The organism is Helicobacter pylori (assembly GCF_030323545.1).
Lineage (GTDB): Bacteria > Campylobacterota > Campylobacteria > Campylobacterales > Helicobacteraceae > Helicobacter > Helicobacter pylori_CO.
In genome coordinates, this window is the sequence record NZ_CP122954.1 from 284,974 (window position 1) to 515,659 (window position 230,686).

Below are 230,686 nucleotides of genomic sequence, written 5' to 3' on the forward strand. Positions count from 1 at the left end.
GGGGCTTTTTGGCGGGATTGCGTTAGCGGGCACTTCATGGCTTAATTCTGAATATGTGAATTTAGCCACCGTGAATAATGTCTATAACGCTAAAATGAATGTGGCGAATTTCCAATTCTTATTCAACATGGGAGTGAGAATGAATCTAGCCAGACCTAAGAAAAAAGACAGCGATCATGTGGCTCAGCATGGGATTGAGCTAGGCGTGAAAATCCCCACCATCAACACCAATTATTATTCCTTTATGGGGGCTGAACTCAAATACAGAAGGCTTTATAGCGTGTATTTGAATTATGTGTTCGCTTACTAAAAGCTTAAAACCCTTTGTGAAACTCCCTTTTTAAGGGGTTTCTTTTGAAGGGATTTCTTTTTTTTTGGGGGTTTCTTTTTTGAACTTTTTTTTGAACCCTCTTTTTTTTAAACTCTCTTTTTTTTGAACCCTCTCTTTTTTTCTTTTAAACTCTCTTGCTTTTTAACTTTCTTTTTTTTAAAATTTTTTTTCTTTGAACTTTCTTTTTTGAACTTTCTTGTTTGAATTATCTTTTTTTTGCTGATCCCCACTGCTTTCGCTTTTTAATCTTTGAGTTTTATTTTTGGGGGGGTTTGATGTAAAATCCTTTTTAGCGTTTTTGACGATTTGGTTAGTGGAAAACTTGACGCTAATTTAAGCGATAGTTTTTAAAAAAGTGCTTCTTTAGGTGGGGTTAGTGGGGCTAAAAGGGGGAGAATGGTTTCAAATACTTCCTATCTTTTTAAGAAAATAAAATAAAACTTTAATAAAATAAGTTTTACAATAAAATGAGAGCTAAAACGATAAAACAAAGTTTCAAAACCCCATTTTTAAAAATGTAAAGAACATTAAAATTAATAAAGCTTATGGTGGAAATAAAGTTGAAAACAACCTAACGCTTTAATTCAAATCAAAGCGTTAAATCCAACCAAGCGGTAAAACTAAAACACCCTTTTAAAAGCGTTTTAGCGTGTTTTGACAAAAATGACTAAACCTTAAGCGTGCTCAGATTTTTGCTTTTCTCTATACTCTATGATCATGCTGTGGATTTCATCTTTTAATTTTAATTTTTGTTTTTTCATGTGGCTGACTTCAGCGTCGCTAGCGTTTTGTTGCTCAGCGGTTTTGATGTCGTCATCAAGCTGGTTGTGTTTCTCAAAAATCTTATCAAAATGCGGGTTATTCGCTTTTAACACGCTGATTTCGTCTCTAAATTCATGGAACATGGTTTTCTCCTTTAAGTTTGGATGTTTAAAGTATAATAAACTATCTTTTTAAAAAAACAACTTAAAAGAGCTATAAAATAGCCTTAAAATGCACGATAAAACAACAAAAAGGAATACCCATGGACATTCGCAACGAATTTTTACAATTTTTTCAAAATAAAGGGCATGCCGTTTATCCCAGCATGCCTTTAGTGCCTAATGACGCTACCTTGCTTTTTACCAATGCCGGCATGGTGCAATTTAAAGATATTTTTACCGGGATGGTGCCGCGCCCTAGCATTCCTAGAGCGGCAAGTTCGCAATTGTGCATGCGAGCGGGTGGCAAGCATAACGATTTAGAAAATGTCGGTTACACCGCAAGGCACCACACGCTTTTTGAAATGCTAGGGAATTTCTCTTTTGGGGATTATTTCAAAGAAGAAGCGATCTTGTTTGCGTGGGAATTTGTAACCAAAAATTTAGGGTTTAAGCCTAAAGATTTATACATCAGCGTGCATGAAAAAGACGATGAAGCCGTTAAGCTGTGGGAAAAGTTTGTGCCTTTTGACAGGATTAAAAAAATGGGCGATAAAGATAATTTCTGGCAAATGGGCGATAGCGGGCCTTGCGGGCCTTGCAGTGAAATCTATATTGATCAAGGCGAAAAACACTTTAAGGGGAGCGAGGATTATTTTGGGGGCGAGGGCGATAGGTTTTTAGAAATTTGGAATCTGGTGTTCATGCAATACGAACGCTCTAATGATGGCGTTTTATCCCCCTTGCCAAAGCCTAGCATTGATACAGGCATGGGATTAGAAAGGGTGCAAGCACTATTAGAGCATAAGCTCAATAATTTTGATTCTTCATTATTTGCACCCTTAATGGCAGAAATCAGCGAGCTTACAAGCCTAGATTATGCGAGCGAGTTCCAACCAAGCTTTAGGGTAGTGGCCGATCACGCAAGGGCGGTGGCGTTCTTGCTCGCTCAAGTGGTGCATTTCAATAAAGAAGGCCGTGGCTATGTTTTAAGGCGCATTTTAAGGCGGGCCTTAAGGCATGGGTATTTAATGGGCTTAAAAGAAGCATTTTTATACAAAGTCGTGGGCGTGGTGTGCGAGCAATTTTCTAGCACGCATGCGTATTTGAAAGAGTCTAAAGAAATGGTGATGAAAGAATGCTTTGAAGAAGAAGAGCGCTTTTTAGAGACTTTGGAATCTGGCATGGAATTGTTTAACTTGTCTTTAAAGCATTTGAATAAAAATAAAATCTTTGATGGCAAGATCGCTTTCAAGCTTTATGACACTTTTGGTTTTCCTTTGGATTTAACAAACGACATGCTAAGAAGTCATGGGGCGTGCGTGGATATGCAAGGCTTTGAATTGTGCATGCAAGAGCAAGTGAAACGCTCTAAAGCTTCATGGAAAGGCAAGCAAAATAATGCTGATTTTAGCGCTATTTTAAACGCTTATGCGCCTAATGAATTTGTGGGGTATGAAACGACAGAATGTCCTGCTAAAGCCTTAGGGTTTTTTGATAGCGATTTTAAAGAAATAACCGATGCAAAGCCTAGCCAAGAAGTCTGGGTGTTGTTAGAAAAAACCCCTTTTTATGCAGAAGGTGGGGGGGCTATAGGCGATAGGGGCGCGCTTTTTAAAAACAATGAAGAAGCGGCTATAGTGTCAGACACAAAAAACTTTTTTGGGCTTAATTTTTCGCTTCTTGAAATCAAAAAAGCGCTAAAAAAAGGCGATCAAGTGATCGCGCAAGTGAGCGATGAGCGCTTAGAAATCGCCAAACACCATAGCGCGACGCATTTATTGCAAAGCGCTTTAAGAGAAGTTTTAGGCTCGCATGTGAGTCAAGCGGGGAGTTTAGTGGAATCCAAACGATTGCGCTTTGATTTCTCGCACCCTAAAGCGCTCAATGATGAAGAGTTAGAAAAAGTAGAAGATTTGGTTAATGCTCAAATTTTCAAGCACCTAAATAGCCAGGTGGAGCATATGCCCTTAAATCAAGCCAAAGATAAGGGAGCGTTAGCGTTATTCAGTGAAAAATACGCTGAAAATGTGCGCGTGGTGAGTTTTAAAGAAGCGTCCATTGAATTGTGTGGGGGCATTCATGTGGAAAATACCGGGCTTATTGGGGGGTTTAGGATTCTTAAAGAAAGCGGGGTGAGTAGTGGGGTCAGACGCATTGAAGCGGTGTGCGGGAAGGCCTTTTACCAACTGGCTAAAGAAGAAAGTAAAGAGCTTAAAAACGCTAAGATCGCATTAAAAAATAACGATGTGATAGCCGGCATCAACAAGCTTAAAGAGAGCGTGAAAAACAGCCAAAAAGCCCCCGTTTCTATGGATTTGCCGATTGAAAAAATCCATGGCGTGAGTTTGGTGGTGGGCGTAGTGGAACAAGGCGACATTAAAGAAATGATTGACCGATTGAAAGGTAAGCATGAAAGATTGCTCGCTATGGTGTTTAAAAAAGAAAATGAGCGCATAACTCTCGCATGCGGGGTGAAAAACGCCCCCATAAAAGCGAACGCATGGGCTAATGAAGTGGCACAAATTTTAGGGGGCAAAGGGGGCGGGAGAGATGATTTTGCGAGCGCTGGAGGCAAGGATACAGAAAAATTGCAAGCCGCGCTCAATTTAGCGAAAAATACCGCTCTTAAAGCTTTAGAGGGATAGCATGGAGTTGGTTTTAGGCTCTCAATCCAGCGCTAGGGCGAATCTTTTAAAAGAGCATGGGATTAAGTTTGAACAAAAAGCGCTAGATTTTGATGAAGAAAGCCTAAAAACCACAGACCCTAGGGAGTTTGTCTATTTGGCGTGCAAGGGGAAATTAGAAAAAGCTAAAGAATTACTTGCAAACAATTGCGTTATCGTGGTTGCTGATAGCGTGGTGAGCGTAAATTGTCAAATGCAACGAAAAGCTCAAAACAAGCGAGAAGCCCTTGAATTTTTAAAACTCCAAAATGGCAATGAAATAGAGGTTTTAACCTGCTCGGCATTGATTTCTCCTAAATTAGAATGGCTGGATCTATCGGTTTTTAGAGCGCGTTTAAAAGCGTTTGATCCTAACGAAATAGAAAAATATTTAGAGAGCGGTTTGTGGCAAGAAAGCGCGGGCTGTGTGCGGTTAGAAGACTTTCATAGGCCCTATATTAAAAGCTCAAGCGAGAATTTGAGTGTGGGTTTGGGGCTGAATGTGGAAGGCTTGTTAGGGGCGCTAAAATTAGGGGCTAAACTTTCATCATTATAAACGCTATTGTTTTATAAACATTAAAACACTATCCACTGACTGATAAACCCCTTGACAAACAAAAAAACGATATACTCTAGCATTTGATGTTTAAGGAGTTGTCATGGGGTCTTGGTCTCGTATTCTTGTATCAATCTTGGTGGTGGTTTTGGGATTAGCGCTTACTGCCATGCTAATAAATTGGCATGTTTAGCGGGAATGATCGTGGCTATGGCATTATTACAGATTTTAGCGCTCTATCATCTACAATGTGGTGGTGGTCTTTATCAAAAATAACATGGTTTTGTGTGGGCTATATCGCTTTATGGGGGCTTATGCTTTTTATGGGTCGTCTTACATGCTCTACAATAGAAGACTATTCGTAAAAATTGATTGGAAAAATTAAAATAGGGGGGGGGACGCTAGAACCTTTAAAAACAGGTTCTAGCAAAAATACAAGGTTAGGGATTATTTCCCAAAACGCCCACCGGTGGTAGGGTAGCCATAAACAGAGCCGTCTTTGATTTTCATGTGATCTTCCCAAGGTAATTTGTATTTACCAGCGGCTAAGTCTTTGATGTAGGTTAAGCCTGCGTCATGTTCTCCGCCCGGTTTAGCCACATACCCTCTATGGCCTAGGTTGTAAATGTTGTTTTCTAAGCCCCAGCTCAAGCGAGCGTTGTCTGCCATTTTAGGATAGATTTCCCCGGTTACAATCTCCCAAGGGTTGCGGTGCCCTTGAACAAGAGTCGTGCCATCAAAGTTACAGATTTGCCCCTCACCAAAGTAGTAAAAGACATTATCATAGCCGGCTAAATTCACGCTCACGGTATACATCAAATTGTGCCACGCGTTGGAGCGGTTAGTCAAAATCCATTGATCATTGACTTGAGTGCTATAGCCTGAAATACGGATATACACATTGCACCCTTTATAGGCTGCTTCTCTAGCGAGCTCTGGAATCATGCCGTCATGGCAAATGCACACGGCTAATTTTGATCCGCCCGGACCCTCGCACACAGGCATTCCTAAATCCCCAGGATACCATGGTTCAATGGGATTCCATGGGAATAGCTTGCGGTATTTTAAAATGATTTCACCTTGCGGATCAATGATGATGGCGGTGTTGTAGGGGTTTTTGTTAGAATCAGGATTGCGTTCCATGATTGAAAAAACGCCATAAACTTTCGCTTCTTTACACGCTTTAGCGTAAGCTTCTGTCTCTTTACCTGGGACATCTAATAAAAACTCTTCGCTAAGCCACTTAGCGGTATTCAAACCTTGCGTGCTATACTCAGGGAAAATGATAAGTTCCACTCCCGGATACCCCGCTTTAGTCGCATGCAAGGTTCTAATAATGCTTTCAATATTGTGATCAATATCCTTACGGCTATTGACAATTGGCACAGGAAACTGAATGGCTGCCACTAAGAACCCTTCAATAGGTTTGCCCATACTACCGATACTTCCCATAATAACTCCTTCTAAAAGTTTTGTCGCAATAACAATAACAATTATTGCGAGAGAATACTATTACAAGAGAACTAATTTAGAGTAAATGCGAGATTTTTTGATAAAAAGATTTAAATCTATTTTTAAAGCGCTTTTTCAACCTCTATAGGCAACGTTTTAAAAACCCCTAAAAACCCTTTAACAATTCCACAAATTCCTTAAAAATATAGTGGCTCTCTTTGGGGCCGGGGCTGCTTTCTGGGTGGTGCTGGACAGAGATAATGGGAGCGTTTTTATAACGCACGCCCTCAATGGTGTTGTCAAAAAGATTGCGGTGCGTGATAGTAGCGATTTCTTCAATTGCTTCAGGGACGCAATAGTTGTGGTTTTGCGCGGTGATTTCAACGGCGTTTGTTTTCAGGTTTTTAACGGGGTGGTTGCTCCCATGATGGCCAAATTTGAGCTTGTAAGTGGGGTAGCCTTGCGCGATAGAGAGCAATTGATGCCCTAAGCAAATGCCAAACATGGGGATTTTAGCGTTAATGAGTTGCTTGATTTCTTCAATTTCTTGCTGCAAGCTTAAAGGATCGCCTGGTCCGTTAGAGAGAAAAATCCCGCTAATTTCTTTTTTTTCATAGGCCTTAATCAGCTCGTTAGCTTTAGTGTGGTGCGGGTAAATAAGGGCTTTTAACCCCACATTTTGAAGTTCGTTTAAAATATTGCCCTTAGCCCCAAAGTCCAGCACCGCAATAATTTTATGAGAGGTTTTTTCATCAAAAGGCTTGTAATCTAGGGTTTTGAAATCAAAAGTCGTGCGTTGGTGCGTGATGATTTTTGGCGTAGAAACGCTAGACACTAGGGGGGAGTGAGAAATTCTAGGGGCGTTTTTTAAAATTTTTTCAAGCTTGTTTTTGTCATGCTCTATCGTGGAAGCGACCATCATCAAGCACCCATGATGGCGTAAGGTTTTGATCAAACTCCTGGTATCAACGCCACAAATCCCTAAAACGCCACGCTCTTTCAAATAAGCGCTCAGGCTAAAATCCGCCCTTGAATTAGAAAAAAATTCGTTGTAATGGCGCGCTAAAACCCCTGCACATGAAAAAAAGGATTCATCATCTTTAGAATTAGCGCCCACAACCCCAATTTCAGGCATGCTAAAAACCACAAATTGCCCCTTATAGCTAGGGTCGCTAATGACTTCTTGATAGCCGCTCATAGAAGTGTTAAAAACAAGCTCGCCCGCTTGCGTGCCGCTAGCCCCAAAACTTTGAGCTTGCAAAAAAAGCCCGTTTTCTAAATAGAGAGAGACCATTATAAAAAGCCCTTACGCCTTAATTCTTCTTCATAGAGCCTTTCAAACACCAACTCGTATTCATCGCTCCCTACGGGCAGTTTGCGTTTGTAATGCTTGATTTTTTCATGCACTTCATTTTCAATGCTTTCATACGCTTTAGAATAGGTGTCAATGGATTTGTAAATCAAGTTTCTTATCAAATTCTCCGACACGCTAAACATGATCAAATCTTCATCTAAGATTTTATTCAAAATCTGGTGCGACAAATCGTTACACCTTTCTTCCCAAAACAAATGGAAGCCCTCTTTTTGAGCGATCTGTCTTTTAATCATCCAAAAAAGCTGCCTTTCATCCATCCGCATGAATTCTATCTCATCGGTGTTTTCTTCTAAAAGCTCTCTGGCTTGCTCATCTATGGCGTTTTCTTTTTTAACGCTTTTTTCCAAAATCCCTTCTATCAATTCACACAATAATTCTCTAGGGGCTTTTAATTCTAATAGTTTTGAATGGATAAAGTCGTTGGCAATCTTATGGCTTATGTGGTTTATATGGGTTAGTTTGAGTCTCATGATTTTTCTCGCATATTTTATTTATTTTTAGAGTGTATTTTATCATTCTTTAGATAAAACGCTTTTTAAAGAATGGGTTTAATGGCGCACCAAACTATAGGATTGTAGAATTTTATCAGCGTAGATGATTGTAATATCAGGGCGTTTTTTAGAAATTTTAGTGTTGATCAGTCTTAACCTCCCCCCCTCTCTAATACCATAGAATTGAAGCCTTAAAGCGAGTTGTTTATCGTTAGTGCGGATTTGATGAATGCCCCTTAATTGCAAGGCTATAGCGACTTCTTTGGCTAAGAAATGCCGGTTTAATAATTTTTCATTAGCGCCAGAAATTTTACTCCCCCATAAAAAAAGCGTTTCAGTGAGCATTAAAAGATACAAACTGAAAACGCGCAAATAATACTGCTCCCTAAATTCTTTTAAACGCACCCTAAGGCTATTTAAAACGCTTTTAACAAACAAAGGCAAACCGATTAACGCTAAGGGGGCGAAAGTTTTTAAATCTATCTCTTGGCGCATGCTCAAAAGCAAAGGGAAAAGCCAACCGCTCGCGCTCATAAAGGCTAGTAGTGATGGCTTTTTATCAAAAAGGGCTTTATAGAGTGTATAAGGGTAGTAGAGGAAGAATAAGGGCGAATATAAAAGCATGAGTTCTAAGCATGTGTCTATAAAATACCCGCTAGGCAAACCCTTATTGAAACTCCCGCTAAAAAGAGCGGTATTCACGCTTAAACCCACCAAAATAAAGATCGCGCTCTTAAAATAGCGTTTTCTTAAAGCGTAGGTAAAAACCCCTAGTAAAAGCGGGATAAACGCGCCGTCTAAAAATGCGCAAGCGCTAAGGGTTAAATAAGGGATTTTTTGGGTTTTGACATACAAATAGCTAACCAAAAGCCCAAGGCTTAACACCAGCACGCTTTTAGCCAATAAAATCGCAAAGAGATTCACCCCAGGCAATAAAGCGTAAGTCAATACCACATAAAGGGCGTCTTTAGGCTTTTTTAAAATCTTTCGCCCTATCAAATAAAATAAAAACATGTTAATGACATGAGCGATCAAGAAAGGCAATCTTAAAGCCAAATCGTTTTGGCCTAAAATTTCAGTGCTTTTTTGAGCGATTTGAACAAACCATGCGCTGCTATAAAAAAAATCCTTCGCTTCATTGTAGCTGATAGAAATTTCTCCACTCATCAACAGCCCCAAAGCCAGGACTAAAAAAACCATGATGATAAAGACTAAATCGCTTAAATCAAAGCTTCTTGTTTTTTTCTCTGGATAAATAAAGTAGCTAAAGTATAACAGAGCGCTTTGTAAGGGGCTTAGTTGCATGGCTTAAATTTTTTTTAATTCTTTTAAAAGAGCGGGCAAGGCAATGAGTAAGCCTGAACATAAAATCAAAGCCACCCCCAAAGAGCTTTTAAGATCCAAAAATTTATCGCCTAAATACAGCCCAAACAACAGCCCCCAAACAATGCGGGTGTATTCAATGGGGGCAATGATCCCAGCGGGTGCGTTCATGTAAGCATAAGTTAAGAAATACTGCCCTAAAGTCCCGCTAATCCCTATTAAAGAAATCCACAAAATGTCTTCTTTTCTAGGGATATGAATGCCTGTGGATAAAAAAGGAATATCAATAAACATGCCCGCTAATCCAAGAAGGCTCATGCCAAAGGCGAACGCTAAAATCACGGCTTGCTTGTCGTAATATTCCCTCAAATCCCTTAAAGTGATATACGCTAAAGACACAAAGATCCCGCTCAATAAGCCCATAATAATTTCAACCGGCCCCACATTTTCCACGCTAGGATCTGAAATCAACACCACCCCCACTAGCCCGATGCATGCGGAAATTAACGCGCTTCTTTTGAGCTTTTCTTCCAAAAGAAAGGGGGAAAGAAGCACCGTATAAATAGGCGCGCATTGCGAGAAAGCCGTCGCTGTAGCGAGTGAAATTTTTTCAATATTATAAAAAAACGCTAACATGGCCAAGCCCCCCACAACGACCCTAAAAGCGAGCTTTTTAAAACCGCCTTGTTTGTAGCTTTTTAAGCGGTAGGGTTTGAAAGGATAAATAAGCAAGAGCAAAAGCGTCATGGTAATGGAGCGGTAAAACACGTTTTCCATAGGGGAAAAATAATCCGCTGTGATTTTAACAAACGCGCTCATGACGCCAAAGCAAAAATTGGCCAAGAGTATCATTGAAACGCCAAATAAAATGGTATTACGCATGCCTTTTACTCATAGATTAAAGATTTTTAGGGTAGTTTAACCTAAAATCTCTAATTAAGACTTAAAGTTTTTAAGCCCTAAAAGCATAAAAGTTGCATTGATTGGTAAAATCATGCTATAACAATGTTCTAGGAGTTTTACCTTTTGTTTTGTCTAGAATCATTCTAGAAGCTTCAGCATTTCAAACTCCTTATAGAAATATGAAAACATAAAAACACGAATCCTTTTTGAAAATAAACTCCTAGACCCTTTTTAAAGGGTTTGAACGCCATCATTAGGAAACTCTTTTTAAGCTTTTTAAGTCTCTTGTTTTGTTAAAAACCCATGCCATAAGATCTCATCTCATTAGGGAATGGATTTTGCTTAATATCAGCGTAAAATTCAATTTTAGGAAATTCGCATGGCTGTTTCTTCTATCAATCAGTTTGATTCTAACCTCTATGGGCTTTTAAACGCTAAAAGCGCTCCTAAAGAAGACCTAGCTCCTATTGAAAGCGCAGAAAAAGTAGAACGAGAAAAAAAGGACGCTCCAACAGAAAACCTCCCCTTTAACCCTGACAAGCGAGAGACTTACGGCTTTTTGGTTTTAGAATTGATGAGCGATAGAGAATATGAGGCTTTTTTAAGGGCTACGGCCGGAATGGATGAGAGCCAAAAACGCCTTGCCGCTCAGTCGCTCTATAGTTTGACGGATTTTTATAATGGGAAATTCTCTAAAGAAGTGGAAAACGCCCCCAAGCAACCGGTGAATGGCTTGCACAAAAAAGCCCTACAAACCTTTAACGCCACCAACCACAACGATTTTTTGCAACGCTATCAAAACGCTTACAACAACCCTTCAACCATGGATGTGATCCTTTAAAGATTAGGGTTAATCAAGGATTGATCATCAAAAACGCTTTTTAGCGTTTTGATGATAACCAACGCCCAATGGGATCAAAGCTAAAAATTTCGGTTTAATCCGTTTCTTCCAAACTCTTAAACACCTTGATGAGATCGATATGCTCATCAACATCATGCACTCTTAAAATACTCGCTCCATTTTGCAACGCCATTAAATGCAAGCTTAAAGTGCCGGCGAGCCGGTTTTGAACTTCACGCCCGGTGATAAGCCCGATCGTGTTTTTACGACTCGCTCCCACCAATAAGGGTTTTTTGAATTTGAGGAAGTGGCTTAAATGCTTGATTAAGGCTAAATTATGCTCTTTTAATTTAGCGAATCCAAACCCAATATCTAAAATAATATCTTGAAGCGCGTATTTTTCTAAAACCTCTAATTTTTCCTTAAAGAAGCGATCCATTTCATCAAACAGATTGTGGTAAAAAACATTTTCTTGCATGTCTTTGGGGGTTTTTTGAGCGTGCATTAAAATGCAAGTGGGCTTGTAATCTTTTGCGACTTCTAGCATTTTAATACTACTAAAACCGCTCACATCATTAAGGATGGAAAAATAATGCTCCAAAGCCATTTGGGCGGTTGTGGCATGGTAGGTGTCTATGCTGAATTTAGCGTATTGGTAGAGTTTTTGGGATTTGATCTCTAATAAAATTTCTTTTAAGCGATCTTGCTCTATTTTTGGATCAATGATTTCACTCTGTGGCCTTGAACTCGCCGCGCCTATATCAATGAGCGTGATACCCTTTTCTAATAATTGATAGATTTCTTCAAGCGCTTTTTTGCTATCAAACCGGCTTTTTTCATAAAAACTATCCGGCGTGAGATTCAAAATTGCCATGATCTGCGGGGCGTTAGGCTTTTGGGATTTAAGGTGGCTTTTTAATTCTTGCGCTAAATTTTTAAGCCCAAAGGGTTGGGAATGGCACTTAACAATAAGGCGTTCTAACTGGCTAGCGCTCACAATCAACACCCCATCATAAAAAGGCTCTTTAGCTAAAATACAATCTCTTGGCGTGGCGAAATCGCCCCCAACACTGATGGCCTCTTGTTTTAAAATCAGCGTTGCGCTTAAAGGCAGATGTTGGATTTCAAAAACAAAGCTAACGCCTTTTTTATGCATATGGGTTTGAGCGGATTTTTCTGATCCGGTTTTTAAAAGGGCGTTTTTGAGTGCATCAGGGTTAAGGCGTTTTAAAATCATGGTGTTTTCTTTTTAGATAAAAGGCTTAAAAGTAAGGGTAAAAGATTATAACTGAGCTTATAATAAGAGCTATTAGCCTTGATCGCTAAATCAAAGGCTTGCAATTCTTGCTCGTTTAAGGGGATCTTATGCCTGTTAACGCTCTCTAACAGGCTTTCAATTTTTTCCCTCTGATTTTCTCTAGAATCAAAATTTTCTTTGTCTAAATTTTTTAAAAACGCATAAATGTCTTTCAAATCCAGCTTTGATAAATCCAAATCTAAAGGTTTTAGGGGGATTTTTTGGCGTTTGTCTTCTTTGATTAAGCGGGATTTAATGGTGGCTAACACATGGTTTGGGCTTTTAGCAAACATGATAAAACAAACATTATTCGGGGGTTCTTCTAAGATTTTTAAAAGCGCGTTTTGGGCTTCTACGCCATAACTGGGCGCAGCGATTAAAAAGGCGTTTAATTCGCTGTGTTTGAGGTTGGCTTTGGATAGGACTTCTTTGGCATGCTCTATTTTAAAATCCTTGTTGAAAGTTTTGAACACCTTTTTGTCTTTTTCAATAATCTCGGTGTAGAATTTAATGTGGTGTTCAAAAAGGCTTGCAGCCTCTTCTAAGCTTTCTTCAAGATTGTCCGTATAAATAAGGCGGTTGAGGTTTTTCACAGAGTAACCTTATTGTATAGCACGCTAAAAAGCGCGTTTTCAAAGAGTTTGAAGAGCTGCAATAGTTTATAATCCAGCAAGCTATCATGCTCTTTTAAAAGCAAGCAATCTTCTTTAAGCTCTTCAAAAAGCCATAAAAAACTAGGGATTTTACTCAGTAGTATCGTTTTCAAGCCTTCATTTTCAACCCTCCCAACATGCCAAAACATGGGGTTTTGATAAGTCAGCTCTATGGTGGCTAGAGAGAGATTCGCATCGTTTTTCGGGTAGAAAGAAGAAGCGTTAAAATCAATGACGGACAATAAGGGGCGCTCTTTTAAATCTTTAGGGTTGAGGTTAGAAAGAATGTAGTTTAAAAACCAACGCCTAGAAGAATCAGCGCTCACTAACAGCGATCCGCCATTAAGCACATGCGAGATGGTTTGCGCGATGAGTTTGGCATAGCTTGATCGTTCTAATTCCAGCCACCCGCTTTGTTGGGCGATAAACTCCCCCTGATCGCGCACAAATTCCTTGATCCAGTCGTAGAAATTTTTCATTGATCTAATTGATACACCGCATGCAAAGTTCTGACGGCCAATTCAGCGTATTTAATGTCAATCAAAACCGAAATTTTAATCTCGCTTGTAGAAATCATCATGATGTTGATATTGTCTTTAGCTAGGGCTTTAAAAGCGATGCTCGCTACCCCAGAATGCGACTTCATGCCCACGCCCACTATGGAAACTTTAGCGATATTTTCATCATAATCAATGGAATCCATTTGCGCTAAAAAAGGCTTTAAGGCTTGTTTGGTTTCTTCTATTTGGGTTTTAACGATCGTAAAATCTAAATCGGTTTTGCCGTCTCTGCCGATCGTTTGGACGATCATATCCACATTAATGCGATACTCCGCTAAAGCGCCAAAGATTTCAGCGGCAATGCCAGGCCGATCTTCCACGCCCTCCATGCTCACACGAGCCTGATTTTTATCCAATGCGATCCCACTCACTATAGGGGTTTCCATGCGTTCTCCTTTAAAGTCTTTTTCAGCCACAATGAGCGTGCCTTCGCTATGGTTAAACGAATTGCGAGTCACTAATTTCACGCTGAGTTTTTTGGCTAATTCTACTGATCGGTTTAACAACACTTTAGCCCCCATAGAAGCTAATTCAAGCATTTCATCATAGCTGATTTGCGCGATTTTTTGAGCCTTTTCTTCAATGCGCGGATCGGTGGTATAAACGCCATCCACATCCGTATAGATTTCGCACAGATCCGCTTTTAAAGCCCCGGCCAAAGCGACCGCGCTCAAATCGCTCCCCCCACGCCCTAAAGTCGTTGTTTCGCCTTGAATGTCAGCGCCTTGAAACCCAGCGATCACCACAATGTAGTTTTTTTCTAAAAGCTCTGTGATGCGTTGGGTGTCAATGGATTGGATCACAGCGTTTTGAAAATGCGAACTGGTTAAAATGCCCGCTTCTTTCCCGCTCAAGGAAATGGCTCTATGCCCATACCTTTCTAACGCCATGCTCAAAGCCGCGCTTGAAATCCATTCCCCAGCACTCACAATCCTGTCCATTTCTCGCTTGTTAGGGTTATGGCTAAAATTCTTGCCAAATTCTAAAAGCCTGTCGGTTTCGCCGCTCATCGCAGAAACCACCACCACGACTTGATGCCCTAATTTAACGCTTTCTAAAACCCTTTGAGCGACATTGTGGATCCTTTCTATGCTGCCCATGCTCGTGCCGCCGTATTTTTGAACGATTAACACCCTATAAATACCCCTCTCTTTTGAAATAAGCAATGACTTGGCGGTACACTTGACGCTTAAAGGGAACGATTTTTTTAAGCAAATCCTTAAGATGGATGAATTGATAAGCTCTAAATTCTGGCGTGTGTTTGTTCAAATCAATGTTGTTAGCATGCTTTAGGCGCACTAAAAAATAGCGTTGCTTTTGCCCGTCAAACGAATAGAATTTATGCTCTATATTGCTTGGGAAATCATAGGCGATCCATCTGGGGTATTGCGCTAAAATCTCTATTTCATTCGTGCCAATTTCTTCTAATAATTCTCTATGGAGCGCTTCTAAAGGGGTTTCGCCCTCATCAATGCCCCCTTGGGGGAACTGCCACGCCCCTTCAATATCTATGCGCTCGGCGATAAAAATTTCGCATGTATTAGGGTAGTCTGGCGACACAATGATAGCCGCAACGTTAGGACGATATTTTTTATGTAGCATAGGTCTTTATTTTAGCTCTTTCTTGTTTGATTAAGATGGTATTATAGTGCATGCTGGCTTTAAGTAGGGTTAAGAATGCCATTAAAATCAAAAATTAAGAAAAAAGGGTTTGAAACTCATTTTAATAGCGTCCAAATAACGCTATTAAAACTGAGAGGGTTTATTTGAGAGTGGGGATGTATTTGGCTAAAGCTTTGATGTCTTCATCGCTTAATTTTTTAGCTTGCGCGGTCATGACAGGATTCTTGTTGGCACCGCTTTTAAAATCCATAAGATCTTTTTCAATTTCTGCTTCACTCATCATATTAACGATTTTGCTTTTGCCTAAAGCTTTCTTTTCAAACTTAACCCCATGGCAAGCGGCACAACTTTTTGCAAGAGCCTTAACATCTGTTGCCATTAAAACATTTGCGAACGCTAAAACGCCTAAAGCCATAATAACCTTTTTCATCGTTTGTCTCCTCATGCTTATCAAAATGATCTTAAAATGATACAATTACAAGTTTAAGTTTTGCTTAAAATAAAGTGAAAATGAGAGAAATAAATATGATTTTATACATTCATATCCCCTTTTGTGAAAATAAATGCGGTTATTGCGCTTTCAATTCCTATGAAAATAAGCATGGGCTAAAAGAAGAATACACTCAAGCGTTATGCCTGGATTTAAAGCATGCCTTAAGTCAAACTGATGAACCAATTGAAAGTATTTTTATTGGTGGCGGCACGCCTAACACTTTAAGCGTGGAGTCTTTTGAAAGGATTTTTGAAAGCATTTACCACAATGCGCGCTTGAGCTCAGATTGTGAGATCACCACTGAAGCTAACCCCGAATTGATTTCTAAAGCTTGGTGTCAAGGTTTAAAAGATTTAGGGATCAACCGCTTGAGTTTAGGGGTGCAAAGTTTTAGGGAGGATAAATTATTGTTTTTAGAGCGCCAACATTCCAAAAATACCGCTCCTGTGATAGAAACTATTTTAAAAAGCGGGATTGAAAATGTCAGCATTGATTTGATTTATAACACCCCATTAGATAATGAAAACTCTTTAAAAGAAGAACTAAAGCTCGCTAAAGAACTCCCTATCAACCACTTGAGCGCTTACGCTTTGAGCGTTGAAAAAAACACGAATTTAGAAAAAAACGCCAAAAAACCCTCATGCGCTAATTTTGACAATGTAATCAAAGAGGCTTTAGAGGGCTTTTCTTTCAAGCAATACGAAGTGTCTAATTACGCTAGAAATTATCAAGTCAAACATAATTTGGCTTACTGGGGGGCTAAAGATTACTTAGGGTGCGGGGCTGGGGCTGTAGGCTGCGTGGCGAATGAGCGTTTTTTTGCGAAAAAACTCATAGAAAACTACATCAAAGACCCCCTAAAACGCCAAGTTGAGACGCTCAGCGAACAAGACAAGCGCTTAGAAAAATTGTTCTTAGGCTTAAGGTGTGAATTGGGGGTTGAACTTAGTTTGTTAGATAAAAATAAAGTAAAGTTTTTGATTGAAGAGAACAAGGCTTTCATTAAAAATAACCGATTGATAGCGAGCGATTTTTTCATGGCCGATGAAATGGCTTTGTGGCTGTTATGATTGTAGGCTCTGCTTTAATCAAGCGCCAATAAAACGCCAAAAAGCGTTTTTTAATTAACGCCTATAAAATTTTTAGCCAAAAACCAACCAATGGCTACCCCAATAAGCCCTAAAATGTTAGTGCCTAAGACATAAGAAATGGCTTCAATGTATTGGGATTTTTGCAAGAGTTTTAAAGTGTCTAACCCGTAAGAAGAAAAGGTTGTAAAACCCCCTAAAACCCCAGTTATAAAGAAAATCCCAAAATCATCGCCAAAAACTTTTTTAACAGCCAAATGCCCCATAAAGCCGATGACAAAGCACCCTATGATATTCACGCTAAAAGTCCCTAAAGGGAAACTTTCAAACATTAAAAATTTACTGGGCATCATTTTGCCCACAAAATACCTTAACGAACTCCCTATAGCCCCCCCTAAAGCGGCCCATAAAAAGACAAAATTCATGCATCATCCTTTAAAAAATAACTGAGAGCATTATAATGAGATGTTTTTAACATTCCTTAACCCTCAAACTCAAAGCCAGTTCTAAACACGCTTCTAAGGAGGGCTTTTTAGCGCTATAGCTTTGAATGCCTTTCTCTTGTAGGTAAGAAGCGGTCGTGTTGCCAATGCTTATAGCGGTGTAATTTTCTAAAAATTCAAAATAGTGCAAGAAGGCTTTTGCATGGCTTATAGCGGTAAAAATCAGAACGCTCTTTTCTTTGGGTTTTAGGGCGTTTCGCTCGCTTAAGGTTAAATGTTTGAGCTTGTTTTCATAAACAACGGCTTGCTTGAAATCAATGCCATGCTCTAAAAGAATGGCGTCTAAAGAAGAGGCAATCTCTTTTGCCCTGAGATACAAAACGCTTTTTTTTTCCAATAAAGGAATGATTTCTTGAACGAACTCTTTGCCATGGGCTTTTTTTCCTATAAAGGCGACTTTAAAATGGTGATCTTGTAAGGTTTTTGCGGTGGGTTCGCTCAAAGCGTAAGCAGGAATGTTTTGTAGAATTTGGAGTTTGGGGCTGTTTTTTAGAGTTTCTAGCAAGGAAAACACCGCATTTTTAGAAGTGAAAATAAGAGCGTTAAAAGGGGTTGGATCTAATTTTAAGGGATAATAGCAAAATTCATTTAAAATGAGAGTCTTATAAGGGGCGATTCTTTGAGAATGCACCCATACAATCTCCCTCATGCCTAGTCTTTTTTACCGCAAGTGTCATCATAGACCATTCTAAAGCCGTATTTTTCAAAATCATAGACATTGCCCTCTAAATAATAAGGCGTATAGCCTAATTCATGCATGCTTTTAGCCGCATCTAAAGCCCTGCGACCAGCCCTACAATGGAGCAACACTTTTTTATCTTGGTGCTTAGATAAAAAATCAGCAAGCTTTTCTTGGTCATTGACGCTAATGAGCGTAGCGTTAGGCAAATGCAATTCTTCATATTCGTCCAATTCGCGCACATCTACGACGATAAAATCATTGAAATTGACTTCTTCTAAACTGATTGCATAATCTTCGAGCATGTTTATCCTTAATTTTTAAAGTTAGGTTATGTTACAATGATTTGATAAATAGGAATGTTTAAGGAGCGTGTGTGGAAGAAAATTATCATGCTTTTTTTACCGAAGCGAGCGGGTTTTTAAACGAGCGGATCTTTAAGGATTATTTACGCCGTTTGGCTTATGGCATTGATGCGTCATGTTATCGTTATATCCCTAAAATAGTCGTTTGGGTGAAGGATGAAGAAGAAGTTCAAAAGCTTTGTGTTTTAGCGCAAAAACACAGCGTAACTCTGACTTTTAGAGCGGCTGGGAGTTCCTTATCAGGGCAAGCGGTCTGTGATGGGGTGTTGGTTATGGCTACGCATTTTTTCAAAGACGCTAAAATTTTAAATAACGCTACAAGCATTCAGCTCTCATGCGGAGTCATAGGAAGCAACGCGAACGCTTTATTGAAACCTTATCATAAAAAAATAGGCCCAGATCCCTCTACGATAAACACCGCTATGATAGGGGGGATTGTCGCTAATAATGCTAGCGGGATGTGTTGCGGGGTGGAGCAAAACAGCTACAAAACCCTAAAATCCTTAAGAGTGATTTTAGCTGATGGCACTCTTTTAGACACGGCCAATCAAGAGAGCGTTGAGAGTTTCAAAAGCGCACGCAAAGATTTGATTGAAGGGGTTTTGAATTTAAGAAAAGAGATTTTAGAAGATAAAGAATTGCACGCTCTAATTAAGAAAAAATACGAGATCAAAAACACCACTGGCTACAGCTTGAACGCTCTTGTTGATTTTGAAGACCCTATTGAAATCATCAGTCATTTATTCATAGGCTCTGAGGGGACTTTAGGCTTTATTTCAAGCGTGGGATTAGAATGCGTGAAAGACTACGCTTATAAAACTTGCGCGTTATTGTTTTATGAAAATTTGGAGCGATGCGCCAAAGCCGCTCAAATTTTAGCCGCCTTAAAAGCCAAACAACCCGAAATGATTTCTTCAGCAGAGCTTATGGATTATGCGTGCTTAAAAAGCGTGAAAAATTTAGAGGGCATGCCTAGAGTGATTTTAGAAGTCAAAGAGCCTAACGCATGCTTACTCATTCAAAGCGAAAGCGATGATCCTTTGATTTTAGAAAACAACATGCAAGCGATTTTAAACGCTTTGAGCGCGATACCGGTCGTTTTAGATTCTCAAATCAGCAGTGATCCTAACATTTATCAATCGTGGTGGAAGATCAGAAAAGGCATTTTCCCTATCGCAGCGTCAAAAAGAAAAAGCCAAAGCTCTGTGATCATTGAGGACGTGTGTTTCAGTCAAGAGGATTTTGTAGAGGGGGCAAAAGCGATTGAAGGGCTTTTAAAAAAACATGACTTTAAGGATAACAGCATTATTTTTGGGCATGCCTTAAGCGGGAATTTGCACTTTGTCGTTACGCCGATTTTAGAAAATGAAGCTGAAAGAAAAGCGTTTGAAGATTTAGTTTCTGACATGTTTTTAATGGTGAGCGAAAGCTCTGGCTCTATTAAAGCCGAGCATGGCACAGGCAGGATGGTAGCCCCCTTTGTGGAAATGGAGTGGGGAGAAAAAGCCTATAAAATCCACAAGCAAATCAAAGAATTGTTTGATCCTAACGGCCTTTTAAACCCTGATGTGATCATCACAAACGATAAAGAAATCCACACTAAAAATTTAAAGAGCATTTACCCTATTGAAGAGCATTTGGACATGTGCATGGAATGCGGGTTTTGTGAAAGGATTTGCCCTAGCAAAGATTTATCTTTAACGCCACGACAACGAATCGTTATCCACAGAGAGGTAGAATACTTAAAAGAAAGGGTAAGTCATGGTCATAATGAAGATCAAGTTTTATTAGATGAGCTTTTAAAAGAGTCTGAATATTTAGCACACGCCACTTGCGCGGTGTGCCATATGTGCTCTATGCTATGCCCTTTAGAAATTGATACCGGAAAGATCGCTTTAAATTATTATCAAAAAAACCCTAAAGGCGAAAAGATCGCTTCAAAGATCCTTAATAACATGCAAACAACCACAAGCATGGCTCGTTTTTCTTTAAAAAGCGCTCGCTTAGTTCAAAATCTCATAGGCTCTCACAACTTAGTGAGCTTAACCAAAGGGATTAAAAAGTTCATCAAGCCCTTCCCTAAAGCCTTTCATTACATGCCCAAAAACAACGCCTATCCTTTAGAAAATAAAACGCTTAAGAGCGAAGAAAAAGTCATTTATTTCAGCACCTGCATCAACCGCTCGTTCGCTCCATCAAACAAAATGGCGGATCAAAGGAGTATCCAAGAAGTGTTTGAATCCTTATGCCAAAAAGCCAAAGTTTCTGTGATGTATCCTAATGGATTGGATGCGCTTTGTTGCGGGAAAGCCTTCATCAATTACACCGACTTAACCAAACAAAACAATGAAAAAAACCATGCGATCTTTTTACAATTAAGCGATGAGGGAAAAATCCCCATTGTTTTAGACCATAGCGCATGTTCGACGCATTTTTTTAAGCAAATGAAAGCTTACAAGGATTTGAAAGTCTATGATTTGAGCGTCTATATTGAAGAAGTTCTAAGCCCAAAATTAAAATTCAACCCCATTAACGAAGACATAGGGTTATACACGATGTGCGCTTTAAAGTTAGAAAATAAAGAAGAGTTGTTATTCAATTTGGCTAAAAAATGCACTTTGGGCGAGATTGTTATCCATAAAGAGACGGGTTGTTGCGGTTTTGCGGGGAATAAGGGCTTTTTCACCCCTGAACTAAACGAGAGCGCTTTAAACGGCTTTCAAGTGTTTTACCAATCCTATGATCTTAAAAGGGGCTTTTCCACTTCTAGCACTTGCGAGATCGGTTTGAGTGAAAAAACCCGATTTTCTTGGCAGCATATCGCTTATTTAGTGGATGCTTGCACGCTTTAAATGGTGTATAATTAAAGACTTTCTTTAAAGGGTAAAGGCATTGGATAACACTCTCAAACATCTTGCCATTATTATGGATGGTAATGGTAGGTGGGCTAAATTAAAGAATAAAGCTAGGGCTTATGGGCATAAAAAGGGCGTAAAAACCCTTAAAGACATCACGATCTGGTGCGCTAACCATAAGCTAGAATGCTTGACTTTATACGCTTTTTCTACAGAAAATTGGAAACGCCCTAAAAGTGAAGTGGATTTTTTAATGAAGATGCTTAAAAAATACCTTAAAGATGAGCGATCCACTTATTTGGATAATAACATACGCTTCAGGGCGATAGGGGATTTAGAGGGCTTTTCTAAAGAATTGAGAGACACGATCTTGCAGCTTGAAAACGATACCAGGCATTTTAAGGATTTTACGCAAGTTTTAGCCCTTAATTACGGATCTAAAAACGAGCTTTCAAGGGCCTTTAAAAGCTTGCTAGAAAGCCCGCCTAGCCATATAAACCCTTTAGAAAGCTTAGAAGATGAAATTTCTAATCGTTTGGACACGTGCGATTTGCCGGAAGTGGATTTATTGTTGCGAACAGGGGGGGAAATGCGCTTGTCTAATTTTTTATTGTGGCAGTCCAGCTATGCAGAATTGTTTTTCACGCCGATTTTATGGCCTGATTTCACCTCTAAAGATTTAGAAAATATCATTAGCGATTTTTACAAAAGAGTGCGCAAATTCGGGGAATTAAAATGCTAGTAGAAATAGAGAATTTGACTAAAACCTATGGGAGTTTAAAGGCGTTAGACAATATCAGTTTGAAACTACCCAAACAGCAATTTATAGGGCTTTTAGGCCCTAATGGAGCGGGTAAAACCACTCTGTTAAAGATTTTAGCCGGATTGAATTTGAACTATCAAGGGGAAGTGAAAATTTTAAATCAAAAGATCGGCATAGAGACTAAAAAAAGCGTGGCGTTTTTAAGCGATGGCGATTTTTTAGATCCTAAATTAACGCCTTTAAAAGCGATCGCTTTTTACGAGGATTTTTTCAGCGATTTTGATTCATCAAAAGCCCTAGATTTGCTCAAACGCTTCAGCGTGCCTTTAAAAAGAGAGTTTAAAGCCCTTTCAAAAGGCATGAGGGAAAAATTACAGCTGATTTTAACCCTATCACGAAACGCTTCTTTGTATCTTTTTGATGAGCCGGTGGCTGGGATTGACCCTATTGCAAGAGAAGAGATTTTTGAGTTAATCGCTAAGGAGTTTAGCCAAAACGCAAGCTTATTAGTCTCTACGCATTTGGTGGTGGATGTGGAAAAGTATTTAGACAGCGCGATTTTTTTAAAAGAAGCCAAAGTAGTGGCTTTTGGGGGTGTGGGAGAATTGAAAAAAGGGTATAGCAGTTTGGAAGCAGCGTATAAAGAAAGGCTGAAATAAATCAGTCAGTTTCTCTTAAAACGCCTAAACGCCAATTAAAACTATCACAGATTGCTGGAATATTTTTGCATGGAATTTCTTTAAAATTTAAGTATAATTGTAAGCATCGCCTAGATGATTCGTGTTTCTTATTGATGGCAAGTTCGTTGAAAAAATAAGTTAGGCTAAGGTAGTGGTTTTTGTGTGATGGCATTTTTTAAATCTGCCCCTAAGAAAATCCTCCTAGCCTTATTAGTGTAGGTTTGTTGAACTTATGCACATGTAAAAGTAGCGGTCATCTGGGTTTAAAAACAACCACATTGCAGGAAAGACATGAAAGATAACAATAACTATAATGTTTTAATTGTGGGGAATAAGGGGCGAGAGTATGCTTTGGCTCAAAGGCTTCAGCAAGATGAGCGAGTGAATGCTTTGTATTTTTGTTTGGGTAATGGTGGCACTCAAGATTTAGGCGAAAATCTGGAATGCGAACATTACGAGCATATCGTGGAATTAGCCCTGAAAAAACAGATCCATTTAGCCATCATTTCAGAAGAAGAGCTTTTGATTTTAGGGCTTACAGAAATGCTAGAAAAAGCGGGGATTTTAGTGTTTGGGGCTTCTAAAGAAGCGGCTAAGTTAGAGGCTTCTAAAAGCTATATGAAAGCTTTTGTTAAAGAGTGCGGTATCAAAAGCGCGTCTTACTTTGAAACAAACGATTTAAAAGAAGCTCTCAATCACATTCAAAACGCTTCCTTCCCCTTAGTGATTAAAGCGTTGAATAAAAACACAAGCATTGTCCATCAAGAAGAAGAAGCGATAAAAATCCTTGAAGACGCTTTCAAACAAAGCAATGAGTCTGTGATCATAGAGCCTTTTTTAGAGGGATTTGAGCTTTCAGTTACAGCGCTCATAGCCAATGATGATTTTATCTTGTTGCCCTTTTGCCAAAACTACAAACGCTTATTAGAGGGGGATAATGGGGTCAATACAGGAGGTATGGGGGCCATCGCTCCTGCAAACTTTTTCTCTAATGAATTAGAAGAGAAAATAAAAAATCATATCTTTAAACCCACTTTAGAGAAACTTCAGGCTAATAACACGCCTTTTAAAGGGGTTTTACTCGCTGAAATTGTGCTCATAGAAGAAAAGGGCGTTTTAGAGCCGTATTTATTGGATTTTAGCGTGCGTTTTAAAGATATTGAATGCCAGACGATTTTACCCCTTTTAGAAAGCTCGCTTTTAGATTTGTGTTTGGCTACAGCCAAAGGGGAATTACATTCTCTTGAGTTGGTGTTTTCTAAAGAATTTGTGATGAGTGTGGCACTTGTTTCTAGGAATTACCCCACTAGCTCTTCGCCCAAGCAAACCCTTTATATTGATCCGGTTGATGAAAAAAAGGGTCATTTGATTTTAGGGGAGGTGGAGCAGGATAATGGCGTGTTTGAAAGCAGTGGGGGGAGGGTGATCTTTGCCATTGGCAGAGGAAAATCTTTATTAGAAGCCAGAAACCATGCTTATGAAATCGCTCAAAAGGTGCATTTTGAAGGCATGTTTTATCGCAAGGATATTGGTTTTAAGGTGTTGGATTTGAAAGAATATTCTTAAAGGTTAAAGTTTAAGACAAACTAAAGAGTTTGTCTTGTTTGTTTTGAATGCGCTCTCCAAATTTAGAAAAAGAAGAAACTGAAATCATAGAAACACTCCTTATGCGTGAAAAAATGCGTTTATGCCCCTTGTATTGGCGCATCTTAGCGTTTTTAACCGATGGTTTGTTAGTGGCGTTTTTATTGAGCGATCTTTTAGGGGCGTGCGATTTTTTGCATTCTTTATATTGGCTGACTAACCCCATTTATCACAGCGTGTTTGTGGCGTTTAGTTTTATCATCTTGTATGGCGCTTATGAAATCTTTTTTGTGTGTTTGTGCAAGATGAGTTTGGCTAAACTGGTTTTTAGGATTAAAATCATTGATATTTATTTAGCAGATTGCCCCAGTAGGGCTATTTTATTGAAGCGTTTAGGGTTAAAGATCGTGGTTTTTCTATGCCCCTTTTTATGGTTTGTAGTATTTAAAAACCCCTATCATAGGGCGTGGCATGAAGAAAAAAGCAAAAGTCTTTTGGTGTTGTTTTAATCATGATTTATTGGTTGTATTTGGCGGTCTTTTTTTTGTTGAGCGCATTAGAGGCTAAAGAAATCGCTATGCAACGATTTGACAAACAAAACCATAAGATTTTTGAAATCCTTGCGGATAAAGTGAGCGCTAAAGACAATGTGATAACCGCATCAGGGAATGCGATCTTATTGAATTATGATGTGTATATTTTAGCGGACAAGGTGCGTTATGATACCAAGACTAAAGAAGCGTTATTAGAGGGGAATATCAAGGTTTATAGGAGCGAGGGTTTGCTCGTTAAAACCGATTACGTGAAATTGAGTTTGAATGAAAAATATGAAATCATTTTCCCCTTTTATGTCCAAGACAGCGTGAGCGGAATTTGGGTGAGCGCGGATATTGCCAGCGGGAAGGATCAAAAATATAAGGTGAAAAACATGAGCGCTTCAGGGTGCAGCATTGATAACCCCATTTGGCATGTCAATGCGACTTCAGGCTCATTCAACATGCAAAAATCGCATTTATCTATGTGGAATCCTAAGATCTATGTCGGTGATATTCCTGTATTGTATTTGCCCTACATTTTCATGTCCACTAGCAATAAAAGAACTACCGGGTTTTTATATCCTGAGTTTGGCACTTCCAACTTAGACGGCTTTATTTATTTGCAACCCTTTTATTTAGCCCCCAAAAACTCATGGGATATGACCTTTACCCCACAAATCCGCTATAAAAGGGGTTTTGGCTTGAATTTTGAAGCGCGCTACATCAACTCTAAAGACGACAGGTTTTTATTCAACGCGCGCTATTTTAGGAATTACACTCAATACGTCAAACGCTATGATTTGAGGAATCAAAATATCTACGGGTTTGAATTTTTAAGCTCTAGTAGGGACACTTTACAAAAATACTTTCATCTTAAGTCTAATATTGACAACGGGCATTACATTGACTTTTTATACATGAACGATTTGGACTATGTGCGTTTTGAAAAGGTTAATAAGCGTATCACAGACGCCACGCACATGTCTAGGGCGAATTACTATTTGCAAACAGAAAATCATTATTACGGCTTGAATATCAAGTATTTTTTAAACCTGAATAAAATCAACAATAACCGCACTTTCCAATCTGTCCCTAATTTGCAATACCATAAATATTTAAATTCTTTGTATTTTAGAAATTTGTTGTATTCGGTGGATTATCAGTTTAGAAACACCGCAAGAGAGATTGGTTATGGCTATGTGCAAAACGCTTTGAACGTGCCGGTGGGCTTGCAATTTTCTTTGTTTAAAAAGTATTTGTCTATAGGGCTTTGGAACGATCTCCAACTATCTAATGTGGCTTTAATGCAATCTAAAAATTCCTTCGTGCCTACAATCCCTAATGAATCAAGGGAATTTGGGAACTTTGTGTCTTCAAATTTTTCCATGTATGTCAATACGGATTTAGCCAGAGAATACAACAAGCTTTTCCACACGATCCAACTGGAAGCGATTTTCAACATCCCTTATTACACCTTTAAAAACGGCTTATTTTCTCAAAACATGTATGCTTTAAGTGCGCAAGCCTTAAACAGCTACACTTCGCCTTTATTGATGGATTATGATTATCAAGGGCGTTTGTATGATTCTGTGTGGAATCCTAACAGCATTTTACCTAGCAATGCGAGCAACAAGACTGTGGATTTAACCCTAACGCAATACCTCTATGGCTTAGGGGGGCAAGAGTTATTGTATTTTAAAATATCGCAACTCATCAATCTTGACGATAAAGTTTCGCCCTTTAGAATGCCCCTAGAAAGCAAGATCGGGTTTTCGCCCTTAACAGGATTGAATATCTTTGGGAATGTCTTTTATTCGTTTTATCAAAACCGCTTAGAAGAAATCTCCGTGAACGCCAATTACCAACGCAAGTTTTTAAGCTTTAATCTCTCTTATTTTTTAAAAAACAATTTCAACAGTGGGATTAATAGCATTATAGAAAATCCTGCGGATTATTTAAAGGCGGGTTTTAGCAACGACTTTGGCTATTTTTCCATGAGCGCGGATGTGGGTTATGACATTAGAAACAATGTGGTTCTAAATTGGAATGTGGGGATTTATAAAAAAATCCGTTGTTTTGGGATTGGCTTTCAATTCGTCAACCAAAGACGCCCTATCCTCACCGGCGATCCCAACCAACCTATAAGAGTGTTTGAAAATAACTATGTTAAGCTAGAATTAGACTTTTCACCGATCACTAAAACCAATGTAACTTACCGCTCTTTACAGCGTAAGTAAAAAAGGAATAGATTTGAATACGGACTTTAGCCATATCACCGATATAGAGGGCATGCGTTTTATCAATGAAGAAGACGCTTTAAACAAATTGATTAATGAAATCCACACGCGCCACATTGATTTAAAAGATTCCATCATGCTCGCTTTGAGTTTTAACGCCTTGTATTTAGCTAACGCCTTAGCGCAAAAATTTGGAGCGACTTATGATATACTTTTTTTAGAACCTATCCTAGCCCCTTTAAACTCAAAATGCGAGATCGCTTTAGTGAGTGAAAGCATGGATATTGTGATGAATGAAAGCTTGATCAATTCCTTTGACATCACTTTAGACTATGTTTATGGGGAAGCCAAGCGAGCTTATGAAGAAGACATTTTGTCTCACATCTATCAGTATCGCAAAGGCAACGCGATCAAAAGCTTGAAAGATAAAAATATTTTTATCGTAGATAGGGGGATTGAAACCGGGTTTAGAGCAGGGTTAGGCGTGCAAACTTGCTTGAAAAAAGAATGCCAAGACATTTATATTTTAACCCCCATTCTCGCGCAAAATGTCGCTCAAGGCTTAGAAAGTTTGTGCGATGGGGTGATTAGCGTGTACCGCCCTGAATGCTTTGTCTCTGTGGAGCATCATTATAAAGAACTCAAGCGATTAAGCAATGAAGAAATTGAAAAATACTTGGGCGCTAACAACGTGCCTAATTTAAAAAAGGAACATTAAATATGGATTTTATCACCATCAATTCTGGTAACAAAACTGAAGAGTTTGCTCTCAAACAAGTGGCCAAACAAGCCACCAGCTCTCTAATGTATCGCTTAGGAAAAACCATCATTTTGGCGAGCGTGTGTATAGAAAGAGAGCCTGTGAGTGAAGATTTTCTGCCTTTAGTGGTGCAGTTTTTAGAAAAATCTTATGCAGCCGGAAAGATCCCGGGCGGTTTTGTCAAAAGAGAAGGCAGAGCGCAAGATTTTGAAATCTTAACCTCTAGGCTCATAGATAGGACTTTACGCCCTTTATTCCCTAAAGATTACCGCTACCCTACACAGATCACTTTAATGGTTTTAAGCCATGATATTGAAAATGATTTGCAAGTTTCTGCTTTAAACGCTGCTTCAGCCGCTCTCTTTTTGGCCCATATCGCTCCCATTAAAAGCGTGAGCGCTTGCAGGATCGCTAGGATTGATAACGAATTTATCATTAACCCTAATACAAGCCTTTTGAATCAATCCAGTTTGGATTTGTTCGTGTCCGGCACAAAAGAGAGTTTGAACATGATAGAAATGCGCTCTTTGGGGCAAAAATTAAACGCTTTAGAAGAGCCTTTAATGCTAAAAGCTTTAGAAGTGGCTCAAAAAAGTTTGAAAGAAACTTGCACGCTTTATGAAGAGGTTTTCACGCCCCACCAAAACGAGCTGCTTTTCAAAGAGAGCCAAGGAATAATTTTTAATGAGAGGCTGTTAGATTTATTAAAAAATCAGTATTTTGATGAAATCATCAAAGGCATTGAAAGTTCTGCTTTGAGCGAGCGGGAAAATGTTTTCAATGAAATTGCCAGAAAAATCAGTGAAGCCCACTCAGAATTCAGTTTAGAAGAAATTGAATTGTCTTTAGAAAAAGTGAAAAAAACTGAGATAAGACGCATGATTATTAAGGATAAAATCCGCCCGGATAAGCGCGCGTTAGAAGAAGTGCGGCCCATTGTGATAGAGAGCGATTTGCTCCCTATGGCGCATAGCTCCATTTTATTCACTAGGGGGCAAACTCAAAGCTTAGTGGTAGGGGTTTTAGGCACGGATAATGACGCTCAAACCCATGAGAGTTTGGAGTATAAAGCCCCTATCAAAGAGAAGTTCATGTTTCATTATAATTTCCCTCCTTTTTGCGTGGGCGAAGCGAGTTCTATTGGCGCGACTTCAAGGCGCGAATTAGGGCATGGGAATTTGGCTAAAAGAGCCTTAGAAACGAGCATTAAAAATAAAGAGCAGGTGATACGATTGGTTTCTGAGATTTTAGAAAGCAATGGTTCAAGCTCAATGGCGAGCGTGTGCGCAGGCTCTTTAGCCCTTTATGCAAGCGGTGTGGGAATTTATGATCTAGTCGCTGGGGTGGCTATGGGCATGGTGAGCGAAGGGCAAGATCACGCCATTTTAAGCGATATTAGCGGATTAGAAGACGCAGAAGGCGATATGGATTTTAAGATCGCCGGGAATTTTGAAGGCATTACGGCTATGCAAATGGATACCAAAATGAGCGGTATCCAATTAGAGGTTTTATACCAAGCCTTACTCCAAGCTAAAGAAGCGCGAGAACACATTTTAAAAATCATGCATGAAGCGAAAGAAAAGATCGTGATCAATTTTTCCCATTTGCCTGCAACGGAGATTTTTCATGTCGCGCCCGATAAAATTGTAGAAATTATCGGTCAAGGGGGGCGTGTGATTAAAGAGATAGTAGAAAAGTTTGAGGTTAAAATTGATTTGAATAAACCGAGCGGTGAAGTGAAAATCATGGGGAATAAAGAACGGGTTTTAAAAACTAAGGAATTTATTTTAAACTATTTGCATTCTTTGGATCAAGAATTGGAGCAATACGCTATTGATGAGGTGTTGGAAGCTCAAGTGAAACGGATCGTGGATTTTGGGGCGTTTTTAAGCTTGCCTAAGGGGGGCGAAGGCTTGTTAAGAAAACAAAACATGGACAGGTGTCAAGTGGTTTTAAAAGAAGGCGATAGCATCAGGTGTAGGGTGATTAGTTTCAATAAGGGTAAAATCGCTTTGGATTTGGCTTAATCCATCTCTTAAATTATCCATAGTCCTATGTAAAACCAATCTAATACATAGGACTTGGCTAAAATATATACACTCTTTTTTATTCCTCTTCGTGGGTGATAACAATATTTTGAAGGTATTGTTTAGGGGCTTCAATTAAATTAAAGAGGGCGTCGCTATCCCTTTTTATATCAAAATAACTTAAAATATTACTTTTGATATATTCTATATCTGCATTTTCGTTGTTTAACCTATTGATTTCATTTAGTTGATTAGGATGGTATCGTGCCGACCCATAATACCACCCATAAAATGGTATAATGCTTTGTTGAGATTGGCAATTATCGTCTTGGATAGAATTTAATTTTCTTCCCAAATTCTTTGTTGTTTGATTGAAGCTATCAAAAGCTTCTTCAACTTTAGCTTTTAAAAATTTCATGCTCTCATTATCAATGAGTCCTGCAACAACATATTCTAAAACCAACGCAAAACCATAATGAGAAAGAGCGTATCTCGCACAAATGTAGTTACCACTTACATCATTAAAGTTCTTTAATATTAGCCCTTGATTTATTTGGGATATAAAATTATAAAAAATTTCATCTAACTCAATGCGTATTCTTTGTAGACTGGTGCATGTTGATTGTCTAAAAACATCACTTTTAGAAGTTTGAGAAATATCCTTATAAACTTCTTGGAGAAATTTGGTTTTAGCTTTTAAAGCATTAATTTGTTGGGTAACAAAGATGTTTTGTTGTGTGAGTAAGCTTTGATTTTCATTAAAAAGACGATTAATTTCGGCATATGCTTCATAATAGATTTCCGCTAGTTTATAGTTAAGAATAGGGGCAATATGGTTCATAGTTTCTATAGCAATATTATTCGCTATCTCAAAGCCTATATGACTCCCAAACCCTTTTTCTCCTTTTAGCATAGACGAATACTGTCCGTTACTAGTATACCGCATTAATTTGTCTGGAGAAACACTTGTTTTGTAGTAGACACGCCCATCTTGATTCATAGCGTTACCTATTGCATAGTATAACTCATTTGATTTAATTAAAATCATGCGTTGATAATTGCTATCAAGTGTTTGTTTTCTTGGTAAAGTCGGCAGAATTTTTATTTCACTGCCCCAAACCCTTTCAAATAGTGTAAGTTCTTTATTGTTATCTTTTGGCATTGTGATCCTTTATTGTATCTAATTTATTGACCATGCCATTATACTACTAATGGATTGTTTTAAGTTTTTAAGGATAATTTATTGCTTAAATTAAATTTGTTTTTAAAAACTTCCTTATTTCTAATAATTTAATAAAAACTTATCATTTTAAAAGCGTTTTTAAGCTAATTTATATTAAAATAAGCCCTTGCTTGTATTTTTGAAAGTAGAGGAACGATTCGAAATGAAAATCAAGCCCAATTTTTGAAACGGAGTGCGAAAATGAAATTTTTAGCGTTATTTTTTCTGGCTTTAGCGGGCGTTGCTTTCGCTCATGATGGTGGAATGGGTGGGATGGATATGATTAAATCTTATTCTATCTTAGGGGCGATGATCGGTTTAGGGATTGCCGCTTTTGGTGGGGCGATCGGTATGGGGAATGCGGCCGCAGCGACCATTACAGGCACAGCGAGAAACCCAGGAGTGGGCGGTAAATTGCTCACAACCATGTTTGTAGCCATGGCGATGATTGAAGCGCAAGTGATTTATACTCTAGTGTTTGCTATTATCGCTATTTATAGTAACCCATTCTTAAGTTAAGGGTTTTGATGGGCTAAATTATTGCTTAAAAAGCGTAATTTAGCTATAATATCCGTTTATTTTAAATTTTTAGCACTGGTGGTGGAATTGGTAGACACGCCATCTTGAGGGGGTGGTGGGAGCAATCTCGTGCGAGTTCGAGTCTCGCCCAGTGCACCATTAAGTTTTTTTAAGGAATAAGTGGGTATAATCTCACTCTTTGCTCTATACACGCCGAAGTGGTGGAATTGGTAGACACGCTAGACTCAAAATCTGGTGGGAGCAATCCCGTGTCGGTTCGAGTCCGACTTTCGGCACCATTACCGATAATCTTTTTCAATCTGCTTTTTATTTTTTTCATTTAAAATAGTTTTATTCCAAATAAATGCCGAATAAGTGCCGAATAAATAATGGATTAGTGGGTTTTTAAGCCTTTTTTAAAGGGTTGTTTGATCCATTCTAAAAGGAGGGTGAGTTTAGGTATAATGACAAGAAAAATTTGCATCAAGTTTTATTGGAATGGATGAGAAAAAATCTGCTTAAGTCATGTTGATCCAAATATATTTTAACCGGAGACTCTGTCATGCTAGATCTGTCTTATAGCCTGGAGCGTGTCTTGCAAGAAGACCCGGCAGCTAGGAATAAGTGGGAGGTGCTCTTGCTTTATCCGGGCATTCATGCGCTGCTTTGTTACCGCCTAGCGCATGCGTTGCACAAGAAAGGGTTTTATTTTATTGCACGCGTGCTTTCTCAGTTAGCGCGTTTTATCACTGGGATAGAAATCCATCCGGGCGCTAAGATTGGGAGAGGGCTTTTTATCGATCATGGCATGGGTGTGGTGATTGGCGAGACTACAGAGATTGGAGATGATGTTACCATTTATCATGGCGTAACTCTAGGGGGTACGGGCAAGTTCAAGGGCAAGCGCCACCCTACTTTAGGCAACCGAGTGGTAGTGGGGGCAGGGGCTAAGGTCTTGGGCGCGATTTTCGTGGGCGATGATGTGAAGATTGGGGCTAATGCGGTGGTGCTTTCAGATTTACCCACGGGTTCTACGGCTGTAGGCGCTAAAGCTAAAACCATCACAAAGGATCGTTGATTTTAGATAAGCGGTTGGAGTTTGCGCCATGCGGGTCATTTTGAGGTAAATTGATTAGAATTTATGAAATGTTATAGAGAGGGTTTTAAAATGAGTAAAAGTAAAAAAGAGTTATTTTTGGAGCTTGCACAACCTGATAAAAACGGGGTGAGTCGTTGGGTAAGCACTATAGAATTTATAGAAAAATATCAAGGATTACAGCTAGGTAATGGGGGGAGTTGGTGTAGGAATAACTCATCTTTGGCTAAAGAGTTTGAATTAGAATTTGATAAAGGGCAAACTCCAGGAAATTCTATTGATAGAATACGCTTGGATGGCTATAATACTAGATGTGTTTTTAACCAAAGTATCCGTCAAGACATTAAAAATTAGCCAACGATGTTGTGCAATGTGCGGTGCACGCGGCAACTCTGAAAACACTCAAATAGAAGTGGATCATAAAGACGGCCACAAGGATAATCCAAGAGTTTCTGATTCAAGCACACAGACTCTTGATGATTTTCAGGCTTTATGCAAAGCTTGTAATGACAAGAAACGCCAGATTTGTAAAAAATGCAAAGAAAGTGGCTATAGATTTGATGCAACAAAAATTCTTGGCAATCATTATCCTTTCTATGAGGGGGTGGCTGAATATGATGGTTGTGTGGGTTGTTATCAATATGACCCCATACAATACAGGAAAACTTGTAATGATAGGATATACAATGAAGGGTATCAAATTGGATACCATCAAAAGACTACTTTATAGCGGTTGCAATGAACTACATCGGTTCTAAATACAAGCTCATTCCCTTTATTAAAGAAAATATCCATGCGGTTGTAGGCCATGATCTCTCTGGTGCGATTTTTTGCGATCTGTTCGCTGGGACGGGCATTGTGGGGCGCGCGTTTAAAAAAGCCGTTAATAAGGTTATTTCTAATGATTTGGAATATTATAGCTTTGTTTTGAATCAAAATTATATCGGCAACATTCAAGAAATCCCTAATCAAGAAGAGCTTATTAATGGGCTTAATAGCGTTGCTTTAAAAAAGGGTTTTATCCATTCGCATTATTCTTTGGGGGGGAGTTCAAGGCAGTATTTTAGCGAAACAAACGCTCAAAAAATTGATGCGGTGCGTTTAAAAATTGAAGAGCTTAAACTTTCTCAAAACATTGATAATTGCGCGTATTATTTTTTGCTCGCATCGCTATTAGAGAGCGCGGACAAGGTGGCTAACACCGCTTCAGTTTATGGGGCTTTTTTAAAACGCCTTAAAAAAAGCGCTCAAAAAGAACTCATCTTAAAAGGCGCTCATTTTGATTTGAGTTCAAACGCTAACGAAGTGTATCAGCAAGACGCTAGCGAACTGATTGGAAAGATTTCAGGGGATATTTTGTATTTAGACCCTCCTTATAATGCGAGGCAATACGGGGCGAATTACCACTTATTAAACACGATTGCTTCTTATGCACCCTTTGCTCCAAAAGGTAAAACCGGCTTGCCCGGTTATCAGAAATCATCGTTTTGCTCTCGCGCTAAAATCTTAAACGCTTTTGAAAATTTAATCAAAACAGCGCGATTCAAATACATCTTTTTAAGCTATAACAATGAAGGGCTTATGAGTGAAACAGAGATTGGAAATATTTTAAAAAAATACGGCGCTTACTCCTTAATGACCAAAACCTACATGCGTTTTAAAGCGGATAACAAACGTGCCCACAAAGCCGCACACACCAAAGAGTGTTTGCATATTCTTATCAAATAAGAGTCAAAATAGTCCAACCTTTAAAGGGCAAAAATAATCGCTTAAATACCGCTTGAATAAGGTAAAATGAAACCAAATAAGCCTATAAAAAAGGGGAAATCATGGCACTTGAAGTGGTTCTATGGGATTTTGATGGCGTGATTTTTGACAGCATGTATTTAAAAAATGAAGGGTTTAAGGCGTTGTTTCAAAAGCATGGCAACAAGAATCAAGAGGATTTGAAACAATTTGAAGTTTATCATTATCAAAGTGGGGGGGTTTCAAGGAATGAAAAAATCCAATATTTTTATAATGAGATTTTAAAAACCCCTATCGCTCAAGAAGAAGTGGATGCGTTAGCCCTAGAGTTTGGCGCTATTATAGAACAAAAGCTTTTTGATAGGGGGCATTTGAATAGCGAAGTGATGGCGTTTATTGATAAGCATTATAAAAATCATGTTTTCCATATCGCTTCAGCGGTCTTGCATAGCGAATTGCAAGTGTTGTGCGAGTTTTTAGGGATCATTAAGTATTTTAAGAGCGTTGAAGGGAGTCCGCCTAATAAACCTAAAATCATCGCTAATATCATTCAAAAATACGCCTATAACCCAAGCCGCATGCTAATGATAGGCGATAGCGTCAATGACTATGAAAGCGCTAAGGCTAATGAAGTGGCGTTTTTGGGTTACAACAGCAAGGTTTTGAAAAATTTAGTGGGTCAAAACGGCTATCAAGGGAAGTATTTAGAGAGCTTTAAAGGGTTTGATTTGCAAAACTTTATAAAAGAGTAAAGCCAACTTTAGCCAAGATTGTCTTTGTGTTGGCTCATATCAATGATGACTTCACAGCGTTCAATCGTGCTTAAGCGGTGGGCGATAACGATTAGGGTTTTATTTTTAGCGACTTGATAGATTTCATCCATGATTTTACTCTCGGTTTCATTGTCTAGGGCTGAAGTGGCTTCATCTAAAACCAAAATTTCAGGGTTATCGTATAAGGCTCTTGCAATGCCTATGCGCTGTTTTTGACCGCCGCTAAGCTTAGCACCCCCTTCGCCCACTTGGGTTTTAAGGCCCTCATGCTCGCATAAAAAATCATAAATATGAGCCATTTTGCACACCTTAATCAAGCGTTTTTCATCTATAGCGCTCCCAAAAGCGATATTATCCCCCACAGTGCCATCAAAAAGGTAAATATTTTGGGGGATATAGCCTATTTTTTTACGCCATGAGCGCCTGTTTTCGTTGGTTAAAAGGGTGTTATCAATAAAAATTTCCCCACTTTTAGGGTAGGTAAGCCCCATAATAATATCCGCCAGCGTGGATTTCCCGCACCCGCTATGGCCTATGAGAGCGACTTTTTGACCTTTTTGAATGGTGAGGTTGAAATTTTTTAAAACCGGGTGTTTTGACTTATAAGCGAATGAGATGTTTTGGAGAGTGATTTTTTTATTAAAGTCTAAAGGGACTAAATCCTCTTCAACGATGGTTTTAGAAAGGCTTTTAAAAACAATGTTAGTCGCAAGCTGGTTGTAAGCGATTTCATTGTAATAGTTGATCACTCCAGTCACAGAAGGGAGCGTGCGATAAAGTGCTAGAGCATACATAGAAATGGTAGGGAGCACCATTTTAGCTTCGCCGTATTTGAATAAAATGTAAGCGACTGCTAAAATCAACAAGCTAAAGCCCACCGTTTCTATTGAATACCTGGGAACCACTTGCAAAGTGGTGTAAATAATCTCGGTGTCATGGGCTTTACGGCTATTTTCTCCAAAAAGCTTGTGGGCTTCTTCGTGGTTGTCTTTGAGTTTAGTGATTTTGAAATTGCTGAAAAATTTTGAAAAAACCTTAAGCGTTTGCGCTTTGGATTTGGCAGCCATCTCGCCCTTTTTTTTGATAAGAGCGGTGACTTTTTTAACAATAAGAAAAATTTGTAAGGCGAGAATCATCGTAAAAACGAGCGTTATTTTCCAATTAGTTAATATGAGCGTGGAATAGAAAAAAACGATCACGGTTAATTCAGTGAGTAGATTCAAAAAAGCGTTAAAGCTCATAAACATGCCATCCGCTTTATTATTGATAATGTCTCTTAAAGAATCTAAGTTGTGGTTAAGGTGGGAGAGGTAGTTGCTTTTAATGTGCTGTAAAAAAAGTTGTTGCTTGATTTGATAAGCTTTCTTATTGGAAAAACGCCCTTTCAAATAAGTGAAAGACACCCCATAAAACATCCTGAACAAATAAATCCCCACCAAGCAAAAACTAAAGAAATACATAAGGCGAACGGGAGATGAAAAATGGAAAAAATCATAAACCATTTTCCAGTCTTTATCGTCTAAAGCCCTGCTAGGATCGGAAGCGAGAGTGATAAAAGGCATCAGGAGGGTTAGAGACATCACTTCCACAAAAGAAGAAAAAACCGCCATCAGCACAAGCAGGAAAAAAACCATTTTTTCCTTGAAAGTGATGAGCATGTAGATTTGCTTTAAAGAGCGCAAAAAGTATTTTAAAGTAGAAATTTTATGTTTTTTTTCGCCATAATTTAAGTGTCCATAAATTCTTTTATATGTAATGAGCTTTGATTTGTGTTAAGCCAAATTGAGCTAGATTATAGCTAAATTTTAACCATGCTCTGTGCCATACGAATAATTTAGCTTTCTGTCATCATTTCTTGACAAGTCAAGTATAAAACTGCTATAATCCCAATTCTTTAATTTGTTTAATTTGTTGCTGGCTTAGCTCAGTTGGTAGAGCAGCTGCCTTGTAAGCAGCAGGTCGGGGGTTCAAGTCCCTTAGCCAGCTCCAGTTAAAATGTTATTTTGTAAAGTTTTTGGTGAGATACTCAAGTGGCCAACGAGGGCAGACTGTAAATCTGCTGACTATGTCTTCCGTGGTTCGAATCCACGTCTCACCACCATTTTGTTTTTTTAGATGCGGGAATAGCTCAGTTGGCTAGAGCATCAGCCTTCCAAGCTGAGGGTCGCGGGTTCGAGTCCCGTTTCCCGCTCCATTTTTAGGATAACATTTTAGTTTTTGAGACGCCTATATAGCTCAGAGGCAGAGCACTTCCTTGGTAAGGAAGAGGTCGGCGGTTCAATTCCGCTTATAGGCTCCAGTTTATAATCTCTTGAATGGCGATAAGACAAAAATGTCTTAAATTTTGTGGTAGCATTTAGGAATACTTAGGATTTTGTTTAGTATAATTCTAAAATCCATTTCAAAAAATTAAGGAGAAATACAAATGGCAAAAGAAAAGTTTAATAGAACTAAGCCGCATGTTAATATTGGAACCATTGGGCATGTAGACCATGGTAAAACGACTTTGAGTGCAGCGATTTCAGCGGTGCTTTCTTTGAAAGGTCTTGCAGAAATGAAAGACTATGATAATATTGATAACGCCCCTGAAGAAAAAGAAAGAGGGATCACTATCGCTACTTCTCACATTGAATATGAGACTGAAAACAGACACTATGCGCATGTGGATTGCCCAGGACACGCTGACTATGTAAAAAACATGATCACTGGTGCGGCGCAAATGGACGGAGCGATTTTGGTTGTTTCTGCAGCTGATGGTCCTATGCCTCAAACCAGGGAGCATATCTTATTGTCTCGTCAAGTAGGCGTGCCTCACATCGTTGTTTTCTTAAACAAACAAGACATGGTAGATGACCAAGAATTGTTAGAGCTGGTAGAAATGGAAGTGCGCGAATTGTTGAGTGCGTATGAATTTCCTGGCGATGACACTCCTATTATAGCAGGTTCGGCTTTAAGAGCTTTAGAAGAAGCAAAGGCTGGCAATGTGGGTGAATGGGGTGAAAAAGTGCTTAAGCTCATGGCTGAAGTGGATGCCTATATCCCTACTCCAGAAAGAGACACTGAAAAAACTTTCTTGATGCCGGTTGAAGATGTGTTCTCTATTGCGGGTAGAGGGACTGTGGTTACAGGCAGGATTGAAAGAGGTGTGGTGAAAGTAGGCGATGAAGTGGAAATCGTTGGTATCAGAGCTACACAAAAAACGACTGTAACTGGTGTAGAAATGTTTAGAAAAGAGTTAGAAAAAGGTGAAGCCGGCGATAATGTGGGCGTGCTTTTGAGAGGAACTAAAAAAGAAGAAGTAGAGCGTGGTATGGTTCTATGCAAACCAGGTTCTATCACTCCGCACAAGAAATTTGAGGGAGAAATTTATGTCCTTTCTAAAGAAGAAGGCGGGAGACACACTCCATTCTTCACCAACTACCGCCCGCAATTCTATGTGCGCACGACTGATGTGACTGGATCTATCACCCTTCCTGAAGGCGTAGAAATGGTTATGCCTGGCGATAATGTTAAAATCACTGTAGAGTTGATTAGCCCTGTTGCGTTAGAGTTGGGAACTAAATTTGCGATTCGTGAAGGCGGTAGGACCGTTGGTGCTGGTGTTGTGAGCAATATTATTGAATAGTATTAGCAAAAAGAGTTACCATAAAGGGTTATTATGAAAGTTAAAATAGGGTTGAAGTGTTCTGATTGTGAAGACATCAATTACAGCACAACCAAGAACGCTAAAACTAACACTGAAAAACTGGAGCTTAAGAAGTTCTGCCCAAGGGAAAATAAGCACACTCTTCATAAAGAAATCAAATTGAAGAGCTAGCTCTTTCTTTGGTGTTGTGATTGAAAAGGAGGGGAGGTTAGGTCAGTAGCTCCAATGGTAGAGCGTCGGTCTCCAAAACCGGTTGTTGGGGGTTCGAGTCCCTCCTGACCTGCCATCTACTAATTTATCTATCAAATTTGTGTTTCAATTGGATCGTTTTTAAATTTTTTAATTTTAGTTTAAGCTATTTTGGATAAAATTGAAGATTATTTTAATGTATAAATGTATTAAGTTTAAGTGAGGGCGAAAAGAAACTATGGATAAATGGCTCATGCAATATAAATTAGCTAGAGAAGAGCTTTCTAAAGTGATATTTCCTATTAAAGAGCAGATACGCAACGCGCTTGTTTCTGTTTTGGTGGTGGTGAGTGCTATCACGCTATTTTTAGCTTTGTTGGATTTTTCTCTGGGGGCTTTTGTCTCTAGTGTTCTATAGGTTGGTGGCTTTAAATAAGGAGAATAATGATGGATTGGTATGCCATACAAACTTATTCAGGGAGCGAGCAGTCCGTTAAGAAAGCGATTGAGAATCTGGCGAACGATCATAATATAAGAGATAGGATACAAGAGATCATTGTGCCTACTGAAGATATTATAGAGGTTTCTAAAAAAAGCAAGACGAAAGTAACGGAACGAAGCCTTTATCCTGGGTATGTTTTTATTAAGGTGGATTTAGACACGGTTTTGTGGCACAAGATACAATCTTTGCCAAGAGTGAGTCGTTTTATTGGAGAAAACAAAAAGCCAACCCCATTGAGTGAAGCGGATATTGGGCATATTTTAGAAAAAATGAATAACCGAGCAGCCCCCAAGCCAAAAATCTTTTTTGAGCAAGGCGAAGTGGTGCGTGTGGTGGAAGGCCCTTTTGCAAACTTTACCGCTACGGTGGAAGAGTATGATGTGGAACACCGCAAGCTCAAGCTCAATGTTTCTATTTTTGGCAGGAACACTCCAATAGAGATTTTGCATTCGCAAGTGGAAAAAATTATATAACTTTTTAAGGAGAAAACATGGCTAAAAAAGTAGTCGGAGAAATCAAACTTCAAATCCCTGCCGGTAAGGCAAACCCTTCACCTCCCGTAGGGCCAGCCTTGGGTCAAAGAGGGGTTAATATCATGGAATTTTGCAAGGCTTTTAACGAGAGAACTAAAGACATGGGGAGTTTTAATATCCCAGTCATTATCACGGTTTATCAAGATAAGAGTTTCACCTTTATCACTAAAAAGCCTCCGGTAACCGATTTGATCAAAAAAGCTTCTGGGGTTGAAAAAGGTTCTGACAACCCGCTTAAGAATAAGATTGCAAAGCTCACCCACAAGCAAGTGGAAGAGATCGTGCAATTGAAAATGGAAGATTTAAACACAAGCACCATGGAAGCGGCCAAAAAAATCGTTATGGGCAGCGCTAGGAGCATGGGCGTAGAAGTTGTGGATTGATTGGGTTTTGTTGGAATTGAAAGAAATTTTTAAGGATTAGAATCGTGGCAAAAAAAGTATTTAAAAGATTGGAAAAACTTTTTTCTAAAATTCAAAATGATAAAGCGTATGGCGTAGAGCAAGGCGTAGAGGTGGTTAAATCCCTCGCTTCAGCCAAATTTGATGAAACCGTGGAAGTAGCGTTAAGACTGGGGGTTGATCCAAGGCATGCGGACCAAATGGTGCGCGGTGCGGTGGTGCTTCCTCATGGAACAGGGAAAAAAGTAAGAGTGGCCGTTTTTGCAAAAGACATTAAGCAAGATGAAGCCAAAAACGCTGGGGCTGATGTCGTTGGCGGAGACGATTTGGCTGAAGAAATCAAAAATGGTCGTATTGATTTTGACATGGTGATCGCAACGCCTGATATGATGGCGGTTGTCGGTAAAGTGGGTAGGATTTTAGGCCCTAAGGGTTTGATGCCAAACCCCAAAACCGGAACCGTTACGATGGATATTGCTAAAGCGGTCAGTAACGCTAAAAGCGGTCAAGTGAATTTCAGGGTGGATAAAAAGGGCAATGTTCATGCCCCTATTGGCAAAGCGAGTTTTCCTGAAGAAAAAATCAAAGAAAACATGCTTGAGTTGGTTAAAACGATCAACCGCCTAAAACCCAGTAGCGCGAAAGGCAAATATATTAGAAACGCCGCTCTTTCGCTCACCATGTCCCCTTCAGTGAGTTTGGACGCACAAGAATTGATGGATATTAAATAGCGTTAGGAGTTTTTAATCTTAGGCTGAAGATCGTAAGAGCTAAAAAGCTTAAAATTTCTTTTTTAAAAAGATAATCTTGCAGAGGTCTAGTCTAGAAAGGAGGAAAAGATGCAAAAACAACATCAAAGGCAGCATAAAGTAGAGCTAGTCGCTAACTTAAAGTCGCAATTTGTAGATGCCAAAGCCCTTTTAATTTGCGATTATAAGGGTCTTAGCGTGAAAAAGTTGGAAGCTTTAAGGAATAAGGCTCGCAATCAAGGCATTAAAGTGCAAGTGATTAAGAACACTCTCGCTCATATTGCCATGAAAGAGGCCGGCTATTCTGATTTGGATTTGAAAGAAACCAATGTGTTTTTGTGGGGCGGTGATCAAATCGCTCTCTCTAAACTCGTGTTTGATTTCCAAAAAGAGCATAAAGATCATTTTGTGTTGAAAGCGGGCTTGTTTGATAAAGAAAGCGTTAGCGTAGCTCATGTGGAAGCGGTTTCAAAACTCCCAAGCAAAGAAGAGCTTATGGGAATGTTGCTTTCTGTTTGGACGGCTCCGGTGCGTTATTTTGTTACGGGTTTAGACAATTTGCGTAAAGCGAAAGAAGAAAACTAAGAGCCTATGATGGCTTAATTTAAAAAAATTTGAAGGATTGGATTATGGCAATTTCAAAAGAAGAAGTGTTAGAGTATATTGGTTCATTGAGCGTTTTAGAGCTTTCTGAATTGGTTAAAATGTTTGAGGAAAAATTTGGCGTGAGTGCGACTCCAACGGTCGTAGCGGGTGCGGCTGTAGCTGGCGGTGCGGCGGCTGAGAGCGAAGAAAAAACCGAATTTAATGTGATTTTGGCTGATAGCGGTGCTGAAAAAATCAAGGTGATTAAAGTGGTTCGTGAAATTACCGGACTTGGCCTGAAAGAAGCTAAAGACGCTACCGAAAAAACCCCTCATGTGCTTAAAGAGGGCGTGAATAAAGAAGAAGCTGAAACCATCAAGAAGAAACTTGAAGAAGTGGGTGCTAAGGTTGAAGTCAAGTAAGACTTAAAAACAGAAAGGTCTTTGCGCCTTTCTCTGATCTAGTGCGGCAGATGATTTTGCTCCATGATTTTGTTTGTGAGCGTGTGGTCTAAAGTGGTTAGTATTGCAGGTGGGTTTTTGGTGTTTTTATCATGGATGGTTCTAAAGTTTAAAGATCCTTTTGCAATGCTTACTTGAATTAATGCATTAAATAACTCAAAATTTTTGATCAAAGGCTTGAAATATGTCAAAAAAAATTCCCCTAAAAAACCGCTTGAGAGCTGATTTTACAAAAACCCCAACAGATTTAGAAGTCCCTAATTTATTATTATTACAACGAGATAGCTATGATTCTTTCTTGTATTCCAAAGATGGCAAAGAGAGCGGGATTGAAAAGGTTTTTAAATCCATTTTCCCTATCCAAGATGAGCATAACCGCATCACTTTAGAATACGCGGGTTGCGAATTTGGCAAGTCTAAATACACCGTTAGAGAAGCGATGGAGAGGGGCATTACCTACTCTATCCCGCTTAAAATTAAAGTGCGCTTGATCTTGTGGGAAAAAGATACCAAAAGCGGCGAAAAGAACGGCATTAAGGATATTAAAGAACAAAGCATTTTCATTCGTGAGATCCCTTTGATGACAGAACGCACTTCATTCATTATCAATGGGGTGGAGCGCGTGGTGGTCAATCAACTCCACAGAAGCCCCGGTGTGATTTTCAAAGAAGAAGAGTCCAGCACTTCTTTAAACAAGCTCATTTACACAGGGCAAATCATCCCTGATAGGGGTTCGTGGCTGTATTTTGAATACGATTCTAAAGATGTTTTATACGCTCGTATCAATAAACGCCGTAAAGTGCCTGTTACTATTTTATTCAGGGCGATGGATTATCAAAAACAAGACATCATCAAGATGTTCTACCCGCTTGTTAAAGTGCGTTATGAAAACGATAAATATTTGATCCCGTTTGCTTCATTAGACGCCAATCAAAGAATGGAATTTGACTTGAAAGATCCTCAAGGCAAGATCATTCTTTTAGCGGGTAAAAAGCTCACTTCAAGAAAGATTAAAGAGCTTAAAGAAAACCATTTAGAATGGGTGGAATACCCTATGGATATTTTACTCAATCGCCATTTAGCTGAGCCTGTTATGGTAGGGAAAGAAGTCTTATTGGACATGCTCACTCAGCTAGATAAAAACAAATTGGAAAAAATCCACGATTTAGGCGTGCAAGAATTTGTGATCATCAACGATCTAGCTTTAGGGCATGACGCTTCCATTATCCATTCTTTTTCAGCCGATTCTGAGTCTTTGAAATTGCTCAAGCAAACGGAAAAAATTGATGATGAAAACGCTCTGGCGGCGATTCGTATCCATAAGGTTATGAAACCAGGCGATCCTGTTACGACTGAAGTGGCTAAGCAGTTTGTCAAAAAACTTTTCTTTGATCCAGAACGCTATGATTTGACCATGGTGGGCCGCATGAAAATGAATCACAAGTTAGGTTTGCATGTGCCTGATTACATTACGACTTTAACGCATGAAGATATTATCACCACCGTTAAATACCTCATGAAGATTAAAAACAATCAGGGCAAGATTGATGACAGAGATCACTTGGGCAATCGTAGGATCAGGGCGGTAGGGGAATTACTGGCCAATGAATTGCATTCAGGCTTAGTGAAAATGCAAAAGACCATTAAAGACAAGCTCACTACCATGAGTGGGGCTTTTGATTCGCTCATGCCCCATGACTTGGTCAATTCTAAGATGATCACAAGCACCATCATGGAATTTTTCATGGGCGGTCAGCTCTCGCAATTTATGGATCAAACGAACCCCTTGAGTGAGGTTACACACAAGCGTCGCCTTTCAGCGCTCGGTGAAGGGGGGTTGGTGAAAGACAGGGTAGGGTTTGAAGCCAGAGATGTGCACCCCACGCATTATGGCCGAATTTGTCCCATTGAGACCCCAGAAGGTCAAAACATCGGCCTGATCAACACCCTTTCCACTTTCACAAGAGTGAATGATTTAGGCTTTATTGAAGCCCCTTATAAAAAGGTTGTGGATGGCAAGGTCGTGGGTGAGACGATTTATTTGACCGCTATTCAAGAAGACAGCCACATCATCGCTCCCGCAAGCACCCCCATTGATGAAGAGGGTAATATTTTAGGCGATTTGATTGAAACGCGCGTGGAAGGCGAGATCGTTTTAAACGAAAAAAGCAAAGTAACCTTAATGGATTTAAACTCTAGCATGCTAGTAGGGGTAGCCGCATCGCTCATTCCTTTCTTAGAGCATGATGACGCCAACCGCGCCTTAATGGGGACTAACATGCAGCGCCAAGCGGTGCCCTTATTAAGAAGCGACGCTCCCATTGTAGGCACAGGGATTGAAAAAATTATCGCTAGGGATTCTTGGGGAGCGATCAAAGCCAATCGCGCAGGCGTTGTAGAAAAAATTGATTCTAAAAATATTTACATTTTAGGCGAAGGCAAAGAAGAAGCCTATATTGATGCGTATTCTTTGCAAAAAAACTTACGCACCAACCAAAACACCAGCTTCAATCAAGTCCCTATCGTTAAAGTGGGCGATAAAGTGGAAGCTGGGCAAATCATCGCTGATGGCCCTAGCATGGACAGAGGCGAGTTAGCGTTAGGGAAAAACGTGCGCGTGGCGTTCATGCCTTGGAATGGCTATAACTTTGAAGACGCGATCGTGGTGAGCGAGCGCATCACTAAAGATGATATTTTCACTTCCACCCACATTTATGAAAAAGAAGTGGATGCTAGGGAGCTTAAGCATGGCGTGGAAGAATTTACCACTGATATTCCTGATGTGAAAGAAGAAGCGCTCGCTCATCTTGATGAAAGCGGGATCGTTAAAGTCGGCACTTATGTGAGCGCTGGCATGATTTTAGTGGGCAAGACTTCTCCTAAAGGCGAGATTAAAAGCACGCCTGAAGAACGGCTCTTAAGGGCTATTTTTGGGGATAAAGCTGGGCATGTGGTCAATAAGAGTTTGTATTGCCCTCCCAGTTTGGAAGGCACGGTGATTGATGTGAAAGTCTTCACTAAAAAAGGCTATGAGAAGGATGCGCGGGTTTTGAGCGCGTATGAAGAAGAAAAAGCCAAGCTTGATATGGAGCATTTTGACCGCTTGACCATGCTCAATAGAGAAGAATTGTTGCGCGTTAGTTCGCTCCTTTCTCAAGCGATTTTAGAAGAGCCTTTTAGCCATAATGGTAAGGATTATAAAGAAGGCGATCAAATCCCTAAAGAAGAAATCGCTTCAATCAACCGCTTCACTTTGGCTAGTTTAGTCAAAAAGTATTCTAAAGAAGTGCAAAACCACTATGAAATCACTAAAAATAATTTCTTAGAGCAAAAGAAAGTTTTGGGTGAAGAGCATGAAGAAAAGCTCTCTATTTTAGAAAAAGATGATATTTTGCCTAATGGCGTGATCAAAAAAGTCAAGCTCTATATCGCTACAAAACGGAAGCTTAAAGTGGGCGATAAAATGGCAGGAAGGCATGGGAATAAAGGGATTGTGTCTAATATCGTGCCGGTTGCAGATATGCCTTATACCGCTGATGGCGAGCCTGTGGATATTGTCTTAAACCCTTTAGGCGTGCCAAGCCGCATGAACATCGGGCAGATTTTAGAAATGCATTTAGGCTTAGTGGGGAAAGAATTTGGGAAACAAATCGCTAGCATGCTAGAGGATAAAACCAGAGATTTTGCCAAAGAATTGCGCGCTAAAATGCTAGAAATCGCTAACGCTATTAATGAAAAAGACCCTTTGACAATCCATGCACTTGAGAATTGTTCTGATGAAGAACTTTTGGAATACGCTAAAGATTGGAGCAAGGGCGTTAAGATGGCTATCCCTGTGTTTGAAGGCATCTCGCAAGAAAAATTTTACAAGCTGTTTGAATTAGCCAGGATCGCTATGGATGGCAAAATGGATCTGTATGACGGGCGCACAGGCGAAAAAATGAGGGAGCGCGTGAATGTGGGCTATATGTATATGATCAAACTCCACCATTTAGTGGATGAAAAAGTCCATGCCAGAAGCACAGGCCCTTATAGTTTAGTAACGCACCAGCCTGTTGGGGGTAAAGCACTCTTTGGGGGTCAAAGGTTTGGGGAAATGGAAGTGTGGGCCTTGGAAGCTTATGGCGCAGCGCACACTCTAAAAGAAATGCTCACCATTAAATCCGATGATATTAGAGGCAGAGAGAACGCTTATAGGGCTATCGCTAAAGGTGAGCAAGTGGGCGAGAGTGAAATCCCTGAGACTTTCTATGTCTTGACTAAAGAATTGCAATCGCTCGCTTTGGATATTAATATTTTTGGGGATGATGTGGATGAGGATGGGGTGCCTAAACCCATTGTCATTAAAGAAGATGACAGGCCTAAAGACTTTAGCTCTTTCCAGCTCACTCTAGCCAGCCCTGAAAAAATCCATTCTTGGAGTTATGGGGAAGTTAAAAAGCCAGAAACGATCAATTACCGCACCTTAAAACCTGAACGGGACGGCTTGTTTTGCATGAAAATCTTTGGCCCTACTAAAGATTATGAATGCTTGTGCGGTAAATACAAAAAGCCTCGCTTCAAAGACATTGGCACATGCGAAAAATGCGGCGTGGCGATCACGCACTCCAAAGTCAGGCGTTTTAGAATGGGGCATATTGAATTAGCCACTCCTGTAGCGCATATCTGGTATGTCAATTCCTTGCCTAGCCGTATCGGCACGCTTTTAGGCGTTAAGATGAAAGACTTAGAGCGCGTGTTGTATTATGAAGCTTATATCGTTAAAGAGCCAGGCGAAGCCGCTTATGACAATGAAGGCGCTAAGCTTGTGATGAAATACGATATTTTGAATGAAGAGCAGTATCAAAATATCTCACGAAGATACGAAGACAGGGGCTTTGTAGCGCAAATGGGCGGCGAAGCGATCAAGGATTTGCTAGAAGAAATTGATTTGATCACCTTATTGCAGAGTTTGAAAGAAGAAGTGAAAGACACCAATTCCGATGCGAAAAAGAAAAAACTCATTAAGCGTTTGAAAGTGGTAGAAAGCTTTTTAAATTCTGGTAACAGGCCTGAGTGGATGATGCTCACGGTTTTACCGGTATTGCCACCGGATTTAAGGCCTTTAATCGCGCTAGATGGCGGGAAGTTTGCGGTCAGTGATGTGAATGAATTGTATCGTCGTGTTATTAATCGTAACCAACGCTTGAAACGCTTAATGGAGCTTGGGGCGCCAGAAATCATTGTGCGCAATGAAAAAAGGATGTTGCAAGAAGCCGTGGATGTGCTTTTTGATAACGGCCGCAGCACCAATGCGGTTAAAGGGGCTAACAAACGCCCTTTAAAATCGCTCAGCGAAATCATTAAGGGCAAGCAAGGGCGTTTCAGGCAAAACCTTTTAGGTAAGCGCGTGGATTTTTCAGGCAGAAGCGTGATTGTGGTTGGGCCTAATCTTAAAATGGATGAATGCGGATTGCCTAAAAACATGGCGTTGGAACTCTTCAAACCGCATTTGTTATCCAAGCTTGAAGAGAGAGGCTATGCCACCACGCTCAAACAAGCTAAACGCATGATTGAGCAAAAAAGCAATGAAGTGTGGGAGTGCTTGCAAGAAATCACAGAGGGGTATCCGGTGCTACTCAACCGCGCTCCTACCTTGCACAAGCAATCCATTCAAGCGTTCCATCCAAAGCTGATTGATGGCAAAGCGATCCAATTGCACCCGTTAGTGTGTTCAGCGTTCAACGCCGATTTTGACGGGGACCAAATGGCGGTGCATGTGCCTTTAAGCCAAGAAGCGATCGCTGAATGCAAGGTGCTGATGTTAAGTTCTATGAATATCCTTTTGCCCGCTAGCGGTAAAGCCGTAGCCATTCCTAGCCAGGATATGGTTTTAGGGCTTTATTATCTTTCTTTAGAAAAGAGCGGGGTCAAGGGCGAGCATAAACTTTTTTCTAGCGTGAATGAAATCATCACCGCTATTGACACGAAAGAATTAGACATCCACGCAAAGATTAGGGTTTTAGATCAAGGGAATATTATCGCTACGAGCGCGGGGTGCATGATCATTAAATCCATTTTGCCTGATTTTATCCCTACGGATTTGTGGAACAGACCCATGAAGAAAAAAGATATTGGCGTGCTTGTGGATTATGTGCATAAAGTCGGTGGTATCGGCATTACCGCAACCTTTTTGGATAATTTAAAAACGCTTGGTTTTAGGTATGCGACTAAGGCTGGTATTTCTATCTCTATGGAGGATATTATCACGCCAAAAGACAAGCAAAAAATGGTGGAAAAAGCCAAAGTAGAGATTAAAAAAATCCAGCAACAATACGATCAAGGGCTGCTCACTGATCAAGAGCGTTACAATAAGATCATTGACACTTGGACTGAAGTCAATGACAAAATGAGTAAAGAAATGATGACCGCTATCGCAAAAGATAAAGAGGGCTTTAACTCTATTTATATGATGGCTGATAGCGGTGCAAGGGGTAGCGCGGCGCAAATCCGTCAGCTTTCAGCGATGAGGGGTCTTATGACAAAGCCGGACGGCAGTATCATTGAAACGCCTATTATTTCTAACTTTAAAGAGGGGTTGAATGTCTTAGAATACTTTAACTCCACGCATGGCGCTAGAAAGGGCTTAGCGGATACAGCACTAAAAACCGCCAATGCGGGGTATTTGACAAGAAAGCTCATTGACGTTTCGCAAAATGTCAAGGTGGTGTCTGATGATTGCGGCACGCATGAAGGGATTGAAATCACGGATATTGCGGTGGGGAGTGAATTGATTGAACCTTTAGAAGAGCGTATTTTTGGGCGCGTTTTATTAGAAGATGTGATCGATCCTATTACGAATGAAATCTTGCTTTATGCGGATACTTTGATTGATGAAGAGGGTGCTAAAAAGGTGGTTGAAGCCGGGATTAAATCCATTACGATCCGCACCCCAGTAACTTGTAAAGCGCCAAAGGGCGTGTGCGCGAAATGCTATGGCTTGAATTTAGGCGAAGGCAAGATGAGTTATCCAGGTGAAGCGGTGGGCGTGGTAGCCGCGCAATCTATCGGGGAGCCTGGAACGCAGCTCACTTTAAGGACTTTCCATGTGGGCGGGACAGCGAGCAGGAGTCAGGATGAGCGCGAAATCGTGGCGAGCAAAGAAGGTTTTGTGCGTTTTTACAATCTTAGGACTTACACGAACAAAGAGGGTAAAAACATTATCGCTAACCGCCGTAACGCTTCTATTTTAGTGGTAGAGCCTAAGATTAAAGCGCCTTTTGATGGGGAATTACGTATTGAAACGGTCTATGAAGAAGTCGTTGTGAGCGTGAAAAATGGCGAGCAAGAAGCTAAATTTGTTTTAAGAAGAAGCGATATTGTCAAGCCGAGCGAATTAGCCGGCGTTGGCGGTAAGATTGAGGGGAAAGTGTATTTGCCTTATGCTAGCGGGCATAAGGTGCATAAGGGGGGAAGTATCGCTGATATTATTCAAGAGGGATGGAATGTGCCCAATCGCATCCCTTATGCGAGCGAATTGCTAGTCAAGGATAATGACCCTATTGCGCAAGATGTGTATGCCAAAGAAAAAGGCACAATCAAATACTATGTTTTAGAGGCTAATCATTTAGAGCGCACCCATGGGATCAAAAGGGGCGATATTGTGAGCGAAAAAGGCTTGTTTGCGGTGATAGCTGATGATAATGGTAGGGAAGCCGCCCGCCATTATATCGCTAGGGGTTCTGAGATCTTGATTGATGATAATAGTGAAGTGAGCGCTAATAGCGTGATTTCTAAACCCACGACTAACACTTTCAAAACGATTGCCACATGGGATCCTTACAACACCCCTATCATTGCGGACTTTAAAGGTAAGGTGGGTTTTGTGGATATTATCGCAGGGGTTACGGTCGCTGAAAAAGAAGACGAAAATACCGGTATTACAAGCTTAGTGGTGAATGATTACATCCCAAGCGGATACAAACCAAGCTTGTTTTTAGAGGGGGCTAATGGCGAAGAGGTGCGTTATTTCCTAGAGCCAAAAACTTCTATCGCTATTATTGATGGCTCTAGCGTGGAACAGGCCGAAGTGCTAGCGAAAATCCCTAAAGCGACCGTTAAATCCAGGGATATTACTGGGGGTCTTCCAAGGGTTTCGGAATTGTTTGAAGCGAGAAAACCCAAGCCTAAAGATGTGGCGATCCTTTCTGAAGTTGATGGGATTGTGAGTTTTGGCAAACCCATTCGCAATAAAGAACACATCATCGTAACTTCTAAAGATGGCCGTTCTATGGATTATTTTGTGGATAAAGGCAAGCAGATTTTAGTGCATGCCGATGAATTTGTGCATGCGGGAGAAGCGATGACGGATGGGGTGGTTTCAAGCCATGATATTTTAAGGATCAGCGGCGAAAAAGAGCTTTATAAATACATTGTGAGCGAAGTCCAGCAAGTGTATCGCAGGCAGGGGGTAAGCATTGCGGACAAGCACATTGAAATCATTGTTTCTCAAATGCTAAGGCAAGTGCGTATTTTAGACAGCGGGGATAGCAAGTTTATTGAAGGGGATTTAGTCAGTAAAAAACTCTTCAAAGAAGAAAACGCTCGTGTGATCGCTTTAAAAGGCGAGCCAGCGATTGCTGAACCGGTGCTTTTAGGGATTACTAGAGCGGCTATTGGGAGCGATAGCATCATCTCAGCGGCCTCTTTCCAAGAAACGACTAAAGTTTTAACAGAAGCTAGTATCGCTATGAAAAAAGACTTTTTAGAGGATTTGAAAGAGAATGTGGTGTTGGGGAGGATGATCCCTGTGGGAACGGGCATGTATAAAAATAAAAAAATCGTGCTGAGAACGCTTGAGGATAACTCTAAATTTTGATATAAAAAATCGGTTAAGATTTTTAAAAGAAAAATTAGGGTAAAATGGGGGAACTTTTAGTTTTAAATTTTTAGAATAAGGAAAAATAGTGCCTACTATCAATCAGTTGATTAGAAAAGAAAGGAAAAAGGTGGTTAAAAAAACGAAATCACCTGCATTAGTGGAATGCCCTCAAAGAAGAGGGGTTTGTACTAGGGTTTATACGACTACCCCTAAAAAGCCTAACTCGGCTTTGAGAAAGGTCGCTAAGGTCCGTTTGACCAGTAAATTTGAAGTGATCAGTTATATCCCTGGTGAAGGGCATAACTTGCAAGAACACTCCATTGTGTTAGTGCGTGGGGGTAGGGTTAAGGATTTACCCGGTGTGAAATACCACATCGTTCGTGGCGCTTTAGACACTGCAGGGGTCAATAAAAGAACGGTTTCACGCTCTAAATATGGGACTAAAAAAGCTAAAGCAACCGACAAGAAAGCAACAGACAACAAGAAAAAATAAGAGGAAAACAAAAACATGAGAAGAAGAAAAGCACCCGTTAGGGAGGTTTTGGGCGATCCTGTTTATGGGAACAAAGTGGTTACCAAGTTTATCAACAAGATGATGTTCGATGGCAAGAAAAGCGTGGCGGAAAAAATCATCTACAAAGCTTTTAATAAGATTGAAGAAAAAAGTGGTGAAAAAGGGATTGAAGTGTTTGAAAAAGCCCTAGAAAGAGTGCGTCCTTTAGTGGAAGTGCGCAGCAGAAGAGTGGGTGGGGCTACCTATCAAGTGCCGGTAGAAGTGAGAGCGAGCCGCCAACAGTCGCTATCTATCCGTTGGATTTTAGAAGCGACCAGAAAACGCAATGAAAGAATGATGGTGGATAGATTGGCTAACGAACTTATGGATGCGGCTAGCGATAAGGGTGCGGCTTTTAAGAAAAAAGAAGATGTGCATAAAATGGCAGAAGCGAATAAAGCGTTCGCGCACTACCGCTGGTAATTGGAGTTAGAATGGCTAGAAGAACCCCATTAAATAGGATCAGGAATATCGGTATCGCCGCTCACATTGATGCCGGGAAAACCACCACTTCTGAAAGGATTTTATTCTATACAGGCGTGAGCCATAAGATTGGCGAAGTGCATGACGGCGCGGCGACAATGGATTGGATGGAGCAAGAAAAAGAAAGAGGGATCACTATCACTTCTGCAGCAACGACTTGCTTTTGGAAGGATCACCAAATCAATTTGATTGACACTCCAGGGCATGTGGATTTCACTATTGAAGTGGAGCGATCCATGCGCGTGCTAGATGGCGCGGTTTCGGTGTTTTGCTCGGTGGGGGGTGTGCAGCCTCAAAGCGAGACCGTGTGGCGTCAAGCGAATAAATACGGTGTGCCTAGGATTGTTTTTGTCAATAAAATGGATAGGATTGGGGCGAATTTCTATAATGTGGAAAACCAGATTAAGCAACGCTTGAAAGCCAATCCTGTGCCTATTAATATCCCTATTGGGGCTGAAGACACTTTCATTGGCGTGATTGATTTGGTCCAAATGAAAGCGATTGTTTGGAACAATGAAACCATGGGGGCCAAATACGATGTGGAAGAAATCCCTAGCGATTTGTTAGAAAAGGCTAAACAATACCGAGAAAAGCTTGTAGAAGCTGTAGCTGAGCAAGATGAAGCGTTGATGGAAAAGTATTTAGGCGGTGAAGAATTGAGTGTTGAAGAAATCAAAAAAGGCATTAAAGCGGGTTGTTTGAACATGAGTCTTGTCCCCATGCTTTGTGGTTCTTCTTTTAAAAATAAAGGCGTGCAGACTTTATTAGACGCGGTCATTGATTACCTGCCAGCACCTACGGAGGTTGTGGATATTAAGGGGATTGATCCAAAAACTGAAGAAGAAGTTTTTGTGAAATCCAGCGATGATGGCGAGTTTGCCGGTTTGGCGTTTAAAATCATGACGGATCCTTTTGTGGGTCAACTCACTTTTGTGCGCGTGTATCGCGGCAAGCTAGAGTCCGGTAGCTATGTGTATAACTCCACCAAAGACAAAAAAGAGCGCGTGGGAAGACTCCTTAAAATGCATTCTAATAAGAGAGAAGACATTAAAGAAGTTTATGCGGGTGAGATTTGCGCGTTTGTGGGCTTAAAGGACACGCTAACTGGGGACACGCTTTGCGATGAAAAGAACGCCGTTGTTTTAGAAAGGATGGAATTTCCTGAGCCAGTCATTCACATCGCTGTAGAGCCTAAAACGAAAGCAGACCAAGAAAAAATGGGCGTGGCGTTAGGCAAGCTTGCTGAAGAAGATCCAAGCTTTAGGGTGATGACTCAAGAAGAAACCGGGCAAACCCTTATTGGTGGCATGGGTGAATTGCACCTAGAAATCATCGTGGACAGATTGAAGAGAGAATTTAAGGTGGAAGCTGAAATCGGTCAGCCACAAGTCGCCTTTAGAGAGACTATCCGCTCAAGCGTGAATAAAGAGCATAAATACGCTAAGCAAAGCGGTGGTCGTGGGCAATACGGGCATGTGTTTATCAAGCTTGAGCCTAAAGAGCCTGGCAGTGGGTATGAATTTGTGAATGAAATTTCTGGGGGCGTGATCCCTAAAGAATATATCCCTGCGGTGGATAAGGGTATCCAAGAAGCGATGCAAAATGGCGTTTTGGCGGGCTATCCGGTGGTGGATTTTAAAGTTACCCTTTATGATGGGAGCTACCATGATGTGGATTCTTCAGAAATGGCGTTTAAAATTGCTGGATCTATGGCGTTTAAAGAAGCGAGTCGCGCGGCTAACCCGGTTTTACTAGAGCCTATGATGAAAGTGGAAGTGGAAGTCCCTGAAGAATACATGGGCGATGTGATTGGCGATTTGAACAGAAGAAGAGGGCAAATCAATTCTATGGACGACCGATTAGGCTTGAAAATCGTGAACGCTTTTGTGCCGTTGGTGGAAATGTTTGGTTATTCTACGGATTTACGATCAGCCACTCAAGGGCGTGGGACTTACTCTATGGAGTTTGATCATTATGGCGAAGTGCCTAGCAATATCGCTAAGGAAATTGTAGAAAAGCGTAAAGGCTGATTTTATCGTAACGCTCTCTTGTGAGAGGGTGTTATAGGTGCTATTTAAACTTTTTTCTTTTGGATTTAAAAAGACTCTTTGAGTGTTTTTATCCCTTTTTTAATCTCTTTTAATTACTTTTTGCTATAAAATTATTTTGTTAGCTCTATTCTTGTCAAACAGGAGTAACTAATATTTTTTAATTTTTTAAAAAATGGGGTTTTGGTTGCTTCGTTTAATCGTTTTAGATTTTATTTCATGGTGGAATTCGTTTTCTTAAGTGGTTAGGGGGTGTTTTGTAGCAATGCTCTTTAAAAATCCCCTAATTCATAGACCGCCTTACAAGAAATCCCGCTTGACTAATGCTCTTTTGTATTCAAATCTTAAAAAACGCTTTTGAGCGTTTTTATTTTTTAAGAAAAATGGCTGATTGCTATCAAGCGTTTTTTTATAACAAAACGCAATTTGCAAATTTCTTTAGTGAAAATTCTATTGGTTTCTATTCGTTTACTTTTGAGAAATATAATTCTCTCGCTTTTAAGATCATCATAAAGGAGTTTTCGTATGAAAAAGCAAATCTTGACAGGTGTTTTGTTATCAGTTTTGGCAGTGAGTTCTGCATACGCTCACAAAGATAAAAAAGACGCTAAAAAACCTGAGTTAAGCTCTCAATTAGTGGCTCACAAAGATAAAAAAGACGCTAAAAAACCTAAAAACTCAGTGGCCTAATGGCTTTGACTCCAAAAAGCGTTTTAAAAACGCTTTTTTGGATGCTATTCTATAATTTTTCTTACCATTTTTTTAAAACCCTTGATAGGATTTATGGCTATTCTCACGCTTTCAAAAGTAAAAATCTTTTATATACTAGAATTTCATCAATACGGCTGTGTTTTTTAAAAAGCGCATAAAGGGCGTTAAGGTTTTTCTAAAAGAGTGTGGGCGGCTTCTAGGACTTCAAGGGGCGTGATGGATTTCATGCACAGATGGTTTTTTTCATTCTTTAAAGGGCAAACTCGTTTCTTGCAAGGCGAACAGCTTAAATGGTGGTTTAATACGATCGTTTTTTGAGCTTTATAGGGGCGAGTTTCTTTTTCATCAGTGGGGCCAAAAAGAGCGATTAAGGGGGTTTGTGCGCTAGCAGCCACATGCATAGGACCGCTATCGTTAGTGATGAATAAATCTAAAATAGCGATGCACTCTATCAATTCTTCAATGCTTGTTTTCCCGCACAGATTGTAAGCGTTATTGAATAATAAAGGGTTTTTTAATAAGCCTTTGATGAGTTTTAAAATTTCTTCAGAAACGATAGCGTCTTCTTTAGCCCCAAAAAAATAAATTTCATGCCCTTCTTCTAACAAAGCAGCAGAAACTTCAGCGTAATAAGAAGCTGGCCATCTTTTAGCACTCCCATAGCTTGCGCTAGGGTTAAAGCCGATTTTTTTAGGGGTGTTTGGGGTGTGAGTGGGGAGGTTAAAGGCCAGTTTTAAGGGTAAAACGCTTTTTTTATCCAATTCTTTTTTCAAAAATTGCGAAAATAAAAAGCAATACTTTTCCACTTGATGATACTCTTTGGGGGCAGAAATTATCGCATGGCTGAGAAACAAAGAACGAAAAAATTGAGCAAAACCGATGCGAATAGGCGTTTTTGTCGCATAGAGCAAAAAAGCGGAATAAAAATGGTTGTTTAAAGTGATCGCTATATCGCAACGCCCTATTTTTTGAGCGAGTTTGTGAGTGGCTAGCAGCCTGAAAAAGGATTTTTTGGTGTCATCTATAAAAACGGCTTCTATTTTTTCATCTTTTTTGAAAAGTTCGCAAGTCATTTGTGGGCCCACTAAGATAAAATGCGCGTTAGGGTAGTGGTGTTTAAGGGTGTAAAAAAGCGAGCTTGCCATCACCCCATCGCCTAACCAATTAGGCAAACGCAATAAAATACGCATGCGTTTGGGCGCATTTACGCTCATCAATAGCCCTTTTTTAAAGATTTTAAGATAAAATTTTAGCATACAAATACAAGGAAATGGAATGATTACCCCTAAAGTGTTGAGCGGGTTTAAAGACCGCTTGCCTAAAGATGCGATACAAAAAGCCCAGTTGCTTTCTAAAGTTTCAGTCGTGTTTCAAAGTTTTGGTTTTGTGCCGATTGAAACCCCTCATTTGGAATACGCTCAAACATTATTGCCTGATGCGAGCAGTGATATTCAAAAAGAAATTTATCGTTTTAAAGACCATGGGGATAGGGATGTGGCTTTAAGGTTTGATTTGACCGTGCCATTAGCCCGCTTTGTTTCTTTGCACCACCAAACGCTAGGCATGCCCTTTAAACGCTACGCTATAGGCAATGTCTTTAGAGGCGAAAGGGCGCAAAAAGGGCGTTACAGGGAATTTACGCAATGCGATTTTGATTTTATAGGGAGCGAAAGCTTGGTGTGCGATGCTGAAATCGTTCAAGTGATTATCGCTTCTTTAAAAGCTTTGGATTTAGAAGATTTTTGCATCTCTATCAATCATAGAAAAATTTTGAACGGGATATGCGAATATTTTGGCGTTTCTCAAGTGAATGAAGCGTTGCGCATTGTGGATAAATTGGAAAAAATTGGCCTGAATGGGGTTGAAGAAGAATTAAAAAAAGAGTGTGATTTGGATTTAAACACCATTAAAGAGCTTTTAGAAATGGTTCAAATCAAACAAAATGATTTAAGCCATGCGGAATTTTTTGAAAAAATTGCTTATTTGAAAGACTATAATGAAAATCTAAAAAAGGGCATACAAGATTTAGAAAGGCTATACCAGTTGCTAGGGGATTTGCAAATTTCTCAAAACCTGTATAAAATTGATTTTTCTATCGCTAGGGGATTAGGGTATTACACAGGGATTGTGTATGAAACCACGCTTAATGATATGAAGTCTTTAGGGAGCGTGTGTTCAGGGGGCCGTTACGATCATTTGACTAAAAATTTTTCTAAAGAAAATTTACAAGGAGTGGGGGCTTCTATTGGGATTGATAGATTGATTGTAGCTTTGAGTGAAATGCAATTATTAGACGAGCGTTCCACCCAAGCTAAAGTCTTAATCGCTTGCATGCATGAAGAGTATTTTTCTTATGCAAACCGCTTAGCGGAGTCTTTAAGGCAAAGCGGGATTTTTAGCGAAGTCTATCCAGAAGCTCAAAAAATCAAAAAACCCTTTTCTTATGCTAACCATAAGGGGCATGAGTTTGTGGTTATTATTGGCGAAGAAGAATTTAAAAGCGAAACCTTAAGCTTGAAAAACATGCATTCAGGCATGCAGTTGAATTGCTTGAGTTTTTTAAAAGCCCTTGAAATCATTGGAGAAAACGATGAAGACTTATAATGTCGCTATTGTCGGGGCTAGTGGGGCGGTAGGCCAAGAGCTGATTAAGGGTTTAGAAAATTCTTTTTTCCCGATTAAAAAATTTGTCCCGCTCGCTAGCGTTAGGAGTGCCGGTAAAAAGATCAAAGTTTTCAATAAAGACTATGAGATCTTAGAAACCACGCATGAAGTTTTTGAAAAAGAAAAAATAGACATCGCCTTTTTTAGCGCTGGGGGGAGCGTGAGCGAAGAATTTGCCACAAGCGCTGCAAAAACGGCCTTAGTGGTTGATAACACGAGCTTTTTTAGATTGGATAAAAAAGTGCCTTTAGTCGTGCCTGAAATCAACGCTAAAGAAATTTTTAACGCTCCTTTAAATATCATCGCTAACCCTAATTGCTCTACCATTCAAATGACGCAAATCTTAAACCCCTTACACCTTCATTTTAAGATAAAAAGCGTTATTGTTAGCACCTATCAAGCTGTGAGTGGGGCAGGGAATAAGGGCATAGAGAGTTTAAAAAATGAGCTAAAAATCGCATTAGAACATTTGGAAAAAGACCCCACTATTGATTTAAACCAAGTTTTGCAAGCTGGGGCTTTCGCTTATCCGATCGCTTTCAATGCGATCGCTCATATTGATACTTTTAAGGAGAATGGCTACACGAAAGAAGAGCTGAAAATGGTGCATGAAACCCATAAAATCATGGGCGTGGATTTCCCTATCAGCGCAACTTGCGTGCGCGTGCCGGTATTGAGGAGCCATAGCGAGAGTTTGAGTATCGCTTTTGAAAAAGAATTCGATCTCAAAGAAATCTATGAAGTCTTAAAAAACGCCCCTAGCGTGGTTGTTTGCGATAATCCTAGCCGCAATCTCTACCCCACGCCCTTAAAAGCGAGCCACACGGATACCACCTTTATAGGGCGCTTGAGGAAGGATTTGTTTGATAAGAAAACTTTGCATGGCTTTTGCGTGGCGGATCAATTAAGAGTGGGGGCAGCCACTAACGCGCTCAAAATCGCCATGTATTACATTAAGAACGCTTGAGTTTATTCAAAGATAACAAAGATGAATGCGCATGCACTTGAATTAAGGATAAGGATCAATCTAACCCAATCTCTAAAAAAGAGCTTTAAGTTACTAGGCTTGCGATGTTAAACAAGGGTGTAATTGAATTTCTCAAGGCTTGATTGAGAGAAATGCTAATATTTGGTAGGTCAAAAGGAATGAAAGGCTTACACTCAAGCAGAGAGCGAATGTTTAGCTAGCGAGTTATTGCCTATTATTCCCTTTAAAAGGGTGTGAATTTGGGTATCAAGGAAAACTTGTATCAAGTTTTATTGAAATGGATTAGAAAAATCTGATTGGATTGACCCTTACAATTTTTTAAACCCATTGTTTAATAACGATTGGATATGACTATATACACTACAATAATAAGATTTTGATGAGTGGGATTGTTTTTTAAAAAAAAGGTTGGTAATGGAATCAGTAAAAATAGGAAAAACAAATAAAGTTAGCAAGAACACAGAGATGGCTAACACAAAGACAAGTAAAGAGACTCATTTTAAACAAGTGAGCACCATTACAAATACACTCCGATCAATTGGTGGGATTTTTACAAAAATTGTAAAGAAAGTCAGAGAGCTTTTCAAAAAACACCCCAAGAAAAGCAATGTGGCGTTAGTAGTATTAACCCATGTTGCATGCAAGAGAGCAAAAGAATTAGACGATAAAGTCCAAGATAAATCCAAACAAACTGAAAAAGAAAATCAAATCAATTGGTGGAAATATTCAGGATTAACCATAGCGACAAGTTTATTGTTAGCCGCTTGTAATGCTGGTGATATTGATAAACAAATAGAACTAGAACAAGAAAGACAGAAAACAAACAAGAGTGGGATAGAGTTAGAACAAGAAAGGCAAAAGACAAATAAGAGTGAGATAGAGTTAGAACAAGAAAGACAGAAAACAAACAAGAGTGGGATAGAACTCGCTAATAGTCAAATAAAAGCAGAACAAGAAAGACAGAAAACAGAACAAGAAAAACAAAAAGCAAATAAGAGTGAGATAGAGTTAGAACAGCAAAAACAAAAGACCATTAATACACAAAGAGATTTAATTAAAGAACAGAAAGATTTCATTAAAGAAACAGAACAAAATTGCCAAGAAAAACATGGTCAATTATTTATTAAAAGAGCAAGAATTAAGACCGGTATTACTACCGGTATTGCTATAGAAATAGAAGCTGAATGCAAAACCCCTAAACCTGCAAAAACCAATCAAACCCCTATTCAGCCAAAACACCTTCCAAACTCTAAACAACCCCACTCTCAAAGAGGATCAAAAACGCAAGAGCTTGTAGCTTATTTGCAAAAAGAATTAGAATCTCTGCCCTATTCGCAAAAAGCTATCGCTAAACAAGTGGATTTTTACAGACCAAGTTCTATCGCTTATTTAGAACTAGACCCTAGAGATTTTAAGGTTACAGAAGAATGGCAAAACGAAAACCTGAAAATACGCTCTAAAGCTCAAGCTAAAATGCTTGAAATGAGGAATGTAAAACCAGACCCACAAGCCCACCTTTCAACCTCTCAAAACCTTTTGTTCGTTCAAAAAATATTTGCTGATATTAATAAAGAAATAGAAGCAGTGGCTAATACTGAAAAGAAAGCAGAAAAAGCGGGTTATGGTTATAGTAAAAGGATGTAGGCATAAGAAAATAAGAACACTATAAAATCGTTTTAGCTTATTTATAGTATTTTAAAAACTCTATGTTACCCAATTAGAACAGAGCCTTTTTTAAACTCCTTAGTAGGAATTCCAATCGTCTTTAGCGTTTGAGCGTTTCACAAAATACAAGCGGTTGCAATTTTTAGGGGTGTTTTATAAAGAATGGTTTTTATCTCCCTCTTTTAAAAGAGAGAGTTTTAATTTTAGCGGATCTTTAGCGGGTCTCAGCTGAGCTTTTAATAATCACGGTGTTGTAGTCAGGCTGGACGGGGCGTTGGTTGGGCGAATTTTTCATGCGTTTTTTGATTTCAGCCAATTGCTTGGCAGAGACTTCCAAAGGCTCTTCTATGACAAACCATGCCACCCCTTCTGTGCAAGGAGGAGCGGTGAGAGAGCCGTTAAAATGGTAGTAATTGATGCTTTTAGGCAAGAAAGCGTCTAAAGCCACTTCTTTAAAATTTTGTTTCTTTTGAATGCCTTCTAAAATAGGATCAAGATTGGGGTTTTCTTTCCCTTCTTCAAAACCAATCGCTAAAACTAGCAAACGCCCTTTAGCGTCTTTATGCACGAAATGCGCGCTCAAAGGTCTGGTTTTATTATTGATTAAAAACTCCATAGGGGCGTGGAAATGCACATTATCCAACACATAGTCATGCCCTCTATAATTGATGTGGTTAGTCGGCTCAAACGAAGCCTTTAAAGTGTGGTGGGTGAAAAAGACCGCTTTAGGTTTAGAAGCGGCGTATTTGAATTGCAAATCGGCTTTATCTTGCGTGTGGTAATAATGCTTAATGTTGATGGGCGATTGGCTTTTACCGCTTTTGCACACTTCAAAATCTTTGTGCAATTTGTCCCAGTGGTGCGGGCCATTTTCTTTATTTTTATAATCCCATTTGGTATTTTCAGCGCCTATAAGGGAAGTTGCTAACGCTAAAGCGATCAAAAAAGTTTTTTTCATTTTAATTATCCTTTATTCTAAAATTCTAAAATATTAAAAAGTAATGGGTTAATTCTAGCGCTTAATCAATAATGACCGCAGTTACAAAAAATAGATTGGTTAAAAGTTGGAAATGATTTTAAATTCTGTTTTATGTAGTAACAACTCCCTTAAATTAATGCGCCTATGGAGCGGAAATATTTGTTTTAACCAAAACAAACCTACAATGGGCGTTCTATATCATCAGAGCTTAAAGGGGTGTTGGCTTTTAAGAATTTTGATGCCTTTTGGCCTAAAATTTCTTTATAAAATTTAGGGTGTAAGCCAAGGTTGGGGCGTAAGGCTTTGATATTATCGCTAGTCAATGCTTCGCCTTTTTGAATGTCCTTAATGACAAATAAAGAGCGCATAAAGAATCTCCGCTCCTCTAAAGTCTTTGGATTGGTTTTAGGCTCTTCTTCGCCCAAGGCTAAAACGCTTTGTTGGATCGCTTCAACCATGCTTTTAAATCCGTTAAAATCCATGCTAAAAGCGCTGTCTGGGGTTTGTAAGGATTTGTTTAAAATGAAATGCTTTTCTATCATGCTCGCTCCTAAAGTGGTGGCTAGAATGGGGCAAAGAGAGCCAATCGTGTGATCGCTCAAGCCAAATTTAACGCCAAACGTTTCGCCTAATTTAACCATGCTCAATAAGTTAGCGTCTTCTATTTTACTGGGATAAGCGCTCACGCATTTTAAAAGGGTGATGTCAAAATTATCCACTCCTTTGCACAACGAGATAGCCTCTTGCAATTCAACGCTTGTAGCGATACCGCTAGAAAGGATAATGGGCTTTTGTGTGCGAGCGGCCTTTTCAATCAAATCTAAATCAACGATTTCAAAACTAGCGATTTTATACATGGGGCAATCTAAGCTCTCTAAAAGCTCTAAAGCTTTTGAGCTAAAAGGCGAACTAAAAATGCCTAAATCAAGCTTTTTAGCCAACTCAAACAATTCCGCATGCCATTCTAGTGGGGTAGAAGCCTTTTGATACAATTCATACAAATTTTCTTTATCCCATAAAGTGCCTTGAATGATGAAGGGATCTTCTTTAGAGTTTAAAGTCATGCAGCTTGGCGTGTAGGTTTGGAGTTTGACAAAATCCGCGCCGCTTTCCTTAATGGCATGAAGGCTTTCTTTAGCGAGGTTTAAATCCTGGTTATGGTTAGCGCTCAATTCAGCGACAATTTTAGGGCGTTGTAACATTTTATTTTTCCTTAATCAAAACTTCTTTTTCTAAGCGATAGACTTGAGAGCAAGTGAAAGCCAAATGCTCATCATGCGTGGCTAAAACTAACGCTCCTTCTTTTTCTGTAATGTAATTTTGCAGCATGCTGATGACTTGATTAGCGCTAGTGGTGTCTAAATTCCCGGTGGGTTCATCAGCGATAATGATTTTAGGTTTTTTAGAAAGCACTCTGGCGATGCTTAAGCGTTGTTGCTGGCCGCCGCTCAATTCACCCACGCCTTGTTTTAGGGTGTGGGCTATGCCTAATTGTTCTAAAAGGGAATGATTTATTTCTTGCTTGGCTAGGATTGAAGCGACTTGCAAGTTTTCTAAAGCGCTAAAACCCTTAAAAAGGTAATGCGATTGGAAGATTATGCCCACTTTTAAGCGCCGTAATTCCAAAAGCTTTTTGGAATTTAAGGCATAAATATCTTGGTGTTCTAACAAACTGATCGTCCCACTATTGGGTTTTAGCATGGTGGCTAAATGGCTTAAAAGCGTGCTTTTACCGCTCCCGCTCACGCCTAAAATCGCCAGGCTTTCTTTGGGCTTGATGTGCAAATTCACGCCCTTATAAAGGGGCTTTTCAAAAGCATGAGAAATATTAATCGCTTTAATCATTATCGTTTCCTAAAAAGAATATCGCCTAATAAACTAGGGCTTAGAATGTAAGAAGTTGAAAAATTCGCGCTGTGCAAGATGATTTTATCATAACGCCTTGCGTAGTATTTTAAAAGCGTTCTTTGTAAGGTGGGTTCAATGCTTGGGCTAAACCATGCGTTATTGCTCATCACGATAAAAATTTTTGAAGGGCTGTTTGAATAAGCGGTTTTGGAAGTGCCTTCATAACAAATCAGGGGGCGAAAAGTAAAATCGTCTAATGTGAAATCGCTGAAATTGGAAGCGTTGCGGTATAAATAAGCGCTCTCGCCAAAAAAGAGTTTTTCAAGGGGTTTTTGAAGGAACTTGGGTAAAGGCATGGTCTCGCCAAAGGGGGCTAAGATCACTTTATCAGCGATCTGAACGCTTTCTTTAGAAAATAAAAACGAGCTGTTATAAAGGCTATAGCCTTGAGTGCGCAATGTCCCTATTAAAATAGCAATATTATCGCTTAAATCTTCTAGCTTAGCTTTAAAGGGGGAGTTTTCTAAAAGGATGGGGTAGGCGGTCTCTGGAAAAACAATCAAGGTTTTTTGCTTGCTTTGAGCGAGCTTGATTTCTTTAAGAATGTTGTTTTCAATATTATTAAGGTAATTTGAATCAAATTTCACATCTTGGGGCGTTTTTGTAGAGACTAATTCAATATTTCCAACCTTTTTTAAATCGCTTGTTTTAAAACCATTAAAATCCAATGCGCCAAGCAGCAATAAAACCGCTATGATCCTGTATTTTTTAAATGGTTTAGTGCTCAAAAAAATGCAAGCCAAAAAAACAAGCCCTAGCGATAATTTATCCACCCTAAACACGCTATAAGAAAAAAAGCTATCCGGGACTAACCAATCAAATCCAAAAGGGTGGATAAAACCAGAGCCTAAAAAACTCAAAAGCCTAAAATAGGGGTTTTCAAAATAGAGCAACAAATAAAATAAAACCCCATAAACTAACGCTATTAAGATAATGATTAAGGGTAATAAATAAGTGAAATCCGAGTAGCGAAAGCTTAAAGCGCACCAATAAAACAATAACGCCCCCACAAAAAACCCCAAAGCAAAAGTGCTGTTTCTAGGGGTTTTTAAAAACGCTAGCATGCTTAAAGGGGCTAATAGGCTTGTGAGTATGACAGGAATATAGGGGTTTTCAATTGCATAAGCGTCTAAAACAGCGTTCACATACACGCTTGAAACAAACATGCACGCTAATAAAAAAGCGTTTTGATTGAATAAAATAAGACGCATGGCTAAAATTTTGAAACCTTGAGATTGTTTTAGTGTATTATAGCTATATTTTAATTTAAGAATTTTAGATTGATTTTTTTAAGGGTAGTTTTTTTTAAGTTGTGTTATTATTTTCAAATTTCAAGTGAGCGTGGATTGATAGCGTTAAAAAATCATGAGCGTTTTTTGGGGCGTTTTTGAGCGCTCACTATCTTTATGCGAGATATATGAGAGAAAGGTTTGGGTTTAGGGTTTGAACTATATTGATTTGGCGTTACTTGTGGTGGTGGTAGCCTTTGGGATTAGAGGATTTTATCATGGCTTCGTGAGTGAAGTGGCGGGGATTTTAGGGATTGTGCTTGGCGTTTATTTGGCGTCTCGCTATTCTGTGGCTGTTGGGCATTTATTTTCACAACATTTGTATGATCTAAAGAATGAGACCATGATGAATCTTGTTGGTTTCTTGCTAGTGTTAGCGTCTATTTGGGTGTTTTTTTTAGCTTTTGGAGTGTTGATAGGCAAGGTGTTAGTCTTTAGCGGGTTAGGCATTATAGACAAAGCGTTAGGGTTTATTTTTTCATGCTTGAAGACTTTTTTAGTGCTTTCTTTCATCCTTTATGCGCTCTCTAAAATGGAAGTGATGAAAGACGCTAACGCCTATTTGCAAGAAAAAAGCGCTTTTTTTTCCACCATGAAAAGCGTTGCCAGTAAGATCATGCGCCTTGATGGCGTCAAACATGTGGAGCGAAACTTTAAAGACAACCTTGAAGAAATGAGCGATGAAGTCAAAAATAAAGAATCTTTCAATAAAAATAAACAATCTTTTGATAAAGCGATGGATAAGGGCGTGGAAACTTTAAAAGAAAAGGCTAAAGATTTGCCTAAAAACATGCTAGAGCCAAAACACAATAAATCCAACCAAACCCCACCAAACTCCATACCATCTAATAAAGAACCCCTATAAAGGCATCACATGTTTTCTAACCAATACATCCAACAACGCATCCATAAAGCCAATAGCTTGAGAGAAGAAGGGAAAAACCCTTATAAAAATGGCTTGAAACGAAGCCTCACCAACGCCGCTTTTTTAGAAAAATACGCTTATGTTAAGGATTTAGAAGAGCCTAAAGACAAAGAAAAATGCGAGAGTATTGTAGGGAGGGTCAAGCTTTTGCGCTTAATGGGTAAGGCATGTTTTATTAAAGTTGAAGATGAAAGCGCGATTTTGCAAGCTTATGTTTCGCAAAATGAATTGAATGATGAATTTAAAAGCTTGAAAAAGCATTTAGAAGTGGGCGATATTGTGTTGGTGAAAGGCTTCCCTTTTGCTACCAAAACCGGTGAATTAAGCGTTCATGCATTAGAATTTCATATTTTAAGCAAAACCATTGTGCCTTTACCTGAAAAATTCCATGGACTGAGCGATATAGAATTGCGTTACCGCCAGCGCTATTTGGATTTGATAGTCAATCCTAGCGTTAAAGATGTGTTTAAAAAACGCAGTTTGATTGTTTCTAGCGTGCGGAAATTCTTTGAAACGGAAGGGTTTTTAGAAGTGGAAACCCCCATGATGCACCCCATTCCTGGCGGGGCGAACGCAAGGCCTTTTATCACTTACCATAACGCTTTAGAAATTGAAAGGTATTTAAGAATCGCTCCAGAATTATACCTCAAACGCTTGATTGTGGGGGGTTTTGAAGCGGTGTTTGAAATCAATCGTAATTTCAGGAATGAGGGCATGGATCACAGCCATAACCCCGAATTTACGATGATTGAGTTTTATTGGGCGTATCACACTTATGAAGATTTGATCGAACTCAGTAAGAGGCTATTTGACTACTTGCTAAAGACTTTGAACTTACCTTCAAAAATCATTTATAACGATATGGAAGTGGATTTTAACCAAACGAGCGTGATTTCTTATTTGGACGCTTTAGAAACAATAGGGGGCATTAGTAAGGATATTTTAGAAAAAGAAGACAGGCTTTTGGCTTATTTGTTAGAGCAAGGCGTCAAAGTAGAGCCAAATCTCACTTATGGTAAACTGCTCGCTGAAGCGTTTGATCATTTTGTAGAGCACCAACTCATTAACCCCACTTTTGTAACCCAATACCCCATTGAGATTAGCCCCTTAGCCAGACGCAACGATAGTAACCCTAATATTGCTGACAGGTTTGAATTGTTTATCGCAGGAAAAGAAATCGCTAACGGCTTTAGCGAGTTGAACGATCCCTTAGATCAATTAGAACGCTTTAAAAATCAAGTGGCTGAAAAAGAAAAAGGCGATGAAGAAGCCCAATACATGGATGAAGATTACGTGTGGGCTCTAGCCCATGGAATGCCCCCCACTGCAGGGCAAGGCATAGGCATTGACCGATTAGTGATGCTACTCACTGGAGCTAAAAGCATTAAAGATGTGATTTTATTCCCAGCGATGCGTCCTGTTAAAAACGATTTTAATATTGAGAGTGGAGAATAATGGCGTATTTTTTAGAACAAACGGATAGTGAAATTTTTGAATTAATCTTTGAAGAATATAAGCGGCAAAATGAGCATTTAGAAATGATAGCGAGCGAGAATTACACTTTTCCTAGTGTTATGGAAGCTATGGGAAGCATTTTAACGAATAAATACGCTGAGGGCTATCCTAACAAGCGCTATTATGGAGGCTGTGAAGTGGTGGATAAAATAGAAAGCCTAGCCATAGAAAGGGCTAAAAAGCTTTTTAATTGCCAGTTCGCTAATGTGCAAGCGCATTCAGGCTCACAAGCCAATAACGCTGTCTATCACGCTCTTTTAAAGCCTTATGACAAGATTTTAGGCATGGATTTAAGCTGTGGAGGGCATTTAACGCATGGTGCTAAAGTGAGTTTAACCGGCAAGCATTATCAGAGCTTTTCTTATGGCGTGAATTTGGATGGCTATATTGATTATGAAGAGGCGCTAAAAATCGCTCAAAGCGTTAAGCCAGAAATCATTGTGTGCGGGTTTTCAGCCTATCCAAGGGAAATTGATTTTAAGAAATTTAGAGAAATCGCTGATGAAGTGGGGGCGTTATTATTAGGCGATATAGCCCATGTGGCAGGGCTTGTGGTCGCTAATGAGCATGCCCATCCTTTCCCGTATTGCCATGTGGTTTCAAGCACCACTCATAAGACCTTAAGAGGGCCTAGAGGGGGGCTTATTTTAACTAATGACGAAGAGATAGCGGCTAAGATTGATAAAGCGGTTTTTCCAGGAACTCAAGGCGGGCCTTTGATGCATGCGATTGCTGCTAAAGCGGTGGGGTTTAAAGAGAATCTAAAACCAGAATTTAAAGCTTACGCAAAATTAGTGAAATCTAACATGCAAGTTCTCGCTAAAGCGTTACAAGAAAAAAACCATAAGTTAGTGAGTGGTGGCACTTCTAACCATTTGCTTTTGATGGATTTCTTAGATAAGCCTTATAGTGGGAAAGACGCTGATATTGCATTAGGGAATGCCGGAATCACCGTGAATAAAAACACCATTCCTGGTGAAACGCGCAGCCCTTTTGTAACGAGCGGGATAAGGATTGGCTCAGCGGCATTGAGCGCAAGGGGTATGGGAGCTAAGGAATTTGAAATCATAGGGAATAAAATATCAGATATTTTGAATGATATTAATAATGTTAGTTTGCAATTGCATGTGAAAGAAGAATTGAAAGCCATGGCTAGTCAATTCCCTGTGTACCACCAACCTATTTTTTAAGGGAGTCAAGATGACAGAAATGGAATTAAAGCTCATTAAGATAGACACAAGCCATTATTTTGAAAAAAAACCAGGCTTGGGGGAGAGGGTGGATTATGCGGGGCGTTGCTACTATAATAAATTCCAAAGAGTGAATGCCATGCTCACAAGCTCGCTCATTCAAAAGCATTTGAAAAAAGAAATAGAAATCGCACACAACCTCATCTTGCGTAACGATAAGGTGGAAAACATTGTGTTTGATTATAACGGGAGGAACCCGGAGCGTTTTTACCATAAGGCGCAGTTATTGCTTCGTGAGGAAGGTTTTATGAATTTTACCGCTTATAACACCAAAACGCCAGGACATTTGCATTTGTATGTGCATAAGGGGCATACGGAATTAGGCGAGGGTGAAAGGCTGGTTAAGACTTTGTCCATGAAATTAGCGCAAGGGTTGCCGAAAGAATGGAAGGTCTTCCCTAGCAATGAATGGCCTAAGGAATTTAATATTTTAGCCTTACCTTATGAGGTGTTTGCAAAAGAGCGAGGGAGCTCTTGGGCGAAGCATTTATAACCATTTTTGAAAGGATTTTTGATGTCAGAAAAAGAAAGACTGAATGAAGTGATCTTAGAAGAAGAAAATAATGGGGGCGGCACTAAAAAGGTGTTTTTGATCGTGGCTATAGCCATTATCATTTTAGCGGTGCTTTTAATGGTGTTTTGGAAAAGCACGAGAGTCGCTCCTAAAGAGACTTTTTTACAAACCGATAGTGGCATGCAAAAAATAGGCAACACTAAAGATGAGAAAAAAGACGATGAGTTTGAAAGCTTGAATTTAGATCCTTCCAAGCAAGAAGACAAGCTAGACAAAGTGGCGGATAATGTTAAAAAACAAGAAAATGATGCGTTTAACATGCCCACTCAAACCGATCAAACTCAAACGGAGATGAAAACAGCAGAAGAAACGCAAGAAGCTAAAAAAGAATTAAAAGCTGTTGAGCACACTAGCACTCAAAAAGAATCTCAAGCTGCGACTAAAAAAGAAACCCCTCATAAAAAGCCTAAAGCAACGCCTAAAGATAAGGAAGCTCATAAAGATAAGCATGCGGTTAAAGAGCTAAAAGTCAAAAAAGAAGCTCATAAAGAAGTTCCTAAAAAAGCCAATTCTAAAACCACTCTTACCAAAGGGCATTATTTGCAAGTGGGGGTTTTTGCGCACATGCCCAATAAAGCCTTTTTGCAAGCGTTTAACCAATTCCCCCATAAGATTGAAGACAGGGGAGCAACGAAGCGCTATCTCATAGGCCCTTATAAGAGCAAACAAGAAGCCTTAATGCATGCAGAGGAAGTCAGCAAAAAGATGACTAAACCGGTTGTCATAGAAGTGCGGTAGGGGTTTTGAGCTAAAAATTCTCATTTTTTTCTTGGGCGTTTTTAGTGGATCGCCCAAGCTCTAAAACGATGGGGTAGCTTACTCCATCGGCTCGGATAATTTTAACAGAGAATGAAGATAATCAGATTTTTTTGATCAATATACCTATTTGGTCTTTGAGAAATTCAGATAATTCTTGCGTTTGAATTCAGCCTTAAAGAGCATTCATTTGTTAAAAGTATTTGTTTGTTGTTTGAAAACTACGGTGCATTTAAATTTTATGAAGTTATTGCTTGCTGTTTGATAACCCCTAACCTTCCAAAGAAGAGAGCGTTTTGGAACTAGCTTTATGGGTGTGGTTGTGGGGCTAGAAGCAAGAGAGTAGGTACGCTCACGCTCTTTTAAGCTTCACTCTCTTTAGTGGGTGGCGAAATCCTTAAAAAAGGTGTCGATCAGCCATTCTCGCATTTCATCATTCCTTTCTATCAAAACCTCTTTGTTGAAATCTTTTACATTAAAGTGCCTGTTGAAAGGAATCTCACTACTTTTGTAGATTTCATCTTTTTCATACAGATCCTTATCGCTTGCCTTAGACTTGAGCGAACTTTCTAAGGAGATGAGGTTGCCGTATGTGTCAATGTAGTTTTCAAGATCTTTCTTGTCTTCAAAACCAAGTTTTTGGATCTCAATTTCATTATCTAATTTTAATAAATTGATGGGGATGATGTGTTCTATGTCTTGGGAGAATCGCTTCCCAGGGATCAATTTTTTGAGATCGGCAAGACTCATCTCCTGGCAGTTCTTTTCAAAGAAGACATAGTGGAAGCATGATGGGTTGGACGCGTTCTTTACAAGCTTCAAAGAAGCCAGCTCTATATCATTTCTGCATTGAGCAATCATCTCGCTCTTCAATCTCTCTTTGCCCTTTTCAAGATACGCATTAATCAGGTTGTAGACCGCTGATTTCCTATCTCTAGTAGCTTTGAAAAACACAATATCGGTTTTGGCAAAGAGTTTCAGCGTTTCAGCGTCTAGTTCGTTGTTGATTTTCAGGCGGATGAGCGAATTGAAAAAAAGCGGGTTGATTCTGTTGATGAGCATGACCTTAAGGGTGGTTGGGTTGGTGTCAATCTCGATCAATAGATCAAGGAAAGCCTAATAGAAATTTTTCAAATCGCTGACATAGGATCGGATGAAACTTTCCAATGTGCTTTTTTTGATTTCTTTTAGTTCATCTTTGAGTTTCTCGTAGGTTTTGTCCGTGCTTGCTTTGTATTGCCCTAAAAACTCGATTCCATCAAATCTTTGGCTCCCTTGCGTGGTAGCGGAAGATATCGCCTTCATCAAACTTTGTGGCTACAACGCTAGAGATATGGTCGCTCTTTTTGATCTTTGCAAAGATCTTAAAGATCTCCCCAAAATGATCGTTGATAAATTGGTCTAGCCCCCCTTTCCCATCGCAAAAAGTGTTGGAGTAATAAATTAAAAGGGATTTTAATTTGTCTAGTAAAAGAAGAGGCACGCCTCTGTCATTCACGCTTTGAAAGGTTCTGATGGTGTTTCCAGGATTAGGCTCTTCAAACCGCATCAAAACCATTTTCAACAGTGCCTCCAAACGCTCATTCACTTCTTCTTCACTCAATTTGCTGACATTATCCAAGATGGCCTTCAAAACCTCAAAAAGATTTTGCTTGCCCTCGGTGTCTGCATCTTTTTCGCAATGGCTAATACTCCCTTTTTCTGCTGCTTCCAAGAGCGTTTTGAAGAAGCTTTGGTTTTGAGAGGCAACTTCTAATTTTAATTTCCCCTTTTGGTATAGATATCTTTTTGTCTCTCGCTTGTCTTCCTCGTTTTGTTTGCTCGCCAAGACATGCAAGAGCATGAAGATGGTAGTCGTTCGCTGCTGGCCGTCAATGATGTCATACAAGTTTTTATGATCCTCATTCTTAGAGACAACCATGGTGCCTATAAAATGCCCCTGACCCTTTTTGTTGTATTCTATCGCTTCTTCTAGATCTTCCCACAGATCCCTAAAGTTTTTGTCCTTCCAAGCGTAATCCCTCTGATAGTTGGGGATGCTGTATCCTTCCTCTTGAAAGATCTCTTTTATAGTGGTTTTCATTCACTTCTCCTTTGTTGCATGCAGTAGTCAAATTTATACCATAAATATCATAAGAATGATCTGAGGTTTCACTCCATCAAGGCGTTCTGTTAGCCGCTCGGGGCGTTTTATTAGCTATAATCAAGGCTTCAAAAAGCCATAATTAAAAGAGTTTGAACATGCTAGAAAAGTTGATTGAAAGAGTGTTGTTTGCCACTCGTTGGTTGCTAGCCCCCTTATGCATTGCCATGTCGTTAGTGTTGGTGGTTTTAGGCTATGTGTTCATGAAAGAATTGTGGCACATGCTCAGCCATTTAGACACCATTAGTGAAACGGATTTGGTTTTATCAGCCTTAGGTTTAGTGGATTTGTTGTTTATGGCCGGACTTGTTTTAATGGTGTTGCTCGCCAGTTATGAAAGCTTTGTTTCTAAATTAGACAAGGTGGATGCCAGCGAAATCACTTGGCTAAAACACACGGATTTTAACGCTTTAAAATTAAAGGTTTCGCTCTCCATTGTAGCCATTTCGGCGATTTTTTTGCTCAAACGCTACATGAGTTTAGAAGACGTTCTATCCAGCATTCCTAAGGATGCACCCCTATCGCATAACCCCATTTTTTGGCAAGTGGTGATCCATTTGGTGTTTGTGTGTTCAGCGCTTTTAGCCGCCGTTACCAATAACATCGCTTTTTCGCAAAATAAAGGGCATTAAAAATTTTAAAGCTCTCTTTCAGGGAGGACTTTAGACCATTCTTTAATCAAGCGCAAAAAGAAGGAAGTGTCAGGCGAAGTTTTTTCATGGATTAAAATCCCTTCTTCCACCGCTTCCCAAATCACTCTATGCCGATACACCACCAAATGCCATGCTTGTTGGGCGTGATCTTTAAGCGACAAACGCACTCTTTTAGCAAAAGACGGGTTGTCAAACAAAACCGCGCTCTCAGTGTTGATGTATGCAGAGCGCGGATCAATATTAAAACTCCCTAGAAGCGTTAAATTGTCATCAAAAACAATCGTCTTGCCGTGTAAGGAATGTTTGGTGCTAAAGCGCCCTTTAATCTGGCGGTTGAAAAAATCGTTTCGTATTTCATAGACATTCGCGCCCATTCGCACTAATTGGTTGCGATACCTTTCCCATGCCCCATAGACCACTATCGCATCAGTAGATGAAAGGGAATTGGTAAGAATATTCAATTCAATCCCCTTAGAAATTTGATTTTTAAAGATTTTCATCATCTTTTTGCCTGGAATAAAATACGATGAAGCGATAAAAACGGAGTCCTTAGCGTTTCTAAGGGCTTTCTCAAAAGCGATTTTGATAGGCGAATACAAGGGCGTGTCAATTTTTTCGGGCAAGTCGGCTAAAAAAATGGCGTTCCCGTAATAAATGGGGTATTGGTATTTTTGGAAGCGTTCTATAAAATCATTGATTTTTTTTTCAAACTGGTTTTTGTCTTCAGCGCTGATAGGGATTTTTTCATGGAGTTTAGCGATTTCTTTAGTGTTGTTTTTGAGTCTTTTATGGGTTCTCAATAATGAAACAGGGATAGAGCGGTGGAACCTCCAATAGCGTTCAAAGCTTTCTTTGGCTTTTGAAGCAACCCCCCCAAAAAACAAAGCGTCTAAATCTAAAAAATTCGTGTCTAAATCGTTATCAAAATAATTATCCCCAATATTGCGCCCCCCTATAATGACAGCGAAATTATCCACGATGAAAAGTTTGTTGTGCATGCGTTTTTTAATGCGCTCATAATCCGCAAGCATTTCAAAATAACGCAAGCCTTTATTGCGGATATAGTAGGGGTTAAAAATTTTCACTTCAATATTTTTATGGAAATTTAAAAGCATAATATCTGAAAAATCCGAATCCAATCCGTTATCGTCTAAAAGAATGCGCACTTTTACCCCACGATTGGCCGCATTTAAAAGTTCTTTAGCGATCACTTGAGAGGAAAGATCGTTCTTATAGATATAAGTTTGCATGTCAATGCTTTTTTGGCTCATTCTGATAAGACCCACTCTATGCAATAAGGCATCAAAGCCGTCTTCTAAAAGAATGGCCGTGCTACGGTTAGGGTTTTCTTTTAAATTTTTAGCGTATAAGCTCCCAATGGTGGTAGTGTAGGGATCATAAGAAATAGGGGGGCTTGAAATGGGAGTCTTATAAACTAACCCAAAGCACCCATTAAAAAAAAAGACGCTTAAAAGGATTAAAAAGATTTTCAAAAACGACCCACTAAAAAGAAATTAGCGGCTTTTACCCACTTTCAACATCCTATTACGCAAAGTAGCGATACTGCTTTGCAAGGGTAATTCTTTAGGGCAAGTGTCATGGCAAGCAATCAAGCTCATGCACCCAAAAACACCATCATCATCGCCAACTAATTCATAAAAATCATCATCGCTTCTTTCATCGTGGCTGTCAATCATAAAACGCATGGCTCTGTTCATGCCAGCAGCTCCAATGAAATTAGGGCGCATGAGTTTAGTCCCACAAGAAGCGATACAGCACCCGCATTCAATACACCTGTCTAGTTCAAAGACTTCTTGAGCTTCATCAGGATCAACCCTTTTTTCCGGCTTAGTAATATCCACTTCTTCTTTAGAATGCGCCCAACTCTCCACCCTTTTAGTCATGTCAAAAAACCAATCGCCCGTATTCACGCTCAAATCTTTAATGAGCGTAAAACTGGGCATGGGCATAAGCGTGATCACCCCGCTTTCAAAGCTAGAAGTTAGGGTTTTACAAGCTAGTCTTGGTCTCCCATTAACCATCATCGCGCAAGAGCCGCAAATCCCAGCACGGCACACAAAATCAAAGCTCAAATCCGGATCTTGATGCTCTCTAATGAGGTTTAAAGCGATAAAGAGCGTCATGGATGGCGTTTCTTTCAATTGATACTCTTTAAAATGCGGCTTACTCACCGCGCTTTGAGGGTCAAATTTTAGCACTCTAACTACAATCGTTCGTTCATTATCACTCATGGTGTTCTCCTTTTAAATTAGCGTTGTGTTGGTCTAATAACTCATGGACATTGAAAGAATACAAATGTTCCCCCCTAGCCCTGACTTCCTCATCTTCTAAACGCATATTCCTAGCCTTGTATTTTTCTTGCAATTCAAAAGGCATGAGCGCGTGTTGGACTTCTACCCTGTCTTTCCCAAGCTTTTCTAATTCTAAAATCGTTTTCAAAATCTCAGCGTCGCGCTCTTCTTTTTTGGGGTGGGGAATGAAATTGCCCTTTTTGCCATAGCCCCTAAAATCAGGGCTGATTTCCATTTTCATCACATCTAATTCTTCGTATTCAATCGTGGGCATGTCTTGCTCAGCACTAGGCCAGCTCGCTAAAGTCCGATTAAGCCATTTTTCATCGTCTCTTTTAGGGTAATCAATCCTTGTGTGAGCCCCTCTGCTTTCAGTGCGCAGTAACGCTCCTTGGGTGATGCAAAGCGCGAGTTTGAGCATTTTTTTGGTGCGGTAAGCGTCTTCTAATTCAGGGTTATTGTGCAAAACCTTGTTTTTCACGCAAATGTTTTTGGAGCGTGCATAAAGTTCTTGCAATTCTTCAAGGGCTTCTTCTAATTTTTTGCCTTCCCTAAAAACGCCCACTTTTTCATCCATGACTTCTTTCATGCGCTCTCTAATTTCATACACGTCTTCCTTGCCTTCATTATGCAATAAAAAGTGCATGTAATCCTGGCTTTCTTTAATGAAAGCTTCAACCTTTTGCGTGTTGATTTCAATTTGCGCTTCCAAACAATGCGACGCGAAATAATCCCCTATGATCATGCCAGCGACCACCGCTTCACTCACAGAATTTCCCCCCAAGCGGTTAAACCCATGCAAATCCCAACATGCCGCTTCACCTGCGCAAAACAAGCCTTTTAAATGGGTTTCGCCTTTAGGGTTTGTCCTAACCCCCCCCATAGAATAGTGTTGCATGGGCTTTATGGGGATCCAGCCTTTTTGCTTAGCCATCGCTTGCCCGTATTCAGGCTCATTTGCGGGCATTCCTTGCATGTTGTCTTTGGTTTGCTCTTCGCTATCAGCCGGATCAATGCCCGCAAAAGTCATGGCAATATCGCGCACATCTCTTAAGTTTTTTTCCACATGGTTACGCCCTAAAATAGCAATATCCAACCACACATGATCCCCATAAGGCGATTTGGCTCCATAGCCTTTTTGGATATGCTCTAAAATCCGCCTTGAGACCACATCCCTACTCGCAAGCTCTTTTTTCTCCGGCTCATAAGCGGGCATGAATCGTCTGCCAAACTTGTCTCTTAAAACGCCGCCATCGCCCCTACAACCTTCAGTCATTAAAATCCCGCTTGGCACTAAAGCGGTAGGGTGGAATTGCACCGCTTCCATGTTGCCTAATTTAGCCACGCCGGTTTCTAAGGCGCTTGCAGCCCCGGCTCCATCGCAAATCACAGCGTTAGTGGTGTGTTTATACACGCGCCCATAACCTCCGGTAGCTAAAAGCGTGCCTTTAGAAACATACGCTGAAATTTCGCCTGTGATCAAATCCCTTACCACCGCTCCGTAGCATTTATTGTCATGATGAATGAAAGCGAGCATGTCCTTTCTGTCTTGAATATCCACTTTGTGGTGTAAGGCTTCATTAGCGACCGCATAAAGCATGGTATGCCCTGTAGCATCAGCCGTAAAACATGTGCGCCATTTTTTAGTGCCGCCAAAATCACGGCTTAAGATATAACCATGCCTGTCGTCTCTTTCGGTAATCGTAACATGCTCACCATTGACGACCGCAGGCCTATCGCCCTTTTTAATCCTAGTCCAAGGCACCCCCCAACTGGCCAATTCCCTAATGGCTTTAGGAGCAGTGGTTACAAACATTCTAGCCACTTGCTGATCGCACCCCCAATCGCTCCCCTTAACCGTGTCTAAAAAGTGCAAATCTTCATTATCGCCTTCGCTTTTTTTAGCGTTCGCAAGGCTCGCTTGCATGCCCCCTTGAGCGGCTGCAGAGTGCGAACGCCTGACAGGCACTAGGCTTAAAACGATGGTGTTTAAACCCTTTTGTTTGCATGCGATACTAGCCCTTAACCCGGCCAGTCCGCCTCCAATAATTAGCGCATCACAATATGTTATTTTCATTTTCTACCTTTATTCTTTGTGGAATTTCCCATCAGCTTCTATGGCTTCTTGCATGGTTTTAATGCCATTGTCCTTATTTTCTAAACCTTTTTTAATGTAAGCCCCATAGGTGCAAAGCCCTAAAACAATAAAAAACACGCTCATCACCCATTTGACTTTTCTCAAGCCTTGAATGCTCACATTCTTAAACCACCCCCATTTAATCGCTAAGCGATACAACCCAATAGAGCCATGCAATTCTACGGCAAACAATAAGAAAATATACAAAAGCCAAAAGTTTTGCGTTACAAAACGATAGCTTGAACCATGAGGCCCGATACTTTCAGGCTCTGTGAGCATGACAAACAAGTGGATACTCGCTAAGAAAAACATTGCAAACCCGGTTAAGGCTTGAATAAACCACAAGCTTGTATCGCCATGCTTCATCAAATGCTTGTGGGTTTTAAAAACTTTGTATTGCCTGTAATTGATAGGGAATTTCCTTAACGCCAAAAAAGCATGCACGACTAAAATAAGAATAATCCCTGCTGCAACCACGCTCACAATAGCCGGCTCGCCTGCTTTTAAAAACAAGCTCCCTTCAAAAAATTTCGCCACTTTATACATGGCTTCATCGCTAATCAAGATACTTGAGACCAAAAACATGTGTGCTATCATAAAGAGCGCTAAAATCAAGCCCGTAGCACTCTGTAAAAAATCTAGCTTAGCATAAATACCGCTCTTTTTAAGCCCTTTGCTAGCGCCATAATAACCCTCTATAATCTCTTCTTGTTGCATAAAACTGCTCCTAAAAACTCTAAAATTAACCTGAATCGCTTGACGCAAAAACACTGCCTTAATTTTACTACATTTGAAATAATTTTTCTTATAAACAAAACCTAAATTGAGAAAAAATGCAATTCAAGGGGGCTATTGTTTAAAATTTACATTTTTTAACGCTATTAGATATAATAAGGGATAGTTACCACCTATAAAATAAGGATCATTCAATGACAAAAATTGCTATGGCTAATTTTAAATCCGCTATGCCTATTTATAAAAGCCATGCGTATTTAGAAGAATTAGAAAAGACTTTAAAACCGCAGCATTTTGATAGGGTGTTTGTATTCCCTGATTTTTTGGGGTTATTGCCTAATTCGTTTTTGCATTTCACTTTAGGAGTGCAGAACGCTTACCCTAGAGATTGTGGGGCTTTTACCGGTGAAATCACTTCACAGCATTTAGAGGAACTGAAAATCAACACGCTTTTAATAGGGCATAGCGAGAGGCGAGCGCTTTTAAAGGAAAGCCCTAGCTTTTTGAAAGAAAAGTTTGATTTTTTTAAAAGTAAAAATTTTAAAATTGTTTATTGTATTGGCGAAGCATTAACGACCAGAGAAAAGGGTTTAGTGGCTGTAAAGGAATTTTTAAATGAGCAATTGGAAAATATTGATCTTAATTATCCTAATTTAGTGGTGGCGTATGAGCCTATTTGGGCGATTGGCACAAAAAAGAGCGCTTCTTTAGAAGATATTTATCTCACGCATGGTTTTTTAAAGCAAATTTTAAATCAAAAAACGCCCTTGTTGTATGGGGGGAGCGTGAACACACAAAACGCTAAAGAAATTTTAGGGATTGATAGCGTGGATGGCTTGTTGATCGGGAGCGCGTCTTGGGAATTAGAAAATTTTAAAACAATCATTTCATTTTTATAAAGGAAAATCATGGGATTTTTAAAAGGTAAAAAAGGGCTTATTGTGGGGGTGGCAAACAATAAATCCATCGCTTATGGGATCGCTCAATCTTGCTTCAATCAAGGGGCTACTTTGGCTTTCACTTATTTGAATGAGAGCTTAGAAAAGCGCGTGAGGCCTATCGCGCAGGAATTGAATAGTCCCTATGTGTATGAATTAGATGTGGGCAAAGAAGAGCATTTCAAGTCGCTATACAATAGCGTTAAACAGGATTTAGGCTCACTGGATTTTATCGTTCATAGCGTGGCCTTTGCCCCTAAAGAGGCTTTAGAGGGGAGCTTGTTAGAAACTTCTAAAAGCGCGTTTAACACCGCTATGGAAATTTCTGTTTATTCTTTAATAGAGCTGACAAACACCCTAAAACCTTTATTGAATAACGGAGCGTCTGTTTTGACTTTAAGCTATTTGGGCAGCACCAAATACATGGCGCATTACAATGTGATGGGGTTGGCTAAAGCGGCCCTAGAGAGTGCGGTGCGTTATTTAGCGGTGGATTTAGGCAAGCATCATATAAGGGTGAATGCCTTATCGGCCGGGCCTATCAGGACGCTCGCTTCTAGCGGGATCGCTGATTTTAGGATGATTTTAAAATGGAATGAAATCAACGCCCCTTTAAGAAAAAATGTGAGTTTAGAAGAAGTGGGCAATGCCGGAATGTATTTGCTCTCTAGCTTGTCTAGCGGGGTGAGTGGGGAAGTGCATTTTGTGGATGCTGGCTATCATGTTATGGGCATGGGGGCTGTGGAAGAAAAAGACAATAAAGCTATGCTATCGTGGGATTTGCATAAAGAACAATAAGGGGTATTGATGAAATTAAGCGAATTGTTGAGCGCCTATTCTATTGAAACGGAATTTTCAAACGATTTTGAAGTGCATGCCTTAGCGGAATTGGATAAGGCTACGCCTAATGATATTAGCTATGTTGATCAAGCGCGTTACCTTAAACTTTTAAAAGATTCTAAAGCCGGGGCGGTGTTTATCCGTAAAAAAGAATCTTCTAAAGTGCCAAAACGCATGCAAGCTTTAATCGTGGATAACCCGCATTTAGCCTTTGCCAAAGCTTCGCATGCCTTTAAAATCCCTTTTTTTAAAAACCCAGAAAGCGTTATTGAGCCTAAACATTTTGAAAAAGTAACGATCATGCCTAATGTTATGATTGGAGAGGGCGTAGAAATTGGCGAAAATTCTTTGATTTATCCGGGCGTGGTGATCGCTGATGGGGTCAAAATCGGTAAAAATTGTATTTTGTATCCTCGTGTGGTTTTGTATCAAAACACGATTTTAGAAGACAATGTTACTATCCATGCAGGCAGTGTGATCGGAGGCGATGGCTTTGGTTATGCGCACACCGCTTTAGGAGAGCATGTCAAAATTGAGCATGTGGGGATTGTTAGGATTCAAAAAAATGTAGAAATTGGAGCTAACACAGCGATTGATAGGGCGGTGTTTGGCGAGACTTTGATTAAAGAGGGCGTTAAGATTGATAACCTGGTTCAAATCGGGCATAATTGCGTTTTAGGCGAACACAGTATCGTTGTTTCTCAAGTGGGCTTGAGCGGCTCTACAACCACTGGCCGTAATGTGGTTTTTGGCGGGCAAGTGGGCATTGGGGGGCATTTGCATGTGGGCGAATTCACTCAAATTGGGGGTAAAAGTGCGGTGGGTAAAGACTTGCCCCCTAACACTAATTTTGCCGGAGCGATCCCTGCTATGGAAATCCATGAATGGCACCATTTCCTGGCTCATTTACGAACGAATTTCAGGAAACAGCAAAAAACGAGTTTGTTGCAAAAAGCTAAAGGGTTTTTCAAGTCTTAAAGAATGAAATAAGCTATAATAAGCCCATTTTGAATACGAATGATTATTTTAATAAGGACAATCAATGAAAGATAGTTTTCTTTTCACTTCTGAATCAGTAACCGAGGGGCATCCTGATAAAATGGCTGATCAAATCAGCGATGCGGTTTTAGATTACATTATTGAGCGGGATCAAAAAGCCAAAGTCGCATGCGAGACTTTAGTTTCTAACGGGTTTTGCATGATCACTGGCGAATTAAAAACTTCTGTTTATGCCCCTATGCAAGAGATTGCAAGAGAAGTGGTTAAAAAGATTGGCTATACAGACGCTCTTTATGGCTTTGATTACAGGAGCGCGGCGGTTTTGAATGGCGTTGGCGAGCAAAGCCCCGATATTAATCAAGGCGTGGATAGAGAAGATGGCGAGATTGGGGCAGGGGATCAAGGGCTTATGTTTGGTTATGCGTGCAAGGAGACTGAAACGCTCATGCCCTTACCCATTCATTTAGCGCACCAGCTCACTTTCGCTCTGGCTCAAAAAAGAAAAGACAACACTCTGCCTTTTTTAAGGCCTGATGGCAAGTCTCAAGTGAGCGTGCGTTATGAAAACAACAAGCCTATAAGCATTGATACGATCGTTATTTCCACCCAACATTCCCCAGAAGTTTCGCAAAAGCATTTAAAAGAAGCCGTGATTGAAGAGATCGTGTATAAGGTTTTACCCAAAGAATATTTGCATGACAATATCAAGTTTTTTGTCAATCCTACGGGAAAATTCGTTATCGGTGGGCCGCAAGGCGATGCGGGCTTAACGGGCAGGAAAATCATCGTGGACACTTATGGGGGGAGTTGCCCGCATGGCGGGGGAGCGTTTAGCGGGAAAGACCCCAGTAAAGTGGATAGGAGCGCGGCTTATGCGGCCCGCTATGTGGCTAAAAATTTGGTAGCGAGTGGGGTTTGCGATAAAGCGACCGTGCAGCTTGCTTATGCGATTGGGGTGATAGAGCCAGTGTCTATCTATGTGAACACGCATAACACGAGCAAGTATTCAAGTGCGGAGTTGGAAAAATGCGTGAAAGCGGTTTTCAAACTCACGCCAAAAGGCATTATTGAAAGCTTGGATTTGTTAAGACCCATTTATTCGCTCACTTCAGCTTATGGGCATTTTGGGCGCGAATTAGAGGAATTCACTTGGGAAAAAACCAACAAAGCTGAGGAGATTAAAGCGTTCTTTAAGCGTTAAAAAATATTTTAAGGGTAATATTTTAAAAAATTTTTGTATAATCAACAATTCACAAGGAGTTTAAATTGAAACAAAGAACGCTGTCTATTATTAAACCGGATGCACTTAAGAAAAAAGTGGTAGGCAAAATCATTGATCGCTTTGAGAGTAACGGCTTGGAAGTGATTGCTATGAAACGCTTGCATTTGAGCGTTAAAGACGCTGAAAACTTTTATGCGATCCACAGAGAGAGACCCTTTTTTAAAGATTTGATAGAATTTATGGTCAGTGGTCCGGTGGTGGTTATGGTTTTAGAGGGCAAAGATGCGGTGGCTAAAAACAGAGATCTTATGGGAGCGACTGATCCCAAACTCGCTCAAAAAGGCACTATCAGAGCGGATTTTGCTGAAAGCATTGACGCTAATGCGGTGCATGGGAGCGATAGCTTAGAAAACGCGCACAATGAAATCGCTTTCTTTTTTGCCGCTAGAGATCTTTAAGGTTTAAGGGCGTTTTAAGTAAGCATGCAATTTGAAATGCGTAAAATCGCTTTTAATGCACCTAAAGCGTTTTCTTTAGAGCATGAGGGAGTGGTTTTAGAGGGCGAAGTTATACGAGTGGGGGCGAAATTGTTTCGTTTGGAAGCGCACCTTAAGGGTGAATTGATGCTTATTTGCGATACAAGCGGTAAGGAGTTTAAAAAAAGCCTTGATGAGTCGTTGGTTTTGCATATTTCAGACGGGTTGTGGGATACGCAAAGCCAAAGTTTGGATTTTGATAATTTAGATGTTATTGAATCTTTCAATGGTTTTATTGATTTGAGCGAAATTTTACGCTCTGAAGTGGAGTCTATTAGATTAGACTACCATTATGCAGATTGAAATGAAGGAGAATTTATGGCAGTACCTGATAGAAGAGTGAGTAAGACAAGAGCGGCAAAAAGGCGCACGCATTATAGCGTTAAGTTGGCTAAACCTGTGAAAGCCAAAGATGGCACTTGGAAGCTTCCCCACCATATTAACAAATTTACTAAAGAATACTAGTATAAAAGCTATCTTTAGTGATAGAAAGTATTTAAAGGATTGCAACAAGCCTTTTAAGGACGCATGATGAAAATTGTAATAGACTTAATGGGGGCTGACCATGGGGTTTTACCCATTATTGAGGGAGTCTCAAGGGCTTTAGAGAATAAGAGTTTTAGTGCGGTTTTAGTGGGGGATAAAGACAAAGCGACCCCTTTTATTTCTAAAGAGTTAGCCAGCAAAGTGGAAATGATCCACACGCAAGATTATATTAAAATGGAAGAAGCCGCCACCGAGGCGATTAAGCGTAAGGAATCTTCCATTTACTTGGGCATGGATATTCTAAAAAATGGGGCTGACGCTTTGATTTCAGCGGGGCATAGTGGGGCGACTATGGGTTTAGCGACCTTGCGTTTAGGGCGTATCAAGGGGGTTGAAAGGCCTGCTATTTGCACTTTAATGCCTAGCGTTGGCAAACGCCCTAGCGTGCTGTTAGACGCGGGAGCGAACACGGATTGCAAGCCTGAGTATTTGATTGATTTTGCTCTTATGGGGTATGAATACGCTAAAAGCGTGCTGCATTATGATAGCCCTAAGGTGGGTCTTTTGAGTAATGGCGAAGAAGATATTAAAGGGAACATGCTCGTTAAAGAAACGCATAAAATGCTGAAAGCTTATGACTTCTTTTATGGCAATGTGGAGGGGAGCGATATTTTCAAAGGGGTTGTGGATGTGGTGGTTTGCGATGGCTTTATGGGGAATGTGGTCTTAAAGACAACAGAAGGGGTCGCTAGCGCAATAGGCTCTATTTTTAAAGATGAAATTAAAAGCTCTTTTAAATCTAAAATGGGGGCTTTGATGCTTAAGAATGCGTTTGGTATTTTAAAACAAAAAACCGATTACGCTGAATATGGGGGGGCACCGCTTTTAGGCGTGAATAAAAGCGTGATCATTAGCCATGGCAAGAGCAACGCTAGAGCGATTGAATGCGCGATTTATCAGGCTATTAGCGCTGTTGAAAGTCAGGTTTGTTTGAGAATCACTCAAGCGTTTGAGAGCTTGAAGCCTAGCGTTTCTGCACATCAAAGCGATCAGCAAGACGCTTAAAGATGACTATTTTAAGGGGATTGAATGGAATTTTACGCCTCTCTTAAATCCATTGCGATGCATGTTCCAAACGAGTGTGTGAAAAATGCAGAGTTCCAGCAATTTTTGGATACCAGCGATGAATGGATAGAAAAAAGGACCGGTATCAAAGAACGCCGTTTCGCTAGTAATGAAGAAAAAAGCAGCGATTTAGGGGTAATAGCGGCTAAACAGGCCATAGAGAGAGCGCATTTAACCCCACAAGACATTGATTTGGTGGTTGTAGCGACCTTAAGCCCTGATTTTTTGGCCATGCCTTCAACCGCTTGCGTGTTGAGCGCGAAATTAGGCATTGAAAACAAACCGGCGTTTGATATTTCAGCCGCTTGCACGGGTTTTATTTATTTATTATCGGTGGCTAAGGCTTATGTTGAGAGCGGGATGTGCGAAAATGTGCTGATTGTGGGGGCAGAAAAAACGAGCAGCGTGTTAGATTTTAAAGATAGGGGGACTTGTATTTTATTTGGCGATGGGGCTGGGGCGTGCGTGATAGGCAGAACCAAGCATTTAAAAGAAAGCATTTTAGATGTGCAGATTTCAGCGAATGGGAATTTTTCTAATTATCTTTATACGCCAAGGACTCTAAAACCCACGCCCTTTAACGCTAAAGAAGAAGCTTTAGAGCCTTTTTTGTGCATGAAAGGCAATGAAGTGTTTAAACTAGCGGTAAAAACGCTTTTAAAAGATGTGGAAATGATCTTAGAAAAAAACGCTCTCAAACCTGAAGATGTGCGTTTGTTTATCCCGCATCAAGCTAATTTTAGGATTATTCAAGCGGTGCGGGAGCATTTGGATTTTAAAGATGAGCAAGTGGTTTTAACCGTCCATAAATACGGCAACACTTCAGCAGCCAGTATCCCTATGGCCATGTGTGAAGCTTATGAAGAGGGTCGTTTGAAAAAGGGCGATTTAATGCTTTTAGACGCTTTTGGTGGGGGATTGACTTGGGGTTCAGCGTTGGTGTATTTTGGAGGGTAAAAAGGATTGAAGGAGTATTGATGAAAAAGATGATTTTTTTATTTTTAGTGGTGTTGGGGGGTTTAGAAGCGCAAAGCGATTATTGTAGCGATCATTGCGAAGGCACTCCAGATAGCCGTATCCCTCCTATGGGGTTTCATTTTAGTTTTGTGCATTCAGTGAAATATTACTTGCAAGATCCGCAACAGCGTGATCACAAGCTTAAAAAATGCCATGAGGCCTTTGATTCGACTCTTAAGGTTAATTTTATTACGAAGTCTTTTAAAAAGGATTGCAAGCATGCGCAAATGGCTTTAGAGCAGTCCCAACAAAAGACTCCATGAGAGGTTTTGGTCGCTTTGTGGCAAAATTCTTTTTTAAATTTTATCCCACTAGTGCAAAAAACTCTGCCCTTTAGGTCGCAAGATGCAAACACATAGCCGTTAGGCTAAAATAGGTTAAAATACCACTAGTCTTTTATAGGGTAGGAAATGTCCATGCAGACTTTAAAAAACAAAGCCTTTCGTGTTAGCATTCAATGGAATGCTTTAGTTAGGAAGCTCCTTCCTTTAGAAAGGGGCACTCTCACGGAGTGATCTAGCTAGAAAGCCCCTTGTTTGAGGAAGGGGCGGTTTCACTGAGAAAACTTGTGGTAATACTCGCCCTTGTCCGTGATGATTTTAACTTCTAACAATTGGTTGGGCTTGCAATCTAGGCGGTAAAATATCTGTTGTGAATACTTTAATTCATGATCAAAGAGTTTTTCTTTTTTAAACTTATCGCCCAATTTGGGTTCCACTTTTTTAGTCGCTTCGCATGAATTTCCCCTATTAACAATAAGATTTTTAATCACCACTGGTTCATTGTTCATAGAAGTGATGCTTAAAAGACTGGAATTCGTCATTTTCCCCATGAGTTTCCCCCCGGTCGCGCGATAATCCAATTTGAAATCCAAATCCTTTGCCCCCACACAAACACCGCTTATCATTAGCAAACTCAAACACATTTTTTTAAACATCAAAATCCTTTCACTTATAATATTTGTGGGGTATTATAATCAAATTTGATATACCCTTTTCTAATCGTTGGGTTGTTTTACTCTTTCTTTTATCCACTCAAACAATTTTAGAAAATTCTTTTTTGTTTCTTCACTCACCACATCATCTTTCTCGCTATATAAGAGCCTTGTTTTGAACGCCATGACCAATTCCATGCGTTTGTTTTTGGCGTATTTTTCTTTATCGTTTGCGCTGAAACAATCTTCAATTTGTTTGAAATTTTCATCGCAACTTGAGAGCTGTAAGATTGTGATAGGATCAGGCATTTCTTCATTAGCTCTTTTGAATTGCTCGCTTTTTGCTTTTTGTGGGTCAGAGCCATCTTTTCTATCATCATCTATCAAAACAATAGGGTTGTTGTCCAATTTGCGGAGTTTTTGAATGGTTTTTTGCATGTTTGTTTGATTGTCTTTAAGCCCTGAAATGGGTAAGAAAGTGAAAGAAATGGGGTCGTTTTTGAATCCTCGCTCATTGAAATACAATTTGAAAGCACTCAAATAGCAATAATCGGTGATGCCTTCTACAAAAATGATTCGGTGTTTTTTTTGGGTTGTGAAAAACATGCTGGCCCACCCCTAAAGAGCGTTTGATTTGATACAAGGCATCGGAGTCTTTGCTCGCATTATTTAGGGGATAGTTAAAGTTATTTTTAATCGCAGAGCCTTCTGCTTCTTTTTCTACAATCCTTATTTCATCTAAGTGATCCGTATCCACTAAAAAGGGGTCATGGGTGGCTAAAACAAAAGTAACATGATTTTTATGAGCGTATTCTTTTAAAAATTTCCTAAACTCTTTCCTGGCTGGCACGCTCAAGTGGGTGGCTGGCTCGTCCATGATATAGATAATATTCTTGTTGAAACTAAAATTTGATCCTACATTATAGAGAAAGCCAAACATGAAATTAAACGCCCATTGAAAACCGCTACTTTGCTCACTTAAAATGATTGGTTTTTGATTGTCGGATTTTCTGCAATCATGAATTTCAAGTTTTATTTCATATGGTGCATATTTCTCTCCAAAAAACTTATTGTTGTGCCGAACACGAATTTTTAATTGGTAATTATCTTGAGGACTATCTTGAGCGATCGCTAAAAGCTTGTTAAATTCTTTTGCGATTAAAGAATCTATTCTTGATTGCATGTTGTATTCCATGATTTCTATAAGACTTACTTCAACCATCAAGGGAGATGCATCATCTTTAGAAAATGTGAGTTGCACCATATTATTATCGCTATGATACTCACACTTTGAAAAAGGATAATCTGATCGCTTGATCTCTTTTAATAACTCTTGGTTGATTTCTTGTAAGTATTTTTCAGGGATAACAAACGATTTGTTAAGACTAAAATAAATTTCTAGATCATTATTTTTATCAAATTTTATTTGTAATGTTCGCTTAGTTTCTAAACTATGCCAAATTATATCAGGATTAAAATCTATTTTATTAAATAATGGCTGAAAGAACAAATGTGCAAAAAATTGAGAATAAACATCCTCAAATAACTTGATCTTAAGATCATTATCTGTGATTTTTAGGTCTTTGTATTCTCTCATGGTTGGCACGAATTTATTAAATTCATGAGATGAGCCCTTGTTTAGGTGAAAGCCAAACGCTGTATAAGGGTTACACTCTCGGCTATATTCTGCGAACTCAGAATAATTTTTACTTTGTTTGAATTTTCCCTTGTTGTCCTCAAATTTTTCTTTGATTTCTTTAAGATTTTTGGGGAACAAACGAGCGCCACTCTCATTGTCTAAAATTTTTATACTCTCCCACAGAGATATTTTTGCTGATTTCAAAAGATCATCGTATTGGTATCGCCTAATTTTTGAATTTGATAACAATTCCATTTTTTCCAAATAAAACTGGCACATCATGTATTTCATATCTTTAGACTCATCATTAACAACATGGCTTGCTACATACTCTTTGCATGTTTGTTGGATATTATCCAGCAAAACATCATCATTAAACTCTAGCGTTTTTTGATTTTCGCAGTAACCTTCAATTTTTTGGATCAGTAACTCTTTTTTTCGCTCAAAATCCTTTCTTGCTTCATCATATTTCTTAACATTTGATTCAAACTCCTCAAATTGTTTTTTAAAATTTTCATTGATAGGGTATTTTTCGTCTATCTCTTTAATAATATCCTTAATCAACTCTGATGGTCTTTCTTGAGATTGTTTATTTTGTAAAACTTCAATTTTTGGTGTGAATTTTGTATTAGAGTCTTTAAAAATTTCATATAAAGCTTCTATCCTTTTTGAGATATATTCCACATCTTTCGGTTTGATTTCATTTTTACTAAGTTTTTCAAAATGAGAATAAATTTTTGCTAACTGATTTTGTCTGTTTTTCCCCATTATAAAAAATTGATTGGGTTTGTATTCTTTGTTAGGAGCGTTATGCTCTATAATTTCTCTCATGCACTGACAAAAAACTTTAATCAATTGATTGTTAGCGCTCAAATGTTTAATTAATTCTTTGAAAAGCAGATTGCGGTTTTGTTTAGTTGAAAATGCACTCAATTTCAATTTTTCTTTGTAGGATTTTAAAAACGAATCTAATGCGCCATAAGACATGATGAGGTTTATAAAACTCCCCACAAAAACACAAAAAGGATAGCTGATTAGTATTTTTGATAATTCTTTTAATCCTTCGCTATTTTCTTTAGTTTGGATCTTCAAATCCACGCAAGAAAAACCTGTGATTTTATGATCAAGGATTGTTTCTTCTTCTAGGCTCAAAATGGCGCCTTCAGACTCATGGGCTTTGAAATAATCTTCCTCACTACAAAGTTTGACATCCGCATCATTAAAGATTTTCAAAGCTTCTAAAACATTGCTTTTACCGACATTGTTTTCTCCCACCAAGATCACCAACCCCCCATGTTTTTCAAAACTTGAATTTAAAAGCAACTCTGCAGGCAAGTTTTTACCCAAATTCCTAAATCGGTGCAATTTCAAAACACGCTTATAAAATTTCATGCCCTATCCTTTTTTGAAAACGCAAATTTAATTTATAATGTAAAATTAAACAAAACATGCTATAAAGAAAATCCAAATACTATCATTTTAAGGATTAAAATGCTCACCCAAGAAGATGTCTTAAACGCGTTAAAAACGATTATTTACCCTAATTTTGAAAAGGATATTGTCAGCTTTGGTTTTGTCAAAAATATCGCTTTGCATGACAAGCAATTAGGGCTTTTAATAGAAATCCCCTCAAGCTCTGAAGAAACGAGCGCGATTTTAAGGGAAAATATCTCCAAAGCGATGCAAGAAATAGGTGTGAAGGCTTTGAATTTGGATATTAAAACCCCACCTAAACCGCAAGCCCCAAAGCCCACCGCTAAAAATCTGGCTAAAAACATTAAACATGTAGTTATGATAAGCTCTGGGAAAGGCGGTGTGGGTAAAAGCACCACCAGCGTGAATTTAAGCATCGCTTTAGCGAATTTGAACCAAAAAGTGGGGTTACTAGACGCTGATGTGTATGGCCCTAATATCCCCAGAATGATGGGCTTACAAAACGCTGATGTGATCATGGATCCTAGCGGTAAAAAACTCATTCCTTTAAAAGCTTTTGGCGTTTCTGTGATGAGCATGGGGCTTTTGTATGATGAAGGGCAGAGTCTCATTTGGAGAGGACCCATGCTTATGCGAGCGATTGAGCAGATGCTAAGCGATATTATTTGGGGGGATTTAGATGTGCTAGTGGTGGATATGCCCCCAGGAACAGGCGATGCGCAACTCACGCTAGCCCAAGCTGTGCCATTGAGCGCAGGAATTACTGTTACTACGCCTCAAATAGTGAGTTTAGATGACGCTAAACGGAGTTTGGACATGTTTAAGAAACTACACATTCCTATTGCAGGCATTGTAGAAAATATGGGGAGTTTTGTGTGTGAGCATTGCAAGAAAGAGAGTGAGATTTTTGGCTCAAATTCCATGAATGAATTGTTAGAAGCTTACCACACGCGGATTTTAGCCAAGCTCCCTTTAGAGCCTAAAGTGCGTTTAGGTGGGGATAGGGGCGAACCGATTGTGATCTCTCACCCTAACAGCGTGAGCGCTAAGATTTTTGAAAAAATGGCGCAAGATTTAAGCGCTTTTTTAGACAAAGTAGAAAAAGAAAAACTAGCCGATAACAAGGACATCCAGCCCACACAAACGCATGCTTGCTCGCATTAGTTTTAAAAAGGGTTTTAAAAAACCCTTTTAATGAATCGCTTCGCTTTTTGTTTGGCTTTAAAAAGCAAAAATTCTATAAGGAGTTTAGAAGAAAGCCTGGGCAGAAGAAATTCAAAAGAATGCCGCTTGTCTGAAAAAGACAGGATTTGATGAAGAGCGTGGATTTCTTTATCCTTGTTTTGAAGGGATTCAAAGAGGTGATCTAAAAAAGAAGCGTTAAAATAGGCGTCTTTAAAAGGCGTTTGAACTAGCGTTTCATGCCATTTTTTCGCGCCAATGACGCTGAAGAGTTTCCAGGGTTTATCGCCCCAAAAATGCAGCATGCACGCTTCTTTAATGCTAGGGAATGATGGCGTATCAAGGAAACTAGGGTGGGCATTGTAGGAATAAGGCAATTCTAAAATCCTCCCACGGCACACAAAACACAAAGCATCTTGATCGTTAAATAAAAGTTTTTCATTTTTCAAAAGGAAAAATCCAATCAATTGGTTTTCAAGATTTTCTTTACGCCATGATTTTAAATTTAAGGCTAAAAACCCGGCGTTAAAGTAGTTGTCAAAAAGGATTTGAGCTTCTTTTAAATCAGGGAAAGCGTCAGCGACACCGATAGATTTTGCGCGCATTTGGCGTAATTCGTATAAATCTTTAGCCGAATTTCTGTTCATAGCGATCAAATCTTTTTCTCTCACAGCCCCAAAATAATGATTATCAAGGGGGACAAAAAAGCTTTCGCTAATATCGCCCACAAACAAAGTGTCCACATCAAACATGATCATCTTATCGTATTTCGGGAAAAGGGAGGCAAAAAAGAAACGGCACATGATCATTTTAGAAAAGCGTTTTTGCGAAAAAGCATTGAGTTTTAAATACAATTTTTTAATTTCACTCGCTATTAAAGGATCAAGTTTGCGGTAATTATGGCGTGGTTCTAGTTCTTCATTAGAAATATCCAAAAACTCTATACTGGAAAAAGCGCTAAAAGGAGCGATCGTTTCTTCTAATTTGGTTATATTTTCTAGGCTTAAATCCTCCACCAAACAATGGATTTTATAAAAGAGTTTTACTCTCTCTCTCTCTCTCGTTTGGCGTGCGCTAGCATGGAATACAAACTCACGCCAGCAGGGATACAATAATTATTATCAAAAGCCACGACAATAGGGATAATCTCTTGCATGCGTAATCCTTAAATCTTTAAATTGAACCCGCTTTTTGTAAAAAAAGGGGGGAGATCTGTAATTTTATCGTTTTTTTTTTTTCAAAACGATAATGAGCGTATCAAAGCTTGTGGAGCGATGAAGCAAGAAAAAGCCCAATCGCTTTAGCGGTTGGGTAATCCATTCAGCTCCAATTTACAAGCGATTAAAATTTTTGTCCTATACTCCAAGCTTTCAAATTGAATAAAATTTAACCCTTTAAGATTTAAATGATGATAACCAAACAATCGTATCAAAAGTTCGCCTTAATGCGGGTTTTTGTGTTTTCGCTTTCGGCGTTTATTTTTAACACCACGGAGTTTGTCCCTGTCGCACTTCTGTCAGACATTGCGAAAAGCTTTGAAATGGAGAGTGCAACAGTGGGGCTTATGATCACTCTTTATGCGTGGGTGGTGTCTCTTGGCTCATTGCCTTTGATGCTATTTAGCGCTAAAATTGAAAGGAAACGCTTATTGCTTTTTCTTTTTGCTCTTTTTATTCTCAGCCATATCCTTTCAGCGTTAGCGTGGGATTTTTGGGTGCTACTCCTTTCTCGTATGGGCATCGCTTTTGCCCATTCTATTTTTTGGTCCATCACGGCTTCTTTAGTCATTCGTGTCGCGCCAAGAAATAAAAAACAACAGGCTTTAGGGCTGTTAGCGTTAGGGAGTTCGTTAGCGATGATTTTAGGGTTGCCGCTTGGGAGGATCATTGGGCAAATTCTAGATTGGCGCTCTACTTTTGGCGTGATCGGGGGCGTTGCGACTCTTATAATGCTACTTATGTGGAAATTGCTCCCGCATTTACCGAGTAGAAACGCAGGCACGCTCGCAAGTGTCCCTATATTAATGAAACGGCCGCTTTTAATGGGGATTTATTTGCTTGTGATCATGGTTATTTCTGGACATTTCACCACTTATAGCTATATTGAGCCTTTTATCATTCAAATCAGCCAATTTTCTCCTGACATTACAACGCTAATGTTGTTTGTGTTTGGGTTAGCAGGCGTGGCAGGGAGTTTTTTGTTCGGCCGTTTGTATGCGAAAAATTCAAGAAAATTTATCGCTTTTGCGATGGTTTTAGTCATTTGCCCGCAACTCTTGCTTTTTGTGTTTAAAAATTCAGAGTGGGTGGTTTTCTTGCAAATTTTCTTATGGGGGATTGGGATCACTTCGCTTGGGATTTCCTTGCAAATGAGGGTGTTACAGCTCGCACCAGATGCCACGGATGTTGCGAGCGCGATTTATTCGGGGAGCTATAATGTGGGGATTGGAGCAGGAGCATTGTTTGGCAGTATTGTGATCCACCAATTAGGGCTAGGGTATATTGGCTTTGTGGGTGGGGCTTTGGGGTTGTTGGCGCTATTTTGGCTTAGATTCATTACGATAAAGTTTAAAAAAACATAAAGAGCGTTAAAAGGATTAGCCCAATAAAGGAAATCCCTTTTTTGCTAAAAACCATTTTTTAAAATTTAATGATACGGCTTGAATCCAACCGCGCTAACGGACAGATTGTCTCTCTTTTTATGTTAAAATAGAAAAATTTGTCATAAATTTTAATGTGTGGTTTTTAAATGCTAAAAAAAAAGATTGATTTGCATAAAGATTCTATAAGAAAGCTCTTTTTTTATTATTTTATCCCTTTAGCTTTTTCTATGATTTCACTTTCCACTTACTCTATGATAGATGGCATGTTTGTGGGCAAGAAACTGGGTAAAGAAGCTATCGCTGCAGTCAATATCGCATGGCCTATTTTTCCAGGGCTTATTGCGTATGAATTGCTTTTTGGTTTTGGGGCAGCGAGTATTGTGGGGTATTTTTTGGGTCAAAATAAAACCCATAGGGCTAGGCTTGTGTTTAGCAGCGTGTTTTATTTTGTCGCTATAAGCGCCTTTATTTTGAGCATGGCGTTATTGCCGTTTAGTGAAACTATCGCGCGTTTTTTTGGGAGCAATGACGCTTTATTGGGCATGTCCAAACGCTACATTGAAATCATTTTAATGGGCGCGGTTTTTATGGTTTTGCACCCTTTGGCGGATGTTTTTGTGGTGAATGACAAACGCCCCATTTTAGCGATGGTAGCGATGTTAGTTGGCTCGTTAGCGAATATCTTTTTCAACTACTTGTTTATTTTTGTGTTGGAAGTGGGGGTTCAAGGCAGCGCGATAGCCACCGTGATAGGGCATGCGATAGGGGTTTTAGTCTTAATGCAGCATTTTTGGCGCAAAAAAGGGCAATTGTATTTCATCAAGCGTTTTTCTTTGTCTTCAGTCATTTCTTCAGCCAAAAGCGGCGTGCCTCAAAGCACGGCAGAATTTAGCGCTTCTATTATGATTTTATTGTTTAATACCGCTATCATGCACACTGCAGGGGAAAGGTTTGTGAGCATGTATGGGATCGTTATGTATAATGCGATTGTCTTTTTTACGACTTTGTTTGCGATTTCTCAAGGCATCCAACCGATCGCGAGCTTTAGCTATGGGGCTAGAAATTTAGAATGCGTGAAAGAGGTGTTTGCCTTTGGTTTGAAAGCGGCGTTTTGTATAGGGATTGTTTTCTATGGCGCTTATTATTTCTTAGATGAATTTTTAATCAAGCTTTATTTGCAGCCAAGCGAACAAGACCCCCTTTTTATGCAAGAGACTAAAAGAGCGATGAATATTTATTATGTGGGCTATGTTTTTTTAGGCATGACTTTGTTGTGCGCGGTGTTTTTCCAATCCATCCAACGCGCTAAAAGTTCGTTTATTATCACCCTTTCGCACACGCTAGGGTTTATTATTGTCCTATTGCCGATTTTAAGCCATTTCTATGGGATTGATGGGGTTTGGGTAACTTACCCTATCGCGCAATTTTTAGCGTTTTTAGTAGCGTTAGGGGTAACTTATTACGAAATCAAAAAAGGGGTTTTTACCACTTATAAAGAGAAAAACCCTATCGCTTTGAAAACTTAACCAATAAATAAGGTAAAATTAAGACATGCATGCAGAATTTTTCACTTTCGCGCTCATCATGCTTTTAATTGTGATGGCCCCTTATATGTCTAGAATCTCTCGTTTGCCTATCACGGTTGTGGAGATTTTATTTGGATCGGTTGGGGCGTATGCGGGTTTTATTGAGCCTACTAAGGGCTTTGAAATCATGTCCGAAATTGGCTTTTTGTTTTTAATGTTTTTGTGCGGTTTGGAAGTGGAAATTTATTTGTTTAAAAAATTAGGGGTTTCTCTTTTAAAACGCATTTTTGCTTATCTGTTGATTTTATACACGCTTTCATTCATTCTTACTTTTAGCCTTAATTTAGAGCCTATTTTTATGGTGATTTTCCCCATTATTAGTTTGGGCATGATCATGACTTTAGTCAAAGATTATCGTAAAGAGATTTTGTGGCTTGATTTGGTTTTAAAAGTGGGCGTTATTGGGGAATTGTTAAGCATTTTTGGTTTGGTGGTCGTGGATGGGGTGTATTCGCATGGTTTGGGCATGGATTTGATTAAAGATTTAGGCATTCTTATTGTTTTTTTAATCTTAATTATCGTGGCGTTTCAAATCTTTAAGACTTTGTTTTGGTGGTTCCCGCATTTAAAGCTTTTTGTGATGCCTAAAAGCAGTCAGTTTAACCAAGATGTGCGTTTTTCGCTCATGCTCTTTTTTTCCTTGGTTGCGATCGTGGTGTGGCTCAAAATAGAAATGGTTTTAGGGGCGTTTCTAGCAGGGTTAGTCGTTTCTACTTTTTTCCCTCACAAATCAGAGCTAATCCACAAGCTCAATGATGTGGGTTTTGGGTTTTTTGTGCCTTTGTTTTTCATCCATGTAGGCTCTACTTTAGACTTAAAATTAGTGTTTTTAAACCCGCATTTGATCCTCCAAGGGGTATTGATTGTCATAGCGATGTTGAGTTTGCACTTGATCACTTCAACCTTATTGTGGCGCAAATACTTTAAAGAAGCCAAGCATTTATTTTCATTCGCCTTAGGGGCTTCTATGCCTTTAACTTTTTTAGTAACCACTGCAGCAGTTGGTTTAAAAGCGCAAGCGATCTCGCAAAACACCTACTACGCGTTGCTCATGGCGGCTATCTTTGAAGGGGTATTATTCACGATTGCGATCAAAATACTCAACAAAAAAGCTTAAATGAAAGCTTAAGCGTCTAAATATCTAGCGTCGCTAAAGCTGCTCGCTTGGACATTATTGAACGCATTCTCTAAGCTATCAAAGAAACGAGGGTGCAAGTTTTGCATTTCTTTTAAGAAATTTTTGGTGGCTAATCGCGCGATAGGGGGCTTATCAGAGGTGGGCTGTTTGGCCGGGCAATTGCAATCAGGGGCGACGGGGATATTTTGAGAAGTGACAAAATGAATGCTGCTGGCTTCTCGAACCTTAATCAAAGGGCGGATCACCAATAAGCCGTTTTCAGCCCTATAAATGGGGGGCATGCTCCTTAAACTCCCATTATAAGTGAAATTCATAAAAAAGCTCTCCACCGCATCATCTAAATGGTGCGCGATAGCGACTTTATTATAGCCTTCTTCTAAAGCTTTAGAATACAAAGTCCCTCTCCTCAAACGAGAGCAAAACGAACAAAATGAGCTTTTTTCACGGCGTTTTTCGTTGATCGTGGCAGCGATTTGGGTGTAAATGATCTCATGCTCAATGCCTTGCTCTTGGCACAAATCGCTCAACCATTTCAAATCTTCACCCAAACCATAATGCACGGTAACCGCTTTAAAATCAAATTTGAAAGGGGCATGTTTTTGCATCCTAGCTAAGATGCAAGCGAGCATGATAGAATCCTTGCCCCCACTCAATCCTAATAAGACTTTATCGCCTTCTTCTATGAGTTTGTAAGTGGCGTTGGTCTTGCCCACAATGTGTAAGACTTTTTTAGAAATTTCATAGGCCATTTTTGATCCTTGATTGTTTTATTTTCTAAAGTTTTGCGCTAAGCGAATGATTTCTTCTTCGCTAATGTGATCGGAATTATATTTCACAATAATGATTTCTTCGCTAATATTAACATACCATTCAATGATTTTGTCCTCTAAAGTTTCAAATTTTTCCTCATTATAAGCGTCTAAGGGGAAATAGACGTTTTTTTGCTTGGAAGGGTTGTTGAGTAAAAAGAGCGATAGTCCCCAAATAAGCCCTAAAGCTACAATAATTAAGCTTGTGTTAGAAACGCCTAAATGATGATAACTCAACCCCCCGCTCACGCCCCCAACAAAGCTCCCTAAATAGCCAAAAGTAGTGAATTGCCCTAAAACCTTGCCTTTTTCATGCGCTCTGGCGAATTTAGACGCTAAAGATTGCATGATAGGCTCTAAGGTGGCAAAGCCAATAAAGAAAAACGCCACCCCAACAATAAAGAGCCATAAATATTTCCCTAAAAAGCTAGAGTCGGCTAAAAACAAGCACAAATAACTCATAATAAACAATAATACGCCAGAAAGCATCACCCCTTTAGGCTTATTGTATTTTTCAGCCATAACGCTCGCTATTCCCATGCTTAAAACCCCTAATAAGGCTCCAGGCACATACACTAAGATCAAAAAGCTTTCATCTTTATGGAATTCATTCACTAAGGCTAAAGGGATCAGCACAAAAATAAGCGTCATGAACGCTTTTTCAAAAAAAGAGCTTAGATATAAAAGATACAAGGCTTTAGAGTTGGGTTGGTAAGCTTTTATGTTTTTGATTTGGTAAGAAATTTTAGGGGCGTCTTTGACTTTTAAAAGCATTAACAAACTCAATAAAGTTAAGATCGCCGTGAGCAAGAAGAGCCATTTTGCCCCCCCAAAAAACGCCACAACCCCAGGGCCAATCGCCATGCTTATAGTGAAGCTAATGAAAATAAACGCCCCCATGATCGCCATGGCTTTGGTGCGCTCTTCTTCTTTCACTTCATCCGCCACCATCGCGCTAACAACCCCCCCTAAAGCCCCCATGCCTTGAATGAAACGCCCTATAACGAGCCAAACAATATCGTTCGCCATAAAGCACACTAACGATCCAGCTAAAAACAACAACAAGCACACCATAACCACCACTTTACGGCCGATTTTATCGCTAAGAATGCCCATGGGGGTTTGAAAAATAATTTGCGTGAGATACGCTCCGCCCACAGCCAACCCCACGAGTAAGGGGCTGCTTGAATGGAAACTATCCGCATACAAACTAATGACCGGCAAAACAATAAAAAGCCCTAAAAACCGCAACGACGACACTAACGCTAATGGAAAAATTTTCTTAAACATGCATAGTATTTTACAAGAAAATCTCTAATTTCTATCATTAATTTAGGAAAGTAGGATTGATAATAAAAGTTTAATTTTAATGGATTTTTAAGAAAATTTTTTGTATAATCTCATTCTTTATTTTTATAAAATTGCTTGTGTCAAGGTAGCTCAGCTGGTTTAGAGCGCTGGTCTCATAAGCCGGAGGTCGGGGGTTCAAGTCCCCCTCTTGACACCATGATTTGATTTAAACTTCATTTAATATTCATTTAATCTTTTTTTTAGCAAACCTAAACTACAATAGCCTTGCATCTTTTAATTTCTTAAATTAGGGATTTGACGATGATTTTTAGCTCTCTTTTTAGTGTTGTAGGGATGGCGGTGCTTTTTCTTATTGCTTGGGTGTTTTCTAGCAATAAAAGGGCTATAAATTATCGCACGATTGTCAGCGCCTTTGTGATCCAAGTGGCTTTAGGGGCGTTGGCTTTATATGTGCCTTTGGGTAGGGAAATGTTGCAAGGCTTAGCTAGCGGCATACAAAGCGTGATTTCTTACGGCTATGAGGGGGTGCGTTTCTTGTTTGGCAATCTCGCTCCAAACGCTAAGGGCGATCAAGGGATAGGAGGCTTTATCTTTGCGATCAATGTTTTAGCGATCATTATCTTTTTTGCTAGCTTGATTTCACTTCTATATCATTTAAAAATCATGCCTTTATTTATCAATCTCATCGGTGGGGCGTTGCAAAAATGCTTAGGCACTTCTAAAGCAGAAAGCATGAGCGCAGCGGCTAATATTTTTGTGGCGCACACAGAAGCGCCCTTAGTCATTAAACCTTATTTGAAAAGCATGAGCGATTCAGAGATTTTTGCGGTCATGTGCGTGGGCATGGCTAGCGTTGCGGGGCCTGTGTTAGCCGGGTATGCGAGCATGGGCATTCCTTTGCCTTATTTAATCGCCGCATCGTTTATGTCCGCTCCTGGGGGGTTGTTGTTCGCTAAAATCATTTACCCGCAAAACGAAACCATTTCTAGCCATGCAGATGTTTCTGCAGAAAAGCATGTCAATGCCATAGAAGCTATCGCTAATGGGGCAAGCACAGGGCTAAATTTAGCCTTGCATGTGGGAGCGATGCTTTTAGCCTTTGTGGGGATGCTCGCGCTCATTAACGGGCTTTTAGGGGTTGTAGGGGGGTTTTTAGGCATGGAGCGTTTGTCTTTAGGGTTGATTTTAGGCACGCTCTTAAAACCCTTAGCCTTTATGCTAGGCATTCCTTGGAGCCAGGCCGGGATTGCCGGAGAAATCATAGGCATTAAAATCGCGCTCAATGAATTTGTGGGCTATATGCAATTTTTACCTTATTTGGGCGATAACCCTCCTTTAATCTTGAGCGAGAAAACTAAAGCGATCATCACTTTTGCGTTGTGCGGGTTTGCTAACTTAAGTTCAGTCGCCATGCTGATTGGGGGGCTTGGCAGTTTAGTGCCTAAAAAGAAGGAACTCATTATAAGGTTTGCTTTAAAAGCGGTGCTTGTAGGCACGCTTTCTAATTTCATGAGCGCGACTATCGCCGGGTTATTCATAGGACTAAACGCTCATTAAAAGGACAAAACATGCAAAAAAGAGTAATAATCTTATTATTAGATTCTTTTGGTATAGGGGCTAGCGAAGACGCTAAAGATTTTGGCGATTTGGGGGCGAACACTTTAGGCAATATCGCTAAGGCTTGTTTTAACAACTTGGCTGATTCTAACGATCGCAATGGGGCTTTGAAACTGCCTTATTTAGAGAGTTTGGGTTTAGGGTTGAGCGCTCTAAAAGCCGCAAATGAATTGCCCTTAGGCTTTCAATCCCAACCTAATTTAATAGGGGCTTACGCTTACGCCAAAGAACTTTCTAACGCTAAGGATACGATTTCTGGACATTGGGAGATGATGGGTGCGCCCGTTCTTTTTGAATGGGGGTATTTTAAAGACAAAAATGATTCGTTTCCTAAAGAAATTTTAGATGAAATCATGCACAAAACTAAGATTAAGGGCTATTTAGGGAATTGCCACGCATCAGGGACAGAAATCATTAAAGATTTAGGCGAAAAGCATTTAGAAACTTTATACCCCATTTTTTACACTTCAGCGGATTCGGTGTTTCAAATCGCTGCACATGAAGAAAAATTTGGGCTGGATAACTTATACGCCCTTTGTGAAGAAGCGTTTCAAATTCTAGAGCCGTTAAAGATTGCCAGAGTGATCGCACGCCCCTTTATTGGCGCAAACAGAGGGGATTTCAAACGCACCGCTAAGCGCAAAGACTATGCGATAAAGCCCCATAAAAAATTGCTTTTTGAAACATTCATTGAAGAAAAGCAAGGCGAAGTCATCAGCATTGGAAAAATCGCTGATATTTACGCTCATGTGGGGATCACTCAAAAGTTCAAAGCCGGTAGTTTGATGGAGCTATGCGATGTTACTTTAGAGCGAGTCAAAAACGCCCCAAATAACAGCTTGATTTTTACAAATTTTGTGCATTTTGATAGCGATTATGGGCATCGGCGCGATGTTAGCGGGTATGCTAACACTTTAGAGTATTTTGATGTGCGTTTAAAAGAGGTTTTAGACAATTTAAGGGAAAACGATTTGCTCATTCTTTGCGCCGATCATGGGTGTGATCCTAGCTTTAAAGGTACCGATCACACACGAGAATATATTCCTGTTTTGTTCTATCACAAGGATTTACAACCAGCCTTTTTAGGTAAGAGCGAGTCGTTTGCGGATATTGGGCAAAGTATCGCTTATTTTTTGGGATTAAGCCCCTTAGATTATGGCAAAAACTTATTAAACTTTAAAGGACAACCATGACCCCTCACATCAACGCCAAAATCGGCGATTTTTATCCTCAATGCCTTTTATGCGGCGATCCCTTAAGGGTGAGCTACATTGCGAAAAAATTTTTACAAGACGCCAAAGAGATCACGAATGTGCGTAACATGCTAGGCTTTAGCGGGAAATATAAGGGTAAGGGGATTTCTTTAATGGGGCATGGCATGGGTATTGCGTCATGCACGATTTATGTAACGGAGCTCATTAAAACCTATCAGGTTAAAGAACTTTTAAGGATTGGCACTTGCGGGGCGATTAGCCCAAAAGTTGGCCTGAAAGACATTATCATGGCGACTGGGGCTTCAACGGATTCTAAAACCAATCGGGTGCGTTTTTTAAACCACGATTTGAGCGCGACGCCTGATTTTGAATTGAGTTTGAGAGCGTATCAAACAGCAAAGCGTTTGGGCATTGATTTGAAAGTGGGCAATGTCTTTTCAAGCGATTTTTTCTATTCTTTTGAAACGCATGCCTTTGATTTGATGGCCCAATACAACCACTTGGCTATTGAAATGGAAGCGGCAGGGTTATACGCCACGGCGATGGAATTGAGTGCTAAGGCTTTATGCTTATGCTCAGTCTCAGATCACTTGATCACTAAAGAAGCCTTAAACCCTAAAGAAAGGGTAGAAAGCTTTGATAACATGATAATTCTGGCTTTAGAGATGATGGGTTAACGATCTTTTTAAACTTTATTTTTTGCCCCCATAAGTTAAGGATAAAATTTAAAGGAAAACCCTTAAAGCTAAAAGCCTTAAGGGAACTTTGGAAAAACTAAAGCTATCGTTTTACAGAAACTTCGTTTTACAAAACTACCGCTTCAATAAAACAACAACTTTACACCCCAAAAACGAAATTTCAAGGTATAAGGTATAATGTTTTCCAAGAGTTTTTACCATTTTCTGTTTTCATGGCAAACTCCCATTAAAAATTATCCCCATAATTGCACTTATGGGGGCGTTTATTTTACAACAATCTTTCTAAAACCAAATCCCAATTAAATAAAAACACTCTTAAAAGCTTGATTGAACATGTCAAAACACCCTAAAACTTTTTTTGAAATTCAATAAATTTATGCTATAATTAAACGCATTGTAAATAAATTCTCATTTTGATACATTTTTACAATAAAACATTACTTTAAGGAACATTTTATGAAAAAAACAAAAAAAACGATTCTGCTTTCTCTAACTCTTGCGTCATCATTGCTCCATGCTGAAGACAATGGCGTTTTTTTAAGCGTGGGCTATCAAATCGGTGAAGCGGTTCAAAAAGTGAAAAACGCCGACAAGGTGCAAAAACTTTCAGACGCTTATGAAAAATTAAGCAGGCTTTTAACCAACGATAATGGCTCAGGCTCAAAGACAAGTGCGCAAGCGATCAACCAAGCGGTTAATAATTTGAACGAACGCGCAAAAACTTTAGCCGGTGGGACAACCAATTCCCCTGCCTATCAAGCCACGCTTTTAGCGTTGAGATCGGTGTTAGGGCTATGGAATAGCATGGGTTATGCAGTCATATGCGGAGGCTATACCAAAAGTCCAGGCGAAAACAATCAAAAAAATTTCCACTACACCGATGAGAATGGCAACGGCACTACAATCAATTGCGGTGGGAGCACAAATAGTAATGGCACTCATAGTTCTAGTGGCACAAATACATTAAAAGCAGACAAAAATGTTTCTCTATCTATTGAGCAATATGAAAAAATCCATGAAGCTTATCAGATTCTTTCAAAAGCTTTAAAACAAGCCGGGCTTGCTCCTTTAAATAGCAAAGGGGAAAAGTTAGAAGCGCATGTAACCACATCAAAGTATCAACAAGATAATCAAACTAAAACGACAACTTCTGTTATTGATACGACTAATGATGCGCAAAATCTTTTGACTCAAGCGCAAACGATTGTCAATACCCTTAAAGATTATTGCCCCATGTTGATAGCGAAATCTAGTAGCAATGGTGGAACTAATGGCACAAACACCCCTTCATGGCAAACAGCCGGTGGTGGCAAAAATTCATGCGCGACTTTTGGCACGGAGTTTAGTGCCGCTTCAGACATGATTAATAATGCGCAAAAAATCGTTCAAGAAACCCAACAACTCAGCGCCAACCAACCAAAAAATATCACACAGCCCCAAAATCTCAACCTTAACACCCCTAGCAGTCTTACGGCTTTAGCTCAAAAAATGCTCAAAAACGCGCAATCTCAAGCAGAAATTTTAAAACTAGCCAATCAAGTGGAGAGCGATTTTAACAAACTTTCTTCAGGCCATCTTAAAGACTACATAGGGAAATGCGATGCGAGCGCTATAAGCAGTGCGAATATGACAATGCACAATCAAAAGAACAATTGGGGGAACGGGTGTGCTGGCGTGGAAGAAACTCTGTCTTCATTAAAAACAAGCGCCGCCGATTTTAACAACCAAACGCCACAAATCAATCAAGCGCAAAACCTAGCCAACACCCTTATTCAAGAACTTGGCAACAACCCTTTTAGGAATATGGGCATGATCGCTTCTTCAACCACGAATAACGGCGCCTTGAATGGCCTTGGGGTGCAAGTGGGTTATAAGCAATTTTTTGGAGAAAAGAAAAGATGGGGGTTAAGGTATTATGGTTTCTTTGATTACAACCACGCCTACATCAAATCCAATTTCTTTAACTCGGCTTCTGATGTTTGGACTTATGGGGTGGGTAGCGATTTATTGTTTAATTTCATCAACGATAAAAACACCAACTTTTTAGGTAAAAACAACAAGATTTCTTTTGGGCTTTTTGGAGGCATTGCCTTAGCAGGGACTTCATGGCTTAATTCTCAATTTGTGAATTTAAAAACCATCAGCAATGTCTATAGCGCTAAAGTGAATACGGCTAATTTCCAATTTTTATTCAATTTAGGCTTGAGAACCAATCTCGCTAGACCTAAGAAAAAAGATAGCCATCATGCGGCTCAACATGGCATGGAATTGGGCGTGAAAATCCCTACCATTAACACGAATTACTATTCTTTTCTAGACACCAAACTAGAATACCGAAGGCTTTATAGCGTGTATCTCAATTACGTGTTTGCTTATTAAAAGCTCTCTTTTTAAAAAAGGGGGGTTAAACTTCTAAAAAACCTCTAAAGCTAAAAATTTTCAAAAAACAATGATTAAACTCTAAAAAAGAAATTTCAAGGTATAATGCTTGTGCCACTTTTAATTTTCCATGGCAAACTCCTTTTTAGAATTTATCCCCATAACCGCTCTTATGGGGGCGTTTGTTTTACAACAATCTTTTCAAATTTAAAAAAACGCTCTCTCAAAAACCACTAAAGAGTAAAATTACCTTACAAGATGAGCTTTTTTGCGATTTTCGTTAAAACGATTATTTTTTAGCGGAGTTTTTAAAAAAAAGGGTTTTTTACTCACTTCTTTTGATTGAAACAACACAATCAAGCGTCTTAAGGCAATTTAAAATAAAATAGTGTTAGCATGATCTCAAAGCCCCTTATTAAATTAATCTATACCAAATAGTAAGGAGTTATCTAACATGGGGTTTTTCAAGCTTAAAGAACACAACACTAACATTGCCACCGAGTTTAGAGCGGGTTTAACGACCTTTATCACCATGATTTACATCGTGCCTTTAAACGCTCTTATCCTTTCTCAAGCCAACATGCCTTATGAAGCCCTTTTGAGCGCAACGGCCATTATCACTATCTTATCGAGCGTGTTTAACGGATTGTGGGCAAACACCCCCATCGCTATGAGCGTGGGCTTAGGGCTGTCAGCTTATTTTAGCTTCGGGCTAGTTCAAGGGCTAAAACTCCCTTGGCAGAGTGCTTTAGGCGTCGTAGCGCTCTCGGGAGCGATTTTTGTGATCCTGTCTTTCACCAAATTTAGAAGTTGGGTCATGCGAAGCATTCCTAGCGATTTAAGGCGTGCGGTGAGCGCGGGGATAGGGGCTTTTATCGCATTTATTGGCCTTAAAGAAATGCATATTGTCGTTACCCATAAGGCTACGCTTGTAACCTTAGGCGATTTTGGCGATCCGCATGTGTTATTGGGGGTTGTGGGGATCATTCTAACTTTCGCGCTCTACACGCTCAAAATCAGGGGTTCTTTCATTATAGCAGTCTTAATCACTTCCATTCTCGCATGGGTTTTAAAGCTGGCTCCTTACCCTAGTGAGTTTTTTTCCATGCCCGCTAGCATTGGCCCTATCGCCTTTCAATTAGACTTTAAGGGCATTTTTTTTGATGCGAGTGGGGCTTTCACTTTAGCGTTAGTGCCAGTTATTATCACTTTTTTTGTAACCGATTTGTTTGATTCTTTAGGCACGCTTGCAGGGATTGGCCACAAGACTGATTTTTTCAATGATGAAGAAAAAAACAAGGAATTGGAAAAGACTTTGGAAGCAGATGCGGTGGCTTCTTTAGGGAGTGCGGTAGTGGGCGTTTCTACCACGACGGCTTTTATAGAGAGCGCGAGTGGGGTTGAAGAGGGGGGCCGCACAGGGCTTACAGCGGTTTTTACCGGATTATTTTTTGTTTTAACGCTCTTTTGCTTGCCTCTTTTAAAAGCTATTCCTAGCAATGCGATTTATCCGGTGCTAGTGGTAGTAGGGGTTTTGATGTTTAGCGTGTTAGAGGGGGTGAATTTTAAAGACATGGCCATTAGCGTTTCCACTTTTTTAACCGTGGTGATGATGCCCTTAACCTTCTCCATTGCCGATGGCTTAGCCTTTGGCTTTTTGTCTTATAGTATCATCAAATTGGTTCAAAAAGACTTCAAAGCACTCAATTCAGGCATCATCATTCTCTGCATCATTTCTGTTTCTGTATTTATCTTTCGTTAAGCTCTTTTTAAGGGGCTTTGCATTTTTTACTCATTTCATGCCTCTTTTTCTTTATTTAGACAGATTATTATCTTAAAATAATTGTAATATCATTATTATTATTGTATCAGTTCAATAAAAGGAAATGGTATGCAAAAAACTTCTAACACCTTGGCGCTGGGGAGTTTGACAGCGCTATTCTTTCTAATGGGTTTCATCACGGTTTTAAACGATATTTTAATCCCGCATTTAAAACCCATTTTTGACTTGACCTATTTTGAAGCTTCACTCATTCAATTTTGCTTTTTTGGGGCGTATTTCATCATGGGAGGAGTTTTTGGGAATGTGATCAGTAAAATCGGCTACCCTTTTGGCGTAGTGCTTGGTTTTGTGATCACAGCGAGCGGGTGCGCGTTGTTTTATCCGGCGGCGCATTTTGGCTCTTATGGGTTTTTCTTGGGGGCGTTGTTTATTTTAGCGAGCGGGATTGTATGCTTACAAACCGCCGGTAATCCCTTTGTAACCCTGCTTTCTAAAGGTAAAGAAGCCAGAAACCTGGTTTTAGTCCAGGCGTTCAATTCGCTTGGCACGACTTTAGGGCCTATTTTTGGGAGCTTGTTGATTTTTAGCACGACTAAAATGGGCGATAATGCAAGTTTGATAGATAAATTAGCGGACGCTAAAAGCGTTCAAATGCCTTATTTGGGCTTGGCGGTGTTTTCGCTTCTTTTAGCGCTCATCATGTATCTTTTGAAATTGCCTGATGTGGAAAAAGAAATGCCCAAAGAGACGACGCAAAAAAGCCTGTTTTCGCACAAACACTTTGTTTTTGGGGCTTTAGGGATCTTTTTCTATGTGGGGGGAGAAGTTGCGATTGGATCGTTCTTGGTGCTAAGCTTTGAAAAGCTTTTGAATTTAGACCCTCAATCAAGCGCGCATTACTTGGTGTATTATTGGGGAGGCGCGATGGTGGGCCGTTTCTTGGGCAGTGTGTTGATGAATAAAATTGCGCCTAATAAATACTTGGCTTTCAACGCTTTAAGTTCTATTGTTCTCATTGCTTTAGCCATTGTTATTGGAGGCAAGATCGCTTTATTCGCTCTGACTTTTGTGGGCTTTTTCAACTCTATCATGTTCCCCACAATCTTTTCTTTGGCTACGCTCAATTTAGGGCATCTCACTTCTAAGGCTTCTGGGGTGATTAGCATGGCGATTGTGGGAGGGGCGTTAATCCCCCCCATTCAAGGCGCGGTTACAGACATGCTAACAGCAACCGAGTCAAATCTGCTCTACGCTTATGGTGTGCCGTTGTTATGCTATTTTTATATCCTCTTCTTTGCGCTTAAAGGGTATAAGCAAGAAGAAAACTCCTAAAAAAGGGGGGGGTTTCTCTTTTATTTTCTTTCTTTTAGCTTGTTTTAAAAAAATTTAAAAATACTAAATCAAATAAGGTTTTATAGCGCGTTTGAAATCAAAAGGCATGCAAATGAGAAAAACCTCCTAACCACAAAAGATTAAGAGATTTTAAGAATGAAGCAAAAAATAAAGACTAGTAAATGGGTTTAGCGCCTTTGAATTTATATTCCGTAAGAAACCCGGTGCCATCAAAATTACCCACCAAAGAGATCTTTGCAATATCGCCCACTTGGCAATCGGTTTCTAAGATAAGATAAGGCACTTCATCTTTACCGATTAAGGTGATCACTCGGCCCTTTTTTTCACGACTTTGCTTGGGAAATTCTTTAGAATCAAGGCCTGTGGTATTATCGCCGGTTTGGAGCATTCTAAAAGCATAGCACATGCCATCATTGATTTGAGCGCTATAAATCTTGCCTTTTTTAACTTCTTTTTTAACCCCCGGTTTAAGCGCGATGCGTATTTCTGAGTGGATTTCAGCTTCTTGCATTTTGCCTTTATAATCCCGCACCTGCACCTTATGCACGCCATTAGGGTCTCCCTTTTTAAGCAGAGAATCTTCATAGCTGAATTTTTGAATGTCTAAATCCCCATCAACAAAACTCCTAGCATCAAGCTGAACGCTCAAAAGCCCTAGCAACCCAATTAATGAAAATTTCAAACAACGCTTATAAAAATGATTCATCAACAAATCCTTTCAATGTAAAATCAAACAAATATACCTCAAAATTAAAAACAAAAAGATCACAAAACCGCTCATTTAGCAATCAAAACACGCTCTGTCAAGAAATCAAAGCCTAAAGAAATCATTCAAAAATAATTTCTTCCGGTTTGATTTCATCGCCATAAACAGGCTCTAAAGTTTCCTTGTAAGCTTCTTTTAAGAAGTCGCTAGAAATGAGGGAATCCATTTCGTTATCCAACCATTCTAAAAGCTTAGGGTTACCTTTTTTAATCGCTGGAGCGATCACATCCTTATCGCCAAGGCTTGTAATGCCTAATTTAAACTCAGGGTGTTGTTTCGCCCAAGCGAGCAATAAAGTGTTATCATGGGCTAGAGCGGTAGCCTTATTATTTAAAAGGGCTAAAAAAGTCTCTGTGTTTTGTTCAAATTTCAAAAGTTTGATATTGGGGTAATTTTTAGTGAAATAAAAATCCGCTATCGTGCCTTTATTCACAATCAACTCTTTATCCTTCAACTCTTCTATATTTTTAATGACCCCATCTTTAGAAATCACCCCCAAAGCGACTTTCATATACGGCTTAGCGAAATCCACGACTTTTTCTCTTTCTTTAGTGCGCGTGAAATTAGCCATGATAATATCCACTTTATTGGCTTTTAAAAATTCCACCCTAGCTGAAGCTTCTACAGGAATGAACTCAATCTTATTTTCATCGCCCAATAAATCAAGGGCCATGCGTTTAGCAATGACGACATCATAGCCTTGATATTGTCCCTTAGAATCCACAGATCCAAAAGGAGGCTTATCGCTAAAAACCCCCACTTTTAAAACCCCTCTTTGCTTAATGACTTCTAAAGCGTCCTTTTTTTCTTTATGGCTATCAGAACATGCGTTAAAGACTAAAGCGATTAAAACTAAAAACAGCCCCCATACCTTAAAAAGCCCGTTCGTTTTCATAAAAACACCTTTTTTTGAAATTAAAATCATCTTTTTAGCAAACTTTATTTAACAGCTCCCTAAAAAATGGAAAGTTTCTAAAAATTTTTGTGCTCTTTGAGATTTAGGGTGGTTAAAAAATTCTTTAGCGCTGTTTTCTTCAGCGATCTTACCGCTATCAAAAAACACGATTTTATGAGCGATTTTTTGCGCGAATTTCATTTCATGCGTTACAATCACCATGCTCATGCCCGTTGTGGCCAATTCTAAAATCACTTCTAAAACTTCTTTAACCATTTCAGGGTCTAAAGAGGCGGTTACTTCATCAAAGAGCATGATTTTTGGCCGCATGCACAAAGAACGCACGATCGCTACTCGCTGCTTTTGCCCGCCGCTCAATTCTTTAGGATAAGCTTGTTGTTTATGCTCCAAACCCACTCGCTTTAAAAGCTCTACGGCTTGAGAAATAACCTCATCTTTGGATCGTTTTTGCACTTTTAAGGGGGCGAGTAAGATATTATCTAACACATTTAAATGCGGGAACAATTCATAATTTTGAAACACCATGCCTATTTTTTGGCGCATTTGATTCCAGTTAGTGGCTGGTGTATTAAGGTTAGTGTTTTCAAAAAGGATTTCACCTCCATCAATCTTTTCAAGCCCGTTCAAACATTTTAAAAAAGTGCTTTTCCCGCACCCGCTAGGCCCTAAAATCACTGCCACTTCACCCTTGTTTAAAGTGAAATTGATGCCGTCTAAAACCAAATGGTTTTGATAGGTTTTTTTTAACCCTTTGGTTTCTAAAATCACGCTCATTTTACCCTCTAATGTATTGGAATTTTTTTTCTAAATAGGAACTATACAGGCTCAAACTATAGCATAAACTAAAATAAAACATTAAGATAACGCCATAAACCACAAAGCTCGCATTGGGCATGCGTAAGAGGTTAAGCTCTATGATTTGTTGGCCCACTTTTAACAAATCAATCGCTCCAATGAGAGAGACTAAGGCTGTGGTTTTAATCATGCGCGTGAATAAATTAAGGCTTGAGGGCAATAAAGACAAAAAGCTTTGAGGGAAAATAACGTTAAAAACCACCCTTTTTGAATCCATGCCTAAAGCCAGAGCGCTTTCTACTTGGTGTTTGCTCACGGAAGTTAAAACCCCTCTGGTTAAATCCATCATTTCAGCACCACCCCACAAGCTAAAAACAATAACGCTCGCTAAAACGGCGCTAATATGCAAATCAAACCAGCTCGCTAACCCAAAATACACAATAAAAAGCCATGCTAAAAGCGGGATGATGCGAATGCTTTCTAAATACACACGACACGCCAAAACCATTATTTTAGAGCCAAACGCCATCAAGCTCCCCAAAAGCATTCCAACAATGATTGAAATAACCGCAGAGCTAAGAGCGATCAAAAGAGTGGTTTCAAACCCTTCTAACAAACGCTTAAGGTTGTCTAACTCTAACAAAACTCCCATTTTAAGCCACTTTCTTTTTAAAAAAACGCTCTAAAATCACAAACAAAACGCTTAAAGGGAGTAAAGCGATCAAATAAGTGAGGCTTAACATCAAAAGGCTTTCAGTCGTTTTATAATAAATGCCAATAAAATCTTTCGCCACAAACATAATATCGGTTAGGGCTATCGCGCCCACCACAGAAGTTTCTTTGAGTAAAAAGATCACATTCGCCCCTATAGAAGGCATAGAAACGCTTAAACTTTGAGGCAAAATGATGTAATACATCATTTTCAAAGGGCTAAACCCTAAACTCAAAGCGCTTTCTTTTTGAATGGAAGCTAAGCTTTTAAACCCAAGCAAAAAACTCTGACTCATATACCCCCCACCCAAAAACCCTAACGCTAAAATCGCACACTCTAAAGCGCTCAAACCGATTTCATTCAACCCGTAATACAAAAAGAAAAGCTGGATGAGCAGGGGCGTGTTCCTAGCGATTTCGCCATAGATATAGACAATAGGGGAGATAAAGCGCGTTTTAAAATACAAAATGATCGCGCACAAAAACCCCACCAAAAGAGAGAGCAAAATCCCAAAAAAAGAAATATAAAGCGTGAGTTCTAACCCCTTAAGAAACATAGGGATGGAGTGAAACATAAAATCCCAATCTAATGCCATAACGCTATACCTTAAAATTAATGACGCTTTAAAGCATCATGTTTAAAAACGGCTCTTATTTATCCTAATTGTTAGAAGTTTGGAAAAACCAAGCCTTTATTATGGAAAGTTTATGAGCCATTCAGTCCTTATTCAAAGAAAATTTGAATTATAATAAAAAAACTGGCTGAAATTAACAATAATGGTTAAACAACCATTAAATGGAGAGAACATGCAAAAAAGTTTAGTTTCTTTGGCTTGGGTTTTTGCCGCTATTTTAGGGGCGATCTGTTTAGGGGTGTTAGCCTTACACAAGGGCGAGAGCGTTAACACGCTATGGCTTGTAGTAGCGAGCGCTTGCATTTATAGCATAGGCTATCGTTTTTATAGCCATTTTATCGCTTATAGGGTGTTAAAGCTAGATGACAACAGAGCCACGCCCGCATGCGTAAGGAATGATGGCAGGGATTTTGTGCCAACCGATAAAGCGATCACTTTTGGGCATCATTTCGCCGCTATTGCTGGGGCTGGCCCTTTAGTAGGCCCGATACTAGCCGCTCAAATGGGTTACTTGCCCTCTATCTTATGGATTTTGATAGGCTCGGTTTTAGGGGGTTGCGTGCATGATTTTGTGGTGCTTTTTGCTTCCATTAGGCGCGATGGCAAGTCTTTAGGCGAAATGATCAAGCTTGAAATGGGTCAATTTGTAGGCATGATCGCAAGTCTTGGTATTTTAGGGATCATGCTCATTATCATTGCGATTTTAGCGATGGTGGTGGTGAAGGCTTTAGCGCATTCGCCTTGGGGCTTTTTTACGATTGCAATGACTATTCCCATTGCGATTCTTATGGGGCTTTACATGCGGTTTTTCAGGCCTCATAAGATTTTAGAAGTTTCTGTTATTGGCTTTATCTTATTGATTATAGCGATTTATGCGGGTAAATATGTTTCTTTAGATCCTAAATTAGCGTCAATATTCACCTTTGATGCCAGTTCTTTAGCGTGGATGATCATGGGCTATGGTTTTGTGGCTTCTATCTTACCGGTATGGTTTTTACTCGCTCCACGAGATTATTTAAGCACTTTTTTAAAAATTGGCGTTATAGGGGTGTTGGTTGTGGCTATTATTTTTGTCGCTCCGCCTTTACAAATCCCTAAAATCACGCCCTTTGTAGATGGCAGTGGGCCTGTGTTTGCAGGAAGCGTGTTCCCTTTCTTGTTTATCACGGTGGCTTGCGGGACGATTAGCGGTTTTCATGCTTTAATTTCTTCAGGCACGACCCCTAAAATGCTCGCTAAAGAAAGCGACGCAAGGCTAGTGGGTTATGGTTCTATGGTGATGGAGAGCGTTGTGGCTCTTATGGCGTTGGTGTGTGCAGGGATTTTACACCCAGGGCTTTATTTCGCTATCAATTCTCCAGAAGTGAGCATCGGTAAAGATATAGCTGATGCGGCTTCAGTGATTAGCTCATGGGGGTTTAGCATCAGCGCTGAAGAAATCCGTGAGATGACCAAAAACATCGGCGAAAGCTCCATTTTGAGCCGCACCGGTGGGGCGCCCACTTTTGCGATCGGTTTAGCGATGATTGTGTATCACATTTTAGGGGATCCAAGCGTGATGGCGTTTTGGTACCATTTTGCGATTTTGTTTGAAGCTTTGTTCATTTTAACCGCTGTGGATGCTGGCACACGAACCGCTCGTTTTATGATCCAGGATTTGCTCGGTAATGTTTATAAACCTTTGGGTAATCTTAGCTCTTATAAGGCTGGGATTTTTGCCACTCTTTTGTGTGTGGCAGGGTGGGGGTATTTCTTGTATCAAGGCACGATCGATCCTAAAGGGGGGATTTATACGCTATGGCCTTTATTTGGCGTGAGCAATCAGATGTTAGCGGGTATGGCGTTGTTGTTGGTTACGGTGGTGTTGTTTAAAATGGGGCGTTTTAAGGGGGCGATGGTAAGTGCCTTGCCGGCAGTTTTGATTTTATTTATCACTTTTTATAGCGGTATTTTAAAAGTAATGCCAAAGAGTGATGATAGCGTGCTTAATAACGTTTCGCATGTGGCGCAAATGCAAATCATCAAAGAAAAAATGGCTACCACTACCGATGAAAAAGCGCTAAAAACGCTCCAAAAATCCTTTTTTAACCACGCTATTGATGCGATTTTGTGCGTATTTTTCATGCTTGTAGCGCTATTGGTTTTAATAGTGAGCGTTAGGATTTGCTCAAACGCTTATTTTAAAAATCAAATTTACCCGCCACTGGCTGAAACGCCCTATATCAAAGCCGCTTGAATAAAAAAGGGGTTTTAACCCCCCTTTAAATCCATAAAAAAAGTTTGACCTTGTTTGTGAAGCGTGCAAACACTAAAGACGTTTGGGATTTCTGCTTGGGTTTTTAAAAAGCTATCGCTTGCTTTTTAACAAACTCTTTATTATTTTCTAAAAAATGCTAAAAGCTCAATTTTAAAGATGGTTTAAAGATGATGGGTATTTTACTTAACGGGTATGATTTAAAAAGGGCTACAAACAGCAACTAAAATACTATAATAATCCATAAAACACTATAATTTTTGTATAGGTTATTAAGTTTTGTGTTATACTGCTCGCATGAATAAAAGAATGCTATCCATCGGTCAAGCGAGTAAGCTTTTAGTGTAACTATCCAAACCTTACGCAATTGGGATAAAAAAGATTTGTTAAAACCTGATGAACTCACTAAAGGCGGTGAAAGGCGTTATAAGTTAGAAAGTTTAAGGCGTATCAATAGAAGCGTAGTCTTTAATCAAGATGAATTAAAAACAATAGCTTATGCTAGAGTAAGCTCGCATGACCAACAAGATGATTTAATCAGACAAGTTCAAGTCTTAGAGCTTTATTGCGCTAAATGCGGCTTTAACTATGAAGTGATACAAGATTTAGGGAGTGGCATGAACTACTATAAAAAAGGCTTAACCAAGCTTTTAAATTTAATCTTAGACAATCAAGTCAAACGCCTTGTATTAACGCATAAAGACAGATTATTACGCTTTGGAGCCGAATTGGTATTCAGTATTTGTGAAGCTAAAGAAGTAGAAGTGATTATCATCAATAAGGGCGATGAGAATGTGAGGTTTGAAGAAGAATTAGCCAAAGATGTTTTAGAAATTATAACCGTCTTTAGCGCTAGATTGTATGGCTCTAGGTCTAAAAAAAAACAAGAAGCTCTTAAATGAAATGCAAGAAGTAATCACTAACAATGTCAGCTATCTCAATCACGCATAAAATAGCTTTAAAGCCTAACAACAAGCATATTACTTATTTTAAAAAAGCTTTTGGGTGCGCTAGGTTAGCTTATAATTGGGGATTAGCTAAGTGGAAAGAAAACTATCAACTAGGCATTAAAACTAACCATCTACAGCTTAAAAAAGAATTTAACGCTCTTAAAAAATCGCAATTTAATTTCGTTTATGAAGTAACTAAATACGCCACCCAACAGCCTTTTATCCACTTAAATCTAGCCTTTAATAAGTTTTTTAAGGATTTAAAAAAAGGTTTAGTGAGTTACCCTAAATTTAAAAAGAAAAGAGAGTTTCAAGGTTCTTTTTATATAGGGGGCGACCAAATTAAAATCATTCAAACAGCTAATACTGATTATTTAAAAATACCTAACTTACCCCCAATCAAACTCACTGAAAAACTAAGATTTCAAGGCAAAATCAATAACGCTACCATCACTCAAAAGGGCGATCATTTCTATGTTTCAATCTCTTGTGATATTGATGAGAGTGAATACAAGCGAACCCATAAACTCCAAGAAAGTCATAATGAGCTAGGGATTGATATAGGGATTAAATCCTTTGTGAGTTTGTCTAATGGCTTAAATATCTATGCCCTAAGCCCTTAGATAAGCTTACTAGAAAGCTTGTAAGAATTAGCAGACAACTGAGTAAAAAAATCCACCCAAAAACCAAAGGGGATAAAACCAAGAAATCTAATAATTACTTAAAGCATTCTAAAAAGCTTACCCACTTGCATGAAAAAATAGCTAACATCAGACTTGATTTTTTACACAAGCTCACAAGCTCTCTTATAAGACACTCAAAGTCGTTTTGTTTAGAGAGTTTGAAAGTCAAAAACATGTTTAAAAATCACAGGTTAGCTAAATCTTTAAGCGATGTTTCTATGTCCATGTTTAACACGCTATTAAAATATAAAGCTAAATACTCTAATAAAGAAATTTTAATAGCTGACACTTACTATCCAAGCTCTAAGACTTGTTCTAATTGTCAAAAAGTTAAACAAGATTTAAAGCTTAACGATAGGATTTATCAATGCCTAGAGTGTGGCTTTGAATTAGATAGAGATATAAACGCTGCTATCAATCTTTTAAAGCATTTAGTAGGTAGAGTTACTGCCGAATTTACGCCTATGGACTTGACGGCTCTGTTGAATGATTTGTCCAATAATCGTTTAGCAACTAGCAAGGTTGAACTAGGAATACAACAAAAATCCCAAATTGAGAGAATTTTATAGCTCTTTATAGGATTTTATAGGTTTGTAGTAACGGCTTTTGCTTGAAAAGAAATTTTATATAATAGAGATTAGAGAAACAGCGTTAAAAGACGCTTATCCTATCATGGGAGATAGCATCAAAATGATGCCTACCATATTATAGGAGACAGCATCAAAAAGATGCTACTAGAGCCGTGTATAACGCGCTCCTGTCAGAATAAAGGGCGGGGAAGTTTTTAGGCACAGGCCCGTTTTCACCCGGTTTAAAGCCTTTGTTAGTATGCACGCCATAATACGCAAGATCCACGCTACCGCTCAAGTATTCAGTGAATTTATAACCTAAAGAGATCATCGCTCTCGCTTCCCAAGAGACTACTGAATTGGAATATTGTGTGGCGAATTTCCATGTGAATTTTTTGGCAAAATGAGTGCCGCCACAAGAAAGGAGAATGGTAGCGGCGTCTCTTTTAAGGGCTGTGCCTGTAAAACCCGCATAGACGCTGTTACTCCCCATTATCACACCGCTTGGATTCCCCATATTGCCTATCCAACCATTAGCGTTTTGAAAGACTTTATAAAAAGCGATGGAAACATTGTAATTGTTTATATCAAAGCGTTGGCGGATAATGAGATTTTGCCCGTTTTGAGTGGCAGGCGTGTCGTATCTATAGACCGGACTCCCGTTGGATTTAACGATCATCCAAGGGTAGTAAATGGGAAAAAACCCTATGACAGCTGTATCAGAGCGAAAGCCTGTGCCGCTAAAATTGGGGTTAGAGTCCCAACCAATCTTAACGCCCGGAGCGTTAAAGATTTGAGGCGAAAGGTAATAAAAGCCTTCTATGAGGAAACGATGAGGTTTATAGGTGAGTTGCACCGCATGCGTGCCATAAAGCACCTTTCGCCCATGGCTATCATAACCTCCCTTATCGTTTTTAGTGAAGCCTCCGCTATAAGTGGTCCTAGCGGCAAACCAATCCATTAAAAACGAGCCGTAAGCGAACGCCCTCCCAAAAGAGCTAAACCAAGTCAAGCGCGCATGCTTGTATTGCCCAGAAACTTGAAAGCCTTGCGTTTGACCGCTTTTATAAGGCATGGTGGAGAGATAGCGTCCGGCTTTTATTTCAAAATAATTCTTATAAGCGTATTCTAAATACGCATCGCTAAAGACATAATTGCGGACATTTTTGTTGTATTTCATGTTCTGTGTCCCTAAATCATCGCTTTGTAAGATGTTTGTATAACCCCCCATGAACCCATCGTAATAACCAAAGAGATTGTAAGCCACAGAGCCGTCTTCAAACTTCTTCGTGCCGTCATAGAAAATAGATCCCACCATGCCCCCTATTTTGCCTTTTAGAACATGGTCTGAAACCTTTTTGGGTAACAGGCTAAAACCAAGCCCTAAATAGCCCGCAATCGTTGCGAATTGCTGCATAGGGTAGATGCCTCTTTCTTTATTGATTTTATGCTGGTTAAAACCGATCGTGCTGGATTGATCCACAAAGCCATTAAGCTTAGCTTCAAAACCTTGTAAAGAAGAGCTTAAAAATGCCCCAAAGAATAAAACCTGACTTGCCTTTTTCATGCATGCCTCCTAAAATGAGATTGATAAATGCAAATACTTTTAAAGATAAATCTATTCTTTGATTTTTATTATTCTTAGCTTTGAAATAATTATAATATGTAAAATAATGCATATGATGAGAAAGTCAAGCTTTTAAAAGCTAAAAACGATTAATTTGTGGAAAATTTACTCTCTTTAAATTCAAATGGCTAATATATGGTGCTAAAATCCGTTACGAGTAACGGATTATTTTGAATGGATCGCTTGAGAATGGGGTTAAGCTTTGTTTTATCGTTTTTTAGGTTTTATCTGGTTATAAAACAAAGTCTATTGGTTGTAATTCTTATACAATTCTATTAAGCGCTTAGTGGAGCTGTCAAAATAAGCGTTGCTTTTATGCCCTTCTAATTCTTGTAAAATCGGCACGGCTAATTCTTTCCCAAGCTCCACGCCCCATTGATCAAAGCTGTTAATATCCCAAATAACCCCTTGCACAAAGACTTTATGCTCATAAAGAGCCACTAATGCCCCAATATTGCTTGGTGAAATCTTTTCTAATAAAAGGATATTAGAAGGGCGGTTGCCAAAAAATACCCTGTGGTGGGCTAAATCTTTGGCTTCATCTTTGTCTAAGCCTTTAAAGAGCAATTCCCCAAGCGCTTCTTCATAACTCTTGCCTTTCATGAAAGCTTGCGCTTGCGCTAAAACATTGCTGAATAGAATCTCATGGTGGCCTTTAGCGTTAGGCTTTTTGTCTAAAGAAGCGATAAAATCAATGGGTATTAAATGCGTGCCTTGATGCAAGAGCTGGAAAAAGGCGTGCTGAGCGTTAATGCCCATATCGCCCCAAACAACAGGACAGGTGTCATAGGGGATGATTTCGCCTTTTTTGCTGATGCGTTTGCCATTACTTTCCATATCTAATTGCTGAATGAATTTAGGGAAATGCCTTAAATACTGATCGTAAGGAGCGATTAAATGGCTTTTGGATTTAAAAAAATTGATATACCACACGCCAATTAGCCCCATTAAAACGGGTAAATTGCTTTCAAAAGGGGCGTTTCTAAAATGCTCATCCATCAAATACGCTCCTTTCAAAAGAGCGTTGAAATTTTTCTTCCCTAAATAGATCATAATGGATAAGCCAATAGCCGACCACAAACTATAGCGCCCCCCTACAAAATCCCAAAATTCAAACATGTTATGCTCGTCAATGCCAAATTGTTGCACGGCTTCTTTATTAGTGGATACCGCTACAAAGTGCTTAGCGATATGCTTTTCATCGCCGCTTCTTTCTACAAACCATTTTCTAGCGGTTAGGGCGTTGGTTAAGGTTTCTTGAGTGGAAAAAGTCTTAGAAGCCACGATAAAAAGCGTGCTGGCTGGATTGAGTTTTTCTAAAACATCTAAAATCTGTGTGCCATCCACATTAGACACAAAATGCATTTTTAATCTCGGGTGGCCGTAGCGTTTTAGAGCGGTGCAAACCATTAAAGCGCCTAAATCTGACCCTCCAATACCGATATTGACAATATCAGTGATCACTTGATTGGTATAGCCCAATCTTTTACCGCTTCTCACACTATCGCTAAAGGCTCGCATGCGTTTTAAAACATTTCTCACGCTTTTTAACACTTCCATGTTGTCTAGTAAAATTTCAGTGTCATTCAAGCTTCTTAAAGCGGTGTGTAAAACGGCCCTTTTTTCGGTGGTGTTGATTTTTTCGCCCTTAAACATCGCCTCAATCTTTTCTTTTAAAGAGCAGTCATCCGCTAATTCAAAAAGAAGCTTTAAAGTGGTATCGTTCAAGCGGTTTTTGGAATAGTCCAAACTCAAGCTTTCCAATTGCACGAAATAACGGCTCGCTCGCTCTTTGTCTTTGGAAAACCAATCGCGCATATGCGCTTCTTTGATTTCTTCATAATGTTTGAGTAATTTTGGATAAGTTTTTAATTGGGTTAGCATCAATACCCCTTAAATAAAAAATATAACGCTCTATTATAAGCTAGTTTTAATTACAATTTTCAAATGTTAAGAAAAAACATTTTAGCTTACTATGGGGCGAATTTTCTCTTAATCATCGCTCAAAGCTTGCCCCATGCGATTTTAACCCCATTGTTGCTTTCTAAAGGGCTTAGTTTGAGTGAAATCTTGCTCGTGCAAACCTTTTTTAGCTTTTGCGTGCTGGTGGCTGAATACCCAAGCGGCGTTTTAGCGGATTTGATGAGCCGAAAAAATTTATTCCTGGTTTCTAACGCCTTTTTAATCGCTAGTTTTTCGTTTGTGCTGTTTTTTGATAGTTTTATTCTCATGCTTTTAGCGTGGGGGCTGTATGGTTTGTATAGCGCATGCTCTAGCGGCACGATTGAAGCTTCACTCATCACAGACATTAAAGAAAATAAAAAGGATTTGTCTAAATTTTTAGCCAAAAACAATCAAATCGCTTATTTGGGCATGATTATAGGGAGTTCTTTGGGATCGTTTTTGTATCTCAAAGTCCATGCGATGCTGTATATCGTGGGGATTTTTTTAATCATGCTCTGTGCACTAACGATCATCATTTATTTTAAAGAAAAAGAAGAAGATTTTAAAAGCCAAAAAAGTTTGAAACTCCTTAAAGAGCAAGTCAAAGGCAGTCTTAAAGAGCTTAAAGATAACCCCAAGCTTAAAATTTTGTTAGTGGGGCATTTGATTACGCCCGTCTTTTTTATGAGCCATTTTCAAATGTGGCAAGCGTATTTTTTAAAACAAGGCGTTAAAGAGCAATACCTTTTTATATTTTATATCGCTTTTCAAGTGATTTCCATCCTCATTCATTTTTTAAAAGCCAAAAATTACAGCCAAAAAATCGCCCTAAGTTCGCTTTTGGTGTTGCTGGGCGTTAGCCCCTTGTTGCTTAGCAATATCCCTTATTGTTTCATAGGGGTGTATGCGCTCATGGTGGCGTTTTTTGCTTACATGAGTTATTGCTTGGGGTATCAATTCTCCAAATTCGTTTCTAAAAACAACATTTCATCGCTCTCATCGCTTTTATCAAGCTGTGTGCGCGTGGTTTCTGTGTTAGTTTTATCGCTCAGTAGTTTGGAACTGCGTTACTTCTCGCCCCTAACTATCATCACCATGCATTTTGCCCTAACGCTTATCATGCTCTTTTTCTTTTTGTATAAGGCTAAGCCGTTTGATGAGTGATGAATATTGAACATAAAATGTAAAAAATGCCAAAAAGTATTTTTTTAAATAAAAATATAAAAGAGCTTGACGCTAGTCAAGTGATAACTTATTAAAAAAGCGGTCTTGGGGGTTAGGGGGTTTATTAAGGGGGTTAAGGGGGTATTATCGCAAAATACCCCCTATCCCCTTAAGGAAATGAGTTTTGCTAAATAAAATATAAGACTACAACCTTTTAGCGATTTCTACAGCAACATCATAGCCATGGTTTAAAGCGGTAGCGATACTCGCCCCTGATTTGAATAAAATATCGCCCACGATGAATAAATTAGGGATATTGTTGCTCTCTAAATTTTCTTTCACTACAGGGATATTGGTGCTAGGATCCAACTCTAAAGAACAGCGTTTAAAAAATTCTAAAGGGGTAGAGCCACCGATCGCATACAGCAAGCGATCAAAACTCTCGCTCGTGTTATCGGTGAAATTAACCTTAATTTGAGTGCCATCTTCTTCTAGGCTTTCAATATCCACTTCAAGCTTGCTTTTAAGCGTGTTATTGTTTAGGACTTCTTGCAAGTTTTTAGCGTTGTCTTCATTGATGCGACTGAATTCTTTTTTGCGGTAATTGAGGGTGGTAGGGGTGGTTTTGCACAAAGCAATGGCGTATTCCACCGCTGAGTTGCCTCCGCCAATCACAAGGGTTTTTTCATTTTCCTTACAATCATTGATGCTAAAAACCACTTGTTTAGAGAGCGCAACAGGGATTTTGTAAGTAGTAGGGCGGTTTGGCTGGCCCATTTTCCCGATCGCAACCACCACAAATTTAGCATGATAGGTTGCATTAGAAGTGGTGGTGATTTTAAAGTATTCGCCTTCTTTTTTCACGCTCTCAATATCGGTTTTATAGCTTGGCGTGATGCGATGCTCTTTTAAAAGGTTAGTGAAATTCTCTAAAGTTTCTTCTTTAAAGCTGTCTTTAAAAGGGATATGCCCTTTAAGCTCTACGACTTGCTTTTTATAATCTTTATCAATCCTTTTACCGGCTTTATAAAACTTCTCTATCATGCCTGAATGGCTTTCGGTTTTTTCGCATAAAAGCACTTTTTTAACGCCGGCTATTTCGCATTCTACGGCCGTGGCAATGCCCCCAGGCCCTGCACCCACTATCAACACATCTAAAATTTCTTGGTTCATTTCTATCCTTATTATTTTCTTTTTAGTTCTCTTGGCGTTTTTCTTGTAAAATTGCTTCGTTCAAATCGCTTGTGCTGTCATACAACACGCTTTCAAGCATGCGTTTTTCATCGTCAAACTGACCGCTTTTAACCCCCCATAAAAACGCTATTAAGCCTATTAATCCCATAAGCACTGAGACAACTAACATGATGGTTAAAATTTCTGTATTCATCTCTATATCTTTTAGGTTATTAGGATAACGCTGTCATTATACTAAAAGATAGCGTTCAAATCACCAATAGGTTGAATAAGTTTGGATAACATGAAAATAAAAACGAATCAAAAGAGGGTTTTTATGCAAGAAGCGTTGTTGCGTTTTCAAGAGGGTTTTAAGGAGTGGGGTTATCTTATTTTATTTGTGTATTCTTTGGGGGGTGGGTATGTGGGGATTGTCATCGCTTCTATTTTGAGCGCGACCACGCACGCTTTGGATATAAAAATAACCATTCTTGTCGCTTTTTTAGGGAATATGGTAGGGAGTGGGGCTCTTGTAGTCTTTGCCCGCTATCAAAAAAGAGAATTTTTGCAATATTTCCAAAAGCACAGAAGAAAGCTTGCTTTAGCGAGTTTGTGGGTGAAACGCTACGCCTTGCTCATGATTTTTGTTAATAAATATTTGTATGGGATTAAAAGCGTTGTGCCTTTGGCGGTTGGTTTTAGCAAATACCCTTTAAAAAGATTTTTATGGCTTAATGTTTTATCCAGTTTTTTGTGGGCGCTGATCGTGGGGAGCGTTTCTTTTAAAGCGAGCGATTGGGTGAAAACGCTGTATGAAAGGCTTTCTCATTACACTTCGTTTTTTCTTATTGGTTTGGGTCTTGTGTTGCTTTTAATATGGTTTTTATTGAAACGATATTCGCGCAAAATGGGTTTTTAAGCAAGATTTTTAATTAAATGCGCTAAACTACGCCCACAAGCATTCGCAAAAAGTGGGTGCGTTAGTATCTTTAAACACAAGGATTGGAATATGGGAAAAATTGGTATCTTTTTTGGGACAGACAGCGGGAACGCTGAAGCTATCGCTGAAAAAATCAGCAAGGCTATTGGTAATGCCGAAGTGATTGATGTGGCTAAGGCTTCTAAAGAGCAATTTAATAGCTTTACAAAGGTTATTTTAGTCGCTCCAACAGCCGGTGCGGGCGATTTGCAAACAGATTGGGAAGACTTTTTAGGCACACTGGAATCGAGCGATTTTGCGAATAAAACCATTGGACTTGTAGGCTTGGGCGATCAAGACACTTACAGCGAAACTTTTGCAGAAGGCATTTTCCACATTTATGAAAAAGCTAAAGCCGGTAAAGTGGTAGGGCAAACTCCCACTGATGGTTATCATTTTGAAGCTTCTAAAGCGGTAGAAGGCGGTAAATTCGTGGGTCTTGTGATTGATGAAGACAATCAAGACGATCTCACTGATGAGAGGATTTCAAAATGGGTAGAACAAATTAAAGGTTCTTTCGCTTAATCTTTATAAGCCCTAAATTTAGGGCTTTTTTAAACTCCTTTTTATGTCTTTAATGCTAGAAATAGACAACCAAACCCCACTAGAGTCAGACTTTTTATTATTAGAAAAAATCGCAAATATTTTAGCCCCCACTCAAATTATTGAGCTTGTTTTAGTGAGCGATGAAACCATGCGAGAAATCAACAGGGATTTTAGAGGTTGCGATTACGCTACCGATGTTTTGAGCTTCCCTTTAGAAGCGATTCCTCACACCCCTTTAGGGAGCGTGGTGATTAACATGCCATTAGCTCAAGAAAACGCCCTGAAATTAGGGCATAGATTAGAAGAGGAGATCGCTCTTTTATTCATTCATGGGGTGTTGCACTTGTTAGGCTATGACCATGAAAAAGATAAGGGAGAACAACGCCAAAAAGAGAGCGAACTCATTAAAGCGTTTGACTTGCCTTTGAGTTTGATTGAACGGGCACAGGATTAGTTTTAGGTGGCTCTAACGCTGACAAATAAAGCTTTTAATTTCTTTTAAAATGGGGCTTTAATTATTTTGTCTTATATTTTAAATTTTATTTTATAGTAAAGGGGGGATGGGAGGTAAACATTTCCTCCTGCAACCCCCCAACTAAATCCCACTAATCCCCTAAGATCGCATTATAAAAAACTATCTCTTGACTAGCGTCAAACTCTTTCGTATTGGATTATAAAAAATGATTTTAGTATTTTTTCAAAGCCCTTCATAATAATACGACTGCGTGATGCCTTTAATGAAAGTTAAGGGATCGTTAATATTAGAACTCAAATGCTTTTTTAAAAGCGTTTTGATTTCCAAATCATTCACAGGACTCCTTTCTGTTGCGCTCAAATAAGCGGCTTTATCAATCCTATCCCAAAGCGCAATTTTTTTTAATTCCTTTTTAAGCAATAAATCAAGCCATATCCTAGTCGCTCTGCCATTACCCTCCAAAAAAGGGTGAGCGGTATTCATTTCCACATATTTTTCTATGATTTGATTGAAATGGCTTTGTGGCATGCTCTCAATTCTGGGTAAAATCAAATCCAAATACAAGCAGTTAGCGAATCTGAAATTTCCTTTAGCAATGTTTTTATCCCTGATTTTCCCAGCAAATTCATACAACCCTTCAAACAAAAACCGATGGATTTCTTGCAGGTCCTTGATTGTGCCTACTTCTATGGTGTCAATCAGACCGCTTTGGATCAAATGCTTGGCTTTTTCTAAACTCTGTCTGTCTAAATGCATTGCACTTATTTTTTAAGAGTGTAATTTTTAGGGTGCATTTTTTTCACGCTCTTTTGGCATGCTTTGATAAACGCTCCCCTAACCCCCTTTTTTTCTAAAACGCTCAAGCCTTCAATCGTTGCACCTTTAGGGGTGCAAATTTGCTCTATAATCATCTCGGGGCGTTCTTTTTCTAAAAGCCTGGCAAAGCCTTTAAAACTCATTTTCACCAATTCTAAAGAATCTCTAGCGTTCAAGCCCTCTCTAATACCCGCATCTTTCAAACTGCTCGCTACCAAGCTTAAAAACGCAAGCGCGCTCCCGTTTGTCGCCACGCTGGCATCCACCAACTCTTCATGACCCACTCGCACGCAATTCCCAAAACTCTCAATAACACTCAAAGCCTTTTGGCTTATTAAGGGCATGGGTGATTTTTCACACACCGCCGTAGAAGAAAGGGCGAATTTGCTTGCAATATTGGGCATGCATTTGAGGTAATGTAAAGAATTTATCGCATCGCTTAAAGCTTTAAAACCCACGCCAGCTAGTGCGCTCAAAACGCTTTTGGCTTGCCCTTGATAATTAAAATCCTTAAGGTTATAAGGCTTAAAAAGTAAAAACACGAATTTTTGGTGTATATCAATAGCATCTTTGTAAGGCACGATTTGAGCTTGAATGTTTTTTTCTTGTAAAAAGGGGGCGATTTTTTCAGGGTTTCGCCCGGTAATTTCTAAAATAAAACGCTTGGATAAAATTTCATGAGAGCCTTCTAAAATCGCTTGAGCCATATTCCCATAGCCGATGAATTGTAAGATTTCCATGACGCACCCTTTTTTAAAACCCCATGATGTAATTGATATAGAAAGTATAAAGCCTCCTGTAGCTCACATCAGCCCCGGCGCTACTCAAATACGCTTGATTGATGAGAGGCACTTTGATCCCAAATTCCACGCTCTTTTGGCTTATAGCCCCTTGATTGTGGAATTTCTTGGCAAAACGCTTAAACTCCGCAAAGTTGGTGCGCACCCCAAAATTCAGCGCCACTTGAAAATTCGTTGAATGAATGTCATTAGCGTTTCCCCAATTGTCAATGATTTGTTGCCTTAAGGAGCTAAGCCAAGTCGCACCGCCCAGTTGGACCCCAGCAAATAGCCCAAAATTCAACGCTTTAGTGTTGTAAGTCCTCCTAAACAAGTTCCATAAAAAATCCGTGCCTACCCCATAAGCAAAGATATTCGCTTTCACGCTTTGATTGGCTAAGCCTATTTCACTAAAGCCGTAATCAAAGAAAAAATAATGCCTAAGGCCTAATTTTCTCGCTTTACCAAAGAAGTATTTATAGCCCAAACCAACCCCTAAGCCGTTGCTCATGCCGTGTTGGGTGCTTTTAGCGGCCGCATACTGGCTTAAAACGGGTTGAGAGCCGTAGTTATTGGCTTGATTTTGCGCGTTTTGAACCTGATTTCTGGCGTTAATCATCGCATCAATGAGTTTTTGTTGCACCATAAAGAATGTTTTATCCCCTAAAAGCTGCCGTAAGGTTTGCGAGAATGACTGAATGGTGGTGGTGTTAGAAGTGATTTCTTGGAGCAAGGTTAAAATCGCATTAGGGCTAATATCGTTTTGCAAGGCTTGAAACCCTTGAGAAATAGCGCTTGTAATGGCTTGAAAAGCGCTTGTAAGACTAGTAGATACACTATTATCATTATTTTGGATAAACCCGGCGGTTTTAATGAATTCAGTGAGCAAATTAATTAAATTATTCGTATCGCTCACCCCATTTGTGGGGATTGCCCCTAAAAGGTTGATAAGCCCACCGGTGCAATTAGTGCCACTACTATCGCTACTGCACAAATTATTAAGACTGCTACTATTATTTTTTAGCGCTTCAAAGAATTGTTTTAAGCCGCTTTCAACACCTTTATTATTCCCAGAGCTGGCGATAATGTTGGCTATTTTTTGAGCGTCATTATAGACTTTTTGCAAGCTATTGTTTTCGTTAGTGGTGGCGGTGGTGGTGCTTTGTGTTTTGCTAGGGGTGTAGCAATTGCTCCCACTCGTTCCATTGCTCCCGCTATTGCATGTTTGATAGCCGTTATTACTGCCACTATTGCTACTACTATAAGTCCCCAACTTCCCATCGCTGGCGTCTGTGAGCATTTGGTAGGCTGTAGTGATTTGACTAGTTCCATTTCCACTGCTTCCCCCATTACTGCCTCCATTAACGCTCTTAAGATTTGTGATAATTTGATTGAGTAAACCACCGCTAGTGAGCGTGATTTGTTGGACATTGTAGGTGATGCTGCTCCCACCACTGCTCCCGCTTTGAGTTGTCGCTTGTGTTTGATACCCTAAAGCGCTTTGCAACCCGCTGTAATAAGCCTTAGAATCGGACCACTGCTGATAGCACCAATTTGTTGTGTTATTACCGCATGCGTTGTTGTTGGTTGTGTTTTGCTGTTGGCTTTGATTAATTAAAGCGCTCATGTCTGTAGGCACTTGCTGGTTAATCGTATTGATGAGTTGGTAAAAATTCGCCCTCAATTGGATGCGTAAATTTTGGTTATTGTTAGGTGTCATCTCTTGCGATTGATTCCCATTGGTGTTATAAATCGCATTCGCCCAAGCTTGGATATTACTTTCTTGGTTTTGAAAAGCGTTTTGAATGCTTTGTTGGAAATTGCTGACATTTTGCAACACGGTGTTTAAAGCTCCCATCACCGTGCTGTTAGGGGATTGGGTGGTTGCCCCACTATTTTGAGCTAAATTGGTCGTTTTAGCTTCTTCTTCATTATTCACCACCACCATTGCTTTTAGTTTGGGAGCGTTGCTTTTAGCTTGAGCGTTAGCGGTAGTCCCATTAGTAGAACTTAAAATATTTTGCAATTGGGCGTTCCCGCTGATACTCAAACCCCCTGAAGAGCTGGTATTGCATGAGCTTGTCCCAGATTGCGTCCCATTAGCGCATAAGATATTGGCGTTTTTTTGCAAATTGGCTTCTGAAGTTTTTAAAGAGTTATAAACGCTCCACACTTGAGAAACAAGGTTAAAAGAGTTCACGCCGATCTGCTCTTTGCCCCCTATGGTTTGGATTTTAGAGGTAGCGACTAAAGAATTGTCAAAACTATTTGTGTTATTCGTGGAGTTTGTGGAGCTTGTGGCTGAGCATGAAATCCCATTAGAAGTATCGCCAGAAAGACTCCCGGTAGTGCTTGCGCAATCATAGGCGCTGATATTTTGCCCTTGAGCGTTGGTAACCGTGCCGATTTGGTAATTGTTAGAAGTGTTTTTGAGTAAGTTTTTAGGCTCAGTAAAACTGATCCAAGAAATTTGTTTTAAAGCGTTATTGTATTGTTCTATCGTGCTTTCATAGGCTTGGAAATTCAAAGCGTTGTGCAAGTTGTTTAAATTATAGGTGGTGTTGTTGATTGCATTGTTGTCTAAAGTGTTGATAGCAACGCTTTGAAGCTTTTGAGCGATGGCTTGGACTTGCTGGTTGGCTTGGTTATTTGAAGTGGGGGTTGCGGCTAAAGGGGCTAAATTTTGGATGAATTGCTCTAAGCATTGGACTTGATTGGCGCAACCATTGGGGTTATTTTGAGTATTAGCGCTCAATTCCCCTTGTAAAGTGTTCATTAAAAGGGTGTTGTTGTATTGTTGTTGGTTATTGCTGTTTGAAGAAGTAGAGCCTAAAATGGAATTAGTGGGATAAAATACGATTTGTCCCGGTGGGTTTAACACCACATGCGTTGTGGTTGTCGTAGGGAAATACCCCACCCCAAGAGTGGTTAAAGCATTCTTTAAGGCGCTCACATAAGCGGTATTATTGCTAGAGGCATTCACCGCATCGGTTAGATTGGAGAGTAAGGATTGCGCGTAAGTGGTGCTAGTGGTTTTAGTGATGCTGTGTTCAATTTGTTGCAATAATTCTGCCATGGATTGCGCGGTGTTTTGGAGCTGGGCTTTGACTTCTTTGGCGTTGTTGCTGGGATTAAGGCTGTTGGTAGAGCTAATAATGTTAGAGCTTAGCGCGATGCCTTCATCAAACACACTCTGGGTGTTAGAGAGGAGTTTAGCTGTGATCTGTGAAGAATGGGCTTTTAAGGGATCAGAGCTTCCTTTAAGCCCTATGATTTGCTGGGAAATGCTAGAGATTTGACGGCTAGAATAAAAGTCTTTTCTTTTGCCAATTTGATTTAGGATATTAGAAATGCCCTCTAATTGGTTGCCCACGGTGTTACTCACGCCATAGCCTAAAGCGTCAATGACGCTTTGAGAGCTTAAAGTGATAAGACCGGTAGTAGGCCCTGCAATATTGATCGCGCTTTGGGTTACGCTGTTGATGATATTTTGATTTTCTAAAAGTTGTTTGTTATTGATAAATTGTTGCGTGCCACCGATTTGATAGCCTACAGACATATACCAGCCATTGTCTTCCGCTAAGAGGGAGCCAATTAAAAAGAGTGGTATAAATTTTTTAGCTTTTTTTATCATATTTTTCCCTTATTTTGTTTAATCAAAAGCCTATGTTGTAGCCCACATAAAAACTAAAGGCTCTTCTATACTTCGCCGTAACGCCTTCTGATTGGTAATAGGTGTGATAAAGCACCGGTATTTTAAGGCCAAATTCTATCCCTTGAGAAAAACGAGATCTTTTTTGATGAGCGATTTTGGAAAAATTAGTCCTTATGCCTAAATCAAAAAGGAATTGGAAAGAAGTGTCCTTAGGCTTAAGATGGTTGCCATCCACTTGATCTAAAAAATTCGTTTTCCAAGTTTGCCCTGCAAGTTGGATACCGGCAAAAAAACCTATATCTATCGCTTCAGTCCCCCTTTTTCGGGTAAAAACATTATAAAGAAAATCTGTGCCTGCACCATAGCTAGAGAGCGTGGCTTTCACTAAAGAAGGGTTTGAGCCAAATTGAGCGTAACCAAAATCATAAAAACCATAATACCTAAGCCCAAACATGCGCTTTTTACCGAAAAATTGCTTATAGCCCATTTTCACGCCAAAGCCGTTCATGTTATTAGAATTAGAGTTATGCTCCAAAAAATTCCTAGCAAAGCCCATTTGATAGAGTTGATTCACTTTAGTTTGCATCTCATTAATCACCCCGCCAATCACTGCTTTAGAGCGATAAAGCCCATAAGCCATTAAAGTTTTTGCTGTGGGGGAATAGGGGCTAGATAAGATCTTGTCTATTTGCGCGGTGGTGGGGGCGTTTGTGGCCTGCTCTAGTTGGTTTATGATGACTTTTTGCTCTTGTTGGGCTTGTTGTGGGGTTAAATGATTTTGTGGGGTTTGATTATTAGCGCCATTCAATTGCCCCCCATAGCTAGGCAAGAAATTCAAACCTTTGTTATTTAAATCCAAATAGGGAGCGACCCAATTGGTGATGAAATCCCCATACGCTACGGTGTTATTAAGCAAGCTTTCCCCATAGTTGATCGCATCTTGTATCTGGCTATAGCTTGAAGTGCCTGTCAGTTTAGCGGCTTTATTGGCGAAATTTTGCATGCCTGAAAAAATCATAGAAGCGGTGATGCCATTAGCGATGATGCTATCGGCTAAATAATAGACTGCCGAGCTAGGGTGGTAGGTGTATTGGCCATTGCCTGATCCAACCGTCGCTCCAGCGGGTAATGCTTTTAAGGGCGCTTGTGTGGTGTTGTCGTTTTTGGTGTAATAACCCGGGCCGCTAAAGCTTTGGTAGCCTTGTTGGGAATTGCTGCCATTAGGGGCTTTATTGTAAGTGAAGCCAAATTGCTTTTCATTGGCTAAGCCCCCTAAAATCCCTGCTTGCATTAAAGCCTGGAAGATGTTTTGGGCGTTTTGGGCTATGGATTTAGCTTCGTTAGTGGCGGTGCATTGGTTTTGAGTGCTGCAAATGGTTTGATTACTGCTTGTTGTGGCTAAGCCGTCTTGTAAAAGGTGTTGCAAGACTTCAGGGCTAAAATTCACGGAATTACCGCTATTAAAAGATTTATTCGTTAAGGTTTGGTTATACCAGAGCGTGGTTAAAGCGTTGGTAATATCATCGTTTAAAGCGTTCATGGCATTGGCTAGACCACTAGGTAAGGCAATAACAGTGCTTTGATTGCCAAATTTGACTTCAAAAAGTTTAGCGTTAGAAAGATTTTCAGGGTTACGGATTAAAGTCTCGCCGATGAGTTGGGTGAGCTTGTCTAAATTACTGACTAGAGATTGCATATCAAAGGTGGCATTGACATTGCCTCTTGGGGGGTTGTTGCCTGTATCGCCATTTTGGGCGTTTTGTTGATAACCCCCCGCATAGAGCAAACATCTTTTAGAAGGATCAGGGCAGAGCATTTGCATTAAAACTCTAGTTTGTTGGCCCATCGCTTCTAAATAATAGGCTAAAGGCACCGCCGCAGATTCTAGAGCGATAGCGTTTTGGCGGATGTAGGTGGATGCGTCTTGACTGGCGTTAAGCCCTGAGTTATCCACCCTTTGAATGGCCAAAGAAGTTTGATAACTCACCCCCATAAAAAACCCATCATCTTCTGCCGCTAAGGGATTGAGAAAAAATAAGGGGAGTAGGCTAGAATAGACAAGCCATTTTTTATTAAAAACAAAGTTTTGCAAGGGGTTATCCTTTTCTTTTTACAAGATTTGAGCTATCCTAAATTTTATCTTATTTACCGCTTAAGTTTAATGGTTAGTCGCTTAATTGTTGATTAAAATGGGCTATTTTAGGTGCTCAAAATCGTTTCAATAATGGTTTTTGCGCCGTCTTTAGCGATTTTTTGCTGCAATTGGTTGCTGATAGTGGTGAGGTTTTTATTGCCTTGGTCGTCTTTTTGGTTGAGCTTTCTAATGACTTCAAAGAGTTTTTTAGGCAATAATTCATTTTGAGGCACGACATAGCATAAGTTTTCTTTTTCAAATTCTAAGACATTGTAATACTGGTGGTTATTGCTCGCAAAAGGGTAGGGGATAAAAATCGTGGGTAAGCCATTAGCACACAATTCCCACACGCTGCTCGCTCCAGCTCTACTCACACACAAATCCGCCTTGCGCATGACTTCTATGATGTTATTGTGGAAAGCGAACAAATCTATCTTATCCAACAGCCCTAATTCCTGGTAAAAAAAGCGTATTCTTTCATGAGCGTCCGAGCCGCAAATATGCGTGATTTTAATCCCTTGTTTGGTGAGTTTAGGAGCGTTTAATAAGGCAAATTCATTGATCGCTTTTGCCCCTTGCGAACCGCCTAAAAATAAAATATGCTTGATTTCAGTGCGAGTCCTAGCAAAATCAAAAAAAGCGTTTTGCACGGGATAGGAGGTTAAAACATGATTTCCCTTATCCTTAAAGGCGTAGCTTGAAAACACCGCTTTAGCTTTAGGGGAAAGGTAGCGGTTAAGAGAGCCTTTGATCGCATTTTGCTCATGGATATAAAGGGGTATTTTATTGAGTAAGCTTGCAAAACTCGCCGGCCCTGCGCTAAACCCTCCCACGCTAATGGTGTGCGTGATCTGGTGTTTTTTTAAGATTTCTTTGGCCTTAAAAGCGGCTTTAGCTTGCAAGAATAAAGAGCCTATTTTTTTAAAAAAGCTTTTATTGACCACGCCTTGCGTGTTGAAAAAATAGCGTTCGCTAAACAGGGGGCTGTTTTCAAACCATTCCTTATCCTGCCCATAAGTTGAGCCTAAATAAATAGCCTCTATGCCTTGCTTTTCTAATTCTATGGCTAAGGCTTTAGCGATAGAGAGATGCCCCCCTGTGCCTCCCCCTGTAAGAGCGAATTTCATGATTAAAAACCTTTAAGCTCGTTCTTTTTCTTGAATCACAAAGCTTTTTAAAGGATCTCTAAAGCCAAAATCCGGATAATCCATCATAGAAAGCGCCACTTGAGCGCCAAAGCCATTTTTGGAATTAAACACTAAAGGGGCTAAGAAATTAACCATAGAATCTTCTAAATTTTTTTGTAACACGACCACGCAATACACCTCAACTTTGGAATGAGAATCCAATTCTAGCAGTAATTCTATGTATTTGGGTATCACAAAGCTGTATTCCCTCAAACAATAAGGATTCACTAAAACCATATCCAACGCCATGGGCGAGTTCGTTTGACTAACCAATCGGCTGAATAAGGAATCAATTTTTTCCAAACGCACTTCATTGATATGCTCAAATCCTAAAATAGGGGCTTTTAAAAAGTAATTCACTGGACTATCCTTTTTAATTTAAATGCTTTGTTGTATAATTTTAAAAAAATACGCAACAATTAAAAGCGTAAAAGCAAAAGGCGTTCCAAATCCAACCATTTTTGAAAGAACGCTCTATTTTAGGATAATAATAACAATGAAACAAGAACCCACTACCTACCAGCCAAAAGAAATAGAAAAAAAGATTTATGAAATTTGCTCTCATAGGGGGTATTTTGAAATTGATGGCAATGAAAAAATCCAAGAAAAAGGCAAACGATTTTGTTTGATGATGCCCCCTCCTAATGTGACTGGCATTTTACACATAGGGCATGCCCTAACTTTAAGCTTGCAAGATATTTTAGCGCGCTACAAACGCATGGATGGGTATAAGACTTTGTATCAGCCAGGGTTGGATCACGCCGGCATTGCAACACAAAATGTCGTAGAAAAGCAGCTTTTAAGTCAAGGGATTAAAAAAGAAGATTTAGGGCGTGAAGAGTTCGTTCAAAAAGTGTGGGAATGGAAAGAAAAGAGCGGGGGAGCGATTTTAGAGCAAATGAAGCGTTTAGGCGTGAGCGCGGCCTTTTCTAGGACTCGTTTCACGATGGATAAGGGTTTGCAAAGAGCGGTTAAATTGGCGTTTTTGAAATGGTATGAACAAGGTCTCATCGTTCAAGATAACTACATGGTGAATTGGTGCACTAAAGATGGGGCATTGAGCGATATTGAAGTGGAGTATGAAGAGCGTAAGGGGGCGTTGTATTATATTAGATATTATTTAGAAAATCAAAAAGATTATTTAGTGGTGGCTACCACACGCCCTGAAACTTTGTTTGGCGATAGCGCGCTCATGGTCAATCCTAACGATGAGAGATACAAGCATTTAGTGGGGCAAAAAGTGATCTTGCCTTTAATCAATCGCACAATCCCTATTATCGCTGATACGCATGTGGAAATGGAGTTTGGCACAGGGTGTGTGAAGGTTACCCCTAGGCATGATTTTAACGATTATGAAGTGGGCAAACGCCACCATTTGGAGGCGGTTAAAATCTTTGATGAAAAAGGGATTTTAAATGCGTATTGCGGGGAATTTGAGAACCTGGAGCGATTAGAAGCCAGAGATAAGGTCGTAGAAAAATTAAAAGAAAACGCCTTATTGGAAAAGATAGAAGAGCATGCGCATCAAGTGGGGCATTGCTATCGTTGTCATAATGTGGTAGAGCCTTATGTGTCTAAGCAATGGTTTGTCAAGCCTGAAATCGCTCAAAGTTCTATTGAAAAAATCCAACAAGGTTTGGCGCGATTTTACCCCTCTAATTGGATCAATAATTATAACGCTTGGATGAGGGAATTACGCCCTTGGTGTATCAGCAGGCAATTGTTTTGGGGGCATCAAATACCGGTGTTTACTTGCGAGAATAACCACCAGTTCGTAAGCCTTGATACCCCTTTAAACTGCCCTACTTGCAAGAGTGAAACATTAGAGCAAGATAAAGATGTGCTAGACACATGGTTTAGTTCAGGGTTATGGGCGTTTTCCACTCTAGGGTGGGGGCAAGAAAAAAGCGGTTTGTTTAACGAAAACGATTTGAAAGATTTCTACCCTAACACAACGCTCATTACCGGGTTTGACATCCTCTTTTTTTGGGTGGCCAGAATGCTTTTTTGCAGCGAATCGCTTTTAGGCGAATTGCCCTTTAAAGATATTTACTTGCACGCCCTAGTCAGGGATGAAAAAGGTGAAAAAATGAGCAAATCTAAGGGTAATGTAATCGATCCTTTAGAGATGATAGAAAAATACGGCACGGATAGCTTGCGTTTCACTTTGGCCAATTTGTGCGCTACGGGCAGGGACATTAAGCTTTCTACTGCGCATTTAGAAAATAACAAGAATTTTGCCAACAAGATTTTTAATGCGGTGAGTTATTTGAAACTCAAACAAGAAGCTTTCAAAGACAGGGAGCATTTGAGTGAATACCAAACGCCTTTAGGGCGTTATGCCAAATCGCGCTTAAATCTTGTGACTAAAGAGGTGCGTAACGCTTTGGATAACTACCGCTTTAATGATGCGACGACTTTGTTATACCGCTTTTTGTGGGGGGAATTTTGCGATTGGTTCATTGAATTTTCTAAAGTGGAAAATGAAGCGATAGACGAATTAGGGAGCGTGTTAAAAGAGGCTTTAAAACTCTTGCACCCTTTCATGCCCTTTATCAGCGAGTCTTTATACCACAAGCTCAGTAACACGGAACTAGAAAACGCTCATTCTATCATGATCATGCCTTACCCTAAAGATTTAGCGCAAGATGAACCATTAGAGCATGAATTTGAAGTGATCAAAGATTGCATCGTGTCTTTAAGGCGTTTAAAAATCATGCTAGAAACCCCACCGATTGTTTTAAAAGAAGCGAGCGTGGGATTAAGGGAAACTATAGAAAACACAGAGCGTTTGCAAACTTACGCCCAAAAATTAGCGAAATTAGAAAAAGTCAGCGTGATAACTTATAAGCCTTTAAAAAGCGTGAGCGATGTGGGGGAATTTTGCCAAACTTATGCAAATTTAGAAAATCTTGATTTAAGCCCGCTCATTGCTCGTTTAAAAAAGCAGTTAGAAAAATTGGAAAAAGAAAAACTAAAACTCAATTTGCACAATGAAAATTTTGTCAAAAACGCACCCAAAAGCGTGCTAGAAAAAGCCAAAGAGAGTTTAAAAACGCTTTTAGAAAAAGAAAGTAAAATTAAGCAAGAATTGGATTTGTTAGAACAACCATAATAAAAGGATAGAAAATGTTTCAAGCATTAAGCGATGGGTTTAAAAACGCGCTCAATAAAATCCGCTTTCAAGATGATGAAAAGGCGCTAGACAGAGCGTTAGATGAATTGAAAAAAACGCTTTTGAAAAATGATGTGCATCATAAAGTCGCTAGAGAATTGCTTAAAAAAGTGGAAAGTCAAACGAAACTTAATGGCATTGGTAAGCAGCAATTTTTAGACGCTTTAGAAAAGAGTTTGTTAGAAATCTTAAGCGCTAAAGGGAGCAGTGGTTTTACTTTCGCTCAAACGCCCCCCACCGTGGTTTTAATGGCAGGTTTGCAAGGAAGCGGTAAGACAACCACGACCGCTAAACTCGCTCATTATTTAAAAACCAAAAATAAAAAAGTGCTTTTATGCGCATGCGATTTGCAACGCCTAGCGGCAGTGGAGCAATTAAAGGTTTTGGGCGAACAGGTGGGCGTGGAAGTTTTTTATGAAGAAAATAAAAGCGTGAAAGAAATCGCTAGCAACGCTTTAAAAAGGGCTAAAGAAGCGCAATTTGATGTTTTGCTCGTGGATAGCGCAGGGCGTTTAGCCATTGATAAAGAGCTTATGCAAGAATTAAAGGAAGTTAAAGAAGTCTTAAACCCCCATGAAGTGCTGTATGTCGCAGACGCCTTGAGCGGGCAAGATGGGGTCAAAAGCGCGAACACATTCAATGAAGAAATAGGCGTGAGTGGGGTGGTGTTAAGCAAATTTGACAGCGATTCTAAAGGGGGTATCGCCTTAGGCATCACTTACCAATTAGGCTTACCCTTGCGTTTTATTGGGAGCGGGGAAAAAATCCCTGATTTAGATGTGTTTGTGCCTGAAAGGATTGTGGGGCGTTTGATGGGGGCTGGAGATATTGTCTCGCTCGCTGAAAAAACCGCTAGCGTTTTAAACCCTAATGAGGCCAAAGATTTGAGCAAAAAACTCAAAAAAGGGCAATTCACTTTCAACGATTTTTTAAACCAGATTGAAAAGGTGAAAAAATTAGGCTCTATGAGTTCTCTAATCTCTATGATTCCAGGTTTAGGGAATATGGCAAACGCGCTAAAAGACACGGATTTAGAAAGCTCTTTAGAAGTGAAAAAAATCAAGGCTATGGTCAATTCCATGACCAAAAAAGAGCAAGAAAACCCCGAGATTTTAAACGGCAGCCGAAGAAAAAGGATCGCTTTAGGGAGCGGCTTAGAAGTGTCTGAAATCAACCGCATCATCAAACGCTTTGATCAAGCGAGCAAAATGGCGAAACGCTTAACAAATAAAAAGGGCATTAGCGATTTGATGAATCTAATGAGTCAGGCTAAAAATCAAACACCCCCTAAAATGCACTGATTTTTAAGCATGTTTTAGGTGCTTTTGTTGTATAATCCCAAATTTAATATGAATATTTTAGGAGATTTTTGTAATGACAGTCATTAGACTCACGCGCATTGGGAGAAAGAAAAAGCCTTTTTACAGAGTGGTGGTAACCGATTCTAGGAAAAGAAGGGATGGAGGTTGGATTGAATCCATTGGGTATTACAACCCTTTAAGCGAGCCTAAAGATATTAAGATTGATAAGGAGCGCTTGAATTACTGGAAAGGCGTGGGGGCTAAAATGAGCGAGAGGGTGGAAAAACTTTTTCAAAAAATCTAAGGTTTTGTGAGGCTAAATGCACGAATTAGATCCTTTGAACACGCCTTTTTCTCAAGCTGAGTGTAAGGACTATTCGTATTGCGTGGCAACTTTTTTAGAAAAATATTTAAAAAAGGTTGTTTCTTTTCCTCAAGCTTTGAGCGTAGAGTACACGCTTTTAGAAGATAAAGTCAAACAAATCACTATTTATACCCACTCATCAGACATGGGGCATGTGATTGGTAAAGAGGGCAAAATGGTGAGTGCGATTAAGGCGTTTGTTTCTGGTGTGAAAGCCAAAGACGGGTTTTCTTATAAGATTGTTGTTTTTGCCAGTAAAAATAGCGATCAAACGCCTTGAATGGTTTCTATGCTTTTAGTGGGCAGAATTGGTAAAAGCGTGGGGCTTAATGGGGGGTTAAAGCTTCATTTAGAGAGCGATTTTCCGGAGTGCTTAAAAAAAGGCGTTAAGGTGAGCGTTGCTCCCTTGAACGCTTTCTCTCGCGCTTCTTCTTTTAAAGAATATATCATCCATTCTTATGAACATGCCAAAAACCTGTTGTTTTTAGAAACTATCCACACGCCCGAAAAGGCTAAAGAGCTGACTAATTTAGGGCTTTTTATGAGCGAAGTAGAGAGTAAAAAACTCTGTGTTTTAAAAGAGGGCGAGTTTTTTTATTGCGATTTAGTAGGGCTTAGCGTGGTGGAAGAAAACGAGATTTTAGGAAAAGTCATAGAAATCCAAAGGATTTCTCAAATAGATTATTTTCTAGTTGAAACCACGAGAAGTTTGGTTGAAAAAGGTTTGGCTAAGATTTTTTTAATCCCTTATAGGGATTTTTATATCAAAGAAATCCTTTTGCAAGACAAAAAAATAACCACCCATAACGCTAAAACGCTTTTAGAGAATAGTTGAGTGAAATTCAGCGTTTTAACCCTTTTCCCACAACTTGTATGGCCTTATTTTGAAGATTCTATTTTAAAAAGAGCGTTAGAAAAAAATCTTTTTGAATTGGAAGTGTTAAATCTTAGAGGTTTTAGCACCAATAAATATCAAAAAGCGGATCACACGCTCATTGGTGGGGGTGCAGGGCAAATTTTAGACCCTGAGATGATAGAAAACGCGCTCCATTCTGTTAAAAACCCTAAACACACGATTTTTTTAAGCGCGGTGGGCAAGCCTTTCAAGCAAACAGACGCGATGCGTTTGGCTCAAAAAAAGCATGTCGTTTTGGTGTGCGGGCGTTATGAGGGCTTTGATGAACGCTCTATTGAACTTGACGCTGATGAGGTTTTTTGTATAGGCGATTTTATTTTAACGGGGGGCGAGCTTGGGGCGTTGTGCTTGATAGATAGTATCGCTCGCCACATTCAAGGGGTTTTGGGTAACGCTCAATCTTTAGAAAACGAGAGCTTTGAAAACCACTATTTGGAAGCCCCTAATTTCGCTAACGCTGTTTTTAAATCCAAAGAAATCAATAAAATCCCTGCCCCTTTAGAATATTCTAAAGGAAATCATGCTAAAATCAAGCAACTAGAACTTGATTTGTCAAAATTAAGGACAAAATTTTACCGCCTTGATTTATTCAAACAGCACAAATCATGAAATTGACATTAAGGAAAACACATGAAAAACCGCTACATTCAGCAGTTTGAAGACGCTCAATTAAAAGACAAGACCATGCCAACATTTAAGGCCGGCGATACTTTGAGATTGGGTATTACCATTAAAGAAGGCGAAAAAACACGAACTCAGTATTTTGAAGGCGTGTGCATTGCGATTAGAGGCAATGGCGTGGATAAGACTTTTTGCGTGCGTAAAATAGGGGCTAACAATATCGGCGTGGAGAAAATTTTCCCTTTTTATAGCGAAAGTTTGGCGAGCGTTGAGGTGTTGCGTGTGGGTAGGGTGCGCCGCGCGAAGCTCTACTACTTGCGCGATAGGAGAGGTAAGGCAGCAAGGATTAAAGAAGTCCGCCATTAACTTCAAGGCTTTTTATCAGTCATGCTTCAATCAATGCTGATTGGTAGAACGCTCTTTAGGGGTTGAAATCCGTTTTTTAACGCTTTTTAAAAATAGGGTAAGACTTTTTCAATGGATTGGATTGGCTTGAAAAAGAGTTTTTTAATCCCTTTTTAGTTTTACCACCAACTTTTTTAAAACTCTAAACTCTTTTTAGCGTTGGCGTTCGTCTTTTTTCAAGGCAAAGCTTTAATCGCTTCTTTTCTAGCTTGCTGTTTGTTAAACTGAATTTTTGGCTCTGTTTTTTAATGGGGCGTTGGTTGTCAAATTTTAAAAAAGGTTAAAAAGCGTTTTTTACCATCAAAATACAAAAAGCTTGACGCAAGTTAAACGATAACTCCTTGAAAAAGCGATCAGGTTAAGGGGGATTTAAAGGGTTTGAAAGAACATTAAAGCGCGAAATATCCCCTCATATTCTCAAGAAAGTTTTACTATAAAGTTTTTAAAAAATGAAAGAAATTAATTAAGGCTTTGAGTGTCTGTTTGATGAGAACAGAACCTTTATTTTATTTTAAAAAACAAGGCATGTTTAAATCCCCATGCTATACTCAACCCTTATGGCAAAATTCATATTTTGGGAGAAAGCATGGAAAAAACTGAAACCACGATTTTTGTGGATTGGGAAAATCTTCTCGCCGATTTGAAAGCAATCCAAGAAACGGATGAGCGTTTAAAAGAGCCTAATTTTAATTTCAACAATCCCGATCAACTCTTAGCGTTAATCCGTTCGTTTTTGGATCCTGAAGAGAAATTGAAGCGGATCTATTTTTATGTATCTGAGCCTTTCACAGAAGTTGAACCTAGAATCAAGGGCAATAAAAACGAAGAACTTGAGGAGTATAAAGAGAAGAATCCTAAAGATTATGAGGAAAGAGTGAATAAATCAGGGATTATCCAATCTTTCAACCATGCGATCGCCCAACAAAATCAAGTGAAATTACGAGTCGGGCGGGTAAAGTTCAAATTCGTATATAAGTTCGAAGACAAAGAAGTCTATAATGGTCTAGAAGCCAAGATTTTCATACCTTACTTAAAGTTGCGTCAAAAACAAGTTGATGCGCTGTTGGCGCACGATATTACCAAGCTGTATTGCACCAAACAAGGAGGGTGTATTTTGCTGTTCAGCAGGGATACCGATTTTGTGCCTGTGTTAGAAGCCGCTTGGGAGAAAGGCTTTGAAGTTTTCATCGCCAACATTCAAGAAAGCCCCAATTCTGTCCCTTCAGACTTGAAGAAGTCTTGCAATGTGAGAGAACGCAGTGTCGCTGAAATTGTAGATAACTTGCCAAAAAATCAGTACACCCCCAAGAAAAAGAACTTTTCCCCCAACGAGCCTTTTAACAACCCATTTAAAGACCAACTCTTTAAGAAGAACTAACGCATTTCCCCCACTAAGGGGACAAAAAGCACCCAATTTAAAAGGGTTAGCTTAAGCGGATTTTTCTAATCCATGATTTCATTTTTTGCTCTCTATTATGGAGTGATTTTTGAAAACAGAGATAAATTAGCGCTTATAATAGTGGTTTTATGGGGAATGTGCGCGTGTTTTTGGCGGCATTTATATTTCTCAAAACCCGATCGTTTTAAAATTTTAACTTACTTTGTCAAAAATTTTTATAATTTAAGCAAACCTTAAGCTTTCTATGACTATACTTTCATTTCCTTGTTTCAGCAAGGGCTTTTAAAAAGCCGCTTGATAACTTGCAAGGATAGCTGATTAAAGCAAACGATCTTTGAAAACTAAGCAAATTGATAGAAGTTCTTTTTAAAGGGATATTCTAAATGGTTTAAGGATGACTTTATTATAAAGAGTGAGGGTTTCAATCGCTTTCATTCTTTTATGAGAAATTCTTATCCAACGAGTGCTATTCAATAATCATTGATTGTATGATGATGATTGATGGTTAATTGGCATGAGAGTATTTACTAGGTTAGCGTTTGGCTAAACCTTTTAAAAAGTTTCTTTCTGTTTTGTTGTTGTAATACTTAAGAACACAACCCGTTTTATTCAATAAAGTATAAAACGAGTTCTTGTGATACGCTAAAGCTGTTGTTAGAAATAACAACAGCTTATCAAAAAACAAAAGAGCTTTAGGACAAACACTTTTATGGAGAGTTTGATCCTGGCTCAGAGTGAACGCTGGCGGCGTGCCTAATACATGCAAGTCGAACGATGAAGCTTCTAGCTTGCTAGAGTGCTGATTAGTGGCGCACGGGTGAGTAACGCATAGGTTATGTGCCTCTTAGTTTGGGATAGCCATTGGAAACGATGATTAATACCAGATACTCCCTACGGGGGAAAGATTTATCGCTAAGAGATCAGCCTATGTCCTATCAGCTTGTTGGTAAGGTAATGGCTTACCAAGGCTATGACGGGTATCCGGCCTGAGAGGGTGAACGGACACACTGGAACTGAGACACGGTCCAGACTCCTACGGGAGGCAGCAGTAGGGAATATTGCTCAATGGGGGAAACCCTGAAGCAGCAACGCCGCGTGGAGGATGAAGGTTTTAGGATTGTAAACTCCTTTTGTTAGAGAAGATAATGACGGTATCTAACGAATAAGCACCGGCTAACTCCGTGCCAGCAGCCGCGGTAATACGGAGGGTGCAAGCGTTACTCGGAATCACTGGGCGTAAAGAGCGCATAGGCGGGATAGTCAGTCAGGTGTGAAATCCTATGGCTTAACCATAGAACTGCATTTGAAACTACTATTCTAGAGTGTGGGAGAGGTAGGTGGAATTCTTGGTGTAGGGGTAAAATCCGTAGAGATCAAGAGGAATACTCATTGCGAAGGCGACCTGCTGGAACATTACTGACGCTGATTGCGCGAAAGCGTGGGGAGCAAACAGGATTAGATACCCTGGTAGTCCACGCCCTAAACGATGGATGCTAGTTGTTGGAGGGCTTAGTCTTTCCAGTAATGCAGCTAACGCATTAAGCATCCCGCCTGGGGAGTACGGTCGCAAGATTAAAACTCAAAGGAATAGACGGGGACCCGCACAAGCGGTGGAGCATGTGGTTTAATTCGAAGATACACGAAGAACCTTACCTAGGCTTGACATTGAGAGAATCCACTAGAAATAGTGGAGTGTCTAGCTTGCTAGACCTTGAAAACAGGTGCTGCACGGCTGTCGTCAGCTCGTGTCGTGAGATGTTGGGTTAAGTCCCGCAACGAGCGCAACCCCCTTTCTTAGTTGCTAACAGGTTATGCTGAGAACTCTAAGGATACTGCCTCCGTAAGGAGGAGGAAGGTGGGGACGACGTCAAGTCATCATGGCCCTTACGCCTAGGGCTACACACGTGCTACAATGGGGTGCACAAAGAGAAGCAATACTGCGAAGTGGAGCCAATCTTCAAAACACCTCTCAGTTCGGATTGTAGGCTGCAACTCGCCTGCATGAAGCTGGAATCGCTAGTAATCGCAAATCAGCCATGTTGCGGTGAATACGTTCCCGGGTCTTGTACTCACCGCCCGTCACACCATGGGAGTTGTGTTTGCCTTAAGTCAGGATGCTAAATTGGCTACTGCCCACGGCACACACAGCGACTGGGGTGAAGTCGTAACAAGGTAACCGTAGGTGAACCTGCGGTTGGATCACCTCCTTTCTAGAGAAAAGCTTTTAATATTCGCTTATTAAAAGCCAAGAGTATTACCTGACAAAAGAACTTCTTGTTGCTTAGTTTTGAAGGATTGGACCTATTCTTTCTTTTTTCATTCTTTATTTTATTTAATTCTTGATTTTTATTTAGTTCTTTCTTTTTGGTTGATTTTGGCTTGATTGATTTTAACCGCTTGATTTTGGTTTTTTAAATCTTGTTTTTTCATTCTTGTGTTTTGATTGCTTATTGTTTGTTAATGTTTAATGTTTCTTATTGCTTGTTTTAAATTTTTTACTAGTTGTGTTAGCTTTAGCGTTGGGCTTTCTTGATTCTTGTGTTTTTGTTTGTTTTATTTTTCTTAAATCTTATTTTTATCTTATACTTGTATTCCTTGCTTGTTTTGCTTCTTATTCCTTGTTTTTTCTTTTGTTTTAAGTTTTGGTTTTAGAGTTTTAAACGCTCAAGGATTTGGGTTTTCATTTCTTTCGGATCTAATTGAACCAGTTGTTGGCGTTCAAAATTGCGTGCCTGAAAATCAATGCAATAACTCAAAAATAATAGAATCGTTTTCATAGGGGGCAACTAGGTGCATGCTCATAATAATGGAATTGAGCGCAAGAAAGCGCAATAAAGGCGCTGTAGGGTTTTAATAAGGGATTTCTATTGTGTGGATTGAGTTTGATAACACCTCCAAAAGCAATTGGTTTTATATTTTTGTTTTCATCAGATGGGTTTTGCAAAATAACTTATTCTAAAAAATGATTGATGAGCGGTGCTCTATGCGCTGATGCGGGTCTAGGGATAGACGCCTTTTGTAATGCTGATGCAAGACTTCTTCCCATTGTATTGTTCTCTAAAACTTGCACCTTTGGGACAACTTGCAACTGATCAATCATTATCTCAATTGCTTCATTTATAATGTGGTTTTTATGCGAAGGGTATTTTTTGCCTTTTTTATTTTTTGTTGTTTGTGGGAATGCTAAGAAAAAGTCCTTGTTTTCATATTAAATCCCTATTTTACTGAACTTATTGGATAAAACCTGCTTAAGTTAAATTGATCTCATTCTATTATAAAATATAAAAAATTAAATCTTAAAGGAAAATCATGCAAGAAAATCAAACCCGTCCTTTTATATGCCCCAAGTGTCAAGAGCCAATTAATGTGAATGAAGCGCTATACAAACAGATTGAGCTAGAAAATCAAAATAAGTTTTTAGCCCAACAGAAAGAGTTTGAAAAAGAAGTGAATGAAAAAAGAGCGCAGTATCAGAGCCATTTCAAAATGTTAGAGCAAAAAGAAGAGGTCCTAAAAGAGCGAGAGAAAGAGCAAAAGGCCAAATTTGATGAGGCGGTCAAACAAGCGAGCGCTTTAGCTTTGCAAGATGAAAAGGCTAAGATCATTGAAGAAGCCAGAAAAAACGCTTTTTTAGAGCAGCAAAAAGGCTTGGAATTATTGCAAAAAGAATTAGAGGAGAAGTCCAAACAAGTTCAGGAATTGCACCAGAAAGAAGCGGAAATTGAAAGGCTAAAAAGAGAAAATAACGAAGCAGAGAGCCGATTAAAAGCTGAAAATGAAAAAAAATTGAATGAAAAATTGGATTTGGAGAGGGAAAAAATAGAAAAAGCTTTGCATGAAAAAAACGAATTGAAATTCAAGCAGCAAGAAGAGCAATTAGAAATGTTAAGAAACGAGTTGAAAAACGCTCAAAGAAAGGCTGAATTAAGCTCGCAGCAATTCCAAGGCGAGGTGCAAGAATTAGCGATTGAAGAGTTTTTGAGGCAAAAATTCCCCCTAGATAGCATTGAAGAAATCAAAAAAGGGCAAAGAGGGGGCGATTGCATTCAAGTGGTGCATACTAGGGAATTTCAAAATTGCGGGAAAATTTATTATGAGAGCAAACGCACCAAAGAATTCCAAAAGGCTTGGGTGGAAAAGCTTAAAAGCGACATGCGAGAGATTGGGGCTGATGTGGGGGTCATTGTGAGTGAAGCGCTGCCTAAAGAGATGGAGAGGATGGGGTTATTTGAAGGGGTGTGGGTGTGTTCGTTTGAAGAGTTTAAGGGGTTGAGCGCGGTGTTAAGAGAGGGGGTTATTCAAGTGGGTTTGGCTAAAAAAAGTCAGGAAAATAAGGGCGATAAAGTGAATCTGCTCTATCATTATTTGACAAGCTCTGAATTTTCTATGCAAGTGAATGCGATTATAGAGGGGTTTGAGCAATTGAGAGCGGATTTAGAAAGCGAAAAACGCGCGATGGCTAGGATCTGGAAAAGCAGGGAAAAACAAATTGACAAAGTGTTTGAGGGCACGATTAACATGTATGGCTCTATCAAGGGTATTGCGGGTAATGCGATAGGGCAAGTGAAAGCGTTGGAGCTTGGGTATGATGGGGAAGATTTAGAAGATTAGTTTTTATGGTGCACCTTGAGATAATATTATATTAGGAGAAAATGTGGGCAATAAAGATCAGAATAAAGGCTACAAACAGCAACTAAAATACTATAATAATCCATAAAACACTATAATTTTTGTATAGGTTATTAAGTTTTGTGTTATACTGCTCGCATGAATAAAAGAATGCTATCCATCGGTCAAGCGAGTAAGCTTTTAGTGTAACTATCCAAACCTTACGCAATTGGGATAAAAAAGATTTGTTAAAACCTGATGAACTCACTAAAGGCGGTGAAAGGCGTTATAAGTTAGAAAGTTTAAGGCGTATCAATAGAAGCGTAGTCTTTAATCAAGATGAATTAAAAACAATAGCTTATGCTAGAGTAAGCTCGCATGACCAACAAGATGATTTAATCAGACAAGTTCAAGTCTTAGAGCTTTATTGCGCTAAATGCGGCTTTAACTATGAAGTGATACAAGATTTAGGGAGTGGCATGAACTACTATAAAAAAGGCTTAACCAAGCTTTTAAATTTAATCTTAGACAATCAAGTCAAACGCCTTGTATTAACGCATAAAGACAGATTATTACGCTTTGGAGCCGAATTGGTATTCAGTATTTGTGAAGCTAAAGAAGTAGAAGTGATTATCATCAATAAGGGCGATGAGAATGTGAGGTTTGAAGAAGAATTAGCCAAAGATGTTTTAGAAATTATAACCGTCTTTAGCGCTAGATTGTATGGCTCTAGGTCTAAAAAAAAACAAGAAGCTCTTAAATGAAATGCAAGAAGTAATCACTAACAATGTCAGCTATCTCAATCACGCATAAAATAGCTTTAAAGCCTAACAACAAGCATATTACTTATTTTAAAAAAGCTTTTGGGTGCGCTAGGTTAGCTTATAATTGGGGATTAGCTAAGTGGAAAGAAAACTATCAACTAGGCATTAAAACTAACCATCTACAGCTTAAAAAAGAATTTAACGCTCTTAAAAAATCGCAATTTAATTTCGTTTATGAAGTAACTAAATACGCCACCCAACAGCCTTTTATCCACTTAAATCTAGCCTTTAATAAGTTTTTTAAGGATTTAAAAAAAGGTTTAGTGAGTTACCCTAAATTTAAAAAGAAAAGAGAGTTTCAAGGTTCTTTTTATATAGGGGGCGACCAAATTAAAATCATTCAAACAGCTAATACTGATTATTTAAAAATACCTAACTTACCCCCAATCAAACTCACTGAAAAACTAAGATTTCAAGGCAAAATCAATAACGCTACCATCACTCAAAAGGGCGATCATTTCTATGTTTCAATCTCTTGTGATATTGATGAGAGTGAATACAAGCGAACCCATAAACTCCAAGAAAGTCATAATGAGCTAGGGATTGATATAGGGATTAAATCCTTTGTGAGTTTGTCTAATGGCTTAAATATCTATGCCCTAAGCCCTTAGATAAGCTTACTAGAAAGCTTGTAAGAATTAGCAGACAACTGAGTAAAAAAATCCACCCAAAAACCAAAGGGGATAAAACCAAGAAATCTAATAATTACTTAAAGCATTCTAAAAAGCTTACCCACTTGCATGAAAAAATAGCTAACATCAGACTTGATTTTTTACACAAGCTCACAAGCTCTCTTATAAGACACTCAAAGTCGTTTTGTTTAGAGAGTTTGAAAGTCAAAAACATGTTTAAAAATCACAGGTTAGCTAAATCTTTAAGCGATGTTTCTATGTCCATGTTTAACACGCTATTAAAATATAAAGCTAAATACTCTAATAAAGAAATTTTAATAGCTGACACTTACTATCCAAGCTCTAAGACTTGTTCTAATTGTCAAAAAGTTAAACAAGATTTAAAGCTTAACGATAGGATTTATCAATGCCTAGAGTGTGGCTTTGAATTAGATAGAGATATAAACGCTGCTATCAATCTTTTAAAGCATTTAGTAGGTAGAGTTACTGCCGAATTTACGCCTATGGACTTGACGGCTCTGTTGAATGATTTGTCCAATAATCGTTTAGCAACTAGCAAGGTTGAACTAGGAATACAACAAAAATCCCAAATTGAGAGAATTTTATAGCTCTTTATAGGATTTTATAGGTTTGTAGTAACGGTTCAAGTTGGTATAAATGGGATTTGCATGCGCATACGCCATACACAAATTTAAATAAAGCATATAGATGTTCTGAAGAGGAGTTTATACAAAAACTATGCGATAGTCAAATTGATTGCATTGGATTAACGAACTATTTTAAGTTTAATGAGAAAGAATTTGATTTAAAAGAGAAAATAGAAAAGAGGGGCATTAAGGTTTTTATAATTTAGAAGTCAGGTTGGATTATCAAAATAATAAAGATCAGTGTTTGGATTTCCACATTATTTTTTCAGATAGGGTTTCAAGTGATGGCATCAAAAAGTTTTTATCAAATATGAAAGCCAATGCTTATGGGACTGATAAAACGTTTGACGATTTAGAAAAAGATGATTTTGATAAAGCGGTAGTTAATTTTGATCGATTGTTGGAGTGTTTAGAGGAAGAAGCTTTAAACTTGAGAGGCAAGTATTTACTAGGGTTTTTATCAAGGGGGCATGGTAATTCTTGCAGCAGCAGTAATTATGAAAAAATAGTTAAGAAAGCACATTTTTTAATCCACTCATCAAATAACCAAGAAAATCTTAAAAAGGATAGAGAATTTTGGCTTGAATATAACAAACCTCTTTTACAGAGTAGCGATGCCCACAAAGAGGGTTCAATAGGGGAAAAATACACTTGGATAAAGGCGGAAAAAACCTTTGAGGGGTTAAAACAAATTATTTATGAGCCAGAAACAAGAGTGAGCATTGGTGAAGAGAAGCCTCGAGATCCTTTGTGTAAGATAGATTGTGTGAGGTTGCACTTTGATGGAGAGGAAAAAATCACCAATGAAAAAGGCGATATTCCTTTTTGTTATGCAGGATTTAATGAAACACTATCTTTTAGTCCGAACTTTACTTGTGTGATAGGGGGTAGAGGGAGCGGTAAAAGCACTTTGTTGCAATTGATAGCCTCAGCAATTAAAAATAAAAGTTTTGTGAAAGGCTTAAACCATGAAACTATTCAAAAATGTATAGAGATACAGCCAGACATAGACCTAGTGGATAGCGTAGAGTATTTAGCTCAAAATGAGGTAGAAGAATTTGCAACTAATGTTTCAAAATTCACAGAGGCTATTTTTAACAGAATAGATAGCAAATCAAGTGGAAACCTTAAGGAGTTAGAAAAGCAAATTACAGAAAACATTAAAAAATTTGATGATCAAATCGCATATTGGCAAGAAAAGAGCAAACTGGAAGAGCAACTAAAAAATAGGGAAAAAGAAAGAAAGAAATACCAAAATATTATTGACACCTTTACAGACGAAGACTATTTGGACAAAAAAAACGACTTGCAAGCAAAACACAAAACGCTAATTGACTTAAAACAATCCAAAGAGGGGTTTTTGACTTTTATTAAAGAATTAAAACGGGTTGTGAATTTTGAATCAAAAGAAAACATGGAAGAAAAGAATAGCTATGATAAGGTCTATAACCAGCTCAAACAAGATATTTGCAAGAAACTTGAAGAGATAGATGCAGATATAGAAAACGGGCATTTCAAAAGCGATGAAGAGAATATAGAAAAGCTAGAATCAGAACACCAGATATTACTCCAAGAGATTGGGGAATTTCTTAAAGAAAAAGGCGTGAGCGATGAAAGTATAGGAGATGTTAGAAACGCTAATTACCATTTGGCAAACATAAAAATGAATATTAATGATTTAAAGCATAAAATAGAAGAGACTGCTAACAAAATAGAGGGTTTTTCTTATGAAGACATTGATAGAAATATTGAAGAATTTAAAGATCAAATCAATGAGGAATTAAGTAAAATCAATTCGGCTCTTGAAGAAATTTCAAAAAATCACAAAGAAGTGAGACCAATTACCATAGAATATCGTTTGAATGAATATATTTTTGAAGAGGTTTTTGAGGATTTTGATAAGTTGGTGGATAAGGGTTTTAATACCCAAAGACACCAATCAAAAATCAAGGAATATTTAAAAGAAATTGAATTAAAAAATGTTACAGGTATGCAACACGCAGAATTTATAGAAAAGCTTGATAGCCGAATTGAAAATAAAAAAGCGGCATTTTATGAAACCATGAAGGATATATTTGATAGAGAAATTCATTTTCAAATCTATCGGATTCTCATTCTCAAACATTTAAGGAATGTTAAAAAATATAAAATTTTTAAAGTCCGTTATGACAAAAGAGCTTTAAACGAAACTTCCTTTGGGCAAAAATGCACGGCTGTATTGGTTGTCCTTTTATTTTTAGGGAATAACCCCATCATCATTGATGAGCCAGAAGCACACTTGGATAGCGCTTTAATCGCTAATTATTTAGTCGCTTTAATTAAAAAGCAGAAACAAAAAAGACAAATTATTTTTGCCACCCATAACGCTAATTTTGTTTTGAACGCTGATGCAGAGCTAATTATTCAGTTAAAAAATGAGAATAATAAGATAGTTGCACAGTCTTTTATGATTGAGAGCGATGCATATAAAGAGGATTTATTAAAATTAGAGGGAGGCGAAAAAGCTTTTAAGGATCGTGAAAGAAAGTATGGCATTACAAAAGATAAAACTAAAAACAAGGAATAACATGCGCATCGTATTTATGGGAACGCCGGGGTTTGCTGAAGTGATCTTAAGGGCGTTGGTTGGAGATAAGGATAACAATAATATAGAAGTGGTGGGGCTATTCACGCAGATGGATAAACCTTTTGGGCGTAAAAAGGAATTGAAAGTCCCAGAGACTAAAACATACATTCTAGAAAATCATTTAAATATCCCCATTTTCCAGCCACAAAGTTTGAAAGAGCCTGAAGTCCAAATTTTAAAAGATCTAAAGCCTGATTTTATCGTGGTGGTGGCTTATGGTAAGATTTTGCCTAAAGAGGTTTTAACCATCGCTCCTTGCATCAATTTGCATGCGTCGTTATTGCCTAAATACAGGGGGGCTTCGCCCATTCATGAGATGATACTCAATGACGATAGGATTTATGGCATAAGCACCATGCTTATGGATGTGGAGTTGGATAGCGGGGATATTTTAGAGAGCGCTTCTTTTTTGAGGGAGGAATACTTGGATTTAGACGCTTTAAGTTTAAAATTAGCGCATATGGGGGCGACTCTACTTTTTTCAACGCTCAAAAATTTCTCTTCCATCACAAGAAAGCCTCAAGATCACGCACAGGCTACTTTTTGTAAAAAAATCACCAAAGCCGATGGTTTAGTGGGTTTTAAAGACGCTAAAAGCTTGTTTTTAAAATCGCTTGCGTTTAAGAGTTGGCCAGAAATCTTTTTAGAAAACAGCCTTAAACTTTTAGAAGTGGAGTTAGTGGAGAATGAAAAGAGCCACAAGGAAGGCGAGATTTTAGAAATTGATGAAAAAGGCGTTCTTGTGGGCTGTTTGAAAGGGAGTGTGCGTATAGCAAGGTTGCAAGCGGTGGGTAAAAAGCCTTTGAAAGCGAAGGATTATTTGAACGGCAAGCGTTTAAAAGTGGGCGGTATTCTAACATGAACAAATGTGAAAAAAGAGTTTTTGATAGCCTGCCTTCCACGCAAACCTATCTTTTAGAAAAGCTTAAAAACGATGGACTCAAAGCCCCCATTTTGATCTTGGCTAAAAACCAAAGCGCCGGGATAGGCAGTAGGGGGAATATTTGGGAGGGTGTGAAAAGTGCTTTGACTTTTTCGCTCGCTTTAAACGCAAGCGATTTGCCTAACGATTTGCCCATGCAAGCGAACGCTTTGTATTTAGGGTTTTTATTCAAAGAAGTTTTAAAAGAGCTAGGCTCTCAAACCTGGCTGAAATGGCCTAACGACTTGTATTTAGGGGATCAAAAAATAGGGGGCGTGCTGGTTAATGTTTATAAAGACATGCGGGTGTGCGGCATTGGCGTGAATAGGGTTTCAAAGAAGTGGGCATGTTTAGATATTGGCGTAAGCGATGATTTGATTATAGAGGGCTTTTTAAAAAAAATAGAAGAAAATCTTTTTTGGGGGGAAGTTTTAAGTAAGTATGCGTTAGAATTTCATAGAAGCAACTCTTTTAGCTTCCATAATGATTGGGGCGAAGCGATGAGTTTGAAAGATGCGGAATTGTTAGAAGACGGCCGCATTTGCATTAAAGGTAAGATTTATGACAGGATGTGAGTATGATGAGTGAAATCATTGCAGTGGCTAATCAAAAAGGGGGTGTGGGCAAAACGACAACAGCGGTTAATTTATCGGCTTCTTTAGCGGTGCATGAAAAAAAAATCTTGTTGATTGATTTTGACCCTCAAGCCAACGCCACTTCAAGCTTGGGTTTTAGGCGCGATAAAATTGATTATGATATTTATCATGTGCTGATTGGCCGTAAGCAAATTTCTCAAGTGATCTTAAAAACCCAAATGCCTTTTTTGGATCTAGTGCCTTCTAATTTGGGTTTAGCCGGGTTTGAAAAAACCTTTTATGATAGCCAAGATGAGAATAAACGAGGCGAACTCATGCTTAAAAACGCCTTAGAGAGCGTGGTGGGGCTTTATGATTATATTATCATTGATTCCCCACCAGCTCTTGGGCCTCTCACGATCAATTCGCTTTCAGCAGCCCATTCGGTGATCATTCCTATCCAATGCGAATTTTTTGCCCTTGAGGGCACTAAATTATTGCTTAACACCATTAGAATGCTGCAAAAAAGCACGAACCCTAAGCTCAAAATCAGAGGTTTTTTACCCACAATGCATGTCCCTCAACTCAATTTGACCAAAGGGGTTTTAGCGGAATTGTTTAAGTATTTTGACTCAGAGTTTTTTAGAGATTCAACTACAGGAGAGTATATTATGATCCCTAAAAGCGTGAAATTAGCGGAATCGCCTAGTTTTGGTAAGCCTATCTTGCTCTATGATATTAAATCTAATGGCAGTATCGCTTATCAAAAATTAGCTCAAAGCATTCTTCAGGGGTAGTGATGGCAAAAAATAAAGTGTTGGGTAGGGGTTTAGCGGATATTTTCCCTGAAATCAATGAAGTGTATGAGCAGGGTCTATATGAAAGAGCGAATCGGGTTGTGGAGCTTGGTATTGATGAGGTGATGCCTAATCCTTACCAGCCCAGAAAGGTCTTTAGCGAAGATTCTTTAGAAGAATTAGCGCAATCCATTAAAGAACATGGTTTGTTGCAACCGGTTTTAGTGGTGAGTGAGAACGGGCGTTACCATTTGATCGCTGGTGAAAGGCGCTTAAGAGCGAGCAAATTGGCTAAAATGCCTACGATTAAAGCGATTGTTGTGGATATTGAGCAAGAAAAAATGCGTGAAGTCGCCTTGATTGAAAATATCCAGCGCGAAGATTTAAACCCTTTAGAGTTGGCTAGATCTTATAAAGAATTGCTTGAAAGCTATCAAATGACCCAAGAAGAGCTGTCTAAAATCGTTAAAAAATCCAGAGCCCATGTGGCTAATATCATGCGTTTATTGACGCTCTCTTCTAAGGTTCAAAACGCTCTTTTAGAAGAAAAAATCACTTCAGGGCATGCAAAAGTTTTGGTGGGTTTAGATGAAGAAAAACAAGAATTGATCTTAAATTCCATTATAGGGCAGAAACTCAGCGTGCGCCAAACAGAAGATTTAACGCGTGATTTTAAAATAAACGCAAATTTTGACAATAAAAAACATGGTTTCAAAGAAACCCAAACGCTCATCGCTGAAGATGAATTAGAGCGCTTTAATCAAAGTTTGTGGGATCGTTACAAGCTTAAAGCGGCTTTAAAAGGGAATAAAATCATTTTACGATGTTATGAAAATTCTCTTTTAGAGGCTTTTATGAAAAAAATGATGTCTTAATGCTTAGATATTCTCAAACTTTAAGCGATTTTTTGTTAAGATAGAGTTAATGTTTTTATAACAAATGCGAGTTTCAAATATTTTATAGGATTTTAGGAAAGAAATAGGTCATGAATATATCGGTTAACCCCTATTTAATGGCGGTCGTTTTTGTGGTGTTTGTGTTATTGTTGTGGGCGATGAATGTTTGGGTGTATAGACCTTTGTTGGCTTTTATGGATAACAGACAGGCAGAGATAAGGGATAGCTTGGCTAAAATCAAAACGGATAATGCCCAAAGCGTGGAGATTGGTCATCAAATTGAGACTCTTCTTAAGGAAGCGGCTGAAAAGCGTAGGGAAATGATAGCAGAAGCGATTCAAAAAGCCACAGAGTCCTATGACGCTGTGATCAAGCAAAAAGAGAACGAACTCAATCAAGAGTTTGAAGCGTTTGCAAAGCAATTACAAAATGAAAAGCAAGTCTTAAAAGAGCAGTTGCAAGTGCAAATGCCGGTATTTGAGGACGAGTTAAACAAGCGTGTGGCTATGGGTTTAGGGAGTTGATGGATGTTTGTAGTTAAAATGGTGTTAGGGTTTTTGATCCTTTTAAGCCCTTTGTGCGCTACTGGATTGGATATTTCACAAACAGATATTATAGAGCGTTCTTTAAATTTCCTCTTATTTGCGGGGATTTTGTGGTATTTTCTGGCTAAAAAACTGCGTTCATTTTTACGCTCCAAAAGCCTTGAAATCTCCAAACGATTAGAAGAGATTCAAGCCCAACTCAAAGTGAGTAAAGAAAATAAGAAAAAACTCTTAAAAGAATTAGAGCAAGCCAAAGAAAAAGCAGAATTGATTATTTCTGATGCGAATAAAGAAGCTTACACGATCACGCAAAAATACGAATTGCAAACCAAAATGGATGTGGAAAATTTGATCAAAAATTCTAAGGTGTTGATGGATTTAGAAGTTAAAAAGATCAAAAGAGAGCTGGTTGAAAGCGTTTTTAAAGATCTAAGAGAGAGCAAAAAAGTCTCTTTCAATGCGCAAGATTGCGTGAATATTTTGAAACAAAGGCTTTAAATGCAAGATTTAAAAGTGATCTCCAAGCATTATGCTAAGGCGTTGAAAAACCACACTAAAGGCGATTTAGCGTTATTAGAAGAAAATGTTGTGGGGCTTAAAAATGTGGCAGAAGCCATAAGACGGCACAAACTCAACCAGGTGCTAGCCCATGTTTCTTTAAAAGTTAAAAAAGAGATTGTATTTGAAATCTTAGAAAAAATAACTTCTACAAAAGCATGTTCAGTGTTAAAGCCTGTAATGGAAGTGGTGTTAAAAAATAACAGGCTTGATGTGTTGGAATTGATCACTGAAGAGCTGTCTTTTGATTCTAAAAAGACTTTAGAAGCCACGCTTTTAGTCCCAGAAAAGCTTGAAAATAATGAACTAGAATCTGTGCAGCAAAAATTGCAAGCTCGTTTTAACGCTCCTGTAGAAATCACTCAAGACACTTGGTCTAAAAAAGGGGTTTCTTTGAGCGTTTCAAGCCTGGATTTAGAAATAGGCTTTTCTAAAGAATATATTTTAAAGAAAATAGAAAAACAGGTTATTCAATCTATTTAATCAATCTAAGGAGATAAAGATAATGTCCCAACTAAAATTGGAAGAAATCAGCTCGGTTATTGAAGAAAAAATCAAGAATTTTGAACTTGATTGCGATATGGCTGAAGTAGGAAAAGTCGTTTCATACGCTGATGGTGTGGCTAAGGTTTATGGCTTAAATGGTGTGATGTCGTATGAAGTGCTGGAGTTTGAAACAGGGGATAAAGGCGTTGCGGCTAACTTAGAAGAAGATAGCGTTGGCGTGATTGTGTTTGGTTTTGGCAACAATATTAAAGAGGGGACTGGCGTTAAACGCACGAAGAATTTGATGAAAGTTCCTGTTGGCGATGCGGTTGTGGGGCGTGTGTTGAACGCTTTGGGTGAGCCTATTGATGGCAAGGGTGAGGTAGAAACGAATGAATTTAGTCTCATCGAGCAAAAAGCCCCAGGCATTATGGACAGAAAATCCGTGCATGAGCCTTTACAAACAGGCATTAAAGCCATTGATGCGTTGGTGCCTATTGGGCGTGGGCAAAGGGAATTGATCATTGGGGATAAACAAACCGGTAAAACCACCGTAGCGATCGATGCGATCATTAACCAAAAAGGGCAAAATGTGATCTGTATCTATGTGGCTATTGGGCAAAAAGAATCCACTGTCGCGCAAGTGGTCCGCAAATTAGAAGAATACGGAGCGATGGAATACAGCGTTGTGATTAACGCTTCGGCTTCAGATTCAGCTGCAATGCAATATTTAGCCCCTTATTCAGGTGTGGCTATGGGGGAATACTTTAGAGATCATGCCCGCCATGCCCTAATCATTTATGATGATTTGAGTAAGCATGCTGTCGCTTACAGAGAAATTTCTTTGATTTTGAGAAGACCCCCAGGTAGGGAGGCTTTTCCTGGAGATGTGTTTTATATCCACTCACGGCTTTTAGAAAGAGCGGCTAAACTTTGCGATGAAAAGGGTGCGGGTTCTTTGACCGCGCTCCCTATTGTGGAAACTCAAGCGGGCGATGTTTCAGCCTATATCCCTACGAATATCATTTCTATTACAGACGGGCAAATTTTCTTAGAAACGGATTTGTTTTATTCAGGGATCCGCCCGGCTATCAATGTGGGCTTGTCGGTTTCAAGGGTTGGAGGGGCCGCTCAAATCAAAGCGACCAAGCAGGTTTCAGGGACTTTACGCTTAGATTTAGCGCAATACAGAGAGTTGCAAGCCTTCACGCAATTCGCTTCTGATTTAGATGAAGCGAGTAAAAAGCAATTAGAAAGGGGGCAACGCATGGTGGAAGTGCTGAAACAAGCCCCTTATTCGCCCTTGCCTATTGAAAAGCAAGTGGTCATTATTTATGCTGGGGCTAAGGGCTTTTTAGACAGCGTGAGCGTAAAAAAAGTCGTGGATTTTGAAGAGCAACTGCACCCTTTCTTGGAAGCAAAATACCCCCAAGTTTTAGAAGAAATCCACACTAAAAAAGCGCTAGATAAGGATTTGGAAGCCATGCTAAGAAAAGTCTTAGAGGAATTTAAGCTCACTTATAGCGAGTAGGAGACGGCTAGAATATGGCGAATTTAAGAGACATTAGAAAGAAAATTGGAAGCGTTAAAAACACGCAAAAAATCACGCATGCGATGAAACTCGTTTCCACTTCCAAGCTAAGAAAAGCTGAAGAAGTTGCAAGAAATTCCAGAGCGTATGCACTGAAACTAGACGCTGTGTTTGATGATGTGCTATCCAAGATGAAAAATCAAGGGATTGAAGACATTCAAAGCAAGTATTTTAGGGAACTAGAAAGACTTGAAATCAAAAAAGTGGATATTATTTTTATCACAGCCGATAAGGGGCTTTGTGGGGGTTTTAACACCAATACCATTAAAAAAGTTTTAGCATGCACGAATGAATACAAAGAAAAAGACATTAAAGTGCGTTTGCGCGGTATTGGTAAAAAGGGTAATGAGTATTTTAGCTTTAACGGGATAGAGGTTTTAGACAAGATCAATAATTTGAGTTCTATGCCTAATTATGAACGCGCGCAGGAATTCATGAAAAAAGTGGTAGAGGATTATTTGAGCGGGAAAACCGATAAGGTCATCATCATTCATAATGGCTTTAAAAACATGATCACTCAAGAAATAAGAGTCAAAACAATTTTGCCTATTGGGTATAAAATCATCCACCAAAACCCCCAGCCTAATGAGGTGCAAGAGACTATTACTAGTGAGCCAAGCGGGAGTGAAGATGAAATTTTAGACTCTTTGGCAGAAAAATATGTGGAGTATAGTTTATACTATGCTTTGATTGATTCTTTAGCCGCAGAGCATAGCGCTAGAATGCAGGCTATGGATACAGCGACAAATAACGCTAAAGATTTGGTTAAAACTTTAACTATTTCTTATAATAAAGCCAGACAAGAGGCGATTACGACCGAGCTAGTAGAAATCAATGCAGGCGTAGAAGCCCTAAAATAAAAATTACATTTAAGGAGCGATGAAAGCGATGGAAGGTAAAATCATTCAGGTTTTAGGCCCGGTGGTAGATGTGGAGTTTGAGTCCTATCTACCGGCGATTTTTGAAGCGTTAGATATTAATTTTGAAGTCAATGGTGTTCAAAAATCTTTAGTTTTAGAGGTGGCAGCCCATTTGGGCGGTAATCGGGTGCGAGCGATTGCTATGGATATGACAGAAGGCTTAGTGCGTAACCAAGCCGTCAAAGCTCGCGGCAAAATGATTGAAGTGCCTGTGGGTGAAGAAGTGTTAGGGCGCATTTTTAATGTTGTGGGCGAGAGTATTGACAATTTAGAGCCTCTTAAGCCGTCCTTAACTTGGCCCATTCACAGAAAAGCCCCTAGTTTTGAGCAGCAAAGCACTAAAACAGAAATGTTTGAAACCGGTATCAAAGTCATTGACTTGCTCGCGCCTTATTCTAAGGGCGGTAAAGTAGGCTTGTTTGGTGGGGCTGGCGTAGGGAAAACGGTGATCATTATGGAGCTTATCCATAATGTGGCTTATAAGCATAATGGGTATTCGGTGTTTGCAGGTGTGGGGGAGCGCACCAGAGAGGGGAATGATCTGTATTTTGAGATGAAAGAAGGGGGCGTTTTAGACAAAGTTGCGCTGTGCTATGGGCAAATGAATGAGCCACCAGGCGCGAGAAACCGCATCGCATTCACCGGCTTGACGATGGCGGAGTATTTTCGTGATGAAAAGGGCTTAGATGTGTTGATGTTTATTGACAACATCTTTAGATACGCTCAAAGCGGTGCGGAAATGAGCGCTCTATTAGGCCGTATCCCTTCAGCCGTGGGGTATCAGCCCACGCTAGCCGGGGAAATGGGGAAACTTCAAGAGCGTATCGCTTCCACTAAAAATGGCTCTATCACTTCGGTTCAAGCGGTGTATGTGCCAGCAGACGACTTGACTGACCCAGCCCCTGCTTCAGTGTTTGCGCATTTGGATGCGACTACGGTATTGAATAGAAAGATCGCTGAAAAAGGGATTTATCCGGCTGTGGATCCTTTGGATTCCACTTCAAGGATTTTAAGCCCTCAAATGATCGGCGAGAAGCATTATGAAATTGCAACAGGTATTCAGCAGGTTTTGCAAAAATACAAGGATTTGCAAGATATTATTGCGATTTTGGGCTTAGACGAATTGAGCGAAGAAGATAAAAAGATTGTTGAGAGGGCCAGAAAAATTGAGAAGTTTTTATCCCAGCCGTTTTTTGTGGCTGAAGTGTTTACAGGAAGTCCCGGTAAATATGTAACCCTTCAAGAGACTCTAGAGGGCTTTGGAGGGATTTTAGAGGGTAAATACGATCATATTCCTGAAAATGCGTTTTACATGGTGGGCAGCATTCAAGAGGTTTTAGAAAAAGCTAAAAACATGAAAAATTCCTAAGGGTTTTGCCATGGCTTTGTTGAAAATTAGTGTGGTAGTTCCTGAGGGGGAAGTTTATACAGGAGAGGTTAAAAGCGTTGTGTTGCCAGGAGTTGAAGGGGAATTTGGGGTGCTTTATGGGCATAGCAACATGATCACCTTGCTTCAAGCGGGAGTGGTTGAGATTGAAACCGAAAACCAAAAAGAGCACATTGCGATCAATTGGGGCTATGCAGAAGTCACTAATGAACGCGTGGATATTTTAGCCGATGGGGCGGTCTTTATTAAAAAAGGATCAGACGACAGAGATGATGCTATCTCTAGGGCTAAAAAGCTTTTAGAGGACGCAAGCTCTGACAGGTTAGCGGTCTCTAGCGTGCTGGCTAAGATTGAGTCTCTTTAAGGGGATAATCATGTTAGATTCAATCGTTTATTTTTTCAATAAGAGCGGGTTTGTTACCACGCTTGTTTTAGTTTGGATTTCGCTTTATTTGGTGATGACTTTATGGGTCTTTTTGTATAAAAGCATTGTGTTAAAGATTGAACTCAAGCGCGAGATGCAATCTTTGTCTAACATTCTTAATGGAGTGCAAGACGCTCCAGAGCATTTTATGTTTAATAAAAAAAGAAATGATGAGACCAAAAGGTATTCTAATGAATTGTTGCAGGCTTGGAAACATCAAGTTCTTAAGCAAAGCACGACGGGTTTAGTGGTGTTGAGCATCATCTCTTCTACAGCCCCTTTTATTGGTTTGTTTGGGACGGTGGTTGAGATTTTAGAAGCGTTTAACAATTTGGGTGCATTAGGTCAAGCTTCTTTTGGGGTGATCGCACCCATTATTTCTAAGGCTCTTATCGCCACCGCTGCAGGGATTTTAGCGGCCATTCCAGCCTATTCTTTTTACTTGATTTTAAAACGCAAGGTGTATGATTTATCGGTTTATGTGCAGATGCAAGTGGATATTTTGTCTTCTAAAAAATAAAGCTTTAAGGGGATTTTATAAATATCTTAAATAGGGAGTTAGAAGGTTTTTATGAATTATGATAACTATTGGGATGAAGACAAGCCAGAACTCAATATCACGCCTTTAGTGGATGTGATGCTTGTTTTATTGGCTATTCTTATGGTAACTACGCCCACTCTCACTTATAAAGAAGAGATTGCTTTGCCTTCTGGTTCAAAAACTGCTAGAGCCACTCAAGATAAAATGATAGAGATTCGCATGGATAAAGACGCAAAAATCTATATAGATAGTCAAACCTATGAATACAACTCCTTCCCGGATACTTTTAACTTGCTTTCTAAGAAATACGATAAAGATACTAGGGTTAGTATCCGTGCGGACAAACGATTGACTTATGACAAAGTGATTTATTTGTTAAAAACGATTAAAGAAGCGGGTTTTTTAAAAGTTTCTTTAATCACAAGTCCTTAAAAAGCAAGGCTAATTTGCATGAGTAAGAGCGCGATCTTTGTTGTTTCTGGCTTTTTAGCGTTCTTGCTCTATGCTTTGTTATTATATGGTTTGTTGCTAGAAAGGCATAATAAAGAAGCGGAGAAAATCCTTTTGGATTTGGGCAAAAAAAACGAACAAGTCATTGATTTGAATTTAGAAGATGTGCCAAGCGATGAAAAAAAAGATGAAAAAGCTGAAAAAGTAGAAGAGAAAAAAGATGAAAAAGCAGTTGAAAAAAATATAACTGATAAGGAGAGCGATTTTGTTGATCCTAAAGAACAAGAAGAAAGCCTTGAAAATATTTTTTCTTCACTCAATGATTTTCAAGAAAAGACAGACACAAACGCTCAAAAAGATGAGCAAAAAAATGAGCAAGAAGAAGAGCAAAGGCGTTTAAAAGAGCAGCAACGCTTAAGAAAAAACCAAAAAAATCAAGAGATATTGAAAGGTTTGCAACAGAATTTGGATCAATTCGCGCAAAAACTAGAAAGCGTTAAAAACAAGACTTTAGATTTGCAAATTCCTAAACAAGATGGGGTTGATGAAAAAGCCTATCAAGAGTGGTATGCTCAAATCTATCAGATTTTATATAAAGGTTGGAAAGGGGTTTTTTACCACAAGGCTTCAGTGAGCGCGCTGATTATGATCACTAAAGATGGAGAGTTTGATTATACCATTCTTAGCTACTCCGATTTTAAGGATTATAACAAGAGTGTGATGACCCTTTTAAATGATTTAAAGAAAGTGGATTTTCCCCCATATCCTGGAGGAAACATGATTTCTATTCAAGTTAATTTCACCACTAAGGAAGAACAATGAGGTATTTATGGCTTTTTTTAATACACACTATAGGGCTTTTTGCAACAGATAAAACACTAGATATTATTAAAACCATTCAAAAACTTCCTAAGATTGAAGTGCGCTACTCTATAGATAACGATGCCAATTACGCTTTAAAATTGCATGAAGTCTTAGCGAATGATTTAAAGACTAGCCAGCATTTTGATGTTTCTCAAAACAAGGATCAAGGCGCAATCAATTACGCAGAACTCAAGGATAAAAAAGTCCATCTTGTAGCGCTGGTGAGCGTGGTTTTAGAAAACGGCAATAAAATTTCACGATTAAAACTTTATGATGTGGATACAGAAACGCTCAAAAAGACTTTTGACTACCCCATTTTAAGTTCCGATTTATACCCTTTTGCAGCGCACAACATGGCCATTGTGGTGAATGATTATTTAAAAGCCCCTTCTATCGCTTGGATGAAGCGCCTTATTGTTTTTTCTAAATACATTGGACCAGGAATCACAAGCATCGCCTTAGCCGATTATACGATGCGCTATCAAAAAGAAATCATCAAAAACAACCGACTCAATATATTCCCTAAATGGGCGAACGCTGATCAAACGGAGTTTTATTACACGCAATATGGCGAAAGAACGCCCATGATTTTAAAATACAACATTCAAAAAGCCACTCATGAGAATATCGCTAGCTCTCAAGGAATGGCTGTGGTTTCTAGCGTGAGTGCTGATGGCTCTAAAATTTTAATGTCTTTAGCCCCTGAAGGCCAGCCGGATGTGTATTTGTATGACACGCATAAAAAAACTAAAACCAAAATAACGCGCTATCCTGGGATAGATGTCTCAGGAGTGTTTTTAGAAGATGACAAGTCTATGGCTTTTGTTTCGGATAGATCCGGTTATCCTAACATCTATATGAAGAAATTGGGGTTAAAAGAGAGCGCGGAGCAACTCCTTTATGAAGGGAGAAGCAATGAATCCATTGACGCTTATAAAGACAGTATTGTGTATGTGAGCAGGGAAAATCTTAATGAATTTGGCAAAACGGTGTTCAATTTGAATCTGATCACTCTAAACAGCAAATATATCCGCAGGCTTACTGTGAATGGCTCTAACCAAATGCCTCGTTTTTCTATGGATGGGAGAAATATCATGTATATCAAAAAGACACCTCAAGAATACGCCATGGGGCTTATTTTACTAGACTATAATCAGAGTTTTTTATTCCCTTTAAAGAATGTGAAGATACAAGCCTTTGATTGGTAAGGTTAGATTAAGCGAATGTGAGTTAATATTTACACTTATTAAAATTTTATTCTTGGAGAATTTATAATGAAGAGATCTTCTGTATTTAGTTTCTTGGTAGCTTTTTTATTGGTAGCTGGCTGTAGTCATAAAATGGATAATAAGACTGTGGCTGGCGATGTGAGCGCTAAAACGGTTCAGACTGCACCTGTTACTACAGAACCAGCTCCAGAGAAAGAAGAGCCTAAACAAGAGCCAGCTCCAGTGGTTGAAGAAAAGCCGGCTGTTGAGAGCGGGACTATCATCGCTTCTATTTATTTTGATTTTGACAAGTATGAAATCAAAGAATCCGATCAAGAGACTTTAGATGAGATCGTGCAAAAAGCTAAAGAAAACCACATGCAAGTGCTTTTGGAAGGCAATACCGATGAATTTGGCTCTAGCGAATACAACCAAGCGCTTGGCGTTAAAAGGACTTTGAGCGTGAAAAACGCTTTAGTCATTAAAGGGGTAGAAAAAGATATGATCAAAACCATCAGTTTTGGTGAAACCAAACCCAAATGCACCCAAAAAACTAAAGAATGCTACAGAGAAAACAGAAGAGTGGATGTCAAATTAGTGAAGTAATTCTAGGATGAAAAGGCTTTTTTTTATCCCTTTTGTCGCTCCTTTTTTTCTCAATGGGGAGCCTTCAGCGTTTGATTTACAAAGCGGAGCTACTAAAAAAGAACTCAAGCAGTTGCAAGTCAATAGTAAGAATTTTTCTAATATTTTGACCAAAATCCATTCGCAAGTAGAGGTCAACACTCAAGCTCAAGAGGGTCTAAGGAGCGTTTATGAAGGGCAGGCCAATAAGATTAAAGATCTCAATAACGCTATCCTTTCCCAAGAAGAATCCTTGCGAGCCTTAAAAGCTTCGCAAGAAGTGCAGGCTAACACGCTTAAGCAGCAATCGCAAACTTTAGAGGATTTGAGGAATGAGATTCGTGCTAACCAGCAAGCTATCCAGCAGTTAGACAAGCAAAATAAAGAGATGAGTGAATTATTGACCAAGTTGAGCCAGGATTTGGTTTCACAAATCGCCCTAATCCAAAAAGCTCTCAAAGAACAAGAGGAAAAAGCTGAAAAGCCGCTCAAATCAAGCGCTCCGGCTAATAAAACCCCCCCTTTGAAAGCCGAATCCCCAAAAAATCAAGAGAAAAAAACCCAAGAAAAGGCAAAAGTTGAGTTTGATAAAGATTTGTCTAAGCAAAAAGAGATTTTTCAAGAAGCTCTGTCTTTTTTTAAAAATAAATCCTATGCAGAAGCCAAAGAGCGTTTGTTGTGGTTAGAAGCCAATAGTTACCGACTTTATTATGTGCGTTATGTGCTTGGAGAAGTGGCTTATGGAGAAAAGAGGTATAGAGAAGCGATCAAGTATTACAAAGAGAGCGCTCTTTTAAATAAAAAAGCGTCTTACATGCCTGTGCTTTTGTGGCATACGGCATGGTCGTTTAAAAAAATCAAAGACGATCAAAACTATTATAAATTTTTAAACACTTTGCAACACTTGTATCCTTCAAGCGAACAAGCTAAAATGGTGCAAAAAATCTTAGAAAACAAGGAGAAACACTACCATGCAAAACCATGATTTAGAATCAATCAAACAAGCCGCTTTGATTGAATATGAAGTGAGAGAACAAGGCTCTAGCGAAGTGCTAGACAGCAATATTTCTAAAGAGCCTTTAGAGTTTATTATAGGCGCTAATCAGATCATAGCAGGGTTAGAAAAGGCGGTATTAAAGGCTCAAATTGGCGAGTGGGAAGAGGTTGTTATCGCCCCAGAAGAAGCTTATGGGGTTTATGAAAGCAGCTATTTGCAAGAAGTCCCTAGAGATCAATTTGAAGGCATTGAATTAGAAAAAGGCATGAGCGTTTTTGGGCAAACTGAAGACAACCAAACCATTCAAGCCACTATCAAAGACTTTAGCAACACGCATGTGATGGTGGATTATAACCACCCGTTAGCCGGGAAAACTTTAGCGTTTCGTTTCAAGGTTTTAGGTTTTAGGGAAGTGAGCGAAGAAGAAATTTTAGCTTCACACCATGGCGGTGGGACAGGTTGCTGTGGCGGTCATGGGGGTCATGGCGGGAAGAAAGGTGGGGGTTGTGGTTGCTCATGCTCGCATGGGTAGTAGGGTATAGGAGTATTTAAAAGGCAAGGTCATGAATGGTTCTAATCTCAAAAATTGGCTATTCCCTACCATTTGCTTTTTTTTGTTTTGTTATATTTTAATTTTTTTGATGTTTTTCATGTTTAAAAGTTTGCAATCGCAATCTTTTGGCTCTGTGGCAGAAACCGGAAAAAAACCCATCACCACCACCAAGAAATTTGGTAAGGAATTGCAAAAACAGATTTCAAAAATCCATTAACTTTTTTTCTTTTTTGCCGATACCTGCTGTAATGAATTGAATATTAAATTAAAGGATTTTACGATGATCAATGCCGTTTCTTCTCTTGCTCCGGTGCAGTCTTTGGGGAATTACAAGCGTGTGGAAAAGAATGAAAAAGTTGAAAATAGCGAGGCCACTCTTGATAGGGTAGCTGAAATCAAGAAAGCTATTGAAAATAACCAGTATAAAATCAACTTGCATGAGACTTCTCATAAAATGGCACAGGATTTATTGGGGATAAGCTAGGGGGTTTAGGGGCTTCATTTCTAGGGGGTTTATTCTTGCTGTCGTTTTGTTTTTCATTAAATTTTAGTTCTTTATGTTTTGAGTTTTTTGCTCTCTTAAATAGGGCGTGTTTTTTTGTGTTAGGAATGATTGATTGGGAATTTTAACTTTTATGGATTTTTGTTCTGGTATTGGTGGAGGCCGTTTGGGCTTGGAGCAATGCCATTTAAAATGCGTAGGGCATGCCGAAATCAATCATGAAGCCCTTAGGACCTATGAATTATTTTTTAAAGATACCCATAATTTTGGGGATTTGATGCGAATCAACCCTAATGATTTACCCGATTTTGATGCACTCATTAGCGGGTTTCCTTGTCAAGCTTTTTCTATCAATGGCAAAAGGAAAGGGCTTGAAGATGAAAGAGGGACGATTATTTACGGGCTTATTCGCATTTTAAAAGTTAAACAGCCTGAATGTTTCTTGCTTGAAAACGTTAAGGGCTTAATCAACCATAAGCAGCAAGAAACTTTTAAAACCATTATCAAAGCTTTGCAAGAAGCGGGCTATACAACTTATTATCAAATTTTAAACAGCGCTGATTTCCAATTAGCCCAAAACAGAGAACGCCTTTATATTGTAGGGTTTAGGAAGGATTTGAAACATCATTTTGTCTTTCCTTTAGGTCTGGTCAATGATTATCATTTTGAAGATTTTTTAGACGCAGATAATGAGTGTTATTTGGATATTAATAACGATGCATTTCAAAGATACTTGCACAACCAATACAACCATAACCGGGTTTCTTTAGAGAATCTCTTAACTTCAGAAAACGCCGTTTTAGACACAAGACAATCTGATTTAAGGTTGTATTCTAATGTTTTTCCTACTTTAAGGACTTCTCGGCATGGCTTGTTTTATACCCAAAAAGGCAAAATCAAAAAATTAAACGCTATTGAAAGCTTGCTTTTACAAGGATTTCCTAGGGATTTGATCGCTAAGATTAAAGATAATCCTAACTTTAAAGAAAGCCATTTGCTATCCCAAGCAGGGAATGCGATGAGCGTGAATGTGATTGCCGCAATCGCTAAACAAATGTTAAAGGCGATTCAATAAGGGAGCTTTAAGGGGAGTGATTTCAAAATATCTCCTATCCCCTTAAGAAATTGGGTTTTATCATAAAATAAAATGGCATAGTATTTGCTTGAATACGGCTGAAACAAGAGCTAAAGGATTTGTTATGGTCGTTTTACATTCTCATTTAGAAAACGCGCTCAACCAATTGAAAGAATTGATTGATTTAACGGAGCGCGATATAAGAGACATCAAGCTCGCTAAACACACCGAAATTTTTGAAAGAAACCACCAAAAACAGCTAGCGATTCAAGCTTTTGAAAAAGAAAAAGCAAATATAGATGTGCAAATGCTGTCTTTAAAAAACCAATTCCCTGATAAAGAAATGAGTGAATTATTAGACGAAAAAACGAGCGATTTTTTAAACCAAATGCGAGAGTCCTTGTTTGTTTTGAAAGAAAAAAACCTAATTTATTCGCGCATGGCGTTTGCGGTCTCTGAGTTTTATTCTTCGCTCATCCAACAAATCATTCCCCATGACACTTGCGACTATAAGGGCTCTAGGCATGTGGGGAGCCATTTTTTAAGAGTGCAGGCGTAAAATGGGCGGGATTTTATCTTCACTCAACACTTCTTACACGGGCCTACAAGCCCATCAGAGCATGGTGGATGTTACGGGGAATAATATTTCTAACGCTAGCGATGAATTTTATAGCCGTCAGCGCGTGATTGCAAAGCCTCAAGCGGCTTACATGTATGGCACTAAAAATGTGAATATGGGCGTGGATGTAGAAGCCATTGAAAGGGTGCATGATGAGTTTGTTTTTTCTCGTTACACGAAGGCTAATTACGAAAATACTTATTACGATACAGAGTTTTCGCATTTAAAAGAAGCGAGCGCGTATTTTCCGGACATTGATGAAGCGAGCCTTTTTACGGATTTGCAAGATTATTTTAACTCATGGAAAGAATTGTCTAAAAACGCCAAAGACTCCGCTCAAAAACAGGCCCTTGCGCAAAAAACAGAAGCTTTAACGCACAACATTAAAGACACCAGAGAAAGATTAACGACCTTACAGCATAAGGCGAGTGAAGAATTAAAAAGCGTGATTAAAGAAGTCAATAGCTTGGGTTCTCAAATCGCTGAGATCAATAAACGCATTAAAGAAGTGGAAAATAACAAAAGCTTAAAGCATGCGAATGAATTAAGGGATAAGCGAGATGAGTTGGAATTCCATTTGCGAGAGCTTTTAGGGGGGAATGTTTTTAAAAGCAGTATCAAGACTAGCTCGCTCACCGATAAAGACTCAGCGGATTTTGATGAGAGCTATAACCTTAATATCGGGCATGGGTTCAATATCATTGATGGCTCTATTTTCCATCCTTTAGTGGTTAAAGAATCTCAAAATAAAGGAGGTTTGAACCAGGTTTATTTTCAAAGCGATGATTTTAAGGTTACTAATATTACTGACAAGCTCAATCAGGGAAAAGTGGGGGCGTTATTGGATGTGTATAATGACGGCTCTAATGGGACTTCAAAGGGCAAATTGCAAGATTATATTGATTTGTTGGATTCTTTTGCTAGGGGCTTGATAGAATCCACTAATGCGATTTACGCTCAAAGCGCGAGTCATCATATTGAGGGCGAGCCGGTGGAGTTTAATAGCGATGAAGCCTTTAGAGACACTAATTACAATATCAAAAACGGCTCGTTTGACTTGATCGCTTACAACACCGATGGTAAAGAAATCGCCAGAAAAACCATTGCTATCACGCCCATTACAACCATGAACGATATTATCCAAGCCATTAACGCTAACACTGATGACAATCAAGATAATAACACCGAAAACGATTTTGATGATTATTTTACGGCGAGCTTTAACAATGAGACTAAAAAGTTTGTTATCCAGCCTAAAAACGCTTCGCAAGGGTTATTTGTCTCCATGAAAGATAACGGCACGAATTTTATGGGAGCGTTAAAGCTTAACCCTTTTTTTCAAGGCGATGACGCTTCTAATATCAGCTTGAATAAAGAATACAAAAAAGAGCCTACCACTATCCGCCCATGGCTTGCCCCCATTAACGGGAATTTTGATGTGGCGAACATGATGCAGCAATTGCAATACGATAGCGTGGATTTTTATAACGACAAGTTTGACATTAAACCAATGAAAATCAGCGAGTTTTATCAATTTTTAACCGGTAAAATCAATACGGACGCTGAAAAATCAGGGCGTATCTTGGACACTAAAAAGAGCATGTTAGAGACCATTAAAAAAGAGCAACTCTCTATTTCGCAAGTGAGCGTGGATGAAGAAATGGTGAATTTGATCAAGTTTCAAAGCGGCTATGCGGCTAACGCTAAAGTCATTACCGCTATTGATCGGATGATAGACACTTTATTGGGGATTAAACAATAATTTTTCTACCCATAGCGTTTTGATCAAATAAGCCTTATTTAACTTATTTTTAAGCTTTATTTATTTTAAAACTCATTAACGATAATGCTTAATAGCAATTATAAGCTATAAGCGAGAGGGTGTTTTGTAAAGCTTGTGTTATAATAACAACAAAATTTTAAGCGTAACTGATTGAAAGGAAAACAGATGAGACGGAGTTTTTTGAAAACGATTGGCTTGGGTGTGATAGCGCTCTCTTTGGGTTTGTTAAGCCCTTTGAGTGCAGCGAGTTACCCCCCTATTAAAAACACTAAAGTAGGCTTAGCCCTTTCTAGCCACCCGCTAGCTAGTGAGATCGGGCAAAAGGTTTTAGAAGAGGGGGGTAATGCGATTGATGCGGCTGTAGCGATTGGTTTTGCTCTAGCGGTCGTCCATCCTGCAGCAGGCAATATTGGTGGAGGGGGTTTTGCGGTTATCCATTTGGCTAATGGTGAAAATGTTGCCTTAGATTTTAGAGAAAAAGCCCCCTTAAAAGCCACTAAGAACATGTTTTTAGACAAGCAAGGCAATGTAGTCCCTAAACTCAGCGAAGATGGCTATTTGGCGGCTGGGGTTCCTGGAACGGTGGCGGGCATGGAAGCGATGTTGAAAAAATACGGCACAAAAAAACTATCGCAACTCATTGATCCTGCCATTAAATTAGCTGAAAATGGTTATGCGATTTCACAAAGACAAGCAGAAACCCTAAAAGAAGCAAGGGAGCGGTTTTTAAAATACAGTTCTAGCAAAAAGTATTTTTTTAAAAAAGGGCATCTTGATTATCAAGAAGGGGATCTGTTTGTCCAAAAAGATTTAGCCAAGACTTTGAATCAAATCAAAACGCTAGGCGCTAAAGGCTTTTATCAAGGGCAAGTCGCTGATTTGATTGAGAAAGACATGAAAAAAAATGGAGGGATTATCACTAAAGAAGATTTAGCCAGTTACAATGTGAAATGGCGCAAACCCGTGGTAGGGAGTTATCGTGGGTATAAGATCATTTCTATGTCGCCGCCCAGTTCAGGAGGCACGCATTTGATCCAGATTTTAAATGTCATGGAAAATGCGGATTTAGGCGCTCTTGGGTATGGGGCTTCTAAGAATATCCATATCGCTGCAGAAGCGATGCGTCAAGCTTATGCGGACAGATCGGTTTATATGGGAGATGCTGATTTTGTTTCAGTGCCGGTGGATAAATTAATTAATAAGGCGTATGCCAAAAAGATTTTTGACGCTATCCAGCCAGATACGGTTACGCCAAGCTCTCAAATCAAACCAGGAATGGGGCAGTTGCATGAGGGGAGCAATACCACGCATTATTCTGTAGCGGACAGGTGGGGGAATGCAGTCAGCGTTACTTACACCATTAACGCTTCTTATGGAAGCGCTGCTAGTATTGATGGGGCAGGATTTTTATTGAACAATGAAATGGATGATTTTTCCATAAAGCCCGGGAATCCTAATCTCTATGGTTTAGTAGGGGGCGATGCGAATGCGATTGAAGCCAATAAGCGCCCTTTAAGCTCCATGTCGCCTACGATTGTGTTGAAAAACAATAAGGTTTTCATGGTGGTAGGAAGCCCTGGAGGGTCTAGGATTATCACTACGGTGTTGCAAGTGATTTCCAATGTCATTGATTACAATATGAATATTTCTGAAGCGGTCTCAGCCCCTAGATTCCACATGCAATGGCTTCCTGATGAATTAAGGATTGAAAAGTTTGGCATGCCCGCTGATGTGAAAGACAACCTCACTAAAATGGGCTATCAAATCGTTACTAAGCCGGTCATGGGTGATGTGAATGCGATCCAAGTTTTGCCTAAAACTAAAGGGAGCGTTTTTTATGGGGCAACGGATCCAAGGAAAGAATTTTAATTCTTTGTCATATAAAGGTTTTTAATCCTATTTAGCCTTATTTGGGGGGGGGCTTTTTAGCGAGAAAATCTTAAACTTAGTCTTAAAGTTCATAAAAATAGTGTAAAATTTCTCATGACAAGAGACGATATTAGATCTAAAATGGCGTATGCAGAATGGAGTTTGAGAATGTTTGCTAGCTCTAGAACGCATGCAGTTTCTTTTTTAAGATCGGTAGCTATTAACATTATGTTTGATCTTATTAATAACAGAGGAGCAACAATGGGATACGCAAGCAAATTAGCCTTGAAGATTTGTTTGGTAGGTTTGTGTTTATTTAGCGTTCTTGGTGCAGAACACCTTGAACAAAAAAGGAATTATATTTATAAAGGGGAGGAAGCCTATAATAATAAAGAATACGAGCGAGCGGCTTCTTTTTATAAGAGCGCGATTAAAAATGGCGAACCGCTTGCTTATGTTCTTTTAGGGATCATGTATGAAAATGGTAGGGGTGTGCCTAAAGATTACAAGAAGGCGGCTGAATATTTTCAAAAAGCGGTTGATAACGATATGCCTAGAGGGTATAACAATTTAGGCGTGATGTATAAAGAGGGTAGGGGCGTTCCTAAAGATGAAAAGAAAGCCGTGGAATATTTTAGAATAGCTACAGAGAAAGGCTATACTAACGCCTATATAAACTTAGGCATCATGTATATGGAGGGTAGGGGAGTTCCAAGCAACTATGTGAAAGCGACAGAGTGCTTTAGAAAAGCGATGCATAAGGGTAATGTAGAAGCTTATATCCTTTTAGGGGATATTTATTATAGTGGGAATGATCAATTGGGTATTGAGCCAGACAAAGATAAGGCTATTGTCTATTATAAAATGGCGGCTGATATGAGTTCTTCTAGAGCTTATGAAGGGTTAGCAGAGTCTTATCAGTATGGGTTAGGCGTGGAAAGCGATAAGAAAAAGGCTGAAGAATACATGCAAAAAGCATGCGATTTTGACATTGATAAAAATTGTAAGAAAAAGAACACTTCAAGCCGATAATTCTCAAACTTGGGCTTGATTCAAGGATTTTTTATTTTATACTAAGTAGCGTGTTTTTTGAACAATTGATTTGAAGCGATAGATTAAAGATATTGCATTTTTCATGGCTGAGTAGTCTTATGCCAAAAACTTTAGCCAAAATATTGTTTGCTATAATTTTGCTGTTTGCCTTGCCTAAATACTCCCCCTGCCTTAACAAACCCCCTAAATTTACCAACTCCAAACAATAGCGAGCGGTTTTCATAAGCTTTTTAAAAACGACGCTAAGATCGCAGAGAGCCTAAAGCCAGCCACCACCAAGAACTTAAGCCAAGGTTTAGCGACCACTCTAAGCGGAGCGTTAAAGTATCAATGGACTAAATTCACGCTAGGGACTTTATACCGTAACGCTCCCGATCGTATTTTAGGAGTGAAATTACCTAAAGCTTTAAACGAAGCCACCGCAGGCGCAGCGTTAAAGTATCACATTAAAAGAGCGTTAGAAAGAAGCCACACAATAAGCGAGTTTAGTAAGAATTTAGAACTAAGCGCGCAAAACGCTAAATTTAGCAACAACACGCTTAAAATCATTGAAGAGCTTACTAACGGCGTCAAAAGCGCGAGCGAAGAAATCAAAGAGAAAGCCACTAAATACGAACAAGCCTTAAAAGAATTACAAAAGATTGATGAAAGCAAGCTTACTAAAGAACAGCAACAAGTTTTAAAAGTGTTTAACGGCGAGTTGGATCAAACAGAGGTTAAAGGAATAGATTTAAACGACCTTTATCTTTTAGAACAAGGATCAAGGAATGCGGGAGCTAGAAAAATACTAAGAAAGCATTACGGAGAAGAGAACACAGGCGGACTAACTAACGATGAACTATTTAACATGAGCGAAGTAATCAAAAACGGAAGCGTGTTATTAGAGAGTTTTGAAAGGATTAAAAACGGATTTAGATATGCTTACGAATGGGATAATAACGGCGTAAAGCTTAGGTTAGTCGTAGATGATTTAAACAATGGAAATAAGATTTTTGATTTTTATAGCGATAGGAATTTTATAGATTTTAGGGATGCCAGTCTACACTCTGGAAACCATCCCCATGAACCTAATCTTACACAAAAACCGCTAATAGATCAAGAGGATTTATCAAAAACAAGCAAAGATTTAAACGAAACCACACAAAAGCCTACACCCTTAAGCCCGTTTGAACAAGCCAACGTCGAAAAGCTTGCGAAACTAGAAAGCGAAAGATTAGAAAGCGAACAAGAATTTTTAAAAGCTAAAGAGCAAGAAACAAAGCGAAAAGAGGCTTTAAAAAAGAAATTAGAACACGAGCGAGGCAATGCGGGCAATATTGAAAGTCAGACTAAAATAGAAGTAGGAGAAGATATACCAGCGAATACGCAAACGCAACTACCTAAAAGCCGAGTGAGATTGAACGAACGAGAGATTTACGATTTAGACTATGCGATCGTGAAAGCCAAAGACTTGAAACCGAGCTTTACCACAGGCGGAACGCAAAAACGCACCGACATGAACGAAAAACAGATTAAAAGCATTGCTGAGAATTTTGACCCTAAGAAGATATTTGGGAGCGGAGGTTTTGAAGATTTACCGATCATTTTAAACGACGGGCAAGTGATCGCAGGAAACCACAGAATCCAAGGCATGCTGAATTTCACGCCTAAAAGCCGTTTTGCTTACGAGAAAGCGGTCAAGGAATACTATCACATAGACTTGAAACCGGACGAGCTGTTAGTGCGAGTGCCACACAACCGACTAAACAATACCGAGATCAACAATTTAGCGGCTTCTAGCAATCAAGGACGCTTTAACAGTGAGAGCGATCATGCGATAGCGGTTTTAAGCCACTATGAACCTAAATTAAAAGAATTAGAAACCAAGTTAAACGCTGATAGCATTTATTCATTAAAAAACATTGTGGCCAAAAACCTTAATTTTGATAAGGCTACTCATCCTAATGTAGGCGATAGTAATTTAGCGTTGTTAATGTTTAACATGCCACGCACTAAAACGCAAGGGATAGAACTATTAAACCGCTGGCAGAAAGAATTTTCAAATGATATTAAAAGCTATGAAAAAGTAAAAAAAATGTTTGTAGATAACGCAGGGAGTTTTCACAATCTCATCCACGACATGAGCTTTCCTAATGTAAGCCTAAACGCTTATTTAAGCAATATTATGGATCGCAGTTTTGCGAATTTAAAGAATTATCAAACAACAAGCGAGAGCCTGAAAGATTTGAGCGAAAAATTCTATAAAACGAGTTCGTTAGAGATGTTTGAAAAGAGCGATCAAAGCACAAGCGATATCAGCGAGATTTTAGGAAGCGCGATCGCACGATTTGCGAGGTTTGATGATCCAAGTAAAGCGTTATTTGAAGCTTTAAGAAGCGATAACATTAAAAAAGGTTTGAAAGAATTTAAGATCGCAGATGAAGCTAAAGACATGTTTAACCCTGATAGTAAGGAATTTAAGGATATTGATATTTACGACTTCACGCATTACCTTTTAATGGTGAATAGAGAGCCGAACGAAAACAACCCTACTTTAAAGCGCTTGATAGAAGCCGTTCAAGACATGCAAAAAGAAAGCAAGAAAGGGATTAAAGAAGCAGTAAGCAAAACAAGCACAGAGGAAACAGAGAAAGCAATTAAAGAACGAGCCTTTAAAGTCATAGAAGACAAAGAAGCGTTTTTGAAAGATTTGAACGCTATAAAACCCATGCAATTACCGAGAGAGATTGATAGCTTTTTAAACGCTTTTAATGGGATTGAAAATAAAGAAAATTTCATTAAACATTTACAAAGCAAGCCTGATGCTAAGCACCGATTAGCTTATTTGCATTTAGTAGAACCTACCTTAAAAGAACCCGATATTACGCTTATTTTTAAAAATCAAGGTAAGGAAGTTAAAAAAGAGCATATCAAAGCCTTCCAAGGCGATCCTAAAACGATTTATTATTTTTTAGTCACACAGGATAATGATAGTAAGCTTATTACAGGATTGAAAGTTAAACCAAGTTACATTAAAGCAGAGATTGACAAGGCGGACATTATCCACTCTTTCATTCCGCAGGCAAGAACGCTTAAAGAATAAGCCGAAGGAGTGGGCTTGCATTTAAAATATAAAACAAAAATTTTAATAAGTCAAGGAGTAAAAAAATGAATTACCCTAATTTGCCTAATAGCGTGCTAGATTTCACCGAACAGCCCGAAGTGAAAGAAATCACTAACGAACTTTTAAAGCAATTACAGAACGCTTTACATAGTAACACGCTTTTTACTGAACAAGTGGAATTAAGCCTTAAAGGGATTGTTAGGATTTTAGAGGTGCTTTTAAGTTTGGATTTTTTCAAAAACGCCAACGAGATTGATAGCAGTTTGAGAAATTCCATTGAATGGCTTAATAACGCCGGAGAAAGCTTGAAAAACAAAATGAAAGAATACGAGAGCTTTTTTAATGATTTCAATACGAGCATGAACAGCAACGAGCAGGAAGTAACGAGCGTTTTAAACGCCAACACCGAAAACATCAAAAGCGAAATTAAAAAGCTAGAAAATCAATTGATAGAAACCACTACAAGGCTTTTAACGAGCTATCAAATCTTTTTAAACCAAGCCCGAGATAACGCTAACCATCAAATCACCGAAAACAAAACCCAAAGCCTTGAAGCGATCACACTTGCTAAAACGAACGCCAATAATGAAATAAGCAACAACCAAACGCAAGCACTAAATAACATTAACGAAGCGAAAGAAAACGCTACAACGCAAATAAGCAACAATCAAACGCAAGCGATCACTAACATTAACGAAGCTAAAGAAAGCGCTACAACGCAAATTAACACGAATAAGCAAGAAGCTTTAAACAACATCACGCAAGAAAAGCAACAAGCCACAAATGAGATAACCGAAGCGAAAAACACGATCATTATCAAAACATTGATTTTTTTGAGATTGAATAAAGCGTGTTAAAAACCACTATAATACCCCTAAAAAATGCGAGTTTTAAAGATGCCTTTATTTGATTTAAAAAGCCCTTACCCACCAGCAGGCGATCAGCCCCAAGCCATAGAAGCCTTAACGAAAAGCTTGAAAAATAACAACCATTATCAAACTTTAGTGGGGGTTACAGGGAGCGGTAAGACTTATACGATGGCCAATATCATCGCTCAAACCAATAAACCCGCTTTAATCATGAGCCATAATAAGACCTTATGCGCGCAGCTCTATAGCGAATTTAAGGCGTTTTTCCCGCATAATAGGGTGGAGTATTTTATCTCCCATTTTGATTACTACCAGCCTGAAAGCTATATCCCTAGAAGGGATTTATTCATTGAAAAAGACAGCTCTATTAATGATGATTTAGAGCGTTTGAGATTGAGCGCGACCACCTCACTTTTAGGTTATGATGATGTGATCGTGATAGCGAGCGTTTCGGCTAATTATGGTTTGGGTAACCCTGAAGAATATTTAAAAGTCATGGAAAAAATCAAAGTGGGCGAGAAGCACGCCTATAAGAGCTTTTTATTAAAGCTAGTGGAAATGGGTTATAGCCGTAATGAAGTGGTGTTTGATAGGGGGAGCTTTAGAGCGACTGGGGAATGCGTGGATATTTTCCCCGCTTATAATGACGCTGAATTTATTAGGATTGAATTTTTTGGCGATGAGATAGAAAGGATTGCTGTCTTTGACGCTTTAGAAAGAAATGAAATCAAGCGCTTGGATTCTGTCATGCTTTATGCGGCCAGTCAGTTTGCCGTAGGGAGCGAGAGGTTGAATTTAGCCATTAAAAGCATTGAAGATGAACTCGCTTTAAGGTTGAAATTTTTTAAAGAGCAGGATAAAATGCTTGAATACAACCGTCTCAAACAACGCACCGAGCATGATTTAGAAATGATTAGCGCGACCGGTGTGTGTAAGGGCATTGAAAATTACGCGCGCCATTTTACAGGTAAAGCCCCTAACGAAACGCCTTTTTGCTTGTTTGATTATTTAGGGATATTTGAGCGGGAGTTTTTAGTCATTGTAGATGAAAGCCATGTGAGTTTGCCGCAGTTTGGGGGGATGTATGCAGGGGATATGAGCAGGAAAAGCGTTTTAGTGGAATATGGTTTTAGATTGCCTAGCGCTTTAGACAACCGCCCTTTAAAATTTGATGAATTTATCCATAAAAATTGCCAGTTCCTTTTTGTGTCCGCTACGCCCAATAAGCTAGAATTAGAGCTTTCCAAAAAGAATGTCGCTGAGCAAATCATTCGCCCTACAGGGCTTTTAGACCCTAAATTTGAAGTGCGAGACAGCGATAAGCAAGTCCAGGATTTGTTTGATGAAATCAAGTTAGTGGTGACCAGAGATGAAAGGGTGCTAATCACCACGCTCACTAAAAAAATGGCAGAAGAATTGTGCAAATATTATGCTGAATGGGGCTTGAAAGCGCGTTACATGCATAGTGAAATTGATGCGATTGAAAGGAACCACATTATCCGCTCTTTAAGGCTTAAAGAATTTGACATTTTAATAGGGATCAATCTTTTAAGAGAGGGGTTGGATTTGCCTGAAGTCTCTTTAGTAGCGATCATGGATGCGGATAAAGAAGGGTTTTTAAGGAGCGAAACAAGCCTCATTCAAACCATGGGGCGAGCCGCTAGAAACGCTAATGGCAAGGTTTTATTATACGCTAAAAAGATCACTCAAAGCATGCAAAAAGCCTTTGAGATCACGAGTTATAGGCGCGCCAAGCAAGAAGAGTTCAATAAAATTCATAACATCACCCCCAAAACCGTTACTCGCGCTTTAGAAGAGGAATTGAAATTAAGAGACGATGAGATTAGAATCGCTAAAGCCTTAAAAAAGGACAAAATGCCTAAAAGTGAAAGGGAAAAAATCATTAAAGAATTGGATAAAAAAATGCGAGAATGCGCGAAAAATTTGGATTTTGAAGAAGCGGTGCGTTTGAGAGATGAAATCGCTCAATTAAGAACGCTTTAAACGCTATCGCTTAAAAACTATAAGTGTAGTTGAAATAAACCGAGTAATTGCGCCTGAAATCAACTTGGTATAACAAGCTGTTGATCCCGTATTCTAAAAATCGTAAAACTTTGAGGACATCTTCACTATTATTGCTAATGTTATTCATGGAATAATAGTGGTTAAAATAATAAGTGGGGATTTTAATCCCAAAGCCAAATTGGTTGCGCTTATTCCCCAAACGAACCCCTAAATTTACCAAAAATTGGAAACCATTTGGATCCACTTTCCCGCCAAAAGTGTCTAAAAGAAGGGCTTGATACAATAACGCATCGCTCAATTTGTCATACACTCCAGCAAAAGCGATCCCCAGATTGAACCCGGCAAAAAACTTATCCCCATTATAAGCGTTAAGCAATAAATCCATATAAGTGCCGTAAGTGGAAATGATAACAGACTGCGATTCTTTTTGGCCATAAAGAGAAGCGCTCAAATCATAAAATAACCCCCACCTAAATCCAAACCACTTCGTTTCTTCATGCTTACCCACCCATTTATAGCCTACCTGAACGCCAAAACCATTAGATACATACGAATTTTTAAAAACAGGGCTTAAGCCATCGCTGAAAACGATTTGGCTTTTATTGAATTGTTGGGATAAATTCAAGTTGCTGTAGTTGTGCTGAATGCTCCCCAACTGATACCCAAGCCCTAGATAAAATGCCGATCTATCCGCATAGCGTTTGATGGGCGAAACCACCTTTTTATCAAAAAAAGTGTAATCCCCTTGAGTCAAAACATCTTTAAAACCCTTTGCATTAAGCACGCAAGAAAGCCCTAAAATTAAGTATAACGCTCGTTTCAAAAAACCCCTTAAAACTTCAATTTTTACCGCCTATTTTATAGTTCTGTTTTTTAAAAACGCGCCTTATTCAAACACCCTTTTAAAAATCGCCCCCACATTTTTAGTGTAATAGCTGTAATCAAAACATGCTTTGATTTCATCCTCGCTCAAATATTTTTTCAAGCGTTCATCGTTGAGTAGGGCGTTTAAAAACAAATTTTCATCAGCGTTTTTAAAAGCGCCTTGTTGCAAAACCTCCCATATTTTCATCGCATTTTCTTGCACGATAGAATAGCTTTCTTCTCTGCTCAAACCTTTTTTGGGCAATTCCAATAACACTCGTTGCGAAAAAACTAACCCCCCACTCAAAGCTAAATTTTTAAGCATGTTTTTAGGATAAACCACCAAATTTTCAATCACGCTATTTAGGCGGCTGAGCATAAAATCGCTAGTGATAAACAGATCGGGTAATGCAAAACGCTCCACAGAGCTATGGCTCATGTCCCTTTCATGCCATAAGGCGACATTTTCTAACATAGGGGTAGTAAAAGAGCGAATCACCCTGCAAAGCCCGGTGATATTCTCGCTCAATATGGGGTTTCTTTTGTGAGGCATCGCAGAGCTCCCTTTTTGCCCTGTTGAAAAAGCTTCTTCCACTTCATAGACTTCACTGCGTTGCAAATGGCGGATATTGACAGCGATTTTTTCACAACTGCTCGCTAAAAGAGCCAGATCGCATGCAAGCCTAGCGTAGCGGTCTCTTTGAATGACTTGATTGCTGATATTGGCGGTTTTTAAGCCTAAAAATCCGCACGCTAATTCTTCTAATTCTAAAGGGGCGTGCGCGAAATTCCCCATAGCCCCACTGATCGCTCCCACGCTGATAAATTCCATCGTTAAATCTAAGGCTTTTAAATGCCGTTTGATTTCATCAGCAAAAAGGGCTAACACTAAGCCAAAAGTAATGGGTTCGCCAAACATCCCATGGCTTCTGCCCACCATCAGCGTGTCTTTATGCTCTAAAGCCCTGTTTTTAAGGGTTTCATAGAGGTTTTTAACGCCTTTTTGAATGAGTTTTAAGCTTTTTGTCATCAATAACGCCATAGCCGTATCAATGCAATCGCTAGAAGTGATCCCATAATGAAAAAAGCGCGATTCTTCGCCCAGGCTTTCAGCCACGCAAGTGGTGAAAGCGATTAAATCATGCTTAGTGGTTTTTTCAATTTCTTTGATGCGCTCAAGGTTGAATGCCGCCTTAGCGCAGATTTTTTCACAATCGCTATCTTGGATTTGCCCAAGCTTGTTCCACGCCCTAACGACAGCTTTTTCCACTTCTAGATAGGTTTCAAACTTGGTTTGCTCATTCCATAGGGCTTTCATTTCTTCATTCGCATAGCGTTCTAACACCGACAATCCTTAAAATCAAAATGGGATTTATGTTACTTTAAAGGGGTTTAAAAAGTCAAGGGGGAAAACCACACAAGACGCAAAAAAGCGCCTTGATCTAATGGAAGGGTTATACTTTAGCTTCTTCCCTGCGTTGCAAGTATTCCCAACGCTCATTCACATCTTTTTGCAATTCTTCAATAACATGTTCGTTTTCCTTTTTGAAAAGGTGTTTGAAACGTTTTTGTGCCCCTAAATAATCCCTTACAGGAATGATATTTCTTGGGCGGTAAGTGATTTTCAATTCCCTGCCATTAAAGATTTCAAATAAGGGGAACATCAAACTATCCACAGCCATATCCGCTAATTCAATGGTTTTATTGGATTCAAATTTCCATTCAGTCGTGCATGGGCTAAGAGCGTTAATAAAGCAAGGCCCTTCAGTGTCTAGCGCGGTTTTAATCTTTTTGTTCATGTCTTTCCATTTGTTAGGCGAGAGCTGCGCCACATAAGGGACCCCATGGCTTGCCATGATATTGACGATGTCTTTTTTCTTTTCTTTTTTACCAAAGCTAACCGATCCCGCTGGCGTGGTAGAAGTGCTAGCCCCTAACGGCGTAGAGCCACTTCTTTGACCGCCGGTATTGGCGTAGTTTTCATTGTCTAGGCAAATGTAAGTCATGTCATGCCCTCTTTCCATGCAACCGCTGATGAATTGAAAACCAATATCATAACTGGCCCCATCGCCCCCAAACGCCACGAATTTTGGTTTTTGACCTTGATAGCGCCCCTTATTCACTAGCGCTTTATACATCGCTTCCACCCCTGAAATCGCCGTAGAGCCATTTTCAAAACCAATATGGATCCAAGGCACATCCCATGAAGTGTGAGGATACACAGCCGAGCATACCTCTAAACAACCGGTAGAATTGCCTAAAACAATAGGCCCATCTACAGCGTTTAAAACTTCGCGCACAATAATGCCATGCCCACAACCCGGACAAAGCAAGTGCGAGCCTTGAAATTTTTCAGCGCTTTGGCTAAAACCTTTGAGTGTTTTGACTTCTTTTACCATGATATTTCCTTTTTAAAAAAAGCTCATTTTAGGGCCGTGCAAGCCTACGAATTGTTGGGTAGGGTGCGTGAGCGTGCCTTTAAGAGCGTCTTCATTGATTTCTTCAAAAATTCCGCATAAATGCGCGATTGTCATATCCCTTTCGCCTAAACCATAAATGTAGTTAGACACCACAGGGTGTTTAGTCCCTTGCGTTTGATACACCGCGCTCGTTACCTCATTAAACATCGCCCCCATAGCGCCCGCTGGAGAGCTCTTATCTAAAATCGCTAAAGCTTTAAGATTTTTCAAATCCTGCCCTAATCTTTCATAAGGGAAAGGGCGCAAGGAATGGATGGTAGCCACGCCGGCCTTAATGCCTTTTTTATGCATTTCTTTAGCTGCTACGATCGCTGATTCATAAGTGGTGCCTAACGCAAAGATAGCGATTTCAGCGTCTTCTAGCTGGAAAGTTTTAGTCAAATGGTATTGTCTGCCGGTGAGTTTAGCGAAATCATTAAACACTTCTTCAATCACAGAAGACGCGCTCATGATCGCATGGTGGAGTTGGGCTTTATGCTCATAATGCCATTCTTCTTCGGCTTGCGCGCCATAGCTTACCGGTTTATCAAAATCCAAAAGCGAATGCTTGGTTTGGTATTCGCCTACGAATTGATAAGCCACTGCATCGCTCAAAGGGCGGACATTTTGCACGGTGTGCGAGCATAAAAACCCGTCTTGATTGACAATAGTAGGCACGCGCACCTTTTGATGCTCTGCGATTCTAAACGCCATTAAAGTGAAATCATAAGCTTCTTGGGGGTTGCATGTGCATAAACTTATCCAGCCAGAATCCCTGCTTAAATACATATCAGAATGATCGCCATGGATATTCAAAGGGGCTGCTAAAGCACGATTGACTAAATTCAAAACGATAGGCAAACGCATCCCAGAAGCTTGGTATAAAACCTCTACCATTAACGCCAAACCTTGAGAGCTAGTCGCAGTGCTGACCCTCCCGCCTGCAGCAGCGGCTCCCACGCATGCACTCATGGCAGCATGCTCAGATTCCACTAAAACGAATTCGCCATCAATATAACCATTATCCTTAAACGAGCCATAATTTTGCACAATGGGCGTTGATGGGGTGATAGGATAGGCTGCGATGACATCAATTTGAGCCTGTCTCAAAGCGTTAGAACTAGCGGTATTGCCATCCCACACTTCTATCTCTTGCAATTCAATACTTCTTGCCATATTTTTTCCTTATGATTTTTTCTTTTCTTGTTTTTGCGGCCATTGAGTGAGGGCGGTAGCGGGCTCAATTTGTTCTTCAAACATCCATAGCGATTTAGGGTTGGTGGGGCAGACATCCACGCACACGCCACAGCCTTTACAATGAGAATAATCCACGCCTTTTAACTTGCCCTCTCTTGAAAGAATGGCAGCGTCTGGGCAATAAACCCAACAATTAAAGCAATTGATGCAAATATTATTGTTATGCACAGGCTTAGCCACGCGCCAATGAGCCACTGAAGTGGTGAAGTAGCTTTGCTCGGTGTAATGGCGCTCATCGTTGTGTTTTTCCATTTCGCTTTGTGCGTTTTTTTCAAAAGGGAAGAGCACCGCTCCCATTTCAAATTCATTCCAATCTTTCATCTTTGTTCCTTAATGTTATTGAACTTCTTCATAAGCTCTTTGGATAGCGAGCATGTTAGCGTCAATGACTTCTTGCGTGAGTTTTTTGCCTAAAACTTTCTTAAAAGCTTCTTTAAAAGCCCCGATTTCAAGCATGCCAGACACTTTCATTAACGCCCCTAGCATGGGCGTGTTAGGGATGGGGCGTTTTAAGGTTTCCATAGAGATTTTTAAACAATCCACTAAAAACACCTTACGGGTTTTTAATTCAGGTTTTTTTTCAAACAATTCTTCTTTGTTAAGATAGCTGGTGATGATATAAGTCGTGTCTTCTTTTTCATTGGCGAAGATGTTTTCAATGAAAACCAAACCCGGATCAATCACCAGCACATAATCAGGCTGCATGAAGCGTTCATGATTTAAAATAGGCTCATCATCAATGCGGTTATAAGCCATCATAGCAGCCCCCCTTTTAGCTGAACCATAGGAAGCGAACGCTTGCACTTCTTTGCCTGTTTTTGAAATCACATCGGCTAGCCCTTTAGCGCCAGTGATAGCGCCTTGACCCGCTCGCGCATGCCATCTAATTTGAAACATGGTAATATGTCTCCTTAATATCGTATAAGATAAATTGAATTTAGCCTAAGATTATACAAGAAAAATCATTAACATGTCTTATAACAACACCTTTTTAAGAATTTTTATAGAAAAATGGGGGCATACCCACAAGAATTATGGCTATTTTATGGCTATTTATTCTAAAAAGATAGGCGTTCTTAATCAAAATCACTAATATTTATTTTAAACTTTGTTATTATTTAGGGTGTGATTTGATTTTAGTCTGTATGGGGCAAGTGTGGGGTAGGATAACATAAGGAATTGGGTTATGAATAAAACAAATAAAACAATGGTTAAAATATTGATGGGCATGGCGTTATTATCATCGCTTCAAGCCGCAGAGGCAGATCTTGATGAAAAATCAAAAAAACCTAAATTTGCGGACAGGAATACGTTTTATTTGGGGGTTGGGTATCAGCTTAGCGCGATCAACACATCTTTTAGCACCGAGTCTGTGGATAAATCGTATTTTATGACCGGCAATGGCTTTGGTGTGGTGTTAGGGGGGAAGTTTGTGGCTAAAACGCAAGCTGTAGAGCATGTGGGTTTTCGTTACGGGTTGTTTTATGATCAGACCTTTTCTTCTCACAAATCCTATATTTCTACCTATGGTTTGGAATTTAGCGGTTTGTGGGACGCTTTCAATTCGCAAAAAATGTTTTTAGGGTTAGAGTTTGGTGTAGGCATCGCTGGGGCGACTTACATGCCAGGAGGGGCTATGCATGGGATTATCGCTCAAAATTTAGGCAAAGAAAATTCGCTTTTCCAATTGCTTGTGAAAGTGGGTTTTCGTTTTGGCTTTTTCCACAATGAAATCACTTTCGGGTTGAAATTCCCTTTCATTCCTAACAAAAGAACTGAAATCGTTGATGGCTTGAGTGCGACTACTTTATGGCACCGCTTACCGGTAGCTTATTTCAATTATATCTATAATTTTTAGATATGGTTATTTAGAGGTTTTAGATTTGACAAAATCAATTAACTCTCGTGTGTCTATGGTTAGGGTTAAGAATTGCTGATAGGTGGTGATCCACTTGCCCCCTTTCCCATACAAATGATACCCATCGCCTCCGCCTAAAAAGTTAAAAAACGCATCCGCTCGCACGCTCACCCATTTGTTTTTATAAACATAATAAAGCCCTATCATATCAAAATTAGGGGCTCTATACCATGGCAACCCGGTATAAAGGGATTGGCCATAAGTGGCATAAAAGTGCATTTGGGGTTTGTTGGAAAAATAGTATCTGTTAAAAATCCCAAAGCCTTTGTATTGTGCTTGGGCGTAAAATTCCCCCCCAAAGCTGTTATAAAATTGAGCGTTTTGACACTCGCTAGCATAACGCACGCAATAATGGGTTTGAGACGACTGCGTGCCAAAGGTCATAAAAATATTATCCATATAAGGCATGAGATTTTTAAAATCCGCTTTTAAATAAGCATGGTAATAGACTCTATCTAAAATGGTAGGGTTAGAGTATTTCCCTATTTCTCCGCCTTGTGGGTTATTTTTTTGACTGAAATAGGGGTAGCCATTAGGCCATTGTGGGGTTACATCGCCTGGTTTTAAGTAAGAATTACCGCCGTAAGGGTAATTATCTCCCATGCTATGATGGCTGGCGTTATGAAAAATGACAAGCTGCCCCCCCAAACCTAAATACCCTTTAAGAAACTGAAATTCTGAAGAAACAAAATACAAGAATTGATCAAAATCGTAATTTTTCTTTTTGGGCTGGTTGTTCCAATTACGCCCCCCATACCAATCCACAACGCCCTCAAACCACCCATTCCACCAGCGGTTAGGATCATAAGCTGGTTTGAATTGAAACGCTCCTCCCCTAAAAGTAGGGTCTATAAACCAAAAAAGTTTTTTAAAAGCGCTTAAAGGGTAATGCCCTATTTGATAGCTTCGCGGCACAATGCCTAAAAAAAATCTCAAATTTTTCCCTATGTATTGGTAATACATGGTAACCCCCCACGAATAAGGGAAATAGCTATAATGCGTGTGTAAATTTTGAATAAACCACGCCCCAAACATCAAGGCCTGTCTTTTGTCTAATTGGACGCCGATTTGAGGCATGAGACGACCTTGCATTTTGGTTAGGCTATTCCAATAGGGGTTGTTATTTGGGGCCACTAAATTGAAATTAAAGCTCATGAACTTCAAGTCATAGACAAAACTAGCCGCTTTCATTAAAGGCGCTATTAAAAAACCTGAAAACAACAACGCATAAAGAGATTTTTTTAAGAAAATCAAACTAAAATACAGCCCCTTTCATCATCTTTTAAAATTGCAGCATTTAAAATAGCGACATTTTATTTAAAGACAAGATACGATTTTAAATTAACTTTCATTAAAAACAACATAAAAACCAAAAACAGAACCCTTTCAAGTTCGGTTTTTTTTTGGATAAAATAGCTTTAAAAAAGGGTGTTTAATTTTTATGACTTCATATTCAAGCCATTCTTTTAAAGAACAAGATTTTCATATCCCTATCGCTTTTGCTTTTGATAAGAATTACCTCATTCCTGCGGGCGCGTGTATTTATTCCTTGCTAGAAAGCATCGCTAAAGCCAATAAAAAAATTCGTTACACCCTATACGCTTTAGTGGTGGGCTTGAATGAAGAAGATGAAGCAAAACTCCACCAAATTACAGAGCCTTTTAAAGAATTTGCCACTTTAGAAGTGAAAGACATTGAACCTTTTTTAGACACTATCCCTAACCCTTTTGATGAGGATTTCACCAAGCGTTTTTCTAAAATGGTGTTAGTGAAGTATTTTCTAGCGGATTTGTTCCCCAAATATTCCAAAATGGTGTGGAGCGATGTGGATGTCATCTTTTGCAATGAATTTAGTGCTGATTTCTTAAGCATTAAAGAAGATGATGAGAATTATTTTTATGGGGTTTTAGAAGTTGAAAAGCACCACATGATGGAAGGGTTTTTGTTTTGTCATTTAGATTACCAGCGCAAGAAAAATTTCACCTTAAGAATGCATGATCTTTTAAAGGGGAATGAGGCTAAAGGGGAGTTGGATTTCACGAAATGGTGTTGGCCTAACATGAAAGCTTTAGGGATTGAGTATTGCGTTTTCCCCTTCTATTACACCATTAAAGATTTTTCTAACGCGTATTTAAACGAGAATTACAAGAAAACCATTTTAGAGGCGCTCAAAAACCCTACCATTATCCACTATGACGCTTGGTGGGGGGCGGTGAAGCCTTGGGATTACCCTTTTGGTTTAAAAGCGGATTTATGGCTGAACACTTTGGCTAAAACCCCTTTTATGAGCGATTACACTAAAAAAATGCACACCAATGAGAGCTTTTATACCACAAAAATGGCTGAGCAGCATTATTTTTCTTCAGTAAAATCTTCAAAAGAAATTGTTTTCAAGGCTCCGTATTTGTTTTTCAAATCGTATCTGTTTGTTGTGTTTAAAGAAAGGAAAATCCATTCAAGAGTTTTTGAATTAACTTGTGGTTTAGTGAAAAAATTTTTCAATAAGCTTATTTATTTTGGGTTTTTGATGCCTAAAGCGTTAGCTAAAAGGGTGGTTAGTAAGATCCTTAGAGTTTTAGGGCTTCATGGGATTGCTAAAAAAATTCTAATCAAACTCAAGCTCTTAAAAAAGAGCTAGAGTAAAGGGGTTAAAACCCTTCTTTAAATTAATTTATTAACTTTCATTAAAAACAACATAAAAACCAAAAACAGAACCCTTTCAAGTTCGGTTTTTTTTTGGATAAAATAGCTTTAAAAAAGGGTGTTTAATTTTTATGACTTCATATTCAAGCCATTCTTTTAAAGAACAAGATTTTCATATCCCTATCGCTTTTGCTTTTGATAAGAATTACCTCATTCCTGCGGGCGCGTGTATTTATTCCTTGCTAGAAAGCATCGCTAAAGCCAATAAAAAAATTCGTTACACCCTATACGCTTTAGTGGTGGGCTTGAATGAAGAAGATGAAGCAAAACTCCACCAAATTACAGAGCCTTTTAAAGAATTTGCCACTTTAGAAGTGAAAGACATTGAACCTTTTTTAGACACTATCCCTAACCCTTTTGATGAGGATTTCACCAAGCGTTTTTCTAAAATGGTGTTAGTGAAGTATTTTCTAGCGGATTTGTTCCCCAAATATTCCAAAATGGTGTGGAGCGATGTGGATGTCATCTTTTGCAATGAATTTAGTGCTGATTTCTTAAGCATTAAAGAAGATGATGAGAATTATTTTTATGGGGTTTATGACAGAATATACCCATATGAAGGCTTTTTTTATTGCAACTTAACTTACCAACGAAAAAACCAATTTTGTAAAAAAATATTAGAAACCATGCACACACAAAAAATAGATAAAGAACCGCAATTAACAGAATTTTGTCGATCAAAGATCGCACCATTAAAAATAGAGTATTGCATTTTCCCACACTATTATAGTCTTTCTGAAGAGCATTTAAGGGGTGTGGTCAATGCAATTTATCATAACACCATTAAACAAGCCTTAAGAGAACCTATCGTTATACAATACGACTCCCATCCTTATTTTCAAATAAAACCTTGGACATATCCTTTTGGTTTAAAAGCGGATTTATGGCTGAACGCTTTGGCTAAAACCCCTTTTATGAGCGATTGGTCTTATTTGATCACAGGAGGTGGGGAGATAGGTGGAGAAAAATGGCACTACTACCATAGCATTATTGCTTATCATTACTACTTCCCTTTATGGAAAACAGAAGAACAGATCGCCCATGACGCTTTTAAGACATTTTTGAATCATTATTCTTTACACATTCATGAGATTCCCAAAAACGCAAGGCGAAGATTATTTAAATACTGCATTTCAATACCACTCAAGAGTCTTATTAGTAAAACCCTTAAAATCCTAGGGCTTCATGGGATTGTTAAAAAAATCCTACTCAAGCTCTTAAAAAAGAGCTAGAGCCAAAGCCTTTAATCAAACGATTTTTTCATATCAATCACATAGCGGAATTTCGCTTTCCCATGGGTTAGGTTATGATAGGCGGTGTCAATATCCTTGCCTAAAATCAAATCTATTTCAGGGTAAATATTGTGTTTGATAGAAAAATCCATCATCTCTTGGGTTTCTTTAATGCCCCCAATCAATGAGCCATAAACCTTGCGATTGCCTAAATGGATAAAATCAAAAACGCTAAGCGTTGGAGCAACTTCTACAGGGGGGAGTCCCACAAGGGCTAGATCGCCATTATAAGTTAAGAGCTTGAGATAGTCTTTTAAATCATAATGGGTAGGAATGGTTGAAATGATAAAATCCAATTCTTCTTTGCATTGTTTAGGGTCGGTGTAGAAATGTTGAACCCCCATGCTTAAAGCGTCTTGCTTTTTGTGTTCATTTCTTGCAAAAACGCTCACTTCAGCCCCCATAGCCACAGCGTATTTAACCGCCATGCTTCCTAGCCCACCAAACCCAGCGACACCAACTTTTGTGCCTTTAGTAACCTTAGAAAATTTTAAGGGCGAATAAGTGGTGATGCCCGCGCAAAGCAAGGGGGCTACTTTTTCTAAAGGAGCGTTTTTATCCACGCTAATCACATAGTTTTCATCCACGACAATATTATTAGAGTATCCGCCCATGTGGGGTTCATTGCCATGGAAAGAATCCAAACAATCATAAGTGAATACCACTTTGGCGCAAAATTGCTCTTGGTGTTCTTTACAGGGCTTACACGCTTTGCATGAATTGACAAAACAGCCCACGCCCACCACATCGCCGACCTTAAATTTCTTAACTTCCTTACCCACTTCTTTGATGACCCCAGCAATTTCATGCCCAGGAATCATAGGATAGATGCCTTCTTTCCATTCGCTATAAGCGCTATGAATATCGCTATGGCAAATCCCTGCATAAAGAATGTCAATCAACACATCTTTAGGGCCTACAGCATGGCGGCTAAAATCATGGGGTTTGAAATGCCCGTCTTTAGAAAAAATAGCAAAACCTTTAGATGGAACTCTCATTAAAACTCCTTGTTTGATTAAAATACCGCTATTGTATTGTTTTTATGGTTTACTTATGTTTCTATAGGTTTAACTAATTTTATAATTGTTGGTTACATGGTATCGTTGTTTGGTGCGCTCAAACACACCCCTTGTATAATCCCGTTTCTATCTTAACGCTGCTATATCTTATCATGCAGCAAGTAATTCTCTAACGCAATGCCCGCCCCATCAAGTCCGGGAGTTTTTTTCAGCACGACATGCACAGGGATAGAAGCGAGAAACGCTCCCATGCGCCCTTTCGTTTCAAAGCGTGCTCTAAAGGGCGAAGTTTTAAAATAATCAATGAATCGTGGGATAATCCCCCCACACAAATACACGCCCCCTCTAGCCCCCAAAGTGAGAGCCACATCAGCAGCGAGCGTGCCTAGCATGGAGCAAAAAGTGTCCAAGGTCAATCGGCATATAGGGTAATCCCCATTCAAAGCGCGTTCGCTAATGATTTGTGGGGTTAATTCAGCCTTGCTTAACTTCGCCACTTTTTCTAAACTTTTGCGTTTAGACAGGGCTTCATAAATCAACACCAAACCGCTCCCACTCAAAAACCTTTCCGCGCTCACATGGTTGAATTTAGAGCGGGCGTATTGCCACACTAAAATTTCTAAATCATCAAAAGGGGCAAAGCTCACATGCCCTCCTTCACCGGGCAAGACTTTCAAAGAGCCATCGCTGTTTTGGATAAGAGTGCTTACCCCAAGCCCGGTTCCTGGCCCTAAAATCGCTTTAGGGGCGTTGATTTCGCACTTAATCCCGCCTATTTGAGCCAGATCGTTTTCTTGCATCGCGCTAATGGCATAGGCTTGCGCGACAAAATCATTGATGACAAGCAATTTTTTTAAATTCAAACATTGCCGTGTCGTTTCAATAGAAAAAGTCCAGTGATTGTTAGTCATTTGGACAAAATCCCCCATAATGGGCGTAGCCACAGCAAAAGAGCCATAAATAGGGTGCAGTTTAAGGCTTTCTTTGCATTTAGAAAGATAAAATCGCACTGCATCGCTCAAACTTTCAAAATCTTCGCACCGCAAGACTTCAATGCATTCAATCTGTCGTGGGGCGACTTCCAAGCCAAAGCGCGCGTTCGTGCCGCCAATATCGGCTAATAGTCTCGGGTAAGTTTCAGTTTTTGGCATAAAACACCTCCGTGGTAACTTTTTTAGAATGTAAAATCCGAGCAATCGGCAGAGAATAGGGAGCGTTTTCTTTTAAAGCTTTTTCTAAAACCTCCCTTTTTTGCACCCCACTAACGCTTAAGAAAAGTTTTTCGCAATTTTCTAAGGCGTTAATAGACATGCTCAGGCGCTCATAAGGAGCGTTAGCGGGCTTAGTCAAGACGATATTTTCTTTTTCTTCGTTTAAAAAAGCGCTCGTTTCGGGAAAAAGGCTAGCCGTATGCCCATCAGTCCCCATGCCCAAAATGGCTAAATGAGGCTGTTTGAAATGCTGGTTAGCAAAATGAAAAAGCGCGTTTGTATCGCCAGAAATCTTTTTGGGCAAAAGCGGGATGAAAGAAGCTTTTAGGGCGTTATTTTGCAATAAGTAATCGTGTAATAATTTGGTGTTGCTATCATTGTGGCTTGTGTCTATGATGCGTTCATCTACTAAACTGACTAAACACTCATGCCATTTGAGATCTAAAACGCTCAATTTTTGCAACAAACTAATGGGCGAACGGCCCCCAGAAAAAGCGATAGAAACTTGATGGTGCTTTTTTAAGGCGGTGTTAAAAAATTCTTTAAAACGCTCTATTAAAGCCTTGTGGCAATCTTTCAAATTTTCAAATTCAAACAATTGATAACCCATAAAATCCCTTTTATTGATAGAGTGGTTTTAAAAATTCGGATTCGTTTAGATTATGGCTTTCATAGGAATATAAGGGCGTGGCGTTATTCATAAAACCTTCTATGAGCGTGTCAATAAAAACCCATGACGCTTCTAATTCCAACTGGTGGGCGAAATTATTGTGGTTATTTTGTATCGCATCATAGAGCAATTTAGCGTAGGGCTGTAAAAATTCTTGTTTGTGATGGGTTTCTAAAATAAGGGGGTTTTGATGATCTTTTAGGGTGAGGGTGATTTTATCTTGAGAGAGGAAAAATTCTAGCGTATTGACTGCATTAAAATGGATTTTCGCGCTCGCTTGGTTGCTAGGCATTTTTTTAGCGTGCTTAAGGTAGAAAGGCACGCCTTTAAATTTAGGCGTATCCAAAAAGGCTTTAATAGCGACAAGAGTCTCTGTTTGGCTCTCTTTATTGACCTTATTTTCATCTCTATAGCCTTGATATTGGGCCCGAATAACCTGTTTTTTAAAATCTTTTGGGGGTTGTAAGGTTTTTAAAACTTTGATTTTTTCTTTCCTCAAATCCTTTAAATCGTTGGGTAAATCTGTAGCGATAAGGGATAAAACTTGCAAGAGATGGTTTTGAACCATATCCCTTAAAGCCCCGATTTTATCGTAAAATTCGCCTCTTTCTTCCACCCCTAAAGTCTCATACACGCAGATTTCAACCGCACTGATTTGATCCCATAAAATGTTTAAGATAGGGTTATTTAAGCGCAATTCAAGGATATTTTGAACGCCCTTTTTCCCTAAATAATGATCGATTCTAAAGATTTGCTCTTCTTTAAAAAAAGCGCTAATGCTTTGGAAAATCTCTTGACAAGTCTTTAAATCATGCCCTAAAGGTTTTTCTAAAATCAAGCGTGTGTTGGCATGATTGAGCGCGTTTTGGGCCAAATTTTGAGCGGTAGTTGCAAAAAAACTAGGCGAGATAGAAAAGTAGAAGATCAAGGGGTTATTTTTTGTAGCGATTTTACTCAATTCTTCAAAGTCTTTAGGGTTATCCAAACGGACGCGCAAATAACTAATATGGGCTAAAAATTCCTCACCCTTTTCTCTTGAATGCAACTGCGTTTTTTCACAAAGGAGCACTAAAAATTCTTCATTGGATAGCTCCTTACGTCCTGATGCAATAATCCTAGAATCGTTTTTAAAACCATAATGGGTATAAATTTCATAAAGCGAAACAAAGAGCTTTCGCATGGCCAAATCCCCAGTCGCGCCAAAAAGAACCAAATCAAAATCCAGCATCAATAACCCTTTTAGAGTGTTTTTAAGTTATTATTATATATTAAATCTTAATTGAAGGGGTGTTCATGCCTAAGCATTCTTTAGAACAAATCAAAGAAAAAATTACAGAGCGTAGCAAAAAAACCAGAGAGCTTTATTTAGAAAATATCTTTAACCCTAAAAACCAGCCCAAGATTGAGAGCTTGGGTTGTGCGAATATTGCGCATGTTACAGCGAGCATGCCAGAGCATTTAAAAATGCCTTTAGGTTCGCATAAAAGAAAGCATTTTGCGATTATCACGGCTTATAACGACATGCTTTCAGCCCACCAACCTTTTAAAAATTACCCTGACTGGATTAAAAAAGAGTTGCAAGAGCATAACGCTTATGCGAGCGTCGCTAGTGGGGTGCCAGCGATGTGTGATGGTATCACGCAGGGTTATGATGGCATGGAATTGAGCTTATTCAGTAGAGATGTGATCGCTTTAAGCACCGCCGTGGGATTAAGCCATAATGTTTTTGACGGGGCGTTTTTTTTGGGCGTGTGCGATAAAATCGTGCCAGGCTTACTCATAGGAGCGTTAAGCTTTGGGAATTTAGCGAGCGTGTTTGTGCCAAGCGGGCCTATGGTGAGCGGGATAGAAAATTATAAAAAAGCCAAAGCACGCCAGGATTTTGCAATGGGAAAGATCAACAGAGAAGAGCTTTTAAAAGTGGAAATGCAAAGCTATCATGATGTGGGCACTTGCACTTTTTATGGCACGGCTAATTCTAATCAAATGATGATGGAGTTTATGGGGTTGCATGTAGCTAATTCTAGCTTTATCAACCCTAACAATCCCTTACGGAAGGTTTTAGTAGAAGAGAGCGCCAAAAGATTAGCGAGCGGGGAAGTCCTGCCTTTAGCCAAACTCATTGATGAAAAAAGCATTCTTAACGCTCTTATAGGCTTAATGGCAACCGGAGGTTCTACTAACCACACTTTACATTTGATTGCTATCGCTAGATCTTGTGGGGTGATTCTCAATTGGGACGATTTTGACGCTGTTTCTAATCTCATACCCCTTTTAGCTAAAGTCTATCCTAACGGATCGGCGGATGTGAATGCTTTTGAAGCGTGTGGGGGATTAGCGTTTGTCATCAAAGAATTGTTAAAAGAGGGGCTTTTATTTGAAGATGTGCATACCATTATGGATACCAAAACGCAAAAAGGCATGCAAAATTACACCAAAACCCCCTTTTTGGAAAACGGCCAATTGGCGTATAAAGACGCTGTCAATCATAGCTTGAATACGGACATTTTACGCCCTGTTAGCGAGCCTTTTGCCGCTAATGGGGGGCTTAAAATCTTAAAGGGTAATTTAGGGCGGGCCGTGATTAAAATCTCAGCCATTAAAGATGAGCACAGGAAAGTCAAGGCCAGAGCGATTGTTTTTAAAACCCAAAGCGAATTTTTGGAACGCTTTAAAAATAAAGAATTAGAAAGGGACTTTGTGGCTGTCTTGCCTTTCCAAGGGCCTAAGTCTAACGGCATGCCAGAATTGCACAAACTCACCACGAATTTAGGGGCTTTGCAGGATATGGGCTATAAGGTTGCGCTGGTTACGGATGGGCGCATGAGCGGGGCGAGCGGGAAAGTGCCTAGTGCGATCCATTTAAGCCCTGAGGGAGCGTTAAACGGGGCGATCATTAAGATTAAAGATGGCGATTTGATAGAATTAGACGCTCCTAATAACGCTTTGAATGTGCTTGAAAAGGATTTTGAAAAGAGAGGCATCAACCCCTTGTTTTTAGAAACCTTAGAAAATTTAGAGAAGCCTAGTTTTGGGTTGGGTAGGGAATTGTTTACAAGCTTGAGATTGAATGCCAATACCGCTGAAGAGGGCGGCATGAGTTTTGGTATAAAGGTATAAAAATATAAAGGAGATAAAATGCAAGATAAAATAATAGAGATTTTACAAATTAGCCCCATTGTCCCTGTGGTGGTGATTGAGAATATAAAAGACGCTGTGCCTTTAGCGCAAAGCCTGATAGAGGGGGGTATTCCAATCATAGAAGTTACTTTGCGTTCCAGTTGCGCTTTAGAAGCCATAGAGCTTATCGCTAAGAATGCGCCAAAAATGCGCGTGGGCGCTGGCACGATCCTAAATCCCACCCAATTAGAGCAAGCTCAAAATAGGGGGGCAGAGTTTTTGATTAGCCCGGGTCTTACGATAAAGCTTTTAGAATACGCAAAGAAAAAAGACATGCCCCTAATACCCGGGGTTTCTAGCAGTAGTGAAGTCATGCAAGCCTTAGAATTGGGTTATAGCGCTTTAAAATTTTTCCCGGCAGAGTATTGCGGGGGCGTTAAGCTTTTAAACGCTTTTAATGGCCCTTTTAAAGGGGTGAAATTTTGCCCTACTGGGGGGATTAGCGCAGATAACATGCACTCTTATTTAAATTTAGAAAATGTTTTGTGCGTGGGGGGGAGCTGGCTTACCCCTAAAAATTTGATTCAAAACAAAGAGTGGGATAAAATCACAGAAATTTGTAAGCGATTGCTAGCTTTAAGATAATAAAAAGATCATGACATTTTATATTTGCTTAATAACACTATAATAAAATTTTTAATAAGGAGATACATCATGTTAGAAAATGTCAAAAAATCCCTTTTTAGGGTTTTGTGCTTGGGCGCGTTGTGTTTAGGGGGGCTAATAGCAGAGCAAGACCCTAAAGAGCTTGTGGGTTTGGGGGCAAAGAGCTACAAAGAGCAAGATTTCACTCAAGCTAAGAAATATTTTGAAAAAGCTTGCGATTTGAAAGAAAATAGTGGGTGTTTTAATTTAGGGGTGCTTTATTATCAAGGGCAAGGGGTAGAAAAGGACTTGAAAAAAGCCGCCTCCTTTTACGCTAAAGCGTGCGATTTGAATTACAGCAATGGGTGTCATTTGCTAGGGAATTTATATTACAGCGGGCAAGGCGTGTCCCAAAACACCAATAAAGCCTTACAATACTATTCTAAAGCGTGCGATTTGAAATACGCTGAAGGGTGCGCGAGCTTAGGGGGGATTTATCATGATGGTAAAGTGGTAACCAGGGATTTTAAAAAAGCGGTGGAATATTTCACTAAAGCTTGCGATTTAAACGATGGCGATGGTTGCACGATATTAGGGAGCTTGTATGATGCAGGCAGAGGCGCACCTAAAGATTTGAAAAAGGCGCTCGCTTCGTATGATAAAGCTTGCGGACTAAAAGACAGCCCGGGGTGCTTTAACGCAGGGAATATGTATCATCATGGCGATGGCGTGGCGAAGAATTTTAAAGAGGCTCTCGCTCGTTATTCTAAAGCATGCGAATTGGAAAATGGCGGAGGGTGTTTCAATTTAGGGGCCATGCAATACAATGGCGAAGGCGTAACAAGGAATGAAAAGCAAGCCATAGAAAACTTTAAAAAAGGCTGTAAATTAGGCGCTAAAGGGGCGTGCGATACTCTCAAGCAGCTCAAGATCAAAGTTTAGTTTGAATAAGACTTCATTAAACGGCTTTAAAAAGCGGTCTTTTTGGGTTAGGCGGATTTTAGGGGAGGATTATTTTAAAATACTTCCTATCCCATTAAAATAATGAGTTTAAAATAAAATAACCAAAATCCCCTTTTTTTGGAGATAAATTAAAGGGTTGTTGAAGTTAAGTTTATTTAAAACCCCTTAAGGGTTTTTATGGGTGGGTAGGGGAGCGAAAGTTTGGCTTATGGGCATGATTTCTATGCGGTTGATATTGACATGCAAGGGTTGTTCGTAAATCCATAGCACGATATTAGCAATATCTTGTGGCTTGAGGTAAATGGTGTTTTCATAGACAGATTGGGCTTTTATTTTATCGCCTTTAAAACGCACCATGCTGAATTCGGTTTCGCCGCACAAGCCAGGTTCAACATTGCTCACTCTAATGTTAGTGCCAGCCAAATCCGCTCGCAAATTTAAAGAAAATTGTTTCACAAACGCCTTGCTCGCTCCATAGACATTCCCTCCAGGATAGGCGTAAGTGCCAGCGATAGAGCCAAGATTGATGATGGTCCCTTGGTTATGTTCTATCATAGAGGGCAAGATCAAACGAGTGAGATGCAACAACCCCCTGATATTCGTGTCTATCATGACTTCCCAGTCGTCCAGATCGCATTCATAAGCCTTGTTTAAGCCTAGCGCTAAGCCAGCATTATTGATTAAAGCGTCAATGTGATCCGTCATGGAAAAAATAGTTTCTACCGCCCGCTTAGTTTCAAGCTTGTTTTTAAGATCAAAACACAGGGGAATGAAATGCTTGGGATAAGCGAGTTGCAATTCTTGTAAATTCTCTTTTCGTCTCCCTGTGCCAAAAACCACATGATTTTTCTGTAAAAACGCCTTAGCGATTTCTAGCCCAAACCCTGAAGTCGCCCCGCTAACTAAAATGCACGCCATTTCTATCCTTTAAAATTAGGGTTAAAAAAGCCCCTTAAGCCCTTTTTCAAGCTTTTCTTTAAGCTTATCATCTTTAAGCAAATGGTCTAAACCTTTTTTTAGGGTGTCGTTTTTTAGGATTTCTTTCAAGCCTTGTTGCAGGTTTTGTTGGATGGCTTTTTCGTTTAAGATGAGGGAAAATTTTGGCTGGTGCATGTTGCCTTGAAGTTTCATTTTAAAAATGAATTTTAAAATTTCTGCATCCATGAGCATGTCCATTTGCTTGGTGTTTAAATCCAATAAGCCGTTATGGATTTTTAATTGGGTTTTGGGGCTTTTCATACTGAGATTGGAGAGCAGGCGTTGCTGGTTGATTTGGCTTACTAGATTGACATCGTTATAAATTTCTTTAGTAATATCAAATTTAGAAATGGAGTAGAGGAAATCGCTGAATGAATTTTTAAGGAATCTTGCGTTTTTTAGGCGGGCTTTCAGACTGCCTTGCTTGGTGCTAAGGTCATAATCCAAATTAGCGTCTGCAATGGATTGGAAAAACTTAGGATAATTGAATAAATCTAAGGCTTTTAAAGTGGAAATATTGGAAAAACGGGCTTTCAAATCTTTATTTAAAAGCGTGAAATCCAGCGCGCCGTCCAGTAAATTTGAATGGCCGCTGACTTTTAAGAGCTTGGGGCTTTGTTCTATAGCGCCTTTTAAAGTCAAACTCCCTTTTAAGGGGTGGTTGGTAATGTTTTGGAGTTTGGCTAGATTGGGTATTTCTAAAGTGTAGGGGGCGTTGAGCTTTAAAACAGAAAAAAAATATTCGCTTTTTAGGGCTGTAAAATTGGCTAAAGGGCTAGTCAGGGTGGTGTCGCTGATGGCTTTGTTTTCTTTAAAATCGCTTGAGTGCGAGAGGTTGAAAACCAGCGTGTCTTTAAGGTTTAAATGAAAAATTTGATTGATTAGAGCGTTATTGATTAAAGCGTTATTGGCTGTTAGAATCAAATGCCCTTCTAAAGGTTTTAGAGAGTTAAAATCCGCTTGTAAGGACACTTTTGTGTTCGCATAAGCGGGGCGGTTGAATAAATAAAGCAAATCTTCTAAATTGGCATCTTGTGCGTTCAAACTTAAGTGAGAAAGCTTGAAATCATCTAAAAGGGCGTTGTAGGCAGTGTGTGATTGAGCGATATTAGAGACGCCTTGAATCACAAGGGCTTTTCTATGCCCTTTGATATTCCCAGAAGTCATAATAGCCCCCCTTAAAGGGTAGGGTATCCATTCTTTGAAAGAGCGTAAATCTTTAATATCTATCTGGTAATTCAAATCCACGCTTTGCTTTAAAAGTGAAAAATCCCCCTTAAGAATGAGAATAGAATCATCGTTGGCTTGAGCTTTAAAATCCAAAGAGTTGAATCGTAATTTAAAGGTTTTAACGATCAAGTAGCGCTCGTTTGGGTTGATTTTTTTTTCTATATACGAAGCGATGATCTTGTTCCCCCATTCTGTGAAAAGGATAAGATAAGTTATTAAAAGGCCGATTAAAAGAAGCGTGAGTATGGTATAAAGAAATTTTTTCATGTTTGTTTGTCCTTGAAGCAAATTGAATAGAATATATTAGCTTGTTTTATAAGGGTTTCTAACATTTTTTATAAAGTCTTAACGAGCGGTAATAAGAATTTTTATAACCAAAAATCTCAATTTAATTCAATCTTTTATCAAGGAGTTTTAAGTTAAAAGACTTGCGGCGTTAAACAAGGGCGATTTAATCGTTTAGGATTTTCTCAACCAAACATGATTGATAAAAAAATTTAAGGAGAAAACAATGGTGGAGAATAGCGGGATCGAACCGCTGACCTCCTGCGTGCAAAGCAGGTGCTCTCCCAGCTGAGCTAATTCCCCAAAGATTGTAAAAAAATGGTGGGCTTAGGAGGAGTTGAACCTCCGACCTCACCCTTATCAGGGGTGCGCTCTAACCACCTGAGCTATAAGCCCTTAAAGTCAATAAAGATGAAATTATAGATTAAATTTTCTTAAGAAATCCTTAAATGATAAATGGGATTAAGATGTTATAATAGTTGTTATTTTTTCATTTTAAAAGGGGTTTTATGGCATTATTATTCACAGGGGCGTGCGGGTATATAGGCTCGCATACCGCAAGGGCGTTTTTAGAAAAAACCAAAGAAAACATCATTATTGTAGATGACTTAAGCACCGGTTTTTTAGAGCACCTCAAAGCGTTAGAGCGTTACTACCCTAATAGGGTTACTTTTATTCAAGCGAATTTGAATGAAACGCACAAATTAGACGTCTTTTTGAATAAGCAGCAGCTAAAAGATCCTATTGAAGCTGTCTTGCACTTTGGGGCTAAAATCTCAGTAGAAGAATCCACGCGCTTGCCTTTAGAATACTACACCAACAACACGCTCAACACTTTAGAGCTTGTCAAACTTTGCTTAAAGTATACAATCAAGCGTTTTATTTTTTCTTCTACGGCCGTGGTTTATGGCGAATCTAGTTCAAGCTTGAATGAAGAAAGCCCCTTAAACCCTATTAATCCTTATGGAGCGTCTAAAATGATGAGCGAAAGGATCTTGTTGGACACTTCTAAAATAGCGGATTTTAAATGCGTTATTTTGCGCTATTTCAATGTGGCTGGGGCATGCATGCACAATGATTATACCACGCCTTACACGCTAGGACAGCGCACGCTCAACGCCACGCATTTGATCAAAATCGCATGCGAATGCGCGGTGGGGAAAAGGAAAAAAATGGGGATTTTTGGCGCTAACTACCCCACAAGAGATGGCACTTGCATTAGGGATTATATCCATGTAGATGATTTGGCTAATGCGCATTTAGCGAGCTATCAAACCCTTTTAGAAAAAAATAAGAGCGAGATTTATAATGTCGGCTACAATCAAGGCCATAGCGTGAAAGAAGTGATAGAAAAGGTCAAAGAAATCTCAAACAACGATTTTTTAGTGGAAATTTTAGACAAACGACAGGGCGATCCAGCAAGCCTTATTGCCAATAACGCTAAAATCTTACAAAACACCCCTTTCAAACCCCTTTATAACAACCTAGACACCATTATCAAAAGCGCTCTAGATTGGGAAGAACACCTTTTAAAGTTTCAATAATACACCCTGTGCAAATACAAGCCATTAGCCATTATGGGCGTTCTTATAGCGGCTTTGAGGTTGTGGATTTGCGCTTGAATTTCAGCGAGCGTGATTTTTTCTAAGGAGTATTGAACGCACGCTTGAATGATCAAACGCACGCTAGAGCGTAAAAACGCATCGCCAATGATTTTAAACACCACGCACTCATGCCCTGCGATAAAGGTTTTATAAGCAAAAGCGTTAAAAATAGCGCGTTTAGGATTGGTTGTAGCCCCGCCTTCTTTCTTAAACATGGAAAAATCATGCTTGCCTGTGAATTGCTTTAAAGCGGTGTTTAATGCATCTAGCGAGCCATAATCCCCACAAGCGATATAAGGCGCTAAAAAAGGCGTTTTTAAATTTTTCGTCAAAAGGTAACGATACGCTCTTTTTTGAGCGTCAAAACGCGCATGAAAGTTTTTTTCTTCTAGCTTTTTTAAGACAATATGCGGGGCGAGTTTGGGGGCTAGATAATAAAATAATTTATCAGCATTCCAGTATTTTGGAGCGTGAAAAGACAGCACTTGGTTGTTCGCATGCACGCCTTTATCCGTGCGCCCGGCCGCAATCACAACGCTTTTAATCCCTAGTGCGTTTAAAGTGCTCTCTATCTTATCTTGAATGCCGAGTTTGTTAGGCTGTTTGGCATAGCCTAAAAAATACGCCCCATCATAAGCGATAGTAGCCTTAAAACAACGCATTCAATAACGCTTTAAAATGAATTTTCTAAACAACAAATAAGAGACAAACGCCCAAATAAAGGGGAAGAAAAAGGTCATCAAAAACAAATCCGTAGAAATCACATGCACCATTAAAAAATAAACCCCAACCGCTCCAAGGACATAAAAATAACTCCAATTCGTTTTGAATCGCGGGTTGGCGATGCCAAATAAGGGGATTAAAAACACGCTCGCTAAAGGGAATAAGGAAACTAAAATCGCTTGAGAAAAACGGCGTTTTTGATTTTTATTAGCGTTTTTGCCAAAGGCTTTTTTCCAATAACCTAAATAATCCGTGCCTTGCAAATAAGCCGCATCATTAGAATTGAAAGACTTGAGCTTGTTGCGCAAATGCAATTCTTCAAAATCAACTTTACGCATTTTATCGCCTTGAGTGAAATACGCATGCCCTTTGTATAAATTCAATTCAAACACGCCGTTTTGATTGTTGATATTGCCTTTTTGGGCTAGAATGAAGCTTTCTTGAGAAAGGCTTTTATTGGAAAAAAGCACTAAATTATCATAGGAATTGTTCTCAGCCTTATCCACATACACGAGCCAATCGCCTAATTTTTGCCCGAATTCACCCGCTCTGATGTTAATATCAATCTTGTCTTTTTTTTGACGCAAAAACCCGTAATAAGCGCTCTTAGAAGTGGGGATTAAAATAAGCGAAAACACCAATAAAATCGCGCTCACTAACAGACTTAAAGGCACAAACGCTTTAGTCATTGTTTTGGGCGAAACCCCTAAAGAGAAAAACACTAACAATTCATGGTCATAGCTAAGCCTTGAAAGCCCTAAAGCGCAAGCCGCAAAAAAAGTGATCGGCAAAATAAAAAAAATGGTTCCTGGCAAGGAATACAAAAAGAGTTGCACTAGATCCAAAAAGCTCACTTTAATCACGAGCGTTACGCTTGCAATACTGATTAATAGCACGATAGAAGAGATAAAAAATAGCACTAAAAAGAAAGAGAAAAAGACTTGCGAAACCGCCATGAAAAGATAGTGTTTGATCATGCCTTAATCTTTATTGCACCCCATCTATGACAGGCACAAACGAGCATTTTTCTAACACTTTTTGGACACGCAAAGCGTTATTTTGCTTCACAAAGCGTTTGATCACTTGCTCGTTGTTTTCTTGAATGGGTGCAACTAATATCCCGCCTTCTTCAAGCTGATCAATAAGCGCTTGAGGGATATTTTTAGCGCAAGCAGAGAATAAAATCCTATCATAGGGGGCGTATTGATCCCAACCCTTGTTCCCATCAGCGAATTTAACATGAACGTTGTCTAAACCGAGATTTTTAAGGCGCAAACGCGCTTCTATATACAGGCTTTCAATCCTTTCAACGCTAAAAACGCGCCTGAAAATTTGAGACAGCACCGCCGCTTGATAGCCGCTCCCGCAGCCAATTTCTAGCACGCTATCCACATGATCGATTTCTAAATATTGCGTCATTTTGGCCACGGTTAGGGGCGAAGAAATGTATTGTTGCGCTTGCATAGAAAGCGCGTTTAAAGTGTAGGCAAAGTGTTTAAAGGGGGCTGGCACAAAAACTTCTCTTTCAATGCTCTCCATAGCCTTCCTCACTTTGGGGTGCAAATGAAAACGCTTGTGGATTTCTTCACACATCAAATGGTTTTTGATACTATTCAAACAAGCCCCTTAAAAATCATCAAAACTCACGCTCCCTTTAGCGTAATTGCTCACCCTAGCCTCAAAGAAATTGGAGCGTTGCTCATTGAAACTTGAAAAGCTCTCTACCCATTTAATGGGGTGTTGGACGCCATAAACTTTAGCGATACCCACCTTACTCAAACGGCTATCCGCTAAAAACTGGATGTATTGCTCAATCAAGCTTGAAGTGAGCCCTAAAATCTTGCCTTGCGTGATATAATCCCCCCACAAGGCTTCAATTTCTACCGCTTTTTTAAACATTTCTATGACTTCGTTAATCAATTTTGGCGTGAATAGATCCGCTCTTTCATTCCTTAAAGCGTTGATCATGTTTTGGAATAAAATCAAATGCGTTACCTCATCTCTTTGGATAAAACGAATCATTTGCGCTGATCCTAGCATCTTACCGCTCCTAGCCAAAGTGTAAAAATAGCTAAACCCGCTATAAAAATAAATCCCCTCTAAAATTTGGTTCGCAAAAAGCGCTTTGAGGATGTTTTCTTCTGTGGGGTTTTTGGCTAATTCCATATACACTTGCGCGATATAGTCGTTCTTGCTTTTTAATTGCATATCGTTACGCCACATGTCATAAATTTCTTCAGTATTGGCGCTAATGCTTTCCACCATCACCGCATACGCATGGCTGTGTAAGGCTTCTTCATAAGCTTGACGCACCAAACACAAATTGATTTCTGGGCTGGTGATGAAAGGATTGATATTATCAATTAAATTATTCGTTTGCAAGCTATCCATAAAAATGAGTTGCGCTAAAGCTCTGTCATAACCGATCTTTTCTTCTGTGCTTAATTTCAAATAATCCCTTTTGTCATCATTCATGCTCACTTCTTCAGCAAACCAGGTGTTAGCGAGCATCGTTTTCCACAAATGATCCGCCCATTGATACTTGATCTTATTCAAATCAAACATGCTTGTAGGATTACCCCCAAAAATCTTTCTTTCATTCACACTCTCTGTAGAATTGGGGTTGTAAATTTTCTTGCGTGAAACTTCCATTTTGTTCCTTAATTTCCTTAAAACTATCTAAATATAGCCTTGTTAGAATACCTTAAAAGAATTTAAAACTCCCTAAAGCCAGAAAAAACTTCAAACCTTAAAAAAACTTCAATTTTTCAGTATTTTTAAAGGATTAAACAGCTACAATATTGCTTCTTTATTTTCTACTTCTTATTGCATGCGATTGCGTGCGGTGTGCGGAAGTGGCGAAATTGGTAGACGCACTAGACTTAGGATCTAGCGCCGCAAGGCATGAAGGTTCGATTCCTTTCTTCCGCACCATTCTTAATGATTAAAATTTGAAGCCCTAAACGAAACTTATTCTACCTTAAAACCCTCAAAAGTTTTTAAAACGCCATGAGCGATGTTTTGAACGCTCTCTGAATTTAAATTCGCATGACAAGGCAAGGAAATTTCAGCGCGATAAAAATCCTCCGTGCTTTTTAATGGGGCTGTGTTAAAGAGCTGTTGATACAATTGGTATTGGTAAATGGGCTTGTAATGCACTTGGGCTAAAATGCCAATTTTGTGCAAATTTTCTAAAATCAGTTTTTTGTGTGTAAAAAATTTTTGGTGCATTAAAATAGGATAAAGGTGGTTAGAGCTTTTGTATTTTAACAAGGGGTGTAAAGGGGTGAAATAAGGGTTATCTTTAAAAATCCTATCATAAACTAGAGCAACTTCTTCTCTTTTTTGCATTAAAAGGGGGGCTTTTTTAAGCTGGCTCAAACCCAAAGCGCTTTGGATTTCATTCAAACGGAAGTTATGCCCTACGCTTTTGACTTCGCCTTCAAAAAAATCTTTTTTGATCATGCCATGAGAGCGAAACCATTTCATTTTTTCATGCAATCCGCTATCGTTAGTAACAACCGCTCCCCCTTCAGCCGTAGTGATAGGCTTAATGGCATGGAAACTAAACACGCTCGCTAACGCAAAGCTTCCTACTTTTTGGTTTTGATACTCGCTCCCTAAAGCATGCGAGCTGTCAGAAAGAAAACTCAAAGAATACTTTTTGCAAAGCTTTTGAAGGCTTCCTGTTTCCACGCTTTTACCGGCATAATCCACGCTCACTATGGCTTTGGTTTTTTTATTAATGAGCTTTTCTAGGGCTAATTCATCTATATTGCCATCGTTTTTAACTTCAGCAAATACGGGTTTGTAACCGCTTTCTAAAAGCATGTTAGCTGTCGCTACAAAGCTTATAGGGGTGGTGATTATTTCATTACAATCAGCGTTAAAATCGCTAAAATTCCTATAGAGCGTTAAAAGGGCTGAAGTCGCACTGTTAAACACTAACGCATGCTTGACGCCCAAAAACTCGCACAAAGCTTCTTCAAATAAAAGAGAGCGTTTGCCTTGCGTGAGCTGTTTGGAATTTAAAACCTCTAAAACGGCCTTTTTATCTTCTTCATCTAAACAAGGCTCGCTATAAGCAAACTCTTTCAAGCGAGCAAGTCTTGCAAGCGAGATGGGGTGATCTTGCTTGTGTCATGGACATCTTGGAATTTTTGAGCGTTCAGCCTTGTTTTATCTAAGGTGTTGTATTCCTTGTTTAAATGATTCGTTTCAGCGAGCTGTTTTTTCCACTGGTGCAAGGAGTTTTGAATGTTTTCTTTCTCACTTTCTAATGATTTTGAAAATTTTTCCAAAGCCTTCGTGTCGTCAATGTCAATATTGCCAGGGAGTTTCAAACTATCATTGCCTGATTTTTGATTGAAAGAATCAACCGCTTTGTCCAAACGGCTTTTGAAATGCTCAAAATCGCTTCGATCTTTTTCATTATTATGAGCGTAAGCTTTAGAAATCCCCACCAATTCCTTAGCGTCTTTATCCATGCCTTTTAAGCTTTTAAGACGGCTTTCTAAATCCCCTATGGCTAGGTTATCCTGCTTAGCTTGTTTGGCTAATTTGATTTTTTCATCATTCTCTGAAAGATTTTGAATTTCCTTATTTTCTTCTTTTCTTGTGTGCGAACCAACCCTTTGGGTGTGGTAATCCCTCATCATCAAAGACGGGTTATAATGATTTGAAATCTTAGACATCTTATCCTCCACTTCATTGGACTTTCTTAAAGATAAGCAAACTCTATTCCTAAAAACATTTTGATCCACTCAATTCTATCTAAAAAATATTAATCTAACCCTAAAACCCTTTCTAATTCTTTGATGAGATTTGTAATTTCTTCCAATTCTTTAATATTGAGAGTGAGCTTATAATTGACCTGATCATCAGGATTCATTGGCACCAATTGCTTTTTAAACTCATTTTGTTTCATGAAGTGTTTTCTTTCTTTATGAATGTAATTGATTTCATCTTTTTTAAAAATTTTATAAAGCAATTTGTCTTCGCACACTCCTAAGCAAATCAAAAAATCATAGTTGTATCGTGGGTTTATACCATTGAACTGAAAAGTGTTGTTAGTTCTGCCTTTTCGCGCTGTTTTAACTTCAAAGGATACGCCACTTTTTGTCATAATATCGTGTTCATCATGAATAATGCCATCATTGATTACTCCATCTATAGCGTTAAGCACGCTTTTTAAAAACTCTTCACCAATCTGCCCTATAGCGTTGGCTTCAAAATCTCTAATTTTTGAAAAAATAGCGTTGTAATCTTGTCCTAAATTCAATTCTTTATGTTTTTTTTCAATAATTTTTAAAAAAGTTTGTTCTAAGTCCATCAATTATCCTTTAAACTATCTAAATGATCATATAAGGCTTGAAAAATATGACTTTTTCCTAAATGATAGCAAGAATTAGTCGCTAAACTTGCGTATTTTGTCCAATCAATCTCTTTGAATAGTTTTTTTAATTTAGCGTTTAAAGCCTTGTCAGTGCTAGTAAATACCACAGCGATACCAGATTTATACTTAACTTCCTCAAAGTTCTCTACAATTTGTGTGCTTTTGTAAAAAGTTGATGAAATGTAAAAAGACGCTTTTTGATTAAAAATCCACTCTTTACCGCATTCTCTGTTTTTAGCTAACGAAACCGTGAAAACCTTGATATACTCGCCAAAGGGTTCTTTATGGCGATTCTTATACCAAGAAAATTCACTTTTTTTGTTTTGATACTTTTTGCTCCAAATTTGAAACACGCAATGCACATCCACTTCTTTATTTTTAAAATCTATAAACGCATTTTTTTCTAAGCGTTCGCTATAAAGCAGATTCAAACCTTTCACACGATATTTAATAGAGCCTTTTCCTTGACTTTCAAAGAACATGGGTAGGATAAAACACACAAAATCACAACTTCTAGCATGGTTGATAAATTCTAACGCCATAACCCCACGATGCCCAAAAGGAGGGTTGCCCAAGCAAATCACTTTTTGATGCGTAGGCAATTTATAATTTAAAAAATCGCATTGAATAAATCCATCTCTTTTGGGTTCAATGTCTATACCAATGCGTCTATTTTTAGGGAACAAGTCATAAAACACCCCATCGCCTGCACTTGGCTCTAAAAAAATAAAGTCATCCAGATTTTCGTATTTTTTAATAACTTCACAAGCTTTTTGAAAGCATTTTAAAGCCACACTAGGCTTAGTGAAATACTGATCTAGAACATTGCTAGAATTTTCTTTCATCTCATTGCCATTGGCATAGCGTTTAGGGGTAATTTCTTTAAACAAGGTTTGCATGAAAAAACTTTACTATAAAATCATAAAATTTAATGCTGATTTTTTCTGATCGTTTAAAATCCTTAAATCATGCTTAAGAAAATCCTTAAAACTTAAAAATTTTCTTCCAAATACTTCGTGTGGATTTTTGCTTACCTGAAATCCGCATTTTCAAGCATTTCAAAACAGAAAGACTTCAGCCTCCATACCAGTTTCCGGGTAAAATAAGCGTGGGGTTTTCAATCACATTGTCAGCGTCTAATGGATGTGGGAACTCATCGCAATAGCCCAAGATATGTTTCACCCGATCCTTTCTGATGAAAGTGCACTCTATGACTTCAACGATACTCACACCCCTGTGATGGTGAGAGGCACAACAATTATTGGGGTGCAAATGCACGCAATAATGCGTTTTTAGAATTTTATTTAAAGCGCTTTGAACCATTTCAAAATAGTTGTTATCCCACAAATATTTCAGACAATGGATTTCTAAAGCAATGATTCTGAAACGATTCAATAGCACATCGCTCGCACTGATGAGGGCGAGGTATTCGCCCCCTTCAATATCCATTTGCAACATTAAATCCCCTTCGCCCACTTGAGAGTTATTGACCCAAGTGTCTAGGGTAATAAAATCTTCATTGTCAGTGCAACCGATGAATTTTTTGATAAAGGAGTAGTTTTCTTTAGGGATATTCAGTATCGGTTCATTGACCGACTTGTCTGCCATATATATATATATATATCGTTATGGTTTGCAAGTTTGCATTGACGATAAAAATATTCTTCAAACGCACTTTCATTACCCACACCTGGAGAAAAGAGTGCTCTAATCCCCTTAAAATCCTTAGGTATCAAATAGCCCCCATCATGTTTTGCCCCAAAACGCACCAATTCATGCTCTGTCTTAATGGGGTGTAAGCTCTTGATAAAATTTTGTATCTTATCTTTAGGGGTTTCAACAAACAATTCATTGATAGACATTACCCTTTCGGCTCGCCAAAGAATGGAATTGACCTGATTGGCTATAGAGTTGATTTGCTCCTTAATCGCTCCTAGAGTTTCAACATTAGAACGAACTTGCTCTTTAATCGCTCCCAAGTTTTCAACATGACGATACGCGTTTAAAAACCGATTGGGCAACAAACCCTTAAGAACTCTTTTAATCACTTGTTTCATTAAAATCTCCTTGTAATTAAGTTTAAAAATTTTCTTCCAAATACTTCGTGTGGATTTTTGCTTGCCTGAAATCCGCATTTTCAAGCATTTCAAGGTGGAAAGGAATGGTCGTTTTAATGCCCTCTACTTTAAATTCCTTTAAAGCCCTTTTCATTTTAGCGATCGCTCTTTCTCTGTTTTCACCCCACACAACAAGCTTGCCAATCATAGAATCATAGTGCGTAGGCACGACATAATGAGCATGCGCATGCGAATCAAGGCGTACATTCACCCCACCAGGAGCGATCCATTCAGTGATTTTGCCTGGGCTTGGGTAGAATTTTTTAGGATCTTCTGCAGTGATTCGGCATTCTATCGCATGCCCTTTGAGAGAAAAGCTTTCTTGCTCGGGCAATTTTTCGCCTTGAGCGATTCTAATCATCCATTCAATGAGGTTTAACCCGCTCACCATTTCGCTAATGGTGTGTTCCACTTGCAAACGAGTGTTCATCTCCATGAAATAAAAATCTTTCATGTTGGAATCCAACAAAAATTCAAAAGTCCCAGCCCCCACATAGCCGATGTATTTAGCGGCTTTGATCGCTGTTTCTAGCAAACGCTTACGAACGCCCTCTTCTAAAACCACTGCTGGGGTTTCTTCAATGAGCTTTTGCTGGCGTCTTTGCACCGAGCAATCCCTTTCGCCCACATGAATGACATTGCCATGCTTATCGGCTAAAATTTGGACTTCAATGTGCTTAGGCTTGTTGATGAATTTTTCTAAATACACGCTCCCATCGCCAAACGCGCTCAAAGCTTCCGTTTCGGCGGCTAAATAAAGGTTTTTAAGCTTGGATTTATCTTCTACGACGCGCATCCCCCTTCCGCCCCCACCAGCAGCCGCTTTAATGATGACAGGGTAGCCGATTTTATCAGCGATTTCTTCAGCTTCTTGATAGCTTTTAAGCAACCCTTCACTGCCCTCAATCACAGGCATACCGGCTTCTTTCATCACGCTTTTGGCTTTGGATTTATCGCTCATTAAAGCCATGACTTTCGCGCTCGGACCAATAAATTCCAAAGAATGGTGCGAGCAAATCTCTACAAAATTCTGGTTTTCACTCAAAAACCCATACCCGGGGAAAATTGCATCCGCTTCAAACAATTCCGCCGCACTAATGATCGCAGGGATATTCAAGTAACTCTCGCTGGATTTGGCTCCCCCTATACACACTTTTGCGTTAGCTGTATTGAGGTAGTGGGCGTCCTTGTCAGCGATAGAATAAATGGCTATGGATTCTTTACCCATTTCTTGAATGGTTTGGATCGCTCTTAAAGCGATCTCGCCTCTATTAGCGATCAAAATGCGTGAAAGCTCTTTTTTTTCTACCTTTTTATTTTCTTTATTCATGGATTTTAAAGCTTTTCCACTTTGATGAGTTTCGTGCCGTATTCTACCGGTTGAGCGTCTCCCACTTCAACAGAAACCACCTTGCAAGGGTATTCCACTTCAATTTCATTCATGATTTTCATCGCTTCTACAATGCCCACGATCTGCCCTTTTTTAAGCGTATCACCCGCTTTGACATAAGGCTCAGCCCCAGGCGATGGCGCATGATAAAAAGTGCCTACCATAGGCGAAAGCACGAAATCTTCTTTTTTATCCACAATAGGGGTGCATACCATAGGCACAGGGGTTTGGACACTTGGCATGCTCGCTTCTACCATAATGGGAGCTGGAGAATGGGCGGGATTTAACGCACTTTTATGTTTCGCATAAGCGGATTCCTTATCCAAAACCAACTCAAAATGCTCATGCTTTAATTTCAAATGCCCCAAATCAGAAGCTTTAAATTCTTTGATCAACTCTTCAATTTCAGAAAGGTTCATAACGATTTATTCCTTATATTATTTTAAAATATGCTACAAACACATCATCTTACTAACCATAAGCGTTTTTAGCAAAAAATTATTGTTATAATAACATAATTATTAACAAACTTTAAAGGCTTTGTGCGTATGGGATTAAAAGCGGATTCTTGGATTAAAAAAATGAGTTTAGAGCATGGCATGATTAGCCCTTTTTGCGAAAAGCAAGTCGGTAAAAATGTGATCAGCTATGGTTTGAGCAGTTACGGGTATGATATTAGAGTGGGGAGTGAGTTCATGCTCTTTGATAACAAAAACGCTTTAATTGACCCTAAAAACTTTGACCCCAACAACGCGACTAAAATTGATGCGAGTAGAGAAGGCTTTTTTATCTTGCCCGCTAACGCGTTCGCCCTAGCCCATACGATAGAGTATTTTAAAATGCCTAAAGACACCTTAGCGATTTGTTTAGGCAAAAGCACTTACGCCAGGTGTGGGATCATTGTGAATGTTACGCCTTTTGAGCCGGAATTTGAAGGCTATATCACGATTGAAATTTCTAACACTACTAATCTACCGGCTAAAGTCTATGCCAATGAGGGGATCGCACAAGTGGTGTTTTTACAAGGCGATGAAATGTGCGAGCAAAGCTATAAAGACAGAGGCGGTAAGTATCAAGGGCAAGTGGGCATCACTTTGCCTAAAATTTTAAAGTGATTTGAAGAAAGATAAAAGCGCTTATCCTTTGAGCGTTGTTTATTTTTTAATACAAACAATACCGCAATTTCTCAAAAATATATTATAATACGAAACTTCAGTTTCATTGAGTTGCAAACTCTTTGAGAACAAAACGCTAAACCATTTAGGAAATTACCATGCTAAGATTCGTTAGTAAAACGATTTGCTTGTCTTTAATCGGCTTGTTCAACCCTTTAGAAGCCTTTCAAAAACACCAAAAAGACGGCTTTTTTATAGAAGCCGGGTTTGAAACCGGGCTATTAGAAGGCACACAAACTAAAGAACAAACAATAACCCAAAACACCCAAAACACCCAAAACACCCAAAAAATCTATGAAAACCCCCTAACCCACCCACAAACTAAAGAGCAACCCAAAGAACAAAACAAGAGCGATACAGCCACCCCACAAAGCGTCTATGGGAGATACTACATACCCTAAAGCACCATTTTAGAAAAAGCGACCGAACTATTCACCACGGACAATATAGAAAATGGCTTAACTTTTTATTCTCAAAGCCCTGTGTATGCGAATATGGTTAATGGGAGCGTAACCATACAAAACTTTCTGCCTTACAATTTAAACAATGTTGAACTGAGTTTTAAAGACGCTCAAGGCAAAGTAGTTAATTTAGGCGTGATAGAGACTATCCCTAAGGATTCTCAAATCATTCTGCCTGCAAGCTTGTTTAATGATTCAGAATTTGAACAAGCTGATAGCTTTAATTACCAACAACTTCAAGCCACTGCCACACAATTTTCTGATGCTAACACGCAGAGTTTGTTTCAAAAGCTCAGTCAAATCACGACCAATGTAACGATGAGTTATGAAAACGCCGATACTAACAATTTTAAAGGTAATTGCCATGATTGTGTGTCAGATTTCACCCCACAAACCGCAGAAGAATTGACCAATTTAATGTTAGACATGATTGCGGTGTTTGACTCCAAATCGTGGGAAGAAGCCGTTTTAAACGCTCCTTTCCAATTTTCTAACAGCTCATCAGAGTGCGGCTCTGACTTTCCTAAGTGCGTGAATCCTTTCAATAACGGGCGTGTCGCTCCCATCTATGAAAAATACGTGCTAACCCCACAATCCGTTATAGATGCGTTTAGAAGAACGATCAATCTTGAAGTGAATATCCTAAAATCAGGGTTTGTAGGGCTAGGGTATGAACTTGATGATAATGATGGTAATCTGGGGATAGAAGCTTCTGCCTTAAATCCTGAAAAATTGTTTGGTAAAACTTTGAACAAAGTTGATATTGTGGAATTAAGAGACATTATCCATGAATTTAGCCACACTAAAGGCTATACGCATAATGGGAACATGACTTATCAAAGAGTGCGCTTGTGTCAAGAAAACGGCGTAGCCATACAAGAATGTGAGGGTGGAAAAGAAGAGTTAGTCAATGGGAAAGAAGAACTAAAATTTACAAATGGGAAAGAAGTGAAAGATCGGGATGGTTACACCTATAATGTATGTTCTTTTTATAAGGACAACCACCAAGTCTATACAGCGGGCAATTACCCCAATTCCATTTATACGAATTGCGCTCAAGTCCCCGCTGGGCTTATAGGGGTTACCACCGCCGTTTGGCAGCAGCTCATCAATCAAAACGCCCTTCCCATTAATTTCGCTAATTTGAGCAGCCAAGCTAACTATTTAGACGCCAGTTTGAACGCAAGAGCTTTTGTTGGCTCTGTGTTTAGTGCGTTCAATCAAAGCTTTTTAACTTCTAGCACCCAACAATCTTTTAGAAGCCCTATTTTAGGCGCTAATGTTAAAATAGGCTACCAACATTATTTCAATGACTACATCGGGTTAGCCTATTACGGCATCATCAAATACAACTACGCTCAAGCCAATAACGAAAAAATCCAGCAATTAAGCTATGGTGGGGGAATGGATGTGTTGTTTGATTTCATCACCACTTACGCTAATAAAAAGCAAGGCAATCCAACTAAAAAAGTTTTTGCTTCCTCTTTTGGGGTGTTTGGGGGGTTAAGGGGCTTATACAATAGCTACTATGTTTTCAATCAAGTCAAAGGAAGCGGTAATTTAGATATAGTTACTGGGTTTAATTACCGCTACAAGCATTCTAAATATTCTGTAGGCATTAGCGTTCCTTTAATCCAAAGCGGTATTAAAATCGCTTCTAATAATGGCATCTATGCGAACTCTGTTGTTTTGAATGAGGGGGGCAGTCATTTTAAAGTGTTTTTTAATTACGGGTGGATTTTCTAGGATTTAAAATCCCCAATAACCCCCTAAACTTGCGCGATACTCGCCACAAACATGCATGCACTCTCAGACTTTAGCACCATATCTAACGGGATGCGATAAATTTCACGCTCTTTAAAACACTCCCTTTCTGGTTCGCTAAAGCCCCCTTCAGGCCCTATGATAACGCCCTTTTCAAAATCCGTGCTTGCGGGTAGTATTTCACCCTTAAAATCCAAAACACTCGCTTTAGGGTAGGCGTTTAACACCTCTTTAGTGTTTGAAAACGCTTCCAATTCCATTAAAGCGCTGCGGCCGCACTGCTCGCAAGAATGAATCAAAATCTTTTGAAAGCGCTCTAATTTGGCGCTGTCTATTTTTTCATTGCGTTGGCTAAAATCCGCGTAGAACAAACTCAACTTGCTCACGCCTAACTGGTTTAAAAAGGGTAGGATTTTTTCAATGCTTTTGATTTCAATCACGCTTAAAATCAAATGCGTTTTTTTATTAGCCATAATCTCTAATGGTTGCGCGCCCACTAGCTTTAAAAGGGCGTGTTTTTTAGTGATTTCTGCATGCTCATAGGTGTATAAAAAGCCGTCTTTTAAATTTCTTAAATCCAAACGACTCGCGCTTTTGATACGCCTTGAGCGGTATAAATGGATATAACTCTCGCCTTCTATTTTTAAAACAGGCTCTTTGGCTAAAGGGTGGTAGACAAAACGCATTCAAAGACCCATTAACACAACAATAAGAATCGTTTCTAAAAAATACAGGATTTTAGCCTTTTTGATATACGCTTCCATCCTTTCTTTTTTAGTGATGGCGAATTTCACGCTTTTATGGCGTTTGATTTCTGCTATAAGCATCAACAACAGCCCTAAAAGCATAATAACAGCGCTAAAAGAAAATTCAAATTGTTGCATCGCCCAAATAAAAATCCCGCTCAAAAGAGCGATGCTTAAAAGAATGTAAATCGCTGGCATGACAAGATAGATTTTTTTGTTCAATTGGATGAAATTCTTTTCTTTAAAAAGGGTGTAAAGATTGATCATAAAGGCTAGGGCAAGCAAAGCGGCAAAAAAGGCATGGATAAGCAAGGATTGAGCCATCACAGAAGAATCTTGTGTATTTAATGCTTGCAAACTCATCTCTAACATTAACTTCTTTCTAACGATTTATTTTTTATTAATCGTTTTATTTTAGCATGTGCTGATGAATTTGATCAATGAAAAGCTCAATAATTTAGAAAATCACGCCGCAAAATCCCCCAAAGAAGCAGTCGTTCTTTTGAATATGGGAGGGCCTAACAGCCTTTATGAAGTGGGGGTGTTTTTAAAAAACATGTTTGATGACCCCTTTATCCTTACCATTAAAAATAATTTCATGCGTAAAATGGTGGGTAAAATGATTGTCAATAGCCGCATAGAAAAATCCAAAAAAATCTATGAAAAATTAGGAGGCAAATCCCCTTTAACGCCTATCACATTCGCCCTTACAGAGCGTTTGAACGAATTGGATCCTTCTCGCTTTTACACTTATGCGATGCGTTATACCCCCCCTTATGCGTCTATGGTCTTGCAAGATCTAGCCTTAAAAGAGGTAGAAAGCTTGGTGTTTTTTTCCATGTATCCGCAATACTCTAGCACCACCACCCTTTCTAGTTTTAATGACGCTTTTAACGCTCTCAAATCTTTAGAAACTTTCCGCCCTAAGGTGCGAGTGATAGAGCGCTTTTATGCTGACAAAAAGCTTAATGAAATCATTTTAAACACGATTTTAAGCGCCCTAAACAACCGCAAAAGCCAGGATTTTGTTTTAATCTTTTCTGTCCATGGCTTACCTAAAAGCGTTATTGATGCCGGCGATACTTACCAGCAAGAATGCGAACACCATGTGAGCTTGTTAAAAGAGTTGATGCAACAAAAAAATATCCCTTTTAAAGAAGTCTTACTCTCTTATCAATCCAAACTAGGGCCTATGAAATGGCTAGAGCCAAGCACTGAAGAGTTGATAGAAAAGCACCGCAAATCTCATATTATCATCTATCCTTTAGCTTTCACGATTGATAATTCTGAAACGATCTATGAACTAGACATGCAATACCGCTTGATGGCAGAGCGCTTGGCGGTTAAAGAATATTTAGTTTGCCCATGCTTAAACGATTCTATAGAGTTTGCAAAATTTATCATTGAATTAGTAAAAAACCTTAAAAGTGAGTGAAATGCGCATAAAAAAGCGATTATTATAGTAAAATACCAAGTTTTCAAATCTATTAAAAAGTAAAGGTTATTACATGTTTTCACTTTCTTATGTTTCCAAGAAATTTTTAAGCGTTTTGCTATTGATTTCGTTATTTTTAAGCGCTTGCAAATCCAACAATAAGGACAAATTAGATGAAAATCTTTTAAGCTCCGGTTCTCAAAGCTCCAAAGAATTAAATGATGAGCGAGATAATATAGACAAAAAGAGCTATGCCGGTTTAGAAGATATTTTTTCAGACAATAAGTCCATTAGCCCTAACGATAAATACATGCTTTTAGTGTTTGGCCGTAATGGTTGCTCCTATTGTGAAAGGTTTAAAAAAGATCTTAAAAATGTCAAAGAATTGCACGACTATGTTAAAGAGCATTTTAGCGCTTACTATGTCAATATCAGCTACTCCAAAGAGCATGATTTTAAAGTCGGCGATAAGGATAAAAATGATGAAAAAGAAATCAAAATGTCCACAGAAGAATTAGCGCAAATTTATGCCGTCCAATCCACCCCTACGATTGTTTTATCCGATAAAACCGGCAAAACCATCTATGAATTGCCCGGCTATATGCCTTCCACGCAATTTTTAGCGGTGTTAGAATTTATCGGCGATGGGAAGTATCAAGACACCAAAAACGATGAGGATCTCACTAAAAAACTAAAGGCTTACATCAAGTATAAAACCAACCTTTCTAAAAACAAATCCAGCTAGGAAAGTGCATGAAAAGCCTTAAGAGCTTGATTTATTTTTTATTCGCTTCTTTTTGGGTCGCTATCCCTTTAATCGCGCTCTATGCCTTAGCGTGCGCGATAGCCACTTTTATAGAAAACGATTACGGCACGAGCGCGAGTAAGGCGATTGTGTATAACACCCCTTGGTTTAATTTTTTGCATGCGTATTTATTGGTGGTTTTAATAGGCACATTCATTAAATCTAAAGCTTTAGGGCGCAAAAGATACGCAAGCCTTTTTTTCCACAGCTCCTTGATTTTAATCATTTTAGGGGCAGCCATCACACGATTTTTTGGTGTAGAAGGGCTTATGCATGTGCGAGAAAATAGCACGCAAAGCTCTTTTGAAAGCGCGGACACTTACCTTAATATCACTCTTAATGACACCACTAAACTTTCTTTAAAAACGCCTTTAACCTTTTATCATTCCAAACGATTAAGACCCATTCATGCCACTTTAAATCACAAGCCTTTAATTTTAGAACCCTTAGAGATTTACAAGCAAAACGCCATTAAAAAAGATGACGCTACCATTTTAGTGTTAAAAGCGACCTATAACGGCGTGAGCCGCAAATTCAACCTCATTAAAACCAACAGGAATGAAGGCATAGAAGAAAGCGAGGTGTTTAAAGACGACAAACTCTCTTTAAGTTTTGGATCCGCTTACATTGAATTGCCCTTTCAAATCAAACTGAAGCGTTTTGAATTAGAACGCTACGCCGGCTCTATGAGCCCTTCATCTTACGCTTCAGAGGTGGAAGTTTTGAAATTGGATAACACTTTAATCAAACCTTATAGGATTTTTATGAACCATGTTTTAGATTATGAAGGCTATCGCTTTTTCCAATCTTCCTATGATACAGATGAAAAAGGCACAATCCTTTCTGTCAATAAAGATCCGGGTAAAATCCCCACCTATTTAGGGTATGCGATGCTTATTTTGGGGGCTTTGTGGTTGCTTTTGGATAAAAATGGGCGTTTTTTAAAGCTTTCACGCTTTTTAAAATCCCAACAAGTTGCTAGTTTCTTGATCGCTTTAATTTTGATCAGCCCTTTTACTTCCTCGTTCGCCAATGAAGCTCCAATTGACATGCATGGGGGAAAAAGCGCTCAAATAGAACGACAAAGCGTAGAAAATCCCGCCAATAAAGAAGATTCTAAAAGCGCGATTTTAGAGCGTTTGAAGCGTTTAAGAGAGTATTCCAAAGACCACTTAAAAGCCTTTCAAAGGCTTCAAGTCCAGGATTTTGACGGGCGTATCAAACCCCTTGATACCATTAGCATTGAATACATCCATAAGATTTTAAAAAAAGATGATTTTCAGGGGCTAAACGCCATGCAAGCGCTTTTAGGGATCATGTTTTTCCCCAATGATTGGCGCAGTATTAAGATGATTTACACTTCTAGTAAAGCCTTAAGAAAGCTTATCGGCACGCCTTTAGATGAGAGCCGTATCGCTTTTAGAGATGCGTTTGATAGCCGTGGGTATAAATTAAAAAATCTTGTTGAAGAAGTCAATCAAAAATCCCCTAACGAGCGCAACGAGTTGGATAAAGATGTCTTAAAAGTAGATGAACGCATCAACTTAGTCTATACGCTTTTTAGCGCTCAATTTTTACGCATTTTCCCTAGCGATAAAACCACTGCTTGGCTCTCACCCATTGAAGCGATCAACAGCTCTAATAAAGAAATTTCAAGCGTGGCAACGGGGTTTTTAAAAAATATTTTTAGCGGGTTTGATGACGCTTTAAAAACCAATCAATGGGATAAGGTAGAAAAAACCCTAAAAGATTTAAGCATTTACCAGCAAGAGCATGCCAAAAACCTCTATTTACCCTCTTCTAAAGTGGATTCTGAAATTTTTTTAAACCACACCAATTTTTTTAACAGCCTGACCCTTCCTTATATCCTTCTAGGGTTATTGCTTTTTATCGTTGTGATCAGCTCTCTTGTTAAAAACACGATTCCAAATATTTGGCTCACTAAAACCCTTTATATGGCTATCTTGCTTTGCGCGATCGCTCATTCTATGGGGCTAGTTTTACGCTGGTATGTGAGCGGGCATTCGCCTTGGAGCAACGCTTATGAGTCCATGCTTTATATCGCATGGGCTTCTGTTATTGCAGGGTTTGTTTTACGCTCCAAACTCGCGCTATCGGCCTCTAGCTTTTTAGCCGGTATCGCGCTCTTTGTGGCCCATTTAGGCTTTATGGACCCTCAAATTGGCCATTTAGTGCCGGTGTTAAAATCCTATTGGCTCAATATCCATGTCTCTATCATCACCGCTAGTTATGGCTTTTTGGGCTTGTGTTTTGTGCTAGGGATTTTGAGTTTGGTTTTGTTTATTTTGCGCAAACAAGGGCGTTTCAATTTAGACAAAACCATTCTTTCCATTAGCGCTATCAATGAAATGAGCATGATTTTAGGCCTGTTTATGCTCACGGCCGGGAATTTCTTAGGCGGGGTGTGGGCGAATGAATCTTGGGGGCGCTATTGGGGGTGGGACCCTAAAGAAACCTGGGCGTTGATTTCTATTTGCGTCTATGCTTTAATCTTGCATTTGCGTTTTTTAGGCTCTCAAAATTGGCCCTTTATTTTAGCGAGCAGCAGCGTGCTAGGGTTTTACTCGGTTTTAATGACTTATTTTGGCGTGAATTACTACCTTTCTGGCTTGCACAGCTATGCCGCAGGCGATCCCTTGCCGATCCCTACTTTTTTATACTTTTTGGTAGCGATACCTTTTGCTCTCGTGATCTTGGCGTATTTCAAACGCCATTTGAGTTTGCCTAAATTAGTTTAAAGGAGAAATTGTTTCAAAACACCTCTTTTAAAATCTATCGCAAAGCCTATCAAAAATCCTTACCCTTGTTGCACACCATAAGGAGATGGATTAAAAAATAAGTTTGTAAAACAAACCCATCAAACCCCTTGCGCTATCATCGCAGACGCTACTTTTCTAAAGCCAGCGATATTAGCCCCTAAAACAAAATTAGTAGGGTCTTTAAACTCTTTAGCGGTTTGAGAGACATTCTTATAAATCTCTTTCATAATGTGGTGTAATTTCGCATCCACCACTTCAAAACTCCAAGGGTGCATGCTCGCGTTTTGCGCCATTTCCAAGCCGCTCACGCTCACCCCCCCAGCATTAGCCGCCTTGCCTATGCCATAAGAAATCTTAGCCTGTAAAAACAATTCAATCGCTTCATTGCTTGAGGGCATGTTCGCCCCTTCAGCCACGCATTTGCACCCGTTAGAAAGGAGGGTTTTAGCGTCTAAAACGCTCAATTCATTCTCAGTCGCGCTAGGAAAAGCCGCAAAACAAGGCACATGCCATATGGCATTCCCCCCTTTGGGGTAATTTTCTATAGGGGTGTATTTCGCGCTTGGTTTTTCTAGGGCGTATTCTTTGATCCTCCCACGACGCACTTCTTTAACCTCTTTCAAAAGCTCTAAATCAATGCCGTCTTTATCATAAATCATGCCATTAGAATCGCTCGCTGTTACCGGTTTGGCTCCTATTTGAAGCAATTTTTCAATGGTGTAAATTGAGACATTACCGCTCCCAGAAACGCTGCAAACCTTACCCTCTAAAGAGCTGTTCCTTTCTTGCAGCATTTCTTCAGCAAAATACACGCACCCATAACCGGTAGCTTCTTTTCTGCACAAGCTCCCCCCATAAGTTAGCCCCTTACCGGTCAATACGCCTTCAAAACGATTGACTAATTTTTTGTATTGCCCAAACAGATAGCCAATCTCTCTTTCGCCCACTCCAATATCCCCGGCTGGCACATCAGTCGTGGCTCCAATATGGCGGTATAATTCATTCATGAACGCCTGGCAAAAACGCATGATCTCATGCTCGCTCTTCCCTTTAGGGTCAAAATCGCTCCCCCCCTTAGCACCCCCCATAGCCAAAGTGGTGAGCGAATTTTTCAACACTTGCTCAAAGCCTAAAAACTTGATCACGCTTTCATTCACGCTAGGGTGGAATCTCAAGCCCCCCTTATAAGGGCCAATAGCTGAATTGAATTCAACCCTACACCCCCGATTGACTTGGATTTGATGGTTATCATCTAGCCAACACACCCTAAAAAAAATCTCCCTTTCAGGCTCAATCAAACGCTCTAAAATGGCATGCTTTTCATAACTTTTATCGCTGTCTAAAAGGGGTTTTAAAGAAGTGATAGCTTCATAAACGGCCTGATGGAACTCTTTTTGATAGGGGTATTTTTTCTGTAAAGATTGGAGGATTTTTTCAATATACATAAGCGGCATCCTTTATGATTTTAAGTGTTTTTATTGTAACACTAAAAGGGTAATTAAGTTTTAACTTTATCTTAAAAAACTTTTTAAAACGCCCACAAACCCTCTATCAAAGCCGCTCAAATCCTTGTAAAACTTTGCATCATAACCGCAAAATTCTAAGCATTCTTTCAAGCTTTTTAACTGGTCATACCCCATTTCACAAGCCAAAAAAGGGATTTTTAATCCAGCGGCTAAAAAAATGATTTCTTTTAAGATTTCATCGCCTTTAACCCCCCCAAAAAGGGCTTTGTGCGGTTCTTTGAGAACGGATTTTTCCAAAGGATAACCACTAGCGATATAGGGCGGGTTAGAGACAAGCATTTGTATCGTTGGCATGCGATCCCAAAGATGCGTTTTTTTTAAAAAAACACGCTCTTTTAGACAAAAGCGTTCAATATTTTTGGACGCCACTTCTAAAGCTTTTAATGAAACATCGCTTGCATGAATGGAAATTTTGGGGTTTTCCAAAGCCAAACTAACAGACACGCAAGCACTCCCTACGCCTATTTCGCCTATCTCTTTTAAGTGGTATTGAGAAATAATATCAAGGGCTTTTTTAACCAAAATCTCCGTTTCAGGCCGTGGGATTAAAACATGCTCATTCACGAAAAAAGAGCGCCCGTAAAAATCACAGCTTTCTAATAAATACTCTATGGGGCAGTCATTCAAGCGCTTTTCTACCAATTCAAAAAAGCACACCTCTTCTTCGTGGTTTAACTCTAAATAGGCATGCGTGTGCAAAAAAACCCTTTCTTTTTGCAAGACAAAGCCTAATAAAATTTCAGACTCTAATCCCCCCCTAAAACCTTTTTGCGATAATCCTTTTTTGGCTTTATTTAGGGCTTGTGAAAGGGTCATTCAATTTCATAATCCAAAGCTTTCAAGCGCTCTAATAGGGGCGGGTGCGTGAAATGCAAGAAAACATAAAAAGGGTGCGAATAGGGGAACGCTTTATTTTCACTCACAATAGACACTAACGCTTTGGCTAAAACCTCTTTAGAGCTTAAACTCGCCCCAAACTTGTCCGCATTGTATTCATTCTTTCGGCTAAAAAACCCGATCAAAGGCATAGCGTAAAAAGAAAATACCGGCAAAAATAAGAGTAAAATCGCAATCAAACTCGCTGGCGTTTGTGAGACATTGAAGCCTTCAAAAACGATCGGTGGCAAATGAGCGATCAAAGCAAAAACAAGAGCGAGTAAGCCTCCCATAATCCCTAAACTTTTCAACAAATCCTTATTTTTAAAATGCCCTAATTCATGCCCTAAAATGGCTAAAAGCCCTTCTGTCCCAACTTTAGAGATCAAAGTGTCAAACAACACCACCCGCTTGTTTTTACCCAAGCCCCCAAAATACGCATTCAAACGCCCATCCCTCTTGCTAGCGTCCATCACAAAAATGCCTTCGGATTTAAAACCCACTTTATCCATCATGCCCTCAATTTGACTCTCTAAATCCCTATTATTCAAGGGGGTGAATTGGTTGAAAAGCTGAGCGATTTTAGGGTAAAAAAGATTAGCCAAGATCATAAAAACAAACACGACAAAAAACGAGCTGATCTCCCAATGTTCCACATGTTCAATGATCATAATAAGAGTGTAAATCAACAACAATCCCACGCTTAAAGTGAGCAATAACCCTTTGAAAAAATCCTTAAAAAACAACGACAAACTCACCTTAGAAAAGCCAAATTCCTTATCCAAATGCATGGTGGTGTAGTAGCTAATGGGTAAAGACAAAACGCTTTGAATCGCTAAAAACAACAAGGCAAACACCAAGTAACCTAGCGTTTCAGAAAGGTTTAAATAATGCGTGAGATCTTCTAAATGCGTCAAACCAAAAAAGACCCAACCAGCAAAGATTATCCCGTCTAAAATTTGAGAAATAATGGATAATTGCATTTTCCTAATGGCATAATTCCCCGCTTCTTCATAATCCTTTTGTGGGAGTAAAACAGGCTTCTCGCAGAGCTTTTGACGGATAAATTTCAATTGCAAAATATCGCCCACAATGTAAGGAGTCGTAAAAAAGAGCAAATAAAAAATACAAATTATCATATCTATCCATATGTCAAGCATGTTCTAAACTCCTTTCTCAATCAATTTGCCAATAAAAGTGTAGGAATTATAACAATTTTTCAAAAATTTGCCATAATATTAAATAAATATGGTAGAAAAAAGAGGCTGTTTTTGAGCGTTTTTAATCCAATCGTAAAAAGCTGTGTTATGCAACCCGCTATAAACAAAAAGGTTTGTCATGCCCCATTCTTTTAAAAAGCGTTTTTTAATCCTTTACGCCCTTTCTACCTTGCTTTTAGTGGGGGTTTTGTTAGCGTTATTTTTCTTTTATGCGAAAAATAACCTCTTAGAAAACACCCAAATACGCATGCAATACACCGCTGATGCGATCGCTAAAAGCCTTTTAGAATTGGATAATGCCCATTCTTTAGAGCCTTTAAAAACCTTAGAAGAACGATTCAAAAACACCCCCTTTGTCTTATTAGATGAGAAAAACAAAGTCAAGTTTTCTAATATCGGGGCGTTTGTGGCCTCTTTTAAAAATGACGCCTTAATCAAAACCCCTTATTTTACGCTTAAAAAACAAGGCTTTTATTTCACAGACAGCACCCCAACGAACCGCTTGGGGGTTTCTAAAATCATTATTGCAGAAGAAGAGATTCAAAAAAATTTTATCCCCCTTTATAAAATAATAGGCTATGTGTTTTTGGGCGCGAGTTTGTTTGTCGTGCTAATAGCTATATGGCTTTATAAAATCCAATCAAACTAAGTAAAAATTATTTTTCCACCAATACAGGCTTATTTTTAAAGCTTTTAAGCGCATTTTCAAGCTGTTTTAGGGCTTCTTCTTTCGTTTTATAAGGGTCAATAAAATAATGCGTGAGGGAGTCTTTTTTCTTTATTTGGTGAGGGAAAGTTTTGAGCGTTTGCAAAAAATCCTTACTGGGCGCATTCAAAAAAGCCCCTACTTGCAAATAATACCCTTTAGGGATACTCGCATCTTTTAAGCTGGGTTTTACTAAGCTCTTTTTATTTTCGTTTTTAGGCAGCTCTTTTGTTAGGGGCTTGGATTCATTAAGAGCGAGCACTTGCTTATGGGCTTTCTTGATTTTTCTTTTCACCTTTTTGCTTTCTATGTAAAAATCATATAAATCATGGATTCTTTGCTTCACATAAGCTTCATAGCAATTCTCATAAATTGGGCTATTTTCAATAGAAGCTTTAGGGCTTATGAGCATGACCAACGCCACGCATTCTTCATGGGCGACTTTGAGCCATTCTTCTTCGCTTTGCTCTAGGATTTCTTTGATTTTAGGGAACTCATACTGCGTGCCTTTCCCCATATTTTCTAACATTTCTATAAGTTCTTCATGGACTTGATTGAGTCTTAATTGGATAGGGGGTAAATTTTTAGGCGTATTTTGAACGCTTTTAAGATCGGCTTTTTTATCCTCTAAACCAACAGCGTTTTTTAAAAAGAGGAAAACCAACAACAGAGTTATTTTCAATATATTTTTTTGCATTTACCACTCCCATGTCAAGATTTCTATCTTGTTGCTTTATGGTAATCAAAAATACCAAATACCGCCATAAGAATGGTTTAAAACATGGGGCTTTGGTTACTTTATTTTATGCTAAAAGTCATTACCTTAAGGGGATAGGGGTATTTTGCGATAATTAAATAGCTTTGATATAATAACTTTTAAAAACCATGAAAGGCTTACTATGCAATCTTTAAGTTTGTTAAACCAATTGGGCGCTAAAATTGATGAATTGATTGAAAAAATCAAAAAACAAGAAGAAGAGTTGAACGCTTTACGCCAAGCAAACACCACGCTGAATGCGCAAAATGAAGAAAAAGACATTCAAATCGCTATTTTATACGATGAATTGAGCGCTAAAGATAAGGGCATTCAAGGTCTTTATGACAAAATCTCTGATTTATTGTCATAAACCATTAAAAACATGCATTCCGAAAACGACAGCTTAGAAATCACTTATTTAGGCAAATGCTATAAAATCTCTCTCAATAACACCTTTAGCGATGAGATGAAACGCACCCTAAAAGAGCGTTTCCATAACCAAGAATTAAACGCCTTAGAGCTTTTAAAGGATTATTTGCATGAAAGTTGTCAAAACGAGTATTTGCACAATGAACTCAAAAAGCTTTTAGAAAAAATCTCATCATGTTCTATCACTTAATCGCTCCTTTAAAAAATAAAACCCCCCCTTTAACTTATTTTTCTAAGGAGCGGCACCAAAAAGGAGCGTTAGTCAATATCCATTTAAGGAATAAAACGCTTTTGGGCGTCGTTCTTGAAGAAGTTTCAAAACCCTCTTTTGAATGCCTAGAACTGGAAAAAACCCCTTATTTTTTACTCCCCTTTCAAATAGAGCTCGCTCTATTTATCGCTCAATATTACTCGGCTAATCTTTCTTCAGTCTTAAGCCTTTTTACCCCTTTTAAAGAATGCGATTTAGTGGGGTTAGAAAAAATTGAGCCTGTTCTTAATATATTAAGCCAAACGCAAACAAACGCTTTAAAAGAATTGCAAAAACATTCAGCAAGCTTGCTCTTTGGCGATACGGGTAGCGGGAAAACCGAGATTTATATGCATTCAATCGCTCAAACTTTAGAGCAAAAAAAAAGCGCTTTACTGTTAGTGCCAGAAATCGCCCTCACCCCTCAAATGCAACAACGCCTTAAAAGGGTTTTTAAAGAAAATTTAGGCTTGTGGCATAGCAAACTCTCTCAAAATCAAAAAAAACAATTTTTAGAAAAGCTTTATTCGCAAGAAATCAAATTAGTGGTAGGCACACGAAGCGCGTTGTTTTTGCCCCTTAAGGAGTTGGGTTTAATCATTGTAGATGAAGAGCATGACTTTTCTTACAAATCCCAGCAAAGCCCCATGTATAACGCTAGGGATTTATGCTTGTATTTATCCCATAAATTCCCTATTCAAGTCATTTTAGGCTCTGCTACGCCAAGTTTGAATAGTTACAAACGCTTTAAAGATAAGGCTTTAGTGCGCTTAAAGGGGCGCTACACCCCCACGCAAAAAAACATTATTTTTGAAAAAACGGAGCGTTTTATCACGCCCAAACTCCTAGAAGTGCTGCAACAAGTGATAGACAAAAACGAGCAAGCCATTATTTTTGTGCCTACAAGGGCTAATTTCAAAACCTTGCTGTGTCAAAGTTGTTACAAAAGCGTTCAATGCCCCTTTTGCAGCGTGAATATGAGCTTGCATTTAAAAACCAACAAACTCATGTGCCATTATTGCCATTTTTCAAGCCCTATCCCTAAAATTTGCAGCACATGCCAAAGCGAAGTTTTAGTGGGTAAAAGGATAGGCACTATGCAAGTGTTGAACGAATTAGAAGGCCTTTTGAAAGGCGCTAAAATAGCGATTTTGGATAAAGATCACACCAGCACGCAAAAAAAACTCTACAATATTTTAAACGATTTCAACGCTCAAAAAACCAATATCTTAATCGGCACGCAGATGATAAGCAAAGGGCATGATTATGCTAAAGTGAGTTTAGCGGTTGTTTTAGGCATAGACAATATCATTAAATCTAATAGTTACAGGGCTTTAGAAGAAGGCGTGTCGTTACTCTATCAAATCGCTGGGAGGAGCGCTAGGCAAATTTCTGGCCAAGTGTTCATTCAAAGCACCGAAACCGATCTGTTGGAAAATTTCTTAGAAGATTATGAAGATTTTTTACAATACGAATTGCAAGAAAGGTGCGAACTCTACCCGCCTTTTTCAAGGCTGTGTTTGTTAGAGTTTAAGCATAAAAACGAAGAAAAAGCCCAACAATTGAGCCTAAAAGCCTCTCAAACCCTTTCTTCGTGTTTAGAAAAGGGCGTAACGCTCTCCAGCTTTAAAGCCCCCATTGAAAAAATCGCCTCTTCTTACCGCTACCTGATTTTATTGCGTTCCAAAGATCCTTTAAGCTTAATCAAAAGCGTGCATGTGCTTTTAAAAACCGCCCCCAATATCCCTTGCAGCGTGAATATGGATCCTGTGGATATTTTTTAAAAACTTAAGTTTTATATATTATTTCAAAAAATTCATGTTTTTCTGGCAACTAACAGCGTGAAATTCACCCATTTAAACAACGCTTCCACATGCTTAAACCCCACGCTTTCTAAAAGAGCGACATTTTCTTTTAAACTATAAGGTACAAGCACATTTTCTAACGCTTCCCTTTTGAAAGCGATTTCATTGTGGCTGTAGCCTTGATTTTGTTTGTAAAGGTAGTATAGCTCTATCATTTGCTTGTCTAATATCCGATCTTCGCTCATGATCTTTTCGCCCACCAATAAAACCCCATTCAACGCAAGGCTGTTATAAACCTTTTTGAGCAATACCTCTCTTTGCATGGGGCGGACAAATTGCAGCACAAAAAGCAATGAAAACGCGCTCGCTTCTTTAAACTCAACCTCTAAAAAATCCATGCATTCAAAACGGGCATTTTTAAAATCTTTTAATTTTTCTTGCGCTTTTTTAAGCATGGGCATGGAATTGTCAATCCCTACAAGCTCAATATCTTGTTGGATTTGTTGGTTAAGCGTGATAAAAAAGTTCCCGGTAGAACAGCCCAAATCATAAATCAAGGGTTTAGGATTGAGATTTTCTTTTAAGTTTTGAGCGATAAAATACGCCCCCAAATCCAACATTTCATGGTAATAGGGGATGGAACGCTCCAACATGTCATCAAAAACATGGGCGACTTTCTCATCAAAACAAAAGCGTTTGTTTAGGGATTGATTAAATAGAGTGTCTTTCATTCAAAAAAGAAGCGTGGTTTAAAAATCTTTAAACCACAATAGCCGTAACGCTTAAGCTTTTTTATGCACCAACTCATTAATGTAGTAATCCACTGAGCCTAAGCCTTCTTTTTTCGCCCACTCATAGCATTGAGAAACAAAATGCCAATTGATATGCCCATAGAATTTTTCCAAATACACAGGGCGTGCGTTTTTATGGTCAATATAATAAGCATGCTCCCACACATCTACCACTAAAAGTGGCACCTTTTTATCCGTAACTGGGGTTTGAGCGTTGCTCGTTTGAATGATTTCAATTTTTTGAGTGTCCAAATTATACGCTGCCCAATTCCAGCCAGAGCCAAACAAAGTGGTCGCGCTCTTAATGAAGTCTTCTTTAAATTTTTCCAATGAGCCGAAATCTTTTTCTAAAGCCCCTTTTAACTCATCGCTTAAGGCAGTCGCTTTGGGGCTTAGGCAATCCCAATAAAAATCGTGGTTGTAAATTTGAGCGGCGTTATTGAACACGCCTCCGCTAGACTTCGTCAAAATATCAAACAAAGAACTTTTCTCAAAATCGGTGCCTTTGATGAGGTTGTTCAAATTATTCACATAAGTTTGATGGTGTTTCCCATGGTGGAAATCAAACGCTACAGGGCTTAAAAAATCTCCCATGCTGTCTTTAGCAAAAGGCAACTCTCGTAATGTAAACATGTTTTCTCCTTGTGATTAGATAGCCGTATTGTAATCATTTTTTAATACTTTTTGGTAAATCTTTTCTTAAAAATTGATCGTTATGCAAATTTTGTAGATTTTAAGGGGTTTTTTAAAATTAAAACGACTTTTTAAACAAATTCTTTTTAAATTTTTTAAAAGTTAACCTTAATGGACTATTATCCTAACGCAATATAGCAATTCATTAGAAAGGATTTAACAATGCAAAAAATTACTTTTAAAGAAGAAACATACCAATTGGGAGGGAAAGCCTTAAAAGTGGGCGATAAAGCTCCTGATGTGAAATTGGTAAATGGCGATTTGCAAGAAGTCAGTTTATTGAAGCAGGGCGTGCGTTTTCAAGTCATTAGTGCACTCCCTAGCTTAACCGGATCGGTTTGTTTGCTCCAAGCCAAACGCTTCAACGAGCAAGCCGGCAAACTGCTTTCTGTGAGTTTTAGCGTTATTTCTATGGACTTACCTTTTTCTCAAGGACAAATTTGTGGTGCTGAAGGCATTAAGGACTTGAGAATTTTAAGCGATTTTAGGTATAAGGCTTTTGGGGAAAATTACGGCGTGCTGTTAGGCAAAGGCTCTTTGCAAGGCTTACTCGCTCGATCGGTGTTTGTTCTTGATGATAAGGGAGTGGTTATCTATAAAGAAATCGTTCAAAACATTTTAGAAGAGCCTAATTATGAAGCGCTTTTAAAAGTGTTGGAATAGGAAATTCTTAAAAGGAGGGAGCTACAATCTAGCGAGTCTCAATGCAAAAGCCCCACTTATTAAAAAGCGTTGGCAACAAAGACTAAAAAATAAGAAGTTCTTTTTAATCCGTTTAAAAAAGTTTCACGCTATTTTTAAAAGAAAAGATTAAAAAAGACTCTATTTTCAATCAAACATTATCGCTTGATTTTAATCAAGCTTTTAATGGAATAAATCTTTCACAAAACCCATAAGGGTTTGATAGAAAAAGGTTTTTAGAAGTCTTTTTTTAAGATTTCTTCCACTCTTAAAATGGTTACGAGTCTGTCGTTTTGTTTCCCAATGCCATAAGTTAGATTATTGTTATCGCTCAAAGTTTCTGGAACCGGATCAATATCCGTTTGTTTGATGCGAATGGCTTCAGTTAAGCGATCAATGAAAAACCCAGCAATCTGATCGTTATGGCGCACCACCAAATAACGAGTGTCTTTATTTTGCTTTTCAGCTTTCAAGCCAAATTTTAAACGCAAACTGATCAACGGAAAGACATTACCCCTTAAATTGAACACGCCAAGCACATAGTTTGGGGTTTCAGGGACTCGCGTGTAACCAATGGGTTTGACGATCTCTAAAATATTCAAAATAGGAATGGCGTATTCTTCATCGCCAATAATAAAACCGATGAATTGCAAAATTTCTTCATTGTCTTCTTGTTTAGAGCCTGCACTAGCTTCTTTTTGTCTTTCAAATAAATCTTTTAATTGGTTGCTCACGATTGGTCTCCTTCTAATTTAATGCTGCGCTTCACCACGGTGGTTAAATATTCACCGCTATAAGGTTTGGTGATGTATTCAGTCATGCCGGATTCAACGCCGCGCATTCTATCGGTTTTAGTCACCCGACTGGTTACTGCAATCAAAGGCAGGTTTTTGAATTTATTGTATTTACGCACTTCAGAAGCGAAAGTGTAGCCGTCCATTTTAGGCATTTCAATATCCACTAAAATAGCGTCCGGAATCTTATCGCCATTTTTAAGCATTTCTAAGCCTTCTAACCCGTTAGTGGCTTCTAAAAGCGTGATGCCTAATGGTTTTAAACATTTGCGGATAATCGCTCTATCCGTGCTGCTGTCATCAATCGCTAAGACAATATAATCGCTAGGAGAATTTTTGCTCTTGGTGTTTTCGGATTCATTCATCAAGGTAGTGATATTGACCTTGATGCTTTTTGCCATATCCATCATCGCTCCCACATCTACAATAAGAGTGATTTTCCCATCGCCTCTCACCGTAGCGCCAGCAATGCCTCTAGTGTTTTTAAGGTAGTAACCTAAAGACTTGATGACCACTTCTTCTTGACCGATTAAATAATCCACGATCACGCCAATTTTTTGATCGGCCAAGCCAATGATGACCACATACACATCTGAGTTGGATTCCAAAATGGCATCCACTTTAAAAATATCAGAAAGGCGCACCAAAGAAAGCACCTCATCTCTCAAACGCAACACGCTTTTGCCATCAACGGTGTAAATTTCGTCCTGGCTGATGCGCACGGTTTCTAATACTGAAGAAAGCGGGATAGCGTAATATTCTTCTTGAACGCCCACGAGTAAAGCTTGAATGATAGCTAGAGTGAGAGGGATTTTAAGCTTTTGAGTCGTGCCTACCCCCACTTCTGAATCAATTTCAATGATCCCATTGAGCTTTTCAATATTGGTTTTCACCACATCCATGCCAACGCCTCTGCCTGAAACATTGGAAACGACTTTTGCGGTAGAAAAGCCTGGCTTGAAAATGAGGTTAAACGCTTCCCTATCGCTCATGCCTTCAGCGTCTCTTTCGCTAATCACCCCTTTTTCAATCGCTTTTTCTTTAAGCATCACAGGGTCTAATCCCTTGCCATCATCAGAGATTTTAATCACAATGTGGTTACCCTCATTATACGCGCTCAATTGCACTTTACCGGTTTCAGGCTTGTTAAGCCTTCTTCTTTCTTCTAGAGGCTCAATCCCATGATCGCATGAGTTGCGGATAATGTGGATGAGCGGATCGCCAATCTCTTCTACAATGGATTTGTCTAATTCGGTTTCTTCGCCCTCAATGATCAATTCAATGCTCTTGCCTAATTCCCGGCTCAAATCCCTTACCATGCGAGGGAATTTATTGAACACTTTGCCCACTGGTTGCATCCTGGTTTTCATCACCGCAAGTTGCAAGTCTGTCGTTACCGCTGAAATAGAAGAAACCACCTGGTTTAATTCCTCTAAAAACTTTTCCCCATCATAGCGTTCTTCCACATCGCTATAAATCCTGATCAAGCGATTTTTGCCCAACACAAGCTCACCGATTAAATTCATTAAGTGATCCAAGCGGCGCACATCCACCCTAACGGTTTGCTCCACGCCAATAGAGGGGGCTTTATTTTCTTCAGTATCCGCTTTAGCCTTAGCTTTAGTTTCGGTTTTGGGGGTTTCTTTTGTTGGGGTAACTTCTTGTTTGGGTTTGGCTTCTTGTTTTTTTTGGGCTCTTCGTTCTTTATCGGCTTCTTGGCGCTTGTTGAGTAGCCGTTCAATTTCCGCTTCCACTTCTTCAGCGCTCATGTTAGTATAATCCAAATCCGGCTCATCGGCTAGCGGGTTATCGCTCGCGGGGTTTTCTGCAGTAGGGGTTTTTGCCTTGTTTTCTTTATTTTCTTCTTTCACTTCTTTTTTCACTTCTTCTTTGGAAACTTCTTTAGTTCCTGAAGTTTCTTTAGTGCCATCTAAATTTTGGCTTGTAATAGCTTGAAGCTGTTTGACCGCTTCTTCAATCTCGTTTTCCTTGCCGTTATTAGCATCAGAGCCGGTATCTCTAATCGTTACGAGTAAAGTTTTCATCAAATCAATGGAGCGCAACACGACATCCATAATATCAGGCGTGATTTTGATTTCGCCCTTTCTGGCGCGATTCAGGACATCTTCCATGTTGTGCGTGAGGTGCGTGAGAATGTTGAGATTCAAAAACGAGCTAGAGCCTTTAATAGTATGAGCGACTCTAAAAATGCGATTGAGCAAGTCCAAATCCTCAGGGTTATGCTCCAACTCCACTAAATCCTGATCCAACTGCTCGTTCATTTCAAAGGCTTCAATCAAGAAGTCCTCCATTATTTCTTGCAAATCATCCATTTAAAACCCCTTTTTAGCGTTTGAGATAAGAGTATTTTACAATTTTATAAAAAGAATTACGCATTCTTGTCTAAAATCTTAGAAATTTCTTCGGTGAATTTCTCTGCGTCAAACTTGACTAAATACGCTACAGCCCCCATTTCTTTAGCCCTTTCAGCGCTGTAATTATCGCAAATAGAAGAATTAAAAATCACAGGAATATAGGCAAACCTAGGGTCTTTTTGGAGCTTGAATAAGAAATGATAGCCATCCATTTTAGGCATTTCAACATCTGAAATAATGAATTTCAAATGTTTCCTCAAATCGTCCCCGTATTTTTTGAACAACATTTCTAATTTGTTCAGCCCGTCTTCCCCATCCACAGCTTCAGTGATGCTAAAACCCAATTTACTCAAATGGTTTTTTAAGGTTTTTCTCGCCGTTCTGCTATCGTCTAAAAACAACACTTCGCCTTCAAAACGCTCTTTATTAGGGGTATCTTTAGTGTTTTTGGCGTCTTCATTAAGTTTTAAATCGTCTAAAATGCTTTCTAAATCCAAAATGAGCAAGGTTTTGTCGTTTTCAATGCGGGTCGTGCCGGTGATATTTTCTTTATTGATGCTATTAGAGGCGCTAAAGGATGCAGGCTCCACATCTTTCCAGCTAATGCGCCTGATACGCCTAGCCGAATGGACTAAAAAGCCCAATTTGACATTATTAAATTCCGTGATAATGACGATTTTTTCGTTTTCCTTGCTTTTATCTGGGACAATCCCTATCCATTTAGCCAAGTCTATAAGCGGAATGATCGTGGAGCGCAAATCAAACACGCCGATAATGTAATCCAAATTCGTGGGGTATTCAAAAAGGGTGGGCATGGGGATGATTTCTTGGACTTTAGCCACATTAATGCCATAAATCCCCTCATAAGGGACGCCCTCTTGCATGCCATAAATACGAAAATCCACGAGTTCTATCTCACTTAGTTTTAAATCGTTAGCTGTTTTTTCTGCCATGATTTAGGCGTCCTTATTTTGAGATGGTTCTAAAACGCTTGATGATACCTTAAAAAGGCTTTGTTCGTAATAAAAGGAGGGCAGTGGGCAATAAATAGGCGCATTCAAGGGGATTTTTGCACCGCTTTTGAGGTGAAAATGCCCCTCTATAATGCCGTCAATGTTACCAATGTTAAGATTTTTAATGTAGTTTTGATAGGCTTTTAGGCGCTTTTCAATAAAGGCTTTTAATTCTTTTGGATCTAATTCCCAAAGGCGGATGGGTTTTTGATAAATGAGTTTTTTAAAAAGAGGGTATAAGGTTTTAAAACTTAATAAATTTAAAAAAGTTAAAAA

The 230,686-nt window shown here is 39.2% G+C and carries 198 protein-coding genes, 11 tRNA genes, 1 rRNA gene and 15 pseudogenes (2 of these 225 running past the window's edge); 136 read left to right on the top strand and 89 right to left on the bottom strand.

What is annotated here, in order from left to right:
* Positions 1 to 310 carry the 3' portion of a Hop family adhesin BabA gene (gene babA, locus QAP06_RS01435; protein ID WP_286464922.1) on the top strand. It extends 1,925 nt beyond the left edge of the window, so the window shows 310 of its 2,235 coding nt (coding positions 1,926-2,235); its start codon lies beyond the left edge, outside the window; the stop codon is at positions 308 to 310.
* A gap of 695 nt (positions 311 to 1,005) precedes the next feature.
* Here babA and QAP06_RS01440 read toward each other — a convergent pair.
* Positions 1,006 to 1,236 carry an HP1242/YdcH family protein gene (locus QAP06_RS01440; RefSeq protein WP_000468329.1) on the bottom strand — a complete coding sequence of 77 codons (231 nt, stop codon included), beginning with the start codon at positions 1,234 to 1,236 and terminating at the stop codon, positions 1,006 to 1,008.
* Positions 1,237 to 1,355: 119 nt separating this feature from the next.
* Between QAP06_RS01440 and alaS the strand changes: the two genes are divergently transcribed.
* From alaS to QAP06_RS01455, 3 genes and pseudogenes are all read left to right on the top strand, one after another.
* Complete coding sequence (alaS, locus tag QAP06_RS01445) at positions 1,356 to 3,899, top strand: alanine--tRNA ligase (protein WP_286466013.1); 2,544 nt, start codon at positions 1,356 to 1,358, stop codon at positions 3,897 to 3,899.
* Between the two features lies 1 nt (position 3,900).
* Positions 3,901 to 4,473 carry a septum formation inhibitor Maf gene (gene maf / locus QAP06_RS01450; RefSeq protein ID WP_286466014.1) on the top strand — a complete coding sequence of 191 codons (573 nt, stop codon included), beginning with the start codon at positions 3,901 to 3,903 and terminating at the stop codon, positions 4,471 to 4,473.
* 111 nt (positions 4,474 to 4,584) lie between these two features.
* Positions 4,585 to 4,838, top strand: a pseudogene (locus tag QAP06_RS01455) (hypothetical protein).
* An 82-nt stretch (positions 4,839 to 4,920) separates the two neighbouring features.
* Here the strand turns inward: QAP06_RS01455 and QAP06_RS01460 are convergent.
* From QAP06_RS01460 to QAP06_RS01480, 5 genes are all read right to left on the bottom strand, one after another.
* Positions 4,921 to 5,925: a formamidase gene (locus tag QAP06_RS01460; RefSeq protein ID WP_151215721.1), complete on the bottom strand. Its 1,005-nt coding sequence runs from the start codon at positions 5,923 to 5,925 to the stop codon at positions 4,921 to 4,923.
* Between the two features lie 166 nt (positions 5,926 to 6,091).
* On the bottom strand, positions 6,092 to 7,219 hold the full coding sequence (gene carA, locus QAP06_RS01465) for a glutamine-hydrolyzing carbamoyl-phosphate synthase small subunit (protein ID WP_286466018.1): 1,128 nt from the start codon (positions 7,217 to 7,219) through the stop codon (positions 6,092 to 6,094).
* Positions 7,219 to 7,770 carry a DUF507 family protein gene (locus QAP06_RS01470; protein ID WP_001237418.1) on the bottom strand — a complete coding sequence of 184 codons (552 nt, stop codon included), beginning with the start codon at positions 7,768 to 7,770 and terminating at the stop codon, positions 7,219 to 7,221. Before QAP06_RS01470 ends, carA begins: the two co-directional genes overlap by 1 nt.
* A gap of 78 nt (positions 7,771 to 7,848) precedes the next feature.
* A complete protein-coding gene (locus QAP06_RS01475) occupies positions 7,849 to 9,096 on the bottom strand; it encodes a glycosyltransferase family 39 protein (protein WP_286466020.1) in 1,248 nt (415 codons plus the stop codon).
* A 3-nt stretch (positions 9,097 to 9,099) separates the two neighbouring features.
* Complete coding sequence (locus tag QAP06_RS01480) at positions 9,100 to 9,996, bottom strand: DMT family transporter (RefSeq protein ID WP_286466022.1); 897 nt, start codon at positions 9,994 to 9,996, stop codon at positions 9,100 to 9,102.
* 400 nt (positions 9,997 to 10,396) lie between these two features.
* Between QAP06_RS01480 and QAP06_RS01485 the strand changes: the two genes are divergently transcribed.
* Complete coding sequence (locus tag QAP06_RS01485) at positions 10,397 to 10,858, top strand: HP1233 family protein (RefSeq protein WP_033742661.1); 462 nt, start codon at positions 10,397 to 10,399, stop codon at positions 10,856 to 10,858.
* A gap of 94 nt (positions 10,859 to 10,952) precedes the next feature.
* Here QAP06_RS01485 and folP read toward each other — a convergent pair whose 3' ends face one another.
* The 6 genes from folP to QAP06_RS01515 all read right to left on the bottom strand — a co-directional run bounded on the left by folP (position 10,953) and on the right by QAP06_RS01515 (position 15,421).
* Positions 10,953 to 12,095 (bottom strand): dihydropteroate synthase, encoded by a 1,143-nt coding sequence (folP, locus tag QAP06_RS01490; protein WP_286466026.1) that lies wholly within the window; start codon positions 12,093 to 12,095, stop codon positions 10,953 to 10,955.
* Positions 12,092 to 12,748 (bottom strand): DNA polymerase III subunit delta', encoded by a 657-nt coding sequence (locus tag QAP06_RS01495; protein WP_286466029.1) that lies wholly within the window; start codon positions 12,746 to 12,748, stop codon positions 12,092 to 12,094. Before QAP06_RS01495 ends, folP begins: the two co-directional genes overlap by 4 nt.
* On the bottom strand, positions 12,745 to 13,287 hold the full coding sequence (gene hobA, locus QAP06_RS01500; RefSeq protein WP_000788263.1) for a DNA replication regulator HobA: 543 nt from the start codon (positions 13,285 to 13,287) through the stop codon (positions 12,745 to 12,747). The genes QAP06_RS01495 and hobA overlap by 4 nt, the downstream gene beginning before the upstream one ends.
* A complete protein-coding gene (locus QAP06_RS01505) occupies positions 13,284 to 14,501 on the bottom strand; it encodes an aspartate kinase (protein WP_039088423.1) in 1,218 nt (405 codons plus the stop codon). The genes hobA and QAP06_RS01505 overlap by 4 nt, the downstream gene beginning before the upstream one ends.
* Position 14,502: 1 nt before the next feature.
* Positions 14,503 to 14,970 carry an RNA pyrophosphohydrolase gene (locus QAP06_RS01510; RefSeq protein WP_000902622.1) on the bottom strand — a complete coding sequence of 156 codons (468 nt, stop codon included), beginning with the start codon at positions 14,968 to 14,970 and terminating at the stop codon, positions 14,503 to 14,505.
* 160 nt (positions 14,971 to 15,130) lie between these two features.
* On the bottom strand, positions 15,131 to 15,421 hold the full coding sequence (locus tag QAP06_RS01515) for a c-type cytochrome (RefSeq protein WP_000755909.1): 291 nt from the start codon (positions 15,419 to 15,421) through the stop codon (positions 15,131 to 15,133).
* A 95-nt stretch (positions 15,422 to 15,516) separates the two neighbouring features.
* Between QAP06_RS01515 and hemW the strand changes: the two genes are divergently transcribed.
* Positions 15,517 to 16,554, top strand: coding sequence for a radical SAM family heme chaperone HemW (gene hemW / locus QAP06_RS01520; RefSeq protein WP_286466032.1), 1,038 nt, complete (start codon positions 15,517 to 15,519; stop codon positions 16,552 to 16,554).
* Between the two features lie 50 nt (positions 16,555 to 16,604).
* Here hemW and crcB read toward each other — a convergent pair whose 3' ends face one another.
* The 3 genes from crcB to QAP06_RS01535 are packed head-to-tail and all read right to left on the bottom strand — an operon-like array spanning position 16,605 to position 18,059.
* Complete coding sequence (gene crcB, locus QAP06_RS01525) at positions 16,605 to 16,997, bottom strand: fluoride efflux transporter CrcB (protein WP_286466033.1); 393 nt, start codon at positions 16,995 to 16,997, stop codon at positions 16,605 to 16,607.
* A 46-nt stretch (positions 16,998 to 17,043) separates the two neighbouring features.
* A complete protein-coding gene (locus QAP06_RS01530) occupies positions 17,044 to 17,724 on the bottom strand; it encodes a uroporphyrinogen-III synthase (RefSeq protein WP_286466035.1) in 681 nt (226 codons plus the stop codon).
* Between the two features lie 2 nt (positions 17,725 to 17,726).
* Positions 17,727 to 18,059 carry a rhodanese-like domain-containing protein gene (locus QAP06_RS01535; protein ID WP_286466036.1) on the bottom strand — a complete coding sequence of 111 codons (333 nt, stop codon included), beginning with the start codon at positions 18,057 to 18,059 and terminating at the stop codon, positions 17,727 to 17,729.
* Between the two features lie 71 nt (positions 18,060 to 18,130).
* Here QAP06_RS01535 and QAP06_RS01540 point away from each other — a divergent pair, with 71 nt between their 5' ends.
* From QAP06_RS01540 to QAP06_RS01575, 8 genes are all read left to right on the top strand, one after another.
* On the top strand, positions 18,131 to 20,971 hold the full coding sequence (locus QAP06_RS01540; RefSeq protein ID WP_286466037.1) for an FAD-binding and (Fe-S)-binding domain-containing protein: 2,841 nt from the start codon (positions 18,131 to 18,133) through the stop codon (positions 20,969 to 20,971).
* A gap of 40 nt (positions 20,972 to 21,011) precedes the next feature.
* A complete protein-coding gene (locus tag QAP06_RS01545) occupies positions 21,012 to 21,716 on the top strand; it encodes a di-trans,poly-cis-decaprenylcistransferase (RefSeq protein WP_286466038.1) in 705 nt (234 codons plus the stop codon).
* Positions 21,710 to 22,396, top strand: coding sequence for an ABC transporter ATP-binding protein (locus QAP06_RS01550; RefSeq protein WP_000959629.1), 687 nt, complete (start codon positions 21,710 to 21,712; stop codon positions 22,394 to 22,396). Before QAP06_RS01545 ends, QAP06_RS01550 begins: the two co-directional genes overlap by 7 nt.
* Positions 22,397 to 22,708: 312 nt before the next feature.
* The gene (purD, locus tag QAP06_RS01555) at positions 22,709 to 23,983 is read left to right on the top strand and encodes a phosphoribosylamine--glycine ligase (protein WP_286466044.1); all 1,275 of its coding nucleotides are present in this window, start codon (positions 22,709 to 22,711) and stop codon (positions 23,981 to 23,983) included.
* A 47-nt stretch (positions 23,984 to 24,030) separates the two neighbouring features.
* A complete protein-coding gene (locus tag QAP06_RS01560; protein ID WP_286466050.1) occupies positions 24,031 to 24,510 on the top strand; it encodes an RDD family protein in 480 nt (159 codons plus the stop codon).
* A 2-nt stretch (positions 24,511 to 24,512) separates the two neighbouring features.
* On the top strand, positions 24,513 to 26,774 hold the full coding sequence (locus QAP06_RS01565) for an LPS-assembly protein LptD (protein WP_286466052.1): 2,262 nt from the start codon (positions 24,513 to 24,515) through the stop codon (positions 26,772 to 26,774).
* A gap of 13 nt (positions 26,775 to 26,787) precedes the next feature.
* A complete protein-coding gene (locus QAP06_RS01570; protein ID WP_212889830.1) occupies positions 26,788 to 27,492 on the top strand; it encodes a phosphoribosyltransferase in 705 nt (234 codons plus the stop codon).
* 2 nt (positions 27,493 to 27,494) lie between these two features.
* Positions 27,495 to 29,561, top strand: coding sequence for a polyribonucleotide nucleotidyltransferase (locus QAP06_RS01575; protein ID WP_286466059.1), 2,067 nt, complete (start codon positions 27,495 to 27,497; stop codon positions 29,559 to 29,561).
* Positions 29,562 to 29,640: 79 nt separating this feature from the next.
* Here QAP06_RS01575 and QAP06_RS01580 read toward each other — a convergent pair whose 3' ends face one another.
* Complete coding sequence (locus QAP06_RS01580) at positions 29,641 to 30,723, bottom strand: hypothetical protein (protein WP_286466061.1); 1,083 nt, start codon at positions 30,721 to 30,723, stop codon at positions 29,641 to 29,643.
* Positions 30,724 to 30,984: 261 nt separating this feature from the next.
* Between QAP06_RS01580 and QAP06_RS01585 the strand changes: the two genes are divergently transcribed.
* The 7 genes and pseudogenes from QAP06_RS01585 (at position 30,985) to QAP06_RS01615 (ending at position 34,896) form a co-directional block, all read left to right on the top strand.
* A complete protein-coding gene (locus tag QAP06_RS01585) occupies positions 30,985 to 31,302 on the top strand; it encodes a F0F1 ATP synthase subunit C (protein WP_000669961.1) in 318 nt (105 codons plus the stop codon).
* 72 nt (positions 31,303 to 31,374) lie between these two features.
* Positions 31,375 to 31,461 (top strand) — tRNA-Leu (locus QAP06_RS01590).
* Positions 31,462 to 31,514: 53 nt separating this feature from the next.
* A tRNA-Leu gene (locus tag QAP06_RS01595) sits at positions 31,515 to 31,601 on the top strand.
* 263 nt (positions 31,602 to 31,864) lie between these two features.
* Complete coding sequence (gene cysE, locus QAP06_RS01600; protein WP_286466063.1) at positions 31,865 to 32,380, top strand: serine O-acetyltransferase; 516 nt, start codon at positions 31,865 to 31,867, stop codon at positions 32,378 to 32,380.
* Positions 32,381 to 32,470: 90 nt separating this feature from the next.
* Positions 32,471 to 33,128: pseudogene (locus tag QAP06_RS01605) on the top strand (HNH endonuclease).
* An 8-nt stretch (positions 33,129 to 33,136) separates the two neighbouring features.
* Positions 33,137 to 34,126, top strand: a complete 990-nt coding sequence (locus QAP06_RS01610; RefSeq protein WP_286466064.1) for a DNA adenine methylase — start codon at positions 33,137 to 33,139, stop codon at positions 34,124 to 34,126.
* A gap of 101 nt (positions 34,127 to 34,227) precedes the next feature.
* On the top strand, positions 34,228 to 34,896 hold the full coding sequence (locus QAP06_RS01615; protein WP_286466066.1) for an HAD family hydrolase: 669 nt from the start codon (positions 34,228 to 34,230) through the stop codon (positions 34,894 to 34,896).
* A gap of 8 nt (positions 34,897 to 34,904) precedes the next feature.
* Here QAP06_RS01615 and QAP06_RS01620 read toward each other — a convergent pair whose 3' ends face one another.
* Positions 34,905 to 36,659, bottom strand: coding sequence for an ABC transporter ATP-binding protein/permease (locus QAP06_RS01620; RefSeq protein ID WP_286467355.1), 1,755 nt, complete (start codon positions 36,657 to 36,659; stop codon positions 34,905 to 34,907).
* A gap of 171 nt (positions 36,660 to 36,830) precedes the next feature.
* Here QAP06_RS01620 and QAP06_RS01625 point away from each other — a divergent pair.
* The 18 genes from QAP06_RS01625 (at position 36,831) to QAP06_RS01710 (ending at position 54,617) form a co-directional block, all read left to right on the top strand.
* Positions 36,831 to 36,906, top strand: a tRNA-Thr gene (locus QAP06_RS01625).
* Positions 36,907 to 36,933: 27 nt separating this feature from the next.
* Positions 36,934 to 37,018, top strand: a tRNA-Tyr gene (locus QAP06_RS01630).
* Positions 37,019 to 37,034: 16 nt separating this feature from the next.
* A tRNA-Gly gene (locus QAP06_RS01635) sits at positions 37,035 to 37,111 on the top strand.
* 30 nt (positions 37,112 to 37,141) lie between these two features.
* Positions 37,142 to 37,216: transfer RNA gene (locus QAP06_RS01640), tRNA-Thr, on the top strand.
* A 126-nt stretch (positions 37,217 to 37,342) separates the two neighbouring features.
* Positions 37,343 to 38,542, top strand: coding sequence for an elongation factor Tu (gene tuf, locus QAP06_RS01645; RefSeq protein ID WP_001040572.1), 1,200 nt, complete (start codon positions 37,343 to 37,345; stop codon positions 38,540 to 38,542).
* Between the two features lie 33 nt (positions 38,543 to 38,575).
* Positions 38,576 to 38,734, top strand: a complete 159-nt coding sequence (rpmG, locus tag QAP06_RS01650; protein WP_000865159.1) for a 50S ribosomal protein L33 — start codon at positions 38,576 to 38,578, stop codon at positions 38,732 to 38,734.
* Positions 38,735 to 38,773: 39 nt separating this feature from the next.
* Positions 38,774 to 38,849, top strand: a tRNA-Trp gene (locus QAP06_RS01655).
* A gap of 141 nt (positions 38,850 to 38,990) precedes the next feature.
* Complete coding sequence (gene secE, locus QAP06_RS01660; protein WP_000362125.1) at positions 38,991 to 39,170, top strand: preprotein translocase subunit SecE; 180 nt, start codon at positions 38,991 to 38,993, stop codon at positions 39,168 to 39,170.
* 29 nt (positions 39,171 to 39,199) lie between these two features.
* Entirely contained in the window at positions 39,200 to 39,727 is a 528-nt protein-coding gene (gene nusG, locus QAP06_RS01665) for a transcription termination/antitermination protein NusG (protein WP_001846772.1), read from the top strand.
* 17 nt (positions 39,728 to 39,744) lie between these two features.
* Positions 39,745 to 40,170 carry a 50S ribosomal protein L11 gene (rplK, locus tag QAP06_RS01670; protein WP_001086000.1) on the top strand — a complete coding sequence of 142 codons (426 nt, stop codon included), beginning with the start codon at positions 39,745 to 39,747 and terminating at the stop codon, positions 40,168 to 40,170.
* 44 nt (positions 40,171 to 40,214) lie between these two features.
* Complete coding sequence (gene rplA, locus QAP06_RS01675) at positions 40,215 to 40,919, top strand: 50S ribosomal protein L1 (protein WP_001085839.1); 705 nt, start codon at positions 40,215 to 40,217, stop codon at positions 40,917 to 40,919.
* Between the two features lie 108 nt (positions 40,920 to 41,027).
* Positions 41,028 to 41,522, top strand: coding sequence for a 50S ribosomal protein L10 (rplJ, locus tag QAP06_RS01680; protein ID WP_001171776.1), 495 nt, complete (start codon positions 41,028 to 41,030; stop codon positions 41,520 to 41,522).
* Positions 41,523 to 41,566: 44 nt separating this feature from the next.
* The gene (gene rplL, locus QAP06_RS01685; protein ID WP_001018228.1) at positions 41,567 to 41,944 is read left to right on the top strand and encodes a 50S ribosomal protein L7/L12; all 378 of its coding nucleotides are present in this window, start codon (positions 41,567 to 41,569) and stop codon (positions 41,942 to 41,944) included.
* A 223-nt stretch (positions 41,945 to 42,167) separates the two neighbouring features.
* A complete protein-coding gene (locus QAP06_RS01690; protein WP_286466067.1) occupies positions 42,168 to 50,840 on the top strand; it encodes a DNA-directed RNA polymerase subunit beta/beta' in 8,673 nt (2,890 codons plus the stop codon).
* A gap of 88 nt (positions 50,841 to 50,928) precedes the next feature.
* Positions 50,929 to 51,336, top strand: coding sequence for a 30S ribosomal protein S12 (gene rpsL / locus QAP06_RS01695; RefSeq protein ID WP_001142321.1), 408 nt, complete (start codon positions 50,929 to 50,931; stop codon positions 51,334 to 51,336).
* A gap of 15 nt (positions 51,337 to 51,351) precedes the next feature.
* Complete coding sequence (gene rpsG, locus QAP06_RS01700; RefSeq protein WP_001254357.1) at positions 51,352 to 51,819, top strand: 30S ribosomal protein S7; 468 nt, start codon at positions 51,352 to 51,354, stop codon at positions 51,817 to 51,819.
* A gap of 11 nt (positions 51,820 to 51,830) precedes the next feature.
* Entirely contained in the window at positions 51,831 to 53,909 is a 2,079-nt protein-coding gene (gene fusA / locus QAP06_RS01705; protein WP_286466069.1) for an elongation factor G, read from the top strand.
* Between the two features lie 543 nt (positions 53,910 to 54,452).
* Positions 54,453 to 54,617 carry a hypothetical protein gene (locus QAP06_RS01710; protein ID WP_000744175.1) on the top strand — a complete coding sequence of 55 codons (165 nt, stop codon included), beginning with the start codon at positions 54,453 to 54,455 and terminating at the stop codon, positions 54,615 to 54,617.
* Between the two features lie 185 nt (positions 54,618 to 54,802).
* Here QAP06_RS01710 and waaF read toward each other — a convergent pair whose 3' ends face one another.
* Positions 54,803 to 55,852, bottom strand: a complete 1,050-nt coding sequence (waaF, locus tag QAP06_RS01715; protein ID WP_286466072.1) for a lipopolysaccharide heptosyltransferase II — start codon at positions 55,850 to 55,852, stop codon at positions 54,803 to 54,805.
* 61 nt (positions 55,853 to 55,913) lie between these two features.
* Between waaF and hisS the strand changes: the two genes are divergently transcribed.
* The 3 genes from hisS (at position 55,914) to QAP06_RS01730 (ending at position 59,934) form a co-directional block, all read left to right on the top strand.
* Positions 55,914 to 57,242, top strand: coding sequence for a histidine--tRNA ligase (gene hisS / locus QAP06_RS01720; RefSeq protein ID WP_286466074.1), 1,329 nt, complete (start codon positions 55,914 to 55,916; stop codon positions 57,240 to 57,242).
* Positions 57,229 to 58,269: an aspartate-semialdehyde dehydrogenase gene (asd, locus tag QAP06_RS01725; protein WP_286466075.1), complete on the top strand. Its 1,041-nt coding sequence runs from the start codon at positions 57,229 to 57,231 to the stop codon at positions 58,267 to 58,269. Before hisS ends, asd begins: the two co-directional genes overlap by 14 nt.
* Positions 58,270 to 58,704: 435 nt before the next feature.
* On the top strand, positions 58,705 to 59,934 hold the full coding sequence (locus tag QAP06_RS01730; RefSeq protein WP_286466078.1) for a DUF874 family protein: 1,230 nt from the start codon (positions 58,705 to 58,707) through the stop codon (positions 59,932 to 59,934).
* A gap of 235 nt (positions 59,935 to 60,169) precedes the next feature.
* On the opposite strand, the gene QAP06_RS01735 is transcribed toward QAP06_RS01730, so the two are convergent.
* The 4 genes from QAP06_RS01735 to QAP06_RS01750 all read right to left on the bottom strand — a co-directional run bounded on the left by QAP06_RS01735 (position 60,170) and on the right by QAP06_RS01750 (position 64,053).
* Positions 60,170 to 60,913, bottom strand: a complete 744-nt coding sequence (locus QAP06_RS01735) for a carbonic anhydrase (RefSeq protein WP_286466079.1) — start codon at positions 60,911 to 60,913, stop codon at positions 60,170 to 60,172.
* 200 nt (positions 60,914 to 61,113) lie between these two features.
* The gene (gene pseI / locus QAP06_RS01740; RefSeq protein WP_286466080.1) at positions 61,114 to 62,136 is read right to left on the bottom strand and encodes a pseudaminic acid synthase; all 1,023 of its coding nucleotides are present in this window, start codon (positions 62,134 to 62,136) and stop codon (positions 61,114 to 61,116) included.
* 1 nt (position 62,137) lies between these two features.
* Positions 62,138 to 62,779 (bottom strand): ABC transporter ATP-binding protein, encoded by a 642-nt coding sequence (locus QAP06_RS01745; RefSeq protein WP_286466082.1) that lies wholly within the window; start codon positions 62,777 to 62,779, stop codon positions 62,138 to 62,140.
* A complete protein-coding gene (locus tag QAP06_RS01750) occupies positions 62,779 to 64,053 on the bottom strand; it encodes an apolipoprotein N-acyltransferase (protein ID WP_286466083.1) in 1,275 nt (424 codons plus the stop codon). The genes QAP06_RS01745 and QAP06_RS01750 overlap by 1 nt, the downstream gene beginning before the upstream one ends.
* 232 nt (positions 64,054 to 64,285) lie before the next feature.
* On the opposite strand from QAP06_RS01750, the gene QAP06_RS01755 reads away from it, so the two are divergent.
* Genes QAP06_RS01755 through QAP06_RS01775 form a run of 5 tightly spaced genes read left to right on the top strand, consistent with a single transcriptional unit; the run spans position 64,286 to position 69,133 of the window.
* Positions 64,286 to 64,996, top strand: a complete 711-nt coding sequence (locus QAP06_RS01755; protein WP_286466085.1) for a CvpA family protein — start codon at positions 64,286 to 64,288, stop codon at positions 64,994 to 64,996.
* Positions 64,997 to 65,005: 9 nt separating this feature from the next.
* Positions 65,006 to 66,511, top strand: a complete 1,506-nt coding sequence (gene lysS / locus QAP06_RS01760; RefSeq protein ID WP_286466087.1) for a lysine--tRNA ligase — start codon at positions 65,006 to 65,008, stop codon at positions 66,509 to 66,511.
* Positions 66,511 to 67,761, top strand: a complete 1,251-nt coding sequence (locus QAP06_RS01765) for a serine hydroxymethyltransferase (RefSeq protein WP_286466088.1) — start codon at positions 66,511 to 66,513, stop codon at positions 67,759 to 67,761. The genes lysS and QAP06_RS01765 overlap by 1 nt, the downstream gene beginning before the upstream one ends.
* A 10-nt stretch (positions 67,762 to 67,771) precedes the next feature.
* On the top strand, positions 67,772 to 68,314 hold the full coding sequence (locus tag QAP06_RS01770) for a DUF1882 domain-containing protein (protein ID WP_000138093.1): 543 nt from the start codon (positions 67,772 to 67,774) through the stop codon (positions 68,312 to 68,314).
* Positions 68,315 to 68,335: 21 nt separating this feature from the next.
* Complete coding sequence (locus QAP06_RS01775) at positions 68,336 to 69,133, top strand: SPOR domain-containing protein (RefSeq protein WP_286466090.1); 798 nt, start codon at positions 68,336 to 68,338, stop codon at positions 69,131 to 69,133.
* A gap of 396 nt (positions 69,134 to 69,529) precedes the next feature.
* Here QAP06_RS01775 and QAP06_RS01780 read toward each other — a convergent pair.
* Positions 69,530 to 71,234: pseudogene (locus QAP06_RS01780) on the bottom strand (DUF262 domain-containing protein).
* A gap of 158 nt (positions 71,235 to 71,392) precedes the next feature.
* Between QAP06_RS01780 and QAP06_RS01785 the strand changes: the two are divergent.
* Entirely contained in the window at positions 71,393 to 71,926 is a 534-nt protein-coding gene (locus QAP06_RS01785) for a TIGR00645 family protein (RefSeq protein ID WP_000890441.1), read from the top strand.
* Positions 71,927 to 71,931: 5 nt separating this feature from the next.
* On the opposite strand, the gene clsC is transcribed toward QAP06_RS01785, so the two are convergent.
* From clsC to QAP06_RS01805, 4 genes are read right to left on the bottom strand one after another with little or no spacing between them, the layout of a single operon-like run.
* Entirely contained in the window at positions 71,932 to 73,440 is a 1,509-nt protein-coding gene (gene clsC / locus QAP06_RS01790; protein WP_286466091.1) for a cardiolipin synthase ClsC, read from the bottom strand.
* Between the two features lie 21 nt (positions 73,441 to 73,461).
* Positions 73,462 to 74,199 carry a fumarate reductase iron-sulfur subunit gene (locus QAP06_RS01795; RefSeq protein WP_286466093.1) on the bottom strand — a complete coding sequence of 246 codons (738 nt, stop codon included), beginning with the start codon at positions 74,197 to 74,199 and terminating at the stop codon, positions 73,462 to 73,464.
* On the bottom strand, positions 74,192 to 76,336 hold the full coding sequence (locus QAP06_RS01800; RefSeq protein WP_286466095.1) for a fumarate reductase flavoprotein subunit: 2,145 nt from the start codon (positions 76,334 to 76,336) through the stop codon (positions 74,192 to 74,194). Before QAP06_RS01800 ends, QAP06_RS01795 begins: the two co-directional genes overlap by 8 nt.
* Positions 76,337 to 76,345: 9 nt before the next feature.
* Positions 76,346 to 77,113, bottom strand: a complete 768-nt coding sequence (locus QAP06_RS01805) for a fumarate reductase cytochrome b subunit (protein WP_245053694.1) — start codon at positions 77,111 to 77,113, stop codon at positions 76,346 to 76,348.
* Between the two features lie 212 nt (positions 77,114 to 77,325).
* On the opposite strand from QAP06_RS01805, the gene QAP06_RS01810 reads away from it, so the two are divergent.
* From QAP06_RS01810 to QAP06_RS01855, 10 genes are all read left to right on the top strand, one after another.
* Positions 77,326 to 78,030 carry a triose-phosphate isomerase gene (locus QAP06_RS01810; protein ID WP_286466098.1) on the top strand — a complete coding sequence of 235 codons (705 nt, stop codon included), beginning with the start codon at positions 77,326 to 77,328 and terminating at the stop codon, positions 78,028 to 78,030.
* 9 nt (positions 78,031 to 78,039) lie between these two features.
* Positions 78,040 to 78,867, top strand: a complete 828-nt coding sequence (gene fabI, locus QAP06_RS01815) for an enoyl-ACP reductase FabI (RefSeq protein WP_286466100.1) — start codon at positions 78,040 to 78,042, stop codon at positions 78,865 to 78,867.
* Between the two features lie 9 nt (positions 78,868 to 78,876).
* The gene (lpxD, locus tag QAP06_RS01820; RefSeq protein WP_286466101.1) at positions 78,877 to 79,887 is read left to right on the top strand and encodes a UDP-3-O-(3-hydroxymyristoyl)glucosamine N-acyltransferase; all 1,011 of its coding nucleotides are present in this window, start codon (positions 78,877 to 78,879) and stop codon (positions 79,885 to 79,887) included.
* Between the two features lie 64 nt (positions 79,888 to 79,951).
* Complete coding sequence (gene metK, locus QAP06_RS01825) at positions 79,952 to 81,109, top strand: methionine adenosyltransferase (protein ID WP_286466102.1); 1,158 nt, start codon at positions 79,952 to 79,954, stop codon at positions 81,107 to 81,109.
* 65 nt (positions 81,110 to 81,174) lie between these two features.
* Positions 81,175 to 81,588: a nucleoside-diphosphate kinase gene (gene ndk / locus QAP06_RS01830; protein ID WP_000813730.1), complete on the top strand. Its 414-nt coding sequence runs from the start codon at positions 81,175 to 81,177 to the stop codon at positions 81,586 to 81,588.
* 24 nt (positions 81,589 to 81,612) lie between these two features.
* Positions 81,613 to 81,969 carry a DUF177 domain-containing protein gene (locus QAP06_RS01835; protein ID WP_286466103.1) on the top strand — a complete coding sequence of 119 codons (357 nt, stop codon included), beginning with the start codon at positions 81,613 to 81,615 and terminating at the stop codon, positions 81,967 to 81,969.
* A 15-nt stretch (positions 81,970 to 81,984) separates the two neighbouring features.
* Positions 81,985 to 82,131 carry a 50S ribosomal protein L32 gene (rpmF, locus tag QAP06_RS01840; protein ID WP_000290431.1) on the top strand — a complete coding sequence of 49 codons (147 nt, stop codon included), beginning with the start codon at positions 81,985 to 81,987 and terminating at the stop codon, positions 82,129 to 82,131.
* A gap of 66 nt (positions 82,132 to 82,197) precedes the next feature.
* On the top strand, positions 82,198 to 83,217 hold the full coding sequence (plsX, locus tag QAP06_RS01845; protein WP_001915205.1) for a phosphate acyltransferase PlsX: 1,020 nt from the start codon (positions 82,198 to 82,200) through the stop codon (positions 83,215 to 83,217).
* Positions 83,218 to 83,241: 24 nt separating this feature from the next.
* Positions 83,242 to 84,234, top strand: coding sequence for a ketoacyl-ACP synthase III (locus tag QAP06_RS01850; RefSeq protein ID WP_050825646.1), 993 nt, complete (start codon positions 83,242 to 83,244; stop codon positions 84,232 to 84,234).
* 20 nt (positions 84,235 to 84,254) lie between these two features.
* The gene (locus tag QAP06_RS01855; protein ID WP_140471723.1) at positions 84,255 to 84,557 is read left to right on the top strand and encodes a hypothetical protein; all 303 of its coding nucleotides are present in this window, start codon (positions 84,255 to 84,257) and stop codon (positions 84,555 to 84,557) included.
* 290 nt (positions 84,558 to 84,847) lie between these two features.
* Here QAP06_RS01855 and QAP06_RS01860 read toward each other — a convergent pair whose 3' ends face one another.
* Together QAP06_RS01860 and QAP06_RS01865 are read right to left on the bottom strand one after the other, a co-directional pair.
* Positions 84,848 to 85,231, bottom strand: coding sequence for a hypothetical protein (locus tag QAP06_RS01860; protein ID WP_000473917.1), 384 nt, complete (start codon positions 85,229 to 85,231; stop codon positions 84,848 to 84,850).
* Between the two features lie 14 nt (positions 85,232 to 85,245).
* A pseudogene (locus tag QAP06_RS01865) lies at positions 85,246 to 88,259 on the bottom strand (AAA family ATPase).
* On the opposite strand from QAP06_RS01865, the gene QAP06_RS01870 reads away from it, so the two are divergent.
* Complete coding sequence (locus QAP06_RS01870) at positions 88,248 to 89,465, top strand: Mrp/NBP35 family ATP-binding protein (RefSeq protein WP_286467367.1); 1,218 nt, start codon at positions 88,248 to 88,250, stop codon at positions 89,463 to 89,465. The pseudogene QAP06_RS01865 and the gene QAP06_RS01870 overlap by 12 nt on opposite strands.
* Positions 89,466 to 89,479: 14 nt before the next feature.
* Here QAP06_RS01870 and QAP06_RS01875 read toward each other — a convergent pair.
* Positions 89,480 to 90,517: pseudogene (locus QAP06_RS01875) on the bottom strand (glycosyltransferase family 8 protein); the annotation flags it as partial.
* A pseudogene (locus tag QAP06_RS01880) lies at positions 90,513 to 90,639 on the bottom strand (glycosyltransferase family 8 protein). The pseudogenes QAP06_RS01880 and QAP06_RS01875, both read right to left, overlap by 5 nt.
* Positions 90,640 to 90,888: 249 nt before the next feature.
* Between QAP06_RS01880 and QAP06_RS01885 the strand changes: the two are divergent.
* From QAP06_RS01885 to QAP06_RS01895, 3 genes are all read left to right on the top strand, one after another.
* Positions 90,889 to 92,064, top strand: a complete 1,176-nt coding sequence (locus tag QAP06_RS01885) for a sugar transporter (RefSeq protein WP_286466108.1) — start codon at positions 90,889 to 90,891, stop codon at positions 92,062 to 92,064.
* A gap of 188 nt (positions 92,065 to 92,252) precedes the next feature.
* Positions 92,253 to 93,611, top strand: a complete 1,359-nt coding sequence (locus tag QAP06_RS01890; RefSeq protein WP_350317282.1) for an HP1184 family multidrug efflux MATE transporter — start codon at positions 92,253 to 92,255, stop codon at positions 93,609 to 93,611.
* A 25-nt stretch (positions 93,612 to 93,636) separates the two neighbouring features.
* A complete protein-coding gene (locus tag QAP06_RS01895; RefSeq protein WP_000542860.1) occupies positions 93,637 to 94,788 on the top strand; it encodes a cation:proton antiporter in 1,152 nt (383 codons plus the stop codon).
* Between the two features lie 8 nt (positions 94,789 to 94,796).
* On the opposite strand, the gene QAP06_RS01900 is transcribed toward QAP06_RS01895, so the two are convergent.
* Together QAP06_RS01900 and QAP06_RS01905 are read right to left on the bottom strand one after the other, a co-directional pair.
* A complete protein-coding gene (locus QAP06_RS01900) occupies positions 94,797 to 95,558 on the bottom strand; it encodes a tRNA 2-thiocytidine(32) synthetase TtcA (RefSeq protein WP_000312900.1) in 762 nt (253 codons plus the stop codon).
* 18 nt (positions 95,559 to 95,576) lie between these two features.
* Entirely contained in the window at positions 95,577 to 96,869 is a 1,293-nt protein-coding gene (locus QAP06_RS01905) for an MFS transporter (protein WP_350317284.1), read from the bottom strand.
* A 178-nt stretch (positions 96,870 to 97,047) separates the two neighbouring features.
* Between QAP06_RS01905 and QAP06_RS01910 the strand changes: the two genes are divergently transcribed.
* The 7 genes from QAP06_RS01910 to QAP06_RS01940 all read left to right on the top strand — a co-directional run bounded on the left by QAP06_RS01910 (position 97,048) and on the right by QAP06_RS01940 (position 105,952).
* Positions 97,048 to 97,125: transfer RNA gene (locus QAP06_RS01910), tRNA-Met, on the top strand.
* A gap of 104 nt (positions 97,126 to 97,229) precedes the next feature.
* The gene (locus QAP06_RS01915; protein WP_286466114.1) at positions 97,230 to 98,486 is read left to right on the top strand and encodes a NupC/NupG family nucleoside CNT transporter; all 1,257 of its coding nucleotides are present in this window, start codon (positions 97,230 to 97,232) and stop codon (positions 98,484 to 98,486) included.
* Positions 98,487 to 98,497: 11 nt separating this feature from the next.
* Entirely contained in the window at positions 98,498 to 99,739 is a 1,242-nt protein-coding gene (locus tag QAP06_RS01920; RefSeq protein ID WP_286466117.1) for a phosphopentomutase, read from the top strand.
* On the top strand, positions 99,736 to 100,437 hold the full coding sequence (deoD, locus tag QAP06_RS01925) for a purine-nucleoside phosphorylase (protein WP_120943339.1): 702 nt from the start codon (positions 99,736 to 99,738) through the stop codon (positions 100,435 to 100,437). Before QAP06_RS01920 ends, deoD begins: the two co-directional genes overlap by 4 nt.
* Positions 100,438 to 100,914: 477 nt before the next feature.
* Entirely contained in the window at positions 100,915 to 102,837 is a 1,923-nt protein-coding gene (hopQ, locus tag QAP06_RS01930; protein ID WP_286466121.1) for a Hop family adhesin HopQ, read from the top strand.
* A 454-nt stretch (positions 102,838 to 103,291) separates the two neighbouring features.
* The gene (locus QAP06_RS01935) at positions 103,292 to 104,599 is read left to right on the top strand and encodes an NCS2 family permease (protein WP_286466123.1); all 1,308 of its coding nucleotides are present in this window, start codon (positions 103,292 to 103,294) and stop codon (positions 104,597 to 104,599) included.
* Positions 104,600 to 104,728: 129 nt separating this feature from the next.
* Complete coding sequence (locus QAP06_RS01940) at positions 104,729 to 105,952, top strand: sugar MFS transporter (protein WP_001174141.1); 1,224 nt, start codon at positions 104,729 to 104,731, stop codon at positions 105,950 to 105,952.
* Positions 105,953 to 106,127: 175 nt separating this feature from the next.
* On the opposite strand, the gene QAP06_RS01945 is transcribed toward QAP06_RS01940, so the two are convergent.
* The 5 genes from QAP06_RS01945 to QAP06_RS01965 form a co-directional block, all read right to left on the bottom strand.
* Positions 106,128 to 106,679: a hypothetical protein gene (locus QAP06_RS01945; RefSeq protein WP_286466124.1), complete on the bottom strand. Its 552-nt coding sequence runs from the start codon at positions 106,677 to 106,679 to the stop codon at positions 106,128 to 106,130.
* 121 nt (positions 106,680 to 106,800) lie between these two features.
* Positions 106,801 to 107,634, bottom strand: coding sequence for a transporter substrate-binding domain-containing protein (locus tag QAP06_RS01950; RefSeq protein ID WP_286466126.1), 834 nt, complete (start codon positions 107,632 to 107,634; stop codon positions 106,801 to 106,803).
* Positions 107,635 to 107,682: 48 nt separating this feature from the next.
* On the bottom strand, positions 107,683 to 108,429 hold the full coding sequence (locus QAP06_RS01955) for an amino acid ABC transporter ATP-binding protein (RefSeq protein ID WP_033616782.1): 747 nt from the start codon (positions 108,427 to 108,429) through the stop codon (positions 107,683 to 107,685).
* 1 nt (position 108,430) lies between these two features.
* A complete protein-coding gene (locus QAP06_RS01960) occupies positions 108,431 to 109,102 on the bottom strand; it encodes an amino acid ABC transporter permease (protein ID WP_286466129.1) in 672 nt (223 codons plus the stop codon).
* Between the two features lies 1 nt (position 109,103).
* Positions 109,104 to 109,757 carry an amino acid ABC transporter permease gene (locus QAP06_RS01965; protein ID WP_220997250.1) on the bottom strand — a complete coding sequence of 218 codons (654 nt, stop codon included), beginning with the start codon at positions 109,755 to 109,757 and terminating at the stop codon, positions 109,104 to 109,106.
* 181 nt (positions 109,758 to 109,938) lie between these two features.
* Here QAP06_RS01965 and QAP06_RS01970 point away from each other — a divergent pair, with 181 nt between their 5' ends.
* The 3 genes and pseudogenes from QAP06_RS01970 (at position 109,939) to QAP06_RS01980 (ending at position 114,252) form a co-directional block, all read left to right on the top strand.
* Positions 109,939 to 112,032 (top strand): carbon starvation CstA family protein, encoded by a 2,094-nt coding sequence (locus tag QAP06_RS01970; protein WP_286466136.1) that lies wholly within the window; start codon positions 109,939 to 109,941, stop codon positions 112,030 to 112,032.
* Positions 112,033 to 112,347: 315 nt separating this feature from the next.
* A pseudogene (locus QAP06_RS01975) lies at positions 112,348 to 113,001 on the top strand (IS607 family transposase).
* Positions 112,976 to 114,252 (top strand): annotated as a pseudogene (locus tag QAP06_RS01980) (RNA-guided endonuclease InsQ/TnpB family protein). Before QAP06_RS01975 ends, QAP06_RS01980 begins: the two co-directional pseudogenes overlap by 26 nt.
* A 151-nt stretch (positions 114,253 to 114,403) precedes the next feature.
* On the opposite strand, the gene hofH reads toward QAP06_RS01980, so the two are convergent.
* Together hofH and pgi are read right to left on the bottom strand one after the other, a co-directional pair.
* Entirely contained in the window at positions 114,404 to 115,819 is a 1,416-nt protein-coding gene (hofH, locus tag QAP06_RS01985; RefSeq protein ID WP_286466139.1) for an outer membrane beta-barrel protein HofH, read from the bottom strand.
* Between the two features lie 306 nt (positions 115,820 to 116,125).
* Complete coding sequence (pgi, locus tag QAP06_RS01990) at positions 116,126 to 117,763, bottom strand: glucose-6-phosphate isomerase (RefSeq protein ID WP_286466141.1); 1,638 nt, start codon at positions 117,761 to 117,763, stop codon at positions 116,126 to 116,128.
* Between the two features lie 63 nt (positions 117,764 to 117,826).
* Here pgi and QAP06_RS01995 point away from each other — a divergent pair, with 63 nt between their 5' ends.
* On the top strand, positions 117,827 to 118,987 hold the full coding sequence (locus QAP06_RS01995; RefSeq protein ID WP_286466143.1) for an HP1165 family MFS efflux transporter: 1,161 nt from the start codon (positions 117,827 to 117,829) through the stop codon (positions 118,985 to 118,987).
* Between the two features lie 204 nt (positions 118,988 to 119,191).
* On the opposite strand, the gene QAP06_RS02000 is transcribed toward QAP06_RS01995, so the two are convergent.
* Positions 119,192 to 120,160: an NAD(P)-binding domain-containing protein gene (locus QAP06_RS02000; protein ID WP_286466145.1), complete on the bottom strand. Its 969-nt coding sequence runs from the start codon at positions 120,158 to 120,160 to the stop codon at positions 119,192 to 119,194.
* A gap of 22 nt (positions 120,161 to 120,182) precedes the next feature.
* A complete protein-coding gene (ccoS, locus tag QAP06_RS02005) occupies positions 120,183 to 120,374 on the bottom strand; it encodes a cbb3-type cytochrome oxidase assembly protein CcoS (protein ID WP_001090943.1) in 192 nt (63 codons plus the stop codon).
* Positions 120,375 to 120,497: 123 nt separating this feature from the next.
* Between ccoS and QAP06_RS02010 the strand changes: the two genes are divergently transcribed.
* From QAP06_RS02010 to ybeY, 3 genes are all read left to right on the top strand, one after another.
* Complete coding sequence (locus QAP06_RS02010) at positions 120,498 to 121,079, top strand: DedA family protein (protein WP_162970811.1); 582 nt, start codon at positions 120,498 to 120,500, stop codon at positions 121,077 to 121,079.
* 90 nt (positions 121,080 to 121,169) lie between these two features.
* Entirely contained in the window at positions 121,170 to 121,664 is a 495-nt protein-coding gene (locus QAP06_RS02015) for a flavodoxin (protein WP_140569643.1), read from the top strand.
* A 52-nt stretch (positions 121,665 to 121,716) separates the two neighbouring features.
* A complete protein-coding gene (gene ybeY, locus QAP06_RS02020) occupies positions 121,717 to 122,139 on the top strand; it encodes an rRNA maturation RNase YbeY (RefSeq protein WP_286467375.1) in 423 nt (140 codons plus the stop codon).
* A 243-nt stretch (positions 122,140 to 122,382) separates the two neighbouring features.
* Here the strand turns inward: ybeY and fic are convergent, their stop codons facing one another.
* The 6 genes from fic to fliW all read right to left on the bottom strand — a co-directional run bounded on the left by fic (position 122,383) and on the right by fliW (position 131,091).
* Positions 122,383 to 122,916, bottom strand: a complete 534-nt coding sequence (gene fic, locus QAP06_RS02025; RefSeq protein WP_286466149.1) for a protein adenylyltransferase Fic — start codon at positions 122,914 to 122,916, stop codon at positions 122,383 to 122,385.
* Positions 122,917 to 122,921: 5 nt separating this feature from the next.
* Positions 122,922 to 123,716 (bottom strand): pyrroline-5-carboxylate reductase, encoded by a 795-nt coding sequence (gene proC, locus QAP06_RS02030; protein WP_286466151.1) that lies wholly within the window; start codon positions 123,714 to 123,716, stop codon positions 122,922 to 122,924.
* A gap of 13 nt (positions 123,717 to 123,729) precedes the next feature.
* Positions 123,730 to 127,389 carry a Hop family outer membrane protein HopL gene (gene hopL, locus QAP06_RS02035; protein ID WP_286466153.1) on the bottom strand — a complete coding sequence of 1,220 codons (3,660 nt, stop codon included), beginning with the start codon at positions 127,387 to 127,389 and terminating at the stop codon, positions 123,730 to 123,732.
* A 22-nt stretch (positions 127,390 to 127,411) separates the two neighbouring features.
* Entirely contained in the window at positions 127,412 to 129,502 is a 2,091-nt protein-coding gene (gene hopI / locus QAP06_RS02040; protein ID WP_286466155.1) for a Hop family outer membrane protein HopI, read from the bottom strand.
* A 107-nt stretch (positions 129,503 to 129,609) separates the two neighbouring features.
* Positions 129,610 to 130,671: an undecaprenyldiphospho-muramoylpentapeptide beta-N-acetylglucosaminyltransferase gene (gene murG / locus QAP06_RS02045; RefSeq protein ID WP_286466156.1), complete on the bottom strand. Its 1,062-nt coding sequence runs from the start codon at positions 130,669 to 130,671 to the stop codon at positions 129,610 to 129,612.
* Positions 130,672 to 130,683: 12 nt separating this feature from the next.
* On the bottom strand, positions 130,684 to 131,091 hold the full coding sequence (fliW, locus tag QAP06_RS02050; RefSeq protein ID WP_140502024.1) for a flagellar assembly protein FliW: 408 nt from the start codon (positions 131,089 to 131,091) through the stop codon (positions 130,684 to 130,686).
* A gap of 136 nt (positions 131,092 to 131,227) precedes the next feature.
* On the opposite strand from fliW, the gene valS reads away from it, so the two are divergent.
* From valS to QAP06_RS02240, 38 genes and pseudogenes are all read left to right on the top strand, one after another.
* Positions 131,228 to 133,846 (top strand): valine--tRNA ligase, encoded by a 2,619-nt coding sequence (valS, locus tag QAP06_RS02055; protein WP_286466161.1) that lies wholly within the window; start codon positions 131,228 to 131,230, stop codon positions 133,844 to 133,846.
* Between the two features lie 14 nt (positions 133,847 to 133,860).
* Complete coding sequence (gene ffh, locus QAP06_RS02060) at positions 133,861 to 135,207, top strand: signal recognition particle protein (RefSeq protein ID WP_100957602.1); 1,347 nt, start codon at positions 133,861 to 133,863, stop codon at positions 135,205 to 135,207.
* 73 nt (positions 135,208 to 135,280) lie between these two features.
* The gene (rpsP, locus tag QAP06_RS02065) at positions 135,281 to 135,511 is read left to right on the top strand and encodes a 30S ribosomal protein S16 (RefSeq protein WP_286466163.1); all 231 of its coding nucleotides are present in this window, start codon (positions 135,281 to 135,283) and stop codon (positions 135,509 to 135,511) included.
* Positions 135,512 to 135,527: 16 nt separating this feature from the next.
* The gene (locus QAP06_RS02070; RefSeq protein ID WP_286466165.1) at positions 135,528 to 135,851 is read left to right on the top strand and encodes a KH domain-containing protein; all 324 of its coding nucleotides are present in this window, start codon (positions 135,528 to 135,530) and stop codon (positions 135,849 to 135,851) included.
* On the top strand, positions 135,852 to 136,406 hold the full coding sequence (gene rimM, locus QAP06_RS02075) for a ribosome maturation factor RimM (protein ID WP_286466167.1): 555 nt from the start codon (positions 135,852 to 135,854) through the stop codon (positions 136,404 to 136,406). It abuts the gene before it with no gap.
* Positions 136,407 to 137,096, top strand: coding sequence for a tRNA (guanosine(37)-N1)-methyltransferase TrmD (gene trmD, locus QAP06_RS02080; RefSeq protein WP_286466168.1), 690 nt, complete (start codon positions 136,407 to 136,409; stop codon positions 137,094 to 137,096). It abuts the gene before it with no gap.
* Positions 137,097 to 137,117: 21 nt separating this feature from the next.
* The gene (gene rplS, locus QAP06_RS02085) at positions 137,118 to 137,474 is read left to right on the top strand and encodes a 50S ribosomal protein L19 (protein ID WP_000797716.1); all 357 of its coding nucleotides are present in this window, start codon (positions 137,118 to 137,120) and stop codon (positions 137,472 to 137,474) included.
* Between the two features lie 625 nt (positions 137,475 to 138,099).
* Entirely contained in the window at positions 138,100 to 138,891 is a 792-nt protein-coding gene (locus QAP06_RS02090) for an NYN domain-containing protein (RefSeq protein WP_286466172.1), read from the top strand.
* A gap of 727 nt (positions 138,892 to 139,618) precedes the next feature.
* Positions 139,619 to 141,122, top strand: a 16S ribosomal RNA gene (locus QAP06_RS02095).
* Positions 141,123 to 142,221: 1,099 nt separating this feature from the next.
* Complete coding sequence (locus tag QAP06_RS02100) at positions 142,222 to 143,523, top strand: DUF2130 domain-containing protein (RefSeq protein WP_286466175.1); 1,302 nt, start codon at positions 142,222 to 142,224, stop codon at positions 143,521 to 143,523.
* 156 nt (positions 143,524 to 143,679) lie between these two features.
* Positions 143,680 to 144,333 (top strand): annotated as a pseudogene (locus tag QAP06_RS02105) (IS607 family transposase).
* Positions 144,308 to 145,584, top strand: a pseudogene (locus QAP06_RS02110) (RNA-guided endonuclease InsQ/TnpB family protein). Before QAP06_RS02105 ends, QAP06_RS02110 begins: the two co-directional pseudogenes overlap by 26 nt.
* Positions 145,585 to 145,640: 56 nt before the next feature.
* Positions 145,641 to 148,189: pseudogene (locus tag QAP06_RS02115) on the top strand (TrlF family AAA-like ATPase).
* Between the two features lies 1 nt (position 148,190).
* Positions 148,191 to 149,111 (top strand): methionyl-tRNA formyltransferase, encoded by a 921-nt coding sequence (gene fmt, locus QAP06_RS02120; RefSeq protein WP_286466176.1) that lies wholly within the window; start codon positions 148,191 to 148,193, stop codon positions 149,109 to 149,111.
* The gene (locus tag QAP06_RS02125; RefSeq protein WP_286466177.1) at positions 149,108 to 149,746 is read left to right on the top strand and encodes a biotin--[acetyl-CoA-carboxylase] ligase; all 639 of its coding nucleotides are present in this window, start codon (positions 149,108 to 149,110) and stop codon (positions 149,744 to 149,746) included. Before fmt ends, QAP06_RS02125 begins: the two co-directional genes overlap by 4 nt.
* A 5-nt stretch (positions 149,747 to 149,751) precedes the next feature.
* A complete protein-coding gene (gene soj / locus QAP06_RS02130) occupies positions 149,752 to 150,543 on the top strand; it encodes a chromosome partitioning ATPase Soj (RefSeq protein WP_041200827.1) in 792 nt (263 codons plus the stop codon).
* A gap of 2 nt (positions 150,544 to 150,545) precedes the next feature.
* Positions 150,546 to 151,418: a ParB/RepB/Spo0J family partition protein gene (locus tag QAP06_RS02135; RefSeq protein ID WP_127925185.1), complete on the top strand. Its 873-nt coding sequence runs from the start codon at positions 150,546 to 150,548 to the stop codon at positions 151,416 to 151,418.
* 110 nt (positions 151,419 to 151,528) lie between these two features.
* Positions 151,529 to 151,963 (top strand): FoF1 ATP synthase subunit B', encoded by a 435-nt coding sequence (locus tag QAP06_RS02140; protein ID WP_286466181.1) that lies wholly within the window; start codon positions 151,529 to 151,531, stop codon positions 151,961 to 151,963.
* Positions 151,964 to 151,966: 3 nt separating this feature from the next.
* Positions 151,967 to 152,482, top strand: a complete 516-nt coding sequence (locus QAP06_RS02145; RefSeq protein WP_079334635.1) for a F0F1 ATP synthase subunit B — start codon at positions 151,967 to 151,969, stop codon at positions 152,480 to 152,482.
* A complete protein-coding gene (locus tag QAP06_RS02150) occupies positions 152,483 to 153,025 on the top strand; it encodes a F0F1 ATP synthase subunit delta (RefSeq protein WP_286466186.1) in 543 nt (180 codons plus the stop codon). It begins immediately after the preceding gene.
* A gap of 22 nt (positions 153,026 to 153,047) precedes the next feature.
* Positions 153,048 to 154,559 carry a F0F1 ATP synthase subunit alpha gene (gene atpA, locus QAP06_RS02155; RefSeq protein WP_286466187.1) on the top strand — a complete coding sequence of 504 codons (1,512 nt, stop codon included), beginning with the start codon at positions 153,048 to 153,050 and terminating at the stop codon, positions 154,557 to 154,559.
* A gap of 14 nt (positions 154,560 to 154,573) precedes the next feature.
* A complete protein-coding gene (atpG, locus tag QAP06_RS02160; protein ID WP_100976511.1) occupies positions 154,574 to 155,479 on the top strand; it encodes an ATP synthase F1 subunit gamma in 906 nt (301 codons plus the stop codon).
* 28 nt (positions 155,480 to 155,507) lie between these two features.
* Positions 155,508 to 156,908, top strand: coding sequence for a F0F1 ATP synthase subunit beta (gene atpD / locus QAP06_RS02165; protein ID WP_001878455.1), 1,401 nt, complete (start codon positions 155,508 to 155,510; stop codon positions 156,906 to 156,908).
* A gap of 10 nt (positions 156,909 to 156,918) precedes the next feature.
* Positions 156,919 to 157,290, top strand: coding sequence for an ATP synthase F1 subunit epsilon (atpC, locus tag QAP06_RS02170; RefSeq protein WP_001196332.1), 372 nt, complete (start codon positions 156,919 to 156,921; stop codon positions 157,288 to 157,290).
* Between the two features lie 10 nt (positions 157,291 to 157,300).
* The gene (locus tag QAP06_RS02175) at positions 157,301 to 157,870 is read left to right on the top strand and encodes a MotA/TolQ/ExbB proton channel family protein (RefSeq protein ID WP_000887321.1); all 570 of its coding nucleotides are present in this window, start codon (positions 157,301 to 157,303) and stop codon (positions 157,868 to 157,870) included.
* A 51-nt stretch (positions 157,871 to 157,921) separates the two neighbouring features.
* Positions 157,922 to 158,323 carry an ExbD/TolR family protein gene (locus QAP06_RS02180; RefSeq protein ID WP_001105106.1) on the top strand — a complete coding sequence of 134 codons (402 nt, stop codon included), beginning with the start codon at positions 157,922 to 157,924 and terminating at the stop codon, positions 158,321 to 158,323.
* 18 nt (positions 158,324 to 158,341) lie between these two features.
* Positions 158,342 to 159,163, top strand: a complete 822-nt coding sequence (locus QAP06_RS02185) for an energy transducer TonB (protein ID WP_101021446.1) — start codon at positions 158,342 to 158,344, stop codon at positions 159,161 to 159,163.
* Complete coding sequence (tolB, locus tag QAP06_RS02190; RefSeq protein ID WP_286466192.1) at positions 159,160 to 160,413, top strand: Tol-Pal system protein TolB; 1,254 nt, start codon at positions 159,160 to 159,162, stop codon at positions 160,411 to 160,413. Before QAP06_RS02185 ends, tolB begins: the two co-directional genes overlap by 4 nt.
* A 66-nt stretch (positions 160,414 to 160,479) precedes the next feature.
* Positions 160,480 to 161,019, top strand: coding sequence for an outer membrane protein Omp18 (locus QAP06_RS02195; protein ID WP_286466194.1), 540 nt, complete (start codon positions 160,480 to 160,482; stop codon positions 161,017 to 161,019).
* Between the two features lie 7 nt (positions 161,020 to 161,026).
* Complete coding sequence (locus QAP06_RS02200) at positions 161,027 to 162,022, top strand: hypothetical protein (RefSeq protein WP_286466196.1); 996 nt, start codon at positions 161,027 to 161,029, stop codon at positions 162,020 to 162,022.
* Entirely contained in the window at positions 162,009 to 162,566 is a 558-nt protein-coding gene (locus tag QAP06_RS02205) for an FKBP-type peptidyl-prolyl cis-trans isomerase (protein ID WP_001179294.1), read from the top strand. The genes QAP06_RS02200 and QAP06_RS02205 overlap by 14 nt, the downstream gene beginning before the upstream one ends.
* A 31-nt stretch (positions 162,567 to 162,597) precedes the next feature.
* The gene (locus QAP06_RS02210; protein ID WP_001014529.1) at positions 162,598 to 162,804 is read left to right on the top strand and encodes a hypothetical protein; all 207 of its coding nucleotides are present in this window, start codon (positions 162,598 to 162,600) and stop codon (positions 162,802 to 162,804) included.
* A gap of 63 nt (positions 162,805 to 162,867) precedes the next feature.
* On the top strand, positions 162,868 to 163,071 hold the full coding sequence (locus QAP06_RS02215; RefSeq protein WP_164854299.1) for a flagellar biosynthesis anti-sigma factor FlgM: 204 nt from the start codon (positions 162,868 to 162,870) through the stop codon (positions 163,069 to 163,071).
* 133 nt (positions 163,072 to 163,204) lie between these two features.
* Positions 163,205 to 164,164 carry a DNA cytosine methyltransferase gene (locus QAP06_RS02220; RefSeq protein ID WP_286466199.1) on the top strand — a complete coding sequence of 320 codons (960 nt, stop codon included), beginning with the start codon at positions 163,205 to 163,207 and terminating at the stop codon, positions 164,162 to 164,164.
* Positions 164,165 to 164,288: 124 nt separating this feature from the next.
* Positions 164,289 to 164,723: a hypothetical protein gene (locus tag QAP06_RS02225; RefSeq protein ID WP_128011488.1), complete on the top strand. Its 435-nt coding sequence runs from the start codon at positions 164,289 to 164,291 to the stop codon at positions 164,721 to 164,723.
* A gap of 1 nt (position 164,724) precedes the next feature.
* Positions 164,725 to 166,545: a flagellar hook-associated protein FlgK gene (gene flgK / locus QAP06_RS02230; RefSeq protein WP_286466202.1), complete on the top strand. Its 1,821-nt coding sequence runs from the start codon at positions 164,725 to 164,727 to the stop codon at positions 166,543 to 166,545.
* A gap of 186 nt (positions 166,546 to 166,731) precedes the next feature.
* Positions 166,732 to 168,435, top strand: a complete 1,704-nt coding sequence (gene ggt / locus QAP06_RS02235) for a gamma-glutamyltransferase (protein WP_286466203.1) — start codon at positions 166,732 to 166,734, stop codon at positions 168,433 to 168,435.
* Positions 168,436 to 168,696: 261 nt separating this feature from the next.
* Positions 168,697 to 169,467 carry an HP1117 family Sel1-like repeat protein gene (locus QAP06_RS02240; RefSeq protein WP_286466204.1) on the top strand — a complete coding sequence of 257 codons (771 nt, stop codon included), beginning with the start codon at positions 168,697 to 168,699 and terminating at the stop codon, positions 169,465 to 169,467.
* Positions 169,468 to 169,470: 3 nt separating this feature from the next.
* On the opposite strand, the pseudogene QAP06_RS07745 reads toward QAP06_RS02240, so the two are convergent.
* Positions 169,471 to 169,711: pseudogene (locus QAP06_RS07745) on the bottom strand (hypothetical protein).
* Positions 169,708 to 169,908, bottom strand: a pseudogene (locus QAP06_RS02245) (hypothetical protein). The pseudogenes QAP06_RS07745 and QAP06_RS02245 overlap by 4 nt, the downstream one beginning before the upstream one ends.
* Between QAP06_RS02245 and QAP06_RS02250 the strand changes: the two are divergent.
* From QAP06_RS02250 to uvrB, 3 genes are all read left to right on the top strand, one after another.
* A complete protein-coding gene (locus QAP06_RS02250) occupies positions 169,877 to 172,570 on the top strand; it encodes a DUF3519 domain-containing protein (protein WP_286465182.1) in 2,694 nt (897 codons plus the stop codon). The pseudogene QAP06_RS02245 and the gene QAP06_RS02250 sit on opposite strands and share 32 nt — an antisense overlap.
* A 65-nt stretch (positions 172,571 to 172,635) precedes the next feature.
* Positions 172,636 to 173,448, top strand: coding sequence for a hypothetical protein (locus QAP06_RS02255; RefSeq protein WP_286466205.1), 813 nt, complete (start codon positions 172,636 to 172,638; stop codon positions 173,446 to 173,448).
* A gap of 39 nt (positions 173,449 to 173,487) precedes the next feature.
* On the top strand, positions 173,488 to 175,464 hold the full coding sequence (uvrB, locus tag QAP06_RS02260; protein ID WP_286466206.1) for an excinuclease ABC subunit UvrB: 1,977 nt from the start codon (positions 173,488 to 173,490) through the stop codon (positions 175,462 to 175,464).
* A gap of 10 nt (positions 175,465 to 175,474) precedes the next feature.
* Here uvrB and QAP06_RS02265 read toward each other — a convergent pair whose 3' ends face one another.
* The 6 genes from QAP06_RS02265 to QAP06_RS02290 form a co-directional block, all read right to left on the bottom strand.
* Positions 175,475 to 176,308 carry an outer membrane protein gene (locus tag QAP06_RS02265; RefSeq protein WP_286466207.1) on the bottom strand — a complete coding sequence of 278 codons (834 nt, stop codon included), beginning with the start codon at positions 176,306 to 176,308 and terminating at the stop codon, positions 175,475 to 175,477.
* Positions 176,309 to 176,371: 63 nt separating this feature from the next.
* On the bottom strand, positions 176,372 to 177,694 hold the full coding sequence (purB, locus tag QAP06_RS02270; RefSeq protein WP_286466209.1) for an adenylosuccinate lyase: 1,323 nt from the start codon (positions 177,692 to 177,694) through the stop codon (positions 176,372 to 176,374).
* 109 nt (positions 177,695 to 177,803) lie between these two features.
* On the bottom strand, positions 177,804 to 178,748 hold the full coding sequence (locus QAP06_RS02275) for a thiamine pyrophosphate-dependent enzyme (protein ID WP_000238150.1): 945 nt from the start codon (positions 178,746 to 178,748) through the stop codon (positions 177,804 to 177,806).
* 12 nt (positions 178,749 to 178,760) lie between these two features.
* Positions 178,761 to 179,984, bottom strand: a complete 1,224-nt coding sequence (locus QAP06_RS02280) for a 2-oxoacid:ferredoxin oxidoreductase subunit alpha (protein ID WP_286466210.1) — start codon at positions 179,982 to 179,984, stop codon at positions 178,761 to 178,763.
* Positions 179,985 to 179,993: 9 nt separating this feature from the next.
* Complete coding sequence (locus QAP06_RS02285; protein WP_000656174.1) at positions 179,994 to 180,386, bottom strand: 4Fe-4S dicluster-binding protein; 393 nt, start codon at positions 180,384 to 180,386, stop codon at positions 179,994 to 179,996.
* Positions 180,387 to 180,401: 15 nt separating this feature from the next.
* Complete coding sequence (locus QAP06_RS02290) at positions 180,402 to 180,962, bottom strand: pyruvate flavodoxin oxidoreductase subunit gamma (RefSeq protein ID WP_000486455.1); 561 nt, start codon at positions 180,960 to 180,962, stop codon at positions 180,402 to 180,404.
* Positions 180,963 to 181,251: 289 nt separating this feature from the next.
* On the opposite strand from QAP06_RS02290, the gene QAP06_RS02295 reads away from it, so the two are divergent.
* Positions 181,252 to 181,923, top strand: coding sequence for an outer membrane protein (locus tag QAP06_RS02295; protein ID WP_286466213.1), 672 nt, complete (start codon positions 181,252 to 181,254; stop codon positions 181,921 to 181,923).
* Positions 181,924 to 181,929: 6 nt separating this feature from the next.
* Here the strand turns inward: QAP06_RS02295 and QAP06_RS02300 are convergent, their stop codons facing one another.
* Complete coding sequence (locus QAP06_RS02300) at positions 181,930 to 183,237, bottom strand: hypothetical protein (protein ID WP_286466215.1); 1,308 nt, start codon at positions 183,235 to 183,237, stop codon at positions 181,930 to 181,932.
* A 187-nt stretch (positions 183,238 to 183,424) separates the two neighbouring features.
* Here QAP06_RS02300 and QAP06_RS02305 point away from each other — a divergent pair, with 187 nt between their 5' ends.
* The gene (locus tag QAP06_RS02305) at positions 183,425 to 184,621 is read left to right on the top strand and encodes a glycosyltransferase family 8 protein (protein WP_286466216.1); all 1,197 of its coding nucleotides are present in this window, start codon (positions 183,425 to 183,427) and stop codon (positions 184,619 to 184,621) included.
* 136 nt (positions 184,622 to 184,757) lie between these two features.
* On the top strand, positions 184,758 to 185,918 hold the full coding sequence (locus tag QAP06_RS02310; protein WP_286466218.1) for a glycosyltransferase family 8 protein: 1,161 nt from the start codon (positions 184,758 to 184,760) through the stop codon (positions 185,916 to 185,918).
* Between the two features lie 11 nt (positions 185,919 to 185,929).
* Here the strand turns inward: QAP06_RS02310 and QAP06_RS02315 are convergent, their stop codons facing one another.
* The 4 genes from QAP06_RS02315 to QAP06_RS02330 all read right to left on the bottom strand — a co-directional run bounded on the left by QAP06_RS02315 (position 185,930) and on the right by QAP06_RS02330 (position 190,106).
* Positions 185,930 to 186,976, bottom strand: coding sequence for an NAD(P)-dependent alcohol dehydrogenase (locus QAP06_RS02315; protein ID WP_286466220.1), 1,047 nt, complete (start codon positions 186,974 to 186,976; stop codon positions 185,930 to 185,932).
* Positions 186,977 to 187,137: 161 nt separating this feature from the next.
* Positions 187,138 to 188,148 (bottom strand): glucokinase, encoded by a 1,011-nt coding sequence (locus QAP06_RS02320; protein WP_286466221.1) that lies wholly within the window; start codon positions 188,146 to 188,148, stop codon positions 187,138 to 187,140.
* Positions 188,135 to 188,818 carry a 6-phosphogluconolactonase gene (gene pgl / locus QAP06_RS02325; protein ID WP_286466223.1) on the bottom strand — a complete coding sequence of 228 codons (684 nt, stop codon included), beginning with the start codon at positions 188,816 to 188,818 and terminating at the stop codon, positions 188,135 to 188,137. Before pgl ends, QAP06_RS02320 begins: the two co-directional genes overlap by 14 nt.
* A 10-nt stretch (positions 188,819 to 188,828) precedes the next feature.
* Complete coding sequence (locus QAP06_RS02330) at positions 188,829 to 190,106, bottom strand: glucose-6-phosphate dehydrogenase (RefSeq protein ID WP_286466224.1); 1,278 nt, start codon at positions 190,104 to 190,106, stop codon at positions 188,829 to 188,831.
* Between the two features lie 65 nt (positions 190,107 to 190,171).
* Here QAP06_RS02330 and edd point away from each other — a divergent pair, with 65 nt between their 5' ends.
* The 3 genes from edd to hcpC all read left to right on the top strand — a co-directional run bounded on the left by edd (position 190,172) and on the right by hcpC (position 193,585).
* Positions 190,172 to 191,998, top strand: coding sequence for a phosphogluconate dehydratase (gene edd / locus QAP06_RS02335; protein WP_286466226.1), 1,827 nt, complete (start codon positions 190,172 to 190,174; stop codon positions 191,996 to 191,998).
* 18 nt (positions 191,999 to 192,016) lie between these two features.
* A complete protein-coding gene (locus QAP06_RS02340) occupies positions 192,017 to 192,643 on the top strand; it encodes a bifunctional 4-hydroxy-2-oxoglutarate aldolase/2-dehydro-3-deoxy-phosphogluconate aldolase (protein WP_286466228.1) in 627 nt (208 codons plus the stop codon).
* 69 nt (positions 192,644 to 192,712) lie between these two features.
* Complete coding sequence (gene hcpC / locus QAP06_RS02345) at positions 192,713 to 193,585, top strand: Sel1-like repeat protein HcpC (RefSeq protein WP_286466230.1); 873 nt, start codon at positions 192,713 to 192,715, stop codon at positions 193,583 to 193,585.
* Between the two features lie 186 nt (positions 193,586 to 193,771).
* Here the strand turns inward: hcpC and QAP06_RS02350 are convergent, their stop codons facing one another.
* From QAP06_RS02350 to QAP06_RS02365, 4 genes are all read right to left on the bottom strand, one after another.
* Complete coding sequence (locus tag QAP06_RS02350) at positions 193,772 to 194,524, bottom strand: SDR family oxidoreductase (RefSeq protein ID WP_286466232.1); 753 nt, start codon at positions 194,522 to 194,524, stop codon at positions 193,772 to 193,774.
* Positions 194,525 to 194,545: 21 nt separating this feature from the next.
* On the bottom strand, positions 194,546 to 196,081 hold the full coding sequence (locus QAP06_RS02355; protein ID WP_286466233.1) for a hypothetical protein: 1,536 nt from the start codon (positions 196,079 to 196,081) through the stop codon (positions 194,546 to 194,548).
* 245 nt (positions 196,082 to 196,326) lie between these two features.
* Positions 196,327 to 196,402, bottom strand: a tRNA-Ala gene (locus QAP06_RS02360).
* Positions 196,403 to 196,418: 16 nt separating this feature from the next.
* Positions 196,419 to 196,495: transfer RNA gene (locus QAP06_RS02365), tRNA-Ile, on the bottom strand.
* A gap of 113 nt (positions 196,496 to 196,608) precedes the next feature.
* Between QAP06_RS02365 and galE the strand changes: the two genes are divergently transcribed.
* Positions 196,609 to 197,643, top strand: coding sequence for a UDP-glucose 4-epimerase GalE (gene galE, locus QAP06_RS02370; RefSeq protein WP_286466235.1), 1,035 nt, complete (start codon positions 196,609 to 196,611; stop codon positions 197,641 to 197,643).
* On the opposite strand, the gene truA is transcribed toward galE, so the two are convergent.
* Genes truA through QAP06_RS02390 form a run of 4 tightly spaced genes read right to left on the bottom strand, consistent with a single transcriptional unit; the run spans position 197,637 to position 201,078 of the window.
* Positions 197,637 to 198,365: a tRNA pseudouridine(38-40) synthase TruA gene (truA, locus tag QAP06_RS02375; protein ID WP_286466237.1), complete on the bottom strand. Its 729-nt coding sequence runs from the start codon at positions 198,363 to 198,365 to the stop codon at positions 197,637 to 197,639. The genes galE and truA overlap by 7 nt on opposite strands.
* Positions 198,366 to 199,403, bottom strand: a complete 1,038-nt coding sequence (locus tag QAP06_RS02380; protein ID WP_000589931.1) for an LptF/LptG family permease — start codon at positions 199,401 to 199,403, stop codon at positions 198,366 to 198,368.
* A 10-nt stretch (positions 199,404 to 199,413) separates the two neighbouring features.
* Positions 199,414 to 200,043: a protein-L-isoaspartate O-methyltransferase gene (gene pcm / locus QAP06_RS02385; RefSeq protein WP_121054225.1), complete on the bottom strand. Its 630-nt coding sequence runs from the start codon at positions 200,041 to 200,043 to the stop codon at positions 199,414 to 199,416.
* Positions 200,044 to 200,052: 9 nt separating this feature from the next.
* Complete coding sequence (locus QAP06_RS02390) at positions 200,053 to 201,078, bottom strand: ribonucleotide-diphosphate reductase subunit beta (RefSeq protein ID WP_286466239.1); 1,026 nt, start codon at positions 201,076 to 201,078, stop codon at positions 200,053 to 200,055.
* Between the two features lie 197 nt (positions 201,079 to 201,275).
* Here QAP06_RS02390 and QAP06_RS02395 point away from each other — a divergent pair.
* A tRNA-Leu gene (locus QAP06_RS02395) sits at positions 201,276 to 201,360 on the top strand.
* A 36-nt stretch (positions 201,361 to 201,396) separates the two neighbouring features.
* On the opposite strand, the gene pseC is transcribed toward QAP06_RS02395, so the two are convergent.
* From pseC to accB, 8 genes are all read right to left on the bottom strand, one after another.
* The gene (gene pseC / locus QAP06_RS02400; RefSeq protein WP_286466240.1) at positions 201,397 to 202,524 is read right to left on the bottom strand and encodes a UDP-4-amino-4,6-dideoxy-N-acetyl-beta-L-altrosamine transaminase; all 1,128 of its coding nucleotides are present in this window, start codon (positions 202,522 to 202,524) and stop codon (positions 201,397 to 201,399) included.
* Positions 202,521 to 203,120 carry a Laminin subunit alpha-2 precursor gene (locus QAP06_RS02405; protein WP_286466242.1) on the bottom strand — a complete coding sequence of 200 codons (600 nt, stop codon included), beginning with the start codon at positions 203,118 to 203,120 and terminating at the stop codon, positions 202,521 to 202,523. Before QAP06_RS02405 ends, pseC begins: the two co-directional genes overlap by 4 nt.
* An 89-nt stretch (positions 203,121 to 203,209) precedes the next feature.
* Positions 203,210 to 203,758 carry a restriction endonuclease gene (locus QAP06_RS02410; RefSeq protein ID WP_286466243.1) on the bottom strand — a complete coding sequence of 183 codons (549 nt, stop codon included), beginning with the start codon at positions 203,756 to 203,758 and terminating at the stop codon, positions 203,210 to 203,212.
* On the bottom strand, positions 203,758 to 204,720 hold the full coding sequence (locus QAP06_RS02415; RefSeq protein WP_286466244.1) for an SAM-dependent methyltransferase: 963 nt from the start codon (positions 204,718 to 204,720) through the stop codon (positions 203,758 to 203,760). The genes QAP06_RS02410 and QAP06_RS02415 overlap by 1 nt, the downstream gene beginning before the upstream one ends.
* Before the next feature lie 175 nt (positions 204,721 to 204,895).
* Positions 204,896 to 205,429 carry a class I SAM-dependent methyltransferase gene (locus QAP06_RS02420; RefSeq protein WP_286466245.1) on the bottom strand — a complete coding sequence of 178 codons (534 nt, stop codon included), beginning with the start codon at positions 205,427 to 205,429 and terminating at the stop codon, positions 204,896 to 204,898.
* Entirely contained in the window at positions 205,396 to 205,878 is a 483-nt protein-coding gene (locus QAP06_RS02425; RefSeq protein WP_286466246.1) for a hypothetical protein, read from the bottom strand. The genes QAP06_RS02420 and QAP06_RS02425 overlap by 34 nt, the downstream gene beginning before the upstream one ends.
* Positions 205,879 to 205,900: 22 nt before the next feature.
* Complete coding sequence (locus QAP06_RS02430; protein WP_286466247.1) at positions 205,901 to 207,268, bottom strand: acetyl-CoA carboxylase biotin carboxylase subunit; 1,368 nt, start codon at positions 207,266 to 207,268, stop codon at positions 205,901 to 205,903.
* Between the two features lie 5 nt (positions 207,269 to 207,273).
* Positions 207,274 to 207,747: an acetyl-CoA carboxylase biotin carboxyl carrier protein gene (gene accB, locus QAP06_RS02435; protein ID WP_024113953.1), complete on the bottom strand. Its 474-nt coding sequence runs from the start codon at positions 207,745 to 207,747 to the stop codon at positions 207,274 to 207,276.
* 129 nt (positions 207,748 to 207,876) lie between these two features.
* Between accB and dcd the strand changes: the two genes are divergently transcribed.
* On the top strand, positions 207,877 to 208,443 hold the full coding sequence (gene dcd / locus QAP06_RS02440; RefSeq protein ID WP_286467384.1) for a dCTP deaminase: 567 nt from the start codon (positions 207,877 to 207,879) through the stop codon (positions 208,441 to 208,443).
* A 158-nt stretch (positions 208,444 to 208,601) separates the two neighbouring features.
* A pseudogene (locus tag QAP06_RS02445) lies at positions 208,602 to 210,710 on the top strand (porin family protein).
* Between the two features lie 23 nt (positions 210,711 to 210,733).
* Here QAP06_RS02445 and QAP06_RS02450 read toward each other — a convergent pair.
* Together QAP06_RS02450 and QAP06_RS02455 are read right to left on the bottom strand one after the other, a co-directional pair.
* Positions 210,734 to 211,414 (bottom strand): 16S rRNA (uracil(1498)-N(3))-methyltransferase, encoded by a 681-nt coding sequence (locus QAP06_RS02450; RefSeq protein WP_286466250.1) that lies wholly within the window; start codon positions 211,412 to 211,414, stop codon positions 210,734 to 210,736.
* On the bottom strand, positions 211,415 to 211,846 hold the full coding sequence (locus QAP06_RS02455) for a hypothetical protein (RefSeq protein ID WP_000892089.1): 432 nt from the start codon (positions 211,844 to 211,846) through the stop codon (positions 211,415 to 211,417).
* 55 nt (positions 211,847 to 211,901) lie between these two features.
* On the opposite strand from QAP06_RS02455, the gene hemH reads away from it, so the two are divergent.
* From hemH to QAP06_RS02475, 4 genes and pseudogenes are all read left to right on the top strand, one after another.
* A complete protein-coding gene (gene hemH, locus QAP06_RS02460; RefSeq protein ID WP_286466252.1) occupies positions 211,902 to 212,909 on the top strand; it encodes a ferrochelatase in 1,008 nt (335 codons plus the stop codon).
* Positions 212,910 to 212,982: 73 nt separating this feature from the next.
* Positions 212,983 to 213,654 (top strand): SoxW family protein, encoded by a 672-nt coding sequence (locus QAP06_RS02465; protein WP_286466253.1) that lies wholly within the window; start codon positions 212,983 to 212,985, stop codon positions 213,652 to 213,654.
* An 8-nt stretch (positions 213,655 to 213,662) separates the two neighbouring features.
* Positions 213,663 to 216,473 (top strand): cytochrome c biogenesis protein CcsA, encoded by a 2,811-nt coding sequence (gene ccsA, locus QAP06_RS02470; protein WP_286466255.1) that lies wholly within the window; start codon positions 213,663 to 213,665, stop codon positions 216,471 to 216,473.
* Between the two features lie 5 nt (positions 216,474 to 216,478).
* Positions 216,479 to 216,574 (top strand): annotated as a pseudogene (locus tag QAP06_RS02475) (fucosyltransferase); the annotation flags it as partial.
* 18 nt (positions 216,575 to 216,592) lie between these two features.
* On the opposite strand, the gene gdhA reads toward QAP06_RS02475, so the two are convergent.
* From gdhA to QAP06_RS02490, 3 genes are all read right to left on the bottom strand, one after another.
* On the bottom strand, positions 216,593 to 217,939 hold the full coding sequence (gene gdhA / locus QAP06_RS02480) for an NADP-specific glutamate dehydrogenase (RefSeq protein ID WP_286466256.1): 1,347 nt from the start codon (positions 217,937 to 217,939) through the stop codon (positions 216,593 to 216,595).
* A gap of 66 nt (positions 217,940 to 218,005) precedes the next feature.
* Positions 218,006 to 218,836, bottom strand: coding sequence for a peptide chain release factor N(5)-glutamine methyltransferase (locus tag QAP06_RS02485; RefSeq protein WP_286466258.1), 831 nt, complete (start codon positions 218,834 to 218,836; stop codon positions 218,006 to 218,008).
* A complete protein-coding gene (locus QAP06_RS02490; RefSeq protein WP_286466259.1) occupies positions 218,833 to 220,056 on the bottom strand; it encodes a M48 family metallopeptidase in 1,224 nt (407 codons plus the stop codon). Before QAP06_RS02490 ends, QAP06_RS02485 begins: the two co-directional genes overlap by 4 nt.
* 178 nt (positions 220,057 to 220,234) lie before the next feature.
* Here QAP06_RS02490 and QAP06_RS02495 point away from each other — a divergent pair, with 178 nt between their 5' ends.
* On the top strand, positions 220,235 to 220,765 hold the full coding sequence (locus QAP06_RS02495; protein ID WP_286466261.1) for a hypothetical protein: 531 nt from the start codon (positions 220,235 to 220,237) through the stop codon (positions 220,763 to 220,765).
* A gap of 7 nt (positions 220,766 to 220,772) precedes the next feature.
* On the opposite strand, the gene QAP06_RS02500 is transcribed toward QAP06_RS02495, so the two are convergent.
* Positions 220,773 to 221,519 carry an SPOR domain-containing protein gene (locus QAP06_RS02500; RefSeq protein WP_286466263.1) on the bottom strand — a complete coding sequence of 249 codons (747 nt, stop codon included), beginning with the start codon at positions 221,517 to 221,519 and terminating at the stop codon, positions 220,773 to 220,775.
* A 202-nt stretch (positions 221,520 to 221,721) separates the two neighbouring features.
* On the opposite strand from QAP06_RS02500, the gene QAP06_RS02505 reads away from it, so the two are divergent.
* From QAP06_RS02505 to QAP06_RS02515, 3 genes are read left to right on the top strand one after another with little or no spacing between them, the layout of a single operon-like run.
* On the top strand, positions 221,722 to 221,949 hold the full coding sequence (locus QAP06_RS02505; RefSeq protein ID WP_001191188.1) for a cell division protein ZapB: 228 nt from the start codon (positions 221,722 to 221,724) through the stop codon (positions 221,947 to 221,949).
* A gap of 12 nt (positions 221,950 to 221,961) precedes the next feature.
* The gene (locus tag QAP06_RS02510; RefSeq protein ID WP_286466265.1) at positions 221,962 to 222,198 is read left to right on the top strand and encodes a hypothetical protein; all 237 of its coding nucleotides are present in this window, start codon (positions 221,962 to 221,964) and stop codon (positions 222,196 to 222,198) included.
* The gene (locus QAP06_RS02515) at positions 222,183 to 224,042 is read left to right on the top strand and encodes a primosomal protein N' (protein ID WP_286466267.1); all 1,860 of its coding nucleotides are present in this window, start codon (positions 222,183 to 222,185) and stop codon (positions 224,040 to 224,042) included. Before QAP06_RS02510 ends, QAP06_RS02515 begins: the two co-directional genes overlap by 16 nt.
* A 32-nt stretch (positions 224,043 to 224,074) precedes the next feature.
* Here the strand turns inward: QAP06_RS02515 and cmoA are convergent, their stop codons facing one another.
* Both cmoA and sodB read right to left on the bottom strand, forming a co-directional pair.
* Positions 224,075 to 224,794 carry a carboxy-S-adenosyl-L-methionine synthase CmoA gene (gene cmoA, locus QAP06_RS02520; protein ID WP_286466269.1) on the bottom strand — a complete coding sequence of 240 codons (720 nt, stop codon included), beginning with the start codon at positions 224,792 to 224,794 and terminating at the stop codon, positions 224,075 to 224,077.
* Between the two features lie 51 nt (positions 224,795 to 224,845).
* Entirely contained in the window at positions 224,846 to 225,487 is a 642-nt protein-coding gene (sodB, locus tag QAP06_RS02525) for a superoxide dismutase [Fe] (protein WP_000494629.1), read from the bottom strand.
* Positions 225,488 to 225,709: 222 nt separating this feature from the next.
* Between sodB and tpx the strand changes: the two genes are divergently transcribed.
* Positions 225,710 to 226,210 (top strand): thiol peroxidase, encoded by a 501-nt coding sequence (gene tpx, locus QAP06_RS02530; RefSeq protein WP_286466271.1) that lies wholly within the window; start codon positions 225,710 to 225,712, stop codon positions 226,208 to 226,210.
* A gap of 254 nt (positions 226,211 to 226,464) precedes the next feature.
* On the opposite strand, the gene cheW is transcribed toward tpx, so the two are convergent.
* The 4 genes in view from cheW to QAP06_RS02550 are tightly spaced (at most 56 nt apart) and all read right to left on the bottom strand, a layout consistent with a single transcriptional unit that may run on beyond the window.
* Positions 226,465 to 226,962 carry a chemotaxis protein CheW gene (cheW, locus tag QAP06_RS02535; protein ID WP_000070766.1) on the bottom strand — a complete coding sequence of 166 codons (498 nt, stop codon included), beginning with the start codon at positions 226,960 to 226,962 and terminating at the stop codon, positions 226,465 to 226,467.
* Entirely contained in the window at positions 226,959 to 229,355 is a 2,397-nt protein-coding gene (gene cheAY2, locus QAP06_RS02540) for a chemotaxis histidine kinase/response regulator CheAY2 (RefSeq protein ID WP_286466273.1), read from the bottom strand. Before cheAY2 ends, cheW begins: the two co-directional genes overlap by 4 nt.
* Positions 229,356 to 229,411: 56 nt before the next feature.
* A complete protein-coding gene (cheV3, locus tag QAP06_RS02545; protein WP_231175916.1) occupies positions 229,412 to 230,350 on the bottom strand; it encodes a chemotaxis protein CheV3 in 939 nt (312 codons plus the stop codon).
* Between the two features lie 3 nt (positions 230,351 to 230,353).
* On the bottom strand, positions 230,354 to 230,686 hold the 3' end of the coding sequence (locus QAP06_RS02550; protein WP_286466278.1) for a UDP-2,3-diacylglucosamine diphosphatase. The gene runs 426 nt beyond the window's last position; only the last 333 of its 759 coding nucleotides appear in the window; its start codon lies off the right edge, out of view — the gene reads right to left on this strand; it ends in the stop codon at positions 230,354 to 230,356.

Coding starts and splice junctions, on each gene's coding strand:
- flgK (WP_286466202.1), top strand. CDS start 164,725: ATGGGCGGGATTTTATCTTCACTCAACACTTCTTACACGGGCCTACAA.
- QAP06_RS01565 (WP_286466052.1), top strand. CDS start 24,513: ATGATTTATTGGTTGTATTTGGCGGTCTTTTTTTTGTTGAGCGCATTA.
- QAP06_RS01915 (WP_286466114.1), top strand. CDS start 97,230: ATGATTTTTAGCTCTCTTTTTAGTGTTGTAGGGATGGCGGTGCTTTTT.
- QAP06_RS02515 (WP_286466267.1), top strand. CDS start 222,183: ATGTTCTATCACTTAATCGCTCCTTTAAAAAATAAAACCCCCCCTTTA.
- gdhA (WP_286466256.1), bottom strand. CDS start 217,939: ATGTATATTGAAAAAATCCTCCAATCTTTACAGAAAAAATACCCCTAT.
- purD (WP_286466044.1), top strand. CDS start 22,709: ATGAAAGATAACAATAACTATAATGTTTTAATTGTGGGGAATAAGGGG.
- QAP06_RS01895 (WP_000542860.1), top strand. CDS start 93,637: ATGCATGCAGAATTTTTCACTTTCGCGCTCATCATGCTTTTAATTGTG.
- tuf (WP_001040572.1), top strand. CDS start 37,343: ATGGCAAAAGAAAAGTTTAATAGAACTAAGCCGCATGTTAATATTGGA.
- QAP06_RS02465 (WP_286466253.1), top strand. CDS start 212,983: ATGTTTTCACTTTCTTATGTTTCCAAGAAATTTTTAAGCGTTTTGCTA.
- QAP06_RS02175 (WP_000887321.1), top strand. CDS start 157,301: ATGTTAGATTCAATCGTTTATTTTTTCAATAAGAGCGGGTTTGTTACC.
- QAP06_RS02510 (WP_286466265.1), top strand. CDS start 221,962: ATGCATTCCGAAAACGACAGCTTAGAAATCACTTATTTAGGCAAATGC.
- QAP06_RS01995 (WP_286466143.1), top strand. CDS start 117,827: ATGTTAAGAAAAAACATTTTAGCTTACTATGGGGCGAATTTTCTCTTA.
- QAP06_RS02150 (WP_286466186.1), top strand. CDS start 152,483: ATGCAAGATTTAAAAGTGATCTCCAAGCATTATGCTAAGGCGTTGAAA.
- cheV3 (WP_231175916.1), bottom strand. CDS start 230,350: ATGGCAGAAAAAACAGCTAACGATTTAAAACTAAGTGAGATAGAACTC.
- accB (WP_024113953.1), bottom strand. CDS start 207,747: ATGAACCTTTCTGAAATTGAAGAGTTGATCAAAGAATTTAAAGCTTCT.
- pgl (WP_286466223.1), bottom strand. CDS start 188,818: ATGGGTTATCAATTGTTTGAATTTGAAAATTTGAAAGATTGCCACAAG.
- QAP06_RS02295 (WP_286466213.1), top strand. CDS start 181,252: ATGAATAAAACAAATAAAACAATGGTTAAAATATTGATGGGCATGGCG.
- QAP06_RS02000 (WP_286466145.1), bottom strand. CDS start 120,160: ATGAACCAAGAAATTTTAGATGTGTTGATAGTGGGTGCAGGGCCTGGG.
- cheAY2 (WP_286466273.1), bottom strand. CDS start 229,355: ATGGATGATTTGCAAGAAATAATGGAGGACTTCTTGATTGAAGCCTTT.
- hemH (WP_286466252.1), top strand. CDS start 211,902: ATGAATTTGATCAATGAAAAGCTCAATAATTTAGAAAATCACGCCGCA.
- QAP06_RS02315 (WP_286466220.1), bottom strand. CDS start 186,976: ATGAGAGTTCCATCTAAAGGTTTTGCTATTTTTTCTAAAGACGGGCAT.
- QAP06_RS01800 (WP_286466095.1), bottom strand. CDS start 76,336: ATGAAAATAACATATTGTGATGCGCTAATTATTGGAGGCGGACTGGCC.
- QAP06_RS02290 (WP_000486455.1), bottom strand. CDS start 180,962: ATGTTTCAAATTAGATGGCATGCGCGAGCGGGTCAAGGCGCTATCACT.
- cysE (WP_286466063.1), top strand. CDS start 31,865: ATGCTAGATCTGTCTTATAGCCTGGAGCGTGTCTTGCAAGAAGACCCG.
- tolB (WP_286466192.1), top strand. CDS start 159,160: ATGAGGTATTTATGGCTTTTTTTAATACACACTATAGGGCTTTTTGCA.
- QAP06_RS01745 (WP_286466082.1), bottom strand. CDS start 62,779: ATGATTAAAGCGATTAATATTTCTCATGCTTTTGAAAAGCCCCTTTAT.
- QAP06_RS01770 (WP_000138093.1), top strand. CDS start 67,772: ATGACAGAAATGGAATTAAAGCTCATTAAGATAGACACAAGCCATTAT.
- hopL (WP_286466153.1), bottom strand. CDS start 127,389: ATGATAAAAAAAGCTAAAAAATTTATACCACTCTTTTTAATTGGCTCC.
- rpsG (WP_001254357.1), top strand. CDS start 51,352: ATGAGAAGAAGAAAAGCACCCGTTAGGGAGGTTTTGGGCGATCCTGTT.
- QAP06_RS01470 (WP_001237418.1), bottom strand. CDS start 7,770: ATGAGACTCAAACTAACCCATATAAACCACATAAGCCATAAGATTGCC.
- QAP06_RS01835 (WP_286466103.1), top strand. CDS start 81,613: ATGCAATTTGAAATGCGTAAAATCGCTTTTAATGCACCTAAAGCGTTT.
- QAP06_RS01615 (WP_286466066.1), top strand. CDS start 34,228: ATGGCACTTGAAGTGGTTCTATGGGATTTTGATGGCGTGATTTTTGAC.
- QAP06_RS01765 (WP_286466088.1), top strand. CDS start 66,511: ATGGCGTATTTTTTAGAACAAACGGATAGTGAAATTTTTGAATTAATC.
- QAP06_RS01610 (WP_286466064.1), top strand. CDS start 33,137: ATGAACTACATCGGTTCTAAATACAAGCTCATTCCCTTTATTAAAGAA.
- QAP06_RS02485 (WP_286466258.1), bottom strand. CDS start 218,836: ATGACCCTTTCACAAGCCCTAAATAAAGCCAAAAAAGGATTATCGCAA.
- QAP06_RS01775 (WP_286466090.1), top strand. CDS start 68,336: ATGTCAGAAAAAGAAAGACTGAATGAAGTGATCTTAGAAGAAGAAAAT.
- QAP06_RS01515 (WP_000755909.1), bottom strand. CDS start 15,421: ATGAAAAAGGTTATTATGGCTTTAGGCGTTTTAGCGTTCGCAAATGTT.
- QAP06_RS01510 (WP_000902622.1), bottom strand. CDS start 14,970: ATGCTACATAAAAAATATCGTCCTAACGTTGCGGCTATCATTGTGTCG.
- pgi (WP_286466141.1), bottom strand. CDS start 117,763: ATGCTAACCCAATTAAAAACTTATCCAAAATTACTCAAACATTATGAA.
- QAP06_RS01965 (WP_220997250.1), bottom strand. CDS start 109,757: ATGGCATTAGATTGGGATTTTATGTTTCACTCCATCCCTATGTTTCTT.
- ccoS (WP_001090943.1), bottom strand. CDS start 120,374: ATGAATACAGAAATTTTAACCATCATGTTAGTTGTCTCAGTGCTTATG.
- fusA (WP_286466069.1), top strand. CDS start 51,831: ATGGCTAGAAGAACCCCATTAAATAGGATCAGGAATATCGGTATCGCC.
- QAP06_RS01920 (WP_286466117.1), top strand. CDS start 98,498: ATGCAAAAAAGAGTAATAATCTTATTATTAGATTCTTTTGGTATAGGG.
- ggt (WP_286466203.1), top strand. CDS start 166,732: ATGAGACGGAGTTTTTTGAAAACGATTGGCTTGGGTGTGATAGCGCTC.
- hcpC (WP_286466230.1), top strand. CDS start 192,713: ATGTTAGAAAATGTCAAAAAATCCCTTTTTAGGGTTTTGTGCTTGGGC.
- QAP06_RS01855 (WP_140471723.1), top strand. CDS start 84,255: ATGAAAAAGATGATTTTTTTATTTTTAGTGGTGTTGGGGGGTTTAGAA.
- QAP06_RS02285 (WP_000656174.1), bottom strand. CDS start 180,386: ATGAAAGATTGGAATGAATTTGAAATGGGAGCGGTGCTCTTCCCTTTT.
- truA (WP_286466237.1), bottom strand. CDS start 198,365: ATGCGTTGTTTTAAGGCTACTATCGCTTATGATGGGGCGTATTTTTTA.
- QAP06_RS01710 (WP_000744175.1), top strand. CDS start 54,453: ATGAAAAAGCAAATCTTGACAGGTGTTTTGTTATCAGTTTTGGCAGTG.
- QAP06_RS01785 (WP_000890441.1), top strand. CDS start 71,393: ATGCTAGAAAAGTTGATTGAAAGAGTGTTGTTTGCCACTCGTTGGTTG.
- QAP06_RS02275 (WP_000238150.1), bottom strand. CDS start 178,748: ATGGTAAAAGAAGTCAAAACACTCAAAGGTTTTAGCCAAAGCGCTGAA.
- hobA (WP_000788263.1), bottom strand. CDS start 13,287: ATGAAAAATTTCTACGACTGGATCAAGGAATTTGTGCGCGATCAGGGG.
- QAP06_RS02310 (WP_286466218.1), top strand. CDS start 184,758: ATGACTTCATATTCAAGCCATTCTTTTAAAGAACAAGATTTTCATATC.
- QAP06_RS02200 (WP_286466196.1), top strand. CDS start 161,027: ATGAAAAGGCTTTTTTTTATCCCTTTTGTCGCTCCTTTTTTTCTCAAT.
- folP (WP_286466026.1), bottom strand. CDS start 12,095: ATGATTTTAAAACGCCTTAACCCTGATGCACTCAAAAACGCCCTTTTA.
- QAP06_RS02455 (WP_000892089.1), bottom strand. CDS start 211,846: ATGTTAGAGATGAGTTTGCAAGCATTAAATACACAAGATTCTTCTGTG.
- QAP06_RS02240 (WP_286466204.1), top strand. CDS start 168,697: ATGGGATACGCAAGCAAATTAGCCTTGAAGATTTGTTTGGTAGGTTTG.
- waaF (WP_286466072.1), bottom strand. CDS start 55,852: ATGAGCGTAAATGCGCCCAAACGCATGCGTATTTTATTGCGTTTGCCT.
- ybeY (WP_286467375.1), top strand. CDS start 121,717: ATGCTAGAAATAGACAACCAAACCCCACTAGAGTCAGACTTTTTATTA.
- QAP06_RS02330 (WP_286466224.1), bottom strand. CDS start 190,106: ATGCTGGATTTTGATTTGGTTCTTTTTGGCGCGACTGGGGATTTGGCC.
- uvrB (WP_286466206.1), top strand. CDS start 173,488: ATGCCTTTATTTGATTTAAAAAGCCCTTACCCACCAGCAGGCGATCAG.
- QAP06_RS02425 (WP_286466246.1), bottom strand. CDS start 205,878: ATGAAACAAGTGATTAAAAGAGTTCTTAAGGGTTTGTTGCCCAATCGG.
- QAP06_RS01750 (WP_286466083.1), bottom strand. CDS start 64,053: ATGCGTCTTATTTTATTCAATCAAAACGCTTTTTTATTAGCGTGCATG.
- nusG (WP_001846772.1), top strand. CDS start 39,200: ATGGATTGGTATGCCATACAAACTTATTCAGGGAGCGAGCAGTCCGTT.
- QAP06_RS01805 (WP_245053694.1), bottom strand. CDS start 77,113: ATGCAACAAGAAGAGATTATAGAGGGTTATTATGGCGCTAGCAAAGGG.
- QAP06_RS02225 (WP_128011488.1), top strand. CDS start 164,289: ATGGTCGTTTTACATTCTCATTTAGAAAACGCGCTCAACCAATTGAAA.
- QAP06_RS01935 (WP_286466123.1), top strand. CDS start 103,292: ATGGGGTTTTTCAAGCTTAAAGAACACAACACTAACATTGCCACCGAG.
- QAP06_RS01940 (WP_001174141.1), top strand. CDS start 104,729: ATGCAAAAAACTTCTAACACCTTGGCGCTGGGGAGTTTGACAGCGCTA.
- carA (WP_286466018.1), bottom strand. CDS start 7,219: ATGGTCTCTCTCTATTTAGAAAACGGGCTTTTTTTGCAAGCTCAAAGT.
- edd (WP_286466226.1), top strand. CDS start 190,172: ATGCCTAAGCATTCTTTAGAACAAATCAAAGAAAAAATTACAGAGCGT.
- atpA (WP_286466187.1), top strand. CDS start 153,048: ATGTCCCAACTAAAATTGGAAGAAATCAGCTCGGTTATTGAAGAAAAA.
- crcB (WP_286466033.1), bottom strand. CDS start 16,997: ATGAATTTTGTCTTTTTATGGGCCGCTTTAGGGGGGGCTATAGGGAGT.
- QAP06_RS01480 (WP_286466022.1), bottom strand. CDS start 9,996: ATGCGTAATACCATTTTATTTGGCGTTTCAATGATACTCTTGGCCAAT.
- tpx (WP_286466271.1), top strand. CDS start 225,710: ATGCAAAAAATTACTTTTAAAGAAGAAACATACCAATTGGGAGGGAAA.
- hopQ (WP_286466121.1), top strand. CDS start 100,915: ATGAAAAAAACAAAAAAAACGATTCTGCTTTCTCTAACTCTTGCGTCA.
- maf (WP_286466014.1), top strand. CDS start 3,901: ATGGAGTTGGTTTTAGGCTCTCAATCCAGCGCTAGGGCGAATCTTTTA.
- QAP06_RS02100 (WP_286466175.1), top strand. CDS start 142,222: ATGCAAGAAAATCAAACCCGTCCTTTTATATGCCCCAAGTGTCAAGAG.
- rplJ (WP_001171776.1), top strand. CDS start 41,028: ATGCAAAAACAACATCAAAGGCAGCATAAAGTAGAGCTAGTCGCTAAC.
- QAP06_RS02500 (WP_286466263.1), bottom strand. CDS start 221,519: ATGCAAAAAAATATATTGAAAATAACTCTGTTGTTGGTTTTCCTCTTT.
- QAP06_RS01945 (WP_286466124.1), bottom strand. CDS start 106,679: ATGAATCATTTTTATAAGCGTTGTTTGAAATTTTCATTAATTGGGTTG.
- QAP06_RS01955 (WP_033616782.1), bottom strand. CDS start 108,429: ATGAGCGTGATTTTAGAAACCAAAGGGTTAAAAAAAACCTATCAAAAC.
- QAP06_RS01860 (WP_000473917.1), bottom strand. CDS start 85,231: ATGTTTAAAAAAATGTGTTTGAGTTTGCTAATGATAAGCGGTGTTTGT.
- QAP06_RS02495 (WP_286466261.1), top strand. CDS start 220,235: ATGCCCCATTCTTTTAAAAAGCGTTTTTTAATCCTTTACGCCCTTTCT.
- metK (WP_286466102.1), top strand. CDS start 79,952: ATGAAAGATAGTTTTCTTTTCACTTCTGAATCAGTAACCGAGGGGCAT.
- atpD (WP_001878455.1), top strand. CDS start 155,508: ATGGAAGGTAAAATCATTCAGGTTTTAGGCCCGGTGGTAGATGTGGAG.
- QAP06_RS01730 (WP_286466078.1), top strand. CDS start 58,705: ATGGAATCAGTAAAAATAGGAAAAACAAATAAAGTTAGCAAGAACACA.
- QAP06_RS02010 (WP_162970811.1), top strand. CDS start 120,498: ATGCAAGAAGCGTTGTTGCGTTTTCAAGAGGGTTTTAAGGAGTGGGGT.
- sodB (WP_000494629.1), bottom strand. CDS start 225,487: ATGTTTACATTACGAGAGTTGCCTTTTGCTAAAGACAGCATGGGAGAT.
- QAP06_RS02135 (WP_127925185.1), top strand. CDS start 150,546: ATGGCAAAAAATAAAGTGTTGGGTAGGGGTTTAGCGGATATTTTCCCT.
- QAP06_RS02380 (WP_000589931.1), bottom strand. CDS start 199,403: ATGATCAAACACTATCTTTTCATGGCGGTTTCGCAAGTCTTTTTCTCT.
- QAP06_RS01575 (WP_286466059.1), top strand. CDS start 27,495: ATGGATTTTATCACCATCAATTCTGGTAACAAAACTGAAGAGTTTGCT.
- QAP06_RS02505 (WP_001191188.1), top strand. CDS start 221,722: ATGCAATCTTTAAGTTTGTTAAACCAATTGGGCGCTAAAATTGATGAA.
- QAP06_RS02280 (WP_286466210.1), bottom strand. CDS start 179,984: ATGGCAAGAAGTATTGAATTGCAAGAGATAGAAGTGTGGGATGGCAAT.
- asd (WP_286466075.1), top strand. CDS start 57,229: ATGAAGACTTATAATGTCGCTATTGTCGGGGCTAGTGGGGCGGTAGGC.
- QAP06_RS02450 (WP_286466250.1), bottom strand. CDS start 211,414: ATGCGTTTTGTCTACCACCCTTTAGCCAAAGAGCCTGTTTTAAAAATA.
- fmt (WP_286466176.1), top strand. CDS start 148,191: ATGCGCATCGTATTTATGGGAACGCCGGGGTTTGCTGAAGTGATCTTA.
- QAP06_RS02350 (WP_286466232.1), bottom strand. CDS start 194,524: ATGGCGTGCATTTTAGTTAGCGGGGCGACTTCAGGGTTTGGGCTAGAA.
- fabI (WP_286466100.1), top strand. CDS start 78,040: ATGGGATTTTTAAAAGGTAAAAAAGGGCTTATTGTGGGGGTGGCAAAC.
- secE (WP_000362125.1), top strand. CDS start 38,991: ATGGATAAATGGCTCATGCAATATAAATTAGCTAGAGAAGAGCTTTCT.
- QAP06_RS01475 (WP_286466020.1), bottom strand. CDS start 9,096: ATGCAACTAAGCCCCTTACAAAGCGCTCTGTTATACTTTAGCTACTTT.
- QAP06_RS02195 (WP_286466194.1), top strand. CDS start 160,480: ATGAAGAGATCTTCTGTATTTAGTTTCTTGGTAGCTTTTTTATTGGTA.
- pseI (WP_286466080.1), bottom strand. CDS start 62,136: ATGTTACAACGCCCTAAAATTGTCGCTGAATTGAGCGCTAACCATAAC.
- QAP06_RS02140 (WP_286466181.1), top strand. CDS start 151,529: ATGAATATATCGGTTAACCCCTATTTAATGGCGGTCGTTTTTGTGGTG.
- QAP06_RS02415 (WP_286466244.1), bottom strand. CDS start 204,720: ATGCAAACCTTGTTTAAAGAAATTACCCCTAAACGCTATGCCAATGGC.
- QAP06_RS02410 (WP_286466243.1), bottom strand. CDS start 203,758: ATGGACTTAGAACAAACTTTTTTAAAAATTATTGAAAAAAAACATAAA.
- atpG (WP_100976511.1), top strand. CDS start 154,574: ATGGCGAATTTAAGAGACATTAGAAAGAAAATTGGAAGCGTTAAAAAC.
- QAP06_RS02125 (WP_286466177.1), top strand. CDS start 149,108: ATGAACAAATGTGAAAAAAGAGTTTTTGATAGCCTGCCTTCCACGCAA.
- lysS (WP_286466087.1), top strand. CDS start 65,006: ATGTTTTCTAACCAATACATCCAACAACGCATCCATAAAGCCAATAGC.
- QAP06_RS01580 (WP_286466061.1), bottom strand. CDS start 30,723: ATGCCAAAAGATAACAATAAAGAACTTACACTATTTGAAAGGGTTTGG.
- rplL (WP_001018228.1), top strand. CDS start 41,567: ATGGCAATTTCAAAAGAAGAAGTGTTAGAGTATATTGGTTCATTGAGC.
- QAP06_RS01550 (WP_000959629.1), top strand. CDS start 21,710: ATGCTAGTAGAAATAGAGAATTTGACTAAAACCTATGGGAGTTTAAAG.
- QAP06_RS02430 (WP_286466247.1), bottom strand. CDS start 207,268: ATGAATAAAGAAAATAAAAAGGTAGAAAAAAAAGAGCTTTCACGCATT.
- QAP06_RS01885 (WP_286466108.1), top strand. CDS start 90,889: ATGATGATAACCAAACAATCGTATCAAAAGTTCGCCTTAATGCGGGTT.
- ffh (WP_100957602.1), top strand. CDS start 133,861: ATGTTTCAAGCATTAAGCGATGGGTTTAAAAACGCGCTCAATAAAATC.
- rpmF (WP_000290431.1), top strand. CDS start 81,985: ATGGCAGTACCTGATAGAAGAGTGAGTAAGACAAGAGCGGCAAAAAGG.
- QAP06_RS01530 (WP_286466035.1), bottom strand. CDS start 17,724: ATGAGGGAGATTGTATGGGTGCATTCTCAAAGAATCGCCCCTTATAAG.
- QAP06_RS02145 (WP_079334635.1), top strand. CDS start 151,967: ATGTTTGTAGTTAAAATGGTGTTAGGGTTTTTGATCCTTTTAAGCCCT.
- murG (WP_286466156.1), bottom strand. CDS start 130,671: ATGAAATTCGCTCTTACAGGGGGAGGCACAGGGGGGCATCTCTCTATC.
- QAP06_RS01460 (WP_151215721.1), bottom strand. CDS start 5,925: ATGGGAAGTATCGGTAGTATGGGCAAACCTATTGAAGGGTTCTTAGTG.
- hisS (WP_286466074.1), top strand. CDS start 55,914: ATGATTACCCCTAAAGTGTTGAGCGGGTTTAAAGACCGCTTGCCTAAA.
- QAP06_RS01950 (WP_286466126.1), bottom strand. CDS start 107,634: ATGAAAACGAACGGGCTTTTTAAGGTATGGGGGCTGTTTTTAGTTTTA.
- QAP06_RS01850 (WP_050825646.1), top strand. CDS start 83,242: ATGGAATTTTACGCCTCTCTTAAATCCATTGCGATGCATGTTCCAAAC.
- QAP06_RS02405 (WP_286466242.1), bottom strand. CDS start 203,120: ATGTCTAAGATTTCAAATCATTATAACCCGTCTTTGATGATGAGGGAT.
- ccsA (WP_286466255.1), top strand. CDS start 213,663: ATGAAAAGCCTTAAGAGCTTGATTTATTTTTTATTCGCTTCTTTTTGG.
- QAP06_RS01810 (WP_286466098.1), top strand. CDS start 77,326: ATGACAAAAATTGCTATGGCTAATTTTAAATCCGCTATGCCTATTTAT.
- QAP06_RS01560 (WP_286466050.1), top strand. CDS start 24,031: ATGCGCTCTCCAAATTTAGAAAAAGAAGAAACTGAAATCATAGAAACA.
- cmoA (WP_286466269.1), bottom strand. CDS start 224,794: ATGAAAGACACTCTATTTAATCAATCCCTAAACAAACGCTTTTGTTTT.
- QAP06_RS01795 (WP_286466093.1), bottom strand. CDS start 74,199: ATGAGTGATAATGAACGAACGATTGTAGTTAGAGTGCTAAAATTTGAC.
- hemW (WP_286466032.1), top strand. CDS start 15,517: ATGATTTTATACATTCATATCCCCTTTTGTGAAAATAAATGCGGTTAT.
- soj (WP_041200827.1), top strand. CDS start 149,752: ATGAGTGAAATCATTGCAGTGGCTAATCAAAAAGGGGGTGTGGGCAAA.
- dcd (WP_286467384.1), top strand. CDS start 207,877: ATGGGATTAAAAGCGGATTCTTGGATTAAAAAAATGAGTTTAGAGCAT.
- QAP06_RS02355 (WP_286466233.1), bottom strand. CDS start 196,081: ATGAAAAAATTTCTTTATACCATACTCACGCTTCTTTTAATCGGCCTT.
- QAP06_RS01900 (WP_000312900.1), bottom strand. CDS start 95,558: ATGGCCTATGAAATTTCTAAAAAAGTCTTACACATTGTGGGCAAGACC.
- QAP06_RS01970 (WP_286466136.1), top strand. CDS start 109,939: ATGGTTAAACAACCATTAAATGGAGAGAACATGCAAAAAAGTTTAGTT.
- QAP06_RS02015 (WP_140569643.1), top strand. CDS start 121,170: ATGGGAAAAATTGGTATCTTTTTTGGGACAGACAGCGGGAACGCTGAA.
- hofH (WP_286466139.1), bottom strand. CDS start 115,819: ATGAAAAAGGCAAGTCAGGTTTTATTCTTTGGGGCATTTTTAAGCTCT.
- QAP06_RS02070 (WP_286466165.1), top strand. CDS start 135,528: ATGCACGAATTAGATCCTTTGAACACGCCTTTTTCTCAAGCTGAGTGT.
- QAP06_RS02340 (WP_286466228.1), top strand. CDS start 192,017: ATGCAAGATAAAATAATAGAGATTTTACAAATTAGCCCCATTGTCCCT.
- QAP06_RS01735 (WP_286466079.1), bottom strand. CDS start 60,913: ATGAAAAAAACTTTTTTGATCGCTTTAGCGTTAGCAACTTCCCTTATA.
- QAP06_RS02185 (WP_101021446.1), top strand. CDS start 158,342: ATGAGTAAGAGCGCGATCTTTGTTGTTTCTGGCTTTTTAGCGTTCTTG.
- alaS (WP_286466013.1), top strand. CDS start 1,356: ATGGACATTCGCAACGAATTTTTACAATTTTTTCAAAATAAAGGGCAT.
- QAP06_RS01485 (WP_033742661.1), top strand. CDS start 10,397: ATGGCTGTTTCTTCTATCAATCAGTTTGATTCTAACCTCTATGGGCTT.
- QAP06_RS02210 (WP_001014529.1), top strand. CDS start 162,598: ATGAATGGTTCTAATCTCAAAAATTGGCTATTCCCTACCATTTGCTTT.
- rplS (WP_000797716.1), top strand. CDS start 137,118: ATGAAAAACCGCTACATTCAGCAGTTTGAAGACGCTCAATTAAAAGAC.
- rimM (WP_286466167.1), top strand. CDS start 135,852: ATGGTTTCTATGCTTTTAGTGGGCAGAATTGGTAAAAGCGTGGGGCTT.
- QAP06_RS01690 (WP_286466067.1), top strand. CDS start 42,168: ATGTCAAAAAAAATTCCCCTAAAAAACCGCTTGAGAGCTGATTTTACA.
- rpmG (WP_000865159.1), top strand. CDS start 38,576: ATGAAAGTTAAAATAGGGTTGAAGTGTTCTGATTGTGAAGACATCAAT.
- QAP06_RS01960 (WP_286466129.1), bottom strand. CDS start 109,102: ATGGGAGTTTTGTTAGAGTTAGACAACCTTAAGCGTTTGTTAGAAGGG.
- QAP06_RS01585 (WP_000669961.1), top strand. CDS start 30,985: ATGAAATTTTTAGCGTTATTTTTTCTGGCTTTAGCGGGCGTTGCTTTC.
- fic (WP_286466149.1), bottom strand. CDS start 122,916: ATGCATTTAGACAGACAGAGTTTAGAAAAAGCCAAGCATTTGATCCAA.
- proC (WP_286466151.1), bottom strand. CDS start 123,716: ATGGAAATCTTACAATTCATCGGCTATGGGAATATGGCTCAAGCGATT.
- plsX (WP_001915205.1), top strand. CDS start 82,198: ATGAAAATTGTAATAGACTTAATGGGGGCTGACCATGGGGTTTTACCC.
- rplK (WP_001086000.1), top strand. CDS start 39,745: ATGGCTAAAAAAGTAGTCGGAGAAATCAAACTTCAAATCCCTGCCGGT.
- QAP06_RS01535 (WP_286466036.1), bottom strand. CDS start 18,059: ATGCTCGAAGATTATGCAATCAGTTTAGAAGAAGTCAATTTCAATGAT.
- QAP06_RS02420 (WP_286466245.1), bottom strand. CDS start 205,429: ATGGCAGACAAGTCGGTCAATGAACCGATACTGAATATCCCTAAAGAA.
- QAP06_RS02205 (WP_001179294.1), top strand. CDS start 162,009: ATGCAAAACCATGATTTAGAATCAATCAAACAAGCCGCTTTGATTGAA.
- QAP06_RS02390 (WP_286466239.1), bottom strand. CDS start 201,078: ATGGAAGTTTCACGCAAGAAAATTTACAACCCCAATTCTACAGAGAGT.
- valS (WP_286466161.1), top strand. CDS start 131,228: ATGAAACAAGAACCCACTACCTACCAGCCAAAAGAAATAGAAAAAAAG.
- QAP06_RS02305 (WP_286466216.1), top strand. CDS start 183,425: ATGACTTCATATTCAAGCCATTCTTTTAAAGAACAAGATTTTCATATC.
- QAP06_RS02255 (WP_286466205.1), top strand. CDS start 172,636: ATGAATTACCCTAATTTGCCTAATAGCGTGCTAGATTTCACCGAACAG.
- QAP06_RS02090 (WP_286466172.1), top strand. CDS start 138,100: ATGGAAAAAACTGAAACCACGATTTTTGTGGATTGGGAAAATCTTCTC.
- QAP06_RS02180 (WP_001105106.1), top strand. CDS start 157,922: ATGAATTATGATAACTATTGGGATGAAGACAAGCCAGAACTCAATATC.
- QAP06_RS02215 (WP_164854299.1), top strand. CDS start 162,868: ATGATCAATGCCGTTTCTTCTCTTGCTCCGGTGCAGTCTTTGGGGAAT.
- QAP06_RS02490 (WP_286466259.1), bottom strand. CDS start 220,056: ATGCTTGACATATGGATAGATATGATAATTTGTATTTTTTATTTGCTC.
- galE (WP_286466235.1), top strand. CDS start 196,609: ATGGCATTATTATTCACAGGGGCGTGCGGGTATATAGGCTCGCATACC.
- atpC (WP_001196332.1), top strand. CDS start 156,919: ATGGCTTTGTTGAAAATTAGTGTGGTAGTTCCTGAGGGGGAAGTTTAT.
- QAP06_RS02320 (WP_286466221.1), bottom strand. CDS start 188,148: ATGCCAAAAACTGAAACTTACCCGAGACTATTAGCCGATATTGGCGGC.
- QAP06_RS01440 (WP_000468329.1), bottom strand. CDS start 1,236: ATGTTCCATGAATTTAGAGACGAAATCAGCGTGTTAAAAGCGAATAAC.
- deoD (WP_120943339.1), top strand. CDS start 99,736: ATGACCCCTCACATCAACGCCAAAATCGGCGATTTTTATCCTCAATGC.
- lpxD (WP_286466101.1), top strand. CDS start 78,877: ATGAAATTAAGCGAATTGTTGAGCGCCTATTCTATTGAAACGGAATTT.
- rpsP (WP_286466163.1), top strand. CDS start 135,281: ATGACAGTCATTAGACTCACGCGCATTGGGAGAAAGAAAAAGCCTTTT.